This window comes from Diaphorobacter limosus (assembly GCF_033100095.1).
GTDB classification, from domain to species: domain Bacteria; phylum Pseudomonadota; class Gammaproteobacteria; order Burkholderiales; family Burkholderiaceae_C; genus Alicycliphilus; species Alicycliphilus limosus.
Genome location: NZ_CP136921.1, coordinates 1,043,846 through 1,268,357, shown reverse-complemented (window position 1 = coordinate 1,268,357; position 224,512 = coordinate 1,043,846). Strand labels below are relative to the sequence as shown.

Below are 224,512 nucleotides of genomic sequence, written 5' to 3'. Positions count from 1 at the left end.
GCTGGGTTTCCAGCGCGTCATCCAGCGCGCCATCATGCACGTGCAGTCCACCGGCAACGGCAAGAAGGAAGTCACGGGCGCCAACGTGCTCGTGGCCATCTTTGGCGAGAAGGATTCGCACGCCGTGTACTACCTGCACCAGCAGGGTGTGACGCGCCTGGATGTAGTGAACTACATCGCCCACGGCATCAAGAAGGGCGAGCCGCCCGAGCCGCCCAAGCCCGAGGGACAGGCCGAGAGCGAAGAGGCGGCCCAGGGCGAGCGCGGCGAGAAGGCCTCGCCGCTGGAGCAGTACACGCAAAACCTCAACCAGGCCGCGAAAGACGGCAGGATCGACCCGCTGATCGGGCGCGACTACGAGGTCGAGCGCACCATCCAGATCCTGTGCCGCCGGCGCAAGAACAACCCGCTGCTGGTAGGTGAAGCCGGCGTGGGCAAGACGGCCATTGCGGAAGGCCTGGCCTGGCGAATCACCGAAGGCACGGTGCCCGAGATCCTGGCCGAGGCCATCGTGTATTCGCTGGACATGGGCGCGCTGCTGGCCGGCACCAAGTACCGTGGCGACTTCGAGCAGCGCCTGAAAGGCGTGCTCAAGAGCCTCAAGGACAAGCCCAACGCCATCTTGTTCATCGACGAGATCCACACGCTGATCGGCGCGGGCGCCGCGTCGGGCGGAACGCTGGACGCGAGCAACCTGCTCAAGCCGGCACTCAGCTCGGGCACGCTCAAGTGCATTGGCGCAACCACCTTCACCGAATACCGAGGCATCTTCGAAAAAGACGCAGCGTTGTCGCGGCGTTTCCAGAAGATCGACGTGGTCGAACCCACGGTGGCCGAGACCATCGACATCCTCAAGGGCCTGAAAACCCGCTTTGAGGAGCACCACAGCGTGAAGTACGCCGCTGCCGCGCTGCAGGCCGCGGCCGAGCTGTCGGCCAAGTACATCAACGACCGGCACCTACCCGACAAGGCCATCGACGTCATCGACGAGGCTGGCGCGGCGCAGCGCATTCTTGCGCCATCCAAGCGCAAGAAAACCATCGGCAAGAGCGAGATCGAGGAAATCGTTGCAAAAATAGCCCGCATCCCGCCCGCCAACGTCAGCAACGACGACCGCGGCAAGCTGCAGACGCTGGAGCGCGACCTGAAGAGCGTGGTGTTTGGCCAGGACAAGGCACTGGAGGTGCTGGCCGCCAGCGTGAAGATGGCGCGCTCGGGCCTGGGTAAGGGCGACAAGCCGATCGGCTCGTTCCTGTTCAGCGGCCCCACCGGCGTCGGCAAGACCGAGGCCGCGCGCCAGCTGGCCTACATCATGGGCGTGGATCTGATCCGCTTCGACATGTCGGAGTACATGGAGCGCCATGCCGTGAGCCGCCTGATCGGGGCGCCTCCGGGCTACGTGGGCTTCGACCAGGGTGGCCTCCTGACCGAGGCCATCACCAAGAAGCCGCATTCCGTGCTGCTGCTCGACGAGATCGAGAAGGCCCACCCGGACATCTTCAACGTGCTGCTGCAGGTCATGGACCACGGCACGCTGACGGACAACAACGGGCGCAAGGCGGATTTTCGCAACGTCATCGTCATCATGACGACGAATGCCGGCGCCGAGACCATGAACAAGGCCACCATCGGTTTCACCAACCCGCGCCAGGCGGGCGATGAGATGGGTGACATCAAGCGATTGTTCACGCCCGAGTTCCGCAACCGCCTGGACGCCATCGTCAGCTTCAAGCCGCTGGACGAGCAGGTCATCCTGCGCGTGGTGGACAAGTTCTTGCTGCAGCTGGAGACGCAGCTGGCCGAGAAGAAGGTCGAGGTCGCCTTCAACGACCAACTGCGCAAGCACCTGGCCAAGAAGGGCTTCGATCCCCTCATGGGCGCACGCCCCATGCAGCGCCTTATCCAGGACATGATACGCAAGGCCCTGGCCGACGAACTGCTGTTCGGCCGCCTGACCGAGGGCGGGCGCCTGACGGTCGACATAGAGCACAAGACGGACGAGCAGGGCGTGCAGACCGACGAGGTGCTGCTGGACATCCAGCCGCTGCCCAAGCGCGATCGCGGCGCGAAGTCCGAACCGGCCGAGCCCGAAGAAGCGACGGCGGATTGACCCTCCGCCCCGGCCTTGCCCCAAAAAACCCGCAGCCAGGCCCTGCGGGTTTTTTCATGGCTGCATCTCGGATTTTGATCAAATATGGCTCAAGCGCCCGTAGTATATGCGCCAATAGCTATTAAAAATATAGTAATCAAGACAGCCTGCTGGCCAGTTCTTGCGCCCACACCCTGGCCAGTTTCCTCCAGCCCGACTTGTTCGGGTGTATCTCGTTGGCCCAGTCGCCCCTGCTGCCCGAAGTGGCGGGTGGCGCGGCCGTCAGCACGCCGTTGGTCGGCACGGCGTAGACCTGGGAGCGGCCCGTGCACCAGCCGCCTATGGTCTGCTCTATGTCCCGGAATATGCCCTCGGTCAGCGCCGGCCACAGGCGCTCGTCGATGTGGTTCTTCGTGTAGGCCGCATACAGCCAGGGGCCTGTGCCAGGCGCGGCCGGCGCGTTGCGCGCCGTCGGCGTGTCGTAGCTGTTGAGGAAAATCGGCGTGGCCGCATTCAGCGGGTGGCTGCGGATGGCGCCGTAGACGGTGGCAAAGTTCGGCTTCAGGTAGCGACCGATCAGCTTGGCCAGCGCCTGCTGGTTCACGCAGTCATAGCCATCGCCGGGCAGAGCCTGGCCCGCCATGTCGCGCAGGATGCCCCGGCCCGGGTCGGGGTCGCGCGCCGCGTCGATGAAATCGTTGCCGCCAGCACTCAACAGAATGCCGTCGTAGCGGAACTGATCCAGCCACCAGCCGAACTCGCCTTGCATCACATGCGTGATGCGGCGCAGGGTGTCGCCCGCCGTGGAGATGTTGATGATGAGCACGGACTGCCTTTGCCGGTTCATCTCCTCGGCCAAAAACTGGGGCAGGGCGCCCAGGGCCGGCCCGCTCTTGTCCATCCATGAATCGCCCTCGGCCAGCAGCCGGTAGCGAAACGGCCCCTGGCCCTCGACATCGGGCGGGTTCTGCCGGTACTGGAGGGCTGTGACGGCAAGGGAGGTCATGGCAAGCCTCTTTGGTGATGTGCGCGAATCTGCATCATGGTTGCATCGCACGGTTTTGTCGATAAGATAGTAGTAAATTACTTTCTTTCGCTGAGCGATCATGAACGAACAAGCCAAATACCTGCCGGCCGATGAGCGGCGCAGCGCCACGGTGGAGGCGGTGGTCGATCTGGCCGCGCAGCAAAACCCCAGCGACATCACGACCACGGCCATCGCCCAGCACATGGGGTTGACGCAGGGCGCGCTGTTCCGGCATTTCCCGAGCAAGGACGCCATCCTGCAGGCGGTGATGACCTGGGTGGCCGAGCGCCTGCTGCTGCGCCTGGACAAGGCGGCGGGGCAGGCGGCGTCGCCCACGGCGGCCTTGCAGGCGGTGTTCATGGCGCATATCGGCTTCGTCAGCGAGCGCCCGGGCGTGCCGCGCCTGATCTTTGGCGAACTGCAGCGGCCGGGCCAGACGGTAGCCAAGCAGATGGTGCAGACGCTGATTCAGCAGTACGGCGAGCGCCTGCGCCGGCTGCTGGAGGCCGGCAAGGCCCAGGGCGAGCTGGACGCGGCGCTGGACGTGCCGGCCGCCGCCGTGCTTTTCATAGGCACGGTGCAGGGGCTGGTGATGCAGTCGCTGCTGGCCGGCGACGTGGCGCGCATGCGCCAGGACGCGCCGGGGGTCTTCGCCATCTACCTGCGCGGCATCAGGAGGCAGCCATGAAGCTGCCCAGCCTGCAGCGCCGCACGCTGGCGTTGATTGCCGTCATCGTGCCTTTGCTGCTGCTGTTTGTGTATGTGGCGCTGCGCTCCGGGCCGCTGGCGCCCGTGGCCGTGACGCTGACCACGGTGCAGTCGCGCGCCGTGGCGCCGGCGCTGGCGGGCATAGGCACGGTGCAGGTGCGCTACCTCTACAAGATAGGCCCGACGGTGGCCGGGCGCCTGCAGCGCCTGGACGTGCATGTGGGCGACCGGGTGCGCGCCGGCCAGCTGCTGGGAGAGATGGACGCGGTGGACTTGGACGAGCGCATGCGCGCCGCCCAGGCCGCCATCCTGAGCGCCGAGGCCGGCCTGCGCCAGGCCCAGGCCCGGCAAATCTTTGCGCAGAGCCAGGCGCGGCGCTACGAGCAGCTGGTGTCGGTGCGTGTGTCCAGCGAGGAAAGCTACGCCACGCGCCAGCAGGAGCTGGCCGTGGCCGATGCCGCCCTGGCCGGCGCGCGCGAGGACGCCAGCCGCCTGCGCGCCGAGTTGCAGGCGCTGCGCGCCCAGCGCGGCAACCTGCGCCTGCTGGCCCCCGTGGCCGGCCTGGTGGCCGCGCGCGACGCCGACCCCGGCACCACGGTGGTGGCGGGCCAGGCGGTGGTCAGGCTCATCGACCCGGCCAGCCTGTGGGTGGACGCGCGCTTTGACCAGATCAGCGCCCAGGGCCTGGCGGCGGGCCTGCCGGCCGAGGTGGCGCTGCGCTCGCGCCCCGGCCAGCCGCTGGCCGCGCGCGTGCTGCGCACCGAACCGTTGGCCGATGCCGTGACCGAGGAGCTGTTGGCAAAAATCGTCTTTGATGCGCTGCCCGAGCCGCTGCCGCCGATTGGCGAGCTGGCCGAGCTCACCGTGCGCCTGCCAGCCCTGCCCGAATCGCCCACCATCCCCAATGCCGCCCTGCGCACCGTGGCCGGCCAGCGCGGCGTGTGGAAGATCACTGATGGCGCGCTGGCCTTTGCCCCCGTGCGCCTGGGCCGCGCCGACCTGGACGGCCAGGTGCAGGTGCTGGACGGCCTGGCCGTGGGCGATTCCATCGTGCTCTACAGCGAAAAGGCCCTCACCACCAAGAGCCGCGTGCATGTGGTCGAGCGCATTGCCGGGGTGGCGCCATGATCAGCCTGGCCGGGCGCGACATCCTGCACACCTGGGGCAAGTTCGTCTTCACCGGCATAGGCCTGGGCCTCTTGATCGGCGTGACGCTGACCATGGCCGGCGTCTACCGCGGCATGGTGGAAGACGGCCGGGTACTGCTGGACAACAGCGGCGCCGACCTGTGGGTGGTGCAAAGGGATACCCTGGGCCCGTATGCCGAATCGTCCAGCGTGCCCGACGACCTGTGGCGTGGCATACGCGCCATGCCCGGCGTGGTGCAGGCGGCCAACATCACCTACCTGACCATGCAGGTGGGCCTGGGCGAGCAGGACGTGCGCGCCATGGTGGTGGGCATCAGTGCCGGCGGCTCCGGCGAGCCCGGCTGGCCGCCGCAGCTGGTGGCCGGGCGGCAGATCACGCGCGGCCATTACGAGGCCGTGGCCGACCTGGCCAGCGGCGCGCGCCTGGGCGACGTGCTGAGGATCCGCCGCAACCATTACCGGGTGGTGGGGCTCACGCGGCGCATGGTGTCCTCCAGCGGCGACCCGATGGTGTTCATACCGCTGAAGGACGCACAGGAGGCGCAGTTTCTGAAGGACAACGACGCCATCCTGATGCAGCGCCGCCGCACCGAGGCCAACCCGGCCTTCAACCGCCCGGCCGTGCCGGACTTGCTGGACGCGGTGATTGCCTCGCAGACCAGCAACAGCTATGTCAACGCCGTGCTGGTGCGCATAGCGCCCGAATTCACGGCGCAGCAGGTGGCCGAGCCTATCCGTCGCTGGAAGCGCCTCACCGTGTACGACCGCGCGCAGATGGAGGGCATTCTGGTGGGCAAGCTGATCGCCACCTCGGCCCGGCAGATCGGCATGTTTCTGGTGATATTGGCGCTGGTCAGCGCGGCCATCGTGGCGTTTCTGATCTACACGCTGACCATGGACAAGATCCGCGAGATCGCCGTGCTCAAGCTGATCGGCACGAAGAACCGCACCATTGCCGCGATGATCGTGCAGCAGGCGCTGGTGCTGGGCCTGATCGGTTTTGTCGTGGGCAAGATCACGGCCACCTTTGCTGCGCCGCTGTTCCCCAAATATGTGCTGCTGGTGCCGTTCGACACGGCCGCGGGCTTTGCCGCTGTGCTGGCGATCTGCGTGCTGGCCAGCGTGGTGGCGATACGCGTGGCGCTGCGGGTTGACCCTGCCGAGGCCATAGGGTGAGGCCATGAACCGGCAGGGCATACGCATAGAGCGCCTGAGCAAGCGCTATGGCTCGGGCGACACGGCATTTTGGGCGCTCAAGGACGTGAACATGCAGGTCGCGCCCGGCGAGGTGGTGGGGCTGATCGGCCCCTCGGGCTCGGGCAAGAGCACGCTGCTCAAATGCCTGGGCGCGGTCATAGACCCCACATCGGGGCGCATGACGCTGGACGACCAGGTGATCTACGACGAGGGCTGGCGGGTACGCGACCTGGGCGCGTTGCGCCGCGACCAGATCGGCTTCGTGTTCCAGGCGCCCTACCTGATCCCGTTCCTGGACGCCACCGACAACGTGGCCCTGCTGCCCATGCTGGCCGGCGTGCCCAACGACGAGGCGCGCCGGCGCGCGCTGGAGCTGCTCACCGCGTTGGACGTGCAGCACCGCGCGCGCGCCATGCCGTCGCAGCTGTCGGGCGGCGAGCAGCAGCGCGTGGCCATCGCGCGCGGCCTGGTCAATCGCCCCCCGGTCATCCTGGCCGATGAGCCCACGGCGCCGCTGGATTCACAGCGCGCCATGGCGGTGATCCGCATCCTGAACGACATGGCACAGCAGCTGCAGACGGCCGTGATCGTGGTCACGCACGATGAAAAAATCATCCCCACCTTCAAGCGCATTTACCACATACGCGACGGCGTCACCCATGAGGAGGCGGGCGAGGGACGCGGCCTTGGATGATGTTTTCTTGAAAGAAATATGCCTCTGGCGATTTATGGACAAGCGCAAGCAGCTATCAAAAAAATAGTATTTTCAGTTGCTGCTCACGGCGCCTGCAGGCGTTCGAGCAGCTGCGGCGTGGCAAAGCCATCGGCCGGCAGGCCCAGGCTTTGCTGCAGGCGGCGCACGCCCGCGCGCGTGGCCGGGCCCAGCACGCCGTCGACCGCGCCGGCGCCAAAACCGCGGTCGTTCAATGCCTGCTGCAGCACCTTGATCTCGCCGCGCGAGAGCGCGGGCAGGTCGCGCGGCCAGGGCGTGAGCAGGCCGTCCCCGCCGTCGATTTGGCGCGCCAGCAGGCCCACGGCCAGCGCGTAGTTGACCGAGTTGTTGTAGCGCAGCAGGGCGCCAAAGTTGGGCCCCACCAGGATGGCCGGGCCGCTGGCGCCGGCGGGCGTGACGATGGCGGCATTGGGCAGCGCGGGCAGCGGCTGGCCGTCCACGGCGCGCACGCCATCAAGAGCCCAGGCCTGGCTGTCCTGGCGCACGTTCAGCTCGGTGCGCGCGTAGTCAAAGCCCGGTGGCAGGCGCACCTCCACACCCCAGGGCTGGCCTGCCTGCCAGCCCGAGTGCGCCAGAAAGTTGGCCGTGGAGGCCAGCACATCCGGCACGCTGCCCCAGATGTCGCGCCGCCCGTCGCCGTCGGCATCCACCGCATGGGCCAGGTACACCGAGGGCAGGAACTGCGTGTGGCCCATGGCGCCGGCCCAGGAGCCGACGAGCGCATCGGCCGCGATGTCGCCCCGGTCCACGATGCGCAGGGCGGCCAGCAGTTCGCCGCGTGCCCAGTCGCGGCGCCGGCCGTCATAGGCCAGCGTGGCCAGCGCATCCACGGCCGAGAAGCTGCCGAAGTTGCCGCCGTAGTTGCTCTCCATGCCCCAGATGGCCGTGATGATGCCGGCCGGCACGCCGTGGCGCTGCTCGGCCGCGTCCAGCGCCGCGGCATGCAGGCGGCGCTGCTCGCGCCCCTGGGCCACGCGCTGGGGCGATACCGCGCTGTCGAGGTAGGCCCAGGGCGTGCGCGTGAATTCGGGCTGGGCGCGGTCGAGCTCCACCACGCGCGGCTGCCACCGGGCCTGGGCCAGCGTGGCGTCCACGGTCTGCTGGCTGATGCCGGCGGCCCGGGCCTCCTGGGCGAAGCTGCGCAGCCAGGCATGAAAGCCGGCGATGGTGCGCGCCAGGTCGCTGGTGCCGGCGGTGGCGGGCGTGGCATCAGGCGCCGGCACGACGGGTGGCGTCGGGGGCGCGGGGACGGCGGCGGGGGCGGAAGCGGAGGGCTGATTGGGGGCCGTGGTGCTGGCACAGCCAGTGATCAACGCCAGGCTGATGGCGGCAGGAAGAAACAGAAAACGCATACGGCGATTGTGCCGCCGCGGGCCATGCATACTCCGGGCATTGTTTCCGCCTGCAACCCCCAAGCCTCATGCACACCTTCGTCTGGCACGACTACGAAACCTTTGGCACCGACACGCGCCGCGACCGCCCGGCGCAGTTTGCCGCCATTCGCACCGATGCCGACCTGAACGAGATCGGCGCTCCGCTGATGATTTACTGCCGGCCGGCGAACGACTACCTGCCCGACCCGCAGTCGTGCCTGATCACCGGCATCACGCCCCAGCTGTGCCTGCAAAAAGGCCTGCCCGAGCATGAGTTTGCCGAGCGCATCGAGGCCGAGCTGGCTCTGCCCGGCACCATAGGCGTGGGCTACAACACCATCCGTTTTGACGACGAGATCACGCGCCACATGTTCTGGCGCAACCTCATCGACCCCTATGCGCGCGAATGGCAGAACCAGTGCGGACGCTGGGATCTGCTCGATGTCGTGCGCATGACCTACGCGCTGCGCCCGGACGGCATCCACTGGCCCATGGTCGATGGCAAACCCAGCTTCAGGCTGGAGCATCTGACGAAGGCCAACGGCCTGGCGCATGAGGCCGCGCACGATGCGCTGTCCGACGTGCGGGCAACGATTGCTCTGGCGCGGCTCGTGCGCCAGCACAACCCCAAGTTGTTCGACTTTGCCCTGTCGCTGCACAAGAAGGAGCGCGTGGCCGCCGAGTTGCGCCTGCCTGCCACGGCGCAGACGGCGCGGCCGTTTTTGCATGTCTCGGGCATGTTCCCGGCCGAGCGCGGCTGCCTGGCCGTGATGTGGCCGCTTGCCAGCCACCCGACGAACAAGAACGAGCTGCTGGCCTGGGACCTGGCGAATGATCCCACCGAGCTGGCGACCTTGCAGCCCGACGAGATCCGCCAACGCCTGTTCACGCGCCAGGCCGATCTGCCCGAGGGCGTGACGCGACTGCCTTTGAAAAGCGTGCACCTGAACAAGTCGCCCATGGTGGTGGGCAATTTGAACACGCTGTCCCCGGCCATGGCCGAGCGCTGGCGCATGGATCTGGCGCAGGCCGCGCGCCACGCCCAGGCCGCGCGCGAGCTGCCCGACATGAGCGCCATCTGGGCCGAGGTCTTCCAGCGGCCGCGCGAGGCCACGCCCGACGTGGAGCAGGATCTGTACGGTGGCTTCGTGGGCAACGAGGACAGACGCCGCCTGAATCGCCTGCGCGCGCTGCCGCCCGAGGAGCTGGCGCGCGATGGCACCGGCTTTGACGATGGCCGCCTGGCCGAGCTGGTCTGGCGCTACCGGGCGCGCAACTTTCCGCAGACCCTGACGCCCGAAGACCAGGAGCGCTGGGAGGCGCACCGCCAGGCCCGGCTGGTGGAGGGCGAGGGCGGCGGCCTGAGCTTTGATGCGCTGTTCGAGCGCCTGGACCAACTCGGTGCCGAGGCCGATGAGCGCGGCCAGCAGATCCTGGAAGCCGTGTACGACTATGCCGAAAGCATTGCCCCCTGCATGGAGTGAGATCGGCACGCCGCTGCAGGCGCTGCACGCCTTCGTGCGCCGCCACCCGCGTCTGTTCGTGATCACCGGCGCGGGCTGCAGCACGGCGGCCGGCATTCCCGACTACCGCGACGAGAGTGGCGCCTGGAAGCGCCCGCAGCCCGTCAACTACCAGGCCTTCATGGGCGACGCGGCCACGCGCCGGCGCTACTGGGCGCGCAGCCTGCTGGGCTGGCCGGTGATGGCTGGCGCGCGGCCCGGTGCGGCGCACCAGGCGCTGGCGGCCCTTGAGGGCGCGGGCCGCGTCGAGCTGCTGCTGACCCAGAACGTGGATGGCCTGCACCATGCAGCGGGCAGCCAGCGCACGCTGGATCTGCATGGCCGCATCGACACCGTGCGCTGCATGCATTGCCATGCGCGCAGTCCACGCGCTGCCCTGCAGGCCGAGCTGCTGCGGCGCAACCCCGCCTGGGCGGCGCTGCGCGCGGGGGCCGCGCCCGATGGCGACGCCGATCTGGAGGGGCGCGACTTTTCCGGCTTCGACGTGCCAGATTGCGCGCAATGCGGCACCGGTTTGCTCAAGCCCGACGTGGTGTTCTTTGGCGAGAACGTGCCGCGCGAGCGTGTCGAAGCGGCCCATGCGGCGCTGGCGCGAGCCGACGCCGTGCTCGTCGCCGGGTCGTCGCTGATGGTGTATTCGGGCTTTCGCTTCGTGCAGGCGGCAGTCGATCGCGGCCTGCCGGTGGTGGCCATCAACCAGGGCCGCACACGCGCTGATGGCCTGCTGGCGCTGAAGCTGCAGCAGGATGTCGGCCAGACCCTGGTGGACTTGGCGCATCAACTGGGGGTGGCGGTGAGCCGTTGGCAGTCGCCGGTGATTTCGGGCTCTTGATACTTTCTTGATGCCCACCCCACGAATCTTTGCCACGCCTTGAGGCGCCCATTTCTACGATGCCTTCATTGACTTGAAGGAGGTGGAAATGACGAATGCAATGCCCTGCCAACGGGGCCGCGGGGAGGGCGCATGACCGGCCTGACCCTGATCCATGCCCTGGCCGGCGCCTTGGCGCTGGGGCTCTTCGTGTACCTGGGCTACGCCTTGCTGCGGCCCGAGAACTTTTGAACCGGAGGCGCCCTGTGCAAGACCTTCTGTTCATCGGCCTGTCGGCCCTGTTCTTCTGCGCCACGGCGGCACTGGTGCTCGCCCTGCGGCGGCTGTGAGGGGGTGCCATGGAACTCATCACCCTCGAATTCACCCTGGTGCTGGCCCTCATGACCGGGCTGGCGCTGCTCATGGGCCACTGGCTGGCGCGCTGCTTTGAGGGCAGCGGGCATTGGGCCGTGGAGCGCCTGTCCTACCGCGCCCTGGGCGTGGACCTGGCCGAGCGCATGGGCTGGGCGCGCTACGGCCTGGCGCTGCTGCTGTCCAACGCCGCCATGATGCTGCTGGGTTATCTGCTGCTGCGCCTGCAGGGCTGGCTGCCGCTGAACGATCTGGGCAACGCGGCGCAGGCGCCCGATCTGGCCTTCAACACCGCGGCCTCCTTCATCACCAACACCAACTGGCAGTCCTATGGCGGCGAGGGCAGCCTGTCCAACGCCACGCAGATGCTGGCCATCACGTTTCTGATGTTCTGCGGCGCCACGGCGTGCGTGGCGGCAGCGGGCGGCTTCATCCGGGCGCTGGCGCGCGCCAGCAGCCAGGACATGGGCAACTACTGGGTGGACTTCATGCGCGTGCTGTGGCGCGTGATGCTGCCGCTGTGCTTTGTCATGGCGCTGGTCTATGTCTGGCAGGGCATGCCGCAGACCCTGGCCAGCGATGTGGTGGCGACCACGCTCGAAGGCGCGCAGCAGCAAATCATTCTGGGCCCGGTGGCCAGCTTCGAGACCATCAAGCACATCGGCACCAACGGCGGCGGTTTCTTCAGCATGAACGCCGCGCACCCGTTCGAGAACCCGACGCCTTTGAGCAATGTGCTGCACATCCTGTCCATGCTGCTGATTCCGTCGGCGCTGACGGTGACCTTTGGGCTGATGCTGGCGCGCAGGAAGCAGGGTTGGGTGTTCTTCGGCGCCCTCCTGGTGATGTTCATCGGCTTTCTGGCGCTGGTCTTTGGCGCCGAGCAGGCGGGCAACCCGCTGCTGGCGCGCGCCGGGGCCGATCAGGTCATGAGCAGCGCCCAGCCCGGCGGCAACCTGGAGGGCAAGGAGCTGCGCTTTGGCATTGCCGACACGGCGCTGTTCGTGGCGACGACCACGGCGGCCACCACCGGCTCGGTCAACGCCATGCACGACTCGCGCACGCCCATGGGCGGCTTCGTGCCGCTGGCGCAGATGATGCTCAACTGCGTCTTCGGCGGCGACGGCGTGGGCTTCATCAACCTGATCCAGTACGCCATCCTCACCGTGTTTTTGGCCGGCATGATGATCGGCCGCACGCCCGAATTTTTGGGCAAGAAGATCGAGGCGCGCGAGATCAAGCTGGTGATGCTGTCGGTGCTGGCGCACCCGGCCTCCATCTTGGGCTTTACCGCCCTGGCCAGCCTGTGGCCGGATACGGCGGCGAGCCTGGCCAACCCCGGCGCGCACGGCTTTTCGGAGGTGCTCTACGCCTACACCTCGGGCACGGCGAACAACGGCTCGGCCTTTGCCGGGTTGAATGCCAACACGCCGTTCTTCAACACCACCATAGGCCTGGCCATGCTGGTGGGCCGCTACCTGACGCTGCTGCCCATGCTGGCCGTGGCCGGGTCGCTGGCGGCCAAGAAGACCGTGGCTGATGGCCCGGGCACCTTCCCTACGGCCACGCTGCTGTTCATGGGCCTCTTGGTGTTCGTGGTGCTGGTGGTGGGTGGCCTGACCTTTTTGCCGGCCCTGGCCTTGGGTCCGGTGGTGGAGCAGCTGCAGATGCTGCAACCCTGAACAGGGATTGAGGATGCATTCGTTTTTTATAGCGTGTTCGGCGGCATCAGCATGGCTTTTCGGCTGTTTCTCCCTCTCCCGCTGGCGGGAGAGGGCAGGGGTGAGGGGGGTAGCGGTGGGCACGGCTCCCAATTACCCCCTCACCCCCACCCTCTCCCCCAAGGGGGCGAGGGAGTTAAGACCGGCGCCACACAAGCGTGGCGTGCTATCGAAAACGTTAGCTTGTCCGCAAGGCGATCAGGGAGAAGCTTCATGAATACCGTACCTCTTTCCGTCCCAGCGCTGCCGGCCACGGCCTCGCCGCTGCGGGGCTTGCTGGGGCCTTGCCTGCGCGGCGCCTTGTTCGTGCTGCTCATCACCGGCGTGGCCTATCCGCTGGCCACCACCGGCGTGGCGCAGCTGGTGCTGCCGCAGCAGGCCAATGGCAGCCTGGTCGAGCGCGGCGGCGCGGTGGTCGGCTCCGCCCTCATCGGCCAATGGTTTGAGGGCGCGGCCTACTTTCACCCGCGCCCCAGCGCCACCACCGCGCCCGATGCGCAGGACGCCAGCAAGAGCGTGGCCGCGCCCTACAACGCCGCCGCGTCGCTGGGCAGCAACCAGGGGCCGACGAATCCGGCGCTGATCGCCAACGTGCAGCAGCGCGTGGCCGCTTATCGCCAGGCCAATGGCTTGGCTCAGGACGCCAGCGTGCCGGTGGATGCGGTGACGGCCTCGGCCTCGGGGCTTGACCCCCATATCTCGCTGGCCAACGCGCAGCTGCAAGCCGCGCGCGTGGCTCAGGCGCGTGGCCTGGCTGTGGCACGGGCGCAGCAGCTGGTGCAGCAGCACACCGAAGGGCGTGTGCTCGGCCTGTTGGGCGAGCCGCGCGTGAACGTGCTGCGCCTGAACCTGGCGCTCGATGCCCTCAAGGCCGGCAAGGAGTGAACATGAACGACAAGAAAACGCTGCCGCTGTTCGATCGCGACCTGGCCGGCCAGGCGCTGCGCGATGCGCTGCGCAAGCTCAGCCCCCGGGCGCAGTGGCGCAACCCGGTGATGTTCGTGGTCTATCTGGGCTCCATCCTCACCAGCGTGCTGTTCATCCAGGCGCTGGGCGGCGCGGGCGAGGCGCCGGCCGGCTTCATCCTGGCGATTGCGCTGTGGCTGTGGTTCACCGTGCTGTTCGCCAACTTTGCCTAGGCGCTGGCCGAGGGTCGCAGCAAGGCGCAGGCCGCGTCCTTGCGTGGGCTGAAAAAACAGACCTGGGCGAAGAAGCTCAAGGCCGGCCCCTACGAAGCCGCGCACGCACGCAGCGAGCTGAGTTGGACGCCCCTGGAGGCCGACAGCCTGCGCAAGGGCGACATCGTGCTGGTCGAGGCCGGCGACGTGATCCCGGCCGACGGCGAGGTGATCGACGGCGTGGCATCGGTGGACGAGTCGGCCATCACCGGCGAATCGGCGCCGGTGATCCGCGAGTCGGGCGGGGACTTTTCGGCGGTGACCGGCGGCACGCACGTGCTGTCGGACTGGATCGTGCTGCGCGTGGCGGCGAACCCGGGCGAGACCTTCGTCGATCGCATGATCGCCATGGTGGAGAACGCCAGCCGCAAAAAGACGCCCAACGAGATCGCGCTCACCATCCTGCTGGTGGGCCTGACCTTGGTCTTCCTGCTGGTCATCGTCACGCTGTGGCCGTACTCCAGCTTTGCCGTGGACCAGGCCGGTACGGGCAGCGTGGTCAGCATGACGGTGCTGGTGGCGCTCTTGGTGTGCCTGATACCGACGACCATCGGCGGCCTGCTGTCGGCCATCGGCGTGGCCGGCATGAGCCGCATGATGCAGGCCAATGTGATCGCCACCTCGGGCCGCGCGGTCGAGGCCGCCGGCGACGTGGATGTGCTGCTGCTGGACAAGACCGGCACCATCACCCTGGGCAACCGCCAGGCCAGCCACTTCATCCCGGCGCGCGGCGTGAGCGAGCAGCAGCTGGCGGATGCGGCGCAACTCGCCTCGCTGGCCGACGAAACGCCCGAGGGCTGCAGCATCGTCGTGCTGGCCAAGTAAAAGTTCAACCTGCGCGAGCGCGACGTGGAAAAGCTGGGCGCGCAGTTTGTGCACTTCACGGCGCAGACGCGCATGAGCGGTGTCGATCTGGCGGGCGGGCGCGTGATCCGCAAGGGCGCGTTTGATGCCGTGCGCCGCCATGTCGAGTCGCTGGGCGGCAGTTTTCCGGCCGAGCTGCAACAGGCCGTCGAGGAGGTCTCGCGCCGGGGCGCCACGCCGCTGGTGGTGGCCGAAGGCGCGCGTGCGCTGGGCGTGGTGGAGCTCAAGGACATCGTCAAGGGCGGCATCAAGGAGCGCTTTGCCGAGCTGCGCCGCATGGGCATCAAGACGGTGATGATCACCGGCGACAACCGCCTCACCGCCGCGGCCATCGCCGCCGAGGCCGGTGTCGATGATTTCCTGGCCGAGGCCACGCCTGAAGCAAAACTCGCGCTGATCCGCGACTACCAGGCGCGCGGCCAGCTGGTGGCCATGACGGGCGACGGCACCAACGACGCCCCGGCGCTGGCCCAGGCCGACGTGGCCGTGGCCATGAACACCGGCACCCAGGCGGCAAAAGAGGCCGGCAACATGGTGGACCTGGACAGCAACCCCACCAAGCTGATCGAGATCGTCGAGACCGGCAAGCTGATGCTGATGACGCGCGGCTCGCTCACCACCTTCAGCATCGCCAACGACGTCGCCAAGTACTTCGCCATCATCCCGGCGGCCTTCATCGGCACCTACCCGCAGCTGGCCGCGCTCAACGTCATGGGGCTGGCCAGCCCGTCCTCGGCGATTCTGTCGGCGGTGATCTTCAACGCGCTGATCATCGTCTTTCTGATCCCGCTGGCGCTCAAGGGCGTGAAGTACCACGCCGTGGGCGCGGCGGCGCTGTTGCGGCGCAACCTGTTGCTCTATGGCCTGGGCGGGCTGGCCGTGCCCTTTGTCGGCATCAAGCTGATTGATGTGCTTTTTTTGGCTCTAGGCCTTGTGTAGCAAGCGCAAGCAGCTATTAAACAAATAGTGAAAAGGAGCGTGCCATGGATATGCAGAGCTGGCGTGACATGCTGGCCGCCGCATTGGCGCTGGCGGTGGTCGTGCTGCCGCTGGCGCTGGCGCGTTGGCTGGTGCGCAGGCGCAGCGATGCCCGCGCAGGCAATGAAGTCGCGCATACCATAGACCATGACCAGCACCCACCCCGTTGACGCCGACGACCTGCGCCCCGACCCCGACGCACTGCTGGCGCGCGTGCAGCAGCAGGAGGCGCAGGCGCGGCGCGGGCGTTTGAAGATTTTCTTTGGCGCATCGGCCGGTGTGGGCAAGACCTACGCCATGCTCAGCGCCGCCCACGCGGCGCGGGCGCAGGGGAGCAGCCTGGTCGTCGGCCTGGTGGAAACCCATGGTCGCGCCGAGACCGAGGCGCTGCTGGCCGGTCTGCCGCTGTTGGCGCTCAAGGAGGTGCCCTACCGCGATCGCGTGCTCAAGGAGTTCGACCTGGACGCGGCGCTGGCCTTTGGCGCTGCCCACGCGGGTGGGGCGAGTGGGGTCCAGGCCGAGCCGCCGCTGGTGCTGCTCGACGAACTGGCGCACAGCAATGCCCCGGGCTCGCGCCACCCCAAGCGCTGGCAGGACGTGCAGGATCTGCTCGCCGCCGGCATCGACGTCTGGAGCACGATGAACGTGCAGCACCTGGAGGGCCTGAACGACGTGGTTGGCGGCATCACCGGCGTGCGCGTCTGGGAGACGGTGCCCGACACCCTGTTCGACGCCGCCGAGGAGGAGGTGGTGGTGGATCTGCCGCCCGATGAGCTGCTGGCGCGGCTGGCCGCGGGCAAGGTCTATGTGCCGGAGCAGGCGCAGCAGGCGGCGGCCAATTTCTTTCGCAAGGGCAACCTGATCGCGCTGCGCGAGCTGGCGCTGCGCCGCACCGCCGACCGGGTGGACACGCAGATGCAGGACTGGCGCCGCGCGGCCCAGGGCGGCGCGCTGGGCCAGCCGGTATGGGCCACGCGCGATGCGCTGCTGGCCTGCATCGGCCCGGGTGAAGGCGGCGAGGCGGTGGTGCGCAGCACGGCGCGCCTGGCCACGCAGTCCGATCTGCCCTGGCATGCGGTGTTCGTCGATGCGCCGGCGCAGCAGCGGGTCGATCCGGCGGCGCGCCAGCAGGCGCTGCGCGCGCTGAAACTGGCGCAAGACCTGGGCGCGCGTACGGCCACGCCCACGGGCATAGGCGTGGCGCAGGCGCTGGTGCGCTATGCGCGCGAACACAACCTCTCGCGCCTGGTGCTGGGCCGGCGCCAGGGGCGCAGGCGCTGGCGCCTGTCGATGACCGAGCGCCTGGCCGACCTGACCCCGGACATGGATGTGTTGCAGGTGCCGCTGCCCCCCAAAGCGCATGGGCGCCAGCGCCCTGCCGACGCGCGGGCCAAGAAGCCGTACTGGCCGGGTTACCTCGCCGCCACCGGTGCCTGCGCCCTGGCGGCGCTGCTGGCCGGGGCGCTGCACGGCGTGCTGGAGCTGACCAACATCGTCATGCTGTTCCTGCTGTCGGTGGTGGGCGTGGCGCTGCTCTTTGGACGCGGGCCGGCCACGCTGGCGGCGCTGCTGGGCGTGGCCATGTTCGACTTTTTCTTCGTGCCGCCGCGCATGTCCTTCAACGTCAGCGACGTGCAATACCTCATCACCTTTGCCGTGATGCTGGTGGTGGCGCTGGTGATTGGGCAGCTCACCGCCGGCCTGCGCGCCGAGTTTGCAGGGCCGCGACGTGGCGGTGCGCCTGGCCCCCGAGGTGCCGCTGCTGCACCTGGACGCGGCCCAGTTCGAGTGCGTGCTGGTGAACCTGCTGGAAAACGCCGTCAAGTACACGCCGGCGGCCACGCCGCTACAGATTGCCGCCGAACTGCAGGGCGAGGCCGTGCGCATCACCGTGGACGACGAGGGCCCCGGCCTGCCGCCCGGCAGGGAGGAGGCGGTGTTTGAAAAGTTTGAGCGCGGCAGCAAGGAGGCGGCCGCGCCCGGCGTGGGCCTGGCGATCTGCCGCGCCATCGTGCAGGCCCACGGCGGCCGCATGCATGGCGAGAACCGCATCGTCGATGGGCGCGTGGCGGGCGCGCGCTTCGTCATCACCTTGCCGCGCGGCGAGCCGCCGCAGGACGATGGCAGCCAGGCGGCAGTGCTGCCCGACAATGCGATGCCTTGAACGAACCACGCATCCTGATCGTCGAGGACGAGGCCAATATCCGCCGCTTCGTGCGCCTGACCCTGGCCGCCGAGGGCTACGAGGTGTTCGAGGCCGCCAGCCTTGAGCGCGGCCTGATCGAGGCCGGCACGCGCCGCCCCGACATGCTGGTGCTGGACCTGGGCCTGCCCGATGGCGACGGCATCGACCTGATCCGCGACCTGCGCGCCTGGTCACAGGCGCCGGTGATCGTGCTGTCGGCGCGCAGCAGCGAAGAGGACAAGATCGCTGCCCTGGACGCCGGGGCCGACGACTACCTGGTCAAGCCCTTTGGCGCCGGCGAGCTGCTGGCGCGCGTGCGCGCGCAGCTGCGCCGCTGGCAGGATCGCACCGCCGATGGCGCGCCGCAGATTGCGTTTGGCGACGTGGTGGTGGATCTGGTCAAGCGCAGCGTCACCCACGCCGGCGACGCACTGCACCTGACACCCATCGAATACCGCCTGCTGGTGCATCTGGCGCAGCATGGCGGCCGCGTGCTGACGCATTTGCAACTGCTGCAGGCCATCTGGGGCCCGGGCCACAGCGAGGACAGCCACTATGTGCGCGTGCACATGGCCAATCTGCGTAAGAAGATCGAGGCCGACCCGTCGCGCCCGCGCCACCTGCTGACCGAAGCCGGCGTGGGCTACCGCTTTGTCATGTCCGAGTAGCCCGGGTCAATTGGGCGCCAATGCCCGGGAGCGACGTCAGAAATCGGCCACCAGCGATACGCGCGCGTTGCGCCCTGGCTGGGTGTAGGCGTCGATGGTGGTGGACGCGGCCGGCTGGCCATAGACGTCGGGCCAGATCCAGTATTTGCGGTTGGTGAGGTTGTTCAGTGCCAGGTTGACGCGCACGGCCTTGGTGATGCGCCATTGCGCACCCAGGTCGAGCGTGGTGGCAGATGGCGTGGCAAATTGGGTGGTGCCGGCCTTGTTGTTGCCGATGGAGACCAGGTCGATGTCCTTGTCCTTCTTGGCCGCGTAGTGGCGCAGGTCGGCGTACACGCTCCAGGGCGCGGTGTCGTAGCGCAGGCCCAGGGCAATCTGCATCGGGGTGATGGAGTTCAGCGGCTGGTCGGTGGTCTTGTCGGTACCCCGTGCCTGGCCATAGGCGAAGGTGTTGTGCAGTCGCCCGGGGCCGACGCTGCCCCAGTCGTAGCCGCCCTTGAGCTCGAAACCGTGGATGCGCGCGCGCGCGATGTTCACGGCCTGGAAGGTCTGCTGCGTGGCGGTTTTCTGGATCAGGCGGGCGTCTTCGATGAGGTTGGAGTAGCGGTTGGCAAAGCCGACCAGATCCACGCTCAGGCGGTCGAAGCGCCCGCGCACGCCCAGCTCAACCCCGCGGCTGCGCTCGGGCTTGAGGTCGGGGTTGGCGATGATGATGTTGGTCACGCCCAGGGCCACGGCCTCGAAGCGGTCATTCACCTGGCCCGCGTCGGGCGCGCGGTAGCCCGTGGCGTACTGGCCAAAAACACTCCATGCGGGCGTGGCACGGTACAGCACGCCCAGCTTGGGCAGGGCTGCGGAGCCCGACAGCGACTTGCCGGGCTGGGGGGCAGGCGGGTAGTACAGGTTCTGGCTGGTCACGTCGATGGCGAAGTGGTCTATGCGCAACCCGGGCGTGATGGTCCAGTCGCCATACACCGTCTCATCCTGTACATACAGCCCGCTGCTGGTCTGGCGCGTGTCCGGAAAGCGCTTGAGCGGGAAGCTCTCGGGCGGCAGCGGCGCCTGGCCGTCGTACAGGTTGGTGATCTTGCTGCGCACATGGTCCAGGCCGTAGACGATGCGGTGTGACCAGTCGCCGTGGCGCAGCACCTTGTCGGCCTGAAGACCCAGTTGCCAGCTATGCTCTTTGTAGCTGTTGTCGCGCACCCGGTGTACGCCGTTGCGCAAAAAGCTGTTACCCACTCGGCGGGAGCTGGAGTCCTGCATGGCCACCACCGTGCGCAGGTGGTCGGCCCAGTCGGTGTTGACGCCAAAGCGCGCGTCCCAGGTCAGGCGGTCGCGCTCGATGCGTGTGTCGGCGTACTCATCGAGGACATCGGTGGGCCTGGCCGGCGCGCCGGCGGCGCGGCTGGAGAGCAGGTCGATGTCCGATGTCTTGCGCGTGTGCTCGAAGGTGAAGACATGGCGCTGCAGCTTGCTCGGGCGCAGCACCACCTTGCCGAGCACCGATGCGTCGCGGTTGTCCGTGGGGTCTGGGCGGGTGCGGGTGCTATTGGGCGCGTCGTTGCTGCCCATGTTGTCCAGTGCGTGGGACTGGCGGCCCGTGGCCGTCAGCATCCACTGCAGGCTGTCGCTGGCCTTGGCGGCAACGGTGCCGGCGGCGTAGTAGCCATGGTCGTCCTCGCTCCAGCCCGCGGCCACGCGCCCGCCCAGGGTCCTGGGCGCCTGGCCTTCCTCGGTCTTGAGAAAGTCCATCGGGTCGTGCGTGACGAAGTTCACCACGCCGGCCATGCCATCGCCACCGTACTGTGCCGAGGCCGGGCCGCGGATCACGTCCACGCGCTTGAACAGCTCCAGCGACAGGTATTCGCGGTCGAACATGGCGGCGCGCGACACATAGCTGCGCGGCATGCGTATGCCGTCCACCGTCATCAACACCCGGTTGCCGCCCAGGCCGCGGATGTTGATGCCCATGTTGCCGTCGCGCGCAAACGCCGCCGAGCCGGCGCTGACGGCCAGGCGCGTGGGCGAGCTGCGCACCGAGGTGTTGGGCAGATCCTGCAGCGCCTGGCGCAGGGTGCGGGTCTGCTGGTCGCTCAGGTTCTGGCCCTCGATGACGTCGGCGCTCAGCGGCAGGTCGTCGGCCAGCAGGTTGTTCTGGGTGCTGCTGACCACCACCGTCGGCAGCGTGGCATGGGCCTGCGGCCCTGGCTGCGCCTGCGCAGCGCCCAGCATGCCCAGGCAGGCGAGCGACACAAGAAGGGGCAGGGTGCGCGGGGCAGGGTGGTCGGGGCAGTGGGTGTTCATGGGCTGGTGACTATGGGGGGATGCGGGGTGGCTGGCGTTCCGTGGGCCGGGTTGAAAGACTTTGGTGTGCCGGGCTCAGGGGCGGTTCTTTTGTGCCTTGGTCAAGGCGCTCTGGGCGCGCGCGTCGTCCAGGTTCTCCTGGGTCATCTTCGCGTCCTCCGAGCCGGGTTCCAGCAGGGCCAGGAGCTTTTCCCAGTCCCGGACGGCGCCGTCGAAGTCGCTGCGCTGGTAGGCCACGACGCCGGACATCATCAGCGCGCTGGGATGCTCGGGGTCTATGGCCAGCGCCTGACGCACCAGCTCTTCGGGACGGCCGTCCATGCGGTGCTGGGCCTTCATGGCCAGCAGTTCGGCAAAGTCCACCAGCAGGTCGGGGTGGGTGCGAATGGCGTCGGTGGCCTTCTCGTAGGCCTGCTCGGCCTCATCCAGGCGGCCCATGACCTTGTACGAGCGCGCCAGCATGGCCCAGCCCTGCGGGTTGTTGGGCTCGGCCTTGAGCTTGGCTTCGAGCGACTCGACCATTTGCGTGATCTGCAGCCGCGCGGCCTCCTGCGTCGCGCCAGGGGTGAGTGCCGCCGGGTCACCGATCCAGCGGTACGTGCCCACGGAGAGCAGTGGCAGCAGGACGGCGATCAGGGCCGCCGTGCGGCGCCCGCTCCAGAAGCCTGTGCCAGGGTTGCCGGCGGGTGCGTCGGGCGCGGCGGTGTCGTCGAGCAAACGCAATTGCAGCTCGTCGCGCGTGGTCTCATGGTCGGCGGGGTTGATGGCGCCGCTGGCCAGGTCGCGGTCGAGCGCGGCGAGCTGATCCTTGTAGATGGTGGCGTTCAGGCGCTGGCTGGAAACACTTTCGTATGACCTGGGCCGCAGCAAGGGGCGTACCAGCGCCAGCACGGCCAGCAGGGTCAGGGCCGCAATGATGGCAATGAAGATGGTCATGGGAGCTTGTCGGTGTCCTGGAGAAGAGACTGCGCCTTGGCGCGCTGGGCCTCGTCGAGTGTGGGTGTTGCGGCGTTGCTGCGCTGGTTGCCGCGCACCATGCGTACCAGGCCGTATGCAGCGCCTGCCAGCAGCACGAAGGGGCCGAACCACAGCAGCCAGGTGACGGGGTTGACGGGCGGGCGGTAGCGCACGAAGTCGCCGTAGCGGCTGACCATGAAGTCCATGATCTCGGCATCGCTCTTGCCGGCCTTGATCAGGCCGCGGATCTCGCGCTTCAAGTCCAGCGCCAGGTCGGCGCGCGAGCCGGCCAGCGATTCGTTCTGGCACACCAGGCAGCGCAGCTCCGCGGAGATGGCGACCATGCGCTTTTCCACCACCGGGTCTTCGGCCAGGGGCTGGGCTTCGTTGGCCTGCGCGGCAAGGCCGGCAAGGGCGCATTGCAGCGCCAGCAGCAGGGCGAACCAGAGTCTCATTTCTGCAGCTCCCGGATCAGGGGCAGGATTTGCTTCTCCAGAGCCTCCACGGTCACCGGGCCGATCTGCTTGAAGCGGATCTTGCCGGCCTGGTCGATCAGAAAGGTCTCGGGCACGCCGTAGACCCCGAAGTCGATGCCGATGCGGCCGTCCTGGTCTACAACCGTGAAGTCGTAGGGGTCACCCTTGCGCTGCAGCCACTTGATGCTGTCGGCCGGCTTGTCCTTATAGGCCAGGCCGACGAGGGGGATGTCCTTGCGCCTGGCGTAGTCCACCAGCACCGGGTGCTCCTGCAAGCAGGCCGTGCACCAGGACGCCCAGACGTTGAGCAGCCAGACCTTGCCGCGCATGTCCTGCAGGGCAAAGGTTTTCTCGGGGCTGGCTAGGACGGGGGCCGTGAACTGGGGTGCGTCCTTGCCGATCAGTGGCGAGGGCACGACCCGGGGGTCGCGTGTCAGGCCAATCGCCAGAAACACCGCCAGCACCAGAAACAGGGCCAGCGGGATGAGAGCCTTTTTCTTCATGCCGTGGCTCCTCCGATGCCGGCGCCCGCGGTGGCGCGGACGCGCTTGCTGCGGTAACGGCGATCCAGCGCCGCCAGCGTGCCGCCCAGGGCCATCAGCAGACCGCCGCCCCAGATCCAGCTGACAAAGGGCTTGTAGTACACGCGCACGGCCCAGGCGGGGTGCTCGCCGCCCTCCAGGCGCTCGCCCAGCGATACATAGACGTCGCGCGTCAGGCCGGTGTCAATGGCCGCTTCGGTCATGGGCATGGCAGAGGAGAAATAGGTGCGCTTTTCGGGGTGCAGCGTGCGCAGCAGCTGGCCGTCACGCATCAGCTGTACATCGCCGACATCGGCGCGGTAGTTCGGGCCCTCGGCCTCGCGGATGCCCGTGAGCCTGAAGGTGTAGCCGCCCACGGCGACGGTGTCGCCCAGGCCCATGCGCACGTCTTTCTCGGTTTCGTAGCTCGTGACCATGGTCACGCCAATCACGCTGACGGCGATACCGATATGCGCCATGTGCATGCCCCAGAAGGACCAGGGCGTGGCGCGCCAGTTGGCCGTGCCGCGCAACTGCCGGTAGATCTGCTGCAGCGAGGACAGAACGATCCACAGCGCCAGGCTCAGGCCCAGCGCCGCCGGGGCCGACCAGGGGCCGGCCAGCAGCGGCAGGCTGCAGCCCAGCACCAGAGCCGCCAGGGCGCTGATGCCAAGTTTGCGCGCCAGATCCATGAGGTCGTCGCTTTTCCAGCGCGCAGCGGTGCCCACCACCATGAACAGCAGCACCGGCACCATGATGGGCACGAAGACAGCATTGAAGTAGGGCGGGCCCACGGAAAGCTTGCCCAGGTTGAGCGCATCCACGATCAGCGGATACAGCGTGCCCAGCAAAACCGAGGCCGCGGCGGTGGTCAGCAGCACGTTGTTGAACAGCAAAAAGGTCTCGCGCGACATCAGCGTGAACGTGCCTCCCGAGCGCACCTTGCCCGCGCGCATGGCAAACAGCGTGAGCGAGCCGCCCACCACGACGCACAGGAAGATCAGGATGAACACGCCGCGTCGCGGATCCGTGGCGAAGGCATGCACCGAGGTCAGCACCCCCGAACGCACCAGGAAGGTGCCCAGCAGGCTCAACGAGAAGGCCGTGATCGCCAGCACGATGGTCCAGTTGCGAAACAGGCCGCGCTTTTCCGTCACCGCCAGGGAGTGGATCAGCGCCGCACTCACCAGCCAGGGCAGGAAGGAGGCGTTCTCCACCGGATCCCAGAACCACCAGCCGCCCCAGCCCAGCTCGTAGTAGGCCCACCAGGAACCCAGGGCTATGCCCAGCGTGAGGAAAATCCAGGCCGCCGTGGCCCAGGGGCGCGACCAGCGCGCCCAGGCGGCGTCCAGACGGCCATTGAGCAGCGCGGCGATGGCAAAGGCGAAGGGAATGGCCAGGCCGACGTAACCCATGTAGAGCATGGGCGGGTGGAACACCAGGCCCGGGTCTTGCAGCAGCGGGTTCAGGTCACGCCCGTCGGCGGGCGCGTCGGCCAGCCGCAGGAAGGGGTTGGAGGTGAACAGCATGAACACCAGGAAACCCACCGCCACCAGGCCGAGCACACCCAGCACCCGCGCCACCATGGCATCGGGCAACTGGCGCGAGAACAGCGACACCGCCAGCATCCAGCTGGTCAGCATGAAATGCCACAGCAGCAGCGAACCCTCATGCCCGCCCCAGACGCCGGCGATGCGGTAGATGTCCGGCAGTTGGGAGTTGGAATGCTGCACCACATACACGACCGAGAAGTCGTTGCTGTAGAAGGCGTAGGTCAGGCAGCCATAGGCAAGGGCCGTGAGCAGCCACAGCGCCTGCGTTGCGGGCCGTGCCAGCACAACCCAGTCACGGCGCCCCTGGTGAGCGCCGATGAGGCTCAACAGCCCCAGCACCAGTGCCACGAAAAGGGAAAGGATGAGCGAGAAATGCCCTAGTTCTGGAATCATGGTTACTGCAGCGTCTTGATGGTCTTCTGGGCCTCGTCAACCGCGTGCTGTGCCTCGGGCGGCATGTAGTTCTCATCATGCTTGGCCAGTACCTCGGAAGCCGTGAACAGGCCGTCCTCACTCAGCTTGCCCTGTGCCACCACGCCCTTGCCCTCGCGGAACAGATCCGGAAGGATGCCGGTGTAGCTGACCTTCATTTCCTGGGCCGTGTCGGTGACGATGAAGGAAACGGTCAAGTCCTTGCGATCAATCGAACCCTCCTTGACCATGCCGCCCACGCGGAAGGTGCGGTTCTTGGGCGCCTCGCCCGCGGCCACCTGGCTGGGGCTGAAGAAGAACACCAGGTTGCTTTCAAAGGCGTTGAGCACCAGGAAAGCAGCCAGCGAGATGGCGGCCAGGCCACCGGCAATGATGGCGGCGCGTTTGTGACGGGGTTTCATGTGTGCAACTCGGTGGGGTGATGAAGTTCGGCGCGCAGGCTTTGCTGCATCTGCTTGCGCCGGCCGCGGATCAGCAGTGACTCCACGGCCATCACCAGGGCCGTGGCGCCGAAGCTGCCCCAGACATAAAAGGCGTAGCCGCCCATGGCAAAAAATTCCGAAACACTATTCCACTGCATGTCGTACCCACTCGGTATGTCGTTCCCGCTCAAGAATGATGTTGCGCACCCGCGCCAGGGCGGCGGCGACTGCGTACATCCAGAAGGCCACCACCATGATCAGCATGCCCCAGAGCATGGGGGCCGCCATCGAGGGCGCGCGGGTCATGGATACTGATGCGCCCTGGTGCAAAGTGTTCCACCAGACGACAGAGAAATAGATGATGGGCACGTTCACCACGCCTACCAGCGCCAGCACGGCGCAGGCCTTGTCGGCACGGCGCGGGTCGTCGATGCTGGACTGCAGCGCCAGAAAACCCAGGTACAGGAACAGCAGGATCAGTTCCGACGTGAGTCGTGCATCCCATACCCACCAGGTACCCCACATCGGCTTGCCCCACAGCGAGCCCGTTACCAGCGACAGGAATGCGAACAGGGCACCCGTGGGCGCCAGGGCGCTGGCCATCATGCCCGACAGGCGCGTATTGAACGCCAGGCCGATGGCCGCCCAGCCGGCCATGACGATGTAGATGAACATCGACATCTGCGATGTCGGCACATGCACGAAGATGATGCGATAGCCCTGTCCCTGCTGTGCATCGGTGGGTGCGACAAAGAAGGCGATCCACAGGCCGACCAGGGTCAGTACGGCGGCCAGGCCCGCGAACCAGGGCCAGAGCTTGCCGGCCAGAAAGTAAAAGTTCTGCGGCGAGGCGTACTTGAACCATTGAATGCCAGGTGTTTTCATTCGAGGGAAATTTTCAGGGCGGCCGTGGTGGCGAGGGGGGCAAAGAACAGCGCGAGCACCAGCAGCGCCGCAAGCAGGGACAGGTGTCCGCCAGGTCCCAGGCCGGAGGCGTAGGCCTCCACGGCACCTGCACCAAAGATCAGCACGGGGATGTAGAGCGGCAATATTAGCAACGACAACAGTACCCCTGCGCCGCGCACACCCAAGGTCAGCGACGCTCCTATGCTGCCAATCAGGCTCAGTGTGGGAGTGCCCAGCAGCAGGGACAGCATCAGAATGCCCAGTGCCGGGCCGTCCAGCCCAAACTGCAGTCCCAATACCGGTGCCACCAGCACCAGCGGCAAGCCGGACAGCAAAAAATGCGACAGTGCCTTGGCCGCGACCAGCAGGGCCAGCGGGGTGGACGACAGCAGCATTTGCTCCAGCGAACCATCGGCGTAGTCGCTGGCAAACATGCGCTGCAGCGACAGCATGGCTGCCAGCAGCGCGCTGACCCACAGCACGCCCGGCGCCATGCGCAGCAACAGCGCCGATTCTGGCCCCACGCCCAGCGGAAACAGGCTGGCAATGACGATGAAAAACACCAGCGGCGTCAGCACCTCGCCCTTTTGTCGCATGGCCAGGGCAATTTCGCGGCGCAGTACCGCCAGCATGATGGCGCCCAACCCCAACGGCTTGGGGACAGGGGAAGGGGGGGGCTTCATGCGCGCAACTCCAGGATCTGGGCCGGCACCTGGCCTATGTCGACCCTTTGGTGGCTGGTCAGCACGGTGATGCCGCCCTGCGCCAGGTGCCCGGCTATCAGGTCGGAGAGCATGCTGATGCCCGAGTCATCCATGGCCACAAAGGGCTCGTCGAGCACCCACAGGCGTGCCGGGCTCAGGGACAGTCGCGCCAGCGCTACGCGGCGCTTTTGCCCCTGTGACAGATGGCGCACCAGTTGCCCGCCACGTCCGCCGACACCGAAGCGCGCGAGCGTCGCAGCGACTGCCTTGACGTCGGGGGCGTGCCCGCGTAAGGCGGTGGCGAATGCCAGGTTTTCCTGCACGGTCATTGATTCCTGCAGGCCGTTGAGATGCCCCAGGTAGCTCAGATCGCGTTGAAAGCTGCCGCGTTGCATGCGTATGGACTGCCCGTTCCAGAGGATGTCGCCCGATTCAATGGGGGACAGCCCGCACAGCATGCGCAGCAAGCTGGTCTTGCCTATGCCATTGGCTCCTGCCACATGCAGCCAGCGCCCTGCCGGAACTGTGCAATGGACGCCCTTGAACAGCTGCCGCCCCCCCTTGCTGCAACCGAGGTCAGTAAAGGCAAGAATCGAACCTGATTTCAATTTGTTGTTTCCACGTCACAAGCACGCATCTTACGTGAATGGCTGCGCATGACTGATGCGCATATCGCCAAGTTTTGGCAATGCCTGAATTGTGTGCACATTCGTCAACGTTTTGATGCATACCACATGCTCTTTTGGCTTAGGTCAAGGATTTAAGTAACTGCACAAACATAATGGGCTTACTCGGATCGACTTGTTGTGGCCGTCGCCGGGTTTCAAAACTGCCTGAGAGGGTGGATTGGCTGCAAGAAACCAATGGAGTAAAGAAGATGAAATTTCCCCGCCTGTCGAGCATCGCAGCTGCAGTGATGCTCTCCGGCCTTGCAGTACCTGCAATGGCTCAAGACGCCAAGATCGAAGCGCCTGCCATGACGGCCGCTGAGAAAGAGGCGGCCAAGAAGATCTACTTCGAGCGTTGCGCCGGCTGCCACGGCGTGCTGCGCAAGGGGGCTACGGGCAAGAACCTTGAGCCGCATTGGTCCAAGGTCGAAAAGGACGGCAAGAAGACCGAGGGCGGCACTCTCGCACTGGGCACGGGTCGCCTGGAGCGGATCATCGGCTACGGAACCGATGGCGGCATGGTCAACTTCGACGACATCCTGACCAAGGAAGAGCTGAACCTGATGGCACGGTATATCCAGAACACTCCGGACGTGCCGCCCGAGTTCAGCCTGAAGGATCAGCTTGACAGCTGGAACGTCATCGTGCCGGTCGACAAGCGTCCGACCAAGCAGATGAACAAGATCAACCTGAGCAATGTCTTCTCGGTCACGCTGCGCGACACCGGTGAGGTGGCTCTGATTGACGGTGACACCAAGGAAATCAAGAGCATCGTCAAGACCGGCTACGCGGTGCATATCTCGCGTCTGTCGGCTTCCGGGCGCTACGTTTATGTGATCGGCCGTGATGGCCGTGTGTCCCTGATCGACCTGTGGATGGAAACGCCGGCGGTCGTGGCCGAGGTCAAGATCGCCTTTGATGCACGCTCCATCGATACCTCCAAGTTCAAGGGCTTCGAGGACAAGTATGCAATCGCCGGTGGCTACTGGCCGCCTCAGTACACCATCATGGAAGGCGACACCCTGAAGCCGCTGAAGGTCGTCTCCACCCGCGGCGTGACGGTTGACGGCGACTACCACCCGGAACCGCGTGTGGCGTCCATCGTGTCCTCGTTCATCAAGCCGGAATGGGTGGTGAACATCAAGGAAACCGGCCAGATCCTGCTGGTGGACTACACGGACATCGAGAACCTGAAGACGACCACCATTGGTTCTGCCAAGTTCCTGCATGACGGTGGTTGGGATGCGAGCAAGCGCTACTTCCTGGTGGCTGCCAATGCATCGAACAAGATTGCCGCGGTGGACACCAAGAAGGGCACGCTGGCTGCCCTGGTCGATGTGGCCAAGATTCCCCACCCGGGTCGCGGCGCCAACTTCACGCACCCGAAGTACGGCCCCGTCTGGGCTACCGGTCACCTGGGCGCAGATGTCGTGACGCTGATCTCCACGCCTTCGGAGAATGCCAAGCACAAGCAGTTCAAGCAGTACAACTGGAAGGTTGTGCAGGAAGTCAAGCATGTGCCGGGTAACCTGTTCGTGAAGACCCATCCCGTGTCCAAGCACCTGTGGGCCGACTCGGCGCAGAACCCTGAAAAGGATCTGGCCGAATCCGTGACGGTGTGGGATCTGGCCGACCTGTCCAAGCCCAAGGCGGTTCTGCATGTTGCCAAGGACGCCGGCCTGCCGGAGACCAAGGCGGTCAAGCGCGCCGTGCACCCCGAGTACTCCAAGGATGGCAAGGAAGTCTGGATCTCCCTGTGGGGCGGCAAGACCGACCAGTCGGCCATCGTGGTGTACGACGATGCGACTCTGAAGGTGAAGAAGGTGATCACCGATCCCAAGATGATCACGCCCACCGGCAAGTTCAACGTGTACAACACGCAGCACGACATCTATTGATGCAGAAGCCTTGATCTGAGGCAACAATCGAGGGGCGAAAGCCCCTCGATTTACGCGTCTCCAATGCAAAAATAATCAAGTGCGGAGAGTTTGATGGCTGGAAAACTTGCAAGCCTGTGGGCCAAACTGAAAAAACCGAGTGCCAAATACTCGCTGATCGGGTTGTTGGCGACGGGTTTTATCTCTGGCATTCTGTTCTGGGGTGGTTTCAACACCGGGATGGAGGCGACCAACACGATGGATTTCTGTATCTCTTGCCATGAGATGCACGACAACGTCTATCAGGAATACAAAAAGACAATTCACTACAGCAACCGCACTGGTGTGCGTGCCATGTGTTCGGACTGTCATGTGCCCAAGGACTGGACGCACAAGATGATCCGCAAGATCCAGGCCAGCCGCGAGGTGTGGGGCAAGCTCACCGGAACCATCGACACGCCGGAGAAGTTTGAGGCGAAACGCCTGGTCTTGGCCGAACGAGAATGGGCGCGCATGAAGGCGGCCGACTCGCGCGAATGCCGCAACTGCCACAGCTTCGAGGGCATGGACACCGACAAGCAGAAGGCACGCGGGGCCAAGATGCACAAGATCGCGCAGGATGAAAAGCAGACCTGCATCGACTGCCATAAGGGGATTGCGCATAACAAGCCCAAGGGCATGAAGGAAGACGAGGACGAAGATCTGTAAGCTTGGATGGCGGCCAGTTCCGGTGGGGGGCGGCCGCCTGCAGAACATCTACTAGGAGTGACCGATGAAAAAATCTACCCTTTCGATGATGCTTTTGGGTTCGCTGCTGGCTGTGGGTACACAGGCAGCCTTTGCCGCACCTGACTGGGGCAAGGTGCCCAAGCGCGATGTCAACGTGTTCCACCCTGCGGTTTCGCCAATGGAGTGGGTGGGCAAGAAGTCTGACCACAGCGGCACGGCCGGCCTGAAGAAGGGCGAAACCTGCGTTGGCTGCCACGAGGAAAAGGGCACGCTGAACTTCGACATGAAGCGTCTGGCTGGCAAGGACATGGAGCCCAAGGGCGCCCCCAAGACCATGATGTATCCGGTGGCCGTGCAGGCCGCCTATGACGCCAGCAACCTCTACATCCGTCTGACCTTCAAGGCGCCCGGCGGCGGTGCCGACCAGAGCGACAAGGACAACGAGGTCAAGGCCACCATGATGTTCCCGGATGCGCAGGTGCAGCTGGCTAACCAGGCCGGCTGCTGGGCTTCCTGCCACAACGATGCGCGCACCATGCCTGGCGCAGACGACAAGAAGACCAAGTACACCAAGAGCGGTGCCTATGAGCTGATGCAGTGGAAGAGCGCCAAGGGCGCCAAGGTGGCCAACGGCACCGTGACCACGGAGCGCAAGATGGAAGGCGGCTCGCTGGGCGCGACGGCCGAGGGCGGCAAGAGCGGTGACACCTACACCGTCACCTTCACGCGCAAGAACCCCGGCGAGGGCAAGACGGTGCCGTTCGGCCTGGCCATCCACGCCGACCACTCCACCGGACGCTTCCACCATGTCTCCCTGGGCTACACCCTGGGCGTGGGCGCTGACGGCGACGTGAAGGCTGTCAAGCAGTAATCAACGTCCCATGGCTTGAGAGCATGCGCTTCTCGGTCAGCACAACCAGAAGGCAGGTGCCGTCACGCGCGGCGCTTGCCTTTTTTGTCGTTGCCGCCATGCCTTTGTCCCTGTCTGCGCACCAGACTGTGGATGTGATTATTCAGAACTACCGTTTTGAGCCGGCAGAGGTTCGGATTCGCTCCGGGGATACGGTGCGTTGGACGAATCAGGAAAAGCGCACCAGCCATTCGGTGCTGTTTTCTGCCGAGCAGGGTGGTGAGTCCGAACGGCTCTTCCCCCAGGATGTCTGGCAGCGCCGATTCGAGGCACCCGGACGGTATCCATATTCCTGCGGGCCGCACCCGGAAATGAAGGGTGTGGTGGAGGTGGTGGCGCCGTAGCCACAGCGCAGTTTTTGCATACTGCCTCTGGCCGCTACAGGCGCAGGCGGCAAAAGTCTTCAGGACGCACAGTTGTTTTTCCGGGTTGATGCAGGTCAGCCTGCGATGTCCTGGCCTTCCTATATTGGCAAGGGTCTGGTGGCCGGCGATGACGGCACGCGAGACCTTGGCCTTGTCAGGGGCCGATCACACAACATCATCCGTGGAGACATTACATAAAAAGCCATCGACTCACGCGTGTCGCGGCAGTCCTGCTATCGAGTCGGCCCTGCAAAATTCACCGCAACATCCAACCCAGCAATCCACAGCGGGTTCTGCGCGCCTGCGTGGCCATAGCCAGCGCCGCAGCCCAGATCCACAGTCGTGCGAGCAGGGGCGCAAAAAGCCCCTTGAGGCCCAAACGCACGATCGCCCGCAGCAGCCAGCGGATGTTGTAGCCGGCTGCGCACAGCACCGCGTGCAACGCATCGCCCATGGATCCCTTGAGCCAGCACCGATCCATGCCGTTGTCGTGTTTCAAGTGCCCTATCGCAGGCTCTACCGCTTGCCTTCTCTTGAGCCAGCGCCGATGCGCTGAGGTGAGGCTTTTGAACTTGCCCCGGTGGATGATTTCAACGCCCGGGTTGTGTGCATCCACCCCTCTGAAGCCCAGATCGACGATCACCTGCTTGGGGCTGCGGCCCGTGTCTTCGGTCAGGATCGTTACCTGCTCGAGTTGCTCGGCCAAGGTGTGGCCGTCATAGGGGTTGCCGGTAAAGCTGCGTGCGCCCACCATCAGCCCTTGCCTGTGCGTTACCGCCACGCTGACCTTCACGCCGAACTCGTAAGGTTTCCTGGCCTTGCCCTTGCCAATGCACTCGACCTCCGGTGCGTGCATGGCATACAGCTTGTTCTTGTCTTTGGGTTGCTGGGTGCGGATGCGCTCGGCGCGCTGCATCAGATCGTGCAGGGCGGTCAGCGCCTCGGCCGGCACTTGAGGCATCTGCTTGATCTTGCGCCCCACCTCGCGCAACACGATGCCGAGGATGGTGCGCTGGCGCTTGACGGTCTTCTTGAGCCGCTTGAACTGCTTGGCATGGGCGTAGCCGCCGGCCTTGCGCCGCAAGGCCTTGCCTTCGCGCACAAAGGTCTGCTTCAGGGCAATGCCCGCCCGCTTGGCGGCGATCACCACCTTGTGGCGGGCGATCTCCAGCAGGCGTGGGTCCACCGGGTGGGCAATGGCCTTCTCCTGCACCGTGGTGTCCACGATCAACCGCTCGAACTCGGCGGGCCCGATGGCCCTGGATGTGACGGCCGTGTCGATGGTGGCCTTGAGCAGTTCTTCCACGCCGGCCTCGCCAATCGCTGTACGAAAGCGTCCGATCTGCGTGGCGTCACACGGCAGGCGTGGTTCGTAGAAGCGCATGCCGCTGAAGTGCTGCCAGACCACGTTCTCCGCCCAGCGCTGCACCAGCTCCTCGTCGCTGAGCTTGTTGGCGTGCTTGAGGTACAGCAGGCTGGCCATCAGGCGGATGGGCAGGCGCGGACGGCCTGCGGCGGCGACTGCGCCGCCAGCCACTTGCACAGAAGGGCCAAACAGGTCGTCTTGTGCCACTGCACGGCCCTCGCGTGCCTGGCGAGCAAAGTGCGGTGCCAGCGCTGCCTCGATCTGTGCCCAGGGCAGGCGGCTGGCGAGCACCGCCAGCGGGTGGTGCAGGTCGATCATCTCGGCCAGTGGTTGGCGGAAGAAGTCGGCGGTTTGACCGGGCTGGGGCATCACAAAACTCTCAGAAATCAATGGCTGGTGAATTGATTCTCGGGGGATGGAGCTGTCGGTGAAACAGCGCAAACCCAGTGTTTATGGGGGCTGGCTGAGTTTTGCAGGGCCGACTATCGACGATTGCACTGGCCGCCTCGGCGCAGGAGCAGAAGGGCGTACGCGGTGCATATTTCTCGTGTGTCCGCGTCCGGGCGTTATCTGTTCGTCATCGGCCGTGATGGTCGCGTGAACATGATCGACATGTGGATGGAAACGCCGGCCAATGTGGCCGAGATCCGCATCGGCCTGGAGGCGCGCTCGGTCGAGACCTCGAAGTTCAAGGGCTACGAGGACAAGCTGGCCATTGCCGGCGCCTACTGGCCGCCCCAGTTCGTGATCATGAATGGCGACACGCTGGAGCCTTTGAAAATCGTCGCCACCCGTGGCATGACCGAGGACACGCAGGAATACCATCCCGAGCCGCGCGTGGCCTCCATCGTGGCGTCGCTGCACAGGCCCGAGTTCATCGTGAACGTCAGGGAAACGGGCAAGACCATCATGGTCGACTATTCCGACATGAAGGCGCTGAAGCTCACCGAAGTGGGGGTGGCGCGCTACCTGCACGATGGGGGTTGGGATTCGACCAAGCGCTACTTCATGGTGGCCGCCAACCAGAGCAACAAGATTGGCGTCATCGACTCCAAGACCGATACCGTGGCGGCGGTGGTCGATGTGGGCAAGATTCCGCACCCCGGGCGTGGTGCCAACTTCAAGCACCCCAAGTACGGCCCGGTATGGTCCACGGGCCATCTGGGAGATGAAACCGTGTCCCTGATAGGTACCGATCCGGTCAAGAACAAGCAGCATGCCTTCAAGGTGGTGCAGACGCTCAAGGGGCAGGGCGGCGGGTCACTGTTCCTCAAGAGCCACCCCAAGTCCAGGCATTTGTATGTGGATACGCCGTTGAACCCGGATGCCGGGCTTTTCCAATCGATTGCGGTGTATGACATCAACCAACTGGACAAAGGCTACAAGGTTCTGCCGATCGGCCAGTGGGCCGGCTTGCCCGAAGATGGCGGCGCCAAGCGCGTCGTACAGCCCGAGTACAACAGGGCGGGCGACGAGGTGTGGTTCTCTGTCTGGTCGGCCAAGGACAAGGCCTCGGCCATTGTCGTGGTGGATGACAAGACCTTGCAGCTCAAGACCGTGATCAAGGATCCGCGCCTGATCACGCCGACCGGCAAGTTCAACATGCACAACACGCAGCACGACGTGTACTGACCGACCTCCCTACCGCGCGTCGGTATTCAGGGCTCGGGGCGTGCGATCTGGTTGTGCAGGTTGTACGCCCCGACGGGCCCGTCCATGGGGATGCGCTTGATCTCCTTGAGGGTGGCGGTGTCAAAGACGATCACCGCGCCGCCATCGGCCTTGCGCTCGCGCAGACTGGCCAGCGCATATCGGCCGTCGCGGCTGAAGGCCACATGCGCCAGATCCTTGCCGAGGTCGGTGTGGATGCTGGCCACATGCTCCAGCTTGTGCTTGTCCAGCAGTTGCAGGGCGCCTGCGCCGTTGCTGGTGGGTGCCTGGATCATCCAGACATGGGGTGCGCCTTCGTGGCTGCGCATGAGCCGGCCTGGCCCCGGCATGGGGACGGTTTTGAGCGTGGCCCAGCTTTCCAGATCAAGCAACCTGACCAGGCCATCGCCGGGGCTGGGCAGGGCCATCACGCTGCGCTCCGGTGTGCCAGGCGCCGGACGGTAGTTCCAGGTGGCAGCAGCGCCGGATGCTGGCATGTCGGACAGCTGCAGGCTGGCGATCGTCTTGCGCACGTCCAGATGAATGACCTGGCTCTTGCCGCCCTGGCGGCTCATGCCCAGCAGCTCGTGGTGGCTTGGCGTGAAGAAGACCTGGCCCATGGGCTCGGGCAGGACGCTGCGGCGCGGGTTGAGGAACCCTGGTATGAACGCGCCCTCCTTGTAGAGGAAGTCATGGATCATGCCTATCGGCACGTCGTCTGCAGCAGGGTTGTAGCTGATCTCCCAGATCTCGGGCACATCCTGGAGCACCGCGACAAAGCTCCTGCGTGGTGCGGCATCGTGCACGGACAGGATGGGCGAGCTTCGCGTGCGCTGTTGGTTCAGGGCCGGATGCGCCTTGAGCAGGTTTAGCTCGGCGTCGAGCAGCACCAGCTTGTGCGGTCGCTGGTTGGCCACGGCCAGGTATTTGCCATTGCCGGATATGGCCAGGCTGCGGCTGTCCTGGCCGGCCCGCACCTCGGCCACGGCTTGCAGGTTCCAGAGATCGAGTTGGGTGACCCAGCCCTCGGACGACAGGAAGTACGCAAAGCGTCCGTCGGGGCTGAACCGGGGCGCCCCTTGCAGAGCCCGGTGCAGTGCAAAACGGTGCAGAGGCTCGAATCGATCGCCATCGAGCACCGTGACATGCTGGCTGCCGGATTCGACCACGATGAACAGGTTCAACATGTCCACGCCCTGGAAGACCGGCATGGGTTTGTCCGGCAGGCTGCCCGGCGCATGCCATACCTGGCGCGAGGTTTGGATGTCGGCGTCCGTCAGCGCCGCCGTGTCGCAGCTGGCGCAAGTGGACAGAGGCGTTGTGGCAGCGCCTTCGGCGGCGGCCGGCAGGTGGGCCGCCAGCACCAGGGCCGTGGCGCAGCCTGCCCGTGCAACGCGGCGGGAAAGGCGATCAAGGTGCATTGCAAAGACCCTGGCAAAGATCCATGGCGGGCGCCATGCCGGTGGCGTTGTCTTACTTGGTGCCAAAGATGCGATCGCCCGCGTCGCCCAGGCCGGGCAGTATGTAGCCATGGTCATTGAGCTCGCGGTCGATGGCTGCGGTGAAGATGGGCACATCGGGGTGGGCCTTTTGCAGCGTGGCCACGCCCTCCGGCGCGGCCAGCAGGCAGACGAACTTGATGGAGCGCGGCCGCAGTTGCTTGATGCGCTCCACGGCCGCGGCGGCCGAGTTGCCGGTGGCGAGCATGGGATCGACGACGATGACGTCGCGCTCGGCCATCTCGGATGGCATCTTGAAGTAGTACTCCACAGGCTGCAGCGTCGTCGGGTCGCGGTACAGGCCGATATGGCCTATGCGCGCGCCGGGCACCACGTTGAGCATGCCGTCCAGAAAGCCGTTGCCGGCGCGCAGGATGGAGACCAGCACCAGCTTCTTGCCATCGATCACCTTGGCGGTCATGGTCTCCAGCGGGGTCTGGATCTGCACTTCTTGCAGTGGCATGTCGCGCGTGACCTCGTAGGCCATCAGCGTGGAGAGTTCGCCCAGCAGGCGGCGAAAGCTGTTGGTGCTGGCGTCCTTCTTGCGCATCAGGGTCAGCTTGTGCTGCACCAGGGGGTGGGTGATGACGTGGACGTTGCTCATGAGCGGCTGCCTCTTGGAAATTGAGAAATGAGGATCAGAAAGCGGAAATTTTGCCGCAGCCGTGTGGGCCGCAGGTGATTTCACCCGGCATGCCGCCGTGCAAGGCGGGTTTACACTCGCCCGCTGCGGCGCAGGCCGCTTTTTTTGTGGGCATTCAACCAAGGAATTTACAGCTATGGGCGCGCAATGGAAGGCAAAAGGCAAGGCGCTGGTCGCCGATGCCAAGGGCAAGCTTTTTGGCAAGCTGGTCAAGGAAATCATCGTGGCCGCACGCGCGGGTGCCGACCCGGCCGGTAATTCGCGCCTGCGCCTGGCGGTCGAGGCGGCGCGCAAGGCCTCCATGCCCAAGGACACACTCGAGCGCGCCATCAAGAAGGGCTCCGGCGTGGGCAGCGACTCCGTGAACTACGAGCGTGTGATCTACGAAGGCTTTGCCCCGCACCAGGTGCCAGTGATGGTGGAGTGCCTGACCGACAACGTGAACCGCACCGCGCCCGAGATGCGCGTGTGCTTTCGCAAGGGCCAGATGAGCGCCGTGGCCTGGGACTTTGACCATGTGGGCATGATCGAGGCCGAGCACGAGCAGTCCGGCGCCGATGCCGAGGTGGCCGCCATAGAGGCCGGCGCCCAGGATTTCGAGCCGGGCGAGGAGGAGGGCCAGACCCTGTTCCTGACCGACCCGACCGACCTGGACGCGGTGGCCAAGGCGCTGCCCGGTTTTGGCTTCAAGGTGCTGTCGGCCAAGCTCGGCTACAAGGCCAGGAACCCGGTCAGCATGGCCGGCCTGGCGCCCGAGGCGCAGGAAGAGGTGCAGGCCTTCCTGGCGGGCCTAGAGAACAACGACGACGTGCAGAACGTGTACGTCGGCCTGGTGGACTGAAACCCGTCGGTCGCATGGCCCGCAGACGGGCTTGAAACAAGCGCCCGTAGCTATATAAATAATAGCTGCTGGCGCTTTATTCATGGGCGCTGCAGGCCGTTTTGGCTTGGGGTTTCAGCGCTTCCTGCCACCAAAAATGCCGCCCAGCACGCCGCGCAGTATCTCCTTGCCCAGGCTGGTGCCCATGGTGCGCACGGCGGACTTGGCCATGGTCTGCACCAGGCCGTCCTTTTTGCCGCCGCGCGGGCCGGTGCTGCCAAACAGCACGTCGTTGAGCCCGCCCATCAGCCCGCCATCGCCCTGCGTCTCCGCGTTGCCCTGGGGCGTGGCCGTGTTGCTGGCGGCGGCATCGGCGCGCCCGCGCAGCTTCTCGTAGGCCGACTCGCGGTCGATGCTCTGGTCGTAGGTGCCAGCGACGAGCGAGCCGGCGAGCAACGCGCGGCGCTGCGTGTCCGAGATGGGGCCGATCTGGCTGCCCGGCGGCAGCACGTAGACGCGCTCGGTCTCGCAGGGGCGGCCCTTGGGGTCGAGAAAGCTCACCAGGGCCTCGCCCACGGCCAGCTCGGTGATGGCGGCCTCGATGTTCAGCCCCGCCTTGGGGCGCATGGTGGTGGCCGTGGCCTTCACGGCCTTCTGGTCGCGTGGCGTAAACGCCCGCAGCGCGTGCTGCACGCGGTTGCCCAGCTGGGCCAGCACGCTGTCGGGAATGTCCAGTGGGTTCTGCGTGACGAAATACACCCCCACGCCCTTGGAGCGCACCAGGCGTACCACCAGCTCGATGCGCTCGACGAGCACCTTGGGTGCCTCGTTGAACAAGAGGTGCGCCTCGTCGAAGAAGAACACCAGTTTGGGCTGTTCGGGGTCGCCGATCTCGGGCAGTTGCTCGAACAGCTCGGACAGCATCCACAGCAAAAATGTGGCATAGAGGCGCGGCGAGTTCATGAGCTTGTCGGCCGCCAGCACGTTGATCACGCCGCGACCATCCACGGTCTGCATGAAGTCCTGGATGTTGAGCATGGGCTCGCCAAAAAACTGGTCGCCGCCCTGCGTTTCGATCTGCAGCAGGCCGCGTTGTATGGCGCCCACGCTGGCGCTGCTGATGTTGCCGTACTCGGTGGTGAAGTCCTTGGCGTTGTCGCCCACATACTGCAGCATGGCGCGCAGGTCTTTCAGGTCCAGCAGCAGCAGGCCGTTGTCGTCGGCAATCTTGAACACCAGGTTGAGCACGCCCAGCTGTGTCTCGTTCAGGTTCAGCATGCGCCCCAGCAGCAGCGGGCCCATGTCGGAGATGGTGGCGCGCACCGGGTGGCCCTGTTCGCCGAACACATCCCACAGCGTGGTGGGGCAGGCGATCGGCTCGGCCAGTGGCAGACCGCGCTCGGCCAGCACCTTGGCGAGCTTCTCGCCCACGCTGCCCTTCTGGCTGATGCCGGTGAGGTCGCCCTTCACGTCGGCCATGAACACCGGCACGCCGATGCGCGAGAACTGCTCGGCCAGGGTTTGCAGCGTGACCGTCTTGCCGGTGCCGGTGGCCCCGGTGATCAGGCCGTGGCGGTTGGCCAGGCCCGGCAGCAGGTGGCATTGGGTGGAATCATGCTGTGCAATCAGGAGCGGATCGGCCATGGCTGTTATATGGTGGGTGAGTCAAAAGTAAAATCCCGGCCGCAAGATTAAATCACTCAAAGGACGCCGCAGTGGCAGGACACAGTAAATGGGCCAATATCCAGCATCGGAAGGGCCGCCAGGACGAAAAGCGCGGCAAGATCTGGACCCGCATCATTCGTGAAATCACGGTCGCCGCCCGTCAGGGTGGTGGCGACGCGGCAGCCAATCCGCGCCTGCGCCTGGCCATCGACAAGGCCAAGGCTGCCAACATGCCGGCCGACCGCATCAAGTACAACATCGACAAGGCCTCTGGCACCCTCGAAGGCATCAATTACGAGGAAATCCGCTACGAGGGCTATGGCATAGGCGGCGCGGCCATCATCGTGGACACCATGACCGACAACCGTGTACGCACCGTGGCCGAGGTGCGCCACGCCTTCAGCAAATACGGCGGCAACATGGGCACCGAGGGTTCGGTGGCCTTCCAGTTCAAGCATGTGGGCCAGCTTGTCTTTGCCCCCGGCACGGATGAGGACAAGGTCATGGAAGTGGCGCTGGAGGCCGGCGCCGAGGACGTGATCACCGACGACGAGGGCGCCATCGAGGTGCTCACGGCGCCCGGCGACTTCGAGGCCGTGAAGAATGCCCTGGAGGCCGCGGGCCTGACGGCCGAGGTGGCCGAGGTCACCATGCGTCCCGAGAACACCATCGCCCTTGAAGGTGACGACGCGGCGCGCATGCAAAAGCTGCTGGACATCATCGAAGACCTGGACGATGTGCAAGATGTCTTTCACAACGCCGAGCTCTAGGCGCGAGAACTACAAGCTATGAAAATCCTAGTCATTGGCGGCGGCGGCCGGGAACACGCACTGGCCTGGAAGCTCAGCCAGTCCCCCAGGACCACCAAGGTCTATGTGGCGCCGGGCAACGGCGGCACGGCGCTGTCGCCCCGGTATGAAAACCTGCCCATCACCGATGTGGTGGCACTGCGCGAATGGGCGCAGACGAACAAGGTCGCGCTCACCGTGGTCGGCCCCGAGGCACCGCTGGCCGCCGGCGTGGTGGATGAATTCCGTGCCCATGGCCTGCGCATCTTCGGGCCGACAAGGGCGGCCGCGCAACTGGAAAGCTCCAAGGCCTTTTCCAAGGACTTCATGAAGCGCCACGGCATTCCCACGGCGGCCTACGACACCTTCACCGACGCGGCGGCGGCGCACGCCTATGTAGAGCGCCTGGGCGCGCCCATCGTCATCAAGGCCGACGGCCTGGCGGCGGGCAAGGGCGTGGTCGTGGCCACCAGCCTGCAAGAGGCGCACGACGCCGTGGACTTCATGCTGGTGGACAACAAGTACGGCGTGGCGCACAACGAGGGCGGGGCGCGCGTGGTGATCGAGGAATTCCTCGAGGGTGAAGAGGCCAGTTTCATCGTGCTGTGCGACGGCAAGAACGTCGTCGCGCTGGCCACCAGCCAGGATCACAAGCGCCTGAAGGACGGCGACCAGGGCCCCAACACCGGCGGCATGGGGGCGTATTCGCCCGCGCCGGTGGTAACGGCCGACGTGCATGCGCGCGCCATGCGCGAGGTCATCCTGCCCACCGTGCGCGGCATGGAGAAGGACGGCATTCCCTACACCGGGTTTCTGTACGCCGGCCTGATGATCGACGCCCAGGGTCACCCAAAGACGCTGGAGTTCAACTGCCGCATGGGCGACCCCGAGACCCAGCCCATCCTGATGCGCCTGAAGAGCGATCTGGTCGAGGTGCTGGGCGCGGCCGTGGACGGCAGGCTCGACCAGGTCGATCTGCAATGGGACAGGCGCACGGCGCTGGGCGTGGTCATGGCCGCGCATGGCTACCCCGACAGCCCGCGCAAGGGCGACGCCATCACCGGCCTGCCCCAGGATGAGGACGATGCCATGGTGTTCCACGCCGGCACGCAGCTGGAGGGCGGCGTGCTGCGCACCAGCGGCGGCCGCGTGTTGTGCGTGACGGCGCTGGCCGACAACGTCAAGCAGGCGCAGCAGCGCGTGTACGACATGGCGCGCGGCATCTATTTCGATGGCGCGCAGTACCGCCGCGACATTGGCTACCGCGCCGTGAAGGGCAGTTGATGGATCAGGCATTGAACCAGCCGGGCCATGTGGCCCAGGTGCGCGCCTACCTGGAAGGCCTGCAGTCACGCATCACAGCGGCGCTCGAGGAGATCGAAGGCCCGGCAGAGCAGGGCGGGGTGCGCTTTCGCAGCGATGCCTGGAGGCGTGAACCAGGCTCGCCCCTGCAGGGTGACGGCATCACGCGCATCCTGGAGGGTGGGCGTGTATTCGAGCGCGCCGGCTGTGGTTTTTCGCATGTCAGCGGCCCCAGCCTGCCGCCGTCGGCCACGCAGCACCGGCCCGAGCTGGCAGGTGCGCCCTTCGAGGCCATGGGCGTGTCGCTGGTGTTCCATCCGCGCAATCCCTATGTGCCCACGGTGCACATGAACGTGCGCATGATCGCCGCCGGCCTGCCCGGGCAGGCGCCCACCTGCTGGTTCGGCGGCGGCATGGATCTGACACCGTACTACGGCTTCGAGGAGGACGCGGTGGCCTTTCACCGCGCCTGCCGTGATGCGCTGGCGCCGTTTGGCGACGGGCTGTATCCGCGTTTCAAGACCTGGTGCGACGAGTATTTCTACCTGAAGCACCGCAATGAGCAGCGCGGCGTGGGCGGTATCTTCTTCGATGACTTTTCCGAGCTCGGCTTTGCGCAAAGCCTGGCCATGACGCAGAGCGTGGGTGACGCCTTCCTGGGTGCCTACCTGCCCATCGTGCAGCGGCGCCAGGCCATGCCCCATGGCGCGCGCGAGCGCGAATTCCAGCTCTATCGCCGCGGCCGCTACGTGGAGTTCAATCTGGTGTGGGATCGCGGCACGCATTTCGGCCTGCAGTCGGGCGGGCGCACCGAATCCATTCTGCTGTCCATGCCGCCGTTGGCCGCCTGGAGCTACCAGCGCGAGGACGCGCCGGGCACGCCCGAGGCTGACCTTACCGCACGCTTTTTGCAACGCCGCGACTGGCTTTGAACCCCCGCGCGCTATATTGCCCCCATCTTTTTATTGAAGACCCCCTGATGACCACTTCCCCCCAATCGGAAACCGCCGCCAAGAAAGACGTCACCAAGCTCCAGCGCGCCATCGTCGATGGACTGGAGGACGTCAAGGCGCAAGACATCCAGGTCTTCAACACCGAACATCTCTCGCCGTTGTTTGAGCGCGTCATCGTCGCTACCGGCAGCTCCAACCGTCAGACCAAGGCCCTGGCCGCCAGCGTGCGTGATGCCGTGCGCGAGGCCGGCTTCGTCAAGCCCCGCACCGAGGGCGAGGAAAACGGCGAATGGATCATCGTGGACTGCGGCCAGGCCGTGGTGCATGTGATGCAGCCGGCCATCCGCCAGTACTACCGCCTGGAAGAGATCTGGGGCGACAAGCCCGTGCGCATGAAGCTGGGTGCGGCCAAGCCGCGCAAGATCATGGCCTCGGAAGACGCGAGCGGTGCACCCGTGCGCAAGCCGGCGGCAAAGAAGGCTGCCGCCAAGCCTGTGGCGAAGAGTGCGCCGGCCAAGGCAGCGGCCAAGAAGGCACCGGCCAAGGCCGCAGCCAAGCCCGCCAGCGCCAAGCCCGCAGCCAAGGCCACCGGCAAGACCGTGGCCGTGAAGAAGCCAGTGGCGGCCAAGAAGCCAGTGGCGGCCAAGAAGCCGGCGCTCAAGGCGGCAGTGAAGACCGTGGTCGTCAACAAGCCCGCGGCCAAGCAGGCGCCGCCCAAGGCCGCCGCCAAGGCCACGGCGCGCAAGCCTGCCGCCAAGGCAGCAAGCACCAGGCCTGCAGCCAAGAAGGCACCCGCACGCAAGAAGGCATGAGGCTGCTGATCGTGGCCGTGGGCCAGCGCGTGCCCGATTGGGCCGCGAGCGCCTACGACGACTACGCCAAACGCTTTCCGCCCGAGCTGAAGGTGCAGCTCAAGGCCATCAAGACCGAGCCACGCGGCTCCAAGACGCTGCAGACGCTGTATGCCGCCGAGCGCGAGCGTATCGAAGCCGCCATTCCGCGCGGCACGCGCGTCGTGGCCCTGGACGAGCGCGGCACCAGCCTGACCACCAAGGCCCTGGCCGAGCGCCTCAAGGGCTGGCAGCTGGGCGGCGACGACGTGGCCCTGGTCATCGGCGGGCCCGACGGGCTGGATCCGGACTTTCGCCAGGCCGCGCATGAGCGCATCCGCCTGTCCGACCTCACCTTGCCGCATGCCATGGTGCGCGTGCTGCTGATCGAGCAGCTGTACCGCGCCTGGTCGGTGAATGCCGGCCACCCCTATCATCGGGAATGATCCTGTTTTGATAGCTGCTTGCGCTTGCTACATGGGTGCTGGAGGCTGTTTTTACCTATGATTACCGATTTCATCTACCTCGCCTCGCAAAGCCCGCGCCGGCGCCAGCTGCTGGCCCAGCTGGGGGTGCGCCACGAACTGCTGCTGCCCAATGCCGTGGGTGACGCGCCGGAGGATGCTGAAGGGCTGGAGGCGGTACAAGCCGGCGAAGCCCCAGCGGCCTACGTGCAGCGCGTCACCGCCCTCAAGCTGGACGCCGCCGTCGCGCGCCACAAGCGCCGTGGCCTGCCGCTGGCGCCGATTCTGTGCTCTGACACCACGGTCGCCCTGGGCGAGCGCATCTATGGCAAGCCCGAGGACGCGCAGGATGCGGCGCGCATGCTGGCGGAGCTGTCCGGCCGCGAGCACCAGGTGCTCACCGCCGTGGCGCTGCAGGCGGGCGATCGCCGCCTGGCGGCATTGTCCGTGTCGCGGGTGCGCTTTGCCGTCATGACGGAGGCGCAGATTGCCGCCTATGTCGCCAGTGGTGAACCCATGGGCAAGGCCGGCGCCTATGGCATACAGGGGCCGGTGGCGCAGTATGTGCAAAACATCAACGGCAGCTACACCGGCATCATGGGACTGCCGCTGTTTGAAACCGCGCAGCTGCTGCGGGCCGCGGGTGTGTTGCGCGATTGAGCGCCAGGGGCCTATTGCAGCGTGTGGCTGGCCAGCCGCGCGGTATCGGGGATATGGATGTCGCGCTTGTCGCGGCGAATCAGGCCCGCTTCTTCCAGGTCGTGCAGCACGCGCGAGAAATACTCGGGCGTGATCGACAGCCTGGAGGCGATAGTGGCCTTGCTGACCGGTAGCGACACGTTGAGCGCCATGGCCTCGTTGCATGACCGGTTGCAGGTGACGTGGTATGTGCCCTCTTCGGGCAGCGAGTGCAGGAGGTAGCCGATCACGCGCTCCATGCCGGAGTGCAGCGCATAGGCTTGCACATCCTGCACCAGGGCGTGCATGCGCCTTGAAATACCGCTCAGCATGTGCATGGCAAAGCGCGGGTCGGCTTCGATTTCACGCACCACCGCAGCCTTGCCGACGCTGAGGATGATGGAGTCGGTCAAGGCCTCGGCATTCAGGATATAGAGCTGGTCGCTGAACATCGACGCCTCTCCAAAGCACATGCCGGGGCCGGCCAGCTCAACCACCTTTTCCTGGCCGGCGGGGGAAATGGCGTACAGCTTGACCTGGCCCTTCACGGCTACGTGGAACTCCTCGCAGGACATGCCCACGCGGTAAATGCTGATCCCCCGCGCATAACGGCGCAGCCGGCATCCGGTGGCCAGGCGCTCCAGCTCGGCAGGCGTCATTTCCTGGAACGCGGGCAGCGTGGACAGGTAGTGCGGGATGTTGAATTGCCGAATATTCATGGGGCGTATTGTTCTTGTAAACCCTAGGGCGAGATACAGCAGGACAGCGTTTCCCTGATATGTGTCAATTCTTCTGCCAATTGGCTGGCATCCATGCGCTCAGGGGCTCATGAATGCCTGTGATCTGGGCAGCCTAGTCGGCGATCCGTTCAATGGGATGTGCCTTCGCTGCGCGTGATCTTGTTCCAGACGTTGTACTTGCCCACGGGCTTGGCCATGGGCAGGCGCTTGACCTCCTTGAAACTGCGTGCGTCGTACACGATGACGGCGCCATCCATCTCCCACAGGCTGGCCAGGGCGTAGCGGCCGTCGCGCGTGAACTCGATATGCGCCAGCGTCTTGCCGGGTTCGCGCACTTCGGCTACCGGTGTCAGCGTGCGCTTGTCGATGATGGTGAGCCTGTCCTTGCCGTCCTTGCTCATCATGGAGTCGGTCCAGGCGTAGGGGGTGTTTTCATGGCTGCGCATGAAGAAGCCGGCACCCGGCGTGGGGATGGTGCGTACGGTCTTCCAGCTCTGCATGTCGATCACATCGACCGCGCCGCCGCCCAGATTCGGGCTGGCCAGCACCGTGGTGCCGTTCCAGGCAAAGGTGATGCCTGAGCCCAGGTGCGGCATGCCGGCAATGGGCAGGTCGGCGACCTTGCGGCGCATGTCCAGGCTCACCACCTGGGCGCTGGCGCTGCCCCCGGCCTTGGGGCGGGTGGCGCCCAGCGCGTGGCGGTAGCTCTGGTCAAAGAAGAAATCATCGAGCGGCTCTTCGAGCAGGGTACGGCGTACGCCCCATTGGCTCTTGGGGGTGGCGGGGGTCTTCTGGTCGTAGGAGATCTCCCAGATCTCGGGAAGATCCTTGAGCGCCACGACAAAGCTGTTCCTCGGCGTGGCGTCGTACACCGCGGACACGCGCGAGCTGCTCTTGCCGTCCTGCGTCGCCGCGTCGTAGGTTGTCACCAGGTTCAGATCGGCGTCGAACAGCGCCAGGCTGTGCGGCAGGTAGTTGGCCGCCATGACCCAGCGCCCGTCGCCGCTCACGGCCACGTTGCGCATGTTCAGGCCGGCGCGCACCTCGGCCACCACGGCCAGACGCCACAGGTCGTACTTGGTGATCCAGCCGTCACGCGAGCCGAAGAACACATAGCGCCCGTCGGGCGTGAACTTCGGCCCGCCGTGCAGCGCGTAGCGGCTGGCAAAGCGGGTGATGACCTCGAAGCGGTCGCCGTCGAGCAGCGAGACATGATGGTCGCCCCCCTCGACCACGAGAAACAGGTTCATCGGGTCGGCGTCCCACTTCGGCTTGACGGGCTCGTCGGCAGGCAGCGGCGTGGCGATGCGCGAGGCCCGGATATCGGCCTCGCCCCAGCGCGGCGCCGGCACCACGGGCGTGCGCACCCAGTCGGCCAGGGCCTTGATCTCGGGGGGCGAGAGCTGCTCGGCAAAGCCCATCATCTGCGTTGCCTGGCGGCCCTCGGTGATGACGCGCAGCACCTCGGCAGGGCGCGTGCGCTCCAGGCTCTCGGGCAGCAGCGCCGGGCCCATCAGGCCGGTGCGCTGCGCGCCGTGGCAGCTGGCGCAGTGCTGCTGGTAGAGGGCGGCGGCGTTGGGTTGGGCCAGGGCCGGGGTGGCCAAAAGCAGGCCGAGGAGGGCGGCGGGGAGGAAGCGGGGGGACAAGGGATGCTCCAAAAATAATAGCTACTCACGCTTTGTTGGCGGTTGCTACCCGGTATTTTTCCCTCTCCCGCTTGCGGGAGAGGGCAGGGGTGAGGGTCTTCAACAGGGGCTATGCTCTGGCATCACCCCCTCACCCCAGCCCTCTCCCCCAAGGGGGCGAAGGAGTCAAACCGGTTACGCCGTCACCACCTCAATGCGCCGGCGTTTCGCCGGTGCCGGCTCGAACGGAGTGGACGCGGCCCCCACCTCGGCGTCGCTCAGGTAGCAGCCCGGGTCTTCAAACCAGAAGTTGCCGGTGAGCTGCTGCGCGCGCACGCGGGTGTTGCCGTTGCAGATGGCCAGGTGCTGGCAGCCGCCGCAGCGGCCCTGGACCGGGCGCGGGCGCTGTTTCAGGCCGGCCATCAGCGGGTCGCTCACGTCGTTCCAGATCTGCGAGAAGGGGCGATCGCGCACGCAGCCCAGGTCGTGGTGCCACCACATGGTGTCGGGGTGGACATGGCCGAGGTTGTCGATGTTGGCGATCTGCTGGCCGCTGGCGTTGCCGCCCCAGGCGACCAGGCGCGCGCGCAAGGCGTCCTCCCACTGCGGCAGGTGCTGGCGCACCCATTGCAGCAGGTAGGGGCCGTCGGCGTCGTTGTTGCCGCTCACGTAGTCATCCATGCTGCCGGCCTGCGCGGCGGCCCAGGCGCGGTCAAACAGCATGTCCATGGCTGCGCGCGTGGCCTGGTGGTGCGCGTCTTTATCGCGGTGGATGTTGCCGCGCCCGGCGTAGTTCAGGTGCGAGAAGTAGAACTTGTGCGCGCCCACCTCCTGCATCAAATCCAGCAGCGCCGGCAGGTCGTGGCCGTTCATGGCGGTCATGGTGTAGCGCAGGCCGACCTTGACGCCCACCTTGTCCAGGTGGCCGATGGCGGCAAGACTGCGGTCAAACGCGCCCTCCAGGCGCCTGAACTTGTCGTGCGTGGCCTTCAGGCCATCGAGGCTGATGCCGACATAGTCAAAACCGGCCTCAGCAATGCGCTGCGCCATGAGCGCGTCGATCAGCGTGCCGTTGGTCGACAGGCCGGTGTAGAAGCCCATCTCGCGCGCGCGCGCCGAGATCTCGAAGATGTCGGGGCGCAACAGTGGCTCGCCGCCCGAGAGGATCAGCGCCGGCACGCCGAAGGCCTTGAGGTCGTCCATCACCGTGAACACCTCGGGCAGCAGCAGCTCGCCGGCGTAATCGTGGTCGGCCGACAGGGCATAGCAGTGCTTGCAGGTCAGGTTGCAGCGGCGGATCAGGTTCCAGATCACGACCGGGCCGCGCGCCTTGCGGTCTTTGACTACCGGGTAGACGCCGGTGCTTTGCGCTTGCGCCAGTTCGCGCATGTATTGGCTGATGCGAAACATTCTTTAGTCCTTCAAACGCAGGCCGGTTTTCTTCAAGATGGCCGTGGAATACAGGATGTCGTGGCTGCGGCAGGCGGGGCCCAGCAGTTGCACGATCTCCTGCGCCTGCTGCGCGACGGCCTCGCGGCTGGTGCCGTGCAGCATGGCAAACAGGTTGTAGGGCCAGCCGGGCAGGTGGCGCGGGCGGCGGTAGCAGTGGCTGACGCCCGGCAGATCGGCCACGCGCGGCCCCAGTTCGGCGATCTGTTCGTCGGCCACGTCCCACACGCTCATGCCGTTGGCGGTATAGCCCAGGCGGTAGTGGTTGGGCACGGCGCCTATGCGCCGGATCAGGCCGTGCTCCAGCATCTGCGTCAGGCGTGCGCGCACCTGCTCGCCGCTGGCGCCCAGCATGGCGCCCACGGCCTCGTAGGGGCGCGCCACCAGCGGCAGGCCGCCTTGCGTGGCAGCGATCAGGGCGCGGTCGAAGGCATCAAGCGCCATGGGCTTCTCCGGCGGTCGGCAGCGCCGGCAGGCGCAGCTCGACGAAATATTCTTCTTCCTTGGGGAAGGCCAGCACCTGCAGGCCCACCGACTCCTGGATACGCGCGATCGCATCAGCCGCCAGCGCCGGCGATTCGGCGGCGACGACGAACCACATGTTGAGCGCGTGCGTGCGCCGGTAGTTGTGCGCCACTTCGGGAAAGCTGTTGACCACCAGGTTGACGGCGTCAAAGCGCTCCTCGGGCACGGCAATGGCAGCGAGCACGAACTGGCCACCCGCGCGTTCGATCTGGAACAGCGGCCCGAAGCGCGTGAGTACGCCCTGGGCCAAGAGTTGGTGCAGGCGCTCTATGACGCGCTCTTCGCTCCAGCCCAGCTGATCGGCCACGGCGGCAAAGGGTCGATCGACGAGCGGAAAGCCGCCGTGCAGGTGGTTGATCAAACGGGCATCGTCAGGGGTGAGCATGGGGTGCTCCGGCTGGCGTGTGGCAGGAATGCGCTGCCAGGTGTGTGGTGTGCGCAGCAAAGCGCCTGGCACCGGTCTGCTTGAAGCGGCGCAGCGAGAAAAGCATGGCATGGGGCCTGTGTGCCAGGCCGGCATGCGCCACGGCCTGGGCCACGGTGGCACGCACGCTGTCGCGGTCGCGTCCATGCACCATGCAGTACAGGTTGTAGGGCCAGTCGCCGGCGCGTGCGCGTTGGTAGGCGAGCGTCACCCCAGGCATTTGCGCCAGGGCCTCGCCACAGGCATCGACCTCGCTTTCGGGCACGTCGAACACCGTCATCGCGTTCGCCGTGTAGCCCAGCTCGTGGTGGCGCACCACGACGCCAAAGCGGCTCAGCGTCTTTTGCTGCAACCAGCGCTGCAGCTGCGCCAGTACGTCATCCACGCCTTGCCCCAGCTGCTCGGCCCACAGGTCATAGGGCCTGTCCACCAGCGCCAGCCCTTGCTCGGCCAGTGCCGCCAGGGGCTTGTCATGTGCTTGCAGCGGTGTTTGTGCCCAGTGGGTTGCGCCGCTGGCGCGCGATTGGCTGGCGCGCAGGTCAAAGCCGGTGTCTATGCGGTAGGGCCGCAGCATGGGCAGGCGCAGCACCGGCAGGTCGGTTTCGGCCTCTATGCTGCGCAGCAACTGCTCCACCTGCGCCGCATCGCGGCCGGTGGCGACGAACCACAGGTTGGTCGTATGTTCGCGCTCGTAGTTGTGGTTCACGCCCGGGTGGCTGGAGACGACGGCGGCCACCGCGTTCAGCCTGTCGGGTGGTACTGCCATGGCGGCGAGCAGCGAGGCCCCTCCCGCGCCGGGCGCAAACACGGCGCCGATGCGGCTCAGGCTGCCCTGGCGCTGCAGGCGGGTGTAATGCTCCAGCACCTGGGCAACGTCCAGGCCGAGGCACTGGCCTATGACGGCGAAGGGCTCGCGCTGCAACGGGAAATCACGTTGCCAGGGGTTGAGCAAGGCGTGATCGAGATCCTTGTGCTGCATGGATCAGAACCCCATGCGCTGTGCGCGTGCCGTGAAGAAGATGCCGCTGGGCGCATCCACGGCCAGGCTGGCCTGCAGCTCGCGGGTATGCGTGTCGTAGACCTGCACCCGGTTGTCGTCGCGGCAGCTGATCCACACCGATTCGCCGCGCGGGGTGAACTCCATGTGCAGCACGGCCTTGCCGGGTTCTATGGTCTGCACCACGCGCTGGCTCACGGTGTCTATGACCTGCACGCGGTTGTAGTCGGGTACCGAGAAGTTGACCCACACCTGGCGTCCATCGGGCCGTGCCATGACGAATACCGGCTGCCCGGCCACCGGGATGCGGCCCACCTCGGCCCAGGTGCTGGTATCGACGACGAGCACCTCGTGCCGGCCAATGGCGGGCAGGAAGGCGCGGCCACCGGCCATGGCCCAGCCGCGCAGGTGCGGCATCTTGTACACCGGCAGGGGCTTTTCGCCGCGCCCGTAGCCGCCAAGAATGCGGCGCGCACGCGGCTGCTCTTCCCACAGATCGACCATGGCCAGGCCATCCTCGCCAAACAGGCCGGCGATGTAGTGGCGGCCGTTCGGCGAGAGCAGGGCGTCGTAGGGCTGGCGGCCAATACCCTGCAGGGTGGTGATGCGTGGCTGGCGCGGGTTGCTGCAGTCGGCGATGCAGATTGCCTCGGCGTCGAACAGGCTGTAAATGAAGCGGTGCTGGGGCAGGTCGGCCAACCCCACGACGCGCGAGCGCTCGCCGCCGGGCATGCTGGCGGGCACATCGGCCAGCAATTCCAGCGTCGCGGCGTCGAACACCTTGATGCCGCCAGGCTGGTAGTTCTGCGCCACCACCAGGCGGCCGTCGGCGCTGATGGCGCCGCCTATCGAGTTGCCGGCCTGCATGACGCGGTGCGTGATGCGTTGCTGCAGCATGTCCACGCGCGTCAGGCCGCCGTCGCGGCCGAAGACAAAGGCGTAGCGCGCATCGCGCGAGAACACCACCGAGGCATGGGACAGGTCGCCCAGGCCTTGCACGCGCCCAATGGCCTCGCGCCGGCTGGTGTTGACCAGGGTGAGCGCGCCAGCGGCGCGCTCGATGACCACGCCGATGTCACCCGTGCCTTGGACGGCGTCGGTTGCGGCGGTGGCGGGCGGGGTCTTGGTGGCTGCGCAACCACCGGCCAGCAGCGACGCGCCAGCGGTGAGTGACAGCAGGGAACGCCTTTTCATCGACTCTGCTTTCTTTCTTCGGGGAATCCGTTGGCCAGTTGCTGGGCTATCCACTGCGCCTCGCCCGGCGTGAGCAGGGCGCTCCAGGGTGGCATGGGGGTGCCGGGAATGCCGTGGGTGATGACGGCGGCCAAGTATTCGGGGGGCTTGGCGACCAGGGCTTCGCGCGTGAGCGCCGGGCCCAGACCGCCCGTGAGCTGCATGCCATGGCAGGAGCCGCAGTCCTGGCGCACCATGCGCACCAGCTGCGCCGTGCGTTCCGGCGCCGGGGCAGCTGTTGTTTGCGCGCCGGCTGCCGCTGCGGTCAGCGTCAGGCTGATGGCCAGGATTGCTGTTCTGTTCATGGTTTGGACTGGGTCGTGAGCGGATGCGCTGCTGTGCGCGCACTGCAAGTTTTGAAGCGAATGGCGGCATGGTCGCCGCTGAGGCTGCAAGCTGTCCTTGACTTTGATTGACGACGAATCCTTTGCACTCTTTGAACAATGGAGCCCACACCACGATCAGCCCAGGAAAGGCAGACATGAGCTTCATAGAAGATGTGCGCTGGTTCACAGCCGCTCCCGTCACGGATACGCCCGATGGGCCTGCCCCTCAGGGGCGCGTGACACTGGTCGGCGCCGGCCCCGGCGACCCGGAGCTGCTGACGCTGCGCGCCGTCAAGGCGCTGCGTGGGGCGCGACTGGTGCTGTATGACAACCTGGTGGGCAAGGAGGTGCTGCGCTACGTCGCGGAAGACGCCGACCTGATCTACGTTGGCAAGGAGGCATCGCGCCACACCTTGCCGCAGGAGTCCATCATCGACCTGATGGTGCGGCTGGCGCGCAGCGGGCGTTCGCTGGTGCGGCTCAAGGGCGGAGATGGGTTCATTTTTGGTCGCGGCGGCGAGGAGGCCCTGGCCCTGGCCGAGGCCGGCATTGCCTTCGAGGTGGTTCCCGGCATCACCGCGGCGCAGGGTGCGGGCGCCTGCGCAGGCATTCCGCTGACGCATCGCGACCATGCCGCCACGCTGGTGTTTGCCACGGGCCATCTGCGTGGGGACAACGAGCTGGCCCTGGACTGGGAGGCGTTGGCACGCCCGCGCCAGACCGTGGTGATCTACATGGGCGTGGGCAATCTGCCCACCATCTGCGGCGAGCTGGTGCGCCATGGCCTGCCGGCACAGACACCGGCTGCCCTGGTGGAGCAGGCCTCGCTGCCCGGCCAGCGTTGCATCACCGGCACGCTGCAGGATTTGCCGCAACTGGCGCAGCAGCATCGGGTGCGTGCGCCTGCGTTGATCGTGGTGGGTGAGGTGGTCGGGCTGCAGCCGCAGCTGATGCGGGGCATGCAGGCGGCCGTGCTGTAAGGCGGTTCAGTCGGCCTGTGTGGCGCCGTGGCCAGGGCGCGTTTCAGGCATCATGGGCGCCTCATTTGGCGAAGTCCATGCAACAAGACATTCTGATCAACTGGTCACCGCAGGAGACACGCGTCGCGGTGGTGGAAAACGGCTCCGTGCAGGAGCTGCACGTGGAGCGCACCCTGGAGCGCGGCCTGGTCGGCAACGTGTACTTGGGCAAGGTCTCGCGCGTGTTGCCCGGCATGCAGTCGGCCTTCATCGACATCGGCCTGGAGCGCGCCGCCTTCCTGCATGTGGCCGATGTCTGGCAGCGCCAGGAGGGTGGCGAGGCGCCGATGTTCGCGCGCAAGGGCGAGCCACCCTTGCCCATAGAAAAGCAGGTCTTCGAGGGCCAGGCGCTGATGGTGCAGGTGATCAAGGACCCGATAGGCAGCAAGGGGGCGCGCCTGTCCACGCAGATCAGCATTGCCGGCAGGCTGCTGGTGTTCCTGCCGCAGGACGACCATATCGGCGTGTCGCAAAAGATCCCGCAGGACGAGCGCGACGCCTTGCGCGCGCGCCTGGCGGCACTGGTGGGCGACAAGTCCACGGGCGGTGGTGGCGGCTTCATCCTACGCACCAATGGCGAGGACGCGAGCGACGAGGAACTGGCCGAGGACATCGCCTACCTGCGCAAGACCTGGGCCGGCATCCGCCAGGCGGCGCTGAGCCGCCCGCCGACCTCGCTGCTGTACCAGGACCTGAGCCTGCTGCAGCGCGTGCTGCGTGACTTGGTGGGCGAGCAGACGCAGACCATACGCCTGGATTCACGCGAGCAGTTTGCGCTGCTGGCGCAGTTCGGCCGTGAATTCATGCCGCAGGCGGCGGCCAAGCTGCAGCTGTACAAGGGCGAGCGGCCCATCTTCGACCTGTACTCGATCGACGAGGAGATTGCCCGCGCCCTGGGTCGGCGCGTGGACCTGAAGTCCGGCGGCTACCTGATCGTGGACCAGACCGAGGCACTGACCACCATAGATGTGAATACCGGCGGCTATGTCGGTGCGCGCAACTTTGACGACACCATCTTCAAGACCAACCTGGAGGCGGCGGGCGCGATTGCGCGCCAGCTGCGGCTGCGCAACCTGGGCGGCATCGTGATTGCCGACTTCATCGACATGCTGCGCGAGGATCACCAGACGGCCGTGCTGGCCGAGTTCAAGAAGCAGCTGGCGCGCGACCGCGTCAAGACCATGGTGGGAGGTTTTTCGCAGCTGGGACTGGTGGAGATGACGCGCAAACGCACGCGCGAGTCGCTGGCCCATATGCTGTGCGAGCCCTGCCCGAATTGCCATGGCGTGGGCGAGGTCAAGACCGCGCGCACCGTGTGCTACGACATCCTGCGCGAGGTGCTGCGCGAGGCGCGCCAGTTCAACCCGCGTGAGTTCCGCGTGATCGCCTCGCCCCAGGTGGTGGATCTGTTTCTTGATGAAGAAAGCCAGCACCTGGCGGGCCTGTCGGACTTCATCGGCAAGCCGATCTCGCTGCAGGCGGAAAGCACCATTGGGCAGGAGCAGTACGACATTGTTCTGCTGTGATCGTTGGGGGGCTCACACCGTCCCATTCGCCATACGTAAGTTACTGTCGTTAAAGGAGATTTCGTCAGGCAAGCATTTCATGCTGTCCCTTCCGGCCCCATCAGTTCGCAACAATTTTGGGTAGCTGCGTGGGTAGCTAGCCGGTGCGCTGGACCCGGCCCCCGCGTGGCGCCAGGAGCACTGATATGGCGATCAAAAGTGGGTTGCTGTCCGATCTGCAGTTGAAGCAGTGGATGGCGCACAACACTCGGTAGACGCCATCGATTCACAGCTTCGCAAGATCGAAGGGCAGAGCCTTGGGTATAAAGTGGCTCGTTTCTTCGGTCTTCTGGGGCGGTGATTTACGCGACCTGCAGTGTCGGATAGTCTGTATAGCCCTTGGCGCCACCTGAGTAGAACGTGTTGGTGTCAGGCGCGTTCAGCGGTGCCTTGGCCCTGATGCGTGTGGGCAGGTCCGGGTTAGCCAGGAAGGCGGTGCCAAAGGCCACAGCGTCAAGCTTGCCTGCGGCGATGGCCGCCTCGGCTTCGTCAGCGCTGTAGCCCATGTTGCCCACCAACACGCCTTTGTACTTCTCACGCGCTACGGGCATGACATCGGCCTTTTGCACGCCGAAGAAGTCGGCCCGCATCACGTGCAGGTAAGCCAGCTTGAAGGCGTTGAGCTTGTCGGCCAAGAAACCGATGAGGGCCAGCGGATCGCTGTCCTTCATGCTGTTGTAGCTGTTGAGTGGCGACAGGCGCAGACCCACACGCTCGGAACCGATGGCCTGGGTCACGGCGGTGAGTACCTCGAACAGCAAGCGTGCACGATTTTCCAGCGAACCGCCATAGGCATCGGTACGCTGGTTGGGCGTATCGCGCAGAAACTGGTCGATCAGGTAGCCGTTGGCGCCGTGCACTTCCACACCATCAAAGCCGGCGGCAATGGCGTTGCGTGCGCCTTGGGCAAACGCAGCCACGATGCCGGGAATCTCTTCGGCGGTCAGGGGGCGGGGCACCGCGTGCGGCACCTTGCCTTGGGGCGTGTGAATCTCACCCTCAATAGCGGTGGCGCTGCTGGAGACAATGGGGGCGCCATCGGCAGCGCCAGGGTAGGCTGCGCGGCCAGCGTGCCAGATCTGCATGAAGATGCGTCCGCCCTTGGCGTGCACCGCGTCGGTCACCTGCCTCCAGGCTGCAATCTGCGCGTCGTTGTAGATGCCAGGCTCATTGACGAAGGCCGATGTACCGGGCGCCACCATGGTGCATTCGGAAATCAGCAGGCCGCCGGTGGCTCGCTGGCTGTAGTACTCGGCCATCAGCGCGTTGGGCATGTGGCCAGCGTCGGCACGGGTGCGGGTCAGCGGTGCCAGAAGGATGCGGTTGGGCAGGGTGAGAGAACCTACTTGAAGTGGATTGAATAGCATGTGGATGAAAAGCCAGATTAGTGAACAGAAAACAGTGGTAAAGCTAACAGTATTCCCAATACTCAGAACTTTGAAAGGTCTCTGAACTTTGAAAGGTCACTGAAGACTGCTTTGGCACGGCTGGTGCTTTTGCACCCAACGCACGATGTAGTAGACGCAAGTGGGTAAGCCTTTGCTTCCGACAGTTTCGCGGCGGTCTCCAGCCGTACATGCACCAAACGCCTTTGGTCATCCACCTCGTCGCAACTCCCTGACACCCCGGCCCAGCTTGCGGCGCAACAGGGCCCGCAGGGTCACCCCATCCGAGTACCCGACCTGTGCGGCGACCTGGTCGACGCTGGCGTTCCCGGTGCGCAAGAGATGGACGGCATGCTCCACGCGCAGGTCCTGGAAATACGACAGCGGTGTCTTTCCCAAAACGCTTTGCAGCCGCCGCGCCAAGGTGCGCTCGCTTGTGCCCGCGGCGCTGGCCGCCTCGGCCAGCGAGAACCCCTGCGCGAGCCGACGTCTGGCCCAGCACTCGAAGCGCTCCACCATCGGGTCGGCATGCGCAAGGTGGTCGGGAATCACGAACTCGGCTTGCGAACTGCGTGTCTCGACCAGCAGATAGCGTGCCACCAGGGCCGCCAGCGCCGGACTGCGCCCTCGGATGATGCGCAAGGCCAAGTCGACGTGGGCCAAAGCGGCACCCGCGGTGGTGAAGCGTGTCGAGTTCACGATCATGCGTGACTCGTCCAGCGTGACGTTCGGATAGCGCTGCCGAAACATCGGCCCCAGCCACCATGACGTCGTCGCACGATGCCCATCAAGCAGGCCACTCTCTGCAAGCAAGAAACTACCGGAGCAAGCGGCACCAAGGTGCGCGCCAGCGGTGGACCAGTGCTGTAGCGCCGCGACCGCGTCGGGCACATCGGGGCGTGTGAGTCGAGCCGAGAGCGTGTCAGGCATCTTGTCGCCAAACGCTGGCACGAGCACGACGTCTGGTTCGGGCACACCATGCGCAGTGACCACGGGGACCGTCAAGCCTTGCGCAGTTCGGATGCGACGCCGCACGCCCACCAGCGTGAGCTCTATGTGCGCGGGAGCCTGTGGCAGCGAGCCCGCCATCGCATTGGCTAAGCCCACTGTGTCAGTGAGCGCCGCAAGCCCCAGATCAAACACGCCATCACAAACAAGGAGGTGGAGTTTCATGGCAACAATGATATCAATGTTGTCATTCTTGCCTATAGAGATGTCTGTCATGAAGACTTAGACTGCAGTCTCGTCGATCCCTTCACCCACTTTTCCATTTACCCAAAGGAATACATCATGACCAAGCTCGCCCTGTTTGTTCGCCTCGAAGCCAAACCCGGCCAGGAGGCTGCGCTTGCCGACTTCCTGGCCAGCGCACTGCCGCTCGCCAACGCCGAGTCCGGCACCACGGCCTGGTTCGCATTGAAGTTTGGCCCTTCGACGTTTGGTGTGTTCGATGCCTTTGCCGATGAGGCAGGTCGCCAAGCACATCTGAACGGCCAGATCGCCGCGGCCTTGATGGCCAACGCAGCGACCTTGCTCAGTTCTCCGCCCAATATCGAGAAGGTCGAACTGCTTGCAGCCAAACTGCCTGCATGACAACTCGGCCTTGACCCAATCAGGTCACGGTGCAGGCTCCTCGTCGTTTCGTGTGGAAGTTGCAAAGCTGGGGCAGATGGCGTGGGGTGTCTCGCCGCCATGATTTGACCGGGTCAAGGCTGGACGTAGTCCACCCGCAGGGCTTGGCCTTGATGCGGTCAAATCATGGCAAACCATGGGAAAAGGTTTGTCGAATCAACATGTATGGCTGGTGTGTAGCTAAATGTGTAGTTAGGCTGATTTTTTTTGGGTAAAACTTTCGCAAGTTATTGAAATGAAATGAATTAAATTGCAAGAATAGAACAGTACGACATCGTGCTGCTGTAAGCGTCAGGCCGGTTTTCCGCGAACCGACAGCAGCCGTATCACCAGGCCGAGGATGAGGGCCAGCACGGGGTCGGTTGACTCCGCGACACGGCCGGGCAGAAAGAGCTGGGCCGCCTCGATCAAGCCGAGGAAGAACGCGACCATGCCGGCCGCGGCCAGGGGGCCGCTGAGCGGAGCTCCGATGAGCATGATCAAGGCGCCATAGAAGAAGCTCTTCTCGGCCAGGTTCAGCAGATTGGTGCCCATGCTTCCTTGCAGCATGCCGGTGAACGGAATCCAGTGGAACGCCTGCGCCTGGCCCAGCGGTTCATACGGCGCCAGGCCCGAGGCCGCCAGGCTGATGAACATGGCGATGCTCAGCACCGGCACGGCCATGGCGTGCTGGCGCCAGGGCAGGCAAACCAGGGCCAGGCCCAGCGCGAGCGCATTCGTCGCTGAGATGCTGGCGCCGACGATGAACAACTTGGCGCCGACGATGCCAAGGGCCGCCATCGCCATGACCGGGGTGGACAGGGTTTTGCCAGCGGCGAGCTCCCACAGTTTGAAGAAGGCCAGCCAGGCCAGGGTCGTGTGCAAGGCCCGCACGGCATCGACCTGGGGCGAGTGCACCAGGGGCTTCAGCGCGTTCAAGATGTTCTGCAGATCCAGCGTTGGTACCAGCGGAGTCCATTGATAGCCGATCCAAAGCAGCATCAGCATGGCGGGTGCCAGCGCACGCGGCAGCTGCATGGCAGCGTTGGGAAAAAGACTGCGTGCCACCCATCCGGCAAGGGTGCCGAGCAGCATGCCGACACCATTGGCTATGACATCGTTGAGTTCTGGTACCCGGCTGGGCACCCAGATCTGCGCCAGTTGCAAGGCGAGCGCCAGCAGCAGGCCCAGACCGAGCAGCAGGGCCAGTGTGCCGCTGGCACGCACTGGCCTGCGTGTATCGACATGCAGAGCCGCAACAAGCCCATATGGGACAAACAGCAGCAGGTTGCCGACCAGATCGCCGCGGCCCATGCGCAGCGTGGGCATGCTGAACAGTCCGGCAGCTTCCGCCAGCCAATGGTGGTTGGCCGCGAAGTGGAACGGGTAGAGCGAGCCGTAGCTGATCATTACGGCAATCAGCAGCAGGATGGCGCGCATGGCAGGCCCGTGGGTTTACAGCCGGCGCAGGCGCTCTATTGCCGCACGCAGCGTTTCATCCTTCTTGGCAAAGCAAAAACGCACCACGCGCTGATCGAAACCGTCGCCATAGAAGGCTGACAGCGGAATGGCAGCCACGCCGATCTCGCGCGTGAGCCATTGGCAGAAGTCGGCTTCGCTCAGGTCGCTGACTGCGGAAATATCGACGCACTGGAAGTAGCTGCCGGTGCTGGGCAGCAGTTTCAGGCGCGAGCCCGCTAGCCCCTGGCGGAACAGGTCGCGCTTGGCCTGGTAGAAGGCGGGCAGTTGCAGATAGGGCGTGGGGTCCTGCAGGTACTCGGCCAGGCCGTACTGCATGGGCGTATTGACGGTGAACACGTTGAACTGGTGCACCTTGCGGAACTCCGCCGTCATGGCCGCCGGCGCGGCCACGGTGCCCACCTTCCAGCCCGTGACGTGGAAGGTCTTGCCGAAGCTGGAGACGATGAAGGCGCGCGCCGCCAGACCGGCAAAGCGCGCGGCGCTCTGGTGCTCCGCGCCGTCGAACACCATATGCTCGTACACCTCGTCGCTGATCAGCAGGATGTTGGTGGGGGCCAGCAGGTCTTCGAGCGCGCGCATGTCCTCGGCCGTCCAGATGGTGGCGCTGGGGTTGTGCGGGCTGTTGATGATGAGCAGGCGGGTGCGCGGCGTGATGGCGGCGGCGATCTTTGCGAAATCGGGCCGGAAGCTGCCCGGCGTGAGCGGAACGCGTACCACCACGCCGCCGGCCAGCTCGATGTTGGGCACATAGCTGTCGTAGCAGGGCTCCAGCACGATCACCTCGTCGCCCGGCTGCACGCAGGCCAGGATGGCCGTGAGGATGGCCTGGGTGGCGCCAGCCGTAATGGTGATTTCGGCGTTTGCGTCGTACTGGCGGCCGTGAAGCGCTTCTATTTTTGTAGCTATGGCTTGACGCAGGCCGGGAATGCCGGCCATGGGCGGGTATTGGTTATGGCCGCCTTGCATGGCGCGGGTGACGGCATCCGTCAGCGCCGGGTCGCAGGCGAAGTCGGGAAAGCCCTGGCCGAGGTTGACGGCCTGGTGCTCGGCCGCCAGGGCCGACATGACGGTGAAGATGGTCGTGCCCACGTTCGGCAGGCGGCTGGGAAAGGCGGGCGGTGTGAGTTGCTTCACGGTCTGTTCAGAGTTCGTAGTCGTTGACATGGCCGGTCATGGCGCGGGCGATCAACTCGCGGCTCAGGCGGTCGCTGAGCAGCTCGGCAAACCTGTAGACGAAGTTGCGCAGGTAGGCGCCGCGTTTGAACGCCACGCGTGCCACGCTCTGGCCAAACAAGTGGCCCACGGGGCGTACCACCAGGTCGCCCACGGGGTCGTCGCGCACGGCCATTTCGGCCACTATGCCTATGCCCAGACCCAGGCGCACGTAGGTCTTGATCACGTCGGAGTCGATGGCCTCGAGCACGATGCGCGGCTGCAGTTTGCGTGTGGCGAAGGCCTGGTCGATCTTGCCGCGACCGGTGAAGGATGGGTGGTAGGTGATGAGCCCCTCGTGCGCGATGTCCTCCAGCCCTATGCGTTCCTTGCCCGCCAGCGGGTGGGCCGGAGGCAGCACCAGCACATGCTGCCATTCGTAGCAGGGCAGGGTGACCAGGTCGGGATAGTCGGCCAGCGATTCGGTGGCCATGCCGATCTCGACCACTTCGTCGATCACCATGCGCGCCACCTCGTGCGGTGTGGCCTGGTGCAGGCTGATGTTGACCTTGGGGTAGGCCTCACGCAGCCTGGCCACGGGCACGGGCAGCACGTAGCGCGCCTGGGTGTGGGTGGTGGCAATCGCCAGGGTGCCGCTGTCCTGGGCGCTGTACTGCTCGCCAATGCGCTTCAGGTTGCCGACCTCGCGCATGATGATTTCTATGCTCTTGAGCACATGCTGGCCGGGTTCGGTCACCCGCTTGAGCCGCTTGCCATGGCGCGCAAAGATGTCCACGCCCAGCTCATCCTCCAGCTCGATGATGGCCTTGGATACCCCCGGCTGCGAGGTGTGCAGCGCCTTGGCGGCCTCCGTCAGGTTGAGGTTGCGACGGGCGGCCTCTTGAACGAAGCGGAATTGGTGAAGGTTCATATCGAATGACGGCTAAAGAATCGCGTCATTATGTTGCATGAATCTAATGATTGGGCGTCTTATGGCTCAGCTGGCAATGCTCTGGGAGGCAATGTCGGCCATCAGCGCGGTCATGCGCGCATCTTCGCCTATCGGGGGCTGCAGCCGTAGCTGCAAGTGTCCGAAGTTGTGGGCCAGATCCTGCACCATGCGGGGAAGATCCTCGCGCACATGGCGGCCCGCACCAAGGAAGAGGGAGGCAATGGTGATCTGGGTCGCGCCCAGCGTCGCCAGCTCGGCCACGGCGCCGGCCAGGTCGGGCGCGCACAGCTCCAGGTAGGCACAGCGCACCAACAGCCGGGGCTGGTCTGTCTGGATACGGGCGGCTACGGCCTCTATGGGCCGGCGCCACAGCGGGTCACGCGAGCCGTGTGCTAGTAAAATAATAGCTAATTGCGATTGTTGCATGGGTGGTAGAGGCCGAAAACACTTAAAAGACTCTCTAGCGCCGCAGCACCAGCCAGCCAAAGGCCGCGAGCGACAGCACGCTGTAGATCAGGCCAGGCGCCGCCGCCGTCAGCCAGGGCGACCAGTTCTGCAGGTTGCCGGCAAAGCCGAAGACGTTGTTCAACAGGAAGAAGCTGATGCCCGCCATGACGCCGCCAAACACATAGCCCGCAATGCCGCCAGAGCGGAAATGCAGGTAGGCAAAGGGCAGCGACAGCACCACCATGACCAGACAGCTCAAGGGGTAGAACACCTTGCGCCAGAACTCGATCTCATAGCGTTGCGCGGCCTGGCCGTTGGCCTCCAGGTGGCGGATGTAGTGAAACAGCTCGATGGTCGCCATCTTGTCGGGCTTGAGCAGGGAGGCCGCCACCATGTCCGGGCTGATGCGGGTCTGCCACAGCAAGCGCGGCTCCTGCAGCTTGGTGACGGTCATGTCGCCATCGGTCTGCTGCTCGAATACGGTGCGCTGCACCTGCTGCAGATTCCAGCCCGCGCCACTGTCGGCAAACTCGGCTTGTTCGGCGGTGGTGGTGGAGGCGATACGGCCGCGTTCATCGAACTCGAATACGCGTACCCCGCGCATGCGCCCGTTGCCGTCGATGGCGCCGACATTCACGGCGAAGGAATGATCGCCTTCGCGCTCCTTGAGCCAGGCGCCCGTGGCCCCGGTGCTGATCTGGCCCTGGCCGCGCGCCTTGACCAGGGCGGCCGCACGTTCACTGATCGGAGCCAGGTAGTCGCCCACGGCGAAGGTGAGCGCGACAAAGGCGCAGCCCAGCAACAGCAGGGTGCTCAGTGCTCGCCAGGGCCCCAGGCCGCTGGTACGCATGATGGTGAATTCCGAACTCTGCGCCAGCCTGGCCATGACGAAGATGGTGCCAATCAGCACCGTGATCGGCAGCAGTTCATACAGGTGCTGTGGCAGACCCAGCGCCACGAACAACAGGGCATGCGTGAGCTGGTAACCCATGCCCAGCCGCCCGACCCAGCGCAGCTCATCCACCAGGTCGAAGAAGAAAAACAGCGCCAGAAAGGCCAGGGTGACGAAGGCCACGCTGACCACGACCTCGCGATAGATGAAGCGGCGTATGGTTCTCATGCAGCGCTCCCGCGTGGCAGCAGGGCGCGCAGCGACCAATGGTTGTGCCTGGCGGTCACCAGCAGCAAACCCAGCGCCAGCGTGCCGCCATGCAGCGCCAGCAGAAAGGGCAGCATGCCTACCCGGCCGGCGCCCACCCAGGCCTGACCCACGGTCATGAGGTTGTAGTACACCATGAAGGCCAGCAGCGCCAGCACCAGGCTGGTGCTGCGATGGGCGCGCGGATTGACGATGGCCACGGCCAGGCCCAGCACGATGAAGTTGAGGGCAGCAAGGGTGCTGCCCAGGCGCCAGCCGAGTTCGGCCTGAGACTGCGGGTCTTGCGCCAGATCCCAGGTGTCGCGGGTCTTGATGGCGCCGGCGTCTGTGCCGCCCTGTGGGCCGCCGCCGATCAAGGTGCCGTATTCGGCAAATTCGCTGATGCGCAGCCCCGGTTTGTCTGGCGCGGTTTCAAGCCGTTGGCCGTTGCGCAGCAACACGATGCGCTCGCCACTGCGTATCTCCAGGCGCGCGCTTTGGGCGGATGTCACGGTCTCGCCCCGCTGCTCGCGCGTGGCAATGAACACGTTGTTGGCGGCATTCGCGTCGGGTGTGTCCTTGTCGATGAAGAACACGCGTGCGCCGTTGGCAGACTCTTGAAACTCTCCCGGTGCAATGCGGTCCACATCGCTGCGCTGTTCGTATTGGGTCTTGAGCTCCTGGATCTGCCGGTTGGCCCATGGCCAGACCACAAGCGACAGCGCTGCAATCACCAGCAGCACGGGCCAGGAAAAACGCAGCAGCGGCGCCAGCAGGCTCATCAGGCCACGCCCGGCCGAGAACCAGATCACCATTTCGCTGTCCCGGTACATGCGCGACAGCGTGCCGACCACGGTGATGAACAGGCTCAGGCTGAGGATGGTGGGCAGCTGCCCGAGCACCGTGAAACCCATCACCAGCATCACGTCGGCCGGTGCCACGCTGCCGCGCGAGGCCTGTCCCAGCGTGCGGATCAGGATCATGGTCATGACCACGGTGATCAGCACCACCAGGGTCGCGCCAAAGCTGCGGGCCAGCTCCTTGCGTATGGATGAATCGAATAACATTGGCTCGAAGGAAAACGCCGATTATGAACTTTGAACTCAAGACGCTTTCACTGTCCGCCGCTGTTTCGCACAAATGTGATTTGCTGATATTGCTGGTGCCCGAAGGGTTCAAGCCGCAGGGCGATGCCCTGTCCGTCCTGGTTGCCACCGCGCTCAAGCAGGGAGACCTGGAGCTGAAGCCGGGCAAGCATCTCGCGCTGTATGCGCCGGCCGAGATGGCGGCGCGCAGGCTGGTGCTGCTGGGCTGCGGCAAGGGTGACCCCCATGCGGTGCGCCAGGCGGTGCAGGCGCTTGGGGCTACGCTGAAAACGCGCGCCATCAAGCGCGCAGCGCTGGTGTTTGCCACGGATTGTGAGGCGGGTTCCGTTGGCGCCGCGGTACGCACCATGGCGGAGGCCGGCTATGTCTACACGGCCACCAAATCGAAGGCGGAGATGCCTGCACTGTCCCGCGTCACGGTGGGTGTGTCCGACGCCGGTGCCGTGCAGCCGGAGTTCGCAATCGCAACGGCCCTTGCCGTGGGTGTTGAATATGCGCGCGAATGGGCGAATCGTCCCGCCAACCACGCCACGCCGACGTTGATCGGGGAGGCGGCCAAGGCGCTGGGCAAGCATGCCGGCATACAGTGCAAGCTGCATGGCCCGGCGCAGGTGGCCAAGCTGGGCATGGGGGCGTTTCTGGCCGTGGCGCAGGGTTCGGATCAACCGCTGCGCTTGATCGAGTTGCGCTATGACGGCGCGGCGCGTTCGCAGGCGCCGGTGGTGCTGGTCGGCAAGGGCATCACCTTCGATACCGGCGGCATTTCGCTCAAGCCTGCCGCCGAGATGGACGAGATGAAGTTCGACATGGGAGGCGCGGCCAGTGTGTTGGGCGTGTTCCGGGCCTTGGCCGAGCTCAAGCCCGCCATCAATGTGGTTGGCTTGATCCCAGCGTGCGAGAACATGCCTGACGGCAAGGCCATCAAGCCTGGTGACGTGGTGACCAGCATGAGTGGCCAGACCATTGAAATCCTGAACACCGATGCAGAGGGGCGCCTGGTGCTGTGCGACGCACTCACCTACGCTGCGCGTTTCAAGCCTGCAGCCCTGATCGACATTGCCACGCTCACGGGCGCCTGCGTCGTGGCGCTGGGAGGGCTGCGCAGCGGCTTGTTTGCATCCAGCGACGAGCTGGCCGCACGCCTGGCGGCAGCGGGCGATGCGGCGCTTGACCCCTGCTGGCGCATGCCGCTCGATGACGACTATGCCGAGGGCCTGAAAAGCAATTTTGCCGATGTCGCCAACGTGGCGGGCCGAGCTGGTGGCTCCATCACGGCCGCCAAGTTCCTGCAGCGTTTTGTGGGCGACATTCCGTGGGCGCACCTGGACATCGCCGGAACCGCCTGGAAAGGCGGCACCGCCAAGGGTGCCACGGGGCGCCCCGTCGGGTTGCTGCTGCACTACCTGCTGGGCATGGCGGGCGCGCCAACCCCCAGGCGCAAGACGGCTGCAGCCAGGCGCGCACGTGCGGATTGAAGGCGGCATCAGCAAGTTGTTGGGCGCATGACCGAAGTCGCTTTTCATTTCAATGCCCCTGACAAGCTGGCCTATGTCTGTCGCTTGGCGCGCAAGGCGACTCGCCACGACATGCGCGTGCTGATCACGGCCAGCCGGCAGGATCTGCAGCGCCTCGATCGCTTGCTGTGGGCACTGGGGCCGTCGGACTTCGTCGCCCACTGCCTGGACGATGCGGACGAGGAGATGCGGCAAGCCTCTGCGGTGCTGCTGGCAGCCGATCCGCGGTCATGCGGCCCACGCGACTTGCTGGTGAATCTGGGTGATGCGGTGCCACAGGGCTTCGAGCAATTTGCCAGGCTGGTGGAGGTGGTCAGCCAGTCTGATCCGGCGGATCGCAGCCGCGCGCGCGAGCGCTGGCGCCACTACGCCGCCCAAGGCTATGCGATTGTTCGGCATGACCTGGTGCTGCGAGGGGGGGACTGAATGGGGATGCCGCCGAAAACGCCGCCACGCTTTGTGCCCACTCTCACCGATGTGGTGCATTTGCCCGACACGGCACGGTTTGCGGGCCAGATCATTGAGGCAACGGCAGCATCCGAAGCGCCGCAACCGGTCGCAGCTGCGCCAGAGGGTTTGCAGAATCTGGCGCCCGGGCCGGTGCCTGATGCCGATACCGCTGCGGGCAGCAGTCTGCCCGAAGGCCTGGAGGAATACGTGGTGCACCGCGTCATGCAGCGCGTCGATCTGGTGCTCGATCAGCGCCTGCGCGAGGCCATTGCGCTGGTGGTGCAAGAGCAGACCCGCTCCATGATCCCACGGCTGCGCGAAGAGGTGGAGTCGGTTGTGCGCCATGCCGTATATGAGGCGGTTGCCGACGAACTGGCGGAAAACGGTGGAAGGCGTTGATCAGTTGACCGGGTATTTCCCAGTGTGAATCTTGGGCACTTTCTCGTGTTCCCTAGTGGAGGGGCCCAAAAATTGCGATATGTTTCCGGTCGTTGGACAACATCTTATTTCCAGCGCTTTTCTTTTTTTGGAGACCCATATGCAACTGAAGTTGAAACTGACCGTAGCAGCTGCGATCGCAGCCATTGCCGGCGTGGCCGCCGCTCAAGAAGTGGTACGCATTGGTCACGTGGCCCCGATCTCGGGCGCCCAGGCACACTATGGTAAGGACAACGAGAACGGCTCCCGCATGGCCATTGAAGAGCTGAATGCTCAAGGAGTGGAGATCGGCGGCAAGAAGGTCAAGTTCGAGCTGCTGGCAGAAGACGATGCGGCCGACCCCAAACAAGGCGCGGCCGTTGCACAGAAACTGTGCGACTCCAAGGCTGCGGGCGTGGTCGGTCACCTCAATTCGGGCACCACGATTCCGGCTTCCAAGGTCTATAACGACTGCGGCATTCCGCATATCACGGGCGCTGCCACCAACCCCAATCTGACCAAGCCCGGCTACAAGACCACGTTCCGCATCATTGCCAATGACAATGCCCTGGGTGCCGGTCTGGCCTCGTACGCTGCCGATACGCTGAAGCTCAAGACCGTGGCCGTGGTGGACGATCGCACGGCTTATGGCCAGGGTTTGGCGAATGTGTTCAAGCGTGTGGCTGCCGAGAAGGGCATCAAGGTCGTCGATGAGCAGTTCACGACCGACAAGGCCACGGATTTCATGGCCATCCTGACCGCCATCAAGTCCAAGAACCCCGATGCCGTCTTCTACGGTGGCATGGATCCCCAGGCTGGCCCCATGCTGCGTCAGATGGAGCAGCTGGGCATGGGGAACGTGAAGTTCTTCGGTGGTGACGGTGTGTGCACCACCGAAATCGCCAAGCTTGCCGGCGGCGCCAAGACGCTGGGCAACGTGGTGTGTGCCGAGGGTGGCAGCTCTCTGGCCAAAATGCCCGGCGGCATGGCCTGGAAGGCGAAGTACGATGCCAAGTTCCCTGGCCAGTACCAGATCTACAGCCCCTACACCTACGACGCCACCATGCTGATGGTGGACGCCATGAAGCGTGCCGGATCCTCCGACCCCAAGGTGTACATCCCCGAGCTGCTCAAGTCCAACTACAAGGGCGTGACCGCGACCATCGCCTTTGAGCCGAATGGCGAAATCAAGAACCCGGCCATCACCTTGTACGTTTACAAGGACGGCAAGAAGACGCCGCTGAACTGATCGACCGGCCGTCCAATGCGGCACCTGCCAGTGCCGCAAGTCAGAAAAAGGGGCTTCAATGAAGCTCCTTTTTTCACGCCGGCGACGCAGCCGGATCGGCGCGGCTTCAGCGGCGCACCTGCAATGCTCCCGGATTCACGATGTTGGTGGGTGTGCCCTTGATGTAGTTCACCACGTTGTCGAAGGCGGCACCAAAATAAAGCTCGTAGCTGTCTTGCTCCACGTAGCCGATATGGGGCGTGCAGATGCAGTTCTCTAGTCGCAGCAGTGCATGGCCTTGAAGGATGGGTTCGCTCTCGAAAACATCGACCGCGGCCATGCCTGGGCGTCCGCGATTGAGTGCGGCGAGCAGTGCATCGGCCTCTATGAGTTCGGCGCGCGAGGTGTTCACGAACAACGCCGTGGGCTTCATCCGTGACAGGTCCTCCAGCGTGACCATGCCGCGTGTCTCGTCGGTGAGCCGCAGGTGCAAGGACACCACGTCGCACTGCGAGAAAAAATCAGCCTTTGTGCTGGCCACCTGCAGCCCATCACTCAAGGCCTGCGCACGTGATGCCTCTCGGCCCCAGACCCTCACATTCATGCCGAATGCGCGGCCATATCCGGCGACGATTTGTCCTATGCGCCCATAACCCCAGATGCCCAGGGTCTTGCCACGCAATATGCTGCCCAGCCCGAAATTGGCGGGCATGGATGCGGCCCGCAGACCGGACTGTTGCCATGCGCCGTGCTTGAGGTTGGAGATGTATTGGGGCAGGCGGCGCATGGCGGCCATGATGAGCGCCCAGGTCAGCTCTGCGGGGGCCACGGGTGAGCTCACGCCCTCGGCCACGGCAATGCCGCGTTCGGTGCAGGCCGCGATGTCGACATGCGAGCCTACGCGCCCGGTTTGTGCAATCAGCTTGAGCCGCGGCAGTTTGTCCACCAGTTGGCGGTTGATCTGCGTGCGGTCGCGGATCAGCACAATGATATCTGCGTCCCGCAGGCGCACCGACAGTTGTCCCAGGCCTTTGACGTTGTTGGTGTAGACCTTGGCCGAGTACGGGTCGAGCCGCACCGCGCAGTGAAGCTTGCGCACTGCGTCCTGGTAGTCGTCGAGTATTACGATGTTCATCTTGTGGTGTGCATTCCGTCGGGCGGCCGGGGGCGAAGCACCTGAGGCTCCTGCGGCCTGACGGGCAAAAAGTCACAATGGCTTGGCGAAACTGATGAGCCAGGAAACGATTGTCGTTCATGACCGGGCCCATGTGCGCCAGGGTGCTGAAATCCAGTCCAGCGACCACACAAGATGACAAACCTGTGAATACGTTGTCAGGCAACGCCTCGGTGTGCTGCGTCGGGTTCGGCGGTCATTGATCCCGAAGTATCTTTGTGCACACGGGCCAGAACAAAAGGCGCCAAGTCGTTAAGCTTGCGCCGTGGCACATGTCAGCTTTTCTCCTCCCTACACCCCATCGAGCCAGATGACGCAACAGTTGCGTGACCGCGGTTATGCCGTGCTGCAGCCGCATGACACCGCAGTCTGGCTGGGCTGTGATCTGGCTGATCTGCAGGCGCTTGCGTCGGACTGGGCCGATTTGCCCCCGGACGACTTTCTGAAAGACGGCGGACGTTACCGCCGCCGGCGCCATTCGTGCTTCATTGTGGATGGGAGCGCGGTAAGCCAGACACCCCACCGCGCCCACTGGCAACCCGTGGAGTACAACGCCTTGCATGGCGGCATGCAGCGCTGGTTTGCCCCCATGCGGGATGCCACCGTACAGGCGCCGGTTTGGGGCCGTCTGATGAGGGCCCTGGGTGGCTTGGCGCAGCAGGCCTTGGCGACCCGGTCCGAGACGTGGTTCATCGAGGCACACCAGTTCCGCATTGATACCGAGGGTGGCATTGGCCGCCCCACGCCCGAGGGGGCGCACCGCGATGGCGTGGATCTGGTTGCGGTATTCCTGGTAGATCGCGAAGGGGTCAAGGGTGGTGAGACGCGCATCTTCGAGGCCACAGGCCCCAATGGGCAACGCTTCACACTGAGCGAACCCTGGTCGGTGATGCTGCTCGACGATGCGCGCATGATTCACGAAACCACGCCCATCCAGCCCGACGGTGAGCATGGCTGGCGTGACACGCTGGTACTGACCTGCCGCCGGGATGGCTTCCTGGAGGATGCAGGGCAATAATTGATGCGCATCAAGCACCAAGGCGCCGCATGGCGTCACACTGGCAACAGCTCAGGGATCATCTCCCTATCCCGATTTCAATGAGGAGGTTCCATGTTCAAGCACATTCTGGTTCCCGTCGACGGCTCGGAAACATCCATGAAAGCCGTCGCCAAGGCATCGGCCCTGGCCAAGACCTTTGACAGTGCGGTGACGGCGCTGTATGTGATCGACCCCTACCCGTTCACGGGCGTGGGCGCCGATTTTGCCTACGGCCAGGCGCAATATCTGAGTGCAGCCACGGCCGAGGCGAATGCCGCGCTGGATGCGGCCAAGGCCGCCATCAATCAGGCCGGGGTCGCGAATGTGAGCACCATGGTTGGCGAGGGGCATGCCGTGCACGACGGCATCCAGCGCGCCATCGAGAGCACGGGCGCTGACCTCATCGTCATCGGATCGCATGGCCGCCGTGGCCTGGAAAAGCTGGTGCTGGGCAGCGTCACCCAGCGCGTGCTGGGCGTGGCCCGCGTACCCGTGCTGGTGGTGCGCGAGTAAGGTTTTCTTCCCAACAAAAACGGCTCCCTCGGGAGCCGTTTTTGTTGGGCAGGCCGGGCCGCCTATTCGATCTTCGCGCCGGAGGCTTCGACGATGCCCTTCCACTGCGCGTACTCGGCCTTGAGCAGGGTAGAGAACTGCTCCGGTGTCATGGCCAGGGGTTCGGCTCCCTGGGCGTGGATGGCGGCTTTCACATCGGCTGTCTCCAGAAGCTTGTTGACCTCGGCGTTGAGGGTGCTGACCACGGCTGCGGGCGTGCCGGCCGGAGCGAAGACGCCATACCAGGTGCTGACATCAAAGCCCTTGAAACCCGATTCGGCCACCGTGGGTACATCCGGCAGCGAGGAACTGCGCTTGGCCGAGGTGACGGCTAGCGGGCGCAGCTTGCCGGCCTTGATCTGGCCCATGGCCGAGGGCAGGGACGAGACCAGCAGCTCCACATTGCCCGCCAGCGCGTCCATCAGCGCGGGGTTCGAGCCCTTGTAGGGCACATGGCTCAGCTTGATGCCTGCGGCCTTCTCGAACAGGTCGCCGGCAAGGTGGATGGAGGTGCCATTGCCCGGCGAGCCATAGGTGACGGTGCCGGGCGCGGCCTTGGCGGCGGCCACCACGTCGGCCAGGGTCTTGAACCTGGAGTTGACGCTGGTGGCTATGACCACCGGCGTGTAGGCCACATGGGCCACGGCCGTCAGGTCTTTGGTGGGATCCCAGGCCAGGTTCTTGTACAGCCAGGGGCCTATGACCAGGTTGTCCTTCTGGCCCATGACGATGTCGTAGCCCGTGGGCGCGGCCTTGACGGCCTCGCCAATGCCTATGGTGCCGCCGGCGCCAGGCTTGTTGTCGGCCACCACGGTCCATTTGTTGGCTTCGGTGAGCTTGGCGGACACCAGACGCGCCAGGATGTCGGTACCGCCACCGGGCGGGAAGGGCACGATCATGCGGATGGGCTTGGTCGGGTAGATGCCGGCAGCCGTGGGTGCAGCAGTCTGACCATGGGCAACGCCCAGGGCACAGGCCAGGGTGGCAAACGAGAGGATATGTCTGCGAAGCATCAAGGAAATCTCCAGGGAAGCCGAGAAAAGCCAGCCACGGCCGGTGGCTGCATAACGGGCAGCATGATGGCCCAGTCGCCGTGATGCCAGCCCTGCCCATGCGCGTGCGTGCCATCGCCAAACGCGATGCCTGCATCAGCGTGGCCCGCAGGTCATGTGGCGCGGGTTGGGTACCGGGTTTGATCTGGCTCATCGTTAATACGAATCGTTATCGTTATCATGGGCGGATGCCAACTCGGATCAGCCACTCCATGACAGCAGATATCTCGTTTGCCTCCACCGAAGCAGGTTGGAAGGTGCAGCCGCACGGGCATGCCGATCACAGGCCGCTTTCGCCCAGCGGGCGCTGTCCCTGGGCGAGGCGCTGCGCGGAGAGCCGGGGATATCGGTGTCGCTCGATGGCGCGTAGGGGCAGAACCCGGTGATTCGTGGCTTGCAGAAGGACAGCGTGGTGCTGATGGTGGACGGCATGCGCCTGAATTCGGCGCAGCGGGCGGGAGCGATCGCCTCGTTTCTGTCGCTGGGCCTGGCGGAACGGGTCGAGGTGGTCAAGGGCCCGGCCTCGGTGCTCTATGGCACGGGGGCGCTTGGCGGTGCCATCAACGTACGCCTGCCGCAGGCGCGCTTCGAGCCCGGGTTGCACCTCAAGACCCGCCTGGGCTATGACTCGGCCAGCCGGGGCGCCAGCGGCGCGGCGCTGCTCAATGCCAGCCAGGGCGACCACGCGCTGATGCTGGGCGGGTCACTCGCCGACTACCAGGACTACCGCGCCCCCGGGGGCAAGGTGGCCTACACCGGCTATGAATCGGGCGCCTTCATCGGCCAGTACCGCTACCGCCTGGGCGGCGGCCAGCAGCTGCGCCTGTCGCTGCAGCAGCAGCGCGACGACGATGTGTGGTATCCCGGTTCCATCAAGCCGCATGCGCTGCCGGTGGTGGGTAGCGTCATCACCCACTCGCCCAAGCAAACGCGCCGCCTCTACGAGCTGGGCTACAACCGCCAGGGCGATGGCGAGCGGCCGCTCAATTTTGACCTGCGCCTGTACCGCCAGGAGATGAGCCGCAGCATCTATGGCCAGGCCAGGCTGCTGGGGCGCGACATCGTCACCACCGACGTGAGCTTTGCCACCGATGGCCTGGACGCGCGCGCCGACTGGTTGCTGCACCCGGCGCACCTGCTGTCGTTCGGCATCAACGCCTGGCGCATGACGGCCGACCCCGATGCCTGGATGGCGCGCCCGCCGCAGTTCGTGCAGTACGTGCCGTCGCAGCCATTTGGCGATGGCCGCCTGCAGGCCGTGGGCCTGTACCTGCAGGACGACATCAAGCTGGGCGCCTGGAGCGTGCTGGCCGGCCTGCGCCACGACCGCGTGCAGGGGCGTGCGGCGATGATGAACAACGGCGCCGTGACTTCGGGGCTGGATCGGTCGGACGGTGCCACGTCGGCCAGCCTGGGCGTGATGTACGAGGTGACGCCGCTGCTGCGCCCCTACGCCAATGTCTCGCGCGCCTTCCGCGCCGCCGATCTGCGCGAGCGCTACCAGTCGGGGCTGCGCAACGACGGCTTCTACTGGGCCGGCAGTCCGCAGATCAGGCCCGAGACGGCGACCCAGTTCGAGCTGGGCATGAAGGGCGAGGATGAGCGGTTCGGCTACGCGGTGTCGGCGTTTCGCACGCGCATAGCCAATCACATCACCGGCATGCAGCTCACTGGCGCCGCCGCCATGGCCGCCTGCGGCGCGGCCAATGCAGCAGCCTGCAAACAGACCTTCAACCTGGGGCATGCGACCTTGACCGGGCTGGAGGCCTCGCTGCGCTGGCGCTGGCGTCCCGGCCATTGGCTGGATGCCGGCTATTCGCGGGTGCGCGACACCAATGGTGACCTGCACGAACCGCTGTACCAGATGCCCGCCGACACCCTGCGCCTGGGCTGGGAAGGGCGCATTCTGGCGGACTGGTCGGTGGACGCGACGGCGCTGCTGGTGCGGCCGCAAAAGCGCGTTGCCACCCGCTTCACGCGCGGCCAGGAAGATGTCAGCGCCGGCTACGGCGTGGTTGATGTCGGCGCCACCTGGCGCTATGCACGCGGCCAGTCGCTGCGCCTGGCCATCAAGAACCTGGGCGACAAGCGCTACCACGAACATCTGGCCGAGGGCTTGCCGGGTCTGGAGCCCCATGCCCCCGGGCGCAGCCTGCGCATTGGCTGGGAAGGACAATTCTGAGCATGACCCTGCAGACCATGGATCGTGACGCACGCCGCCGCCTGCTCATCGCTGGCGCAGCCGGCGCCATGCTGGGCGCGGCGGCGCCGCTGCGCGCGCAGCCTGCGGGCGGCGCGGCCCCGGCGCGACGTGCCAGGCTGGCGCTGTCCGGCCCGTTCGCCGCCGTGTCCTATCCCTTGATGCGCATCGCCGACAGCGGCGCGCTGGCCGATGTCGCCGACAAGGTGGAATTTCGCAGCTGGAAGACACCAGACCAGCTGCGCGCGCTGGCCATTGAGCAGTCGGCCGACCTGGTTGCCATGCCCAGCAACGTGGCGGCCAACCTGTTCAACCGCGGCGTGCCGCTGGCGCTGCTGGACATCAGCACCTGGGGTCTGCTGTGGATGGTCTCGCGCGAGGCGGGCCTGCGTACCCTGGCGGACTTTCGCGGCAAGGAAGTGGTGATGCCGTTTCGCGGCGACATGCCTGACATCCTCTTTCGCCTGCTGGCCGAGCGCCAGGGCATCGCCGTGGGCAAGGACATCCGGCTGCGCTATGTGGCCTCGCCCATCGACGCCATGCAGCTGCTCATCACGCGCCGCGCCGACCATGCGCTGCTGGCCGAACCGGCGGTATCCATGGGGCTGCGCAAGAGCCAGTCGTTCCCGGTGAAGGTGATTGCCCCCGAGCTGCACCGCAGCGTCGATCTGCAACAGGAGTGGGGCCGTGTGCTGGGGCGCGCCCCGCGCATTCCTCAGGCCGGCATCACGGCGCTGGGCCGGGTGCAGGGCGATGCGGCGCTGCTGGCGCGCTTCGAGCAGGAGCACGCCAAGGCGCTGGCCTGGTGCCAGGCCCAGCCCGAGGCCTGCGGCGAGATGGCGGCGCGCCATGTCGAGATGCTGACGCCCGAGGGCGTGGCCGACGCCATGCGCGCGACCCAATCCACCATGACCCTGGTGGGCGCCAGCCAGGCGCGCGCCGAGCTGGAGTTCTTCTACCAGCAGCTGCTGGAGCGGCAGCCTGGCCTGGTCGGCGGCAAGCTGCCGCCGGCCGCGTTCTACGCGGGACGCGCCTGATGGCCTTGTTGCGCAACTGGCTGCTGGGCATTCCGCGCTATCTCTGGGGTGGCTGGGGCGCGATCGCCAGCCTGCTGCTGCTGGTGGCCCTGTGGGAGGCGCTGGCCGCCGCCTACGGGCCGCTGGTGCTGCCGACGCCGTTGCAGACCGCGCACATGCTCGGCCAGTGGATGGCGCAGGGCGGCGAGCTGTGGCCGGCGCTGGCGGTGACGGCCAGGCGCGCCTTCATCGGGCTGGCGCTGGCGGTGCTGGCCGGCAGCCTGCTGGGCGTGGCCGCCGGCATGTCGATGACGGCGTCGATGATGGCGCGCCCCTGGATCACGGTGCTGCTGGGCACGCCGCCCATCGCCTGGCTGGTGCTGGCCATGCTGTGGTTCGGCAGCGGCGATGGCACGCCGGTGTTCACCGTGTTCATTGCCTGCCTGCCGGTGGTCTTTGTCGGCGGCATGCAGGGCGCGCGCACGCTGGAGCGCCACTGGCGCGACCTGGCGCGCGCCTATCGGTTGCCCTGGCATATGCGCGTGCTCGACGTGTACCTGCCGCATGTGGTGTCCTACCTGTTCCCGGCCTGGATCGTCGCGCTGGGCAGCAGCTGGAAGGTGGTGGTGATGGCCGAGCTGCTGTCGTCCGACACGGGCGTTGGCGCCGAGCTGGCCACCAGCCGCGCACAGCTGGACATGGCGGCGACGCTGGCCTGGATAGGAGCTGTGGTGCTGGTGTTGCTGGCGCTGGAATACCTGCTGCTGGAGCCCATCAAGCGCGAGATCGAACGCTGGCGCGACAGCGCTGGCACGGCCGAGGAGCGCGCATGACGGCACAGCCCAGCCCCGAGCTGCGCGTGAGCGGCCTGGCGCATGCCTTCGGCCCGCGCGCCGTGCTCGAAGACATCCACCTGCATCTGCCGGCCGGCCGCACGCTGGCGCTGGTCGGCCCCTCGGGCAGCGGCAAGAGCACGCTGCTGCACCTGTGCGCCGGCCTGCTGACGCTGCGTGACGGGCGCATCGCCAACGGCTTTGCGCGCACCACCATGCTGTTCCAGCAGCCGCACCTGTTGCCCTGGAAGAGCGCGCTGGACAACATTGCCCTCGGCCTGAAGGCGCGCGGCATGGCGCGTGGCGCGCGCCTGCAGGCCGCGCATGCCATGGGCCGGGCCATGGGGCTCGATGAGCTGGCGCTGGCGCAGTTTCCGCCGCAGCTCTCGGGCGGCATGCAAAGCCGCGTGGCGCTGGCGCGCGCGCTGGTGCTGGAGCCCGACCTGCTGCTGCTCGACGAGCCGTTCTCCGCGCTCGATATCGGCATGAGGCAGCAGACGCACCGCCTGCTGCTGGCCGAGCAGCAGCGCCGGCCGCTGGCCGTGCTGATGATCACGCACGACGTGATGGAGGCCGTGGCGCTGGCCGACCAGGTGCTGGTGCTGGCCGGAACGCCCGCGCGTCTGCGCTGGCGTCTGGATCTGGCCCAGCCCGCCGCGCGCCGGGACGACGCCTGGGTGCACCGCCAGACGGCGCGGCTGCTGGCGCAGCCGGCGGTGCGCGCGGCGTTCGACCTGCCGCCGCTGGCCCATGGGGTGTCGCCCGCCGACGCACATTCCCCCGCCGACCCAGGCACCGGCGTGGCCGTGGGCGGCCAGGCGCGCATCGCCGGCGACGGTTGCGAGGTGGCGCTGTGACGGCGCCGCTGGCAATGGCAATGGCGCCGCGCCCCACGCCCTGGTCGCTCGCCCACCCCCTGTGGCTGTGCCCGTTTCGCCCGTTCTTTGCGCTGGCCATGCTGTCGGCCTGGTTGCTGATGGGGCTGTGGGGCGGTTTTTTGCTGCTGGGCTGGCCGCTGCCCGTGGTGCCGGGCGGCCCCTTTGTCTGGCATGCGCATGAGCTGCTGCTGGGTTTTGTGCTGGCGGCTCTGGCCGGCTTCGTGCTCACGGCGGTGCCTGAGTTCACCGGCACGCCACCATTCGCGGCCGGGCCCGTGCGCCAGCTGGTGCTGCTGTGGCTGCTGGGGCGGCTGGCCTTCTGGTTCAGCGGCTGGTGGTCGGGCCCGGCGCTGGCGCTGTCGGCGCTGGCCCACCTGGGCCTGCTGGCCGGTTTGATGGCCTTGCTGGCGCCGCGCCTGTGGCGCGACCCGGACAGGCGCCATCTGTCGTTCTTATGGACGCTGCTGGCGCTGGCCGCGGTGGTCGCGGCCTTGTACTTCGACGCGCTGCGGGGCATCTCGCCGGCGCGCTGGCTGCATGTGCTGGTGGGCGTCTTCATGGCCCTGGTGGTGGTGGCCATGAGCCGCATCTCGATGAGCATCGTCAACGCCAGCATCGACGAGCTGGCCGCGCGCCAGGGCGAGGAGCTGGCGCCCTACCTGGCGCGGCCGCCAAGACGCAAGCTGGCGCTGCTGACCATAGGCCTGTTCATGCTGGCCGAGTTCTGGCAGGCGGGTGGGCCGGTCAGCGGCTGGCTGGCGCTGGCGGCGGCCTGCGCCCTGCTGAATCTGCTGAACGACTGGCATGTGGGGCGGCCGCTGCTGCGGCGCTGGCCGTTGATGCTGTACGCCGTGTACCTGTTGATGGCAGGCGGCTACGCGCTCATCGGCGTGGCCGTGCTGACAGGTGCCTTCAGCCCCAACGCCGGCCTGCACCTGCTGACCACGGGCGTGCTCGGGCTCAGCATCTACGTCGTGATCTGCATTGCCGGCTACACGCACAGCGGACTGGAGAAGGGTGCTCGCCCCTGGGTGCCGCTGGGCGCCCTGCTGCTGGGCGCCAGCGCGCTGCTGCGCGTGGGCGCCTATGCCGGGCAGGCGCCGGCCATGATGGGCGCGGCGGCGCTGCTGTGGGGCGCGGCCTTCTTGCTGCAGAGCGCGCATATGCTGCCGGTGTTCTGGCGTCCGCGCGCCGATGGTGCCAGTGGTTGCGCCGGTATCACGACTTCGTGATATTCAATAAAAACGCCCGCTGGCGCTTGTCCAGCGGGCGCTGATAGCTACTTTAGTTGTAGCTATATGGGGCGGGTCATCACATGCGCTCAAAGACTGCGGCGATGCCCTGGCCGCCGCCGATGCACATGGTCACCAGGGCGTAGCGGCCCTGGATGCGCTGCAGCTCGTACAGCGCCTTGACGGTGATCAGCGCGCCCGTGGCGCCGATGGGGTGGCCCAGCGAGATGCCCGAGCCATTGGGGTTGACCTTGGCCGGGTCGGCGCCCAGGCCCTTGGTGACGGCGCAGGCCTGGGCGGCGAAGGCTTCGTTGGCCTCGATCACGTCCATCTGGTCGATCTTCATGCCCAGCTTTTGCAGCAGTTGCTGTGTGGCCGGCACCGGGCCAATGCCCATGGTCTTGGGCTCGACGCCGGCGTGGGCGTAGCCCACCAGGCGCGCCAGCGGCTTGGCGCCGCGCGCCTTGGCGGCGCCGGCCTCCATCAGCAGCACGGCGGCGGCGGCGTCGTTGATGCCGCTGGCATTGCCGGCGGTGACGGTGCCGTTCTCCTTCAGGAACACGGCCTTCATCTTCTGGAAGTCCTCCAGCTTGGCGCCGGGGCGGAAATGCTCGTCCTTGTCAAACGCCACCTCGCCCTTGCGGCTCTTGAGCATCACCGGGACGATCTGGTCCTTGAAGCGGCCCTCGGCCCAGGCGACCTCGGCGCGGCGGTGGCTCTCCAGCGCCAGCGCGTCCTGCATCTCGCGCGTGATGCCATGCTCGGCGGCGACGTTCTCGGCCGTCACGCCCATGTGGATGGTGTGGAAGGGGTCGTGCAGCGCGCCGACCATCATGTCCACCATCTTGCTGTCGCCCATGCGCGCGCCAAAGCGCGTGGCCAGGCTGGCATAGGGGGCGCGGCTCATGTTCTCGGCGCCGCCGCCGATGGCGATGTCGTAGTCGCCCAGCAGGATGCCCTGGCTGGCGCTGACGATGGCCTGCAGGCCCGAGCCGCACAGGCGGTTGACGTTCATGGCCGGCGTCTCTTTCTGGCAGCCGCCGTTGATGGCCGCCACGCGCGAGAGGTACATGTCGCGCGGCTCGGTGTTCACCACATGGCCGAAGACCACATGGCCCACGTCCTTGCCCTCCACGCCGGCGCGCGCCAGCGCCTCCTTGACCACCAGCGCGCCGAGATCGACGGTGGGGGTGTCCTTCAGCGCGCCGCCAAAGGTTCCGATGGCGGTGCGCACACCGCTGACAACGACAACTTCACGGGTCATGGTTCTCTCCTGTAGTGGAAGGTTTCAGGTTGAAAAGGGCTTTTACGCCCAGGGGGTACGCGTCAATAGCTACAAAAAATATAGTAATTTATCTCTTAAGCGTCGCGCACGTCGGCCACCGGATTGCTGCCGAAGTCGGCGCGCTCCAGCCAGGCCAGCACGCGGGCGGCCGCGGCAGCGGGTGTGGTCAGCATGCCACCGGATTTGAGGGCGGCAAAGTTCTGCACGTCGGGAAAGTCGGCCGCGCTGGCGCCGCGCAGCTGGATCTGCATGTCGGTGTCGATGACGCCGGGCGCCAGCGAGCAGACGCTGGCGCCATGCGCCTTGGCGGCCTCGTCCAGCGCCAGGCAGCGCGTGAAATGGTCCATACCGGCCTTGGCCGCGCAGTAGGCCGCCTGCGAGGCCATGGCGCGCCGGCCCAGGCCCGAGGAAATGTTGAGCACCTTGCGTGCAACGGCGTGCGGCGGGGCGCCCCAGCCCTCCGTGGCGCCCAGGAAGGCGGCCGTGAGCAGCATGGGCGCCTCCAGCCCGACGCGCAGCGCGCGCGCCTGGTCGGCCATGTCCTGCGCGCTGGCGCAGGCCGACAGCGGCGCAATGCGCGGGATCACGCCGGCGTTGTTGATCAGCGTGGCGCTGGCGTAGCGCCCGGCGCTTTGCCCGGCCAGCCAGGCATGCAGCTGCTGGGCCGCGGGTGCGGGCTCGGACAGATCGACGGTCCATTGCTCCAGCATGGCGCCGGCGGGCACGGCAGCGGTCAGCTGGGAATTGCTGTTGCGCGCCATGCAGATCAGGGTGTGGCCGGGTTGCAGCAGCTGCTGGGCCATGGCCAGTCCCATGCCGCGCGAGGCGCCGGTGAGGATGAAGAGCTGTTGTGTCATCCCTGCATGGTAACGGTCAGGCGCGCCGCATTCTCAAAATGGCGCTGCCGAGATGTAGCTGCACCGGCGCCCATGCAGGGGATGGGCAAATTCCAGCGTGCAGGCGTGCAGCAGCAGGCGCGGCGCGCTTGCCTGTTGCGCGGCGTTGGCGTAGAGCATGTCGCCGAGTATCGGGTGGCCCAGCGCCGCCAGATGCACGCGCAGCTGGTGCGTGCGGCCGGTGACGGGTTCGAGCTCCAGGCGCGTGCAGCCCAAAGCCCGGTCGACGTCCAGCACCCGCCAGCGCGTGAGGCTGGGCTGGCCGCGCTGTGCATCCACCACACGCAGCGGCCGGCGCTCCCAGTCGGCGGCAATCGGCAGGGCGATGGCGCTCCAGCCTTCGTCATCGGCCGTGTCATCGGGTTGCGGCAGGCCGGCCACCACGGCCTGGTAGCGCTTGTGCACGCGGCGCTCGGCAAAGATCCTGCTCAGCGCGCGCTGCATGGGCAGGCCGCGCGCCATCAGCACCAGGCCCGAGGTGGGCTGGTCCAGTCGGTGCACGATGAGTGCGTCGCTCCAAAGCGCCTGGGCGCGGGTGCTCAGGCAATCCTGCTTGTCCGGCCCGCGGCCGGGCACGCACAGCAGGCCGGGGGGCTTGTCCAGCACCAGCAGGTCGTCGTCGGCATGCACACAGGACAGGCCCGAGGGGGCGTCAACGTTCATGCGCCAGCCGATCGACGGTGGCGCAGAGCTCGGCCACATCGTTGGGCTTGTGGATCAGCGCGCGCGCGCCTTCGGCCAGCGCCGCCTGCTCGATCTCGGCCGTGACATAGCCCGAGGCCAGCGCCACCGGCAGATCCGGCCTGATGGCGCGCGCCGCGCGCACCAGGTCCAGGCCCGAGTAGCCGGGCATGTTGTAGTCGGTGACCAGCAGGTCGTAGCGCCCGGGCGCGGCGCGCAATGCGTCCGTGGCCTCGTGCGGGTCGGTGAAGCCGCTGACCTCGTAGCCCCGGCGGCGCAGCAGGCGCCGCACCAGAAACACCAGCGCCTCGTCGTCGTCAACGTACATCACATGGCGCTGGCGCCGGCTCGCGGGTGGTGCGGGCTCGGGAGCAGGTGCGGGCGGCGCGGCCGTGGCGGCGCCCTCCTGCGGTGACGCGGTGGCCACGGGAAAGTACAGCGTGAAGCTGCTGCCCCGGCCCGGCGCGCTGTGCACGTCGATGGCGCCGCCATGGGTGCGCATCACGCCATGCACCACGGCCAGGCCCAGGCCCGTGCCCTGGCCCACGGGCTTGGTGGTGAAGAAGGGCTCGAAGATGCGCGGCAGCGTGGCCTCGTCCATGCCGGGCCCGTCGTCCTGCACGCGCAGCGCCACATAGTCGCCCGCGGCCAGGCCCAGGTTTTCGCGCTGGTGCTGGTCGGGCTGCACCAGCACGCCATCGACCTGGATGCGCCCGCGCCGATTGCCAATGGCGTGCACGGCGTTGGTGCACAGGTTCAGGAGCGCCTGCTCGACCTGCGTGGCATCGGCCAGCACCGGGGGCAGCTCGGGCTGCAGGTGCAGGCTCAGCTCGATCTCGGGTGGCAGCGTGACGCGCAGCAGGCGCTCGGTGTCATGCGCCACCTCGGCCAGCGCGACGGCGGCGCGCCGGGGCGCCTCGTTGCGGCTGAAGGTCAGGATCTGGCGCACCAGGTCGCGCGCGCGCCGGCCGGCCTTGTCTATCTCCAGCAGGCTTTCGTGCAGTGCCGAGCCTGGCGTGCAGTCGGCCTTGGCCAGCTCCACGTTGCCCAGGATGGCATGCAGGATGTTGTTGAAGTCGTGCGCGATGCCGCCGGCCATGGTGCCCACGGCCTGCATCTTGTGCGACTCGCGCAGCTGCGCCTCAAGGGCATTGCGGCGCGCTTCCTCGCGCTTCTTGCCCGTGAGGTCGCGCGCGAACACGGTGGTGGTTTCCCCCTCTGCATGGCGCTCAAACGACACATTCACCTCCACTGCCAGCTCGTTGCCGCCCGCCGTGAGGGCCGTCATCTCTCCGAGAGCCGCCTGGGTGGTGAGTTGGGCGAAGGCCAGCACCTGTTGGGCGTCGGGCAGAAAGCGGCTCAGGGGGCTGCCCAGGGCGTCGCTGGCGGCGCACTGGAAGAGCATGGCTGCGGTGGGGTTGAAGACGGTGATGTGCTCGCTTTGATCGACGCAGATGATGGCGTCCAGCGCGGAGTTGATCACCGCCTCCAGCCGGCGCTCGCCGGCATGCAGCTGCGCGTTGCGCTCCTGCAGCTCTGCGGCGCTGCGCTGCAAGGCCTGGCGCTCGGCCAGCAGCGGGCCCTGGTCGATCACGGCGCAGAGAAACTGCGTCAGCACCGTGCCATCGTCGCTGTGCGATTCGATGCGCGCGATATGCAGGTCGCCCGTGATGCGCCGCTCGTCGTCGATGTGGAACACTACCTCGGTGGCCTCGGCCGTGCCCTGTTGGGTGGCCGCTGCAAACGCGGCCTGCACGCGCGGCGCATGCTCGGCGCCGACGAAGGGCATGAGGGCGATCAGCGGGCGGTCATTCTCCTGCGGCTGGAACGAGCGCTGCGCCATCGAGTTGGCCTGCACCACCATGTCGTGCGCGTCCAGCACCATGAGTGACAGCGGCACATTGGCAAACAGGGCCTCGAAGCGCTCCGAGGCGCTTTCTGCCGCCGCCTGGCTGTAGCGCAGCACCTTGTTCTGCGTCTCCAGCTCGGCCTGCGAGGCGCGCAGCTCGGCGATCAGCTGGGCCACGGCGCCGCTGGCGCGTTCCGGGCTGCGGCGCTCGGGCATGCCCGCGGGTGACGTGGCATCGCCCGGCGGCTGCGGCGGCTCCATGCCCCGCAGCAGAAAGGACAGGTCGGGCTGGCCCATGGCGGCTGCGGCTCGATGGGCTGTCAGCGCACCGACAGCAGCTCGATCTCGAACTGCATAGTGGTGTTGGAGGGGATCAGGGCGCTGGAGCCGCGCATGCCATAGGTGGTTGCGGGCGGGCAGGAGAGCTTGGCCTTGCCGCCCTCCTTCATGAGCTGCAGGCCCTCGCGCCAGCAGGGAATGACGCGGTTGACCGGGAACTCGGCCGGCTCCCCGCGTTTGTAGGAGCTGTCGATTTCCTTGCCGTCGGCGGCGATGCCGCGGTAATGCACCTTGACCGTGTCGCCGGCCTTGGGGCTGATGCCTGTGCCGTCGTGAAGGGATTCATAGACCACGCCGCTGGCCGTGGTGACCGGGGCGGATTGCGCCAGGGCTACCGGAGTGAAAAAAAGAGCGGCGAGCAGGGTCAGGGTGGTGCGCATGGAAGCCTTCCAAAAACAAAGGCCCGATGGTAGGGCCTTTGAGGGTGCTTACGGATTGACTTTAGTCGAGATCAGACAATGGAACGCAGCTGCAGAACAGGGGCGCTACGGCGCAATGGATACCTGCATGCGCATGCTGTCGTTGGCGATTTCCACATGATCTACCTTGCTGAGAAGATCAGTAAAGCTTTCAAACCCATACTCTTCCCAGTTCCAGCGCGGCTTCACGTACTTGCCAGTCACGTCAAGGCTGGCCCAGCCCTTGGCGTTCTTGAATTTGTTGAAAGCTTCATCAAGCAATTTGATGAGATCGCCAAAAGGTATTTTCCGACAATACATGCGGTTGGCTTCGTCGGTGCGAAATTGCAGGCCTCGTAGCTCGCGCAGCATTCCGGAGAGCTTGGCGTAACCATAGGTGCGAGAGTCGAAGTCTGGCCGCGTTTCACTGATGACGTTGCCGATTTTGCCAACGAAGGCCCAACCGGTGGTTTCGTCGGTGGCGTCCTTGATCGATTTGTACAACAGGTTTTTGGTGGTTCCATCCATTTGCCTTGGCTTGGCGGCAGGTTTGGCAATGTCAGGCGAGGCGGCCATAACTGCATTCGGCACGGTAACGATGTCATCCTTGCCTTTTCCTGCTTCACCGAGGTTTTCAATGTAGAAAAACCGGTCGCAGGCTTGCCTGAATGCCTCAGGTGTTTTCTCCCTGCCAAAGCCATAGACCATTCGGCCCGAAGCTCGGATGCGTGATGCCAGAGGCGTGAAATCGCTGTCGCTGGAGACCAGGCAGAAGCCGTCGAAGTGGCCGCTGTAGAGCAGATCCATCGCGTCGATGATCAGCCCCATGTCGGTGGCATCTTTGCCCTTCGTGTAGGCGAATTGCTGGATGGGTACCAGCGCGTGCTTGAGAAGAATGCTGCGCCAGCCGCTGAGCAGGGGGCTGCTCCAGTCGCCGTAAATGCGTTTGACGCTGGCGATGCCGTACTTGGCGATTTCCTCCAGCAAGCCCTGTGCGCAGCTGGATGTCGTGTTGTCGGCGTCAATGAGGACGGCCAGTTTTTCGGGTTTTAGATTTTCGCTGGCCATCCACATTTCTCCGTGCGCGGCGGTTTTACGCCAGCTCACTCATAGGCACGCAGCTGCAGAACAGGTTGCGGTCGCCATAGACGTTGTCCACGCGGCCCACGGGCGCCCAGTACTTGGCGCCGCGCAAGGACTTCACCGGGAAGGCCGCGGCTTCGCGCGTGTAGGGATGGCTCCAGTCGCCGGCGAGCAGGCTCTCGGCCGTGTGCGGGGCGTTTTTGAGCGGGTTGTCGTCCTGAGGCCAGGCGCCGGTTTCCACCTGGCGGATTTCTTCCCGAATGGCGATCATGGCGTCCACAAAACGGTCCAGCTCGGCCAGGTGCTCGCTCTCGGTGGGTTCGACCATCAGCGTGTTGGCGACAGGGAAGCTCAAAGTGGGTGCGTGAAAGCCGTAGTCGATCAGGCGCTTGGCCACGTCCTCGGCCATCACGCCGCTGGACTCCTTGAGTTGGCGCAGATCCAGAATGCACTCGTGCGCCACATGGCCGTTGGCGCTGGCGTACAGCGTGGGGTAGTGCTCGGCCAGGCGCTTGCTGATGTAGTTGGCGCTCAGAATCGCCACCTCGGTGGCGGCCGTCAGGCCCTCGGCGCCCATCATGCGGATGTACATCCAGCTGATGGGCAAAACGGCTGCGTTGCCCAATGGTGCTGCGCTTACAGCTCCTACTTTGCTAGCGTTTCCAGACGTGCCGTGGCCCGGCAGGTAGGGCACCAGGTCTTCCACCACGCAGACCGGGCCGACGCCCGGGCCGCCGCCGCCGTGCGGGATGCAGAAGGTCTTGTGCAAGTTCAGGTGGCTCACGTCGCCGCCAAACTCGCCCGGCGCGGCCACGCCGACCAGAGCGTTCATGTTGGCGCCGTCCACGTACACACGCCCGCCGTGGCTGTGCACGATCTGGCACAGCTCCTTGACCTGGGTCTCGAACACGCCGTGCGTGCTGGGGTAGGTGATCATCACGCAGGCCAGATTCTGGCTGTGCTGCTCGCACTTGGCTTGCAGGTCGGCCATGTCCACGTTGCCGTTCTCGTCGCACTTGGTCACCACCACCTGCATGCCCACCATTTGCGCGCTGGCCGGGTTGGTGCCGTGCGCGCTGCTGGGGATCAGGCAGATGTTGCGGTGTGCGTGGCCCTGGGCCTCGTGGTAGGCCTTGATGGCCAACAGGCCCGCGTATTCGCCTTGTGAACCCGCGTTGGGCTGCAGGCTCACGCCGGCGTAGCCGGTGGCGGCGCAGAGCCAGCGCTGCAACAGTGCGTCGAGCTCGGCGTAGCCGGCCAGTTGCTTGGCCGGGGCGAAGGGGTGGATATGCGCAAACTCGGGCCAGGTGATGGGGATCATCTCGCTGGTGGCGTTGAGCTTCATGGTGCAACTGCCCAGCGGGATCATGGTGCGGTCTAGCGCCAGATCCTTGTCGGACAGCTGGCGGATGTAGCGCAGCATGGCCGTCTCGGAGTGGTGCGTGTTGAACACCGGGTGCGTGAGGAAGCTGCTCGCGCGCACCAGGGCGGCCGGGATCAGGCTGGCGGCGCCTTCCAGCGCATCGACGCTGGGCTGGGCAGCATTGGGTGCGAAGGCGCTCCACAGCAGGGCCAGGTCGGCGCGGGTGGTGGTCTCGTCCAGCGACACGGCCAGGCGCTGTGCGTCCAGGCGGCGCAGGTTGGCGCCAAGGACCAGGGCGCGCGCCAGGGTGGCATCGGCGGCGGCGCTGCTGCCCAGGTCGATGGCCAGCGTGTCAAAGGCGCTGGCGTGCTGGGCGGGAAGGCCCAGTTGTTTCAGGCCGGCGGCCAGGATGGCGGTGAGGCGTGCCACGCGCTGGGCGATGCGGGTCAACCCTGCAGCGCCGTGGTAGACGGCGTACATGCTGGCAATCACGGCGGGCAGCACCTGCGCGGTGCAGATGTTGCTGGTGGCCTTTTCGCGGCGGATGTGCTGCTCGCGCGTTTGCAATGCCAGGCGGTAGGCGGGCTGGCCGTGCACGTCCACACTCACGCCCACCAGGCGCCCGGGCATGGAGCGCTTGAAGGCGTCCTTGCAGGCCATGAAGCCGGCGTGCGGGCCGCCTGCGCCCATGGGCATGCCAAAGCGCTGGGTGGTGCCGATGACGATGTCGGCGCCCATCTCACCCGGGGCCTTGAGCAGGGTCAGTGCCAGCAGGTCGGCCGCCAGGATGAAGGCCGCGCCCTTGGCGTGGATGGCGTCGCTGGATGCCTGCCAGTCGGCCAGCCAGCCGCTGGAGCTGGGGTATTGCTGCAGGGCGGCAAAGTAGTCGTCGCTGGCGATGGCGGCGTTCCACTCGGCCTCGGACTGCACGAGTTTGACGGTGAAACCCAGCGGCGCGGCGCGGGTTTGAATGACTTCGATGGTCTGCGGGTGGCAGTCGCCGCTCACGATGATGCTGTTGCCCCGGGCCTTGACGGAACGCTTGGCCAGCGTCATGGCCTCGGCGGCGGCCGTGGCTTCGTCCAGCATCGACGCGTTGGCGATGTCCATGCCCGTGAGGTCGGTGACCATGGTCTGGAAGTTGACCAGGGCCTCCATGCGGCCCTGCGAGATCTCGGCCTGGTAGGGCGTGTAGGCGGTGTACCAGGCGGGGTTTTCCAGGATGTTGCGCAGGATCACGCCCGGCGTGTGCGTGCCGTAGTAGCCCTGGCCGATGAAGCTTTTCAGCACCCGGTTCTTGCCGGCTATTGTTTTCAACTCGGCCAGCGCCTCGGCCTCGGTGCAGGGCGCGGGCAAGTCCATGCTGCTGGCGCGCGCGATGGAGCGCGGCACGATGGAGGCCACCAGCGACTGGCGCGAGGCCTCGCCAATCACGGACAGCATCAGCGCCTCGTCAGCGCTATCGATACCGATATGACGAGGCAGGAATTCGGCGTGGTTTTCCAGCGCGGAGAGGGGCAGGGCAGGCATGGGGTGGGTTCAGGTCAGATTGGCTGGTAGCCCTTGCTGGATCAGCGCGGGCAGCTCATATTTTTGGGTGATGCATTTGGCGTTGAGCGTCTGAGGGGACGCTCAACGCTCAACGCTCATCACGCGCTGGCGGCAAAGGCGTTGTAGGCCGCTTCGTCCATCAGCGCGTCCAGCTCGGCGGGGGCAGAGAGCTTGACCTTGAAGAACCAGCCGGCGTTCATGGGGTCGGAGTTGGCCAGCGAAGGATCGTCACGCAGGGCCTCGTTCACCTCGACGACCTCGCCGCTCACCGGCATGTAGACGTCGGCCGCGGCCTTCACCGACTCGACCACGCCGGCCACGTCGCCCTGGGCAAAGGTGGCGCCCACGGCGGGCAGGTCGACGAAGACCACGTCGCCCAGCGCGTCCTGCGCATGTACGGTGATGCCGACCACGGCGGCGTTGGCGTCGGCGCTGTTGACCCACTCGTGGTCTTTGGAAAACTGGATGCTCATGGCGATGCTCCGATAAAAAAAGTTGTGAGAAGGGGCAGCGCGCACTGTAGCCGCGCTGCCGGTGTAGCGAAACCGAAAAAATCAGCCGCGGTGGTAGCGCGGGGGCAGGAAGGGCGTGGGCGAGACCACCATGGCCACGGGCTTGCCGCGCACCATGGCAAACACCTCGGTGCCGGGCTGGGCGTACTCGGGCTGCACGTAGGCCAGGGCGATGGGCTGGTTCAGCGTGGGCGAGAGCAGGCCGCTGGTGACATGGCCGACATGCTGGCCGTCCAGGTTCTCCAGCACCGCCGGCTCGCGCACCGGCACGCGCTCTTTGGCGATCAGGCCGACGCGCTTCTTCGTCAGGCTGGCCGGGTTGTCGATCTGCGCCAGCACCTTGGCCGCGCCCGGAAAGCCGCCAGCGCGCTCGCCGCCGGTGCGGCGCACCTTCTGGATGGCCCAGTTCAGCGCCGCCTCGGGCGGAGTGGTGGTGCTGTCGATGTCGTTGCCGTACAGGCACAGGCCGGCCTCCAGGCGCAGCGAATTGCGCGCGCCCAGGCCAATCGGCTTCACCTCGGGCTGGGCCAGCAGGGCGCGTGCCAGGGCCTCGGTGTGGTCGCCGGGCACGGAGATTTCAAAGCCGTCCTCGCCGGTGTAGCCGCTGCGCGTGATGAACAGCTCGGCGCCATTCCAGGCGAAGCTGGCGCCGCTCATGAAGACCAGCTTTTCCACGCCCGGCACCAGGCGCGAGAGGGCCGTGACCGCCTGCGGCCCCTGCAGCGCCAGCAGGCCCTGGGTGGGCAGGGTGACGATCTGGCAGCGGTTGCCGATATGCGTCTCGATATGCGCGATGTCGGTGAGCTTGCAGGCACCGTTGACGATCAGGAACCAGGTGTCGTTTCCCTGGTTGAAGAACATCAGGTCGTCGATCACGCCGCCCTCGTCGTTGAGCAGCAGGCCGTAGCGCTGCTTGCCTTCGGCCAGGCCCTGCACGTCCACCGGCATCAGAGACTCCAGCGCCGCCGCCGCGTCGGCTCCGATAAGCTTGAGCTGGCCCATGTGCGAGACGTCGAACAGGCCGGCGGCCTGGCGCGTGTGCTGGTGTTCGGCCATCAGCCCGCTCTTGTACTGCACGGGCATGGAGTAGCCGGCAAAGGGCACCATGCGGGCGCCCAGCTCGATGTGCAGGGCGTTCAGGGGGGTGGTCAGCAGTTCGGTGTCGGACAAGGCATGTCTCCAGGGCAAATGCGGGCCATGGCGCAACGCACCATGGTGTTTGCCCTGCTGTCCTCTTTACCTGAGAGATTCACCCCGGATGGCAGGGTTTGCTCCTTCGGTGGACGCCCGAAACCGGTTGGGGCGCCTCTCTCCAGCAAGGAAACGCCCGCAGCAATCGCGGGCGTGTCGTCAGTCCTTTTGCCTGAGCGTTTTGGCTGTTGCCTGCGCCTTCGGCGGCCCCACAGGGGGCTCTCTCCTGACAGCCGGCAATTCTACCTTGCGCGACAGGCTGGGCAATGCGTCCTGGTGTTTTCCGATAAGCTGCCAGTTGGTAACAAAAATGAAGGTCGGTAGTGGCATCAATGGCTGAAGAAGTGGTGACGGACAAGAACGGCCTGGTCTACCCATGCGGCGTTGCGCCCGTGGTAGGCGACGCCAAAGAACTGGCCCCGGGCGTATGGTGGCTGCGCATGCCCATGCCGTTTGCGCTGGACCACATCAACCTGTGGGCTTTGCGTGATGGCGATGGCTGGGCGCTGGTCGATACCGGCATCTGGTCCACCGACACGGCGGGTGCCTGGCGCCAGCTGTTTGCGGGGGTGCTCGATGGGCCGGTGACGCGTGTTTTCGTCACCCACATGCACCCCGACCATATCGGCATGGCCGGCTGGCTGACGCGCAAGTTCGGCTGCCGTCTGTGGATCAGCCGCCTGGAGTACCTGAGCTGCCGCGCATTGAGTGTCGATACCGGGCGCGAGGCGCCGGATGATGCCATCCAGTTCTACCAGCGTGCCGGCTGGGGCGAGGAGGCGATCGAAACCTACCGCACCCGCTTTGGCGGCTTTGGCAAGCTGATCTATGCGCTGCCCGACAGCTACCGGCGCCTGCGCGATGGCGAGGAGATCTGTATAGGCGAGCAGCGCTGGCGCGTGGTGGTGGGCACGGGCCATTCGCCCGAGCATGCCTGCCTGTACTGCCCCGAGCTGAAGCTGTTGATCTCGGGCGACCAGGTGCTGCCCGGCATTTCGTCCAACGTCTCGGTGTTTCCGGCCGAGCCCGATGCCAACCCGTTGGCCGACTGGCTGGAGTCGCTGGAAAAGCTCGAGCGCAGCGTGGCCGACGATGTGTTGGTGCTGCCATCGCACAACCAGCCCTTCCGGGGCCTGCATCGGCGCATTGCCGCGCTGCGCGACAGCCAGCATCGGGCGCTCGACAGGCTGCGAGAGGCCTTGCGGCAACCGCAGCGCGTGGTCGATGTCTATGGCGCGCTGTTTTCCCGCCCGGTCACCGCGGACAACATGCAGATGAGCCTGGCCACGGGCGAGAGCGTGGCCCATCTCAACTACCTGGTGGCGCGTGGCGAGGCCAGGGTGAGCATCGGGCAGGAGGGCTGCGCCTGGTATCAGATGGTCTGATCACAGGCGACGGCCCCTGGCCTTACTTGTAGAGCAGCTGCGGCAGCCACAGGCCTATGGACGGCCAGGCATACAGCAGCACGATGGCCAGGATCTGTATGCCCATGAAGGGCAGCATGCCCAGGAAGATCTGGTTCAGCGTCACATACGGCGGCGCCACGCCCTTCAGATAGAACGCCGACATGGCCACGGGTGGTGACAGGAAGGCGGTCTGCAGGTTCAGCGCCACCAGCAGGCCGAAGAACAGCGGATCGACCCCGAAGTGGCTCAGCAGTGGAATGAAGATGGGCATGAAGATCACGATGATCTCCGTCCACTCCAGCGGCCAGCCGAGCAGGAAGATGACGATCTGGGACAGCACCATGAACTCGACCTTGGTGAGGTTCATGGACAGCACCCATTTCTCGATCACTTCCTGTCCGCCCAGCAGCGCAAAGGCGGCTGAAAAGATGGCCGAGCCCACGAACAGCCAGCACACCATGGCCGAGGTCTTGGCCGTCAGGTAGACCGACTCGCGCAGCACGTCCATGGTCAGCTGCCGGTAGGCCGCCGCCAGCAGAAAGCCGCCGAGCGCCCCCATGGCCGCCGCCTCGGTGGGCGTGGCCAGGCCGGAGACGATGGAGCCCAGCACCGCCAGGATGAGCATCATCAGCGGGAAGAAGGAGCTCAGCAGCATCTTGAAGATTTCAAGCCGGGCAAAGCTCAGGAACAGGTAGAACAGGGTCGTGACCGCCCCCAGCAGCGAGAACAACACCCACCACCAGGTGGGGGCCGGCTGCGTCTCGGCCTGGGCTGGGGCCTCGGCCGCTGCAGCGGCCGGCGGTTCGGCCACGGCCGCGCCATCCTGGCCCTGTGCCTGAACTTCGGGCTCGGCGCCCGGGGGCTCGGCCAGCGCGGTATCCGGCTGGTTCTCTTCGGCTTGCTCTGCGGGGGGCTCCTGGAGGCTGCCCTCTGCCGGGAGCTCTTGCAAACCTCCGTCGCCGGGCGGCTCTTGCAGGCCGGAGGCAGAGGAGCCGCTTTCGCCCAGGCCTATGGGCTGGATGTCGAACGTCTCCTCCACCTTGACCGTGGTGACGGCGTTCCAGCTGCTCACCACCAGCACCAGAAACAGCAGCCCGGGCAAGACCACCAGGGCCAGCTGGCGCAGCACATGGGCCAGTGGCACCTGGGCGTTGCGCCGGCCCTTGAGCGCGTCCAGCAGTCGCACCACGGCATGCTGGCCGGTCTGCGCGGGCAGTGCGGCGGTCAGCGCCGGCAGATCGACCTGGCGTTCGCCATCGGACAGTGGTGGCGCCCAGGTCGGCTTGATCTTGGCCACTATGACCACGTAGACCACATACAGGCCCGCCAGCACGATGCCAGGGAAGAAGGCGCCGGCGTACAGCTGCACCACCGACACCCCGGCGGTCGCGCCATACAGGATGAGCAGGACCGAAGGCGGAATCAGGATGCCCAGGCAGCCGCCGGCCGTGATGGCGCCGGCCGACAGCGGGATGCTGTAGCCGGCGCGTAGCATGGCCGGCAGCGCCAGCAGGCCCATCAGCGTGACCACGGCACCGACGATGCCGGTGGCGGTGGCAAAGATGGCGCAGGTGACCAGCGTGGCCACGGCCAGCGAGCCCGGGATGCGCGCCATCGCCAGGTGCAGGCTCTTGAACAGCTTTTCGATCAGGTTGGCGCGCTCAACCAGGTAGCCCATGAACACGAACAGCGGGATGGCAATCAGCACGTCGTTGACCATGCTCTTGTAGGCGGCCTGCACCATCAGGTCGAGCGAGCGGGTGATGTCCCGGTCGTACGCCAGCCAGGTGAAGATCATGCCCATACCCATGAGGGTGAAGGCGGTGGGAAAGCCCAGCATGATGGCCACCACCACCAGCGACAGCATCAGCAGGCCCAGGTGGCCGTTGGTGATGGTGGGTGTGCTCAGCAGCCCCCAGGCCGCGCCGCCCACCACCAGGGCCATGATGGACAGGCCGAACCACAGTTCCTTGCGCAGCTTCATGGCTTGCCCCCCCTGCTGGCCGGGTGTGGACGTGGGCTGGCTGGCTTCGTACATGGTGCCCTCGATATGCACCATCTGCTTGAGTTTTTCGACGTCCACTTCCTCCACGTCGTCTTCGCGCCTTGGCCATGCGCCCTGGCGCAGGCAGATCACACAGCGCGCAATTTCGGCCAGCCCCTGCAGCAGCAGCGCGGCGCCGGCCAGCGGAATCACGAACTTGAACGGATACAGCGGCAAGGGCTCGGCCGAGAAGGTCTGCTCGCGAATCGCCAGCGACTCCTGCGCGTAGTTCCAGCCGGCCCAGGTCATGGCCAGCACACCCGGCAGGAAGAATAGGCCGTACAAGGCCAAGTCCAGCCCGGCCTGCACGCGGGGGCTGAAAAAGCCATACAGCACGTCGCCGCGCACATGGCCGTTCTTGGCCAGGGTGTAGGCGCCGGCAAGCATGAACATGGTGCCGTAGAGCATGATTTGCACGTCCAGCACCCAGGCGTGGGGCTTGTTGAGTGCGTAGCGTGAAAAGACCTCCCAGCAGATCAGCAAGGTCAGTGGTACGCAAAGCCAGGCGGCTGCCTTGCCAATGAAGGTCGACACGGCGTCGATCCGAAGCAACAGTTTTTGCATGGTGACAGAGCCGCAGGGGCTCGCAGGCGAAAGGGGAGTGCGTGCCTTGCGGGGGGGCTTGCCCCTCCGTGGCAGGCAAAAAAGAAGGCCTGATTCAAGGCCTTCTTGTCGCGGTCGGACTTACCCCTTCTTCTTGGGTGCGAAGTAGTGATTCCAGGCCATCCGGTAGTCGATGGTGGTGTCGTTCTGCCAGCGTCCGCTGCGCTGGGCAAATGCACGCATCGAATCCAGCACCTTCTTGAACATCGGGTTCTCTGCCGCCTTCTTGGCCGTGACCTTGTCCCAGGCGGCCAACTGGGCGCGCAGGATGGCGTCGGGCGTCTTGTAGAACTTCACGCCCTGCTTGGCTTGCATTTCGGCATAGTCCTTGGCGTAGCGGTCGGCAGCCTTCCAGCTCATGTCGGCGCTGGCGGCCTGCGTGGCGTAGTCGATGATGGACTTGAGTTCTGCCGGCAGCGCGTCGTACTTGGTCTTGTTGAACAGCACCTCGAACTGCTCACTCGACTGGTGAAAGCTCTGCAGCATGCAGTTCTTGGCCACGTCGGGAAAGCCCAGCACGCGGTCGCTGGAGGCGTTGTTGAACTCGGCCGCGTCGAGCAGGCCGCGATCGAGCGCCGGCACGATCTCGCCACCGGGCAGCGGATTGACAGCCACGCCGAGCTCATTGAACACGTCCACAGCCAGGCCGACGGTGCGGAACTTCAACCCCTTGAGGTCTGCCACCTTGGACACGGGTTTCTTGAACCAGCCCAGGGGCTGCGTGGGCATGGGGCCGTAGAGCTTGGAGACCACATCGAGGTTCAGGCTCTTGTAGATTTCTTCAAGCAGCTCCTTGCCCCCGCCGTAGTTGTGCCAGGCCAGTACCATGTTGGCATCCATGCCAAATGCCGGGCCAGAGCCCCACAGCGCCACCGCCTGGTTTTTGCCATACCAATAGGCCACCACGCCGTGGCCACCGTCCAGCGTGCCTTTGGCGACTGCATCCAGCAGCTGGAAGGCGGGCACCACGGCGCCTGCGGGCAGCACTTCGATCTTCAGCCGATTGCCGGCCATGTCGTTCACCTTCTTGGCGATGTCCACGGCAAATTCGTGAAAGATGTCCTTGGCCGGCCAGGTGCTTTGAAAGCGCATGGTGGTCGTCTGCGCCGTGCTGATCATGGGCACGGAGAGGGCGCCTGCGCCAACGGCTGCGCCCTTGAGAAGCTTGCGGCGGCCTGTCTCTACGGTCTGCTTTGTCATCTAGCTCTCTCCTTCGGTTGGGTTGTCTGGTCTGTCCAGAGCCCGTATCTTTTCCGGTAAGAGGTAGTAACAAAGAGGGTTTACGCGCATCGCTTGCGCCAGGCTGCCAAAGAGCCATTGAGCGTTTTGCACGGTCGGGATGAATTTTTTTGCGCCGGCCTGGCAGCTTGCCAAGACCCCGCCCGGCGGTAACCGGGTGGGGGCCTGTCAATGTTGTGCGCCCCGGTAAGAGCGCCTTGATGTACAGAGTATGCTTGGGACGGTCTGGATAGATTTGCTTAATTTCTTCAAAATTTCCGAATTTGCAGAATAATTTTCTGCATATGCGCAAAATAGTGAACAATGCAGCGTATGGACAGGCTTGATAGAAAAATACTCTCCGTGTTGCAGGGCAATGCGCGCGCCAGCCTGCAGGACATCGGTGCCGCCGTCGGCCTGAGCCCGTCGCCCTGCTGGGGGCGCATCAAGAAGATGGAGGAGTCGGGCGTGATCGAGGGCTATACCGTGCGCCTCAACGCCCAGGCGCTGGATCTGGGCGACACCGTGCTGGTGCAGGTGACGCTGGACAGCCATAGCGACAACACGCTGGAGAAGTTTGGCGAGGTGCTGGCCAGCATTCCCGAGGTGGTGGAAGCGCACCTGGTTTCGGGTGACTATGACTATCTGCTGCGCGTGGTGGTCAAGGACACGCGCGACTACGAGCGCCTCTTGCGCGAGAAGCTCTACAAGATCAAGGGCATACGCCACAGCCGTTCGAGCTTTGTGCTGCGCACGCTGAAAAAGGCCGACCTGCCGCTGGGTGTGTAGCGGCAGGCCGGCCTGTCTTTGGCGCTGGGTCAATACGCCTCGGGCTTCACCTGCATTTTGGCGTAGGGCACGATGCGCGAGCCCTTCACCAACCGATAGCCGAACCAGATCACCAGGAACAGCGGCAAACCGATGTAGGTGGCCACGACACCCGTCCAGTCGATGCGCTCTTGCAGGAAGGCCTGGTAGTTCTGCCCCAGCGTGATGGTCATGCACAGCACGAAGGCAAAGATGGGCCCGAATGGAAACGATGTGGTGCGGTAGGGCAGGGCGGAGAGTTGAAGGCCCTGTGCCACATAGCCCTTGCGGAAGCGGTAATGGCTGATGGCAATGCCCAGCCAGGCAATGAAACCGGTCATGCCCGAGAGGTTGAGCAGCCAGATGTAGACCGCCTGCGGGCTGAAGATATTCGTCAGAAAGCACAGCGCCGCCACCACCGTGGTGGCGATCAGCGCGATCACCGGCACGCCGTTGGCGCTGACGCGGGCAAAAATGCGCGGCGCCATGCGCTGGCAGGCCAGGGTGTAGAGCATGCGGGTGGAGGCATACATGCCCGAATTGCCCGCCGACAGCACCGAGGTCAGCACCACCGCGTTCATCACCGCCGCTGCCGACAGCAGGCCGGCGCGCTGGAACACCAGGGTGAACGGGCTCACCGCGATGTCACCGACATCGTTCTTCAGCAGCTGTGGGTCGGTGTAGGGAATGAGCAGGCTGATCACCAGGATGGCGAACACGTAGAACAGCAGGATGCGCCAGAACACCTGGCGCACGGCGCGCGGGATGTTCCTCGCCGGGTCTTCCGACTCGCCGGCGGCGATGCCGATCAGCTCGGTGCCCTGGAAGGAAAAGCCGACGATCATGGCCACGCCGATCAGGGCGGCAAAGCCGCCGGCAAAGGGGGCGTCGCCCTGGGTCCATAGCGCCAGGTTGCCCCACAGACCTTCGGGTGCGCCGCCGCGCATGATGCCCAGGATCATCAGCACCCCGATGCCTATGAAGACGATCACCGTGGCCACCTTGATGGCGGCAAACCAGTACTCGGCCTCGCCAAAGCCGCGCACCGAAATGGCATTCAGGCCGAACATGATGGCCAGGAAGACCGCGCTCCACAGCACCCCATCCACACCCGGGAACCAGTAGGCCATGACCAGTTGCGCGGCCACCAGATCGACCGCAATGGTGACGGCCCAGTTGTACCAATAGTTCCAGCCCAGGGCGAAGCCAAAGCCCTCATCGACGTAGCGCGCGCCGTAGGTGGCGAACGAGCCCGAGGTGGGCAGATAGGCCGCCATCTCGCCCAGGCTGGTCATCAAAAAGTAGACCATCAGACCCACGACCATGTAGGCCAGCACGGCGCCGCCAGGGCCGGCCTGCGAGATGGTGGCGCCGGAGGCGACGAACAGGCCCGTGCCGATGGAGCCGCCGATGGCGATCATGGACAGGTGGCGCGCCTTTAGGGCGCGGTGCAAATGGTTGCCGGAGGTGGAGTCGCTGGCACTCATGGTGAGTCCTCGAAGGGATGGCTGCGGCGCCGCCGTTGTGCGGCGCGCCTATGCCTTGGTGTCCTGTGTGGACTGGGAAATGAAGAGGGGAAGAGGGCCGATGGTGTCGGCCCGCCAAGAGGGAGATCAGCTCAGCAGCAGGGCGTCGTCGGCCAGCTTTTCGCCGCGTACCTTTTCGAACATCTGCAGCAGGTCGGGCACGTCCAGGCGTGCGCGCTCCTCGCCCGACACGTCCAGCACCACCTGGCCCTGGTGCAGCATCACGGTGCGCTGGCCCACGTCCAGCGCCTGGCGCATGCTGTGCGTGACCATCATGGTGGTGAGCTTGTTCTCGGTCACGATGCGCGCCGTGAGCTGCAGCACGAAGTCGGCCGTGCGCGGGTCGAGCGCGGCGGTGTGCTCGTCCAGCAGCAGGATGCGCGATGGCTGCAGCGCCGCCATCAGCAGGCTCACGGCCTGGCGCTGGCCGCCCGAGAGCAGGCCGATGCGGTCGGTGAGGCGGTTTTCCAGCCCCAGTCCCAGCGTGGCCAGGCGCTCGCGGTACATGGCGCGCTCGGCCTGTTTCACGGCGCCGCGCAGCCCGCGGCGGGTGCCGCGCTGCTGCGCCAGGGCCATGTTTTCCTCGATGGTCAGGTCTTCGCAGGTGCCGGCCATCGGGTCCTGGAACACGCGCGCCACGCGCTCGGCGCGCTCCCACACGGGGCGGCGCGTCACGTCCAGGCCGTCGATAGCGATGCGGCCCGTGTCCACGCCCAGGTCGCCGGAGATGGCATTCAGAAAGGTGGATTTGCCCGCGCCGTTGGAGCCGATGACGGTGACGAACTGGCCCGCCGGAATCTCCAGCGACATGCCGCGCAGCGCGCGCGTCTCGATCGGCGTGCCGGGGTTGAAGGTGATGAAAAGGTCTTGTGCGCTCAGCATGGGTGGTTTCTCCTGGGGGCGCATCACTTGCGGCTGCTGAGCTTGCGCTTGAGCTGGGGAATCACCAAGGCCACGGTAACGAGGGCGGCGGTGACCAGGTTCAGGTCCTGCGCCTTCAGGCCGATGAAGTCGCTGTTGAGCGCCGCGGCGATGAAGAAGCGGTAGACGATGGCGCCCACGATCACGGCCAGCGTGGCATAGACGATGCGCCGCGACGGCAGGATGGACTCGCCCACGATCACGGCCGCCAGGCCGATGACGATGGTGCCAATGCCCATCGAGATATCCGAGCCGCCCTGGGTCTGCGCAAACAGCGCGCCGGCCAGGCCCACCAGGGCGTTGGAAATCGCCATGCCCAGCAGCACCATGGCCCCGGTGTTCACGCCCTGGGCGCGTGCCATGCGCGCGTTGGAGCCGGTGGCGCGGATGGCCAGGCCGCGCTCGGTGGCAAAAAACCAGTCCAGCGCCAGCTTGGCCAGCACCACCACCACGAACAGCACCATGGGGCGCGCCACGTAGTCGGGGATGCTCTCGGGCTGCAGCAGGGTGAACAGGGTGGTGTCGTTGATCAGTGGCACGTTCGGCCCGCCCATGATGCGCAGATTCACCGAGTACAGCGCAATCATCATCAGGATGCTGGCCAGCAGATCCATGATCTTGAGCTTGACGTTGAGCCAGCCGGTCACCAAACCCGCCAGTGCGCCGGCCGCCGTGGCGGCCAGCGTTGCCAGCCAGGGGTTGGTGCCGGTGGAAATCAGGATGGCACAGACCGCGCCGCCCAGCGGAAAGCTGCCGTCCACCGTCAGGTCGGGAAAGCGCAGCAGGCGGAACGAGATATAGACCCCCAGCGCCACCAGGCTGAAGATCAGGCCGATTTCAACGGCGCCGAGCAAGGAAAAAAGAGACATGGGGCGGGGCTTGGAAGCTGGGGGCAAAAACAAAGCAGGAGCCCCGGAGGCTCCTGCGCACAAGGCCAAGGGGCCGTATTGTTACTGAACGACCTGCGCGGCCGACTTGACCAGTTGCTCGGAGAGCTTCGCGCCCTGCTTCTCGGCGGCGCCGGGGTTCACAAACAGCTCCAGCTTGCTGCTGGTCTCGGGCTTGATGTCGCCGGGCTTTTCGCCCTTCAGGATGCGCACCACCATGCGCCCGGTCTGCTCGCCCAGGTCACGGTAGTTGATGCCCAGGGCGGCAATGGCGCCGCGCTTGACGCTGTCGGTGTCCGAGGCGATGAGCGGGATCTTGGCGTCCTGGCCGACCTTGACCAGCGACTCGTAGGCCGAGACCACGTTGTTGTCGGTGTTGGTGTAGATCACGTCCACCTTGCCGATCAGGCTGCGTGCGGCGCTGCTCACGTCCACCGAGCGCGGGGCCGCGGCCTCGACCAGGGTCATGCCCAGCGTGGGCAGCAGCTTTTGCAGCTCCTTGACCACGACCACCGAGTTCGCCTCGCCGGGGTTGTAGACCATGCCCACGCGCTTGGCATTGGGCACCACCTGCTTGACCAGATCCATCTGTTTGTCCAGCGCCAGCAGGTCGGACACGCCGCTCACGTTGGTCTTGCTCGGCTCCCAGCTCGGCACCAGCTTGGCGGCCACCGGATCGGTGACGGCGGAGAACACCACGGGCACGGTCTTGGTGGCGGCCACCACGGCCTGGGCCGACGGTGTGGCGATGGCGACGATGGCGTCGGGGTTGTCGCCGACGAACTTGCGCGCGATCTGCGCCGCCGTGCCGGTGTTGCCCTGGGCGCTCTGGTATTGCCACTTGAGGTTCTTGCCCGACTCGTAGCCTGCGGCCTTCAGGGCGGCCTGCACGCCGTCGCGCACCGAGTCAAGGGCGGGATGCTCCACGATGGCCGTCACGGCCACGGACTTTTGCTGCGCATGTGCAACGGGGGCAAGGGTGGCCATGGCCAGGGCGAATGCGCCCAGGGGGGCCCAAGACAAGCTCTTCATTTCGGTTCAATCTCCAGTGGAACGTGCGGTGTTTCCTGTGCTTGTTATTCCAGGCCGATGCAGGAAGGTCATGCGGCTGGCACGCGAGTCTAGCGTTTGCGCGGTCTGGTCGCGTCGGTTGTTCCCCGTACCGGCGACACTTTAACGGTTTTAATGGAATTGGCCTGCAGCGCTTGATATACAAGCGCAGCAAGCTATCAAAATCATTGCTGCCAGGGCTGGGCTTACATGCCCGAATAGTTCGGGCCGCCGCCGCCTTCGGGTGTCACCCAGACGATGTTTTGCGTAGGGTCCTTGATGTCGCAGGTCTTGCAGTGCACGCAGTTCTGCGCGTTGATCTGCAGCCGCTGGGCGTTGCCGCCCTGGGCCTCGTCGGGCACGAACTCGTACACGCCGGCGGGGCAGTAGCGGCTCTCGGGGCCGGCGTACTTGGCCAGGTTCACGTTCACCGGCACGCTGGCGTCCTTGAGCGTCAGGTGCGCGGGCTGGTTCTCGCTGTGATTGGTGTTGCTGATGAAGACGCTGGACAGGCGGTCGAAGGTCAGCTTGCCATCGGGCTTGGGGTAGACGATGGGCTTGCACTCGGCGGCGGGCTTCAGGTAGGCGTGATCCGGCGTATCGCGGCGCAGCGTCCAGGGAATGTGACCGCGCAGCGCGAACTGCTCGATACCGTTCATTGCCGAGGCCATCACCAGGCCCTTCTTGAACCAGGCCTTGAAGTTGCGCGACTTGTTCAGCTCGGTGTAGAGCCAGCTGGCCTCGAAGGCCTTGGGGTAGGCGGTCAGCTCATCATGCTGGCGACCGGCGCCAATGGCATCGAACGCGGCCTCGGCGGCCAGCATGCCGGTCTTGATGGCGGCGTGGCTGCCCTTGATGCGGCTGACGTTCAAAAAGCCCGCGTCGCAACCCACCAGGGCGCCGCCAGGGAAGACGAACTTGGGCAGGCTCAGCAGGCCGCCCGCCGTGATGGCGCGCGCGCCATAGCCCAGGCGCTTGGCCGGCTTGATGCCCTTGGCCTCGTCGCCCTCCAGGTACCAGCGGATGTTGGGGTGCAGCTTCCAGCGCTGCATCTCCTCGAACGGACTCAGGTAGGGGTTGCTGTAGTCCAGGCCGGTGATGAAGCCCAGCGTGACCTTGTTGTCCTCCAGGTGGTAGAGGAAGGCGCCGCCGTAGGTGTTGTTGTCCATGGGCCAGCCGGCGGTGTGCAGCACGAAGCCGGGCTGGTGGCGCTTGGGGTCGATCTCCCACAGCTCCTTGATGCCTATGCCGTACGTTTGCGGGTCGCTCTCGGCGTCCAGCTGGTACTTGGCGATGATCTGCTTGCCCAGATGGCCGCGTGCGCCCTCGGCAAAGATGGTGTATTTGGCATGCAGCTCCATGCCCAGCTGGAAGTCCCCCGTGGGCTCACCCTCCTTGCTGATGCCCATGTTGCCGGTGGCCACGCCCTTGACCGAGCCGTCGTCGTTGTACAGCACCTCGGCCGCGGCAAAGCCGGGGAAGATCTCCACGCCCAGGCCTTCCGCTTGCTCGGCCATCCAGCGCACCACGTTGCCCAGGCTGACGATGTAGTTGCCGTGGTTCTGAAAGCAGCCGGGCAGCAGGAAGTTGGGCGTGCGAAACGACGAGGACTCGCCCAGGAACACCATGGCGTCGTCGGTGACGGGCTGGTTCAAGGGCGCGCCCTTGGCCTTCCAGTCGGGGATCAGCTCGGTGATTGCCTTCGGATCCATGATGGCGCCCGAGAGGATGTGCGCGCCGGGTTCAGACCCCTTTTCCAGCACCACCACCGATACCTCCTGGCCTTTTTCTGCCGCCAGCTGCTTCAGGCGAATCGCCGTGGCCAGCCCGCCGGGGCCGCCGCCGACGATGACCACGTCGTATTCCATGGCTTCGCGTGGGCCGTAGGTGCTGAGGATTTCTTCGTTCGTCATGGGTGTCTCTATTGCTTGGATCGTTGGAAAATGGGCCGGCCCAAGCAGCCATGCGGCTGCGGCCGTGTTGGCGATGATTGTATTCACGCCAACACGGAACCGTGGCAAGCCCAGCTTGCCCTGTTTGAACGACTTACCAAGACCACCATGAAAATCGAGATTGCCGAACATAAGAAGCTGGCCCACAGCATGGAGCTGGATGTGCGCTGGGGCGACATGGACGCCATGGGCCATGTGAACAACGCGGTGTACTTTCGCTATATGGAGAGCGTGCGCGTCGAGTGGATGCGGGCCGTGGGTTGCGAGCCCAGCCCCAAGGGCCAGGGGCCGGTGATCGTGAATGCATTCTGCAACTTCTACCGCCAGCTCGAATACCCGGCCCGGCTGCTGCTCAAGCTCTATGTGAGCGACCCGGCGCGCACCACGTTCGAGACCTGGACCACCATCGAGCGCCTGGATCAGCCCGGCGTGCTGGCCGCCGCCGGCGGGGCCACGGTCATCTGGGTGGACTTTCCGGCGCAAAAGGCGGTGCCGCTGCCGGACTGGATGCGTGCGCTGGTGCTGTAGCGGCGCCTAACCGCAGGCGCGCCTCGAAGCCGCCGCTTTCACCTGGCAGCGGTGATGTCAATGTCAGTCCCGCACCGTGCTTTGCGGCAATGGTGGCCACGATGGACAGGCCCAGGCCGTAGCCCGCGCGCTCGGCGCTGTCGCGCACATGGCGCTGCTGCAGGGCCTGCAGGCGCGCGCCGTCCACGCCCGGGCCATGGTCGCGCACGGTGAGCATGCTGCCGGGGCCGACGATGAGCTCCACGGCGCTGCTGCCGGCGTAGTGCAGCGCGTTCTCCACCAGGTTGCGCAGCGCAATCGCCAGTGCGTCGAAGTCGCCCAGGGCGATGGGCCCCGGCCCGGCGTAGTCCAGCACCAGGTCGAGCCTGTCCACGGCCACATCGTCCTGCCAGAACTCCTGCGCCACCGTGGTTGCCAGCTGGCCCAGATCCACGGGCTGGCGCGCAAAGGGAGCACTCGACTCGGCGCGCGACAGCTGCAGCAGCTTCTCGGTGCGCAGGCCCAGCGTGTGCAGGGCGTTGATGGCGGCCTGCACGTCGCCCTGGCTCAGGCCATGCTCCAGCGCCGTCTGCAGGCGCAGGCGCGCGGCGGCCAGCGGCGTGCGCAGCTCGTGCGCGGCGTTCGCCGCCAGGGCGCGCTCCACGTCCAGGGCATGGGCCAGGCGTTCGAGCAGGCGGTTCACATGGTCTTCCACGCTGCGCAGCTCGCGCGGCAGGCCGGCCAGGGCAATCGGGGTGAGCAGCTGGCCGCCCCGCAGGCTGATCTCGTGCGTCAGCTGATCCAGCATCCTGAGTTCGCGCCGCGCTATGCGCCGCAGCAGCAGCGCCAGCGGCGGCAGCATGGCCAGCATGGTGAGGATCAGGCCGGTCAGCGTGCGGTTTGCGGCCTCGCGCCGCTCCTGCAACGGGTCGGCCACCTGCAGGTAGATGGTGCGCGTGGGGTGGATCAGCGTGTACACGCGCCAGGCGGGGGTGTTGGCAAAGCCCTGGGCCAGGGGCACGTCGAATTGCTCGGGCCTGGCCTCGGCCGAGCGCGCCAGCACCTGGCCGCCGGGCGCGACCAGCTGGTAGAGCACATCGGCATCGGCAAACGAGCCCGGGCTGGGCAGGATCAGCGGCCCGGCGTCGGCGGCTCGCGCCGGGGCCTGGTCCAGGTGCTGCAGCGCGATGTCGAACATGCGGTGCGCGACCTCGACGATTTCGTTGTCGAAGTTGTGGTTGATCTCGCTGTCGGTGTACCAGGCCACGCCCAGCACGCACAGCAGCCACACGCCGCCCACCCACAGGATGAGGGTGCGCGCCAGGCGCCCGGCCAGGCTTTGTGCGCGCTCGGCGTTTGGGCCGGCGCTCATGCGGCGTTGCCTCGCACCAGCCGGTAGCCCAGGCCGCGCACGGTCTCGATATGCTCGCGCCCGAGCTTGCGGCGCAGCCGGCTGATGAAGACCTCCAGCGTGTTGCTGCCGGTGTCGTCGTCAAAGCCGTACAGGGCGTCCTGCAGGCGCTCGCGCGTGTGCAGGTGGTCGGGCCGGGTGGCCAGCACGCGCAGCAGCGCCCATTCCTTTTGTGTGAGGGCCATGGGCACGCCGGCGCGGCGCACCTGCTCGCGCGACAGGTCGATCTGCAGCTCGCCCAGGTGCAGCACCGGCAGCTGGGCCGTGCTGCGCCGGCGCTCCACGGCGCGCAGGCGCGCCAGCAGCTCGCCGGGGTCGTAGGGTTTCACGAGGTAGTCGTCGGCCCCGGCGTCCAGGCCATGGATGCGGTCGCTGACCTGGTCGCGCGCCGTGAGCACGATGACGATGGGCCGCTCCTTGAGGCCGCGCAGCTGCGGCAGCAGGCTCAGGCCGTCGCCGTCGGTCAGGTGTAGATCGAGCAGCACAGCCGCGTACTGCGCCGCATGCAGCGCGGCACCAGCCTGGGCCAGGCTGGGCACGGCATCCACCACAAAGGCCTTGGCGCGCAAATAGCCGCAGACGGCCTGGGACAGGGCCTCATCGTCTTCCACCAACAGCACGCGCATGCCAGTCCTCGTCGCAGTCACAGGACTGCAAAGTGTAGGCCCGCGCGGCGGCCTGGCCCGTTCATGCTGCGTTCAGGCCAGTGGTCTACGGTTGCAGGCTTTGCCGGGTCTTGCCATGCCTTCCTGGACCTTGCGCCGCTTGTGGGCGCTGACGCTGTTGTTCTTCGTGCTGCTGGTACTGTGGGACGCCACGGGTTTTGATTTGCCCCTGGCGCGCTGGTCTGGCTCGCCCCAGGGCTTTGCCTTGCGCCAGCAGCCGCTCTTTGTGTTGCTGTCGCATGAGCTGCCGCGCATGGCCGGCGCGGCGCTGTTGCTGGCGTTGCTGGTGGGGGTGTTCAAGCCCTGGGGGTTTCTGTGCCGCCTGGCGCCGGGCGAGCGCTGGCAGCTGTGGCTGTCCATTGCCGGTGGGGCCTTGGCGATCACCGTGCTCAAGCGCCTGAACCACACCAGCTGCCCCTGGGATCTGGCCGAGTTTGGCGGCGTGGCGCGCCATGTCTCGCATTGGCTTTGGGGTGTGCGCGACGGGGGCGCGGGCCATTGCTTTCCGGCGGGCCATGCGTCCACGGCCTTTGCCTATCTGGCAGGCTGGTTTGTATTGCGCCGCAGTGCACCGCGCGCTGCCGGCCGGTGGCTGCTGGGGGCGTTGCTGGCCGGCATGCTGCTGGGCCTGGCGCAACAGATGCGCGGCGCGCATTACATGAGCCATACGCTGTGGACGGCCTGGATCTGCTGGGCCTGGGGCCTGGCGCTGGAGACGGCGCTGCAGGTGCACCGGCATGGCAGGGCTGTTGTTGCAAACCTGAACCAAGCCTGAACCCGGTCTTCAGCCAGGTTTCAGAGGCGGGGCCGAGCATGGCGGCCCATGTCTCAGACCCATTTCAGCAGCCTGGCTTCCAGTCCCCAAGCCCTTGCGGCGGCGCCGTCCGGCCCGGCCTGGCTGGCGTTTCTGCGCCGCGGCCTGCAGCGCGTGGATGGCTGGTTTGCCAGCCCCTTGTCGGCCCAGCAGCTGGTGCTGCGCCTGTCCGTCTACCTGGTGCTGGCGGCCAACTGGCCGCTGTGGCTGCAGCTGGTGCAAATCGGTGGCGCGCCCAGCATCTACCTGCGCTCGGTGGCCGAGATGGCGCTGCTCATCGTCTGCGGCATGGTGGCCTTGCTGGCATTCACCGCCTGGACTCGCGGCATGCGGCTGCTGTGGTGGCTGGTGCTGCTGGTGGCGGCGCTGGCGCAGTACTACATGCTGACCTACAGCGTGGTCATGGATCCCGGCATGGCCGCCAACGTGCTGCAGACCGATGCCCGCGAGGCGGCCGATCTATTGAGCCCGCGCCTGCTGGGCGCCGTGCTGGCCGTGATGGTGCTGCCGACCTGGTGGCTTGTGCGCGTGCGCATCCCGCCCATGCGGCCGCTGCGCCAGCTGGGGCGAAACCTGGCCCTGCTGGCCCTGGCGCTGGCCGTGGCCGCAGGCATGGTGGCGCTCAATGCGCGCCATCTGGCGCCGCTGATGCGCAACCACCCGCAGCTGCGCTACCTGATGAACCCACTGGCCAGCCTGTACTCGACCAGCGTGGCGCTGGCGCGGCCGGTGTTTGCGCGCGGCCGCACCCTGGTGCCGATGACGCAGGGCGCGGCACTGGGCGCTTCCTATGCATCTGCCACCAAGCCGCTGCTGTTCGTGCTGGTGGTGGGCGAGACCGCGCGCGCCGACCATTTCGGCATCAACGGTTATGGCCGCGACACCACGCCCGAGCTGGCCAGGCGCGGCGTGATGAGCTGGCGCGAGGTGCGATCCTGCGGTACGAGCACGCTGGCCTCGCTGCCCTGCATGTTCTCGCCGCTGGGCAAGAGCGCATTCGAGGCGCGTGACAATGAATATGAAAACCTGCTGGACGTGGCCCAGGCCGCCGGTCTGGCCGTGCTGTGGCTGGACAACCAGTCCGGCTGCAAGGGTGTGTGCGAGCGCGTGCCGCACGCCAACGCCGCCGACGGCCTGGGCGCGCAGGAGCGCAACCGCCTGTGCGACGGTGGCGAATGCCGCGACGAGGCCATGCTGCAGGGCCTGGATGAGCGCCTGGCGGCCATGCCCGAGGGCCAGCGCCAGCGCGGCGTGCTGCTGGTGCTGCACCAGATGGGCAGCCATGGGCCGGCGTATTACAAGCGCTCGGCCGATGGCGCCAAGCGCTTTCTGCCCGAATGCCGCACAGAGGTGTTGGCCAACTGCGCCCACGGCGAGCTGGTGAACGCCTATGACAACTCCATCGCCGCCACCGACGCCTTTCTGGGCCAGACGATAGCCTGGCTGCAGGGCCAGTCTGCAAGGTATGACACCGGCCTGCTGTACCTGAGTGACCATGGCGAGTCGCTGGGCGAGTACGGCCTGTTCCTGCACGGCATGCCCTATGCCATGGCGCCCGATGTGCAAAAGCATGTGCCCATGGTCGCCTGGCTGGACGGCGGCCTGCTGCGGCGCGGCCGGCTGTCGTCCAGCTGTCTGAGCGCCGGCACCGACGCGCCGCTGACGCATGACAACCTCTACCACAGCATGCTGGGCCTGCTGGATGTGCAATCGCCCACGTACCGGCGGCCAATGGATGCCTTTGACGGCTGCCGTGGCGCGGCGCTGGCTTTGAAGTAAAAAATGGCTGTAGCGCTTAGTGGATAAGCGCAAACAGCTATAAAAAGTGTAGTAATTGGCTCAGGCCTTCTTCTCGCGCGGCATGCGGCCCATCAGATAGAACTCGGGGTTGGGCTGCATGCCGGAAAAGTTGGCCATGCGGTTGGACAGGCCAAAGAAGGCGGTGATGGCGGCGATGTCCCAGATGTCTTCGTCGTCGAAGCCGTGGGGGTGGAGCGCCTCGAAGTCGGCATCGTCAATCTCCTGCGCGCGCAGGCAGACCTTCATCGCAAAGTCCAGCATGGCCTGCTGGCGCGGGCCGATGTCGGCCTTGCGGTGGTTGACCGCCACCTGGTCGGCCACCAGCGGGTTTTTCTCATAGATGCGCAGGATGGCGCCATGGGCCACCACGCAGTACAGGCACTGGTTGGCGGCGCTGGTGGCGGTGACGATCATCTCGCGCTCGCCCTTGGTCAGGCTGCCTTGTTCGCGCAGCATCAGCGCGTCGTGGTAGGCAAAGAAGGCGCGCCACTCCGCCGGGCGGCGCGCAAAGGCCAGGAACACGTTGGGGATGAAGCCGGCCTTGTCCTGCACCTCCAGGATGCGCGCGCGGATGTCCTCGGGCAGGGTGTTCAGGTCGGGCAGGGGGTAGCGCTGGGTCATGGCTGTCTCCGGGGTTCAAGAGTCGGTTGCGTTGAGCATAGTCCAGTGCGCAGCGGGCCAGTAGGCCTGCTGCCGGGCCATGAAGTCGTGCATGGCGGCGCCCAACGCGGCAATACCGGCGTTGGCGGGCTCCAGATGCCGCAGCGCCTGCTGCGTGGCCTCCAGTGTCGATAGCTGGTGCGGTGCGTGCGCCTTGCGGATGGCATAGCGCGAGGCCGGCACATGGTGCAGTGCCAGGCGCGGCAGGGCCTGCAGTAGGGGATTGGCCCAGAGCATCTTGCGGCTCTTGCGCCAGGTGCCGTCCAGCAGCACCAGGCGCAGCCGCTCGGGCGCGCTCAGCCAGTCGGCCGGCATGGGCGGTGGTGTGGGCATGGGGTGCTGCGCATCGGGCGGTGTGGGCGGGTACAGCAGCATGGCATGGCGCGGCGCCCGGGCATCGGCATCGCACCAGGGTTCTTGCAACAGCCTGGCCAGTTCTTGCGCCGCAAAGGTCTCGCCCACGGCCAGGCGGCTCGCCGGCAGGCACAGGTGCAGGAGCCGCGCCGTGCCCTTGGCCTGGTGCTCTTCCTGCGGGTGCATCAGGATCAGCACCTGCACCTGGCTGGCCACGCTGCGCACGGCGGGGCACAGGCAGGTTGCATCCGGGCGCAGGCAGCGCGGGCAGCGGCTGCGGCGCGGGGGCGAGGCGGTCATGCGCCGTCCCGTGCCTCCAGCGCAAACAGCGGCACCTGGGCGCGGTGGCTCAGCCACAGGCCGCCGCCCATGTCGGTGAAATGCCGCGCCAGGCCCTGGCGGTACAGGGCGGCGCGGTGGCGGTGCTGGCGCGCGTCGGTCAGGTCTTCGTCTATGGTGCCGCGCTCGTAGTCTTCCAGGGTCACGGCCTCCAGGTACAGCGCGCCCTGGCACAGCCGGCCCAGGTTGGCCAGCGCGCGGCGCAGGTCCTGCACGCCCAGGTAGGGCAGCACGCCCTGGCAGATGACGAAGTCATAGGGCGTGGCCGACGGGTAGTCCACCACCGAGCCGCGCTGCCAGCCAAAGCGCTGGCACAGATAGGCGCTGTATTCCACCCCCTGGTACTGCGCGCCCGGCAGGTGCCGCGCCACCATGTCACGCCACAGGCCTATGCCACAGCCCATGTCCAGCACCCGCGCCACGGGCACGCGCAGGTACTGCAGATAGCTGCAGACAAAGGCTCCCAGGCGTTCGGTGTGGGCAGGGTCCACCACGCTGGTTTTCTTGTTGAAGTAGTAGCGCTGGTAGTACGCCTCGTCAAACCATTCGTCGCTGGCTGATTGCATCACTTGAATCCTCGGAAACTCAACCGCGTGCGGTCATCTGTTGCCGCTGGCGCAGCCCCTGCCACGCAAGCAGCGCCAACACCACGACCACCAGGGGCAGCATGCCCAGGTTGATGCCGTCCCAGCCCACGCTGTGCAGCAGCTGGCCCGAGCCGAACGATGCCACGGCCACGGTGCCGAACACCAGGAAGTCGTTGAGCGCCTGCACCTTGGCACGCTCGGACGGGCGGTAGGCCTCGGTCAGCAGGGCGGTGGCGCCGATGAAGCCGAAGTTCCAGCCCAGGCCCAGCAGCACCAGGGCGCCCCAGAAGTGCGTCAGCGCCAGGCCCATCAGCGCCAGCGCGCCAGAGGCGGCGATCAGGATCAGGCCCAGGGCGGTGATGCGGCGTTTGCCAAAGCGATCCATGAGCCGACCGGTGAAGAAGCTGGGCCCGAACATGGCCAGCACATGCCACTGGATGCCCAGCGCCGCCTCGCCCACGCTGTGGCCGCAGCCCACCATGGCCATGGGCGCGGCCGTCATCAGGAAGGCCATCAGCCCGTAGCTGACCACGCCCGCCGTGGCGGCGACGATGAACTGCGGCGTGCGCACGATCTCGGACAGGTCGCGCGCGCCATGGGCCACGGCCTTTGGAGGAGCGGGCGGCAGGCGCAGCAGCAGCAATAGCGGCAGGGCCAGCAGCGCCAGCGCCGCCTGGCTGTAGAAGCTGCCGGCAAAGGGCGTCATGGGTAGGGTGTCGCGCGTCCATATCACCACCTGCGGGCCGATGACGGCGGCGATCAGGCCGCCCACCATGACGCGCGAAATGGCGCCGGCATGCCGTGCCGGGTCGCCCACGGCGTCGATGGCGGCAAAGCGGTAGCTTTGCACGCAGGCACCATAGAAACCGGCCAGCGTCGTGCCCAGGCAGAACAGCATGAAGTCCGACTGGCTGATGCCCCAGGCGGCCACCAGGCCCGACAGCATGCCCATCACCGCCCCCAGCAGGTAGGCCGTGCGCCGCCCCGCGCGGAGCATCAGCCAGGCCGCGGGCAGCGTGGACAGGGCCAGGCCCAGCTGGTACAGGCTGACCGGCAGCGTGGCGGCCGATGGCGTGCTCGACAGCATCTGCCCCACCAGGCCACCCAGCGAAATGATGATGGGTGGCGACGCGCCTCCCAGCGACTGGACGGCCACCAGCAGGCCAAGATTGCGGCGCTCCAGCGCGGCAGAGGTTGTGGTCATGGGCAGGGACTGAAGAAGAAGGGGGCAGCCGGCGTGCGGCGATGGCCTATTGTGCGCGTTTGGATTCATTTGCTTGCGGCGGCTACGGCCCATGTTGACCACCAGAAGCCGGCAAATGACGGCAAGAAGATGCTGATTTGTTGCTTTTTGCGCGGTCTGTCGCCAAGTGGCGCCTATCTGGGTCTAATTTTGACGGCAATTGGATGTTTTTGAGTGCACAAGTTGTCTGCAGAATAAAAGACGTTGTGTAGAAATGATGTGTTTTGTGTGCGTGATTGGCGACTTTTGGTGTGGTTAGAATTTGCGCAACACCCGCTTTGGAAAATCCGAATGCCGCCTGCGCCCACCCCTGCCACAAGCCCCTTGCTGGAGCTGCGCCAGGTGCATCTGCGCCGGGGTGGCAGCCAGGTGTTTGCCGGCCTGAGCCTGCACCTGGCCGAGGAGCGCATAGGCCTGATAGGCCACAACGGCGCGGGCAAGACCAGCCTGCTGCGCCTGCTGTGCGCGCTGGAAGCCCCGCAGGGCGGCCAGGTGCTGTCGCAGGGGCAGGACTTGCACGTGCTGCCGGCGGGGCAGCTGCGCGCCCAGCGCGTGGGCATGATGTTCCAGAACCCCGACGACCAGATCATCTTTCCTACCGTGCAGGAGGAACTGGCCCTGGGCCTGCAGCCCCAGGGCCTGAGCCGGCGCGAGGCGCTGGCGCGCGCCCGCGCCTTCCTCGCCGAGCGTGGCCTGGCCGACTGGGCCGAGCGCGCCGTGGGCACGCTGAGCCAGGGCCAGCGCCAGCGGCTGTGCTGGCTGGCCCTGCTGCTGGCCGGGCCGCGCACGCTGCTGCTGGACGAGCCCTACGCCAGCCTGGATCTGCCCGGTCAGGCGCGGCTGGCCGATGACATTGCCGCCTGCGGCCGGCAGGTGCTGGTGTCCACCCATGTGCTGGGCCCGGTGCGTGACTACCCCCGCGTGATCTGGCTGCATGAGGGCCGGGTGCGCGGCGACGGTCCGGGGCGCGAGGTCTGCGCCGCCTACGAGGCGGCCGTGGCGGCCGAGGTCGCGCATGCCCGCAGCGCCGCGCGCCCGGAGCTGCGCGCCGTCGCTTGAAAGTCTTTCATGGGCAGTCTCTACAGCGAACACCTGACCTGGCTGCACCGCTGGCCGGCCGGCGCCAAGCTGGCCTGCATGGCGCTGCTGGGCACGCTGCTGTTTCTATTCAACGAGCTCTGGCTGCTGGCGGCGGCGGGCCTGGCCTGCGCGCTGCTGTGGTGCAGCCTGGGGCCGGCCACGCACAAGGTGCGGCGGCTGATCCGCTCGGTGCTGGTGGCGGCGGCTCTGGTGGCGGGGTTTCACCTGTGGCTCGGCCGGCCCGACGTGGCGGCCGTGAGCGCGCTGCGCCTGGCCTGCGCCTCCACCCTGGGCGTGGCGCTCACGGTGACGACGCGCCCCACCGATCTGCTCCTGGTGCTGGATGCGCTGCTCGCCCCGCTGGCGCGCCTGGGCCTGCGGCCCGAGCGTCTGTCGCTGCAGCTGGCCCTGATGCTGCGCTTTACCGAGCATTTCTTCGTGCAGTGGCAAAAGCTCGATGAAGCCCACCGCCTGCGCACCGGCCGCCCCGGCGGCCTGCGTTTGATTGCGCCGCTCACGGCGCAAATGTTGCAGGCCGCGCAGCGCGTGGCCGACGCCCTGTACGCGCGCCTGGGCGGCTGAACCTTTTTACTTTGACCCAAGGACGTTGTCATGACCACCGCCGTATCCCGCAAGGCCTCCCACTCCATGGCCCTGGTGGCGCTGTTTGCCGCCCTGATGGCCGTGATGGGGCTGATCCCCAAGATCGACCTGCCGCTGGGCGTGCCCATCACGCTGCAGTCCCTGGGCGTGATGCTGGCCGGCTGCCTGCTGGGCGCGCGCCTGGGCTTTCAGGCCATCGCTCTGTTTCTGTTGGCGGTGGCGGCCGGCCTGCCGCTGCTGGCGGGCGGGCGCGGCGGCCTGGGGGTGTTCATGGCGCCCTCGGCCGGCTACCTGCTGGGCTACGCCCTGGCTGCGGGCGTGACGGGCGCGCTGATGCGCCTGCTGCCCCAGGGCCAGCCGCTGCGCACGGCAATCAGCGCCTTCATTGCCTCGGCGCTCGGTGGCTTGGTGTTCCTGCACGCCATGGGCATTGCCGGCCTGGTGCTGCTGGCCAAGATGCCGCTGGAGAAGGCCTTTTTTGCCGACCTGGTGTTCGTGCCCGGCGACCTGGTCAAGTGCCTGCTGGCCGCCGTGGTCGTGCACACCGTGGCCAAGGCCATGCCGCACTGGCCGTTTGGCGGGCGCGAGCGTTGAGCGCCGCCCTGGCCCCCGCGCCGCACGCGCTGGCACGACAACTGCGGCCCGGCGGGCCGCTGCCCGCACTCTTCGACTGGGTGCACGGGCCGCTGGCGCACTGGGCGCGCACCCGGCCCGATGCCCTGGCGTTGGCCAATGAGCGCCACCGGCTCAGTTTTGCCGAGCTGCATGCGCGCGTGCAGGCCCGGGCGCGCAGGCTCGACGCCGAGGGCGCACCCGCCACCGTGCTGTTGGGCGGCGACGCCGGCACGCTCGATGGCCTGGTGGACTTTCTGGGCGTGATCGCCAGCGGGCGCTGCGCCGCCATGGGCGATGCGCAATGGCCGGCCGTGGTGGCCCAGGCGGTGGCGGAGCGCCTGCCCGTGCCGGCCGGCGCGCCGGGGCAGGGGGCCACGCCGCTGTCGCCGTTCTACATCGGCTTCACCTCGGGCAGCACCGGCCTGCCCAAAGGCTTCATGCGCCACCACCGTTCCTGGGCCGAGAGCTTCCGCGTCAGCCTGCGCGACTTTGGCCCCGCCGCCGCCACGCGCGTGCTGGCGCCGGGGCGCATGTCGCATTCGCTGTTCTTGTTTGGCGCGCTGCTGGGCCTGTGGACGGGCGCGGGCGCGCTGCTGCAGGAGCGCTTTTCCGCCCCGCGCGCGCTGGCCACGCTGCAGGCCGGCGCCGCGCCGCTGCTGGTGGCCGTGCCCAGCCAGCTGGTGCTGATGCTGCAGTACGCAGAGCGCCGCCGGCTGGCGCCGATAGCGGGCGTGGAGCTGGTGCTGATCAGCGGCGCGCGCTGGCTGCGCGAGCGCACGCCGGCGCTGCGCCGGCTGTTTCCGCGCGCGCGCATCGTCGAGTTCTATGGCGCGTCCGAGGCCAGCTACATCGCCTGGATGGACGCCGACCCGGCCGCCCCCGCTCAGGCCGTGGGCCGGGCCTTCAGCAACGTTGATCTGCACATAGGCGAGCACCCCGAGGCGCCGGCCCTGCCCGCGGGCCAGCCGGGGCTGATCTGGGTGCGTAGCCCCATGCTGTTCATGGACTACGTGAACCAGGCCGACGCCACCGCCGCGCTGCGCGTGGGCGACTGGCTGTCGGTGCGCGACATGGGCCATCTGGACGCATCCGGCCTCTTGCACCTGTGCGGGCGCGAGAACCGCATGCTGGTCACCCAGGGCAAGAACCTGTTCCCCGAAGAGGTGGAGCAGCGCCTGCTGGCCCACCCCGCCGTGGCCCAGGCCAGCCTGCAGGGCGCGTTTGATGAGCTGCGCGGCAGCAGTGTGCATGCCGTGCTGCAGTGGCAGGGTGATGCGCCCGCCGGAGCGCAGCAGCTCGCCGCCTGGTGCCGCGAGGCGCTGGAGCCTTTTAAAACCCCGCGCCACTGGTGGCTGTGGAAGGGCGACTGGCCGCAGACCGCCAGCGGCAAGACCGACCATGGGGCCATAGCCCGCGCGCTGGCCGATACGCCCGTCGGCGCGTCGCCCCTGCTGGAGCCCTGGCCGTGAACGCCATGCCGATCCTGGCCTGGGCGCGCACGCCCGTGGCGCCCGTGGGCGGGGCGCTTGCTGCCTGCCGGCCGCACGAGCTGGCGGCCCCGCTGGTGGCGCGCCTGCTGGCCGACGCAGGGTTGCTTGCCAGCGCGGTGGATGCCGTGGTACTGGGCAACGCACTGGGCGCGGGCGGCAACCCCGCGCGCGTGCTGGCGCTGGCCGCAGGCCTGCCCGAGCGCACACCCGCCATCACGCTGGACAGCCAATGCTGCGCCGGCCTGGACGCCATCACCCATGCCTGCGGCCTGCTGGCCCTGGGCCAGGCGCAGGTGGTGATCGCCGGCGGCGCCGAGGCCTGGAGCCGCGCGCCGCTGCGCCTGCACCGGCCCACGCAGGCGGGCGCGGCCCCCGTGGCCTACGAGCAGCCGCCGTTCACGCCCTGGCCAGCGCGCGACCCCGACATGCTGCAGGCCGCGCTTGACGGCGCGTGCCGCCTGGGCCTGGCCCGCACCGCGCAGGACGCCTACGCCCAGGCCAGCCACGCCCGCGCCCTGGCCGCGCACGCCGACATGGCGGCCGAGATCGTGCCCGTCCATGGCCTGGGCCACGACACCTATGCGCGCAGCCTGAGCGCCGAGCGCCTGGCGCGCATGCCCGCCGTGGCCGCTGGCGCATCGCCGGATAGCCGGGACTGCAGCCTGAGCACCGTGGCCGTGTCGCCCAAGGCCGACGGCGCGGCCCTGCTGCTGCTGGCCACGCCCGCGGCCTGCGCCCGCCTGGGGCTGCACGCGCGCGCCCACTGGTGCGGCGCGGCCAGCGTGGGCGGCGCGCCCGAATCGCCCATGCTCTGCGCCGTGGACGCGGCCCGCGCCGCACAGGCACGCAGCGGCTGGCGGCTGGACGGCCTGCACGCGCTGGAGCTGCACGACGCCTTTGCCGCCCAGGGCCTGGCCTTCTGCGACGCGCTGTGCCTGCCGCACGCGGCCATCAACCGCGCTGGCGGCGGCCTGGCGCGCGGCCACCCCATAGGCGCCTCGGGCGCCATCGCCCTGGTGCGCGTGCTGGGCGAGCTGTGGCGACAGATGCGGGCACAGGGCGGCGCCGGGGCGCTGCGTGGCATGGCCTGCATAGCCGGTGCGGGCGGCCTGGGCACCGCCACCTGGGTGGAGATGGAATGATGCGGATGACCGAACCCCTGGCGCTGGCGCCGCTTGAAGATGACTACGAGGCGCTGGCCCGCGCACGCCATTCCGTGCGCGCCTTTCTGCCGCGCCCCGTGCCAGAGGCGCTGCTCGAACGCCTGTTGACCACCGCGCGCCTGGCGCCCAGCGGCGCGAACCTGCAGCCCGGGCGCTTCTGGGCCGTGCAGGGCGCGGCGCGCGAGCGCCTCGTCGCCGCCCTGTGCCAGGCCTGGCGCGACCATGTCCCTGAGGCCGAGGACTACGGCTACTTCCCGCGCCCCATGCCGCTGCAGCTGGGCAAGCGCCAGGTGGCGGCGGCGCAGGCGCTGTATGGCGCCCTGGGCGTGGCGCGCGGCGATGGCGAGGGGCGCGCGCTGCAGTTTGAGCGCAACTTCCGCTTTTTCGACGCGCCCGTGGCCCTGGTCGTGACCATAGAGCGCGACTTTGGCGCCGGCGGCTACATGGATCTGGGCATGTGCCTGCACGGCCTGATGCTGGCGGCGCAGGCCCAGGGCCTGGCGAGCTGCGCCATAGGCGCGCTGGCCAGCTACCCGCAGATCGTGCGCGCTGCGCTGGGCCTGCCCGAGTCCGAGGCCGTGGTCTGCGGCCTGGCCCTGGGCTGGGAGGACGCGCAGGCGCCCGTGAACCGCACACGCACCGAGCGCGAGCCTTTGGCGCGCTATTTCAGCGTGTTGCGCTGACCGGGTCAGGTCTTGTCCGGAGAGACGCCGGCGCGGCCCTGGGTTACGGTGGCCCCGGCTTGACCCACGCACCGGCCGCCTGTCTGCGGGCGCCGGCTTCGCCCCTCGCGGCGCTCTCTCTGCCCCCTGTTTCATGAGTCTTCACCAGCAACTGCTTCAGCGCGCCCGCCAGGGCCGCCCCATCCGCATCGGCCTGATAGGGGCCGGCAAATTTGGCGCCATGTACCTGGCGCAGGTGCCGCGCATGCCCGGCGTGCATCTGGTGGCGATTGCCGATCTGTCACCTGACAACGCGCGCGCCAGCCTGGCGCGCGTGGGCTGGCCGATGGAGCAGTCCGCCGCCGCGTCGGGCCAGCAGGCGCTGGCCGAAGGCACGACCTGGATCACCGACGACTGGCAGGTCGTCACGCGCGACCCGCACATCGAGCTCATCGTCGAATGCACCGGCAACCCGCTGGCTGCCGTGGATCACATCCTGGACGCCTTTGCGCATGGCAAGCATGTGGTCAATGTGACCGTCGAGGCCGATGCCTTTTGCGGCCCGCTGCTGGCGGCGCGGGCGGCGCAGGCGGGGGTGATTTACTCGCTGGCCTATGGCGACCAGCCGGCCATGATTTGCGATCTGGTCGACTGGGCGCGCACCTGCGGCTTTCCCGTGGTGGCGGCCGGGCGCGGCCACAAATGGCTGCCGCATTTCTGCGAATCGACGCCCGAGACGGTCTGGGGCTACTACGGCTTGACCCCCGAGCAGGCGGTGCGCGGCGGGCTGAACCCCAAGATGTTCAACAGCTTTCTCGACGGCTCCAAGCCCGCCATCGAGAGCACGGCGGTCGCCAACGCCACCGGGCTGGCCGTGCCGAGCAATGGCCTTTTGTACCCGCCGGCCAGCGTGGAGGACATTCCGTTCGTCACCCGCCCCCTGGCCGAGGGCGGCGTGCTGGAGCAAAAGGGCATGGTCGAGGTGATCTCGTCGCTGGAGAAAGACGGGCGCAAGATTCCCTACGACATCCGCATGGGCGTGTGGGTGACGGTGGAGGGCGAGAGCGACTACATCCGCCATTGCTTCGAGGAATACAACGCCCATACCGACCCGAGCGGGCGCTATTTCACGCTCTACAAGCGCTGGCACCTCATCGGCCTGGAGGTCGGCATGTCGGTCGCCAGCGTCGCGCTGCGCGGCGAGGCCACGGGCGTGGCCCAGGGCTGGAATGCCGACGTGGTGGCCACCGCCAAGCGCGACCTGCGCGTGGGCGAGTTGCTCGACGGCGAGGGCGGCTACACCGTCTGGGGCAAGCTGCTGCCTGCCGCGACTTCGCGCGCGCTGGGCGGCCTGCCGCTGGGGCTGGCCCATGGCGTGAAGCTGGTGCGGCCGGTCGCCAAGGGGCAGTCGCTGTGCTGGGACGACGTGGCCATGGACACCAGCAGCGCGGCCTACCGGCTGCGGCGCGAGATGCAGGCGCTGCAGGCCTGATACCGGGCAGGCTGAATCCGGGGCTGGGATAATCCCCGCCCCTATGCCTCTGCAGATCAGCTTCCCCGAATCCCTTCCCGTCTCCGCGCGCCGCGATGAAATCATGGCCGCCATGGCCGAGCACCAGGTCATCATCGTCTGCGGTGAGACCGGCTCGGGCAAGACCACGCAGCTGCCAAAGATCGCCCTGGCCTTGGGACGCGGGCGCTGCAATGCACCAGAGGGCGAGCGTGGCCGGCTGATTGGCCATACCCAGCCGCGGCGCATAGCGGCCAGCAGCGTCGCCAAGCGCATCGCCGAAGAGCTGAAGACCCCGCTGGGCGAGGTGGTGGGCTACAAGGTGCGCTTTGCCGACACGCTGCAAAAGGGCGCCTCTGTCAAGCTGATGACGGACGGCATCTTGCTGGCCGAGACGCAGACCGATCCGCTGTTAAAGGCCTACGACACCCTCATCATCGACGAGGCGCACGAGCGCAGCCTGAACATCGATTTTCTGCTGGGCTACCTCAAGCAAATCCTGCCGCAGCGGCCCGATCTGAAGGTGGTGGTGACATCGGCCACCATAGACGCCGAGCGCTTTGCCAAGCACTTTGCAAGCAAGGCCGGCCCGGCGCCGGTCATCATGGTGTCCGGGCGCACCTATCCGGTGGAGATGCGCTGGCGGCCGTTCGAGGAAAAGAAGGACTTCGACCTCAACGATGCCATTGCCGACGGCGTCGATGAGCTCTGGGCTGGTGGCGCGGGTGGCGACATCCTGATCTTCCTGCCCGGCGAGCGCGAAATCCGCGAGGCGGCCGACCACCTGAGAAAGCATTTGCAGCATTCGCCGGTGCTGCGTAGTGCCGAGGTGCTGCCACTGTTTTCGCGCCTGTCGCAGGCCGAGCAGGACCGGATTTTTGACCAGCACAGCCACCGCCGCATCGTGCTGGCGACCAACGTGGCGGAGACCTCGCTCACGGTGCCAGGCATCAAATACGTTGTTGACGCAGGTACGGCGCGCGTCAAACGCTATTCTTTTAGAAGCAAAGTGGAGCAGCTGCTGGTCGAGCCCATCAGCCAGGCAGCCGCCAACCAGCGCGCCGGGCGCTGCGGGCGCGTGGCCAACGGCATCTGCATCCGCCTGTACGACGAGGCGGATTTCAACCAGCGCGACCGCTTTACCGACCCCGAAATCCTGCGCTCATCGCTCGCCGGCGTCATCCTGCGCATGAAGTCGCTGGGCCTGGGCGACGTGGTGAATTTTCCGTTTCTGGAGGCGCCCTCGGGCCGGGCAATTGCCGACGGCTACCAGCTGTTGCAAGAGCTGGGCGCGGTGGACGAGCGCGGCAGTCTGCTGCCCATGGGCAAAGAGCTGGCGCGCCTGCCGCTCGATCCGCGCGTCGGCCGCATGATCTTGGAGGCGCGCGCGCGCGGCGCGCTGGCCGAGGTGCTGGTGATTGCCTCGGCCCTGTCGGTGCAAGACGTGCGCGACCGGCCGCTGGAGGCGCAGGCCCAGGCCGACCAGGCGCACGCCAAATTCGACGACGAGAAAAGCGAGTTCAGCGGCTATGTGCGGCTGTGGAATTGGCTCGCTGACGCGCGCGGCGGCAAGGCGGTGGCGAGCAGCCGCCGCGAGATGGCGGCGCAGAATTCTGTCGCAGCCAAGGCGCGCAACCAGGCGTTTTTGCCGGTGGCGCAGCGGGGCACGGGGGCGGCGCAGCCCTCACCCCAGCCCTCTCCCAGAGGGAGAGGGAGTGAAAACCAGGGCGCTGGGAGTTCTCTCCCTCTCCCGCCTGCGGGAGAGGGCAGGGGTGAGGGTGCATCCGACACCCACAAACTCAGCAACCGCCAGTGGGAGCAGCTCTTACGCCAGAACTACCTGAGCATCCGCCGCGTGCGCGAGTGGCGCGACATCCATTCGCAGCTGCTGACCGTGGTGCGTGAGCACCAGTGGCAGCTCAACGCCCAGCCGGCGGGCTACGAGGCGGTGCACCTGTCCATGCTCGCCGGCCTGCTCGGCAACATCGGTTTCAAGGGCGAGGAGAGCGAGGCCTACCTGGGCGCGCATGGCATCAAGTTCCACCCGCATCCGGGCGCGCATTTGTCGAAGAAGCCCGGGCGCTGGATCGTCGCCGCCGAGCAGGTGGAGACCTCGCGCCTCTACGGCCGGGGCATTGCCGCCATCGAGCCGCAGTGGCTGGAAGAGGTGGGCGGCCATTTGCTGAGGAAGCAGCTGCTCGACCCGCATTGGAGCAAGAAGCAGGCCGACGTGGTGGCCTACGAGCGCGCCACGCTCTATGGCCTGGTGGTCTATAACCAGCGCGGCGTGAGTTATGGCCGCATCGACCCGATCGAGGCGCGGCAGATGTTCATCCGCCGCGCGCTGGTCGAGGGCGAGTGGGACAGCCCCTGGCCCTTCCTGGCCGCGAATCACAAGACGGTGCGCAAGGTCGAAGAGCTGGAGCACAAGAGCCGGCGCCAGGACGTGCTGGTGGACGACGAGTTGATCTACGCCTTCTACGACCAGGCCATTCCCGAGGGCATTTACAGCGGCGCCACCTTTGACAAGTGGTTTCGCGCCGTCAGCAAGGGCCAGCCCGAGCTGCTGCGCCTCTCTAAAGACGAGCTCATGCGCCACGAGGCCGCGGGCATCACCACCGATAAATTCCCCAAGACCGTCAAGCTCGGCGGCGTGGACTGCTCTGCCAGCTACCTGCACAGCCCGGGCGACGCGCGCGATGGTCTCACCGTGACCGTGCCGCTGTTCGTGCTCAATCAGGTGAGTGAGGAACGCGCCGAATGGCTGGTGCCGGGCATGCTCAAGGACAAGATTCAGGCGCTTTTGAAAAGCCTGCCACAGCGCCCGCGCAGCCGCTTTGTGCCGCTGCCTGAACACGCCGAGCGCCTGGCGCAGCTGTTCTTGCAGGGCGAGCGCTGGCAGCAGGGCGGGTTGATCGACGTGCTGCTCAAGCAGGCGCGCGATGAAACCTCGCTCGACATCAAGCGCGCCGACTTCAAGCTCGACATGCTCAGCGCGCACCTGTTCATGAACCTGCGCGTGACCGACGAGCATGGCCGCCAGCTGGGGCAAAGCCGCAACCTGGGCGCGCTGAAAGCCGAATGGGGCGGCAAGGCGCGTGGGGCGTTCCAGGCGCTGGCGGAGTTGAAGCTTGCGGCCACCCCGGCGGCGGCCGCGTCTTTACCCTCTCCCCCTGGGAGAGGGCAGGGTGAGGGCAAGGCCGGCGCAGCGCCTGTTGCCAGCAGCCCTCACCCCAGCCCTCTCCCAAAGGGAGAGGGAGCGAAAACCCAGGCAGAGGCGCGCTATACAGCCTGGAGCTTTGGCGAGCTGCCCGAGCTGATGGAGCTGAAAAAAGGCGGCCATACGCTGATCGGCTTCCCGGCGCTGATCGACCAGGGCGACGCCGTGACCATCGAGGTTTTTGACGAGCCCGAACTGGCTGCGGCCAAACACCACCTGGGCCTGCGCCGCCTGTGCGCGCTGCAGATCAAGGACGCGCTGAAATACCTGGAAAAGAACATTCCGGATCTGCAAAAAATGGCCGTGGCTTATATGCCGCTGGGCACGCAGGAGGAGCTGCGCGGGCAAATCATCGACGTGGCCATGGATCGGGCCTTTCTGCAGGAGCCCCTGCCCACGGACGCGGCCCAATTTGCCCAGCGCGTGCAGGAAGGCCGTGGCCGCCTGACCCTGATCGCCAATGAAGTGGCGCGCATGGCGGCGGTGATTCTGGCCGAATACGCCAGCGCTCAACGCAAGATCAAGGATACAAAAAATGCGCCACAGGCCACGACTGACACGGGCAACCAGCTACAAAAACTGATGCCCAAGGGGTTTGTGGCCGCCGCGCCCTGGGTGCAGCTGCAGCATTACGCGCGCTACCTGAAAGCCATTACCACGCGCCTGGACAAGCTGCGTGCTGACCCGGCGCGTGACGCCGCCAAGCTACAGGAGCTGCAGCCCCTGGAGCAGCGCTACTGGCGCCTGGTCGCAGAGCGCAAGGGCCAGCAGGACGCGCGCATGCAGGAATATCGCTGGATGCTCGAAGAGCTGCGCGTGAGCTTCTTCGCCCAGGAACTGCGCACGCCGTACCCGGTGAGTACCAAGCGCCTGGACAAGCTGTGGGCGCAGTTGCAGCGATGAACTATCAAAAATGATAGCTTTTAGCGCTTTATTGGTGCGCGCCATCGCCAAAAACCGCTACTTATCCACGCGGAACATCTTGCCCGGGGTCATCTTGGCGCTCCAGGGCAGGCCGCTGTTTTGCCAGCCGTTGACGATGCGCAGCCCGGCCTGGGGGCCGTCCTTGACCGGGCTGCCCTGGAAGCCGTTGACGACATAGCGTGCATTGGGCAGGCCGTTATCGCGCAGGAATTGGGCGCTGGGCTTGCCACGCTCGCTGCCCGAGCGGCACAGGGTGATGACCTCGGCATCCTCTTTCATGCCGCGGCGCGCCAGCTCGGCCTTGATCTGGGCCACAAAATCGGGGTTGCGGTAGAGGCGGTAGATGCTGCGCTCGTCCTCCCAACGGGTGCGATCGGCCAGCAGATAGGGAATGTTCACATGCACCACGTCGGTGAAGCCGGTGAACATGATTTCCAGCGGGTCGCGCACATCGACAAAAAGTACGCCGGGGTCGTTGCCCTGCACCTTTTCGTAGACCTCCTTGGCGGAAATTTCCATCTCCACCGCCTGCGCGCCCAGGGCTGCCAGGCCCAGAACCAGGGCCAGTAGGTAGTTTTTCATTGCAGTACTCCGTCTTGAGGAAAGAGAGATGCAGTGTATTAGCAATTACTTAAATTGCATCCGTGCCGCCGGTTGCGCGCCCGTGGCGGACATCAGTGCAGCGCCAGGCGATCGAGTTCGGCGCAGACATCCGCCATACGCCCGGAGATCAGCAGGCGGCAGGCGCCGTCGTCCTGCTGGCGCAGGATCACGCGCAGCGGGCGGGTGGAAGCCGTCGGGCGTGGCGCGGCGGCAGGAGCCGCTTGCGCTGCGGCCGCGCAGCGGCGCTCGGCGCCCGGGGTGGTGTGGCTGGCATGCACGGATGGTGCAGCGTGCAACTGCGGCTGGCTGTCTGGCGCGGGCTTGTGCCATGAATGGCTGCGCAGCAGCGGGTTGCACAGGCTGGAAATGGACGACAGCGCGCGCAGGGCGAATCCCATGTGAACCATGTGAAGACTCCTTGATGCCAATGGCATGAAAGTGAAACACAGGCAGGATTGCCAAGAAAAAGACGCGCACCTGCAGGGTTGGCTGCAGGCCAACAGCATGGCCCGCAGTCCAAACGCCCGCCACCTGCGGCGGCGCCGGCCATGCCTACATCAGCATAGTGTTGCGGATCAGGCCCACGGCCAGGCCCTCAATCTCGAAGGGCTCGCCGGGCTCGACGCGGATGACGGGATAGTCGGGGTTCTCGGGCAGCAGCTCGATGGCGCGGCCGGTGCGACGCAGGCGCTTGACGGTGACGTCGTCACCCAGGCGCGCGACGATGATCTGGCCGCTGCGCGCCTCGCGTGTGGCCTGCACGGCCAGCAGGTCGCCGTCCATGATGCCGGCGTCGCGCATGGACATGCCGCGCACCTTGAGCAGGTAGTCGGGCTTGTGCGCGAACAGGTTGCCCTCCACCGTATAGGTTTGATCCACATGCTCCTGCGCCAGAATGGGCGAACCCGCCGCGACGCGGCCTATGAGCGGCAAGGTGAGCTGGGACAGGCCGGGAATCGGCAGGCTGAACTGGGTGCCGCGCACCGCGTTGATGTGGCGCACGGTCTCGCCGCACAGCCGTATGCCGCGCGAGGTGCCGCTGACCAGCTCGATCACACCCTTGCGCGCCAGGGCCTGCAGGTGCTCTTCGGCCGCGTTGGCGGACTTGAAACCGAGCTCGGCCGCGATTTCGGCACGCGTGGGCGGCGCGCCGGTGCGCGCGATGGCGGTCTGGATCAAGTCCAGAATCTGCTGCTGGCGGGCGGTGAGCTTGGGGCTGTCGAGCATGTGGTGAGTCCGGTGCTGGCGGTTGGAGGGTTACTGTTGTTTAATCCAGTGGCTGTATTTTTGAACAGTTTTTGAAAAGGCGCAAGCGGGTATGGAAAGAAAAGTCGTGGTGCTGGGCACCGGGGGCACGATTGCCGGTAAGTCCGATATGGCTGGGGCCAATGTGGGCTACACGGCCGGGCAGATCGGGGTGGAGCAGTTGCTGTCCGCCATTCCCGCCCTTGCGCGCGCGGCCGGCGCCAGCCTGGTGGCCGAGCAAATTGCGCAGATCGACAGCAAGGACATGGGTTATGAGGTCTGGGCGCGGCTGGCGCAGCGCTGCGCGCTGCACCTGGCCGATCCCTTGGTGGCCGGCATCGTCATCACCCATGGCACGGACACGCTGGAAGAGACGGCCTGGCTGCTGGCGAACCTGCTGGATGCCACCAGGCCCGTGGTGCTGACCTGCGCCATGCGCCCGGCCACGGCGCTGGCGCCGGACGGGCCGCAGAACCTGCTGGATGCCGTGGCCCTGGCGACCGAGCCCACGGCGCATGGCGTGCTGATGGTGGCCGCCGGTGTGGTGCATGGCGCGCGCGAGGTGGCCAAGGTGCACCCGCTGCGGCTGGATGCGTTCGACTCCGGCGACACCGGGCCCCTGGGCTGGGTGGAGGATGGCCGCTTGCGCTGGGCCCATGGCCGGGCGCCGCAGCCGGCCGCGCCCCGGCATGCCGGACTGCTGCCCGCGCTGGGCCGCAGCCCCTGGCCGCGCGTGGAAATCATTCTCAGCCATGCGGGCAGCGATGGTGCGCTGGTCGATTGGCTGGTGCAGGGCGGCGCCCGGGGCATCGTGGTTGCGGCGACTGGCAACGGCACCTTGCACCAGGCGCTGGAGCGGGCCCTGGAGCGTGCCGTGGCCGCGGGTGTTCAGGTGCGCGTGGCCTCGCGCTGCCCGCAGGGGCGCATGCTGGATCTGCACGATGCGCCGTGGCAGGACGCTGGGGGCCTGAGCCCCGTGAAGGCGCGCGTGAGTCTGCTGCTGGAGTTGATGCAGGGGGCGTGAGGCCCGAAAAGCACAACGCCCCGCGTTGCGGGGCGTTGGTGGTGCCGAGGCAGGATCAGCTGCTCAGGGCCGACAGTGCGCGCTCGGTGATCTCTTCCACGCTGCCCGTGCCCTGGATGGCGCGGTACTTGGGCGCGGCGGCCGGCTCGGCCTGGGCCCAGTGGGAGTAGTAGTCGACCAGAGGGCGCGTCTGGTCGCTGTAGACCTGCAGGCGCTTCTTGACGGTTTCTTCCTTGTCGTCCTCGCGCTGCACCAGGGGCTCGCCGGTCACGTCGTCCTGGCCGGCCACCTTGGGCGGGTTGAACTTGACATGGTAGGTACGGCCGCTGGCCGGGTGGCTGCGGCGGCCGCTCATGCGTTCGATGATGGCGTCGAACGGCACGTCGATTTCCAGAACGTAGTCCAGCTTCACGCCGGCGGCCTTCATGGCGTCCGCCTGGGGAATGGTGCGCGGGAAGCCGTCGAACAGAAAGCCATTCGCGCAGTCGGGCTGCGTCAGGCGTTCCTTGACCAGGTTGATGATCAGCTCGTCGCTGACCAGCTGGCCGGCGTCCATGACGGCCTTGGCCTGCAGGCCCAGGGGCGTGCCGGCCTTGACGGCGGCGCGCAGCATGTCACCGGTGGAGATTTGCGGAATACCGAACTTCTGGCAGATGAAGGCGGCTTGCGTGCCCTTTCCGGCGCCGGGGGCGCCCAGCAATATCAGTCTCATGGATATCCTCTGGAGTTTTGAAATCGTGCGGCACGCTGGCCGGTAGGTGGCTGGTGCTCTTGTCGCGGCGAGGATAGCACGCGAGTCCTGCGCCAAGCTGACGGCCGGCGCCTACCCCGCCAGCAGGGCGCGCACGCGTTCCAGGTCGGTGGGGGTGTCCACGCCGGCGCCCGGCTCGCTGGCCGTCACATGCACGGCGATGCGGTGGCCGTGCCAGAGCGCGCGCAGCTGCTCCAGCGCCTCCAGCTGCTCGGTGGGTGCGGGTGGCAGCTGCGGAAAGCCGCGCAGAAAACCGGCGCGGTAGCTGTAGATGCCGATGTGGCGCAGCGGCGCAAAGCCGGCCGGGCCGCCCTGGCCGGGCTGCCACCAGCAGCTCCCGGCGGCGTGGTCGCGCGCATGGGGGATCGGCGCACGGCTGAAGTAGTGCGCCAGGCCATGTGCGTCCAGCACCACCTTGACCACGTTGGGGTTGGCAAAGTCGGCGGCGCTGGCGATGGCATGGGCGGCCGTGCCCATGCTGGCGTCGGCGCGCTGGTGCAGCAGCGCGGCCACGGCGTCGATGAGCTGCGGGTCGATCAGTGGCTCGTCGCCCTGCACGTTGACGACGATGTCGTCTCCGGCCAGGCTCAGTTGCTCGCAGGCTTCGGCCAGGCGGTCGCTGCCACTGGCGTGGTCGGCGCGGGTCAGCAGGGCCTCGACGCCGTGCAGGCGGCAAGCATCGACGATGCGACCATCGTCGGCCGCCACCACGCAACGCAGGGCGGCGCTTTGCGCGGCGCGGCGCGCCACATGCACGACCATGGGCAGGCCGGCGATGTCGGCCAGCGGCTTGTTCGGCAGGCGCGTGGAGGCCAGGCGCGCCGGGATCAGCACCGTGAAGGGCGCGGCGGCGGTGCTCACCGCTCCAGCTCCTCGTCGGTGAGCGTGCGGGCCTCGTTCTCCAGCAGCACGGGAATGCCGTCGCGCACGGGGTAGGCCAGGCGCGCGCTGCGCGAAATCAGCTCCTGGTGTTCTCGGTCATAGGTCAGCGGGCCCTTGGTGACGGGGCAGACCAGCAGTTCAAGCAGTTTCGGGTCCATGGTGTTCCTCAATGGCGGGGCGATGATAGCGAGGCCAGGCGTGCGTCCAGCGCGGCGAAGAAGGCCGCCGGTATATCGAGGCGCAGGGGCACGGCCAGGGCGCCGGGGTGGGCGGGCCAGAGCTTGACGGCGTCTTTTTCGGTACAAATCGGTATCAAGCGCTTATCTGAAGGGCGCTTCCAGCTAGAAAAATCATAGTGATCTGGCAGCGCCTCTTCGGTCGCGGGCGGCAGGCCCTGGGCCCGCAGCATGGCAAAAAAGTCTTGCGGGCGGGCAATGGCGGCCAGGGCGTGCAGTTTCAAGCCGCGCAGCTGCGCCAGCGGCAGTTGGCGGCCCTTGGCGTCCACGGCATGGTCGGCGAGGCGGCGCGATAGCGGGAACTGCGGCGCCGATCCGCCGGGCGCCGCGCCGGCGTGCAGCACCAGATCGACGGCGCGCGGCCAGGGTTCACGCAGCGGGCCGGCGGGCAGCAGCCAGCCGTTGCCAATGCCCTCGTCGTTGAAGACGCAGACCTCCACGTCGCGTGCCAGTTGCAGGTGCTGCAGGCCGTCGTCGCAGACGAGGATGTTGACCTCGGGGTGGGCCGCCAGCAGCGCCCGACCGGCATCGGCGCGGCGGCGCGCCACGTACACCGGCACGCCGGCGCTGCGGGCGATCAGCAGCGGCTCGTCTCCCACCTCGGCGGCGCTGCTCGTCGGCAGGGCCGGGCGGCAGCTGATGGTTTGACGGCCATAGCCGCGCGAGATGACGCCCGGGCGCCAGCCCGCGGCACGCAGATGTTGCAGCAGGGCCAGGGTGACGGGGGTCTTGCCGGCGCCGCCGACGATGACGTTGCCGACCACGATGACCGGCACCGGCAGGCGGTGCTGTTTCAGCAGGCCCGTGCGGTAGAGCGCGCGGCGCAGCGCCGTCAGCAGCCGGTAGGGCAGGGTCAGTGGCCACAGCAGCAGCGCCAGCGGGCCGCGCTGCTGCCAGGCCTGGCGTAGCCGCGCGGCGGCGCTCATGCGATCAGCGGCCGGCCTGCGCCGACGATTGGGTGGCAAAGGTGATCTGCGACAGGCCCACGCGGCGCGCGGCCTCCATCACCGTGACCACGGACTGGTGCGGCGCGGCGGCATCGGCGCTGATGATGACCACGCTTTTGGGCCCGGCGGTGGAGGCCTCGGACAGCGCGCGCGCCACCTGCTCGACATGCTTGCCTTCCAGCGGGGTCTTGTTGATGGCATAGCGTCCGTCGGCGGCTACGGCCACGATGACCTCCTTGGGGTGGTCGCGCAGCTGTTCGGCGTCGGCCACGGGCAGGGTCAGCTGCAGCTCGGTGAACTTGCTGTAGGTGGTGGACAGCATCAAAAAGATGAGGATCACCAGCAGCACGTCGATGAACGGGATCAGGTTGATCTCCGGTTCTTCCTTCTGGCGGGGTCTGAAGTTCATGGCTTGCGCAGGCGCCCAAGGTGGCGCACGAACTGCTCGGCGGCCAGCTCCAGCGTCAGCAGGTACTCGTCCACGCGGCTTCTGAAATAGCGCCAGAAGATCAGCGTGGGAATGGCCACGATCAGGCCGAAGGCCGTGTTGTACAGCGCGATGGAAATGCCATGCGCCAGCTGCGCCGGGTTGCCGCCGCCCACCGCGCCACCGCCGGCCTGCGAGCCAAAGATCTCGATCATGCCGATCACCGTGCCCAGCAGGCCCAGCAGCGGCGCGGCCGAGGCAATCGTCGCCAGGGCCGTCAGGTATTTCTCCAGCCGGTGCGCCACCGTGCGGCCGGCGCCCTCCATGGCTGCGCGCAGCTCGGCCTCGCTGCTCTGCGGGTGGCTGTTCAGGGTGCGCAGGCCGCTGGCCAGCACCTCACCCAGGGCCGAGTTCTGTGCCAGCTGGGTCACCACGTCGGGCCCCGGCACGGATTTGGACGACACCGAGATCGCCTCGTCCAGCAGCTTCGGCGGGACGACGCGGGCCGTCTTCAGCGCCACGAAGCGCTCGAAAACCAGCGCCAGCGCCAAGATGGAGCAGGCAATCAGGGGCCAGATGGGCCAGCCGGCGGCTTGTATGATCGACAGCAATTCTTAACTCCGCTCACAATAAAAAGCAGCGGGGATTATGGCGCAGCCCGCAACCACGCCCAACGCGGCCAGTGCGTCACCGTACCATCCATGCCCCGTCCTCCGCTTGCCCCACAGTTTCTGTGGATAACTTTGTGGGAAACCGCGTGCACAAAGCACGCCAGACGGCGCCAATACATGCTTTGGCTAGATTGATGAAAAATCACGCATTGAAAAATTGTTGTAAATCAATGGCTTGCACGTACTTGCATGGCCTGTGGCGCAGTACTTGCGAACTTCCGGCGCCAGGTGTCGCCTGCGGCGAACTGTGGACTAGTGGCCGGCTGGGCCACCCTCGCAGGCATGGTGCAGCCTATGTTTGAGCGGCCCGATGCAGGCCTGGCGCCGCGTATCTGGGAAGTTGGCGCGCTATGCCGCGCCATTGCTGATGCGCTGCAGGCTCGCTTCAACCCGGTAGCGGTGCGCGGCGAGATCACGGGCTTTTCGCGCGCCTCCAGCGGGCATTGTTACTTCACGCTGAAAGACGGCCAAGGTCAGATCCGCTGCGCCATGTTCCGCCGTGCCGCCAGCGGGCTGGACTTCATGCCGCGTGATGGCGAGCTGGTCGAGGTGCGCGGCCAGCTCGGCGTGTACGAGGCGCGCGGTGACCTGCAGCTCATCGTGGAAGGCATGCGCCGCGCGGGGCAGGGTGCGCTGTTCGAGCAGTTTCTGCGCCTGAAGGCGCAGCTGGAGGCCGAGGGGCTGTTCACTGCCGCGCGCAAGCGGCCGCTGCCGGCCATGCCGCGCGGCATAGGCCTGGTCACATCGCCGGGCGCCGCCGCCCTGCACGACGTGGTGACGGCCCTGCGTCGGCGCGTGCCGCATATCCCGGTGGTGCTGGTGCCGGCCCTGGTGCAGGGCGCGCAGGCACCGGCGTCCATCGTGGATGCACTATCAAAACTGTATCTGCTTGCGCAGAAGGGACGGGCGTCAGAGGCTGATTTGCCTAAAAATTCCGAGATGCCGTTTATCGACGTCATCCTGCTCGTACGCGGCGGTGGTTCCATCGAGGATTTGTGGGCCTTCAACGACGAGCGCCTGGCCCGCACCATCGTGCAGAGCCCCGTGCCGCTGGTCAGCGGCGTGGGGCATGAGACCGATTTCACCATCGCCGACTTCTGCGCCGACCTGCGCGCACCCACGCCGACGGCCGCGGCCGAGCTGGTGAGCCAGCCGCGCGCCGTCTGGCTGGGGGCGCTCGACCTGCTGGCCGGGCGGCTGCAGGACGGCGTGCAGCGCCAGATCGACCTGCGCCACCAGCGGCTGGATCAGGCAGCCCAACGCCTGGGTCGGCCTTCCGGCCTGGTCGCCCGCCAGCAGCTGCGCCTGTCCGGCCTGGCCCAGCGCATGCGCCACGCCGCACTACTAAAAACGCAGCGCCTCGCGCAGTCTGGTAAAGCGCTGCAGGCCCATTTGCCGCAAATCATGCAACGCAGCCTGGTGCAGCGCCGTGAACGCCTGGAGCGCGCCGCCCTGCGGCTTTCGCTGCTCAACCCGCAGCTGGTGCTGCGGCGCGGCTACGCCCTGCTGACCGACGCCCAGGGCCAGCCCGTGATGCGGCCCGCCCAGGTGCGCCCGGGCGAGGCCGTGCATGCCCGGCTGGCCGAGGGCGAGCTGGATCTCACCGTGGTCCAGCGTCGGCTGCTGTAACTGTCTATACCGCAGCCGGCGGTGGCGGCATATGGCCGGCCGCAGCGCGGACTGCTATTACTTTCTACAATGCCCGCTGCCCCGCCGTTGCAGGCATCGGCGGTTTCTCAACACAACCCACGAAGGACGACACCATGGAACATACCCTGCCGCCACTGCCCTATGCGATTGACGCCCTGGCCCCGCACTACAGCCAGGAAACGCTGGAGTACCACCACGGCAAGCACCACAACGCCTATGTGGTGAACCTGAACAACCTGCAGAAGGGCACCGAGTTCGAATCGATGTCGCTGGAAGACATCGTCAAGAAGTCCAGCGGCGGCATCTACAACAACGCCGCCCAGATCTGGAACCACACCTTCTTCTGGAGCTGCATGGCACCCCAGGGCGGCGGCGAACCCACGGGCGCGCTGGCCGCTGCCATCAACGCCAAGTGGGGCAGCTACGCCGCCTTCAAGGAAGCCTTTGTGAAGAGCGCCGTGGGCAACTTCGGCTCGGGCTGGACCTGGCTGGTGAAGAAGGCTGACGGCTCGGTGGACATCGTCAACACCGGCGCCGCCGGCACGCCCCTGACCACGGCCGACAAGGCGCTGCTGACGGTGGACGTGTGGGAGCACGCCTACTACATCGACTACCGCAACCTGCGCCCCAAGTTCGTCGAGACCTTCCTGGACAAGCTGGTCAACTGGAAGTTTGCCGAGGCCAACTTCGCCTGACCTGGCGCTGGCGCCAAGAATCAGGGCCCGGGGAGCGATCCCCGGGCCCTTTTTCTTGACTCTTGTATAAGACTGGCAAAAAAAACCGCATCACCCCGGCGTAAATTTTGCATTACGGGATTTGATTGCGATAAATGGGAGTTTGTCAGTTTCCCTCAAGCACAATGTCATATCTTCACCGCGCGGGCCCAGGCGTCAGCGCGTGGGACAGCTTCACCCCCCCTGTGTTTTGTTGACCTGAGAGACAAGATGAGCACTGAACAACCCACCATCATCTATACCCTGACCGACGAGGCTCCGCGCCTGGCCACGGCCTCGTTCCTGCCCATCGTGCGCGCCTTTGCCGCGCCGGCGGGCATCAACGTGGCCGAGAGCGACATCTCGGTCGCCGCCCGCGTGCTGGGTCAGTTCCCGGAGGCGCTGACCGAGGCGCAGCGCGTGCCCGACACCCTGGCCGAGCTGGGCAAGAAGACGCTGCAGGCCGACGCCAACATCATCAAGCTGCCCAACATCAGCGCCTCGGTGGCGCAGCTGATGGCCGCCATCAAGGAACTGCAGGGCAAGGGCTATGCCATTCCCGACTTCCCCGAAGACCCGAAGACGGACGAAGAAAAAGCCATCCGCGCCAAGTACAACAAGTGCATTGGCTCGGCCGTGAACCCCGTGCTGCGCGAGGGCAACTCCGACCGCCGCGCGCCCCGCGCCGTCAAGGAATACGCGCGCAAGAACCCACACAGCATGGCCGAGTGGAGTCAGGCCTCGCGCTCGCATGTCTCGCACATGCACAAGGGCGACTTCTATCACGGCGAAAAGTCGATGACGCTGGACAAGGCGCGCGACGTGAAGATGGAGCTGATCACCAAGAGCGGCAAGACCATCGTCCTGAAGCCCAAGGTCAGCCTGCAGGACCGCGAGGTCATCGACTCCATGTTCATGAGCAAGAAGGCCCTGGTGGCCTTCTATGAAAAGGAGATCGAGGACGCGCGCAAGACCGGCGTGATGTTCTCGCTGCACGTCAAGGCCACGATGATGAAGGTCTCGCACCCCATCGTCTTCGGCCACTGCGTGAAGATCTTCTACAAGGAAGCCTTCGAGAAGCACGCCAAGCTGTTCGAAGAGCTGGGCGTGAATGTCAACAACGGCATGGTCAACCTGTTCGACAAGCTGGAGACCCTGCCGTCGGCCCAGCGCGACGAGGTCATGCGCGACCTGCATGCCTGCCACGAAAACCGCCCCGAGCTGGCCATGGTCGATTCGGCCAAGGGCATCACCAACTTCCACTCGCCCAACGACGTGATCGTGGACGCATCTATGCCCGCCATGATCAGGAACGGCGGCAAGATGTGGGGTGCCGACGGCCGCCTGAAGGACGTCAAGGCCGTGATGCCCGAGTCCACCTTCGCCCGCATCTACCAGGAGATGATCAACTTCTGCAAGTGGCATGGCGCCTTCGACCCCAAGACCATGGGCACCGTGCCCAACGTCGGTCTGATGGCCCAGCAGGCCGAGGAATACGGCAGCCACGACAAGACCTTCGAGATCACCGAGGACGGCGTCGCCAACATCACCGACCTGGCCACCGGCGAGGTGCTGATGAGCCAGAACGTCGAGACCGGCGACATCTGGCGCATGTGCCAGGTCAAGGACGCGCCCATCCGTGACTGGGTCAAGCTGGCCGTCACGCGCGCGCGCCAATCGGGCATGCCCGTCGTCTTCTGGCTCGACCCCTATCGCCCGCACGAGGCGCAGCTGATCACCAAGGTCAAGATGTACCTGCACGAGCACGACACCACCGGCCTGGACATCCAGATCATGAGCCAGGTGCGCGCCATGCGCTTCACGCTGGAGCGCGTCATCCGCGGCCTGGACACCATCAGCGCCACCGGCAACATCCTGCGCGACTACCTCACCGACCTGTTCCCCATCATGGAGCTGGGCACCAGCGCCAAGATGCTGTCCATCGTCCCGCTGATGGCCGGCGGCGGCATGTACGAGACCGGCGCCGGCGGCTCCGCGCCCAAGCATGTGCAGCAGCTGACCGAAGAAAACCACCTGCGCTGGGACAGCCTGGGCGAATTTTTGGCCCTGGCCGTGTCGCTGGAAGACCTTGGCATCAAGAACAAGAATGCCCGCGCCAAGCTGCTGTCCAAGACGCTGGACGCCGCCACCGGCAAGCTGCTGGACAACAACAAGAACCCCAGCCCCAAGACCGGCCAGCTGGACAACCGCGGCAGCCAGTTCTACCTGGCCATGTACTGGGCGCAAGAGCTGGCCAGCCAGACCGAAGACGCAGACCTGGCCGCCAGGTTCGCCCCGCTGGCCAAACAGCTGGCCGACAACGAGGACAAGATCGTCGAAGAGCTGCGCGTCATCCAGGGCAAGCCAGCCGACATCGGCGGCTACTACCAGCCCGATCTGGCCAAGCTCGACGCGGTGATGCGCCCCAGCAGCACCTTCAACGCCGCCCTGGCGTCGCTGACGGCTTGATGTGACGTGCCCTCCCTGTCCTGGCAGGGAGGGCTTGCATGCATCGTCCCCACTGATCCTTCCCTCTTCTGGTTTTATCTCCTTCCCCCTTTGGGGGAAGGCCGGGATGGGGGCCGGCGGTCGGAGCACTCGCATCCTGCCGACCACAAAACACAAACTCCCCGCCCACTCTCGCCCAAACTCCCGGCCGGCGCTCCCTTGAAACAGTCATGCACAGTGCATCGGCGCAGCGGCCAGCCCGTGTCTTGAACAGCGTGTCGGAATTTTTTACATCAACTCTCCGCCTACGGCGCCACCAGCAGCCTCATCGCGGGTTCAGAGTGTCGGAAATTTTTACAGTGCATCTGTGGTGAGATCGGCTGTTTTCGGATAAATCGTTTGATATCAACGGCTTAGGTGGGGGTGTAAGGGGTTGGCACGCTAAGTGCTTATTGTCTGGCGAGAGAATTCTTGATTCAATTTCACTAAGAGGAGTGGGAAATGCTGAAATCCAAACTTGCTTCCATCGCCGCCGCTGCGGCTCTGTCCTTCGGTGTCATGGGCTCCGCGCACTCGGCGGTGGTCATCAACGCCGGTAATTACAAAATTACCCTTGACAACTTCGATTTGGGCACCAATGGTTACGGTACTGCGGCCGGAGTCAAGTGCACAACGGTTGACGAGTGTGATGCTGCAGCAGCAAACCCTGCCTTGAGCGGCTCCAGCTATGACACCATGGGTATTTTCAATGTGGCCAGGATTGAAGATAAAAACGGTAATACCATTTTTTCGCCCGGTAATCCAATTTACGGTGGCAAATATCTCACGGGTGTATTTGGTGGTTTGACAGATTCTTATGCTGAAGTCACCTGCAGCCCGGTGACAGGGTGCTCTACCACAACTCTTTCGACGGGTGGGGTATGGGCGCTGTATGAAAACAACAGTGAATGGGATGCAACCCAAGGGTCTGGTGTAGGTGTTTGGGATCCTGCAAGTCTGACCTATCCAGGTATCACGGGTGGTACGTTGTGGCTTGAAGGTGTATTTGGTAAGGGGTTGATCGAAAATCAACCCGATTCAACCTATTATTCAAATTTCGGTCCTACACTCTCCGGTACGGGGACTGCGTACCTGGATATCACGGGCGGTGATGCGTTCGACATGTTTAAGCCAGCAGGTTACACTCCTGCATTTACGGATGACAATGGTGGTGAGCACGACATGTATCTGACCACTAGTTTTGACGATAGGTCTGGATCAGCTAGTAACCTTTGCACGGTTCCTGCAACGGGGACTGTGCCGGCAAGTGGTTGCTGGACGGTGAAATCGACAACTCAAATCACAGGTGTTATCAGCGAAGTTCCCGAGCCTGGCACCATGGCCCTGGCTGGCTTGGCCCTCCTGGGTGCTGGCTTGGCTTCGCGCCGCCGCAAGTCCTAAGCCCTGGATGGAGAGTGCGGCGATCTGCCGCCCTCTCAGTCATCGGTATAAACCGGCCACCTGCAAGGGTGACCGGTTTTTTCATTTGGACTGGAAGGCCGAGCCACCCAACCTGGCCCCGGCCTTGATCCCCCGCTTGGCAAACCAGCCCTGGTTCATCTCCAGCACATAGCGCACGGGTTTGGCCGAGCAGTGCGAGTCTTCGCTCAGGGGCTGCATGTCGGCCAGGTTCACGATGCTGCCGTCATCGGCCACAAAGGCCGCCGTGAGCGGCAACTGTGTGTTTTTCATCCAGAAGCACTGGGTCGCAGGCTGCTCGAAGACGAACAGCATGCCCTCGTGCTGCGGCATTTCGCGGCGGAACATCAGGCCGATCTGGCGCTCCTGCGGCGTCAACGCCACCTGCGCCTGTATGCGGTACATGCCGGCGGTCAGTTCCACCCGCTGCAGGTTCATCTGCGGACTGTTCTGCGCCCAGGCGCTGGCGCAGAGGGCACACAGGGCCAGCACCTGCGGCAGGCGGGAAGGGCGGATGGCAAGGGCGTTGGACTTCATGGGCGGGCAGGACGGTATGGGTCAATGCAGCGGGAATGGGGTTTGATTATGGTGCGGGCACTTTGAGCACACTTCGGCCAAAGGCGCAGGCTAGAATCTTTTTTGACTTTTGCCCCTGGCGACCACTCCCGGAGACCTGTTACATGACCAGCTACCAGCACATCAAGGTGCCTGCCCAAGGCGAGAAGATCACCGTCAATGCCGACATGTCGCTGAACGTGCCCGATCAGCCCATCATTCCGTATATCGAGGGCGATGGCACGGGCGTGGACATTACGCCGGTGATGCTGGAAGTGGTCGATGCCGCCGTGGCGAAGGCCTATGGCGGCAGCCGCAGGATCCATTGGATGGAGGTCTACGCGGGTGAAAAATCCATCTGCGTCTATGGCCCCGACATGTGGCTGCCCGAAGAGACCCTGCATGCCGTGCGCGACTATGTGGTGTCCATCAAGGGGCCGCTCACCACGCCCGTGGGCGGCGGCATCCGCTCGCTCAACGTGGCCCTGCGCCAGGAGCTGGATCTGTACGTCTGCCTGCGCCCCGTGCAGTACTTCAAGGGCGTGCCCTCGCCGGTGAAGGAGCCGCACAAGACCAACATGGTGATCTTCCGCGAGAACTCCGAGGACATCTACGCCGGTATCGAGTTCGAGGCGCAGTCCGACAAGGCGAAAAAGCTCATCAAGTTCCTGCAGGATGAATTCGGTGTGAAGAAGATCCGCTTCCCTGAAACCTCCGGCATAGGCATCAAGCCCGTCTCGCGCGAGGGCACGCAGCGCCTGGTGCGCAAGGCCATCCAGTACGCCATAGACAACGACAAGCCCAGCGTGACCCTGGTGCACAAGGGCAACATCATGAAGTTCACCGAAGGGGGCTTTCGCGACTGGGGCTACGAGCTGGCGGCCCAGGAGTTCGGCGCCGAGCTGATCGACGGCGGCCCCTGGATGCGCCTGAAGAATCCGCGCACGGGCAAGGAGATCACCGTCAAGGACAGCATTGCCGACGCCTTTCTGCAGCAGATTTTGCTGCGTCCTGCCGAGTACAGCGTGATCGCCACGCTGAACCTGAATGGCGACTACATCTCCGACGCGCTGGCGGCCCAGGTGGGCGGCATCGGCATTGCGCCGGGCGCCAACATGTCGGACTCGGTGGCCATGTTCGAGGCCACGCACGGCACGGCGCCCAAGTACGCGGGCAAGGACTATGTGAACCCCGGCTCGGAGATCCTCTCGGCCGAGATGATGCTGCGCCACGTGGGCTGGACCGAGGCCGCCGACCTGATCATCCGCTCCATGGAAAAATCCATACAAAGCAAGAAGGTGACCTATGACTTCGCGCGCCTGATGGAGGGGGCCACCCAGGTCAGCTGCTCGGGCTTTGGTCAGGTGATGATCGACAACATGTAGCTCGCATGCTTGCCCCTTGAGGCTGGGCCCACCCTCGGGTGGGCCTTTTTGTATCTGTGACTGGCTATGGGCAAATAAAAAGGCCATCCCAACTCGCATTGGGATGGCCTTGATTGGCTCCTCAACCTGGGCTCGAACCAGGGACCTACGGATTAACAGTCCGGCGCTCTACCGACTGAGCTATTGAGGAATGTTCGGTGTTTTTATTGGCTGGCCTTGTGCAATTGCAAGGCCTTGAATTTGGCTCCCCGACCTGGGCTCGAACCAGGGACCTACGGATTAACAGTCCGGCGCTCTACCGACTGAGCTATCGGGGAACAAGCCTTAGATTATATACATAAAAATCAGCATGCCTGGCAGAAAGTTACCGCTCGGAGCAGGCGCGTCAGGCCTCGGGCTCGGGGCGCAGCCACAGCCAGGTGAGTACACAGGCCATGAAGCCGCAGCCCGAGTAGGCGGCCCAGCGCGGCGTGTCGATCACCAGCAGGATAATGGCGCACAGCGTCATCAGGACGGAGGCGCTCCATTTGGCGTGGCGGCTGACACGCCCGCCATTGGCCCAGTTGCGCAGCATGGAGCCGAACAGTGGGTGGAACCACAGCCAGCGGTACAGGCGCGGTGAGCTGCGCGCCGCCGCCCAGGCGGCCATGAGCACGAAAACCGTGCTCGGCAACCCAGGCACGATGACGCCGATCACGCCCAGGGCCAGGCACAGCAGCGCAAACGCGAACAACAGCCAGCGTGCCAGCGCCGGCAGGGGCGGCTGCTCGGGCACGGGTGGCAAGGACTCGGTCTGCTCGGTCATGCTGGCGATTGTGCCCGGGGCGGTATGGAGCATGACAAGCGTTATCCTCGATAGCCTCCATGCCACCATAGCCTTTGACTTGCCTCAATGACCGTTCGCACCGTATTGAAGATGGGCGACCCGCGCCTGCTGCGCGTGGCCCGGCCCGTGACAGCCTTTGACACGCAGGCGCTGCACCAGCTGCTCACCGACCTGCTGGACACCATGCAGGCCGCGAATGGCGCCGGGCTGGCCGCGCCCCAGATCGGCGTCGATCTGGCGGTGGTCGTATTTGGCTCGGGTCTGCCCAACCCGCGCTACCCGGACGCGCCCATCGTGCCGCGCACGGTGCTGGTCAACCCGGTGATCACGCCCATCGGCGATGCCGAGCAGCTCGACTGGGAGGGCTGCCTGTCGGTGCCTGGCCTGCGTGGACTGGTGCCGCGCTGGCAGAGCGTGCGCTACACCGGCTTTGGCGTGCGCGGCGAGCCCATTGACCGTACGGTGAGCGGCTTTCACGCACGCGTGGTGCAGCATGAATGCGACCATTTGTGGGGCAAGCTTTATCCCATGCGCATGCGGGACTTCAGTCAGTTCGGCTTTACCGAGGTGCTGTTTCCGGACATAGGCGCGGCCGAGGAGGAGTGACTTGGGCGCATGAATGATGCGCTCCACGGCAAAGGACTGTATACATATCGGCATGCAATTTTTGTCGACTGTGATTCTAAAGTTCGCTGCAGGCCGTGGCTGGGGAGGGTCTTCATGCAGGGCAGCACAGCACGGCACAAGAGGCCACCAAGAGGCCCAGGCAATGGATTCAAGGAGACATACGGTGAACACGAATTCCACAGTCCCGGCCAGCGAACTGCGCCCGGAGGATGAAAAACTGGGCCTGGGCGCCAATCTGGCCTATGGCCTGCAGCATGTGCTGACCATGTATGGCGGCATCGTCGCCGTGCCGCTGATCGTGGCCGAGGCGGCCGGCATGTCGGCCGCCGATGCCGGTCTGCTGATCACTGCCTGCCTGTTCATGGGCGGGGTGGCCACGTTGTTGCAGACCCTGGGCATTCCGTTTTTTGGCAGCCGCCTGCCGCTGGTGCAGGGCGTGTCGTTTGCCGGCGTGGCCACCATGGTCAGCATCTTGCAGACCGGCGGCGGGCTGCCGGGCATTCTGGGCGCGGTGATGGCCTCGGCCGTGCTGGGCCTGCTGGTCGCTCCGGTGTTCTCCAAGGTCACGCGCTTCTTCCCGCCGCTGGTCAACGGCTGCGTGATCACGGTGATTGGCCTGTCGCTGATCCCCGTGGCCGCGCACTGGGCCATGGGCGGCAACGCCCGCGCCGCCGATTACGGCAGCATGAGCAATATCGCGCTGGCGGGCATTTCGCTGGTCATCGTGCTGGGTTTGAGCAAGGTGGGCAGCGCGGCCATCTCGCGCCTGTCGATTCTGCTGTCCATCGTGCTGGGCACGGTGGTGGCCGTGTTCATGGGCAAGGCCGACTTCTCGCGCGTGCTGGAGGGTGCCTGGTTCGCCATTCCCACGCCCATGCACTTTGGCATGCCGACCTTCAACAAGGCGGCGATTCTGTCGATGTTCATCGTCATCCTGGTGATCCTGGTGGAAACCTCGGCCGATGTGCTGGCCGTGGGCGACATCGTGGGCACGCGCGTGGATTCGCGCCGCCTGGGCGACGGCCTGCGCGCCGACATGCTGGCGAGCATCGTGGCCCCGGTGTTTGGCGCGTTCACGCAGAGTGCGTTCGCGCAGAACGTGGGCCTGGTGGCGGTCACCAGCGTCAAGAGCCGCTATGTCGTGGCCTACAGCGGTTTGATTCTGATTGCCCTGGGGGTGTTGCCCATCATGGGCCGGGTGGTGGCCTGCGTGCCGCCCTCGGTGCTGGGCGGGGCTGGCCTGGTGTTGTTTGGCACCGTGGCGGCCAGTGGCATACGCACCTTGTCCAAGGTGGACTACAACAACAACATGAACCTGATCGTGGTGGCGGCGGCGGTAGGCGCGGGCCTGATTCCGGTGGTGGCGCCCAAGTTCTATGCGCAGTTTCCGGACTGGTTTGCCACCATATTCCACTCGGGCATCAGCGCCACGGCCCTGGTCGCCATCTTGCTGAACCTGTTGTTCAACCATTTCAAGCAGGGCAACTCGGATCAGCAATCGGTGTTTGTCGCGGCGTCAGACCGCACGCTCAGCGCGCAGGTGCTGGCCAGCCTGTACGACGGAGATGTGGTGATAGACGGCAGGCTCTATGACAAGAATGGCAAGCTGGTGCCCGTGGCCAGGGCCCATTGACAGGCGCAGCCAGGGCTATGGCGATTTAATATAAAACAAGCCTCTAGCGCTTATCTGGCAAGTGCAAACAGCTATAAATAGCATAGCTATTGATCGGCCAAGGCCTGCAGCAGCTCCGTCTCGATGCGGATCTGCTGCTGGTTGCTTTGCAGTTCTGCGCCCTGCAGCAGGAAGGTGTCTTCCACGCGCTCGCCCAGGGTGCTGATCTTGGCCAGCTGCACGCTTAAAGAGTGGCGCGAGAGCACGCGTGCCACCAGGTACAGCAGGCCGGCGCGGTCGCTCGCCGAGATGCTGAGCAGCCAGCGCTGGGCCTTTTCGTCGGGGCGCAGCGTGACGCGCGGCGCGATCGGAAAGCTCCTGACCCGGCGCGACACGCGCTTGCGCGCGGGCTCGGGCAGCGCGCCCCGGTCCTCGATGGCGCGCTGTAGGCCGTTCTCGACCATGTGGATGAGTTCGCGGTAGGCGCCGGGCTGGCTGGTGGCGACGACCTGGAAGGTGTCCAGCGCATGGCCGTTGTGCGCGGTGTGCACGCGCGCGTCCAGGATGGAAAAACCCGCGCGGTCGAAGTAGCCGCAGATACGGGCGAACAGGTCGGCCTGGTCGGGCGCGTAGACCAGCACCTCCAGCCCCTCGCCGGCCAGCGACAGCCGGGCGCGCACGATGGCCCGGGCAGCGCCCACATGGCGCGAGAGGTGGCGCGTGTGCCAGGCGATGTCGGGCGCCTCGTGGCGCATGAAGTAGCTCACGTCCAGCGTGTCCCACAGCCGCTTGTGGGCCTCGTGCGGCAGGGCGCTCAGGGCCAGCAGGATCAGCGCCTCGCGCTTGCGTGCCTCGATCTCGGCGGCCGGGTCGGGCGCGCGCCCGCCCAGCACGCGCAGCGTGGAGCGGTACAGGTCTTCGAGCAGCTTGCCCTTCCAGGCGTTCCAGACCTTGGGCGAGGTGCCACGTATGTCGGCCACCGTGAGCAGATACAGCGCCGTGAGCTGGCGCTCGTTGCCCACATGCTGGGCAAAGGCGCGGATCACGTCGGGGTCGGACAGGTCCTGCTTCTGCGCCACCTGGCTCATCAACAGATGCTCACGCACCAAAAATTCGGCCAGCTGCGCGTCGGCCGCGTCGATGCCATGCTGGCGGCAAAAGCGCCGCACCTCCTGCGCGCCGATCTGCGAGTGGTTGCCGCCGCGGCCCTTGCCGATGTCGTGGAACAGCGCCGCGAGGTACAGCACCCAGGGCTTGTCCCAGCCGCTGGCCAGTTGCGAGCAGAACGGGTATTCGTGCGCATGTTCGGCCATAAAGAAGCGGCGCATGTTGCGCAACACCATGAGGATGTGCTGATCCACCGTGTAGACATGGAACAGGTCGTGCTGCATCTGGCCGACGATGCGCCTGAAGGGCCAGAGGTAGCGCCCCAGCACCGAGGTCTGGTTCATCAGCCGCATGGCGTGCGTGATGCCCGAGGGCTGGCGCAGTATCTCCATGAACTGCGCGCGGTTGGCCGGGTCGCGCCGAAAACCGGCGTCCATCAGGCCGCGCGCGTTGTACAGCGCGCGCAGGGTGCGCGCCGACAGGTCCTTGAGCGCCGGCGAGCTCTGGTAGAGCAAAAAGGTCTCCAGGATGGCGTGCGGGTGGCGCTCGTACAGGTCGTCGCTGGCCACCTCGATCAGGCCGGCCTTGTCAAAAAAACGCGCGTTGATGGGGCGCAGCTCATGCGTGCTGGGGTTGAGCCGCTCCTCTATGCCCAACAGCAGGATCTGGCTGAGCTGCGTGACGGCCTTGGCCGCCCAGTAGTAGCGGCGCATCAGCGTCTCGCTGGCGCGCATGGCCAGGCGCTGGCCGTCGGGGGCGGTGGAGCGGTAGCCAAAGCTCTCGGCCACGGCGGTCTGCAGATCGAACACCAGGCGGTCCTCGCGCCGCCCGGCAATGGCGTGCAGGCGGGCGCGGATCAGCAGCAGCAGGGCCTCGTTGCGCTCGATCTGCCGCAGCTCGAAGGGCGTGGCCAGGCCGTTGGCCGCCAGCTCGCGCCAGCTGCTGCCCAGCCCCGCGGCGTTTGCCGCCCAGATGATGAGCTGCAGGTCGCGCAGGCCGCCGGGCGATTCCTTGCAGTTGGGCTCCAGCGCGTAGGGCGTGTCCTCGTACTTGGTGTGGCGCTGGCGCATCTCCAGCGTCTTGGCCTGCAGAAAGGCGCGCGCGTCCATCTGGGCGTCGTAGCGCCGGCAAAATTCGTCGAACAATGCCGGGCTGCCGCACAGCAGGCGCGACTCGAGCAGGGCCGTCTGCACCGTCACATCGGCGGCGGACTCGCTCAGGCATTCGGCCACGCTGCGCACGCTGGAGCCTATCTCCAGGCCTGCGTCCCAGCAGCTGCTGATGAAGGCCTCGATGGGTTTGCGCGCGTCATCGAGCGCCGCGGCCGTGCCATCGGGCAGCAGCAGCAGCACGTCCACGTCTGAATGCGGAAACAGCTGCGCGCGCCCGTAGCCGCCCACCGCCAGCAGCGCCCAGTCCTGCGGCAAGCGCGCGCCCGCCCACAGCCGGCACAGCAGCCGGTCGGTCAGGTGCGACAGCTTCAGCAGCAGCTTGCGAATGCCGCGCGTGGAGGCTCCGGCCGCCTGCAGCTTGTCCAGCAGGGCGGCCTTGTCCTGGCGGTAGCCATCGCGTAGCGCTTGCAGCGCCTGCAGCGGCGCGGTGTCCGGGCTCGGGCGTGATGGCATGAGAAGGCTTGCCGTGAAGGTCGTTGCCGCCAGCCCCGGGCCATCAGGTGGCGGTGGCCGTCACAAACGAGGGCAGGGCGGGCGAGCCCGCCGACAGCGTGAGCACGTCGTAGCCCGTTTCCGTGACCAGCACCGTGTGCTCCCACTGGGCCGAGAGGCTGCGGTCCTTGGTGATGATGGTCCAGCCGTCGTTGCCCAGCTCCTTGATGTCGCGTTTGCCCAGGTTCAGCATGGGCTCGATGGTGAAGGTCATGCCGGGCGCCAGCTCCTGGCCCGTGCCGGGGCGGCCGTAGTGCAGCACCTGCGGGTCTTCGTGGAACTTCTGACCAATGCCGTGGCCGCAGAACTCGCGCACCACCGACAGGCCATGGCCCTCGGCGTATTTCTGGATGGCATGGCCGATGTCGCCCAGGCGCGCGCCGGGCCTGACCTGCTGAATGCCCAGCCACATGGCGTCGAAGGTCAGGGCCGACAGCCGTTTGGCGGCAATCGAGCATTCGCCTATCAGGTACATGCGGCTGTTGTCACCGTACCAGCCGTCCGGGGTGATCACGGTCACGTCCACGTTGACGATGTCGCCCTTCTTCAGGGGCTTGTCGTTGGGTATGCCGTGGCACACCACATGGTTGACCGAGGTGCACAAATGGCCGGGGTAGGGCGGGTAGCCGGGCGGCTGGTAGCCCACGGTGGCGGACCTGGTGCCCTGCTGCGCCATGCATTCGGCGCCCAGGCGGTCGATCTCGAGGGTGGTGATGCCGGGCTTGATATGCGGTGCGATGTAGTCCAGCACTTCGGAGGCCAGGCGGCAGGCCTGGCGCATGCCGGCAATGCCCTGGGCGTCCTTGATGGTGATGTTGCTCATGGCGTAAATTATCCCATTCGCATTGGTGCCTTGCAGACCAATGGTCGCGCGGCGGGCGCAAGCGGGGTGCGGCCCGTTAAAATGGCGGGCTTTCACGAAGACGCGCCGCCGGGCGCGGCAGCCCCATTCAGCGGCTGCCCGCACCCATCGGCCCTTGCCCCTTTCCCCCATCACTCCAGGCCGCTACCGTGACCTTGCACATCACCCAGCTGGAGGGCGGCAATGCCCTCAGCTCCTTCCGCGCCCAGCAACTGCTGCCCCAGCTGCAGGCCATCCACCCCAAGATCGAAGGCCTGGCGGCGCGCCATGTGCATCTGGTGGCGCGGGATGCCGCACCGTCCGAGGCCGAGCGCGAGCGCCTGGCCGCGCTCTTGAACTACGGCGACCCCTACGCCGGCCCGGCCGACGGCCTGGCGCTGCTGGTCACGCCGCGCCTGGGCACGGTCTCGCCCTGGGCCTCCAAGGCGACCGACATCGCGCACAACTGCGGCCTGCAGCTGCGCCGCGTGGAGCGCATCACCGAATACCGCATCAGCCTCAAGGGCGGGTTGCTGGGCGGCAGGCCCGAGCTGACGCCAGAGCAGCTGCAGCAGGTCGCCGCGCTGCTACACGACCGCATGACCGAGTCGGTCGTCGCCACGCGCGCCGAGGCACAAGAGCTGTTCACCGAGCTCGACGCCGAGCCCATGGCCTTCGTCGACGTGCTGGGCGGAGGCCGCGCCGCCCTGGAAGCCGCCAACAAGGCCTGGGGCCTGGCGCTGGCCGATGACGAGATCGACTATCTGGTCAATGCCTTCAAGGGCCTTGCGCGCAACCCCACTGACGTGGAGCTGATGATGTTCGCCCAGGCCAACAGCGAGCATTGCCGGCACAAGATCTTCAACGCCCAGTTCACCATCGACGGCGTGGCACAGGACAAATCGCTGTTCGGCATGATCCGCCACACCGAGGCCGTCTCGCCCCAGCACACCATCGTCGCCTATGCCGACAACGCCTCCATCATGGAGGGCAGCGCCGTCGAGCAGTTCTTTGCCAAATTCGAAGCTTTCGCAGGCCAGGCAAGCGCTACCAGCTATCAAAAGAGAAGTGGCACCCACCATGTGCTGATGAAGGTGGAGACGCACAACCACCCCACGGCCATCTCGCCCTTCCCCGGTGCTGCGACCGGCGCGGGCGGCGAGATCCGCGACGAGGGCGCCACCGGCCGCGGCTCCGAGCCCAAGGCCGGCCTGACGGGCTTCACCGTGTCCAAGCTCTGGGGCAGCCAGGTTGGCAAGCCCGAGCATATCGCCAGCCCCTTGCAGATCATGACCGAGGGTCCGCTGGGCGGCGCGGCCTTCAACAACGAGTTTGGCCGGCCGAATCTGTGCGGCTACTTCCGCGAATACGAGCAGCAGGTGGGGGGCGTCACGCGCGGCTACCACAAGCCGATCATGATCGCCGGCGGCCTGGGCACCATAGACGCGCAGCACACGAAGAAGATCCTGTTCCCCGCCGGCACGCTGTTGATACAGCTCGGCGGCCCGGGCATGCGCATCGGCATGGGTGGCGGCGCGGCCAGCTCCATGGCCACGGGCACGAATGCGGCTGAGCTGGACTTTGACTCGGTGCAGCGCGGCAACCCCGAGATCGAGCGCCGCGCACAGGAGGTCATCAACCACTGCTGGGCGCAAGGGGCAGACAACCCCATCCTGGCCATCCACGACGTGGGCGCGGGGGGCCTGTCCAACGCCTTCCCCGAGCTGACCAACGACGCCGGCCGCGGCGCGCGCTTCGACCTGCGTGCCGTGCCGCTCGAAGAATCGGGCCTGGCGCCCAAGGAGATCTGGTCCAACGAGAGCCAGGAGCGCTACGTGCTGGCCATCGCCCCCGAGTCGCTGGCGCAGTTCACAGCGTTCTGCGAGCGCGAGCGCTGCCCCTTCGCCGTCGTCGGCGTCGCCACGGATGAGCGTCAGCTGCTCGTCGGTGACATCGACCTGCACCACGCCGAACGCTCCACGCCCCACGCACAACTTGCCGTGGACATGCCCATGGACGTGCTGCTGGGCAAGCCGCCCAAGATGCACCGCGACGTGCAAACCGTGCAGCGCAGCTTTGCACCCATTCAGCTCGACGGCCTGGCGCTGGAGAAGGCCGTCATCGACGTGCTGGCCCACCCCACGGTGGCCTCCAAGCGCTTCCTCATCAACATTGGCGACCGCGCCGTGGGCGGCCTGACGCACCGCGACCAGATGGTTGGCCCCTGGCAGGTGCCCGTGGCCGACGTGGCCGTAACCCTGGCCGATTACAAGGGCTTTGCCGGCGAGGCCATGGCCATGGGCGAGCGCACGCCGCTGGCCGTGATCAACGCCCCGGCCTCGGGCCGCATGGCCGTCGCCGAGGCCATCACCAACCTGCTGGCCGCGCCCATCGAACTGCCGCGCGTGAAGCTGTCGGCCAACTGGATGGCGGCCTGCGGCGAACCGGGCGAGGACGCCGACCTGTACGCCACCGTCAAGGCCGTGGGCATGGAGCTGTGCCCGCAGCTTGGCATCTCGATTCCCGTGGGCAAGGACAGCTTGTCCATGCGCACGCAGTGGCAGGAGGGCGGGCAGACGAAGAAGGTCACCTCGCCCGTCAGCCTGATCATCACCGCCTTCGCCACGCTGGCGGACGTGCGCGGCACGCTCACGCCGCAGCTCGACGCCCGCGAAGAAGACAGCACCCTGGTGCTGATCGACCTGGGCCGCGGCAAAAACCGCATGGGCGGCTCCATCCTGGGCCAGGTGCTGGGCCAGTCGGGCAATGAAACGCCGGACCTGGACGACGCCAAGGACCTGATCGCCCTGGTGAACGCCGTGAACGCGCTGCGGGCTGAAGGAAAGATCCTGGCCTACCACGACAAGGGCGACGGCGGCCTGCTGGCCACGGTGGCCGAGATGGCCTTTGCCGGCCAGCTGGGCGTGGCGCTGAACGTGGACATGCTCATCACCGAGGGCGATGGCATCAGCGACAGCCGCATGGACAGCGGCGAGGGCAAGAACTGGGGCCAGCAGGTCAGCGGCCGGCGCGAGGCCCAGACGCTCGCCGCGCTATTCAACGAGGAGCTGGGCGTGGTGCTGCAGATCCGCACCGCCGATCGCAGCGCCGTGATGCAGACCCTGCGCGAGCATGGCCTGATCCAGTGCAGCCACACCATTGGCAAGACGCGCCCGGTGGCCTCGCCGGTCGATGCCGGCAAGGGCGAGCTGCAGGTCTGGCGCGACGCCAAAAAGGTGTTTGGCGCCAGCCTGTCCGACCTGCACCAGGTCTGGGACTCCGTCAGCTGGAAGATCTGCCAGCAGCGCGACAACCCGGCCTGCGCCGACAGCGAACATGCCGCCATGGGCGATCCGTCCAACCCCGGCCTGCATGTGCAGCTGACCTTCGACCCGCTGGACGACGTGGCCGCGCCCTTTGTGAACCTGGCGCGCCCCAAGGTGGCCGTGCTGCGCGAGCAGGGCGTGAACTCGCATGTGGAGATGGCCTACGCCTTCACCGAGGCCGGCTTCGAGGCCTTCGACGTGCACATGACCGACCTGCAGGCCGGCCGCGCACGCCTCTCAGACTTTGCCGGCGTGGTCGCCTGCGGGGGGTTTAGCTACGGCGACACGCTGGGCGCGGGCATTGGCTGGGCGCGTTCCATCACCTTCAACCCGGCCTTGTCCGAGCAGTTCCAGCAATTCTTTGGCCGTGGCGATACCTTTGCCCTGGGCGTGTGCAACGGCTGCCAGATGTTTGCCGAGCTGGCCGACATCATCCCCGGCGCCCAGGCCTGGCCGCGCTTTACCACCAACCAGAGCCACCGCTTCGAGGCGCGCCTGTCCATGGTCGAGGTGCTGGCATCACCCAGCCTGTTCCTGCAGGGCATGGCCGGCAGCCGCCTGCCCATCGTCGTCTCGCACGGCGAGGGCTATGCCAACTTCGAGCGCCGCGGCAACGCCGACAAGGTGCTGCCCGCCATGCGCTTCGTCAACAACCATGGCCAGGCGACCGAACAGTACCCGTTCAACCCCAACGGCAGCCCCGGCGGCCTGACCGCCGTGACCACGCAGGACGGCCGCTTCACGGCCATGATGCCGCACCCCGAGCGGGCGTTTCGCAACATCCAGATGAGCTGGACGGACCTGGCCGCCACCGGTGGGCAGGACGCTCTGAGCCCCTGGATGCGCATCTGGCGCAATGCGCGCAAGTGGGTCGGTTAACGTGAATCACTCCCCTGAGTCGCTTCGCGCCTTCCCCCCGCTCTCGCATTGCTGCGCAATGCGGGCAGGGGGACGCAGCCCTCGCTGCGGGGCGGCCCTTGCTTGGCTGCCCTGGCTTGGGGCGCGCCAGTTTCATGGATCTGCGGGTTACGCGGTGCGCGGTGAGTAACTGATACCTTGACACTATGAAAACAATAGCTCCTGGCGCTTGTCTGTCAAGCGCCAGGGGCTTTTTTGTTCATAATTCCGTTCTTCTCAATCTGTGGAGTGATTCATGGCCGGTGCCAGCCTTTTGACCCTGCTCGACGACATTGCCACCATCCTCGACGACGTCGCCGTGATGACCAAGGTGGCCGCCAAGAAGAGCGCCGCCGTGGCCGACGACGTGGCCGCCATGACCAAGGTGGCGACGCAGAAGACCGCCGGCGTGCTGGGCGACGACCTGGCGCTCAACGCCCAGCAGGTCACCGGCGTGCGCGCCGAGCGCGAGATCCCCGTGGTCTGGGCCGTGGCCAAGGGTTCGCTGGTGAACAAGGCCATCCTGGTGCCGGCGGCGCTGGCCATCAGCGCCTTGCTGCCCGTGCTGATCACGCCGCTCTTGATGCTGGGCGGCGCCTTTTTGTGCTTTGAGGGCGTGGAGAAGCTGGCGCACAAATTCCTGCACAGCGCCGCCGAGGACGAGGCCGCGCACGCCAGCCATGCCCAGGCCAACGCCAATGCCGCGGTGAACCTGGTGGATTTTGAGAAGGACAAGATCAAGGGCGCGGTGCGCACCGACTTCATCCTCTCGGCCGAGATCATCGTCATCGCCCTGGGCACGGTGGCCGCAGCGCCGTTTGCGCAGCAGGTGGCCGTGCTGGTCAGCATTGCGCTGTTGATGACCGTGGGTGTCTATGGTCTGGTGGCCGGCATCGTCAAGCTTGACGACCTGGGCCTGTGGCTCAGCGGCAAGGCCAGCGCCGTGGCCCAGGCCGTGGGGCGCGGGTTGCTGGCGGCGGCGCCGCGGCTCATGAAGTTCTTGTCGGTGGCGGGCATGGCCGCCATGTTCCTGGTGGGCGGCGGCATTCTGGTGCATGGCATACCCGCGTTGCACCACGGCATAGAGGCCATGGGCGCTGCTGCGGGCGCCTGGCCGCTGGGCGGGGTGTGGTCGGCCCTGACGACCAACCTGCTCAACGCCGTGGTGGGGCTGATGGCAGGCGCCCTGGTACTGGGCGCATGGCTGCTCGTCCAGCGTCTGCGCGGCCCCGCTGCCGCGCGCGGGTGACGGTCGCGCCCGTGGCTGTGCGTTTTTTGTGACACCGGCAAATGCGTAAGGGCAAAGACATTTGAATGTTGACTTAAGGCAAGGTTGACCATTTTTTGGGTGGGTCTAATACATGTACGGGGGGCGTCCCCGTTCAACCAAGGTATCAAGTCCATGAAAAAGAATCTGCTGGCACTGGCCATTTTGTGTGCAACGACCACCGGCGCGGCTTACGCGCAGCAGGACGGTCAATGGCTGGTGCGCGCCCGTGCCGTGCATATCGACAGCGACAATGGCGGCGCCGCCGGCGCTGCTGGTGTGAGCATCAACGACAAATGGATCCCCGAGGTCGATGTGTCGTATTTCTTTACACCCAACTTTGCCGCCGAGCTGATCCTGACCTACCCGCAAAAGCACGACGTGCGCCTGGGCGGCACCAAGATCGGCAGCGTCAAGCATCTGCCGCCCACGCTGCTCGCCCAGTACCACTTCACCGGCCTGGGCGCGTTCAAGCCCTATGTGGGCGCGGGCATCAACTACACGCGCTTCTCGGGCGTGGACATTGCCGGTGGCGCGCTGACGGTGAAGAAGAACAGTTGGGGCCCGGCCCTGCAACTGGGCTTTGACTACGCGCTGGACAAGCACTGGTCGCTGAACCTCGACGTGAAGAAGGTCTATATAGACACCACGGTCAGTGGCGGCGTGGGCCGGTTCAAGGTCGATCCGGTGCTGGTGGGGCTGGGTGTGGGCTACCGCTTCTGAACGGTACAGGCTTCGGCCGTCATTGGTGGGCTGGCGCCGCATGGCGCCAGCCCTTTTTTTCTGCCTGGAGAGGCTGGAACACAAAAAAAGGGGCTCGCCTTGGCGAGCCCCTTTGCTCATTTCATGGCACCGCCAGGGAGCGGTGCCTGCCGTTCACGCCATCAGGCGCTGCGGCGGCGGCGGCTGATCAGGCCAGCGCCTGCCAGTGCCAGGCCGATCAGGGCCAGCGAACCAGGCTCGGGTACCTGCAGCGGGTTGGTGGAAATGGTCAGGCCCCAGGGCAAGACGTTGCTTTGGTTCTCAATGGTGGTGAAGCCAGTGCAGCCATTCGCCACGTTGGCAGCACCGCACACAGGATCGAGCAGCGTGCTCAACACATTGCCTGCGAGCGGGAAGGCATTCACGTAGTAGTCAATGCCGCCGTAGTTGAACGTTTCGTTGAGCAGCGGGCTGTCGAGCAGCACGAAGATGTCGTTGCAGGGGTTACCGGGCGGGCTGGCTGCGGCGCAGGTTCCGGCGGAATTCGTGGTTTCGACAAACTTGATCTTGTAATTGATCGTTTGCAGCGCTTGACTAAGCCCGGCTGGATTAGTGGCCTGAACCGTCATCGCAACCGACAGTGTTGCGGATGTCAAAGTAGGGCTGCCGCCCTGAAGAACGAAGTTGTTATGCGTCAGCGCGACGCTGTTTGCAAGGTAGGGAGCGACCTGCGGGGGGTTCAGTCCGGTATATGTCTGGATGTTTTGTACGCCTGGATTGGTGATGACCAGAGAGCTTTGCTGACCGCCCGGGGTGTTCGGCACACCCCAGGACAAGGTATCGCCGTTATGGGTGACTCCAGAGGGTGCCCAAGCAGTCCATGTGCCGACAGTCGTCACAGCCCAATCGGTGACAGGGGCTGCGTGACCCATGCTGCCGAGGGCCAGGGTGCCTGCAGCGATCAGGATTTTGCCAAGATGCTTCATGATGACTCTCCTATGAGGTGGGTGGCGTATGAGGCTGTCTGGTTGCTGGTTTTGGCCAGTTGCTGACGCTTCAAACCGCCTCATTTTTGTGAAGCATGAAACATGCCAAAATTCTAATATTTACTAAGTCATTGAAAAGCAAGAAGAATCTTTGGCCGCCAGAATGGTGCACGGTTTTTGTGTCAAATAAACCGACACTCAAACCGGGGCCGCCGCCAGGTAGTCGAACTTGCGTTCATAGTCCAGCGCGGGGCGCCATGGGAATTCCTCCGGCCCGAGTACCTGCACCTGCAGGTTGGCCAAACCGCTCTCTGCGCCCAGTTGCGCCAGCCGCCGGGCCAGCTCAAGGGTGGCGGCCTGTGCCATGTTGGCCTGCAGGGTGAGGCGAGGGCGTCCATCGCCTGCAGGCTCCAGGCGAAAGGCTCCACTCAATTGGTCGGCAATGGCGTGATCGCGGTAGATCAGCTCCTTGATGGCCTCGACCGATGGCAGGCCGGTGCGGCGATCCTTGATGCGCCCCTGCACCAGCGCCACGGGCAGCCACGGGGCCTGCACACCGGCCAGGGCAGCGGCCTGTTGTGCGTCCTGCGCCGGCACCAGCCGGGCCATGTCGCCGGTGGCGTAGCGCGGCAGGGCAATGACGTTGCCGGCGCCCAGCATGGTGATGCACAGCTCGCCAAAGCCATTCGCGTCGGGGTTCAGCACCTCCAGGTGGGTGCGCAGCGGGTTGTAGCAGAACACCGAGGGCAGGGCGTCCGGTGGCGCACCGCCGCACAGCAGCTGCGCCAGGGCCGGGTTGCCACGCATGGCGCGGCGCATGCGTATGGTCTCGCGCGTTTCAAACAGCAGGTTCAGGCCCAGCTCGCCCACGCCGAACGAGCTGCCCACCAGGCGGTGCGGGTCGCGGTCGATGGCTATGCCCATGCGCGCGGCGATGTAGTCGCGCTGGGTCTCCACCAGCACCTCTTCGCCCAGAATCACGCTGGTGCCGAGGGCGCGCCAGTCCACGCCCACGGCTTGTGCCTCGTCCAGCAGCCGGCGGATGAACATCGGGTCGGTGCACAGCAGGGTTTGTGCAAAGCCTGGGCCCACGTCACGCAGGATGGAGCAGGCCATGTCCTCGCGCACGCTGACATTGGCCACGGCCACCGCGCGCGAGCGAAACACCACCCCCATGGGCAGACAGTTGACGAGCAGCGTGGGCTTGTCGTCCACGCCAAAAATGTCCTGCAGGCCCAGGTCGATGTCGAACCAGGCCTCTTCGTACTGTTCGCGCGCCGTCAGGCGAAAGCCGTAGCTGCGTCCGCCCCGACCGGAGCTGGTCAGCACATCGGCCAGCGTGGTGGCGGGCAGCGGCCGGGCCAGCTGGGCGAGCGCAAAGCGCTCGAAGGTGTTGGCCTTGGTGAGTACGGGCAGGCTGGTTAGATCGGTTTGGGGGCCAATGCCGGATGGGTTGATGCCGCTTTCTTGCAGCAGGGTCCGGTAGGCCGGGCTATGCCGGGCGGCGTCCATGCAGGCGCGCAGCGCACTGCTTTTTGAGCGGGCCAGCATGCCTGCTCCGCCCATGCGCCGGCCCTGTTTCAACAAAAAGCCGCGCAGGGTGCGCACGGCGCCAGCGGGCAGCAGCGAGAGCCAGCCCATTCAGTTCAAGACTGTGCCAGCGGCGCTCGCATCCAGGCGAGCAATGCCGGGTCGCGCTGGCCAACCTGGTACTCAAGCACCCGAAGATCTGCGACGTAGGGGGCCACGGGGCCGTAGTAGTCGGTAAACGGGCCAATCTGCTGAAAACCGAAGTTCATGCGGGCGAGTATGCGCGCCAGGGAGCGCTCCATGGCAGCGTACCAATAACGGATGTTGTTGTTCACGCTGTACACATACATCTCGCGGTACAGCGTGAGCATGATTTGCGGCGATGGGTTGCGCTGGTCGTTGGCCCGCGGCGCTTCGGCGGGCGTTTCGGCCAATGGAAACCCGGCGGGGGGCAGTTCGCCAAGACGCCGGCGGTAGTTCTGGTGCACCATCAGCCTGCTGATTTCGGCCGACTGCGCGGGCGGGGGCAGGATGACGTTGTCGAGAATCGAGACGCAGTGGGTCTGGAACGGAAAGCTCTGCAACGCGTCAGGAAACACCAGCCGCACGTACCCCACCAGCTGTTCTGCTTCATTCAGCGCCGCGAAATGCGCAGAGTTGGCGTCGTGCTCGTCCGTTTCACGCTTCTCGGGGTAGTCATCGGGTGCCAGGAAGCCGCATTCCTCACAATAGACTTGGTAGCGTAGCTCCTCTATGGACTTGAAAAATGCCTTGTCGCGACTGGGTTGCACGGCGTGGCCGGAGAAGTTGACCGAGAACTTTTGTTGAGGCTGCGAAACGGCAGGCATGCGAGCTGCTCCTTCTGGTATTTGGACGACTGGAGGGTTCTGGCGACGAGATGCGGCGCCTTTTCAGCGGGCCGCGCATGCCAAAAAAAGATGATTGGGCAGGCTCGCTGCGCAATCTGCGTCCATGATCCTGTAGTACGGCAAATCCATGGATATTTTTAGTCAAATTCGTAACAGAATAATATTTGATAGCTAGTTATGACTATGTCGATCTCGCTTGTATACGGTCTTGATGTTCATCAATTCGATGGCATTCTCTGATAGGCCTGTTGCCGTATTGTGGGCTTACCCAGTGGTGTGTTCCCTTGATGACCTGTCAGAGGGCATGCGGGTGGTTGCCAAAGCGATGCGCCATGGCCGGTTGGGGCTGCATTTGCATATCGCTATCGAAATTTGCCATTTGGCAACATTTTCTGGAGCATCCAGCGGTTGCCCCAGGCGGCGGCCGCGACGGGCTATCAAACTCCCAGGTGCTTCGGGGCAAACTATCATCGTCAGCGCGCTGGCTCTGCCGGGTTCATGCCAATGTCGGCCGTTGAACTCATGGAGCTTGGCAACGATGCCAATACCCCGGTACAAAAAAACTTCCTGGAGAACGAAAAATGATGGCTATCGCGTCCCGCATTGTTTTTTTTGCGGCCTCTCTTGCAACTGCCCTGCCGGTATCCGCTGCCAGCGACGCCGCGGGTCAGTCGGCCAACGCATCCAGCGGCACGCCACAAGGCCTCATGCATCGCACCTCTTTGGCTGCCGACCGGCTGCCACCGGGGTTGCTTGGCACGCAAGGTGTCACTGCGCCGGATGAGGGTGTGGTCGCGGATATGGCGCTGATCAACACCCTGCTGCAGCAGGGCAAGATCGACCAGGCGCTCAAGGCCATCGATGCGCTGCAGAAGAAGCGCCCCGCCGACGTGGTGCCACCCTTCCTGCGCGGGCGCGCCCTGCTGCAAAAGGGCGACAAGGCCGGCGCACGCAAGGCCATGGAGCAGGCGCTGCAGATCGATGCCAACTTCTTCCCGGCCATCGGCGTGCTGGCGGTCATTGATAACGCCGAAAACCACCCCGACGAAGCCCGCGCCCGGCTGGAGGCCGCCATCGGGCAGCAGCCGGGCAATATCCAGGCCTACCAGTTGCTGCTGGAGCTGCGCGCCGCCCATGGCGCCGACAAGGCCGAGCTGACCGCCATCCTGCGCCGTGCGGTGGAGGCCGCGCCTAAGAACCCGTTGGCGCATCAGTTTCTGGTTGAGTTCCTGCTGCGCAGTGGCGAGCACAAAGAGGCCCTGGCCGCGGCGCAGAATGCCGTTGCCGCATTACCCGACAAGGCGCAGTTGCTTGACGCCCAGGGGCGCGCACAAGCGGCGAATGGTGAATTTGACCAGGCCCAGGCCAGCTTCAACCGCATGGCGGCGCTGCAGCCCCAGTCGCCCCAGCCCTACCTGCGCATGTCCACCGCCTACCTGATGGCGGGCGACCGCGCCGCGGCCGCGGATAAGCTGCGCAAGGCGCTCGAGATCGACCCCAGCCTGTTCGAGGCACAGCAAGGCCTGGTCAACCTGGCCATGGCGGCCAACAAGCCTGACGAAGCACTGGCCATCGCCCGCACGGTGCAGAAACAACGGCCCAGGGAGCAGGCAGGTTATCGCCTGGAAGGTGATATCCACGCCGCTGGCAAGGCCTGGGATCAAGCGGCCGAGGCTTACCGTACGGGCATCAAGCTGTCCGACAGCCCCGAGCTGGCCGTGCGCCTGCACAGCGCCCTGCAGAGCGCCGGCAAGAAAGCGGATGCCGACCGCTGGGCCGCGGACTGGACACGTAGCCACCCCAAGGACGCGAGTTTCCCCTTCTACCTGGGCAGCCAGGCGCTGAGCCGCAACGAGTTGCCCGAGAGCCTGCGCCAGTTCGAGCGCACGCTGACACTGCAGCCAGACAACGCCATCGCGCTGAACAACCGCGCCTGGATCAAGGGCCAGCTGGGCAAGGAAGGCGCCCTGGCGGACGCCGAGCGCGCCAACACCCTGGCGCCCAACCAGCCACCGCTGATGGACACCTGGGCCATGCTGCTGTCGGCGGCCAACCAGCACGACAAGGCGGTAGAGCTGCAGAAGAAGGTGGTGCAGCTGCAGCCACAGCAGCTGGGCTACAAGCTGAACCTGGCCAAGATCTACCTCAAGGCCGGGCGCAAGGATGCGGCCAGGCCGCTGGTGGATGAACTGTCTGCCGCCGGGGACAAGTTTCCCGGCCAGGCCGAGGTGGCGGAGTTGAAGAAGGCCTTGTGAGGGGTATTGCCGCAGTCTCATGTTTATCAAAAAACATAGCTGGCAGCGCCCAATGGTAAAGGGTTACGGCCAAAAAATGCCATAGGCGGCTAAACCGCTGCCTGCCATGGCCGGCGCGATCGGGCAAGCCTTGGCGCGGGATTTGCGCGCTCGTCCTACCCGCGGTGCGGGCCATGGCTGGCTGGTGGGCGGTGCCGGGTTCACTACGCTGCGGCGTTATGCCCGTCATTGCCCAGTCCCAGTCCCAGTCCCAGTCCAAGTCCCAGTCCAAGTCCCAGCGCATCGCGCACATCCTGCACGGCCCTGAACCACGGCGGGAGCTGCCGGCGGCGGGGGCGCCCCTGGATCGCCGGCAGGAGATCACACGCGCCTTGCTGGCGCCAAGGGCGAGCATCTCGCCCAAGTATTTCTATGACCAGCGCGGCTCAGAACTGTTCGAGGCCATCACGCGCCTGCCCGAGTACTACCCCACGCGCACCGAACAGGCTCTGTTGCAGCAGCATGGCCAGGCCATTGCGGCTGCCGTTGGCAGCGGCGGCGTGGTGATAGAGCCCGGCGCCGGCAACTGCGCCAAGGGATTGGCGCTGTGCCGCAGCCTGGCGGCCACGCATTTCGTGGGCGTGGATATTTCGCTGGCCTACCTGCAGGGCGCGGTGGCGCGCCTGCGCCAGGCGCTGCCGGGCCTGGATGCGCGCGCCGTGGGCGGCGACATCACGGCGGGCGTGCGGCTGCCGGCGGATATTCCGCGCCAGCGGCGCCTGGTGTTCTACCCGGGTTCATCCATAGGCAACTTCGACCCGCCGCAGGCCGTGGCGCTGCTGGCGCAGATGCGTGCGCTGGCCCTTGACGGGGGTGGCCTGCTGATCGGCATAGACCTGCCCAAGGACAGGGCCGTGCTGGAGGCCGCCTATGACGATGCGGCGGGCGTGACAGCGGCCTTCAACCGCAATGTGCTGGCACATCTGAACCGCCTGATAGGCAGCGACTTTGCCCCGCAGTGCTGGCGCCACCGGGCGTTCTTCAACGCCGCTGCGTCGCGCATAGAGATGCACCTGGAGGCCTGCGGCGCGCAGCGCGTGCGCTGGCCCGGCGGCGGTCGCGACTTTGCCGCCGGCGAGCGCATCCATACCGAGAACAGCTACAAGCATGCGCTGCCGGCCTTTACCGCGCTGCTGCGCCAGGCGGGTTTTGCCAGCACCCAGCATTGGACGGACGAGCGCGGCTGGTTTGCCATGGTGTACGCCCGGGCGTGAGGATGCGCCCCACCATGAACCAGAGCACCGACACCACCACAGCGCAGGCGCGCAACGACGATGCGGTGGGCCGCTACCTGACCGTGCGCGCCGCCACCGAGGCGCTGGCGCGGCCGCTGTCGGCCGAGGACTGCTGCGTGCAGTCCATGCCCGACGCCAGCCCCGCCAAATGGCATCTGGCACATACCAGCTGGTTCTTCGAAACCTTCATCCTGGAGCGGCACGAGCAGGGCTTTTGCGCGTTCGACGCGGCGTTTCGCGTGCTGTTCAATTCCTACTACCAGGGCGTGGGGCGCCAGCACCCGCGCCCGCAGCGCGGCCTGCTGACGCGGCCGTCGCTGGCCACCGTGCTGGCCTACCGCGCCGACGTCGATGCGCGCATGCTCCGCCTGCTGCAGCAAGATGGCTTGCCGGAGCCCATCTGGAGTTTGTTGGAGCTGGGGCTGCAGCACGAGCAGCAGCACCAGGAGCTGCTGTTGACCGACATCAAGCATTTGCTGTGGTGCAACCCGTTGTGGCCCGCCTACCGAGATGCCCCGGCGGTGGCAGACAGCGAGGCGGCTGCGCCCAGCGACTGGCAGCCGTTCGAGGGCGGCCTGGTGCAGACAGGCCATGCAGGCGCGGGCTTTGCCTTCGACAACGAACTGCCGCGCCACAGCGTCTTTCTGCAGCCCTATGCGCTGGCAACGCGGCCGGTGACGAATGCCGAGTACCTGGCCTTCATGGCCGATGGTGGTTATGCCAACCCCGCGCACTGGCTGGCCGAGGGCTGGGACTGGTGCCGCAGCCAGCAGATCACCCACCCGCTGTACTGGCGCCAGGAGGAGGCTGGCTGGCAGGAATTCACGCTTGCGGGCGGCCGGCCGCTGGTGCCACGCCAGCCGGTGGTGCATCTGTCGTATTACGAGGCCGATGCCTATGCCCGCTGGGCCGGCGCGCGCCTGCCCACCGAGGCCGAATGGGAAGCGGCCGCAGGCCAGGCGGATTCCCAGGGGCATTTCGCCGACAGCGGGTTGTTCCAACCCCTGCCGGAACGCCAGCAGGGGGCAGGGCTGCGGCAGATGTTTGGCGATGTCTGGGAATGGACCCAGTCCAGCTACGCGCCATACCCCGGCTTTGTCACCGCGCCGGGCGCGGTGGGTGAGTACAACGGGAAGTTCATGATCAACCAGTATGTGCTGCGCGGCGGCTCCTGTGCCACGCCGGCGGGCCATGTGCGCGCCAGCTACCGCAACTTCTTTCCGGCCGCGGCGCGCTGGCAGTTCACGGGCGTGCGACTGGCGCGCGATATGCGCTGAATGCTTTCAAAAGCATAGCTTCCAGCGCTTGCTGTATAAGCGCCGGAGGCTAAAAAAACGCCTGACTATGTACATGTGGCAGATGCCCCTCACCCCTCCCGGGGGCGGCAGCGAGACGCTGTGCTCTGCAGGCTGTCCAGTTCCCCGCAGGCGGCACTGGAGCCGCAGCCTTCAGCCCCAAGGGGGCGAGGGCGGCCGGTTGCGCCGGTTTTACTCCCTCTCCCTCTGGGGTTGTGTATGCACACATCTTTTTTATAGCATTTCAGGCAACATCGACAACGCTTTGCGGCTGTTTCTCCCTCTCCCGCTGGCGGGAGAGGGTGGGGGTGAGGGTCGTCAAAGCGGGCGCTGCACCCAACCACCCCCTCACCCCCACCCTCTCCCCCAAGGGGGCGAGGGAGTTAAAACCGCGCCAAACAAGCGTTGCGTGCTATCGAAAGATGTGTACATACGCAAGCCCTCTGGGAGAGGGTGAGGGCCTGCGGCCTGCTCTGAGGCATGTCGCCAATCAGGCCAAAAATGCTTAAACCGCGTCCAGCGCCTGGGTGAGATCGGCCATCAGGTCGTCGATGTGCTCAATGCCTATCGACAGGCGCACCATGCCTTCGCTCACGCCGGCCTTGGCCAGTTCGTCGGCGTCCAGCTGGCGGTGCGTGGTGGAGGCCGGGTGCGTGGCCAGCGACTTGGCGTCGCCAATGTTGACCAAGCGCGTGAACAGCTTGAGCGCGTCCAGGAAGCGCGCGCCGGCGGCGCGTGCGTCGCCGTCGCCGGCCTTCAGGCTGAACGACAGAATGCCCGAGGCGCGCCCGCCAAGCTGGCGCTGCACCAGCGCATGGTCGGGGTGATCCTTCAGGCCGGCGTAGCGCACCCATTCCACCTTGGGGTGTTTTTGCAGCGCCTCGGCAATGGCCTGCGAGTTCTCGCAGATGCGGTCCATGCGCAGGTGCAGGGTCTCTATGCCCTGCAGGATCAGGAAGGCGTTGTGCGGCGACAGGGCGGCGCCGGTGTTGCGCAGCGGCACCACGCGCACGCGGCCGATGTAGGCGGCTGGGCCCAGGGCTTCGGTGTAGACCACGCCGTGGTAGCTCACGTCGGGCTCGTTCAGGCGCTTGAAGCGCTCCTTGTGCTGCGCCCAGGGGAACTTGCCGCTGTCGACCACCGCGCCGCCAATGCTGTTGCCATGGCCGTTCAGGTACTTGGTCAGGGCATGCACCACGATGTCGGCGCCATGCTCGAAGGGGCGCAGCAGGTAGGGGCTGGGCACGGTGTTGTCCACGATCAGCGGCACGCCGTGGGCATGGGCCACGTCGGCCAGCGCCCGGATGTCGGTCACGTTGCCCAGCGGGTTGCCGATGGATTCGCAGAAGATGGCCTTGGTGCGCGCGTCGATCAGCGGGGCAAAGCTGGCCGGGTCGCGCGCGTCGGCAAAGCGCACCGTCAGGCCCTGCTGCGGGAAGGTGTGGGCGAACAGGTTGTAGGTGCCGCCATACAGCGTGCTGGCTGACACGATGTTGTCGCCGGCCTCGGCAATCGCCTGGATGGCATAGGTGATGGCCGCCATGCCCGAGGCCACGGCCACCGCGCCAATGCCGCCTTCGAGCGCCGCGACGCGCTTTTCCAGCACGTCGTTGGTCGGGTTCATGATGCGCGTGTAGATGTTGCCCGGCACCTTCAGGTCGAACAGGTCGGCGCCATGCTGGGCGCTGTCAAAGGCATAGGCCACCGTCTGGTAGATGGGTACGGCCACGGACTTGGTGGTGGGGTCGGGCGTGTAGCCGGCGTGGACGGCCAGGGTTTCGATGCGCATCGGTGTCTTCCTTGGGTTGGGTTGTAGCAACCGGGCATTGTCGGTCAAGGCGCGGCCTGCCCGGATCAATGCCTGGCTATGGGCTGATCTGCGGCCGCGTGCGGTAGAACTGCATGGGCTGGGCCAGCATGTCCTTCTGGTGCTGGTGGATGACGGACTTTTTCATCCTGCCCACCACATGCATCTCGCAGGGCTTGCAGTCAAAGACCAGCTTGAGCTTTTCCTTGCCGTTGATGAGCAGCAAGGGCTCGGCCTTGATGGTGCCCTTGACGCCGATGACGCCCTTGGCCTGCTTGGGGCACAGGCTACATGCTGTAGCGCACGCAGTGCTTGGTGATCATCAAGCTGACCTCGCCTTCTTCTTCCTTGCTTTCATACGCCGCGTCTATCACCTTCACGCCGTGCTTCACATAGAAGTCGTGCGCCTTTTGGTTGTAGACGTTGGCCAGGTAGCTCAGCGTGTCTTCAGGGAATGGCGTGGGCGGTTCGACCGGCAGGGCGCGCGGCAGGCGGATGAAACCCTTGGCGCGGGCGGCTTCAAGCTGGGCCACGGCGTCGCGGCGCAACTGGTTCAGGCTGGAGGCGGGAACGAACCAGGGCTGGTTCATGCGCAGGGAGATGTCGTTGATCTCAAAAATCGTAGTGCCAAAGCGCCCCAGTTGTTCGCGCAGCGTGGCTTCGGCCTTGGCGGCGTCGGTGGCGGCCTGGTGCGCCTGCGCCAGGCTGGCGCTGCCGACGAAGCCGTCCTCGTCGGTCAACGTCAGGGCAAAGCCGTCGGCGGTCTCCGCCAGTGCCGCCCACAGGCCTATGCGCCGGTCGCTGGATTTTTTCTCCAGCGTGCGCACCCAGTCCATGTCGCGGTTGCGGTTGATCTCCAGGCCCTTGCGCAGGTTCTTGAATTCGGCAATTTCATTCTTCGGGAACACGCGCCAGATGCCCTTTTTGGCGCTCACGCTTTCGGCGCGGTTGATGTGTACGCCGACGAGCTCTTTTTGCAGGTCGTAGTAGCACAGGCCATCGCCGTTGTGCAGCATGGTGGCCTTGTCGCTTACCTCCAGCTCGAACCACTTGTCGCCCAGCTGGGTGACCCAGCCAATGGCGCGGCCCGGGGTCTTGGGCGTGTCGAAGGCGCCGATGTCGTCCTGGCGGCCATTGACGAAGTAGTCGGTGAACTCGCGGTTGAAGTTCTGATCCGGGTCGGGTGTGAAGCTGAAGGTGGTGCGCCCACTTGATGCGCGCGCAAATTCGCCTTCTTCGATGATCTCGTCGAGCAGCTTGCGGTAGTGCGCCGTGATGTTCTTCACATAACCCAGATCCTTGTAGCGACCCTCGATCTTGAAGCTGCGCACGCCGGCGTCGATCAGTGCGCGCAGGTTGTCACTCTGGTTGTTGTCCTTCATCGACAGCACATGTTTTTCGTGCGCGATGATGCGGCCGGCGCCGTCCAGCACCTCGTAGGGCAGGCGGCAGGCCTGGTTGCAGTCGCCGCGGTTGGCGCTACGGCCGGTATGGGCGTGGCTGATGAAGCATTGGCCCGAATAGGCCACGCACAGCGCGCCGTGCACGAAAAATTCGATGGTGGTTCTGGCGGGGTCGGTGGCGGCGCGGATGGCGGCGATTTGCGCCAGGTCGAGTTCGCGTGCCAGCACGATCTGCGACAGGCCCGCGTCCTGCAGAAAGCGCGCCTTCTCGGGCGCGCGGATGTCGGTTTGGGTGCTGGCATGCAGCTGGATCGGCGGCAGGTCCAGTTCCAGCAGGCCCATGTCCTGGATGATGAGCGCGTCGGCCCCGGCCTCATAGACCTGCCAGGCCATGCGGCGTGCGTCCTCCAGCTCGTCGTCGCGCAGGATGGTGTTGAGGGTGATGAAGATGCGGCTGTTGAAGCGGTGCGCGTGCGCAATCAGCCGTTCCAGGTCGCGGATGTCGTTGCCCGCCGTGGCGCGCGCGCCGAAGGCCGGGCCGCCAATGTAGACGGCGTCGGCGCCGTGGTTGATGGCGGCCATGCCGATATCGGCGTCGCGCGCGGGGGAGAGCAGTTCTAGCAGGTGGGGACTCAGGGACATAGGGGTCGGATTATCCCAGTGCGGCTACATTCCTGCCTTGCCCCCATGCCAGCTGCGCCCATGCGGCCAGGGCTGCAATTGGCGGGTCCAGGCCTGGCGTGGAGTTGGCAGCGGATACGGGAGGGACGAGCGATGCGCATGATCTGGGGATTCATTGGACTGTTGATTGCCTTGGCCATCGTCGCCATGCTGGTGAAGAAGCAAATCGGCGCTACACGCATCGCCGTGCCGCCGGCCGTGCAGGGGCAAGGCGCGCCCATCGACGGCGCGGCGCCCACCGCGCGTACCCAAGGCCAGCAGGTGCAGCAGCAGATCCGGCAGCAGCTGGACACGCTCATGCAGCAGCCACGGGCCCTGCCGGACGATACTCAGTAAAATATGCCTCTAGCGCTTTATGTATAAGCGCTATAAGCTATAAATAAATGAGTAAACTCGATGACACCAGCTGGATGCAGGCGGCCCTGGTCGAGGCGCGCGCGGCGCAGCAGGCCGGCGAGGTGCCCGTGGGCGCGGTGCTGGTGCGCGATGGCCAGGTGATCGCCAGCGGGCGCAACGCCCCGATTGCCTGCCACGACCCCACGCAGCATGCCGAGATGGCGGCCCTGCGCGTGGCGGCGCAGCAGCTGGGCAATTACCGGCTGGACGGCTGCACGCTCTACGTCACGCTGGAGCCCTGCGCCATGTGCGCCGGCGCCATGCTGCACGCCCGGCTGCCGCGCGTGGTCTATGGCGCCGCCGACCCGAAGACGGGCGCGGCGGGTTCGGTGGTGAACCTGTTTGCCGAGCCGCTTCTCAACCACCAGACCCAGATCGAAGGCGGCGTGCTGGCCGAGGAGTGCGGGGCGCTCTTGCAGAATTTTTTCAGTGAACGCCGCCGCGCCCAGCGTGCGCGGCGGCTGGCCTCCTACCCGCTGCGCGACGATGCGCTGCGCACGCCCGAGAGCGCGTTTGCCGACCTGCCCGGCTATCCCTGGGCGGCGCACCATGTCAGCGACCTGCCGGCACTCGCTGGGCTGCGCCTGCATTACCTCGACGAAGGGCCCAGGCAGGCGCCGCGCAGCTGGCTGCTGCTGCATGGTGGCGCTGGCTGGAGCTACCAATACCGTCACCTGCTGGCCGCCCTTGTCGAAGCCGGCGAGCGCGTGCTGGTGCCTGACCTGATCGGCTTTGGCAAGAGTGACAAGCCCAAGCAGCAGGCCGCGCATGGCCAGGCCTGGCATGTCCAGGTGCTGCTGGAGTTGATGCAGCGGCTCGACCTGCGCCATGTGGTGCTGGTGGAGCAGGGCGGCACCTGGCACCAGCTGGCCCAGGCCGCGCCTGAGCGCATTGCGGGCTTGCTGACACTGCAGGTGCCGGCGCCGCAGGGCCTTGCCTACCGCTTGCCATTTCCCGACGCTGGCCACCGTGCCGGGCCGCGTGCCTTTGCCGGATGGGTGGTGGATCGTGGCTCCCTGCCCGCGCAGTTGCCACGCCTGGCGGAACGCTGTGCGCTCGATCAGCCAGCAGAGGCCCGGGCCTTGGCGGCACGCGCTGTGGAATACTTTCGCCTTTGATTTCTGGGCGCCTTCTTGCCGATGGCGCCCGCCAGCCACGGAGCGCGCCCGCAAGGGTGCGACACACCGCCTTGTCCCAAGACCACGACCACCACCACTGCGGCCACGACCATGGCCCGCGCCACATCTACATCTATTCCCCCTCGGGCGCGGTGCGCGACAAGGCGGCGTTCCGCCGCGGCATCAAGCGCCTGCAGGCCATGGGCCATGAGGTCGAGGTGGACCAGGATGCCCTGGCCAGCCATACGCGCTTTGCTGGCGACGATGCCACGCGCCTGGCCGCCATCCACCGCGCGGCCGCCAGCGGTGCCGACGTGGCGCTGATAAGCCGCGGCGGTTATGGCATCACGCGCATCCTGCCCGGCATCAAGTACAAGGCCCTGGCCAAGGCGGTGGAGCGCGGCACGCAGTTTGTCGGCGTGAGTGACTTCACAGCGCTGCAGCTGGCGCTGCTGGCCCGCACCGGCGCCACCACCTGGGCCGGCCCGGCCCTGGTGGGCGACCTGGGGGTGGAAGGCGAGCCGGACGACATCATGCTTGCCTGCCTGGATGACTTGTTCACCGGCCATGGCGAGGGCAGCGGCTGGCGCATGCATGCCGAGAAACCCCTGGCCGATGGCCGACCCGCGGTGCGCGACATCTACGTGAAAAAAGCCTGTTTGTGGGGCGGCAACCTGGCCGTGTTGTGCTCTCTCGTGGGCACGCCCTATTTGCCGCAGATCGAGGGCGGTGTGCTGTTCCTGGAGGACGTGGGTGAGCACCCCTACCGCATCGAGCGCCTGCTGACCCAGCTGTTGCATGCCGGTGTCTTGTCCAGGCAAAAGGCGGTGGTGCTGGGCCAGTTCAACGGCTACCAGTTGGCTGCGCACGACAAGGGTTTCAAGCTGCAAAGCGTGGTTGATTGGCTGCGCACCCAGATCAAGGCCCCCGTGCTCAGCAACCTGCCGTTCGGCCATGTGCCGACCAAGGTGCTGCTGCCCGTGGGGGCCGAGGTGTCACTGTCAGTTGAGGGGCGTGACGCGCTGATCTACTGGGGGCATGCGCATTGAGCATTCTTGCCCTTGTGCAGGCGATGGCGGTGACCCTGCCGGGTACCGCGTTGCCGACGGGTTCATGCTTGGCCGTTATTTGCGTGTCAACGTTTGTCAATGTCCAGCCAGGGGTGGCGGCATATGAATGCCCCTGGTTGTAATTCGTATAAGATAAAGTTCTTGCAATTTGTAACCTTCGGTGGCTGCTCCATGCCGCGACATGGGCTTGCAGACCGGCAGTGATATCCATGACAGGGAGTAGGACGTGAGTTCCAGCACCACCGTAGTGTTTGCAGACATGGCCGGTAGCACGGCGCTGTTTGAAACGCTCGGCAATGAGCAAGCCGCTGCCTTGGTGACGCGGCTCACACAGGGCATCGGCGTTTGCGTGCAAGACCATGGCGGGCGCGTGATCAAGAAGCTGGGCGACGGCGTGCTGGGTGTTTTTGCGCAACCGGGCCAGGCCGTGGCGGCGTCGGTGGCCTTGATGCGCGAGCACCGCCAGTGGCTCCAGTCCCAACCCCAGGCGCTGCGGGTCGCAATCCATGTCGGCCTGGCCAGTGGTGAGGTGGTCGAGGTCGATGGTGATTGCTATGGCGATGCCGTGAACGTGGCCGCCCGTTTGTGTGACCTGGCCGGCGGCGCCGAGGTGTGGGCCACCCAGGCCGTGGTGGCTGGCCTGGTGCCGGCGCGGGGCGTGGGCTTTATTCGCCTGGGGCATGTCGAGGTGCGCGGCAAGGCCGAGGCCCAGGTGATGTACCAGGTCGAATGGCGCGAGGATGCAGAGGCCGACTGCACCATGCATTCCGATCTGATGAGCGAGCTCAATCGGATAGACGATCAGCCGGTCGCCGAGATCCAACTCTCCGGGCCCGGTGGACAGCGGCTTCGGGCTTCGTCTGGATCGCCAGTTCAGCTGGGGCGTGCGGCCGACTCAGATCTGTGCCTGATCGATCCCAGGGTATCGCGCGTGCACGCCAGGTTGGAATGGCGCCAGGGGGCCTTTGTGCTTACCGATCTGAGCAGCTTTGGCACCTGGGTGCGTTTCGCCGGCAGTGAGACAGCCGTGCAGTTGCGCCGCGACAACTGTCTGCTGCATGGTTCGGGGGAGATCGCGCTGGGCGTGTCCTTTGCCGATGGCAATGCACCCATCATCGGTTTTCAGGTTTCGGACAGCGGCACGCGCCCGGTTTGAGGCGCGCCTGATGCGCTGACGTCCGTTGTTGGCCTTCCGGCGCTGGAGACTACTGACCGGCCGGCTTGAGCAGAGTGGACTCGATCTTGTTGGCCAGCTGGGCCACGGCCAGGGCTGCGGGGCAGCCCGGCATTTGCTGCATCAGCAACTGGCGCCGCATCACGGCCTCGCGTACCGAGGGGTCGGCCGGGATGTCACCCATGTGCACCAGGCGCATCGGACGGCCGGTATCCGTGGTCACAAAGCGATCCAGCACCTGCTGCAACTGGCCGGTGATGGCGCGGCCGTCGCCCGGGCGCGCGGCCTGGTTGACCACCAGGCGCACCTGCTGGCGCTTTTGCTGGGTGGCCAGCACCTTGATGGCGGCATAGGCGTCGGTCAGCGAGGTGGGTTCGGGCGTGGCCACAATCAGCACCTCCTGCGCCAGCGACACGGAAAACAGCACCACGTCGGAGATGCCGGCACCGGTATCGAGCAACACCACGTCATAGCGCGGCGCCAGCGTCTGGATGATGTTGAAGAGTTCGTTGCGCACCTCGGGTGTGAGGCGCGAATACTCCACCATGCCGGAACCGGCCAGCACCACCGAAAACCCTCCGGTTGCCTGGATGACGGCGTCATCCAGCCTGGCCTTGCCGGTGAACACATCGTGCAGCGTGACCTTGGGGTGCAGGTTCAGCACCACGTCCAGATTGGCCAGGCCCAGATCGGCATCCAGCACCAGCACGCGGTGCCCACGGCGCGTCAGGGCTGCCGCCAGGTTGGCGGAGACAAAGGTCTTGCCCACGCCGCCCTTGCCGCTGGTGATGGCGATGATGCGGGCATCGACCGGTGGGTTGGCAGTGGGCTTGCCGGCGGCCTCGGTTGCGGGCGTACCGGTGGTGGAGTTCGTCGAAGGGGACAGCGCGTCGTTCATCGCTTGACTTTCAGTGGGCGCTGCCAGTGGGTGCATCCACGGGTGGGGGCAGGTCGCCCCATCCGGATGGGGTGTACAGGGGGCCAAACAGCAAACTCTTCTCCTCGGCGCTGACGCTGCTGTCGGGTTGTTCTTCGATACTGACTCGGTTGCGCCCGGCGAGCTTGGCTTTGTACAGCTCGGCATCGGCGCGGTCTATCCACAGGTTGGTGGTGCTGCGTATCCATTGCAATGCAAAGGCACCGCCGATGCTGACCGTGACGTTCAGCGCCAGCGAGGGCGATATGCGCACCGGCGTGGCCTCGATGGCGCGGCGCATGCGCTCGGCGACCACGCGGCCAAAGCCAAACTGGCATGCGGGCAGGACGATGGCGAACTCTTCGCCGCCGTAGCGGGCCACGGTATCCATGGGGCGCACGCAGGACTCGAGCGTGCGTGCCACCGACTGCAGCACGATGTCCCCGGCCAGATGGCCGTGGCTGTCATTCACGCGCTTGAAATGGTCGATGTCCAGCATCAGCAGCAGGGCGCCTTCGCCGGAGCGTGCCACGCGGTCGATCTCGCGCTCCAGAACGGCACCCACATGGCGGCGATTGGGCAGGCCCGTGAGCGGATCCTTGAGCGAGAGTTCGCACAAGCCGTCGATCAGGTTCTGCAAATACTGCAACGGCACCTGCTCGCGCAAGGCCTGCTCCGAGCCCAGCGACTGGGCCACCAGCGCATGGGCCGTGGCCAGCTGCAGGTCACGCAGGCGGATGGAAGCGGAGGGCTGTGCGTCAGTCACAAAAAGAAACAAATGGAATGAATCGCAGTGTAGCAGCCTTGCCAGCACTCTTGGGTGACAAGGGGTTGCTGCTGCATCATGGGTGCGGATTTTATGGTGCGGAGAGTGTGGTTTTCAGCGCTGCAACGGCGTCTGCGTCCGTGCGATAGGTGACGAAGTTGGGGCCCGGCACCATTGCGCCGGCACTTTCAAGGCGGCGCTGTACGGGCAGCTTGATGCCGGCCACATGTAGCATGCCGCCCTGGCTTTGCAGCAGGGCACGCAGGCGCATGAAGGCTTCGACGCCGGTCACGTCGATGCGGTTGATGGGCAGCGCGAACAGGCACAGGTGCAGGAGGTCCGGCCGCTGGGCCAGCTCGTCGGCGACGCGGCGCTCCAGCGCGTTGGCGGAGGCGAAATCGAGCTCCGCGTCCATGCGCAGCGCCAGCACCCGGGGGGCAATGGGCGGAAGCTGCCACAGGTTGCGGTCGCGCAGGCTGCCGTCGGCGTGCAGACCGACTTCAATGATGCGTGGGTGCAGGCGCTGGAACAGAAAGTGGCTCAGGTTCATCAAGATGCCGACCAGCACCCCCCAGTACAGGCGCGGCGCGGTGGCCAGCGTCAGGCCAAAGGTGGCCAGGCCAATGACCGTCTCGACGCGTGAAATGCGCCACAGCTGGAACATGGTGCGTGGCTTGATCAGATTGGTGACGGCGGTCACGACCACCGCGGCCAGTACCGATTGCGGCACGTGGTAGAGCGCCGGCGTGAGCCACAGCAGGGTGGCCAGCACCAGCAGCAGCGCGAACAATGTCGCCCAGCCGGTTTTGGCACCGGCGTACAGGTTGACCGCCGAGCGCGAGAACGAGGCGCTGGTGGCAAAGCTACCGCATAGGCCCGAGCTCATCTTGGCCAGGCCGTGGGCGATCAGATCCTGGTTCTCGTTCCAGCGCGTGCCGCCCTGCTGGTGCTCCACCTTGGCGCTGGATGCGGTTTCCAGAAAGCTCACCAGGGTGACCACCATCACCGGCATCACCAGGGTGCCCAGCTCGTGCCACGACAGCCAGCCCGGCCAGTAGGGTGAGGGCAGGCCCGAAGGCAGGTGGCCGATCACCGCGCCGTCGGTATCTGCGTAGTCGATGGCCCAACTGATCAGGGCCGCCAACGCGATGAGCACGATGGCGGCGGGAAAGCTGGAACGCCAGCGCTTGGCCAGCACCAAAAAGGCCCAACTGCCCAGGCCAAAAGCCAACGCCGTGAAGTCAAAATGCTGCAGCGATGGACTGCTGGCCAGTGCGCTCCAGCTGGTGCGCAGGCCCAGCAGCGCTGGCAATTGCGATGCCAGGATCAGCAGCGCCGCGGCCTGTGTGAAACCGCCCAATACGGGCGATGTGACCAGATTCAGCAGCCAGCCAAAGCGCACCACGCCCAGCGTCAGCTGCAGCAGCCCCGACAGCAAGGCCATCCATGCCGCCAGCGCCACCCAGTGGGCGCTGCCGGGCTCGGCCATACCAGTAAGGGACGCGCCTATCAGCAGGCTGGTCAGCGCCGTGGGGCCCACGCCCAGGCGGGTGGACGAACTCCAGAGCACGGCCACCAGGGCCGGCACCAGAGAGGCGTAAATGCCCGTCACCAGCGGCATGCCCGCCAGCGCCGCATAGGCCACGCCCTGCGGCACCAGCATCAGGCCCACGGTCATGCCGGCCCAGAACTCCCCTTGCAGCAGCTCGCCCGAGGGGCGTGGCCATGTGAGAAAGGGGAACCAGCGGTGCAGGACGGGTGTGGGCATGGTGGGCGATTGTCACGCCATGCGCGTGGGCCTGCTGTGGAAACGGTCGTTGCCCTAATAATCTGCACATGACTCAAGCACCCGCAGCCGACCTGTCCACCCGTCTCATCCACCACGACTACACGCCGCCCGCGGGCTTCGAGGCGCCGCAGCCGCCCGTGCACAAGGCGTCCACGGTGATATTTCCCAACGTGTCTGCGCTGCGCGCGCGCGAATGGAAGGATAAGAGCAGCTATACCTATGGCCTGCATGGCACCCCTACCACCTACCAGCTGGAGGAGCGCCTGGCCACCCTGGAGGGCGGCCTGCAATGCCTGCTGGTGCCCAGCGGTCTGGCGGCGATTGCCACCGTCTCGCTGGCCTTGCTGCGCCAGGGCGACGAGGTGCTGATCCCCGACAACGCCTATGGCCCGAACAAGGCCCTGGCCGAGGTCGAGCTGCGCCACTACGGCATTGCGCACCGCATCTATGACCCGCTCGATCCCGCCGACCTCGCCGCCAAGATCACCGACGCCACGAAACTCGTGTGGCTGGAGGCGCCCGGCTCGGTGACGCTGGAGTTTCCCGATCTGCCCGAACAGGTGCGCATCTGCCGCGCGCGCGGCGTCACCAGCGTTCTGGACAACACCTGGGGCGCGGGCCTGGCCTTCGCACCCTTTGATTTGATGGGTGACGGGCAGCTGGGCGCGGATATTTCCGTGCATGCCCTGACCAAATACCCCAGTGGCGGCGGCGATGTGCTCATGGGCAGCATCACCACGCGCGACGAGGCGCTGCATCTGCGCATCAAGCTCACGCATATGCGCCTGGGCCTGGGCGTGGGGGCCAATGATGTGGAGGCGGTGCTGCGCTCCCTGCCCAGCATGGCGCTGCGCTACCACGCGCACGACCTGGCGGCGCGCGAGCTGGCGCGGTGGATGGGCACCCAGGCGCCGATCGCCCAGGTGCTGCACCCGGCGCTGCCCGGCTCGCCCGGGCATGACCATTGGCAGGCGCTGTGCGGCGGTGCGCAGGGCGGCCAGGGCGCTGCCGCTGGGTTGTTCAGCGTGGTCATCGATGCCCGCCACAGCCAGGAGCAGGTGGACGCGTTCTGTGATGGGTTACGCCTGTTCAAGATCGGCTACAGCTGGGGCGGCCCGATGAGCCTGGTCGTGCCCTATGACCTCGCGAGCATGCGCGCGCGCGCCACGCCGCAGCTCAAACCCGGCACGGTGGTGCGCTTCTCCATTGGCCTGGAGGCGGTGCAGGATTTGCGTCAGGATCTGGCGCAGGCCATGGAGCGCGCGTTCGCCTGAGCTTGCACGGGCGCAAGCGTGACCATCATGGGGTGGTAGTTTCCTTGATGCGCGACAAGGGTTTCGCTGGGTATGGTTGCTGGCTACGTCACAGCCACCGCACAGCGGGCCCACCGTCATGACCGACTCTTCCACGCCCGCGCCCGCTGCTGCGCCGCCGGCACCACTGGTGCTCAAGCCCCTGGGTTTCAAGGATCCGTTTCGCTGGCTTGCCGGCGGTGTGCGCGACCTGTTGGCCGCGCCCGGTATCGCCGCCTTCTACGGTGCGTGCTTTTGGGGCATGGCGTTGGTACTGGGCTGGGTGTTTCGCTCGCAGCCTGAGTACACCATGTCGCTGGCCAGCGGCTGCCTGCTGGTGGGGCCGTTTCTGGCCATGGGCCTGTATGAAACCAGCCGCAGGCGTGAAGCCGGCCTGCCGCCGGATCTGGGGGTGTCCATCACCTGCTGGGATCGGCATGTGTCCAGCATGAGCATGCTGGTGCTGGTGCTGATCGTGCTGGAGCTGCTGTGGGGGCGGGCATCACTGGTGGTGTTTGCCGTGTTCTTCAATACCGGCATGCCGTCCACCACGGGGGTGATGCAGGCGGTGTTCAACCCGCAGAACTGGCAGTTCGTCGTCGTCTACCTGTTGGTGGGCGGGGTGTTTGCGGCCCTGGTGTTCTCCAGCACGGTGGTGTCCATTCCCATGATTCTTGATCGCGACACGGATGCGCTCACGGCCGGCATCGCCAGCATCCGCGTGGTGCTGGAGAACCCGGGTGTGATGCTGCTGTGGGGGGCGCTGATCACGCTGCTGGTGGCGCTTGCCCTTGCGCCCTGGGGGGCTGGCTTGCTGGTGGTGGGGCCGATGCTGGGGCACGCCAGCTGGCATGCCTACCGTGCGGCGGTGGCAGCGCCGGCGGCCGTCGAAGCGGCAGAGCCGGAGGCTTGAACCCTGGCCTTCAAGGCCCGGGTGCCAGCCCGGCGGCAGGGCGAACCGCAGACGCTCGACGCGGTGCAGGGCGTCAGCGTTTGCGTTTCGATGGTGTGCCGCCTTTGCGCTTGGGGCTGACCTTGGCGGTGGTGTGAGCGGGGGCCTTGCCAGCGGCAGGTCTGGCACCAGTGCGTGCCTGTGCTATGGCGGTGAGGCGTACCGGCAGGTACATCACCACCTTTTCGCCAGCCTTGAACTTGCCTGTGAGCTTCAAATCGTTCCAGTCGGCGACATCGGCGGCCTTGACCTTGTAGCGCTGGGCGATGCTGGCGACCGTGTCGCGCTTGCCGGCGCGCACGGCGGTGCGGCGGGTGACGATTTCAGGGGTGAAGGCGATCTGCCCGTTGTCGGCCACATGCTCGGAGACATCGGCACCTTTGCCGGCGGCACGCGGCACCATCAGGGCCGAGCCGGCCTTGATCATCATGCGCGGCGGTATGCCGTTCATCTGGCGCAGGTCGCCCACGTCCATGCCCACGCGCTGGGCGGCAGCCGTGACGCTCATGGTGTTGGGCACGGTCCACACGGTCCAGCTGGCGTACTGGCCTTCGTTGTAGGCGGCCAGGTTCTTGCGGAACACCTGGGCGTTGTCCCAGGGCAGCAGGATCTGCGGCATGCCGGCAGAGAGGATGACAGGCTTGTGCAGTGACGGATTGAGCGCGCGGAAATCTTCCAGCCGTATGCCGGCCAGGCTGGCTACCAGCTTCACGTCGATGTCGCGCGTGATCTCCACGCTCTGGAAATAAGGGTGGTTGTGGATGACGGGCAGATCGGTGCTGAACCGCGTTGGCTCGGCCACGATGTTCTTCACCGCCTGCAGCTTGGGCACGTACATGCGTGTTTCTGCGGGCATGTTCAGGTCGGTGTAGCCGGTGCCCAGGCCCTGTTTCTCGTTGCGGGCAATGGCCCGGGCGACACTGCCCTCGCCCCAGTTGTAGGCGGCCAGGGCAAGGTGCCAGTCACCGAACATGCCGTGGAGCTTTTGCAGGTAGTCCAGCGCTGCACGGGTGGAGGCCAGCACGTCGCGCCGGTCGTCACGAAATGCGTTTTGCTTGAGGTCGAAGTAGGTGCCGGTGGCGGGCATGAACTGCCACATGCCGGCAGCCTTGGCGCTGGAGATGGCCTGGGGATTGAAGGCGCTCTCGATATAGGGCAGCAGGGCCAGTTCGGTGGGCATGCCACGGCGCTCCAGCTCCTCGACGATGTGGAACAGGTATTTGCTGGAGCGCTCTGTCATGCGCTGCATGTAGTCGGGCCGGGTGGCATACCACTGCTCGCGGTCACGAACCTGGTCGGTTTCCAGGTCGGGCATGGCAAAGCCGCGGCGTATGCGATCCCACAAATCGGAGGGCGCGCTGATGCCGGCCACGACATGGCCCTGGGCCGCGCCGGCGGTGATGGGGCGCAGCGGGCCAGCGGGGTATTGCGGTGCCTGGCTGGTGCTGGTGTCGCTGGGGGCGGGGAGGGGGACGGGGGTGTTGTCGCCTGGGGTGTTGGTGGTGGCGCAACCGGTCAGCCACAGCAGGCTAGCCAGCCCCAGGATGTGCAGAATTTTCATCGGAATTCGTTTTTCCATTGACGCAGTGCGGCCAGTACGGCCGCGGGTTGGTGCGGATCCAGCTGCGGGTCGAAGCTGCGCGCCGCCTGGGCCACGGTGGCTTCGCGCGTACGCAGAAACGGGTTGATGGCACGCTCGATGGCGATGCGCGAGGGTAGCGTCGGCTGCCCGTTCTGGCGCAGCGCGTTGCAGTGGCCGAGGTAGTCGAGAAGCGCCTGGTTGCCAGGCTCCACGGCCAATGCGAACTTCAGGTTGGACAGGGTGTACTCGTGGGCGCAGCAGACGCGCGTGGCGTCTGGCAATGCAGCGAGTTGGTCGAGCGAGGACTGCATCTGCCCGGGCGTGCCTTCGAACAACCGGCCACAGCCGCCCGAGAACAGCGTATCGCCGCAAAACAGCAGTGGCGCGCCGTCCATCTCGGCGCAGTAGTAGGCAATATGCCCCGCGGTGTGACCTGGTACGTCCAGCACCACAAAGCGCAGGCCCAGAACGGTGATGTTCTCACCCTGGCGCAGGCGTGTGAGGGGCTGGGGCATGGTCTCGCCGGCGGGGCCGTAGACGGCAGCACCGGTGGCCGCGCGCAGGGTGTTCACACCGCCGACATGGTCGCCGTGATGGTGCGTGACTAAAATTCCCCGCAGCGACAATCCCTTGTCGTGCAGCGCCTGCAATACCGGCGCGGCGTCGCCTGGATCCACGACGACCGCTTCGCGGCTGTCATGCAGCATCCAGATGTAGTTGTCGGTAAAGGCGGGCAGCGGCAGCAAGTTCATGAGCGGCGAAAATTATAAGTTGCACCACTGGTTTGGCACCCCTCCGGGGCGCTATCTGCTGGCCTGGGAGCAGGAGCGCTATGACGAGCTGGTGGCCGATATCTTTGGCTACCATGCCTTGCAGCTGGGCATGCCCGGCCTGCAGGCGCTGCGCGCCAACCGCATGCCGCATCGCTGGCTGGCATTGGGCGCGGACGAGGCACAAGGCGTGCCACCGGCGGAGGGCGCCGCTGACCAGGGGGTACCCCCCGCCTTGCTTGCCGAGGCCGTGGCTCTGCCGTTTGCCGAGGCCAGCCTGGACCTGGTGGCCCTGCCACACACCCTGGAACTGAGCGTGGATCCGCATGCCGCGCTGCGCGAGGTGTACCGCGTGCTGGTACCCGAGGGCCGGACGGTCATCAGCGGCTTGAACCCGTGGAGCCTGTGGGGCCTGCGCCAGGGGCGTGCGCGGCTGTACCAGCGCCTTGGTGGTGGGGGGCAGCCATACCTGCCCGATGTGGGGGAATTCATCTCGCCCGGGCGCCTGCGCGACTGGCTGCGTCTGCTGGGCTTTGAGCTGGAGACCATCAGCTTTGGCTGCTATCGGCCCGCGGCGACCAAGGAGCGCTGGTTGCAGCGGCATGCCTGGATGGAGAGCCTGGGTGCACGCTGGTGGCCGATACTCGGGGCTGGTTACGTGATCGTGGCCGCCAAACGCGTGCCGGGCATGCGTCTGCTGGAGCCTTCGTGGCGCAAGGCGCCCCGAACGGCCGGCGCGCAGGTGCAGGTGGCGCGCCGGCATTGATCATGGATGAATGGTTTGTTTGTTGAGGAGTCTTTTTTGAATCAGGTGGTGATCTATACCGATGGTGCCTGCAAGGGCAATCCGGGCCCTGGTGGCTGGGGCGCGTTGCTGCGTTCGGGTGCGCTGGAAAAAGAGCTGTTTGGCGGCGAACTGGGCACCACCAACAACCGCATGGAGCTGCTGGCCGTGATACAGGCCCTGGCGGCCCTGAAAAAACCCTGCCAGGTGGCCCTGTACCTGGACAGCCAGTACGTGCGCCAGGGCATCACCGAGTGGATCCATGGCTGGAAGAAAAAGGGCTGGCGCACCGCAGCCGGCCAGCCGGTGAAGAACGTCGAGCTATGGCAGCGCCTGGACGAGCTGGCGCACCGTGCCGGCCATCGCATCGAGTGGCATTGGGTCAAGGGCCATGCGGGCGATCCAGGCAACGAGCGCGCGGACGCGCTGGCCAACAAAGGTGTGGAGCAGGCGCTGGGCAGGTAGGTTCAGCTGGCGGTCTTGAGCATCGACAGCGCCTGGCGGATGTCCTGCACCGCCTGCGGACGCACCAACCGGGCGACTTCCGCGCCGTCGCGCAAGAAAACCAATGTAGGCCAGAGCTTGACGCGGTAGCTGCGGCCCAGCGGCTGACCCGGGCCGTCCTCGACCTTGATGTGCTGCACCTCCCCCTCAGGCTGCAATGCCTGCTGGATCAGCGGCTGGGCGCTTTGGCAATGGCTGCACCAGGGCGTGCCGAACTCCAGCACGGCGGCGCCTCGCAGTTGATCCACTGCCTCGCGTTGAGGGGCTTGCGGCAGGTGTTGGGCGCTGAAGGGCATTCCAGTTCACTCCATCAAACATCGATCGTGGTGCCGACGATATCACTTGGGATCGCCATCCCGGGGGCATGGTACCGTACCTGGCACTATTATTTTTATAGTTGTCAGTGCTTATATATAAAGCGCTACGTGCCAATTTTGTTGATATTTCATGCGGCTGCAAGCCCATGGCCTGGCAAGGCCGGGTCAGCATGGCGCTTGCGTGCCATCGAGTGCATGCAGCTGCGCCGGCGTATTGGCGTTGAAGAAGGCCAGCGGGTCGTCCCCGGCCTGGTCAAAGGGCACGATGGCGCAGGGCTGCAGGGCCGCCCAGCGGTGGATCTCGCGCCCGCCATCGGCGGTAAAGCCTTGCAGGCTCTGCAGCAGGTTCACGCGCAGCAGGCAAAACACAGGCTGGGTGCGCAGCCGCGTGCTGCCGTCGTGCTGCTGTTCGGGGGCTGCTGCCATGGCGATGTCGGCGCCCTGGTCGGTGGCTGCGGCGGCCAGGCGGCTGGCCAGGTCGGCAGGAAAGCACGGGCTGTCGCAGGGCACGGTCAACAGCCATGGGGTGGTGCAATGCTCCAGCCCGATCAAAAAGCCCGCCAGCGGGCCGGCATGGTCGGCCAGGCCGTCGGGCCAGACCGGTACGCCAAAGGCCTCATAGGCGGCCAGGTTGCGGTTGGCGCTGATCATCACGCTGCCAACCTGGGGCTGCAGTCGTCGTAGCACATGCAGCGCCAGGGGCTGGCCGCGAAAGCCCTGCAGGCCTTTGTCCACTCCGCCCATGCGCGAGCCGCGCCCGCCGGCGAGGATCAGGCCCGTGATATCGCGCGTGTCGATCATGCGCCGCGCTCAGCCGCCGATGTAGCTCATCTCGATGCGGCGCTGGCCTGCGCCGCTGTCCGCTGGCAGGCTGGCGCGCAGCTCTGAATAGCGGTCGCCGCGGCCCTGCCAGATATGGGCGATGGCGGTGCTGATCTGCGCGTCGCTGGCATCGCTGCGCAGCAGGCTGCGCAGATCCCAGCCCTGGGTGGCAAACAGGCACAGGTACATCCGCCCCTCCATGGACAGGCGGGCGCGGTTGCAGTCGCCGCAGAACGCCTGGGTGACGCTGCTGATCACGCCCACCTCGCCCAAAGCCGCGTCGTGGCGGCCGTCGGCGCCAGCCCAGCCCCAGCGTTTGGCGGTTTCGCCCTGAGCCGTGGCGGCCAGCGGCACCAGCGGCAGTTCGGACTGCAGGCGCGCAATGACCTCGGATGAGGGTACGACCTGATCCATGCGCCAGCCATTGGTGGCACCCACGTCCATGTATTCGATGAAGCGCAGCGTGATGCCGCTGCCGCGGAAATGCCGCGCCATGGCCGGGATCTCCTGGTCGTTGGTGCCGCGCTTGACCACCATGTTGACCTTGATGTGGGCGAGGCCGGCGGCCTGCGCCGCCTCGATGCCGGCCAGAACCTCGGCCACGGGAAAGTCCACGTCGTTCATGCGCCGGAACACCTCGTCTTGCAGGCTGTCCAGGCTGATGGTGACGCGCTGCAGCCCGGCAGCCTTGAGCGCGCGCGCCTTGCGCGCCAGCAGCGAGCCGTTGGTGGTCAGCGTGAGGTCGGGCACCCGGCCCTCGGTGGTGCGCAGCCCGGCCAGCTGGGCGACGAGCACCTCCAGATCCTTGCGCAGCAAGGGCTCGCCGCCCGTGAGGCGGATCTTGTGTATGCCATGCTGCATGAACAGCCGCGCCAGCCGCGTAATCTCTTCAAAGCTGAGCAGGTCGCCATGCGGCAGGTAACGGTAATGCTTGTCGAACACTTCCTTGGGCATGCAGTAGCCGCAGCGGAAGTTGCAGCGATCCGTGACGCTGATGCGCAGGTCGCGCAGCGGCCGGCTCAGGCGGTCGTGCAGCTGACCGGTGGCGGGTGCCGCCTGTGCTGCGCTGGGCACCGCGGGCCGCAGCGCCGCGCTGCGCTGATCCACGAGGGGAATGACACGTTCAGCCATGGGCAAATTGTGCCCCATGGGGCGAGTAGGGGCTTGGCTGGTGCTGCGCCGATTGATACCGGTCAATGGATCGCTGACCTGGTTCACGGTTGATGTGGGTCAATTGCGGGGCGGCGCGGCATTTGGACAATGGCGCCATGCTTAACATTTGTTTACCCTGTGTTTCTCTCGGCATTACCCAGGTTCATCGTGGCCGCCGTGTCGCGTTGCGCGCGTTGGCTGCCGCGATGCTGATGCCGGCGTTGCCATCGACCGCCCTGGCGCGCATGGCTTTGGCCACGGCAATCAACCGCACGGCGCGCTTTCGCGCGATGTCGCAGCGCACGGCCAAGCTGTACGGTCAGTTGCATCTGAACGTGAGGCCCGAGCGCGCCCGTGAAGCGCTGGAGCAGACGCGGCGCCAGGTGCGCGCCGACCTGGATGAGCTGGACCGCCAGGCCTGGCCGCCCGAGGTGGCGCGTCTGCTGGCCGATGTGCGCCGCAGTGCCGAGCGCCTGGATGGGCTGACGGCCCAGCCTGCCGGCAAGAGTGGCCTGCAGGCCGTCTCGGCCCAGGCCGACCAGATGCTGACCCACGCCAACAGTGCCACGCAGGCGCTGGAGCACCTGGCGCAGGCGCCGACGGCCAGGCTGGTGAACATGGCCGGGCGCCAGCGCATGCTGTCGCAGCGCCTGGCCAAGAACTATGGTCTGGTGGCCGCGGGGCTCGACAGCCGCCCTTTGCGCGATCAGATTGCGGGTGATGCTGAGGAATTCCAGCGTGCCATGGCGCAGCTTGCCGGCGCGCCCTTGTCCACGCCGGCCATTCGCACGACGCTGGAGCTGGGCCAGGGCCAATGGGTGTTTTTCGACATGGCGATCAAGCGCCAGCCGAATGCGCGCGGGCTGGAGGACGTGGCCACCACTAGTGAACGTCTGCTGGAGGTCATGGACAGCCTCACCGCGCTCTACGAAGTGGCTTTGCAGGATGTGCTGGGCTAGCCGGCTTCCATGCCTGAAATTATGTAAAAAAATGGCTGAAACGCTTGTGTATCAAGCGCAAAGCGCTATTTATTTTGTAGTTTTTTGGGCTGTTGGTAGAAGCGTGGGTAATGCTGCCGCACGCCCTCGCCGTGGTAGTCCCAGCCGGTGCACTGGCCCAGGTGGCGTGGCGGTTCGTCGCCACGGCTCTTGAATGCGGCGTTGATGGTCTGGAACGTGGCCGTGGCCAGGTTGAACAGCAGCTCGCGCAGATGCGTGCAGCCGGCCACGCCGCCCAGGTGGGTCTGTATGGACTGGCGCCAGCCGCGCACCATGCTGGCGCCCACCATGGATTGCAGGGCGCGCTGGGCTTCGGGGCAGCCGGCCAGCGGGTGGGCATCCATGGCGGACTCGATGGCGCGCACGACCAGGTCGCCGTCCACCGTGACGCGCAGCCACATGTGGTGAATCGGATCACCCGCGGGGCGCAGCTGTCCGGGGTGGCGCAGCGAGGGCAGGTCGTAGGTCTTGCTGTCGTGCAGTTCGCCCTCTATGTCCCACAGGCCATCGTCACGTTCGAAGCCCTGGTAGTTGACGCGGCGGATATGTCTGGCGGTGCGGGGGGAGGGGGGTGACAGGGGCATGAAGAACGGTTTGAAACTGCAGTCGGCCATCAGCCATGGCGTATGGCCACGGTCTTCAGGGTGGTGAAGCCGTACAGCGCCTCGAAGCCTTTCTCGCGCCCGTGGCCGCTGGACTTGACGCCGCCAAAGGGCAACTCCACGCCGCCGCCGGCGCCGTAGTTGTTGATGAACACCTGGCCGCTGGCCACGCGCCGCGCCATGCGCAACTGGCGTGCGCCATCACGCGTCCACACCCCGGCCACCAGGCCAAAGGGCGTGGCGTTGGCCAGCTCCACGGCATGGTCCTCGTCGTGGAAGGGCATGGCGGCCAGCACCGGGCCGAAGACCTCCTGCTGCGCCAGGCGGTGATCCGCGGGCACGTCGCGCAGCAGGGTGGGGGCCTGGTAGAAGCCGGTGTCGGGCGCCTCGTCCACCACCGTGCCCTGGGCGACGAGGGGTATGCCGGCCACCTGCGCGTCGGACAGGAAGTCCCACACACGCTGCTGCTGGCTTTGGCGTATCAGCGGACCCAGATCGAGATCCATGGCCGCGGGGCCCACGCGCAGGGACTCGAAGGCCTGGGCCAGACGCTCCAGCAGCGGCTCGTAGATCAGCGAATCGATGAGCAGCCGCGAGCCGGCCGAGCAGGTCTGACCGCTGTTCTGCACGATGGCGTTGACGATCACCGGAACGGCGGCATCCAGGTCGGCGTCGGCAAAGACGATCTGCGGGCTCTTGCCACCCAGCTCCAGCGTCACCGGGCAATGGCGCTCGGCAGCCGCCTGCTGAATCAGCGTGCCAATCCTGGGACTGCCGGTAAAGCTGATGTGGCGCACCCCCGGGTGGCGCGCCAGTGCGTCGCCCACCTCGTGGCCATAGCCGGTCACGATGTTGATGGCGCCAGCCGGCAAGCCCGCCTCGGCCGCCAGCTGGGCCACGCGCAAGATCGACAGGCAGGCATCCTCGGAGGGCTTGACCACGCAGACATTGCCCGCTGCCAGGGCAGCGGCGACGCAGCGGCCAAAGATCTGCATGGGATAGTTCCAAGGCACGATGTGGCCGGTCACGCCATGCGGCTCGCGCCAGGTGAGCACGCTGAAGCCCTCCTGGTAGGGGATGGTCTCGCCATGCAGCTTGTCGCAGGCGCCGGCATAGAACTCGAAGTAGCGCGCCAGGGCCGCGGCATCGGCGCGCGCCTGCCTGGTCGGTTTGCCGCAGTCGCGCTGCTCGATGGCGGCGAGCTCGTCGGCGTTCTCGGTGATCTTGGCGGACAGGCGCTGCAACAGTCGCCCGCGTTCGGCCGGGGCCAGGCTGCGCCACACGCCGTCATAGCACTGCTGTGCGGCGCGCACGGCGGTATCGATGTCTTCCACGGTGCCGCGCTGGATCTCGTCATATGGCTGGCCGTCGGACGGGTCGATGACGGCAATGGTGCGCCCGGCGCTGGAGGCTACGGCGGCATTGGCGATGTAGTGGTACTGCATGCGGCCCATTGTGCGGCAGATGGGGGCTCGCCGCTGGCGCCGTCCGTGAGGGCGGGCATCGTCGGGCTCAAACGCCCAAATCGGGGGATTATGGTTGGCTAGTGCGCACTTGGCGATTGCGCCTGCATACTGATGCCAGTCGCAGGGGCAATCGGTTGCAGCCGTGTGAGGCTGGCGTGAAGATGCGCCACGGACGCCGGATGCGGGGTGGCCCTGGTTGCCAGCCTGATCAGCGCCGTTTCAAAGCTGTGGCATGCGGGTGCGTTTGCCGGCCAGGCCGGTGGATCATGTGCAAGGCCATGTTCGAAGGCATTCAAGAGGAGACCACCAATGACCCCCAACCCTTCGACGCACGGCAGTCCGCTGCGCAGCTTTTTGATCTGGGGCGCAGTGGCCATCATTGGCGCCTGGGCGCTTGGTGTGATAGCACTGCAGCGTGGCGAGCCGATCAACGCCGTGTGGCTGATCGTGGCGGCCATCTGCGTTTACCTGATTGGCTATCGCTTCTACAGCAAGTTCATTGCCGAGAAGGTGCTTGAGCTGGACGCCAGCCGCATGACGCCGGCCTGGCGCCACAACGATGGCCTGGACTATGTGCCGACAGACAAATACGTCCTGTTCGGCCACCACTTCGCCGCCATTGCCGGGGCCGGACCCTTGGTGGGCCCGGTGCTGGCGGCCCAGATGGGCTACCTGCCTGGCATGCTGTGGATTCTGGCGGGCGTGGTCTTTGCCGGTGCCGTGCAGGACTTCGTCGTGCTGTTCATCTCGACCAGGCGCGATGGCAAGTCGCTGGGTGATCTGATCAAGACCGAGATGGGGCCGGTGGCCGGCGTGATTGCGCTGTTTGGTGCCTTCATGATCATGGTGATCATCCTGGCGGTGCTGGCGATGATTGTCGTCAAAGCCTTGATCCACTCGCCCTGGGGTGTGTTCACGGTGGCGGCGACTGTGCCGATTGCCCTGTTCATGGGCATCTACCTGCGCTTCATCCGCCCCGGGCGTATTGGCGAGGTCTCGGTGATCGGCTTTGTGCTGCTGATGCTGGCCATCGTCTACGGCCAGGATGTGGCGGCCAGCCCCACCCTGGCCCCATGGTTTGACTACAGTGGTGTCGGCCTGACCTGGATCCTGATCATTTACGGCGCCGTGGCCGCCATGCTGCCCGTGTGGCTGCTGCTGGCGCCGCGCGACTATCTTTCGACCTTTTTGAAGATCGGCTTCATCGTGCTGCTGGCGGGCAGCATCGTCATCGTCGCACCGCAAATGCAGATGCCGGCCTTGACACGCTATATCGATGGCACTGGCCCGGTCTGGTCCGGCAGCCTGTTCCCCTTCCTGTTCATCACCATTGCCTGTGGCGCGGTGTCGGGCTTCCATGCCCTGATCTCGTCGGGCACTACCCCGAAGCTGCTGGAGAACGAAACCCAGGCGCGCCTGATCGGCTATGGCGGCATGCTGATGGAGTCGGCCGTTGCCTCGATGGCCATGATTGCCGCCTGTGTCATCGAGCCGGGGGTGTACTTCGCCATGAACAGCCCGGCGGCCTTGATAGGGACAACACCCGAGCAGGTGGCACAGGTGGTGTCGTCCTGGGGCTTTGCCGTGACACCGGAAGTGCTGCTGGCCACGGCCAAGGATGTGGGCGAGACGACCATCATTTCGCGCGCTGGCGGCGCGCCTACCTTGGCCGTGGGCATGGCGCATATCCTGCACCAGTTGTTTGGCGGCGAGGGCATGATGGCCTTCTGGTACCACTTCGCGATCCTGTTCGAGGCCTTGTTCATACTGACCGCGGTGGATGCCGGTACGCGTGCCGGCCGCTTCATGCTGCAGGATTTGCTGGGCACCTTTGTTCCGTCGATGGGGCGCACCGATTCACTGCCCGCCAACGTGATCTCGACCTGCCTGTGCGTCGCAGCCTGGGGCTTCTTTCTCTACCAGGGGGTGGTTGATCCGCTGGGCGGCATCAACACGCTGTGGCCGTTGTTTGGCATTGCCAATCAGATGCTGGCGGCGCTGGCGCTGACGCTGGGCACCGTGGTGCTGTTCCGGATGAAGAAGGATCGCTACGCCTGGGTCACTGTCGTGCCCACTGTCTGGTTGCTGGCTTGTACGCTGACTGCCGGCTGGATGAAGCTGTTTTCAGCCGACCCGCGCGTGGGTTTTGTTGCCACGGCGCGCAAGTTCAGCGCCGAGGTCGCCAGGCACCAGGCCGAGGGAACGCTGCCGGAGAAGGGGCCCACGATCGAGCAGATGCAGCAGATCGTTTTCAACAACTACCTGGATGCAGCCCTATGCGCCGTCTTCATGCTGGTGGTTGTATCGGGAGTGATCTTCGGCATCAAGGCCGTGCTGCATGCGCGTTCGCACAACAAACCGAGCGTGCGCGAGACACCTTACCAGCCCTTGCCGGCCACTGGAGCCTGACGCCATGCCAGGTTTGGTTACCCTCAGCAGCCTGGCGCATGCCGCGCAAGAAAGCGGCAGCTACCTGGCACGGGCCGCGCGCATGATGGTGGGTGTGCCCGACTACGGCCAGTATCTGGCGCACATGCGTCGCGAACATCCGCAGGAGGCGCCGCTCAATTACGAGGAGTTCTTCAAGAACCGCATGCAGGCCCGCTACGGCGGCGGTCGCGCGGGTTGTTGTTGAGGTCGATCCCAACTCGGCCATCGGCCTGGCCAGCCAATGAAAAACCCGCTTGAAGCGGGTTTTTCTGTGGTTGTCGACCTGGTGGCGCCTACATCAATACCACTTCCACGCGACGCGCCTGTGCTCCGCTGCCAGCCTGGATGTCGGCGGGTTTTTGCAGCTCAACCTGATCCTCGGCGACGCCCAGGCCCATCAGCAAGTCGCGTACCGCCAAGGCGCGTTGTTTGGCTATTTCGGCATTGGCTGCAGCGCTGCCGGTGCTGTCCACATAGCCACTGATGACCGCCTTCTTGCCGGCCTTGACCCCGTCCACGATGCGTGCCAGAGCCCCCGCGCCATCGGCATGCGGCTCGGCCTTGCCGCTTGCGAAATAGAAGATCACCTTCTCGTTCTCAATGACGACCGAGGCCGCATCGCCGGCCGTGGCCACGGCGGCGGTGGGCGCGGCCGGTGCGGTGGCCGCCACCTTGGCGCCGCCATGCATGGCCACCACCAGCGGCACGATCAGCAGGGCGACGATGTTGATGATCTTGATCAGCGGGTTGACCGCCGGGCCGGCCGTGTCCTTGTAGGGGTCGCCCACGGTGTCGCCGGTGACGGCGGCCTTGTGCGCCTCGCTGCCCTTGCCGCCGTGGTGGCCATCCTCGATGTATTTCTTGGCGTTGTCCCAGGCGCCGCCGCCGGTGCACATGGAAATCGCCACGAACAGGCCGGTGACGATGGTACCCATCAGCAGGCCGCCCAGCGCCTTCGGCCCCAGGGCCAGGCCCACGACGATGGGCACGGCCACGGGCAGCAGGCTGGGGATGATCATCTCCTTGATGGCGGCGCTGGTCAGCATGTCCACGGCGCGGCCGTATTCCGGCTTGGCCGTGCCTTCCATGATGCCCTTGATCTCGGAGAACTGGCGCCGCACCTCCACCACCACGCTGCCGGCGGCGCGGCCCACGGCCTCCATGGCCATGGCGCCGAACAAATAGGGAATCAAACCGCCGATGAACAGGCCGACGATGACCATGGGGTCGGACAGATCGAACTTCACAGCCTGGCCGTAGCTGTCGAGCTTGTGCGTGTAGTCGGCGAACAGCACCAGGGCGGCCAGACCGGCCGAGCCAATGGCGTAGCCCTTGGTAACGGCCTTGGTGGTGTTGCCCACCGCGTCCAGCGGGTCGGTGATGTCGCGCACGCTGCTGGGTAGCTCGCTCATCTCGGCGATGCCGCCGGCGTTGTCGGTGATCGGGCCGTAGGCGTCCAGCGCCACCACGATGCCCGCCATGGACAGCATGGACATGGCCGCCACGGCCACGCCATACAGGCCGGCCAGCATGTACGACACGATGATGGCCGCGCACACAAAGAGCACCGGCCAGGCGGTGGAGCGCATGGACACGCCCAGCCCGGCAATGATGTTGGTGCCATGGCCGGTGGTCGAGGCCTGGGCGATATGCTGCACCGGCGAATACTGCGTACCGGTGTAGAACTCGGTGATCCACACCAGCGCGGCCGTCAGCACCAGGCCGGTGGCGCAGGCGCCAAACAGCCGTATTGCAGCGCCGCTGCCGCCCAGGGCGTTGTCGGGAATGATCCAGGCGGTGACGAACCAGAAGGCGACCAGCGAGAGCACGCCCGCAATCGCCAGGCCCTTGTAGAGCGCAGGCATGACGTTCTTCATGCCGGGGCTGGCCTTGACGAAGAAGCAGCCGATGATGGAGGCGACGATGGACACGGCTCCCAGCGCCAGCGGATAGGCGACGGCCGCCGTCGGCGCGGCGCCTATGAGCAGCGCGCCCAGCACCATGGTGGCGATCAGCGTCACGGCGTAGGTCTCGAACAAATCGGCCGCCATGCCGGCGCAGTCGCCCACGTTGTCGCCCACGTTGTCGGCGATCACGGCGGGGTTGCGCGGGTCATCCTCGGGGATGCCGGCCTCGACCTTGCCCACCAGGTCGGCGCCAACGTCGGCGCCCTTGGTGAAGATGCCTCCCCCTAAGCGCGCAAAGATGGAAATCAGGGATGAGCCAAAGGCAAAACCGATCAGGGGGTTCAGCGTGGCGGCCAGCTGCGCGTCCGCACCCGAGCGGCCCAGCAGGAACCAGGCAAAGCCGGTCACCCCTAGCAGGCCCAGGCCCACCACCAGCATGCCGGTGATGGCGCCGCCACGAAACGCTACATCCAGCGCCGGCCCCATGCCCTGTGTGGCGGCCTGGGCAGTGCGCACGTTGGCACGCACCGAGACGTTCATGCCGATGAAGCCGCAGGCGCCCGAGAGCACGGCGCCGACGACAAATCCGGCGGCGGTGAGCGTGTCCAGGAACAGCCCGATGAGCACGGCAAGTACCACGCCCACGACGGCAATCGTCTTGTATTGGCGCGCCAGGTAGGCCGCGGCGCCGGCCTGGATGGCGGCGGCGATCTCTTGCATGCGGGCGTTGCCCGCGTCCTTGGACAGAATCCAGCTGCGGGCCCAAAGGCCGTACACCACGGCGAGCAAGCCGCACGCCAAAGCCAGTATCAGGGGGGAAGTCAATGCTGCTTGACCAGCCATACGCGATCTCCATGGGCAAGGGGTCACACGGGTGGAAGCGCAACGCCGGGGAAGTGCTTCCGCTGCGTTGCTTCCTCGCCATGCCGATGCCGCAAACAGCCTGGAGACGATTGGCCAACGGGGGCAATTTACTGCGAAACCCCGGCCTGCAAGCTGGCTGCAAGCCGCGTCGATCTAAAATCCAGGGTTAATCCCGAGCCGCTGGTGCTACGACCTGCACGGCCATTGGCGCGGGAGCCACCTCGTATCAACCACTCCAACCTCCAAACATGTCGCTGAACAACGTCAAGCCTGGCACCAACATCCCCGATTCCTTCAACGTGGTTGTGGAAATTCCGGCCGAATCCGATCCCGTGAAATACGAGGTGGACAAGGAATCCGGCGCCGTCTTCGTGGATCGCTTCCTGACCGTGGCGATGTACTACCCCTGCAACTATGGCTACATCCCCCAGACGCTGTCGGGCGACGGTGACCCGGTGGACGTGCTGATCATCACCCCCTATCCGCTGCTGCCCGGCGTGGTTGTGCCCTGCCGTGCACTGGGCATCCTGAAGATGGAAGACGAAGCCGGCGTGGATGGCAAGGTGCTGGCCGTGCCCACCACCAAGATCCTGCCGATGTATGAAAACTGGAAGACCGTGGAGGACGTGAACCCCATGCGCCTGAAGGCCATCAGCCATTTCTTCGAGCACTACAAGGATCTGGAAGACGGCAAATGGGTCAAGGTGCTGGGCTGGGGCGGCATCGATGCCGCGCACAAGGAAATCTTGGACGGCGTGGAGAGCTACAAGAAGGGTTGAATCCGGGGCAGCCCTGGGACTGCTTATCCGCATTGCGTGAAAGCCTGCCGGCAGTGTTTGCCGGCAGGCTTTTTTGTTGTCGAGTGTGGACGCGACGGTGATCTTTAGTAGGTTTTTGGTAGAAATGTCAAAATAAGTAACGTTCAGCTGGTATTCTGCTGAGACACACGGGGTCAGGCGGCGTTGATATCCACCGGCCCTGGTGCTTGCCAAATACCGTTTTCCTAGGAGTTGCCATGTTGTCTGCCACCGCCCAGCGTCCTTCCGCCAGCAATGCCGCCACGAGCAACGCTGCGGAGTACCTGACCTTCCGCCTGGGGCAGGAAGAGTACGGCATCGACATCCTGCGCGTGCAGGAAATCCGCTCCTACGAGCAACCCACGCGCCTGGCCCATGCGCCGGACTTCATCAAGGGCGTGATCGACCTGCGTGGCGTCATCGTCCCCATCGTCGATCTGCGCCTCAAGCTGCACTGCGCGCAGGCCGAATACACCGATTTCACCGTGGTCATCATCCTCAACGTGGGCGGCACCGTGCTCGGGGCGGTGGTGGACGCCGTGGCCGACGTGGTCGCCCTGCAGGCCGAGGCCATCAAGCCCGCCCCGCAGTTCCAGGGCCAGGTGGACGGCAGTTTCGTGCGCGGCATCGCCACCGTGGGCGAGCGCATGCTCATCGTGCTGGACATTGAGTCTTTGCTCAGCGGTTCGGAAATGGGGTTGGTGCAGGCCGCTGCTATGGTTTGATGCGGCCGTCCTGATGGGCGCGCCTGAACGGGCTGCGGTTGTCCAGATCTTCCAGGTAGTGCTGCACGCCTTGGCCTTCGCGCGCCAGAAAATGCCCCACGGCCTGGGCAAAGGCCGGATGCGCCAGCCAATGCGCACTGCCGGCCTGCACCGGCATGAGGGCGCGCGCCATCTTGTGCTCGCCCTGGGCCCCGCCCTCGAAGCGGTGCACACCCTGGGCGATGCACCAGGCGATGGGCTGGTAGTAGCAGGCCTCGAAATGCAGGCAGTCCACGCGCTCCAGCGCGCCCCAGTAGCGGCCATAGGCTGTTGATGTCAAGCTATTTTCGCTTCTAACGCTTGATGGGTAAGCGCTGACAGCTATCAAACTGCTAGCTATCCGTTGGCCGCCGCGCTCGGCCACGAACAGCACCCAGGCCTCGGGCATCTGCTCCTGCATCAACGTAAAAAACCCGCGCGTGAGGTAGGGCGGGTTGCCATGCTCCAGGTAGGTGCGCTGGTAGCAGTGGTAGAAAAAATCCCAGTCGGCGGCCGTGATCTCACGTCCGCGCAGCACGCGAAACACTACGCCGGCCTCAAGCACGCGGCGGCGCTCCTGGCGGATTTTCTTGCGCTTGTCCTGGGTCAGCGACGCCAGGAAATCATCGAAATCGGCGAACCTGGCGGCATTTTGGGGATGCCGGTTGTGCCAGTGGAACTGCACCTGGTGGCGCAGCAGCAGGCCGGCCGCGCGTGCGGTGGCCAGCTCGTCGTCGGCCGCGAACAGCAGGTGCAGCGACGACAGGCCGCTTTCACGCGCCCAGTCCAGCAAGGCCCGCAGCAGCGCCGTCCGCGATGCGTCGCCCTGGGCCAGCAAGCGGCTTCCGGGCACGGGCGTGAAGGGCACGGCCACCACGGCCTTCGGGTAGTAGGGCAGGCCATGGCGCTCATGGGCGTCGGCCCAGGCCCAGTCGAAGACATACTCGCCATACGAATGGGCCTTGATGTAGAGAGCGCAGGCGGCGCACAGCCGCTCGCCCTGCCACAGCGTGAAATAGCGCGGCACCCAGCCCGTGCGCGCCGTGGCGCTGCCGCTGGTTTCGAGTGCGGCCAGATAGGCGTGGCGCATGAAGGGAGTGGGCTGGGACTGGAGCGCCAGCAGGGCGTCCCAGGCGGTGGCGTCGACCTGGCTGGCCGCATCGTGCAGCCGCAGTTCGTAGGGGGGCGTGGTGCTGGTCAAGGGCAGGGCGTAGGTGGTGGGGGGCCCATCATGGCGCCAAAACCGCTGGCCCGCGTGGCATGGGGGCTGCGGGCATAATCAAGCGCGTTTTTTCGCCTTTCTCCCTATGTCCTTCGCCATCAGCATCGCCCAGCTCAATTTCGTGGTGGGCGACCTGCCGGGCAACGCCCGCAAGATCATTCGCGCTGCCCAGGATGCCCACGCGGCCGGAGCCAGGCTGCTGCTGACGCCCGAGCTGGCCCTGTGCGGCTACGCCGCCGAGGATCTTTATCTGCGGCCGGCGTTTCTCGCAGCCTGTGAGCAGGCCCTGGCCGAGGTGGTGGCGGCGACAGCGGCCTTGCCCGGCCTGGCTGTGGTGGTGGGCCATCCGCAGCGCCTGCCGCATGGGATCGGCGAAGGCGGCCGCAACCTGTGCCACAACGCCGCCAGCGTGTTGCGCGCGGGCCGCATCGAGCAAACCTACGCCAAGCAATACCTGCCCAACTACGAGGTGTTCGACGAGCGTCGCTACTTCGTGCCGGGCACTGACAGCTGCGTGTTCGAGGTTGATGGCCTGCGCCTGGGCCTGCTGATCTGTGAGGATGCCTGGTATCCCGAGCCCGCCCGCCGCGCGCGCGAGGCCGGGGCGCAGATGCTGCTCACCATCAATGCCTCGCCCTACCACCTGGGCAAGGGTGGCGAGCGCGAGCAGGTGATGCGCGAGCGCGTGCAGGAAACCGGCCTGCCCCTGGTCTACGCCCACCTGGTGGGCGGGCAGGACGAGGTGGTGTTCGAGGGGCGCTCGTTTGCTCTGAACGCCGATGGCAGCGTGGCGGCGCGTGCGCCAGGATTTGAAGAAAAAATGCTGTTTGCTCAGGTACAGCAAGCGCAAGCAGCTATTACTATTGAAGCAGATGTGGCGCCACGCGAAGGCTGGGAGGCCGAACTGTGGGCGGCCCTGGTGCTGGGCGTGCGCGACTATGTTGGCAAGAACGGCTTTCCCGGCGTGCTGCTGGGGCTGTCGGGCGGCATGGATTCGGCCCTGGTGCTGGCGATTGCCGTGGACGCGCTGGGGGCGGACAAGGTGCGTACGGTGATGATGCCCTCGCCCTACACCGCCGACATCAGCTGGATAGACGCGCGCGACATGGCCGAGCGCCTGCAGGTGCGCTACGACGAGATCGCCATCGCGCCTCAGTTCGAGGCCTTCAAGGCCGCGCTGGCGCCCCAGTTTGCCGGCCGCGCCGAGGACACTACCGAGGAAAACCTGCAGGCGCGCATCCGCGGCACGCTGCTGATGGCGCTGTCCAACAAATTCGGCAGCGTGGTGTTGACCACGGGCAACAAGAGCGAGCTGGCCACGGGCTATTGCACGCTGTATGGCGACATGGCCGGCGGCTTTGCCGTGATCAAGGATGTGCTCAAGACGCGCGTGTTCGCGCTGGCGCGCTGGCGCAATGCCCACGACCCCTATGGCACGGGCGCCAATCCCATCCCCGAGCGCATCATCACCCGCCCCCCGAGCGCCGAGCTGCGCCCCGATCAGACCGACCAGGACAACCTGCCGCCCTACGAGGTGCTGGATGCCATCGTCGAGCGCTACATGGAAAACGATGAACCCGTCGAAGACATCGTGCGCGCCGGCTTTGCACACGCCGACGTGGAGCGCGTGACCCGCCTCATCCAGGTCAATGAATACAAGCGCCGCCAGGCACCCGTGGGCGTGCGCGTCACGCGCCGCAGCTTTGGCAAGGACTGGCGCTATCCGATGACGAACAAATTCAGGGCCTGACGCAGTCCGGGCCGCAACGATTCATATCCAGGAGTTTTCACCATGCAAATGATTACCGCCGTCATCAAGCCCTTCAAGCTGGAGGAGGTGCGCGAAGCATTGGCCGAATGTGGCGTGACCGGCCTGACGGTGACCGAGGTCAAGGGTTTTGGCCGACAGAAAGGCCATACCGAGCTCTACCGTGGCGCCGAGTACGTGGTGGACTTTCTGCCCAAGGTGAAGATCGAAGTGGTGGTGCGCGACCAGGATGTGGATCGCTGCGTGGACGCCATCGTGGGCGCGGCGCGCACCGGCAAGATCGGTGACGGCAAGATCTTTGTGACGGCGGTGGAGCGCGTGGTGCGCATCCGCACCGGCGAGCTGGACGACTCGGCGGTCTGAACCACCGCCGTCAGATCACGTCGCGCAGCGGGATGGTGGTGGCGTTCAGGCCGGCATCCTGCACCAGGGCAGCGAGCAGCCCGGCGGGTTCGGTGCCGGTGCGAATCAGGCCCATCTGCCACTCGCTCATCAGGCCGTTCTTCACGGCATGCTGCATGAAGGCCATCAGGCCGCTGTAGTAGCCGTCGGTGTCCAGCAGGCCCACGGGCTTGTCGTGGTAGCCCAGCTGGCGCCAGGTCCAGACCTCGAACAGCTCTTCCAGCGTGCCTATGCCACCGGGCAGGGCCAGGAAGGCGTCGCTGCGCTCGGCCATCATGGCCTTGCGTTCGTGCATGCTCGTGACCACATGCAGTTCGTCGCACAGCTGGTTGGCCAACTCCTTGTCCACCAGCGCCTGCGGGATGATGCCCACCACGCTTCCGCCGGCCAGGCGCGTGGCCTCGGCCACCGTACCCATCAGGCCGCTACGCCCACCGCCATAGACCAGCTGCCCGCCATGGCGGCCAATCCAGCGGCCCACGGCCTGTGCGGCTTCGGTGAACAAAGGGTTGTCGCCCTGGCGTGAGCCGAGGTAGACGCATACGGAAAATGCCATATCAGCCATCAGGAAAACCTTTGGAAAAGCGCCGCAGCCCAGACAGCGCCGCACAGCAGCAGGCTGAGCAGCACGGCGGCACTGCCCATGTCCTTGGCGCGCTTGGACAGGTCGTGCAACTCGGGGCCTATGCGGTCTATGGCCGCCTCAATGCCGGAGTTGAGCAGCTCGGTGATCAGTACCAGCACCACGCTGGCCGTCAGCAACGCGGTTTCGACCCAGCCGCGGCCCAGCCAGCACGCTAGCGGCAACAGCACGGCGGCCAGTAAGACCTCTTGGCGGAAGGCCTTTTCGCGCCAGCCCGCGCGCAACCCGGCCAGCGAATAGCCCGTGGCATGCCACAGGCGGTTCAGGCCGGTGCGCTGCTTGTGTGGGTGGGGGGCGGGGGTATCGGGCATGGCGGTGCGGGTGCGTGTTATTTTTTCTTGCGTGGCGCCGGCGGCAGTTCGTGGTGCACCAGGCGCGTGCCCGCCAGCGCATCGTGCCAGAACTGGCGTTGCGGGTGCAGGCGGCTGAGCAATGCCCAGATGGCCACCCAGCCGAGCACGATGACGGCCGATGCGCCGCCCGAGAGGTGGTAGGGCGCGATCACCGCCAGGGGCGGCACGAACCAGATCCAGCTCAGCATATAGCGCAGCAGGGCGCGCTTTTGGCTGATGAGCCGGCCCTGGCGATCGACCACGCGGATATGCCAGGTCTTCATGGCCAGGGTATGGCCGCGCGACCAGAACCAGACGAAATAGATGCCGAAGACAATGAACAGGAAGGCCTGCAGCCCATGGCGGTTGTCCAGGGCGTTGCGTGTCTGTGTCAGTGTGCCGAACAGGTAGCCGGCGATGAACACGACGCCGAACATGAGCATGCCCTCATAGAGCCAGCAGGCCATGCGCCGGTGCAGCGGCGGGGCCATGCCGTCGGTTGGCGGTGATGTTGGGGCAGGGGGCGCGCCAGTGGTGGTTTTTGACGGGCCTGGCGGGCTGGACGTGGACATGCGGGAGCGGGGCGGCAAGCGTGGTTATTCCGGAGGATGCAGCGGCGGATAGTAACGCGCCGGCTCTTCCTTGGCCTCGGATGCGCCCGAGGCGGGCTCCAGCGGCGCCAGCGGCGCGGCCACGGCCGAGGGGGTGTTGATAGGGGCCGTCTCGACGGCGATGGGCGGCGGCGGCAGGGTGATCGGCGCCGGGTGCAGAACCGTGGGCGCCACGATTTTGGGCGGGTTGAGCACGGCCGGCGGGGCCTCTGTGGCAGCCGGCACGCGTGCCAGTTTCCTGGGCGACACCGGGTGGATGGCCGTGGCTGCTCCACGCGGCCTGGGTGCGGCCCTGGCGGCCAGCCGTTTCTTTTCCTCGGCGCTCAGCGCCTGGTAGGCCTCCCACTGGGCGCGCCTGTCGTCGGTGGGCAGCTTGGCCGCGGCGGCGTAGTTCAGGCGTGCCTGGCTGCGTTGTTGGGCGCTCAGACTGGCCCAGTCGGTGATGCGCTCCAGCATCTTTTCCTGCTCCTCTGGGGTGAGCGCATGGAATCCGGCTGCCAGATTCAACCAGTTGCGTTTTTGCAACTCGCTGAGCAGGGACCAGCGATTGGCCAGCGGATACAGAGCCTCCTTTTGAGGCGTGGTCAGGGTGGACCAGGGCGGGCCGACCTCGGGTTGCGGGGCAAACCGCATCTCGCCAAATTTTCCGCCACTCAGAGCCTGCGCAGGCATAGGGGTACTGGGCGCAATACGGGTATAGGCCGTCATCCACCAGCCGCCGGCGGCCAGCACGCCCAGCAACACAAAAGCCAGCACGAATGCTGGCAGTCTGTGGGCGGGGGTACGGGGAGGAGCTAGGTGCATGCAGGCGCTGGGTTTGCGGGTCGGCGGATTACGGGGTCTGGTGCGATGACTTCAGAAATTGCACAAAACCTGGATCGGCGTAGGCGGAGGGGGGCAGGTCGCCCGTCAGCAACGCGGCGTCCACTTCGGCAATCTCGCTGGCAACGGCATCATCCTGCTCCATATTCACGAGAAACAGGCCAATGACCAGGGCCGCCAAAGGGACGGCGGACATCACTGCGCGCCACCAGTTGCCACCCTCGCGCCCCCAGCCACCGAGCGAGGCGCTGGCGCCATGGACAAGAATCTGCGTCGCGGATTCGGTCTGCTGCACCGTTTGAATGGCAGGCCGCTTGCGCTGGGCCAGGGCCTGCATGCGCGCGGCGCGCAGGCGCTCGGTGATGTCGTAGGGCAGGTCGGCATTGCCGTGTGTCAGGCGCGCCGTCAGGCGCCGCGCGTAGGCGTCGGCAGCCTGATTGGCTTGCATGCTGGGTTCTGTGGTGCGGTTCATAGGACGATTCCTTTGGCCTTCAGTGCCTTGCTGAGGGTTTGCACGGCGCGAAAACAATGTGTCTTGACGCTGCCTTCCGAGCAGCCCATGGCGGCGGCTGTTTCTGCGACATCCATTTCCTCCCAGTAACGCATCAAAAACGCTTCACGTTGACGTGCGGGCAACAGTTGTATCTCGGTTTCGATGGCACGCAGGACCTGGGCGCGCCGCAGGCTGTCCTCGGCGCTTTGCGCGGTCTCGCCTTCGGGGACGCCCGCATGCACCTCAAGGAAATCGAAATCCGCGCCGTCCTCGCCCGGGCCTTCAAAGTCGCTCAGGCTGGAGAACAGGGCATTGCGCGTCTTTTGCCGGCGGAACCAGTCCAGCGTGCAGTTGGTCAGAATGCGCTGGAACAACATGGGCAGTTCGCCCGGCGGTTTGTCGCCGTAATGTTCGGCCAGCTTGAGCATGCTGTCCTGGACGATGTCCAGGGCCGCTTCCTCGTTGCGAACGTGGTACAGCGTGCGCTTGAAGGCACGCTTGTCCACGCTCTTGAGGAAGTCGGATAGCTCTTGTTCGGTGGCCAAAAGGCAAAAGACCCGCGAAGGGCCTGCTGTGACGGTCGGGCGGGCACTGGGCTCGTCGATAAGCGGGCAATTATCGCATTGCGTGCATGTTTTTTTGTGGCATGACGCGCCAGACCTTGTGTGCAGTGCAATAATCTGCGCTGCAAATCAAAAAGGCAAACGGGTCTCGGTTCGGCGTTCACTCCTCTCGCTCATGGCTGAGGCCTCAAGTCCCAAGTCGGCTCCATAAGAGTGCGTACAAGGGGCACCCAAGGTTTTTCGTTAGAGAAATTCGCAAAGGTTGATCATGGAAATCTCCAAGGCCGAGCTGACCTCGGCAGCAGCAGCATCGCAGGCATCGGGCTCCCAGGAGCTCATGGGTGCCGAAATCCTCGTCAAGGCCCTGCAGGCAGAGAACGTGCAGTACATCTGGGGTTACCCCGGTGGCGCCGTGCTCCACATCTACGATGCCCTGTACAAGCAGGAAACCATGCAGCATGTGCTGGTGCGCCATGAGCAGGCGGCCGTGCATGCGGCCGACGGCTACGCCCGTGCCACCGGCGACGTGGGGGTGGCGCTGGTCACCTCCGGTCCCGGGGTGACGAATGCCGTCACCGGCATCGCCACGGCCTACATGGACTCGATTCCCATGGTCATCATCACCGGTCAGGTGCCCACGCCCGCGATCGGGTTGGATGCCTTCCAGGAATGCGACACCGTGGGCATCACGCGCCCCATCGTCAAGCACAACTTCCTGGTCAAGGACGTGCGCGACCTGGCGCTGACGATGAAAAAGGCCTTCCACATCGCGCGCACCGGCCGCCCCGGCCCGGTGGTGGTGGACATCCCGAAGGATGTTTCCTTCAAGAAGGCGCCCTACAACGGTTACCCCAAGAGCGTGGAAATGCGCTCCTACAACCCGGTCAAGAAGGGCCATGCGGGCCAGATCCGCAAGGCACTGCAGCTGTTGCTGACGGCCAAGCGTCCCTACATCTACACCGGCGGCGGCGTGCTGCTGGGCAATGCCACGCAAGAACTGCGCACCCTGGTGGACATGCTGGGCTACCCGGTCACGAACACGCTGATGGGCCTGGGCGCCTTTCCGGCCACCGACAGGCGCTTCGTCGGCATGCTGGGCATGCACGGCACGATAGAGGCCAACAACACCATGCAGAACTGCGACGTGCTGCTGGCCGTGGGCGCGCGTTTTGACGATCGCGTCATCGGCAACCCCAAGCATTTCGCGCAGAACGACCGCAAGATCATCCATATCGACATTGATCCGTCGAGCATCTCCAAGCGCGTGAAGGTGGACATCCCCATCGTCGGCGACGTCAAGGAGGTGCTGGCCGAGCTGATCGCCATGATCCGCGAGACCACCACCCGCGCCGATGCTGGCGCCCTGGCCGCCTGGTGGGATCAGATCGAGTCCTGGCGCGGCCGCGACTGCCTGAAGTACGACCGGGGCAACACCGAGGTCATCAAGCCGCAGTATGTGGTGGAGACGCTGTGGAACATGACGCGGGATGTGGAGGCCTACATCACCTCGGACGTGGGCCAGCACCAGATGTGGGCCGCGCAGTTCTACAAGTTCGATGAGCCGCGCCGCTGGATCAACTCCGGCGGCCTGGGCACCATGGGCGTGGGCATTCCCTACGCCATGGGCATCAAGCTGGCCAAGCCGCAGGCCGAGGTGTTCTGCATCACCGGCGAGGGTTCGGTGCAGATGAACATCCAGGAGCTGTCCACCTGCCTGCAGTACAACACGCCGATCAAGATCGTCTCGCTGAACAACCGCTACCTGGGCATGGTGCGCCAGTGGCAGGAGATCGAGTACTCGGGCCGCTACAGCCACAGCTACATGGACGCGCTGCCCAACTTCGTGAAGCTGGCCGAGTCCTATGGCCATGTGGGCCTGCTCATCGAGCGCCCGCAGGACGTGGAGCCGGCGCTGCGCGAGGCGCGCAAGCTCAAGGATCGCACGGTGTTCCTGGACTTCCGTACCGACCCTTCCGAGAACGTGTTCCCCATGGTGCGCGCGGGCAAGGGCATTACCGAGATGCTGCTGGGGTCGGAAGATCTTTAAGGCAAATCGGCACCCAGCGCTTATCCTATAAGCGCAAGCAGCTATTCATTGAATAGCATTATTTGACGAATCTATTGCCTGCCAAGCCTGGCGCTTACCGGCGCCAGGGGAGGGCAGCGAAAAACGACAGTTTTCTGCGACCATTTTTTTGATCGTGCTGTTGTCGCAAAAAGAGGAAGCACATTTCATGAAACACATCATTGCCGTTCTGATAGAGAACGAAGCCGGCGCCCTGTCGCGCGTGGTGGCGCTTTTTTCCGCGCGTGGCTACAACATCGAGTCGCTCACCGTCGCACCGACGGAAGACGCTTCGCTGTCGCGCATGACCATACAGACCACGGGCTCGGACGACGTGATCGAGCAGATCACCAAGCATCTGAACCGCCTCATCGAGGTGGTCAAGGTGGTGGACCTGACCGAGGGGGCGTACACCGAGCGCGAGCTGATGATGGTCAAGGTGCGCGCCGTGGGCAAGGAGCGCGAGGAGATGAAGCGCATGGCCGACATCTTCCGCGGCCGCATCATCGACGTGACCGACAAGAGCTACACCGTCGAACTCACCGGCGACCAGTCCAAGAACGACGCCTTTTTGCAGGCCATAGACCGCACGGCCATCCTGGAGACCGTGCGCACGGGTGCCAGCGGCATTGGCCGTGGCGAGCGCATTCTGCGCGTGTAAGACAATCCACCGTTTTCTTTTTTTGAACAGAACCTCAACCGGAGCCAACATGAAAGTTTTCTACGACAAAGACTGTGACCTGAGCCTGATCAAGGGCAAGACCGTGGCCATCATCGGCTACGGCAGCCAGGGCCACGCCCACGCGCAAAACCTGAACGACAGCGGCGTGAAGGTCGTGGTCGGCCTGCGCAAGGGCGGCGCCAGCTGGGACAAGGTCGGCAAGGCCGGCCTGAATGTGCTGGAAGTGAACGACGCCGTGAAGGCCGCCGACGTGGTCATGATCCTGCTGCCCGACGAGCAGATCGCCGAGGTGTACAAGAACAACGTCGAGCCCAACATCAAGCAGGGTGCGTCGCTCGCCTTTGCCCATGGCTTCAACGTGCACTACAACCAGGTCGTGCCGCGCGCCGATCTGGACGTGTGGATGGTGGCGCCCAAGGCCCCCGGTCACACCGTGCGCAACACCTACACCCAGGGCGGTGGCGTGCCCCACCTGGTGGCGGTGCACCAGGACAAGTCGGGCAAGGCGCGTGACCTGGCCCTGTCCTACGCCATGGCCAATGGCGGCGGCAAGGCCGGCATCATCGAGACCAACTTCCGCGAAGAGACCGAGACCGACCTGTTCGGCGAGCAGGCCGTGCTGTGCGGCGGCGCCGTCGAGCTGATCAAGATGGGCTACGAGACGCTGACCGAAGCCGGCTACGCTCCCGAAATGGCCTACTTCGAGTGCCTGCACGAGCTCAAGCTCATCGTCGATCTGATCTACGAAGGCGGCATTGCCAACATGAACTACTCGATCAGCAACAACGCCGAGTACGGCGAGTACGTGACCGGCCCCGAGGTGATCAACGAGCAGTCGCGCGTGGCCATGCGCAATGCCTTGAAGCGCATCCAGGACGGCGAGTACGCGAAGATGTTCATCCAGGAAGGCCGCCTGAACTACCCCAGCATGACGGCACGCCGCCGCAACCTGGCCGCGCATTCCATCGAGCAGGTGGGCGCCCAGCTGCGCGCCATGATGCCCTGGATTGCCAAGAACAAGCTGGTCGACCAGAGCCGCAACTGATTGCCAAAGGCGCGGCCCCGGGCAGCGCCACGGTGATGCACAAGGCCACCTCGGTGGCCTTTTTTGCGTGTGCCGGCAAGGGCTACACTGCTGCCTCTCGCACCCCTGGTGCAATCCTGAATACTATTAAATATATAGCTGTTTGCGCTTTATTGACGGGCGCTGGAGGTCATTTTGATGCATGATGGCGACGAAGCTACCGAAAACACCGGGGTCTTGGTGCACAAGCGCCGCAAGGGCATTTACGTGCTGCCCAACCTGTTCACGCTGGCGGCGCTGTTTGGTGGGTTTTACGCCATCGTCATGGCCATGAACGGGCGTTTCGAACTGGCGTCGATGGGCGTGTTCTGCGCCATGGTGCTCGACAGCCTGGATGGCCGCGTGGCGCGCATGACGAATACGCAAAGCGCCTTTGGCGAGCAAATGGATTCGCTGTCGGACATGGTGTCCTTCGGCGCCGCGCCGGCGCTTATCGCCTACATGTGGGCGCTGCAGGGCCTGGGGCGCTGGGGCTGGATTGCGGCCTTCGTCTACTGTGCCTGTGCCGCGCTGCGCCTGGCGCGTTTCAATGTGAACACGGGGGTGGTGGACAAGCGCTTCTTCCAGGGCCTGCCTTCGCCAGCGGCCGCCGCCCTGGTGATGGGTTTCATCTGGCTGCTGACCGATGCCGGCGTGCACCCGGGGCAGGACTTGCTGGGCCTGTCCTGGGTGCATATCACCTGGGTGATGTTCGGCTTCACGCTCTACGCCGGCCTGACCATGGTCACCAATGTGCCGTTCTACAGCTTCAAGGATCTGCACATGAAGAAAAGCGTGCCCTTTGCCGCCATCGTGCTCATCGCGCTGGGCATCGCCGTGGTCAACATCCACCCGCCCACGGTGCTGTTCGGCATCTTTGTGCTGTACGGCCTGTCGGGCTACGTGCTGTATGCCTGGCGCAAGGCCAAGGGCCAGCACACGAGTGTGATCAGCACCTCGACCGACGAACCCGACGAGCAGGGGCTACACCACTGATCCCCTTTACTCGGCGTCCGGCTGCGCGCTTGGCGCGGCTTGTTGGAAGGCCGGCAGTTGCTCGCAGGCAGCGACGATGCGCGTGATGGTGGGATAGGCATCGAGCGCGCAGTTGAAGCGCCTGGCGTTGAACACCTGGGGCACCAGGCAGCAGTCGGCCAGGCCCGGGGTGTCGCCATGGCAGAAGCGGCCGGTGTCCGGGCTGCGCGCCAGGCTGTCCTCCACGGCCTGCAGGCCCAGCGCCACCCAATGGGCGTACCAGGCGTCCTTTTGCGCGCCCGACACGCCCAGCTCCTGCGTCAGGTACTGGAGCACGCGCAGGTTGTTCAGCGGATGGATCTCGCAGGCCACCATTTGGGCCAGCGCCCGCACGCGCGAGCGCCCCAGGGCATCGGCGGGCAGCAGGGCGGGCTGGGGGTGTACCTCGTCAAGGTATTCCATGATGGCCAGCGACTGCGCCAGCACCGGGCCGCCCACGGCGGGTTGCAATGCCGGGACCAGCCCCTGCGGGTTGGCGCTGCGGTAGCCGCTGGCGTGTTGCTGGCCGCCATTCTTGACCAGATGCACCGGGACGGTTTCGTAGGCCAGGCCCTTGAGCGCCAGGGCAATGCGCACGCGGTAGGCCGCGGAGCTGCGGAAGTACGAATACAGCCGGGGCAGGGCGCGCTCACCCGCCTGGTGCGCGCTGGCGCCGGCGGGCGTGGCCGGCCGCTCGGGCAGGGTTGCGAGCTCAGGCGGCGCCATGCGTGTCCACCTCGTTCTCAATCTGGCCAAAGATGCTCTGGCCCTGGCCGTCGAACATTTCTATGCGCACCCTGTCGCCATGTTTCATGAAGGGGGTGGCGGGCTTGCCCTGCTCTATCGTCTCGTAGGTGCGCACCTCGGCCAGGCAGCAGTAGCCCATGCCGCCGTTGGCGATCGACGAGCCCCACAGGTCGCCCTGCTTGTTGCTCACCGTGCCCGAGCCCACGATGGAGCCGGCGCAGAGTGTGCGTGTCTTGGCCACATGGGCCACCAGCTGGCCAAAGTCAAACGTCATGTCCACGCCGGCGTTGGGCTTGCCAAACAGCTGCTCGTTCAGGTGCACGACCAGGGGCAGGTGCACCTTGGCGTCCTTCCACGCCTCGCCCAGTTCGTCGGGCGTGACGGCCACGGGGCTGAAGGCGCTGGCGGGCTTGCTCTGGAAGAAGCCGAAGCCCTTGGCCAGCTCGGCCGGGATCAGGTTGCGCAGCGACACGTCGTTGACCAGCATCACCAGGCGGATTGCCTTGGCGGCCTGCTCGGGCGTGGCGCCCTGGGGAACGTCGCCGGTGACCACCGTCACCTCGGCCTCGAAATCTATGCCCCAGGCTTCCTGGGCCAGCACCTTGCCGCGCGGCGGGATGAAGCCGTCGCTGCCGCCCTGGTACATCAGCGGGTCGGTGTAGAAGCTCTCGGGCACCTCGGCGTTGCGTGCCTTGCGCACCAGCTCCACATGGTTGATATAGGCCGAGCCGTCGGCCCATTGCCAGGTGCGCGGCAGGGGCGAGTGGCAGGCGTTCTGGTCGAAGGCCTCGCCCTCGATGGCGCCGCTGTTCAGCGCCTCGTAGACCTGGCGCAGCTGCGCCTCGACGGTGGCCCAGTCGTCCATGGCGGCCAGCATGGTGCGGGCGATGGCGGGTACGGCGCGGCAGCGCTTCAGGTCACGGCTGACGACCACCAGGGTGCCGTCACGGCCGCCTTGCTGGAGGGTTGCGAGTTTCATGATGTGAGTCCTTTCCTTGTGATGTCGGGTGCGGCGTTCAGGCCGCCTTGGCGTTGGTGCTGGGCGTGTCGGCGGCGCGTCGACCGCGGATATGGTGCTTGACCAGGAATAGCGCCACGAGTGCCGCAAGCATGGCATAGCCCAGCAGCGACAGATAGCCCTGCGCGCCATTGCTGGTGATGATGGCGGCGCCGGCGAACGAGCTCAGGATGGCGCCCAGGCGACCAAAGGCCAGGCCAGCCGCGGTACCGGTGGCGCGGATATGGGTGGCGTAGACATGGGCGCACAGCGCATACATGGGCGCCTGCACGCCGTTGACGAACATGCCGTGCACGCCCAGGCCCAGCATCAGCAGGCTGGCGTCCTGGTGGAAGTCCACGCCCTTGAGTGCCAGGGCGCTGGCCGCGGCCCCGGCGCAGGCCAGCGCCAGTGGCCAGCGCGAGCCAAAGCGCGACATGGCCCAGGCGCAGCCCAGGGCGCCCAGCACGCCGCCCAGGTTGTAGGCCGTCAGGCCCGAGCTGGCCATGGAGACCGGCAGCCCCTCGGCGGTGAGCATCGATGGCAGCCAGCTGAAGGCGCTGTACGAGGCCAGCATGACCATGAAGAAGCCCATCCAGATGGCCAGGGTGTCGCGCGCCAGGCCGTCCTTGAACAGGGCGCCAAAACCGGCGTTCTGCTTCTGGCCGGCCGCCTGCTCCACGGCATCGACAAAGGGCGCGTCTGCCGCCGTGGGGCGCTGCATGCGCGCCAGCAGGGTGCGCAGCTGGGGCCACTGGGCGCTGTGGCGCGCCATCAGGCGCGGTGATTCGGGCAGGCGTGCCAGCAGGAAGAAGCTGTAGGCCAGCGGCAGCGCGCCGCCGATCCAGAACATGGCGCGCCAGCCCAAAGTGGGCAGCACAAAGCTGGCGAACAGTCCGGCCAGCATGCCGCCCAGCGGGTAGCTGACGATGGTGCCGGTCACGGCCACGGTGCGGTACTTCAAAGGCGTGAATTCCGCCGTCAGCGTGGAGGCGCTGGGCAGGGCGCCGCCAATGCCCAGGCCGGCGATGAAGCGCAGCACGGTGATGGCGTCGATGTTTGGGGCAAAGCCGATGGCGATGGTGGTGGCGCCAAACAGCGCCACGCTGGCGGCGATCACCAGCCGGCGCCCGATGCGGTCGGCCATGTAGCCGGCGAAGGCGCTGCCTATCGCCATGCCGACCAGGCCGGTGGCCACGGCCGGAGCAAAGGCGCTGCGCGCTATGCCCCATTCCTTCATCATGACGGGAATGGCAAAGCCTATGAGCTGACCGTCAAAGCCGTCCAGGATGATGGACAGTGCGGCCATCAGCACCACCATTTTCTGCAGGCTGGAAAACGGGCCGTGGTCTAGCGTGCGGCCTATGTCTACGGCTGCTGCGCTGTGTGCGTGGGACATGGAGAAATCTCCTTTTTTTATAGCGCCGAACGCTGATGCGGCGGCTTGTCTCTTTGGGGTGGGGGGTGAAGCGGGGCGCAGCAGCGCCCGCCACGCGGCGCCTGGGCGCGCGCGCGGGTGGTTGGGTAGGGGTAGGGGGCTTGCCGCGGCGTCAGCCGCAGGCCATCAGTGCGGGCCTACGCGGCCCGAGCCGTCGTGCATCCAGCGGGCGTGGGTGGGGGCCTGCTTGGTGCGATCCCACTCGTTGAGCATGTCCCACTTCACATCGTCCAGCGCCTTGTCCATCTGCGGCGTGGAAGTATTGGCCGCCAGCTCCAGGCGGTGGCCCGAGGGGTCGCGAAAGTAGATCGACTGGAAGATGGTGTGGTTGGTGGGGCCAATCACCTCGATGCCGTCGGCCTCCATCTTGGCCTTGACCTTCATCATGGTTTCGACCGAATCCACCTTCAGCGCCAGGTGCTGCGTCCACGACGGCGTGTTGGCGTCCGAGGGGGCGATCATCTCCGGCTTGGTGGGCAGCTCGAAGAAGGCCAGGATGTTGCCGCCGCCGATGTCGATGAAGATGTGCATGTACGGATCGGGCTCCTTGGTGGAGGGCACTTCGTTCTCGGCGATGGCGAGGATGAAGTTGGCATCGAGGTACTTCTGGTACCACTCCACGGTCTGCTTTGCGTTCTTGCAGCGGTATGCGACATGGTGTACGCCGTTGAGAAAGGCCATGGTTGTCTCCTTGGGGGCTAGCGGTGTCAATTGTTGAAGGGTTTGCGGGCGATGGCCAGGGCCTCGCGTAGCACGCTGATGTCGCCAATATGGTTGGACAGCAGCAGGATCAGGCGCGCGTTCAGGGCGGCGCTTTGCTCGTCCGACAGGCCCTGGTGGGTGTCGATCAGGGCCTCGTAGAAGTCGTCGCCGGGCGAATAGGCCTGGAAGTAGCGCTTGCCGGGCTCGCGCAGGTTGGGCTGGGTGTTCAGGCTCATGGTTGTCTCCTTTGGTTTTAGACGTTGCCGGTGGCGCGGTTCACGGCGGCGCGCACCTTGGCGGCATCAAGCTGACGCCAGCGCGCAGCCACATGCTGGTCCGGGCGCAGCAGGTAGCTGGTGCCGGGCTGCAGGTCGTAGCGCTCGCGCAGCGCGCCCTGGGCGTCGATCAGCGTGGCCAGGCCGGCGGGGGCGGTGCCGCGCTGGGCCACGACGATGGCGTGCACGGCTATGGGGTGGTCGGCCAGGCCGGCCAGGGCCTGGGCCTGCTGCGCGCTCAGCGCGCCGGCGTCTTCCACGTAGTGCAGCAGGTGAAAGCGCGTGTCCATGTCGCCCAGCAGCCAGGCGGTCTTGCCGCCGGTGACGGGGGCGTCGTCCATGGGCGCGCCGGGCACCATGTTGCCGGCAAAGCCGTCTTCGTCGGGGGTGTTCAGCGGCGAATCGACGAGCCAGCTGGGCACCGACAGGCGGCCGGAGTTGACCAGGGCGCGGGCAAACGGGTAGTCCTGCGCCAGCTCCAGCACGGCGTTACGAAAGGCCTTGCTGGTCTTGCTCTTGGGCGTGATGAAGTCGGTGGAGCGCGTGGAGTTCATGATGTTCTCGTCGGCGGCGTAGCAGCGCTCGCTGCTGTAGCTGTCCAGCAGCGACGCGGGCGCCTTGCCGTCGATGACGAGCTTGAGCTTCCAGGCCAGGTTGTCCGAGTCCTGGATGCCGCTGTTGGCGCCGCGTGCGCCAAAGGGCGAGACCTGGTGCGCCGCATCGCCCACGAACAGCACGCGGTTGTGGTTGAACTGGCCCATGCGCCGGCACTGGAAGGTGTAGACGCTGACCCATTCGAGCTCGAATTCGCGCTCGTCGCCAAGCATGGCCTTGATGCGCGGGATGACCTTCTCGGGCTTCTTCTCGGCCTCGGGGTCGGCGTCCCAGCCGAGCTGGAAGTCGATGCGCCAGACGTTGTCGGCCTGCTTGTGCAAGAGCACCGACTGGTTGGGATGGAAGGGCGGGTCGAACCAGAACCAGCGCTCTGCGGGATAGTCGGCCTTCATGATGACGTCGGCGATCAGGAAGCGGTCCATGAAGATCTTGCCGTCGATCTCCAGGCCCAGCATGTTGCGGATCGGCGAGCGCGCGCCGTCGGCGGCCACCAGCCAATCAGTGGTCAGGGTGTAGGCGCCGTCGGGCGTCTCCACGCGCACGGTGGCCTGTTTGTCGTCCTGCTCCACGCTGATGACGTTGTTCTTGAAGCGCATCTCCAGGTTGGGCAACTGGCGCGCGCGCTGCACCAGGTAGTCCTCCAGGTAGTACTGCTGCAGGTTCACCATGCCGGGGCGGTTGTGGCCGTCCTGCGGGCGCAGGTTGAAGTTGAAGACCTCGCCCTCGCCAAAGAAGGTGCGGCCCACGTTCCAGGACATGCCCTTGTCCACGCAGGGGCTGCCGCAGTCCATGCGGTCTAGAACCTCCAGCGTGCGCTTGGCATAGCACACGCCGCGCGAGCCTATGGACACGGTGTCGTCGTTGTCCAGCAGCAGCACTTTTTGCCCCTGGGCCGCCAGGTCAATGGCCATGGACAGGCCCACCGGGCCGGCGCCGACGATGACCACGGGGTAGTGGCCGCTGTGCTGCTCCACCAGCTCGGGTGGGCGCACATAGTCGAACTTGGGATAGGTGTAGGTCTTCAGCATGTGTCTCTCGAATCCTCAAAGATGGTGAAATATGGCTCTAGCGCTTATCTGGTAAGCGCTGACAGCTATTGTTTTTATTTAGGCTTGTTGCAGCGCATGCCACATCTGCTGGTCGCGCTCGGCCGTCCAGATGCGCGGGTCGCGGATGCCGCTGGCCTCGTCGTGCGCTCGCGTCACGTCAAACGGCAGGCAGTGCTCGTAGATGAAGACATGGCCAAACTTCGGGTCCATGGCCTGGCGCGTGTGCTTCATGGTGGCGTTCAAGTCCATCCCTTGGGCGACGGCCTCTTGCGCACTCTTGTAGAGCGTGGAGACAAAGTCGCGGGTATAGGCCAGGCCCTTTTGCACGTCCGCTGGCGTCATCAGCGCCGGGCCGCGGCCGGGGATGAGCTTGTCGAACTTCATCGCCGCCAGGTTGTCCAGGGTTTGCGGCCAGTCGGCCAGGTAGGCATCGCCGGTGTAGCAGGCGGCGTCGGCCTCGACCAGGTCGCCCGAGAAGCAGATGTTCTGGCTGGGGATGTAGACGATGGCGTCGCCCTTGGTGTGGCCGCGGCCCACCTGCTTGATGCGCACCTCCAGCTCGCCCAGCCACAGGGCCATCTCGCCCTCGAAGGTCATGGTCGGCCAGGTCAGGCCGGGCACGCTCTCCACGGCCTGGAACAGGCGCGGGAAGCGGCCGATCTCGGAATCCATGTCCTGCTGGCCGCGCTCGACGATCAGGTCGTAGGTGTCGCGGCTGGCGATGATCTGCTCCAGGCCTTCCGTTTTGTAACCCGAGGCACCCAGCACGCGCACGGCGTGGTAATGCGTCAGCACCACGTACTTGATGGGCTTGTCGGTGATCTCGCGGACCTTGGCGATCACGCCCTGCGCGGCCACCGGGGTGGCGGTGGCGTCGATGATCATGCAGCCGTCATCGCCGATGATGACGCCGGTGTTCGGGTCGCCCTCGGCCGTGTAGGCGTAGGCGTTGTCGCTGAGTTTTTCCCAGCTGATCTTCTTTTCTTCCAGATCGGCCTGGGAGGCAAATTTTTTGTCGGTCATGGCGTTGGCTCCTGAGTTATGTGGTAAGGGTGCGATGGGGTGTATTTGAGGCCGGATTGATTTATTATTCAAACGGTATTTATTGATCTATTTATCGGATTGACTCATGAATGTGACGCTGCGCCAGTTGCGCGCCTTCGTGGCCGTGGCCGATACCGGCAGCTTCACGCTGGCGGCAGAGCGCTTGTTCATCACCCAGTCGGCGCTCAGCGGCCTGATCAAGGAGCTGGAATCGACCCTGGGCCTGCGCCTGTTCGACCGCAGCACGCGCCGCCTGCGCCTGTCAGACACCGGGCGCGAGCTGTACCCGCAGATCGAGAAAATCCTGCACGACCTGGACGGCGTGGTCAGCGAGGTCGGCAACCTCAAGGATTTGCAGCGCGGCACGGTGCGCGTCGCCGTGCCGCAGCTGCTGGCCTGCACGCTGCTGCCCGAGCTGATGGCGGGCTTTCGCGCCCAGTACCCGGGCGTGAGCCTGCGCCTGGTCGATTGCGCGGTCGAGAGCGTGATGGCGCGCGTGTTCTCCGGCGAGGTGGACATCGGCATAGGCCCGGAGCGCGAGGCCAATTCAGACATCGCCGCTGAGCAGCTGTTCAGCCTGCCCTTCATGGCCGTGATGCCGCCCACCCATGCCCTGGCGCGGCGCAAGAAGCTGCTGTGGCCAGACCTGTCCGGCCAGTCGCTGATCACGCTGCAGGGCCAGTTCACCGAGCTGCTGGTGAGCGACGTGGGCGAGGCCGCGCGCGACATGCACAAGGAGGCCTTCATGCAGGTGACCTATATGACCACGGCGCTGGCGCTGGCGCGTGCGGGCCTGGGTATCACGCTGTGCATGCCCTATGCGCGCACGCTGGTCGAGCAGTTCGGCCTGGTCATGCGCCCGGTGGGCGACCCGGTGGTGGAGCGCAGCTTCTGGGTCTTCACGCGCCGGGGCAGGGCGCTGTCGCCGGCGGCGCAGGAATTCCGCACATTTCTGGAGGATCAATTGCAGTCCTCGCGTTTGTGCTAGAGTCTGTCGCTATGCATTTCCTGTCGCTAGCACTACTACAGAACTTGTCCCACGGGCAGGCATAGAGTAGCGCGCGCGTACACACACTACTTCCACGGCCCGTGAGCACCAGCGACGGGCCGTTTTTGTTTGTGCAAGTCGCTGGAACCGGGTTTCATCTTTTCCTGTTCCATGAAAGCGAGTCCGTCCATGTTGCACAACCCCGCCAGCAAATACCGCCCCTTCGCGCCCGTGCGCCTGGCCGATCGCCGCTGGCCCGACGCGGTGATCACCCAGGCCCCCATCTGGTGCAGCGTGGATTTGCGCGACGGCAATCAGGCGCTGATCGAGCCCATGGACATTGCGCGCAAGATGCGCATGTTCGAGCAGCTGGTGAAGATCGGCTTCAAGGAGATCGAGGTCGGATTTCCCTCCGCCTCGCAGGTCGAGTTTGACTTCGTGCGCAAGCTCATCGAGGAAGACCGCATTCCCGACGACGTCACCATCCAGGTGCTGACCCAGGCGCGCGAACCGCTGATCCGCCGCACGTTTGAGGCGCTTGCCGGGGCGCCGCGCGCCATCGTGCACCTGTACAACGCCACCGCGCCGGTGATGCGCCGCGTGGTGCTGGGCATGAGCGAGGACGAGATCGTGGAGCTGGCCGTGAGCCACGCGCAGATGTTCCAGGACTTGGCCGCACGCCAGCCGGCGACCGACTGGACCTTCGAGTATTCGCCCGAGATGTATTCGGACACCGAGCTGGCATTTTCCAAGCGCGTGATCGATGCGGTGACCGCGGTCTGGCAGCCCACGCCCGAGAAGAAATGCATCATCAACCTGCCCACCACGGTCGAGCATTCCACGCCCAACATCTTTGCCGACATGGTGGAGTGGACGCACCGCCACATCGCGCGCCGTGACAGCGTGGTGCTGTCGGTGCACCCGCACAATGACCGCGGCACCGGCACGGCCACGGCCGAACTGGCGCTGATGGCGGGCGCCGACCGGCTGGAGGGCTGCTTGTTCGGCAACGGCGAGCGCACCGGTAACCTTGACGTAGTAAACGTGGCCCTCAACATGTACACCCAGGGCGTGCACCCGGGGCTGGATTTTTCCGACATCGACGCCATCCGCAGCACGGTGGAATACTGCAACCAGTTGCCCGTGCATCCGCGCCACCCCTATGTTGGCGACCTGGTCTACACCTCGTTCTCGGGCTCGCACCAGGACGCGATCAAGAAGGCCTTTGCCGAGCGCAAGGAAGGCGACATCTGGGACATGCCCTATCTGCCCATCGACCCCAAGGACCTGGGCCGCAGCTACGAGGCCGTGATCCGCGTCAACAGCCAGTCGGGCAAGGGCGGCATCGCCTACCTGCTGGAGAGCGAATACGGCCTGCAGTTGCCGCGCCGCTTGCAGATCGAATTCAGCGCCGCCGTGCAGCGCGAAATGGACGCCAGCGGCAAGGAGCTGACCGCGGCCGATCTGTGGGCGCTGTTCCAGAGCGAATATCAGATCCAAGCCGTGGCCGCGCCCGCCTATCGCATGCAGGACGATGGCGGCCGCATGCAGCTGGCGGCCACGGTGCAGTGGCAGGGCGACATCTTGGACTTGGAAGGCGAGGGCACAGGACCCATCGATGCCTTCGTGCAGGCCCTTTCGACGGCGCTCGATCGCCAGCTGCGGGTGCTCGATTACACAGAGCACGCCATAGGCGAGGGCGCCAACGCCCAGGCCGTGGCCTATGTGGAGATGCGCATCGACGAGCGCCAAACGGTGTACGGCGTGGGCATGGACGCCAACATCGTCTCCGCCTCCATGCGCGCCATCCTCAGCGGTCTGCAGCGTGCACCGCAGATGCAGGTGGTAGCCGCTTAATATCGAATATTCACCACGACAGAGGCAGCCATGAGCAGCGACAAACTCATCATCTTCGACACCACCTTGCGCGACGGCGAGCAGTCGCCCGGCGCCAGCATGACGCGCGACGAGAAGCTGCGCATCGCGCGCCAGCTCGAACGCCTGAAGGTGGACGTGATCGAGGCCGGCTTTGCCGCCAGCAGCAATGGCGACTTCGAGTGCGTGCAGGCGATTGCGCGTGCCATCAAGGACTCGACCATCTGCTCGCTCTCGCGCGCCAACGACCGCGACATCGCGCGCGCCGCCGAGGCGCTCAGGGACGCCGAGCGCGGCCGCATCCACACCTTCATCGCCACCAGCCCGCTGCACATGGAGAAAAAGCTGCGCATGACGCCCGAGGAGGTGCTGGAGCAGTCGAAGCTGGCGGTGCGCTTTGCGCGCAACCTGATGGGCGACATCGAGTTCAGCGCCGAGGACGGCTACCGCAGCGAGATCGACTTCCTGGCGCGCGTGTGCGAGGCGGTGATCAACGACGGCGCGACCACCATCAACATCCCCGACACCGTGGGCTATGCCATTCCCGAGCTGTACGGCAACTTCATCAAGACGCTGCGCGAGAAGGTGCCCAACAGCGACAAGGCCATCTGGAGCGTGCATTGCCACAACGACCTGGGCATGGCCGTGGCCAACAGCCTGGCGGGCGTGAAGATCGGCGGCGCGCGCCAGGTCGAATGCACCATCAACGGCCTGGGTGAGCGCGCGGGCAATTGCTCGCTCGAGGAAATCGTCATGGCCGTGAAGACGCGCCGCGACTACTTTGGCCTGGACGTGGGCATAGACACCTCGCAGATCGTGCCGGCCAGCCGGATGGTCAGCACCACCACCGGCTTCGTGGTGCAGCCCAACAAGGCGGTGGTGGGGGCGAATGCCTTTGCCCACGCCAGCGGCATCCACCAGGACGGCGTGCTCAAGGCGCGCGACACCTACGAGATCATGCGCGCCGAGGACGTGGGCTGGAGCGCCAACAAGATCGTGCTGGGCAAGCTGTCCGGGCGCACGGCGTTCAAGCAGCGGCTACAGGAGCTGGGCGTGGTGCTCGAATCCGAGGGCGAGATCATGGCGGCCTTCGCCAAGTTCAAGGATCTGGCCGACCGCAAGAGCGAGATCTTTGATGAGGACATCCTGGCCCTGGTCGGCGACGAAAGCGTGACGGCGGAGAAAGAGCAATACGGTTTCATCTCCCTGGCCCAGCGCAGCGAGACCGGCGAGATGCCGCATGCCGAGATCGTCTTCACCATCGATGGCCGCGAGGTGCGTGGCACATCGGACGGCAACGGCCCGGTCGATGCCTCGCTCAAGGCCATCGAGAGCCAGGTGAAAAGTGGCGCGGAAATGGTGCTGTATTCGGTGACGGCGATCAGCGGCAACACCGAAAGCCAGGGCGAGGTCACGGTGCGCCTGCAGAACACCGGTCGCATCGTCAATGGCGTGGGCGCGGATCCGGACATCGTCGTGGCCTCGGCCAAGGCCTACCTGAGTGCCCTGAACAAGCTGCAAAGCAAAGCCGAGCGTGTGGCAGCCCAGGGTTAAAGCCTGGTTACCCATATAATTCAGGTTCTTTTTAAAAGAGTCGCGCAAGATATTGATCTTGCGCGGCTTTTTTTGATTCTGTACACTGGTGTACAGTTTCTTACGTTCGGAGCCTCTGATGCACGCCCGTTTTCGCATCGCAACCCGTTTTTCCCAAGTTCTGGCCATTGCAGCCCTGGGCCTGTCCCTGGCATTTCCCGGTGCGCAGGCCGCCGAACGCAAACCCGCTGCCTCCAAGAAACAGTCGCAGGTGGTGGCCAAGCGTGCGGCCGTGAAATCGAGCGCCAAGGCGCAGCGCAAGGCCGGTTCGGTCAAGTCCACGCGCATGGCAGCGCGTAGCGCCAAGGCGCCGGTGCGCATGGCGGCCGAGCCCGCACGCCTGTCCTTTGGTCAGCTGGCGGGACTGCATTCGGTCAGTGACCCGCTGGATCTGAAGTCCAGCGTGGCGCTGGTGATCGATCAGGACACCAAGGAGGTGTTGCTGAGCAAGAACGACCATGCGGTGCTGCCGATTGCCTCGCTGACCAAGCTGATGACCGGCCTGCTCGTTTCCGAGGCGCGCCTGCCCATGGACGAGCCCATCACCATCACGCAGGACGATGTGGACACCGAAAAGGGCAGCGGGTCGCGCCTGACCGTGGGCACCACGCTGTCGCGCGGAGAACTGTTGCACCTGGCCTTGATGTCCAGCGAGAACCGCGCCGCGCACGCGCTGGGGCGCACCTATCCCGGCGGCCTGACGGCCTTCGTGCAGCGCATGAATGCCAAGGCCCGGCTGCTGGGCATGACGGAATCGCGCTTTGTCGAGCCCACCGGCCTGTCCAGCAGCAACCAGTCCAGCGCCCATGACCTGGCCACGCTGGTCAACGTGGCACATGGCGACTCACTGCTGCGCGAGCTGTCCACCTCCCCGGGGCACGAGGTCACCGTGGGTAGCCGCGTGCTGCAATACAACAATACCAACCGCCTGGTGAAGAGCCCGACCTGGGACATCGGTCTGCAGAAGACCGGCTACATCTCCGAGGCCGGTCGCTGCCTGGTGATGCAGGCCGAGGTGGCGGGGCGCAAGCTGATCATGGTGTTCCTGGATTCGGCGGGCAAGTTCAGCCGCCTGGGCGATGCCGAGCGGGTGCGCTCCTGGGTCGAGAAGATGCACCCCGGCAGCAGCATCAGCCTGGGCGCGGCTGCCACGCCGCGTAGCTGACCGAGCTGCGGCGCCACCTGGAAAAACGGTGGCGCTCAGGCTCAGTCCTCACACCCCCTGGAGCACGGTGCGCTGACCCGTGCTGTAGCCCAGCGCCAGCGAGATCTCCTGTGCCGCGGCCTGCAGCTTCGGCACCCAGCCGTCGTCCAGGCGATCGGCTGGTGCCGAGATCGACAAGCCGGCCACCAGCTGCCCCTGGTCGTCGAACACACCGGCGGCCATGCAGCGCACGCCCAGCTCCAGCTCCTCGTTGTCGCGCGCAATGCCGTACTGGCGCGCCTTGCTCAGTTCGCGCTCCAGCATTGGCAATTGGGTGATGCTGTTGCGCGTATGGCCGGGCAGGCCGGTGCGCGTGGCGTAGGCGCGCACGCGCTGCGTGTCTTCCGAGGCCAGAAACAGCTTGCCGGTGGAGGTCAGGTGCAGCGGTGCATGCCCGCCAATGGCGCGCACCACCTGCATGCCCGAGCGCTCGCTGTAGGCGCGCTCGACATAGACGATCTCGTCGCCCTGGCGCACGCTCAGGTTCACCGGCTGCTGTATCAGCTTGTGCAAGTGGCGCATCGGGGCCATGGCGGCGTCGCGCACCGACAGGCGCGCCTTGACCAGGTTGCCCAGCTCCAGGAGGCGCATGCCCAGGCGGTAGCTGCCCGATTCGGGGCGATCCACGAAGCGGCCTATCGTCATGTCGTTGAGGATGCGGTGCGCCGTGGACGGGTGCAGGCCGGTGCGTTCGCTGATTTCCTTGAGCGAGACGGACTCCTCCCTGGACGCCAGCACATCGATCAACCGGAACATGCGCTCCAGCACCTGCACGCTGGGTTTGGGTTGGACATCCGTCGGGGTTTTCTTCATGACAATGAAAACGGTTGGTAACGGTTGCATTTTACGAGGTGAAACGCAAACCTGCAGGCTGCAAAGCAAAAGGCCCGGCCTGCTGCGCAGTACCGGGCCTGGTATCGGTCGGGTTTACCTATTTCATGCCGCGCTGACCCATCGGCCTTGGCTGATCTGGGCAAATTCACGCTCCACCGTAGCATGGGCCTGGCGCATGCTCTTTGATGGCTCGGCACTCAGCAGGCTTGCCACCACCACCGACACCCAGCCCAGGATGAAGCCGGGCACGATTTCGTACAGGCCCCACAGCGCGAACTGCTTCCACACCAGCACCGTGACGGCGCCGACGATGATGCCGGCGAGCGCGCCGCCGCGCGTCATGCGGCCCCAGAACAGCGACAGGATGATGACCGGGCCAAACGCCGCGCCAAAGCCGGCCCAGGCGTAGCTGACCATGCCCAGCACCTTGGCCTCGGGGTTGCTGGCGATGGCAATCGCAATCAGCGCGACCACCAGCACCATGATGCGGCCGACCCAGACCAGCTCGGTCTGGCTGGCGTTCTTGCGCAGGAAGACGCGGTAGATGTCCTCGGTCAAGGCGCTCGAGCACACCAGCAGCTGGCACGACAGCGTGCTCATCACCGCAGCCAAAATGGCGGCCAGCAGGGCGCCGGCGATCCAGGGGTTGAACAGCTGCTTGGAGACTTCCATGAACACCGTCTCGGCGTTGGCGTTCACGGCCGCCGCGCCACTCGTGTGCGCGGCAAAGAAGGGGATGCCGACAAAGCCCACGGCCACGGCGCCCATCAGGCACAGAATCATCCAGGTCATGCTGATGCGGCGCGCGGCAGGAATGGTCTGCACCGACGACGCGGCCATGAAGCGCACCAGGATGTGCGGCTGGCCGAAGTAGCCCAGGCCCCAGGCCAGCAGCGAGACGATACCGACGAAGCTTGCGCCCTTGAACAGGTCGAACTTCTCGGCGCTGACGATGGCGCTCCAGTCTTGGCCGGGCTGCAGCTGGCCTGCGACGGCCAGATAGGCCATGACCGGCGCCAGGATCAGCGCGGTAATCATCATCGAGGCCTGGATGGTGTCGGTCCAGCTGACGGCCAGAAAGCCGCCGATCAGCACATAGGCAATGGTGCAGGCCGCGCCGACCCACAGGGCGGTTGCGTAGGGCATGCCGAACATGTTTTCGAACAGGCGCGCACCGGCGACCACGCCCGAGGCGCAGTACAGCGTGAAGAACACCAGAATCACCAGGGCGGTGACGATGCGCAGCAGGTTGCCCTTGTCTTCAAAGCGGTTGGCCAGGTAGTCGGGCAGGGTCAGCGCGTTGCCGGCGCGCTCGGTGTACAGGCGCAGGCGCGCCGCCACCAGGCGCCAGTTGAGGTAGGCGCCTGCCACCAGGCCGATGGCAATCCACGACTCCGACAGGCCCGACAGATAGACCGCACCGGGCAGGCCCATGAGCAGCCAGCCGCTCATGTCGGACGCGCCGGCCGACAGCGCCGTGACAAAGCTGCCCAGGCTGCGCCCGCCCAGGATGTAGTCCGACAGGTTCTTGGTGCCCAGGTAGCCCAGGGCGCCAATGCCCAGCATGGCGACCAGGTAGACGGCGAACATGATCGCCGTCGGGTCGTTCCAGTTGTATTGCATGATTTACTCTCGTTTTGATAGCTACAAACGCTTTATTTAAAAGAGATGCAGCCTATTTAATTGCTTGACGGCATGTTTCAGATACGGCTGCCGGCCCTCACCCCCACCCTCTCCCAGAGGGAGAGGGGGTCAAACCGGCGCAACGCGCATCAGGCCATGGTCATGAGCTGGGCGTTGCCGCCCGCCGCCGCGGTGTTGGTGCTGATCGACTGCTCGTGCACCAGCGCGGCCAGGTCGTAGCTGCGGCCGGTGGCCAGCTCGTCGCTGGAGCGGCTTTCAACACGCACGATGGCGCCGTCACGCGCGGCCACGCGCGCCGCCACCTGCAGCAGCGCGTCGCCGTCGCCCTCGAACAGCAGCGCCGCCATGGGCGTGGCCGCGTCGTCCAGGCTGGCTGCCTCGGCGCTGTGCAGCCAGGCCGTGCCCTCGGCGCCAGCGCTTTGGCGCAGCGCCTGCCACAGCGCGGTGCAGCCGCTGTCCTGCTCGGGTAGCACCACATGGCAGGGGTTGCCGCTGGCCAGTGCCGCCACCACCTGGTGCACCAGGCCCAGGGTGCTGGCCGGCAGCGCCCAGACGGCGCCGCGCGGCAGCAGGCGGTAGCGGTTGGATTCACCCGTGGGGCCGGGCAGCAGCCAGCTGGCGCCCACGCGCGTGGCGGCCAGGGCGGCGTCGATCAGCGCGCGCAGCTGCGTGGCGCTGGCGCCTGGCAGGTTGGCCTGCGTCAGGCGTTCGAGCAGCGCCCGGCTGGCCGGTGCGGCCTCGGCCGTGGGCACGCTGGCCAGCGCGGCGTTGGGGTTGCCTTGCACCAGGCGGTGCAGGTACAACGGGCCGCCGGCCTTGGGGCCGGTGCCCGACAGGCCCATGCCGCCAAAGGGCTGCACGCCGACCACGGCGCCGATGACGTTGCGGTTCACATAGATGTTGCCGGCGTGCACGCGCTCGGTCAGGTGGGCGATGGTCTCGTCGATGCGGCTGTGCATGCCAAAAGTCAGGCCGTAGCCGGTGGCGTTGATGCCGTCGATCAGCTGGTCGAGCTGCTCACGTTGGAAGCGAATCACGTGCAGCACCGGGCCGAAGACCTCGCGCGTCAGGCGCGCCGGGCTGTCGATCTCGATGATGGCCGGGGCCACGAAGTGGCCGTTGAGCGCGGCGCCGTTGCCGCGCTGCACGCGCGTGACCTTCTGGCCGGCCGCCTGCATGCGCTCGATATGCGCCTCGATCTGGGCGCGCGCCTCGGCGTCGATCACCGGGCCAACGTCGGTCGACAGCTGGTCCGGGTTGCCCATGTTCCACTCCTGCAGGGCGTGGCGCAGCATGTGCAGGGTGCGCTCGGCCACGTCTTCCTGCAGGCACAGCACGCGCAGCGCCGAGCAGCGCTGGCCGGCCGAGTCAAACGCGCTGGCCAGCACGTCGCCCACCACCTGCTCGGCCAGGGCCGAGGAATCCACGATCATGGCGTTTTGCCCGCCGGTCTCGGCGATCAGCGGAATCGCCTGGCCGCTGGGCGACAGGCGCTTGGCCAGCTGGCGCGCGATGATGCGCGCCACCTCGGTCGAGCCGGTGAACATGACGCCGGCGACCTGCGGGTGCGCCACCAGGGCCGCGCCCACGCTCTCGCCGCGGCCGGGCACGAGCTGCAGCGCGTCCTGCGGCACGCCGGCCTCGTGCAGGATTTGCACCATGGCGGCGGCGGTGAGCGGCGTTTGCTCGGCCGGCTTGGCCAGCACGGTGTTGCCTGCGGCCAGGGCCGCGGCCACCTGGCCAGCAAAGATGGCCAGCGGAAAGTTCCATGGGCTGATGGCCAGCACCACGCCCAGCGGGCGCTGGCTGGCGTTGTCGAATTCGGCCGCCACCTGGGCGCCGTAGTAGCGCAGAAAGTCCACTGCCTCGCGGATTTCGGCCACGGCGTTGGGCAGGGTCTTGCCGGCCTCGCGCTGGATCAGGCCCATCAGCGGCTGGCTGCGCTGCTCCAGCAGGTCGGCGGCGCGGGCCAGCGCGTCGGCGCGGGCTGCCGGCGGTGTGCCAGCCCAGATCGGGCCGGCCAGCGCGGCGCGTGCGGCGGCGGTCTGCACCTCGTCGGCGCTGGCCTCGCGCACCCAGCCCACGGTGTCGCGCAGCTCGGCCGGGTTGGGCAGGGCCTGCCAGCCCGCGGTGCGCGCCGGGTCGGCCGGCAGCTCCACACCAGCGGGTGCGGCCAGATAGGTTTGGCGCGTGCTGTAGAGCAGGGCGGCGGCCAGTGACGCGAGCTGCTGCTCGTTGGCCAGGTTCACGCCCTGCGAGTTGGCGCGGGCCTGCGCGCCCAGGCCGGCGAACAGCGCTGTGGGCAGGGCAATGCGCGGGTGCGGCGCGCCCAGGCGGCCTTCCTGGCTGGCGATTTGCATGACTTCGACCACCGGGTCGACGACCAGCTCGGACACCGGCACGCTGGCGTCGCCAATGCGGTTGACGAACGAGGTGTTGGCGCCGTTCTCCAGCAGACGGCGCACCAGGTAGGCGAGCAGCGTCTCGTGGCTGCCCACCGGGGCGTAGATGCGGCAGGGCCGCGCCAGCTTGCCTTCCGACGCCGCGCCGGTGACCTGCGCGTACAGCGGCTCGCCCATGCCGTGCAGGCACTGGAATTCGTACTGGCCGCTGTAGTAGCTGCCGCCCACGCTGGCCGCCAGCTGGTAGATGGAGGACAGCGTCTGCGCGTTGTGCGTGGCGAACTGCGGGTAGATGGCGTCGGGGGCCTCCAGCAGCTTGCGTGCGCAGGCCAGGTAGCTCACGTCGGTGTAGACCTTGCGCGTGTAGACCGGGTAGCCGGCCTGGCCGTCCAGTTGGGCGCGCTTGATCTCGCTGTCCCAGTAGGCGCCCTTGACCAGGCGCACCATCAGGCGGCGGCGGCTGCGGCGGGCCAGGTCGATCAGATAGTCGATGACGTGCGGGCAGCGCTTTTGGTAGGCCTGCACGACAAAGCCGATGCCGCTCCAGCCCTTCAAGCTGGGCGCGGCGCACAGGGCTTCCATCAGGTCGAGCGAGATCTCCAGGCGATCGGCCTCCTCGGCGTCGATGTTCATGCCGATGTCGTACTTCTTGGCCAGCTCGGCCAGGTGCAGCACGCGCGGCAGCAGCTCGCCCATGACGCGGTCGTACTGCGCGCGCGAGTAGCGCGGGTGCAGGGCCGAGAGCTTGATCGAGATGCCCGGGCCTTCAAAAATGCCGCGCCCGGCGGACGCTGCGCCGATGGCGTGGATGGCCTGCTCGTAGTCGCGCAGGTAGCGCTGGGCGTCATGCTCAGTGGCCGCGGCCTCGCCCAGCATGTCGTAGCTGTAGCGAAAGCCTTGCTTTTCATAAGTGCGGCTATTGGCCAGCGCCTCGGCAATGTTCTGGCCGGTGACGAACTGCTCGCCCATCAGCTTCATGGCGCGGTGCACGCCCTGGCGGATCAGCGGCTCGCCGCCCTTGCCGATGACGCGCGTCAGCGCCGACGACAGGCTCTTCTCGCTGCTGGTACTGGTCAGCTTGCCGGTCAGCACCAGGCCCCAGGCGGCGGCGTTGACGAACAGCGAGGGCGAGCGGCCGACGTGCGACTTCCAGTCGCCGCGGCTGATCTTGTCGCGGATCAGCACGTCGCGCGTGGCCTTGTCGGGAATACGCAAGAGCGCCTCGGCCAGGCACATCAGCGCCACGCCTTCCTGGCTGGACAGCGAAAACTCCTGCACCAGCGCCGCCACGCCGCTGGCCACGGGCGCGTCGCGCAGGCCCTGCACCAGGCGCGTGGCCAGCTCGGTCACCTTGGCGGCCTGGGCCTCGTCCTGGGTGCGCGCCAGCGGCAGCAGCGCCGGCAGGCACTCGGTCTCGGGGCGGTGCCAGGCGGCGGTGATGGCGGCGCGCAGCGGCGTCTGCGGCAGGATGGACTGGGCAAATTCGAGGAAGGGTTGCACCTCGTGTTGCGCCTGGGGTTGCACTTCGTCCTTGCCATCGTCAGGCACGCCGTCGTCGGTGCCAAAGATGCGGATGGTGCTGGCGCCACGTTCCAGCGCATCGACATATTGCAGTACCGCCTGCTTGATCAGCCAGTGCGGGGTGCGGTTCAGATTCTGGGCGGCGTTGCGGATGCGCTCGCGCAGCAGGTCATCGACCTTGATGCCAACGGTAGTGCTCATGGGGAAGAAAAAGGTGCAACCAATGAAGTCTGCGAATATCGCAAAGGTTGCACCTCTGGCGGACTAGGGCAAACCCTGGGTAATGGTTTGCATCTGTATCACCGAGCCCATTGGCGGAGCTTCACTCTCTTATCGTTTCTGTGCGAACGTCCAGGCCAGTTCGGCCATGGGGCGGGCCGTGGCTCCGGCGGCCTTGGCCTGGGCGCTGGCGGCCGTGCCGGCTTCGACGCGCTTGGCGATGCCCTGCAGGATGGCGGCGATGCGGAACATGTTGTAGGCCAGGTAGAAGTTCCAGTCCGCGTGCAGCGCGTCCACATCCTGGATGCCGGTGCGCTGGCAATAGCGCCGGATGTAGTCCGCCTCTTGCGGTATGCCCAGGGCGGCTATGTCCAGCCCGCCGATGCCGCGTGACAGCGTGGCCGGGATATGCCAGCTCATGCAGTGGTAGGCAAAGTCGGCCAGCGGATGGCCCAGGGTGGACAGCTCCCAGTCGAGCACCGCGATGGCACGTGGCTCGGTGGGGTGGAACATGAGGTTGTCCAGCCGGTAGTCGCCATGCACGATGGAGACGCGGCTTTCATCGCGGGCGCTGGCGGGCATGTGCTCGGGCAGCCATTGCATGAGCCTGTCCATCTCGGCAATCGGCTCGGTGATGGAGGCCTGGTACTGCTTGCTCCAGCGGCCGATCTGGCGCTCGAAGTAGTTGCCCGGCTTGCCGTAGCCGCCCAGGCCGCGCGCGGCGTAGTCGACGCTGTGCAGCGCCGCGATGACGCGGTTCATCTCGTCGTAGATGGCGCCGCGCTCGAGCACGCTCATGCCCGGCAGGGATTGGTCCCAGAGCACGCGGCCGGCCATGAATTCCATGATGTAGAAGGCGCGCCCGATGATGGATTCGTCCTCGCACAGCGCCAGCATCTGCGGCACGGGCACGTCGCTGCCGGCCAGGCCGCGCATGACCGCATATTCACGCTCTATGGCGTGGGCCGAGGGCAGCAGCCTGGCCACCGGCCCGGGCTTGGAGCGCATGACGTAGCTGCGCGCGGGCGTGATCAGCTGGTAGGTGGGGTTGGACTGGCCGCCCTTGAACATCTCCACCCGCAGCGGGCCGGCAAAGCCCTGCACATGCTGCGACAGCCAGGCAGTCAGGGCCTCGGTGTCGAAGGCGTGTTGCTCGGAAACGGGGCGGGTGCCGACGAATTGCTCAAAATTGCTCATGGGGTCAGATACAGGGGTTGGAATGGGGGCTCATGGGCCAGATTCGGCGATGCGCATCAGTGCCTCGCGGTCGCGCACCACCAGGCCGCCGGCTTCGATGCGGATCGCATCCTCGCGCTCCATGGCCTTGAGCTCCTGGTTCACGCGCTGGCGCGATGCGCCCAGCAGTTGTGCCAGTTCTTCCTGGGCCAGCTGCAGGCCGATGCGGATTTCGTTGCCGTTCTCCAGGCTGGGCACGCCATAGCTGCGCACCAGGTGCAACAGCTGCTTGGCCAGGCGCGCGCGCAGGGGCAGGGTGTTCAGGTCTTCCACCAGACCGAACAGCTGGCGTATGCGGCGCGCGTGCAGGCGCAGCATGGCCTCGTAGAGTTCGGTGTGCTGGGCCAGGATCTTCTTGAAATCGGCGCGTGCCACATGCAGGACGGTGGTGTCGCCATGGGCATAGGCATCGTGCGTGCGCCGGTCGCCGTCGAACATCGCCACGTCGCCGAACCAGATGCCAGGCTCTACATAGGTCAGCGTGATCTGCTTGCCCGACAGCGAGGTGGAGCTGACGCGCACTGCGCCGCGCGCGCAGCCAATCCAGCCCTCGGGCGGTTCGCCGCGCGCGGCCATGAGCGCGCCGTCCTTGTAGCGTTTCACCGTGGCACATCGCAATATGTCGTGACGCAGGGAGGGGGAGAGGGTGGAAAACCAGCGACCGGAGTTGATCGCCTCGCGTTCCTCGATGGTAAGAATCGGCTCGTCCATGGTCTGTCTTGTGCGTGACTGGGATGCGAGCCATTGTCGCGTCGGGCACGGGCGCGGCAGTGCCGCGCTGTCACATGGGCGTCCCGGGGCCCGGGCCAGCGCACCAGTGGGCAGGCAAGACCATCAGAAAGCAGTCTGCATTTTGTGTATCAAAACCCTATCAACGCTTATAAACAAAGCGCAATAAGCTATGTTAATAATAGCGGTTTGACTGTGCAGCTTCAAACCCCAGCCGGCCCTGGCGCACAACCAGGGCGCGTACAAGGTTCTTCGTGCGCTCGACGATGGTCGCCAGCACCAGCTTGGAGCTGGCTTTGCTGTCAAAAAGATACACCCGGCTACTGGATTGGGTCGACATTTACGCGATTGCGCGCCCCATGGCCCCAGTGCCCACGATACCCATCGAAGCAAATGTCATATCCATGATCAAATTGTCTTTTGGGCATAAGAACCATATGGGTTTGTGTCAGAATCAATAAAACATTTAGAAACCATTGTGAATATGCGTAAGGTAATCGTTGGCGCCTGCTTATGCACCGTGGCCTCTGGCGTTGCCGCGTTGTCGCTGGGGCCAAGCCGCGGCGCAGTGGTGCTCGGTTCGCCCATTGATCTGATGTTTGAGGTACGGCCCGATGCGGGCAAGGATCTCGCATCGTCCTGTCTGTCTGCGCGCCTGGTTTCAGGCGCCAGCACTGTTTCAGATTCGCGCGTGCAAGTCACGCCGGTGCTGGGTGGCACCGTGCCCATGGTGCGTGTGCAAGCGCGCATCACCGCAGATGAGCCCGTCTTGACGGTGACACTTGCCGCCGGTTGCGAAGGGCGCGTGACGCGCAGCTATACGTTTCTGGCCGATCCGCCATCGGGCACCCCGGCCGTTGCCCAGCGCCCGCTGGATGTTGCCGGTTTTGGCGCCGCGGCGCGCGGCACCGATGGCTGGGGCCTGGCGGATGCCGATGCGGCGGCGACGCGTGCCGCCGCGCGCCAGCGCGTCCTGGCCGGGTTGGAGGGCGAGGGGGCGCTGGCCAGCGGCTCTGCGCGCCCGGCGCGTCCATCCAGCGCCAAGACCGCCGACAGGCCCGCCAGGCCGCGTGCGCTGGCGCCAGTGCCGGCCGCCCCGGCACGCCTGATCGTCGAGCCGCTGGATCTGTGGCTGGATACACCCCTGACCTTGCGCCTGGCGCGTGAAGAGCCGTTGCTGGTCTCGGCCCCCGACGAGGCCAGGCGTGCAGAATTTGCCGCCCTGTGGAAGGCGCTGAATACCTCGCCCGAGAACCTGCGGGAGTCCATGGCGCTTCTGGACAAGCTGCAGGGCGAGGCCGCAGCCCAGGTCAGGCAGGCCGAGGCCGAGAAGGCCGCCGCCGCCGAGCTGCGCCAACGCTTGGCACAGGTGGAGGAACAGAGTTTTTCCGCCACCTGGGTCTATGGGCTGGGTGGCCTGCTGGCACTGGCCGTGGGTTGCATCGGCTGGCTGCTGCGGCGCGCCAGGCGCCAGGAAACCCAGGCCTGGCAACATTCGGTGGCCCGCAGCGAGGCGCTGCAGCATGGCGCCGTGGCGGCCGAAGGGCCGAGCGGCCAGGACGACTGGCCACTGGAGCCCGATGCCGCCGACACCTGGCAACCCAGCTCCCTGCCTGAGGTAGATGAGCCCGATGTGCCTGTCGATGCCCCCGACACCATACCGGTGGGACCGTCGGCGGCGGCCACTGCACCTGCGGCGTTCGAGCCCACTATCCAGCCCGCCATGGCGCCCGCCACGCCGAAGGCGGCGCGCGCGCAGCAGATTCTCCCGCCTGATGCGGTATTCGACATCCAGCAACAGGCCGAGTTTTTCACCTCGATTGGCGAGCACGACCAGGCCATCGACGTGCTGCGCGCGCATATCGAGGAGCATGGCGACGCCATGCCCTGGGCCTATCTGGAATCGCTGCGCCTGTTCCACATGCTGGGGCGCACGGAGAGCTTCAATCGCCAGCGGCTGCAGTTCCAGGAGCGCTTCAACGTGCGGGTTCCGGGCTTTGGCCAGTTTCACCATGCGGGCCAGGCATTGGAGGACTACCCCGAGGCCCTGGCGGAAATCGAGGCACTGTGGTCATCGCCCGAGGTCATGGGCGTGCTCGACGGCCTGCTGTTCCGCCGCGGCGAGGGGGCTGACGACGAGCGTTTCGACCTGACCGCCTTCGATGACCTGCTGCTGCTGCTGGCCATTGCGCAGACCACGCCCGCGCATCTGCGCGGCGCGCCGGCGCCGCGTGCGCGCACCACGCCCAGGGCCAACAAGGTGAGCCTGCCGCCCGAGCGTTCGCTGGACTCGATCGCTGGAGACCTGTCGCTCATGCCTTCGGGCTACGATGTGCTGACCCCCGAGCCGGCGCCACGCCCCATGCTGGACGTGGACTTGTCGCAGACCTGCCAGCCGGATATCGCATTCGACGATCACCCCACTACCGCCGTCACCCGAATGCAGGGCGTGGGTTTCGGCATGGAGGACGACAAGCTCGAACTGCGTTTCGAGCTGGATCAGATGGACAAAAAGCGCTTCTGACCGCGCGTTACAACCCGGCCCGCAGAGCGTGCATCAGCCGGCCGGCGGCAGCCTCGGGCTGTTCGGCGTTCACCAGGGCCCGCACCACGGCGATGGAGCCTACGGCCGTGGCCCGCACCTGGCCAAACTGTTCCAGACCGATGCCGCCAATGGCCACCTGCGGATAGCCGCGCATGAGGCGCGCATAGGCCGCCAGGCGTGCCACGCCCTGGGGCACGGTGGCCATTTTCTTCAGCGTGGTCGGGAACACCGCGCCCATGGCGATGTAGCTGGGGCTGGCGGCGTCGGCGCGCAGCATCTCGGCGTAGCCGTGGGTGCTGACGCCCAGGCGCAGGCCGCTGGCGCGCAGCTCATCCAATTCTTCGCGCGTGAGTGCGTCCAGATCCTCCTGGCCCAGGTGCGCGCCATAGGCGCCGGCGGCCATCGCCTCGCGCCAATGGTCGTTGATGAACAGCAGTGCATCGGTGCCCTGCACGGCCTGGACGGCGGCCTGCACCTCGCGGGCGATCGCCGCGCTGTCGTCGCTCTTGTAGCGCAGCTGCACCGTGGGCACGCCGGCGCGCGCCATGCGGCCGACCCAGGCGGCATCGGGCAGCACCGCGTACAGGCCAAGGGCCTGGGGGCAGGGGGCAAAGGGCTGGGCGTGCGGGCGTGGCTGCAGGCCAAAGTCCGCAGGTTCGTCAGGCCAATGTGCGGCATCGAAAAACCCCAGGCGGCGCGTCTGTGCGGCCCAGGCGCGCGCCAGGCAGCTGGCATCCTGGGCGATGAAGCCCAGGGCGCTGCAGGCGGCCAGCGCGGCGCGGTAGACCGGCTCGTCGGACTCGGGTGCGGGCGCGGGTTGTGCGGGAAAGTCGGCGAAGGCCGCGCCGTGGTGCTGCAGGATGGCCTGCTGCATCTCGGTGGCGGGCGGCAGGGGGACGGTGTTGCTCATGTTCAGGCCTGCGCCTTGTCGTGGTGCCAGAACGGCGTGCCCAGCACCGGTGTGCTGGGCTGGGCACTGCTGTGCTGCTCCATGGCACCGGCCAGGCGCGCGGCGCGGCCGGCGGCCACGGCGTCGGCAAAGGCGCCGGCCATGGCCACGGGGTCTTGCGACAGGGCCACGGCCGTGTTCAGCAGCACGCCGTCAAAACCCCATTCCATGACCTGGGCGGCGTGCGAGGGCAGGCCCAGGCCGGCGTCCACCAGCAGCGGCACGTTCAGGCGCTCGCGCAGCAGCTGCAGGGCGTAGGGGTTCATGGGGCCGCGGCCCGTGCCGATCGGGGCGGCCCAGGGCATGACGGCCTGGCAGCCCACGTCGATCAGGCGCTGGCATTGCACCAGATCTTCGGTGCAGTAGGGCAGTACCTGAAAACCGTCCTTGATGAGGATGGCGGCAGCCTCCACGGTTTGCTGGGTGTCGGGCTGCAGGGTGTAGTCGTCGCCGATCACCTCCAGCTTGATCCAGGGCGTGTCGAAGACCTCGCGCGCCATCTGCGCCGTGGTCACGGCCTCCTGCACGCTGTGGCAGCCAGCCGTGTTGGGCAACACCGGCACGGCCAGGCTTTTGAGCAGCTCCCAGAAGCTGTTGCCGGCGTTGGTGGCGTTGATGCCCTGGCGGCGCAGCGATGCCGTGACCATGGCCGGCCGCGCGCGCTGCACGGCCGCTTGCAGCACGGCCGGCGAAGGGTAGCGCGCCGTGCCAAGCAGCAGGCGGCTGGCAAAGCTCTGGCCGTAGAGGACAAGGGGGTCTGTAGTCATGTTTTCAATCCTGTATTGATAGCTGCTGGCGCTTGTTTGATGGGCGTTAGAGGCAGTTTTAACCACCAGTGACGGGAGCAATCACCTCTACCCGGTCACCGTCCTGCAACAGGTGGCTGGGGTATTGCGCCTTGGGCACGAACACCGTGTTCACGGCCACGGCAAAGGGCGGGCGCGGTGCCAGCAGGGCGAGCGCGTCCTGTACGCTGGCCTGCGCCGGCAGATCGGTGGATTGTTGGTTCAGCAAAATCTTCATGTAACAGCGGTCCCCTGCAGGGCCAGGTCGAATTGGGCGGCCAGCGGCGATTGTCCCTGGTTCAGCCATTGCAGCGCCACGTCGTGCAGCGCGGGCGCCTGCATGAAGCCGTGGCGGTACATGCCGTTGATCTGCAGGACGCGCGGCCGCGGCATGCGGATCCCGGGCAGGTTGTCGGGCAGGGTGGGGCGGCACTGCGTGCTCAGCTCCAGGATGCGCGCCTCGGCAAAGCCGCTGTGGATGGTGTAGGCGGCCGAGAGCAGCTCCAGGGCCGAGCGCACGCTCATGCCGGAGCGGTCGTCGGACTCGATCTCGGTGGCGCCGATGACGAACACATGGTTTTCCTTGGGCGCCACATAGATCGAGTAGCGTGGGTGGACCAGGCGCGTGGGCCGCGCCAGCGTCACCTCGGGCGCGTGGATGCGCACCACCTCGCCGCGTACGCCGCGCAGCGCCTGCCATTGCTGGCGTGCGCCCAGGCCACGGCAGTCGATAAGCCAGTCGCTCTGGCCCGCCTCGCCGGGGCGGAAGTCGCCCAGCTCGCGTGGGCTGTCGTAATGCACCGCCACACCCAGCTGCTGCATGTCCTGGGCCAGCGCGGCAAACAGCTGGCGGTTGTCGATCTGCCCCTCGCCCGGCAGCAGCAGGCCCTGGGAAAAGCGGCCGGCCAGGGCCGGGTCGGCGGCGGCAACACCTGCGGCATCAAGGGGCTGCATGGCGGGCAGGCCGGCAACCTCGGCCTGGCGATGCTCGAACAGGCCGCGCAGGCGCGCCGCGTCGCCCGCGTCCTGGCGGTGCCAGACGATGAGCGTGCCGTTTTGCTGCCAGTACACCGGCGCGGGCAGCGGCGCGATCAGTTCCGGCCAGCGCGCGAGTGCATGCTGGCCCATGCGCACGATGCTGGCCTCGGCCACCACCGATTCGGCCAGAGGCGCCACCATGGCCGCGGCCACATAGGCGGCCGATCCCACGCCGTCGGGGCCGCCGGCCTCGAAAACCTGCACGCGGTGGCCCTGGCGCGCCAGGCTGGTGGCCAGCAGGCTGCCCAGCAGGCCCGCGCCCAGGATGGTGACCGACGAAGAGGGAGAAAGCAGTGGCTGCATGGTGTTTTGTCCGCTATCCAATCAAAACCGTGGGGGGACAAAACAGGCGCCAAGGGCGGCGTGGCCCTGGTGGTTGAAAACTCCCCACGCCAGCATGACCTGGATCGGGTGCGGAGGGTGTTTCTCAGTCGCCAGCCTGGTTGGGCCGGGACACCCCTGTTTCGTCCGTGAGCCGGGATTACAGCACAGAAGGCAAGCCCATGGGATTGACCTGGGACAGAGCTTGCATCCGCCATAATTTTTGCCATGAACCACTCCAACACCCCGGCGCCGCGTTATGCGCGCGTGCTGTCCATCGCTGGCTCCGACAGCGGTGGCGGCGCAGGCATTCAGGCCGACCTCAAGACCTTCAGTGCGCTTGGCTGCTATGGCATGACGGCCATCACCGCCATCACGGCGCAGAACACCCAGGGGGTGCGCGCCATCCACGGCGTGCCCCCGGACATCCTGCGTGCGCAGATCGATGCCGTGGTCGAGGACATAGGCGTCGATGCCGTGAAGATCGGCATGCTGCACGCGCCCGAGGTGGTGCAGGTGGTGGCCGATGCCATACGCCGCCACCAGCTGCCCAATGTGGTGCTGGACCCGGTGATGGTGGCCACCAGCGGCGACCGACTGATTGCCGAGGAAACCGTGGGCCAGCTGGTGCGCGAGCTGTTTCCGCTGGCCGCGCTGGTCACACCCAACCTGGACGAGGGCGGCTGGCTGCTGGGGCGCCAGATCACGCGCGAGGACGAGCTGGATGCGGCGGCGGATGAGCTGCTGGCCCTGGGCGCGCGCGCCGTGCTGCTCAAGGGCGGTCACCTGCGGGGCGAGCGCGTGGTGGACCTGCTGGCCCTGCCCGGGGGCGAGCACCATCGCCTGGCTTCGGCGCGCATTGCGACGCATAACGGCC

The 224,512-nt window shown here is 66.1% G+C and carries 199 protein-coding genes, 2 tRNA genes, 5 pseudogenes and 3 riboswitches (2 of these 209 cut by a window edge); of the genes and pseudogenes, 94 read left to right on the top strand and 112 right to left on the bottom strand.

The window, feature by feature from the left end; genetic code table 11:
- Positions 1 to 2,110, top strand: partial view of an ATP-dependent Clp protease ATP-binding subunit ClpA gene (clpA, locus tag P4826_RS06150; protein ID WP_317703016.1) — the 3' portion only. The gene continues 239 nt to the left of window position 1, outside the view; only the last 2,110 of its 2,349 coding nucleotides appear in the window; its start codon lies beyond the left edge, outside the window; it ends in the stop codon at positions 2,108 to 2,110.
- 136 nt (positions 2,111 to 2,246) lie between these two features.
- On the opposite strand, the gene P4826_RS06145 is transcribed toward clpA, so the two are convergent.
- Positions 2,247 to 3,095 carry an SGNH/GDSL hydrolase family protein gene (locus P4826_RS06145; protein ID WP_317703015.1) on the bottom strand — a complete coding sequence of 283 codons (849 nt, stop codon included), beginning with the start codon at positions 3,093 to 3,095 and terminating at the stop codon, positions 2,247 to 2,249.
- Between the two features lie 100 nt (positions 3,096 to 3,195).
- Here P4826_RS06145 and P4826_RS06140 point away from each other — a divergent pair, with 100 nt between their 5' ends.
- From P4826_RS06140 to P4826_RS06125, 4 genes are read left to right on the top strand one after another with little or no spacing between them, the layout of a single operon-like run.
- Positions 3,196 to 3,804 (top strand): TetR/AcrR family transcriptional regulator, encoded by a 609-nt coding sequence (locus P4826_RS06140; protein ID WP_317703014.1) that lies wholly within the window; start codon positions 3,196 to 3,198, stop codon positions 3,802 to 3,804.
- The gene (locus P4826_RS06135; protein ID WP_317703013.1) at positions 3,801 to 4,952 is read left to right on the top strand and encodes an efflux RND transporter periplasmic adaptor subunit; all 1,152 of its coding nucleotides are present in this window, start codon (positions 3,801 to 3,803) and stop codon (positions 4,950 to 4,952) included. The genes P4826_RS06140 and P4826_RS06135 overlap by 4 nt, the downstream gene beginning before the upstream one ends.
- Complete coding sequence (locus P4826_RS06130) at positions 4,949 to 6,148, top strand: ABC transporter permease (RefSeq protein ID WP_317703012.1); 1,200 nt, start codon at positions 4,949 to 4,951, stop codon at positions 6,146 to 6,148. The genes P4826_RS06135 and P4826_RS06130 overlap by 4 nt, the downstream gene beginning before the upstream one ends.
- 4 nt (positions 6,149 to 6,152) lie before the next feature.
- Entirely contained in the window at positions 6,153 to 6,863 is a 711-nt protein-coding gene (locus P4826_RS06125; protein ID WP_317703011.1) for an ABC transporter ATP-binding protein, read from the top strand.
- A gap of 83 nt (positions 6,864 to 6,946) precedes the next feature.
- Here the strand turns inward: P4826_RS06125 and P4826_RS06120 are convergent, their stop codons facing one another.
- Positions 6,947 to 8,254, bottom strand: coding sequence for a lytic murein transglycosylase (locus tag P4826_RS06120; protein ID WP_317703010.1), 1,308 nt, complete (start codon positions 8,252 to 8,254; stop codon positions 6,947 to 6,949).
- 68 nt (positions 8,255 to 8,322) lie between these two features.
- Between P4826_RS06120 and sbcB the strand changes: the two genes are divergently transcribed.
- The 10 genes and pseudogenes from sbcB to kdpE all read left to right on the top strand — a co-directional run bounded on the left by sbcB (position 8,323) and on the right by kdpE (position 18,575).
- The gene (gene sbcB / locus P4826_RS06115; RefSeq protein WP_317703009.1) at positions 8,323 to 9,759 is read left to right on the top strand and encodes an exodeoxyribonuclease I; all 1,437 of its coding nucleotides are present in this window, start codon (positions 8,323 to 8,325) and stop codon (positions 9,757 to 9,759) included.
- Entirely contained in the window at positions 9,728 to 10,630 is a 903-nt protein-coding gene (locus tag P4826_RS06110; protein WP_317703008.1) for an NAD-dependent protein deacetylase, read from the top strand. The genes sbcB and P4826_RS06110 overlap by 32 nt, the downstream gene beginning before the upstream one ends.
- Positions 10,631 to 10,762: 132 nt before the next feature.
- Entirely contained in the window at positions 10,763 to 10,861 is a 99-nt protein-coding gene (gene kdpF, locus P4826_RS06105) for a K(+)-transporting ATPase subunit F (protein WP_317703007.1), read from the top strand.
- A gap of 107 nt (positions 10,862 to 10,968) precedes the next feature.
- Positions 10,969 to 12,663: a potassium-transporting ATPase subunit KdpA gene (gene kdpA / locus P4826_RS06100; protein ID WP_317703006.1), complete on the top strand. Its 1,695-nt coding sequence runs from the start codon at positions 10,969 to 10,971 to the stop codon at positions 12,661 to 12,663.
- Between the two features lie 252 nt (positions 12,664 to 12,915).
- Positions 12,916 to 13,587 carry a K(+)-transporting ATPase subunit C gene (kdpC, locus tag P4826_RS06095; RefSeq protein ID WP_317703005.1) on the top strand — a complete coding sequence of 224 codons (672 nt, stop codon included), beginning with the start codon at positions 12,916 to 12,918 and terminating at the stop codon, positions 13,585 to 13,587.
- 2 nt (positions 13,588 to 13,589) lie between these two features.
- Positions 13,590 to 15,683 (top strand): annotated as a pseudogene (gene kdpB, locus P4826_RS06090) (potassium-transporting ATPase subunit KdpB).
- Positions 15,684 to 15,727: 44 nt separating this feature from the next.
- Complete coding sequence (locus P4826_RS06085; RefSeq protein ID WP_317703004.1) at positions 15,728 to 15,892, top strand: hypothetical protein; 165 nt, start codon at positions 15,728 to 15,730, stop codon at positions 15,890 to 15,892.
- The gene (locus P4826_RS06080; RefSeq protein WP_425605232.1) at positions 15,870 to 17,666 is read left to right on the top strand and encodes a DUF4118 domain-containing protein; all 1,797 of its coding nucleotides are present in this window, start codon (positions 15,870 to 15,872) and stop codon (positions 17,664 to 17,666) included. Before P4826_RS06085 ends, P4826_RS06080 begins: the two co-directional genes overlap by 23 nt.
- Positions 17,560 to 17,886: pseudogene (locus tag P4826_RS06075) on the top strand (ATP-binding protein); the annotation flags it as partial. The gene P4826_RS06080 and the pseudogene P4826_RS06075, both read left to right, overlap by 107 nt.
- Positions 17,883 to 18,575, top strand: coding sequence for a two-component system response regulator KdpE (gene kdpE / locus P4826_RS06070; protein WP_317703002.1), 693 nt, complete (start codon positions 17,883 to 17,885; stop codon positions 18,573 to 18,575). The pseudogene P4826_RS06075 and the gene kdpE, both read left to right, overlap by 4 nt.
- Positions 18,576 to 18,611: 36 nt before the next feature.
- Here kdpE and P4826_RS06065 read toward each other — a convergent pair whose 3' ends face one another.
- From P4826_RS06065 to ccmA, 10 genes are all read right to left on the bottom strand, one after another.
- Positions 18,612 to 20,882 (bottom strand): TonB-dependent hemoglobin/transferrin/lactoferrin family receptor, encoded by a 2,271-nt coding sequence (locus P4826_RS06065; RefSeq protein ID WP_317703001.1) that lies wholly within the window; start codon positions 20,880 to 20,882, stop codon positions 18,612 to 18,614.
- A 75-nt stretch (positions 20,883 to 20,957) separates the two neighbouring features.
- On the bottom strand, positions 20,958 to 21,818 hold the full coding sequence (gene ccmI / locus P4826_RS06060; RefSeq protein ID WP_317703000.1) for a c-type cytochrome biogenesis protein CcmI: 861 nt from the start codon (positions 21,816 to 21,818) through the stop codon (positions 20,958 to 20,960).
- Positions 21,815 to 22,294, bottom strand: coding sequence for a cytochrome c-type biogenesis protein (locus tag P4826_RS06055; RefSeq protein WP_317702999.1), 480 nt, complete (start codon positions 22,292 to 22,294; stop codon positions 21,815 to 21,817). The genes ccmI and P4826_RS06055 overlap by 4 nt, the downstream gene beginning before the upstream one ends.
- Complete coding sequence (locus tag P4826_RS06050) at positions 22,291 to 22,818, bottom strand: DsbE family thiol:disulfide interchange protein (RefSeq protein ID WP_317702998.1); 528 nt, start codon at positions 22,816 to 22,818, stop codon at positions 22,291 to 22,293. Before P4826_RS06050 ends, P4826_RS06055 begins: the two co-directional genes overlap by 4 nt.
- Complete coding sequence (locus tag P4826_RS06045) at positions 22,815 to 24,782, bottom strand: heme lyase CcmF/NrfE family subunit (RefSeq protein ID WP_317702997.1); 1,968 nt, start codon at positions 24,780 to 24,782, stop codon at positions 22,815 to 22,817. Before P4826_RS06045 ends, P4826_RS06050 begins: the two co-directional genes overlap by 4 nt.
- A 2-nt stretch (positions 24,783 to 24,784) precedes the next feature.
- Positions 24,785 to 25,222, bottom strand: a complete 438-nt coding sequence (gene ccmE / locus P4826_RS06040; protein WP_317702996.1) for a cytochrome c maturation protein CcmE — start codon at positions 25,220 to 25,222, stop codon at positions 24,785 to 24,787.
- Positions 25,219 to 25,368, bottom strand: coding sequence for a heme exporter protein CcmD (gene ccmD / locus P4826_RS06035; protein ID WP_317702995.1), 150 nt, complete (start codon positions 25,366 to 25,368; stop codon positions 25,219 to 25,221). Before ccmD ends, ccmE begins: the two co-directional genes overlap by 4 nt.
- Before the next feature lie 19 nt (positions 25,369 to 25,387).
- Entirely contained in the window at positions 25,388 to 26,128 is a 741-nt protein-coding gene (ccmC, locus tag P4826_RS06030; protein WP_317702994.1) for a heme ABC transporter permease CcmC, read from the bottom strand.
- A complete protein-coding gene (gene ccmB, locus P4826_RS06025) occupies positions 26,125 to 26,832 on the bottom strand; it encodes a heme exporter protein CcmB (RefSeq protein ID WP_317702993.1) in 708 nt (235 codons plus the stop codon). The genes ccmC and ccmB overlap by 4 nt, the downstream gene beginning before the upstream one ends.
- Positions 26,829 to 27,461 carry a cytochrome c biogenesis heme-transporting ATPase CcmA gene (gene ccmA / locus P4826_RS06020; protein ID WP_317702992.1) on the bottom strand — a complete coding sequence of 211 codons (633 nt, stop codon included), beginning with the start codon at positions 27,459 to 27,461 and terminating at the stop codon, positions 26,829 to 26,831. The genes ccmB and ccmA overlap by 4 nt, the downstream gene beginning before the upstream one ends.
- Before the next feature lie 269 nt (positions 27,462 to 27,730).
- On the opposite strand from ccmA, the gene P4826_RS06015 reads away from it, so the two are divergent.
- The 4 genes from P4826_RS06015 to P4826_RS06000 all read left to right on the top strand — a co-directional run bounded on the left by P4826_RS06015 (position 27,731) and on the right by P4826_RS06000 (position 31,381).
- The gene (locus P4826_RS06015) at positions 27,731 to 29,419 is read left to right on the top strand and encodes a cytochrome D1 domain-containing protein (protein WP_486599135.1); all 1,689 of its coding nucleotides are present in this window, start codon (positions 27,731 to 27,733) and stop codon (positions 29,417 to 29,419) included.
- A gap of 93 nt (positions 29,420 to 29,512) precedes the next feature.
- Positions 29,513 to 30,106, top strand: coding sequence for a NapC/NirT family cytochrome c (locus tag P4826_RS06010; protein WP_317702990.1), 594 nt, complete (start codon positions 29,513 to 29,515; stop codon positions 30,104 to 30,106).
- A gap of 64 nt (positions 30,107 to 30,170) precedes the next feature.
- Positions 30,171 to 30,998 carry an ethylbenzene dehydrogenase-related protein gene (locus P4826_RS06005; protein WP_317702989.1) on the top strand — a complete coding sequence of 276 codons (828 nt, stop codon included), beginning with the start codon at positions 30,171 to 30,173 and terminating at the stop codon, positions 30,996 to 30,998.
- A gap of 23 nt (positions 30,999 to 31,021) precedes the next feature.
- Entirely contained in the window at positions 31,022 to 31,381 is a 360-nt protein-coding gene (locus P4826_RS06000; protein WP_317702988.1) for a cupredoxin domain-containing protein, read from the top strand.
- A 277-nt stretch (positions 31,382 to 31,658) separates the two neighbouring features.
- Here the strand turns inward: P4826_RS06000 and P4826_RS05995 are convergent, their stop codons facing one another.
- Positions 31,659 to 33,137 carry an IS5 family transposase gene (locus tag P4826_RS05995; RefSeq protein ID WP_317702987.1) on the bottom strand — a complete coding sequence of 493 codons (1,479 nt, stop codon included), beginning with the start codon at positions 33,135 to 33,137 and terminating at the stop codon, positions 31,659 to 31,661.
- 150 nt (positions 33,138 to 33,287) lie between these two features.
- On the opposite strand from P4826_RS05995, the pseudogene P4826_RS05990 reads away from it, so the two are divergent.
- Positions 33,288 to 34,400 (top strand): annotated as a pseudogene (locus P4826_RS05990) (cytochrome D1 domain-containing protein); the annotation flags it as partial.
- A gap of 26 nt (positions 34,401 to 34,426) precedes the next feature.
- On the opposite strand, the gene P4826_RS05985 reads toward P4826_RS05990, so the two are convergent.
- The gene (locus P4826_RS05985; protein ID WP_317702986.1) at positions 34,427 to 35,839 is read right to left on the bottom strand and encodes a cytochrome D1 domain-containing protein; all 1,413 of its coding nucleotides are present in this window, start codon (positions 35,837 to 35,839) and stop codon (positions 34,427 to 34,429) included.
- Between the two features lie 52 nt (positions 35,840 to 35,891).
- Complete coding sequence (gene upp / locus P4826_RS05980) at positions 35,892 to 36,521, bottom strand: uracil phosphoribosyltransferase (RefSeq protein ID WP_317702985.1); 630 nt, start codon at positions 36,519 to 36,521, stop codon at positions 35,892 to 35,894.
- Between the two features lie 175 nt (positions 36,522 to 36,696).
- On the opposite strand from upp, the gene P4826_RS05975 reads away from it, so the two are divergent.
- Positions 36,697 to 37,401 carry a YebC/PmpR family DNA-binding transcriptional regulator gene (locus P4826_RS05975; protein WP_317702984.1) on the top strand — a complete coding sequence of 235 codons (705 nt, stop codon included), beginning with the start codon at positions 36,697 to 36,699 and terminating at the stop codon, positions 37,399 to 37,401.
- Between the two features lie 114 nt (positions 37,402 to 37,515).
- On the opposite strand, the gene P4826_RS05970 is transcribed toward P4826_RS05975, so the two are convergent.
- Entirely contained in the window at positions 37,516 to 39,024 is a 1,509-nt protein-coding gene (locus P4826_RS05970; protein ID WP_317702983.1) for a helicase HerA-like C-terminal domain-containing protein, read from the bottom strand.
- A gap of 71 nt (positions 39,025 to 39,095) precedes the next feature.
- On the opposite strand from P4826_RS05970, the gene P4826_RS05965 reads away from it, so the two are divergent.
- Genes P4826_RS05965 through P4826_RS05940 form a run of 6 tightly spaced genes read left to right on the top strand, consistent with a single transcriptional unit; the run spans position 39,096 to position 44,042 of the window.
- Positions 39,096 to 39,815 carry a YebC/PmpR family DNA-binding transcriptional regulator gene (locus P4826_RS05965; protein ID WP_317702982.1) on the top strand — a complete coding sequence of 240 codons (720 nt, stop codon included), beginning with the start codon at positions 39,096 to 39,098 and terminating at the stop codon, positions 39,813 to 39,815.
- Between the two features lie 18 nt (positions 39,816 to 39,833).
- A complete protein-coding gene (gene purD, locus P4826_RS05960; RefSeq protein WP_317702981.1) occupies positions 39,834 to 41,117 on the top strand; it encodes a phosphoribosylamine--glycine ligase in 1,284 nt (427 codons plus the stop codon).
- Complete coding sequence (gene hemF, locus P4826_RS05955; RefSeq protein WP_317702980.1) at positions 41,117 to 42,067, top strand: oxygen-dependent coproporphyrinogen oxidase; 951 nt, start codon at positions 41,117 to 41,119, stop codon at positions 42,065 to 42,067. The genes purD and hemF overlap by 1 nt, the downstream gene beginning before the upstream one ends.
- Before the next feature lie 47 nt (positions 42,068 to 42,114).
- Positions 42,115 to 42,900 carry a ribosome silencing factor gene (gene rsfS, locus P4826_RS05950; protein WP_317702979.1) on the top strand — a complete coding sequence of 262 codons (786 nt, stop codon included), beginning with the start codon at positions 42,115 to 42,117 and terminating at the stop codon, positions 42,898 to 42,900.
- The gene (gene rlmH / locus P4826_RS05945; RefSeq protein WP_317702978.1) at positions 42,897 to 43,364 is read left to right on the top strand and encodes a 23S rRNA (pseudouridine(1915)-N(3))-methyltransferase RlmH; all 468 of its coding nucleotides are present in this window, start codon (positions 42,897 to 42,899) and stop codon (positions 43,362 to 43,364) included. Before rsfS ends, rlmH begins: the two co-directional genes overlap by 4 nt.
- A gap of 60 nt (positions 43,365 to 43,424) precedes the next feature.
- Positions 43,425 to 44,042: a Maf family protein gene (locus P4826_RS05940; protein WP_317703721.1), complete on the top strand. Its 618-nt coding sequence runs from the start codon at positions 43,425 to 43,427 to the stop codon at positions 44,040 to 44,042.
- Positions 44,043 to 44,053: 11 nt separating this feature from the next.
- On the opposite strand, the gene P4826_RS05935 is transcribed toward P4826_RS05940, so the two are convergent.
- From P4826_RS05935 to P4826_RS05900, 8 genes are all read right to left on the bottom strand, one after another.
- Positions 44,054 to 44,779 carry a Crp/Fnr family transcriptional regulator gene (locus tag P4826_RS05935; RefSeq protein WP_317702977.1) on the bottom strand — a complete coding sequence of 242 codons (726 nt, stop codon included), beginning with the start codon at positions 44,777 to 44,779 and terminating at the stop codon, positions 44,054 to 44,056.
- A gap of 149 nt (positions 44,780 to 44,928) precedes the next feature.
- Positions 44,929 to 46,446, bottom strand: coding sequence for a cytochrome D1 domain-containing protein (locus P4826_RS05930; RefSeq protein ID WP_425605230.1), 1,518 nt, complete (start codon positions 46,444 to 46,446; stop codon positions 44,929 to 44,931).
- A gap of 174 nt (positions 46,447 to 46,620) precedes the next feature.
- Complete coding sequence (gene nirJ, locus P4826_RS05925) at positions 46,621 to 47,835, bottom strand: heme d1 biosynthesis radical SAM protein NirJ (protein WP_317702976.1); 1,215 nt, start codon at positions 47,833 to 47,835, stop codon at positions 46,621 to 46,623.
- 3 nt (positions 47,836 to 47,838) lie between these two features.
- Entirely contained in the window at positions 47,839 to 48,318 is a 480-nt protein-coding gene (gene ahbB, locus P4826_RS05920) for a siroheme decarboxylase subunit beta (RefSeq protein WP_317702975.1), read from the bottom strand.
- Positions 48,308 to 48,784 carry an Lrp/AsnC family transcriptional regulator gene (locus P4826_RS05915; protein ID WP_317702974.1) on the bottom strand — a complete coding sequence of 159 codons (477 nt, stop codon included), beginning with the start codon at positions 48,782 to 48,784 and terminating at the stop codon, positions 48,308 to 48,310. The genes ahbB (P4826_RS05920) and P4826_RS05915 overlap by 11 nt, the downstream gene beginning before the upstream one ends.
- Complete coding sequence (gene ahbB / locus P4826_RS05910; RefSeq protein WP_317702973.1) at positions 48,771 to 49,802, bottom strand: siroheme decarboxylase subunit beta; 1,032 nt, start codon at positions 49,800 to 49,802, stop codon at positions 48,771 to 48,773. The genes P4826_RS05915 and ahbB (P4826_RS05910) overlap by 14 nt, the downstream gene beginning before the upstream one ends.
- Before the next feature lie 3 nt (positions 49,803 to 49,805).
- Complete coding sequence (locus P4826_RS05905; protein WP_317702972.1) at positions 49,806 to 51,014, bottom strand: cytochrome D1 domain-containing protein; 1,209 nt, start codon at positions 51,012 to 51,014, stop codon at positions 49,806 to 49,808.
- A complete protein-coding gene (locus P4826_RS05900; protein ID WP_317702971.1) occupies positions 51,011 to 51,358 on the bottom strand; it encodes a c-type cytochrome in 348 nt (115 codons plus the stop codon). The genes P4826_RS05905 and P4826_RS05900 overlap by 4 nt, the downstream gene beginning before the upstream one ends.
- A gap of 176 nt (positions 51,359 to 51,534) precedes the next feature.
- Here P4826_RS05900 and cobA point away from each other — a divergent pair, with 176 nt between their 5' ends.
- Both cobA and rng read left to right on the top strand, forming a co-directional pair.
- Positions 51,535 to 52,359, top strand: coding sequence for a uroporphyrinogen-III C-methyltransferase (cobA, locus tag P4826_RS05895; RefSeq protein ID WP_317702970.1), 825 nt, complete (start codon positions 51,535 to 51,537; stop codon positions 52,357 to 52,359).
- Between the two features lie 77 nt (positions 52,360 to 52,436).
- Entirely contained in the window at positions 52,437 to 53,924 is a 1,488-nt protein-coding gene (gene rng / locus P4826_RS05890; protein WP_317702969.1) for a ribonuclease G, read from the top strand.
- A gap of 341 nt (positions 53,925 to 54,265) precedes the next feature.
- Here the strand turns inward: rng and P4826_RS05885 are convergent, their stop codons facing one another.
- Both P4826_RS05885 and P4826_RS05880 read right to left on the bottom strand, forming a co-directional pair.
- Positions 54,266 to 55,330, bottom strand: a complete 1,065-nt coding sequence (locus tag P4826_RS05885; RefSeq protein ID WP_317702968.1) for an alkene reductase — start codon at positions 55,328 to 55,330, stop codon at positions 54,266 to 54,268.
- A 228-nt stretch (positions 55,331 to 55,558) separates the two neighbouring features.
- Positions 55,559 to 56,572: a GlxA family transcriptional regulator gene (locus P4826_RS05880; protein ID WP_317702967.1), complete on the bottom strand. Its 1,014-nt coding sequence runs from the start codon at positions 56,570 to 56,572 to the stop codon at positions 55,559 to 55,561.
- A gap of 66 nt (positions 56,573 to 56,638) precedes the next feature.
- Between P4826_RS05880 and P4826_RS05875 the strand changes: the two genes are divergently transcribed.
- A complete protein-coding gene (locus P4826_RS05875) occupies positions 56,639 to 56,941 on the top strand; it encodes a putative quinol monooxygenase (RefSeq protein ID WP_007182542.1) in 303 nt (100 codons plus the stop codon).
- 330 nt (positions 56,942 to 57,271) lie between these two features.
- Here P4826_RS05875 and P4826_RS05870 read toward each other — a convergent pair whose 3' ends face one another.
- From P4826_RS05870 to lptF, 6 genes are all read right to left on the bottom strand, one after another.
- Positions 57,272 to 58,399: a VanZ family protein gene (locus tag P4826_RS05870; protein ID WP_317702966.1), complete on the bottom strand. Its 1,128-nt coding sequence runs from the start codon at positions 58,397 to 58,399 to the stop codon at positions 57,272 to 57,274.
- Positions 58,400 to 58,414: 15 nt separating this feature from the next.
- On the bottom strand, positions 58,415 to 59,506 hold the full coding sequence (locus tag P4826_RS05865) for a pyridoxal phosphate-dependent aminotransferase (RefSeq protein ID WP_425605257.1): 1,092 nt from the start codon (positions 59,504 to 59,506) through the stop codon (positions 58,415 to 58,417).
- A 76-nt stretch (positions 59,507 to 59,582) separates the two neighbouring features.
- The gene (locus tag P4826_RS05860) at positions 59,583 to 60,524 is read right to left on the bottom strand and encodes a CysB family HTH-type transcriptional regulator (protein WP_317702964.1); all 942 of its coding nucleotides are present in this window, start codon (positions 60,522 to 60,524) and stop codon (positions 59,583 to 59,585) included.
- A gap of 66 nt (positions 60,525 to 60,590) precedes the next feature.
- The gene (locus P4826_RS05855; RefSeq protein ID WP_317702963.1) at positions 60,591 to 60,971 is read right to left on the bottom strand and encodes a sirohydrochlorin chelatase; all 381 of its coding nucleotides are present in this window, start codon (positions 60,969 to 60,971) and stop codon (positions 60,591 to 60,593) included.
- A 34-nt stretch (positions 60,972 to 61,005) separates the two neighbouring features.
- Positions 61,006 to 62,112 carry an LPS export ABC transporter permease LptG gene (lptG, locus tag P4826_RS05850; protein ID WP_317702962.1) on the bottom strand — a complete coding sequence of 369 codons (1,107 nt, stop codon included), beginning with the start codon at positions 62,110 to 62,112 and terminating at the stop codon, positions 61,006 to 61,008.
- Positions 62,109 to 63,197, bottom strand: coding sequence for an LPS export ABC transporter permease LptF (gene lptF / locus P4826_RS05845; RefSeq protein WP_317702961.1), 1,089 nt, complete (start codon positions 63,195 to 63,197; stop codon positions 62,109 to 62,111). The genes lptG and lptF overlap by 4 nt, the downstream gene beginning before the upstream one ends.
- 23 nt (positions 63,198 to 63,220) lie before the next feature.
- On the opposite strand from lptF, the gene P4826_RS05840 reads away from it, so the two are divergent.
- The 4 genes from P4826_RS05840 (at position 63,221) to P4826_RS05825 (ending at position 66,866) form a co-directional block, all read left to right on the top strand.
- Positions 63,221 to 64,711 carry a leucyl aminopeptidase gene (locus tag P4826_RS05840; protein ID WP_317702960.1) on the top strand — a complete coding sequence of 497 codons (1,491 nt, stop codon included), beginning with the start codon at positions 63,221 to 63,223 and terminating at the stop codon, positions 64,709 to 64,711.
- Positions 64,712 to 64,738: 27 nt separating this feature from the next.
- Positions 64,739 to 65,176 (top strand): DNA polymerase III subunit chi, encoded by a 438-nt coding sequence (locus P4826_RS05835; RefSeq protein WP_317702959.1) that lies wholly within the window; start codon positions 64,739 to 64,741, stop codon positions 65,174 to 65,176.
- A 33-nt stretch (positions 65,177 to 65,209) separates the two neighbouring features.
- Entirely contained in the window at positions 65,210 to 65,599 is a 390-nt protein-coding gene (locus P4826_RS05830; protein WP_425605229.1) for a hypothetical protein, read from the top strand.
- Positions 65,600 to 65,738: 139 nt separating this feature from the next.
- Positions 65,739 to 66,866 (top strand): branched-chain amino acid ABC transporter substrate-binding protein, encoded by a 1,128-nt coding sequence (locus P4826_RS05825; RefSeq protein WP_317702957.1) that lies wholly within the window; start codon positions 65,739 to 65,741, stop codon positions 66,864 to 66,866.
- A gap of 106 nt (positions 66,867 to 66,972) precedes the next feature.
- Here P4826_RS05825 and P4826_RS05820 read toward each other — a convergent pair whose 3' ends face one another.
- Complete coding sequence (locus P4826_RS05820; protein WP_317702956.1) at positions 66,973 to 67,980, bottom strand: D-2-hydroxyacid dehydrogenase family protein; 1,008 nt, start codon at positions 67,978 to 67,980, stop codon at positions 66,973 to 66,975.
- A gap of 304 nt (positions 67,981 to 68,284) precedes the next feature.
- Here P4826_RS05820 and P4826_RS05815 point away from each other — a divergent pair, with 304 nt between their 5' ends.
- Together P4826_RS05815 and P4826_RS05810 are read left to right on the top strand one after the other, a co-directional pair.
- Positions 68,285 to 69,037, top strand: coding sequence for a 2OG-Fe dioxygenase family protein (locus tag P4826_RS05815; protein ID WP_317702955.1), 753 nt, complete (start codon positions 68,285 to 68,287; stop codon positions 69,035 to 69,037).
- Positions 69,038 to 69,130: 93 nt separating this feature from the next.
- Positions 69,131 to 69,571 carry a universal stress protein gene (locus P4826_RS05810; protein WP_317702954.1) on the top strand — a complete coding sequence of 147 codons (441 nt, stop codon included), beginning with the start codon at positions 69,131 to 69,133 and terminating at the stop codon, positions 69,569 to 69,571.
- A 62-nt stretch (positions 69,572 to 69,633) separates the two neighbouring features.
- Here the strand turns inward: P4826_RS05810 and P4826_RS05805 are convergent, their stop codons facing one another.
- Positions 69,634 to 70,623, bottom strand: a complete 990-nt coding sequence (locus P4826_RS05805; protein ID WP_317702953.1) for a Bug family tripartite tricarboxylate transporter substrate binding protein — start codon at positions 70,621 to 70,623, stop codon at positions 69,634 to 69,636.
- A gap of 433 nt (positions 70,624 to 71,056) precedes the next feature.
- Between P4826_RS05805 and P4826_RS05800 the strand changes: the two genes are divergently transcribed.
- From P4826_RS05800 to P4826_RS05780, 5 genes are read left to right on the top strand one after another with little or no spacing between them, the layout of a single operon-like run.
- Positions 71,057 to 72,844 (top strand): TonB-dependent receptor, encoded by a 1,788-nt coding sequence (locus P4826_RS05800; RefSeq protein WP_317702952.1) that lies wholly within the window; start codon positions 71,057 to 71,059, stop codon positions 72,842 to 72,844.
- 2 nt (positions 72,845 to 72,846) lie between these two features.
- Entirely contained in the window at positions 72,847 to 73,899 is a 1,053-nt protein-coding gene (locus tag P4826_RS05795) for an ABC transporter substrate-binding protein (protein WP_317702951.1), read from the top strand.
- Positions 73,899 to 74,711 carry an ABC transporter permease gene (locus P4826_RS05790; protein ID WP_317702950.1) on the top strand — a complete coding sequence of 271 codons (813 nt, stop codon included), beginning with the start codon at positions 73,899 to 73,901 and terminating at the stop codon, positions 74,709 to 74,711. The genes P4826_RS05795 and P4826_RS05790 overlap by 1 nt, the downstream gene beginning before the upstream one ends.
- The gene (locus P4826_RS05785) at positions 74,708 to 75,568 is read left to right on the top strand and encodes an ABC transporter ATP-binding protein (RefSeq protein WP_317702949.1); all 861 of its coding nucleotides are present in this window, start codon (positions 74,708 to 74,710) and stop codon (positions 75,566 to 75,568) included. The genes P4826_RS05790 and P4826_RS05785 overlap by 4 nt, the downstream gene beginning before the upstream one ends.
- Before the next feature lie 20 nt (positions 75,569 to 75,588).
- Positions 75,589 to 76,821, top strand: a complete 1,233-nt coding sequence (locus tag P4826_RS05780; protein ID WP_317702948.1) for an NnrS family protein — start codon at positions 75,589 to 75,591, stop codon at positions 76,819 to 76,821.
- Positions 76,822 to 76,900: 79 nt separating this feature from the next.
- Here P4826_RS05780 and bktB read toward each other — a convergent pair whose 3' ends face one another.
- From bktB to gcvT, 9 genes are all read right to left on the bottom strand, one after another.
- The gene (bktB, locus tag P4826_RS05775) at positions 76,901 to 78,085 is read right to left on the bottom strand and encodes a beta-ketothiolase BktB (RefSeq protein ID WP_317702947.1); all 1,185 of its coding nucleotides are present in this window, start codon (positions 78,083 to 78,085) and stop codon (positions 76,901 to 76,903) included.
- Between the two features lie 95 nt (positions 78,086 to 78,180).
- A complete protein-coding gene (locus P4826_RS05770; protein ID WP_317702946.1) occupies positions 78,181 to 78,963 on the bottom strand; it encodes an SDR family NAD(P)-dependent oxidoreductase in 783 nt (260 codons plus the stop codon).
- Positions 78,964 to 78,996: 33 nt separating this feature from the next.
- Positions 78,997 to 79,665, bottom strand: coding sequence for an RluA family pseudouridine synthase (locus P4826_RS05765; protein WP_317702945.1), 669 nt, complete (start codon positions 79,663 to 79,665; stop codon positions 78,997 to 78,999).
- Positions 79,655 to 81,829 carry a hybrid sensor histidine kinase/response regulator gene (locus P4826_RS05760; protein WP_425605228.1) on the bottom strand — a complete coding sequence of 725 codons (2,175 nt, stop codon included), beginning with the start codon at positions 81,827 to 81,829 and terminating at the stop codon, positions 79,655 to 79,657. The genes P4826_RS05765 and P4826_RS05760 overlap by 11 nt, the downstream gene beginning before the upstream one ends.
- Positions 81,830 to 81,852: 23 nt before the next feature.
- Positions 81,853 to 82,251: an FKBP-type peptidyl-prolyl cis-trans isomerase gene (locus P4826_RS05755; RefSeq protein WP_317702944.1), complete on the bottom strand. Its 399-nt coding sequence runs from the start codon at positions 82,249 to 82,251 to the stop codon at positions 81,853 to 81,855.
- Between the two features lie 105 nt (positions 82,252 to 82,356).
- Complete coding sequence (locus P4826_RS05750; RefSeq protein WP_317702943.1) at positions 82,357 to 83,337, bottom strand: NYN domain-containing protein; 981 nt, start codon at positions 83,335 to 83,337, stop codon at positions 82,357 to 82,359.
- Between the two features lie 25 nt (positions 83,338 to 83,362).
- Positions 83,363 to 86,245, bottom strand: coding sequence for an aminomethyl-transferring glycine dehydrogenase (gcvP, locus tag P4826_RS05745; protein ID WP_317702942.1), 2,883 nt, complete (start codon positions 86,243 to 86,245; stop codon positions 83,363 to 83,365).
- A 119-nt stretch (positions 86,246 to 86,364) separates the two neighbouring features.
- Positions 86,365 to 86,739 (bottom strand): glycine cleavage system protein GcvH, encoded by a 375-nt coding sequence (gcvH, locus tag P4826_RS05740; protein ID WP_317702941.1) that lies wholly within the window; start codon positions 86,737 to 86,739, stop codon positions 86,365 to 86,367.
- An 81-nt stretch (positions 86,740 to 86,820) separates the two neighbouring features.
- Positions 86,821 to 87,885, bottom strand: a complete 1,065-nt coding sequence (gene gcvT, locus P4826_RS05735; protein ID WP_317703718.1) for a glycine cleavage system aminomethyltransferase GcvT — start codon at positions 87,883 to 87,885, stop codon at positions 86,821 to 86,823.
- A 110-nt stretch (positions 87,886 to 87,995) separates the two neighbouring features.
- Positions 87,996 to 88,104, bottom strand: a riboswitch (glycine riboswitch).
- A gap of 15 nt (positions 88,105 to 88,119) precedes the next feature.
- A riboswitch (glycine riboswitch) is annotated at positions 88,120 to 88,208 on the bottom strand.
- A gap of 93 nt (positions 88,209 to 88,301) precedes the next feature.
- On the opposite strand from gcvT, the gene P4826_RS05730 reads away from it, so the two are divergent.
- A complete protein-coding gene (locus tag P4826_RS05730) occupies positions 88,302 to 89,354 on the top strand; it encodes an MBL fold metallo-hydrolase (protein ID WP_317702940.1) in 1,053 nt (350 codons plus the stop codon).
- A gap of 22 nt (positions 89,355 to 89,376) precedes the next feature.
- Here P4826_RS05730 and P4826_RS05725 read toward each other — a convergent pair whose 3' ends face one another.
- The 3 genes and pseudogenes from P4826_RS05725 to P4826_RS05715 form a co-directional block, all read right to left on the bottom strand.
- Positions 89,377 to 91,359, bottom strand: a complete 1,983-nt coding sequence (locus P4826_RS05725; RefSeq protein ID WP_317703717.1) for a TRAP transporter large permease — start codon at positions 91,357 to 91,359, stop codon at positions 89,377 to 89,379.
- A gap of 60 nt (positions 91,360 to 91,419) precedes the next feature.
- Positions 91,420 to 91,983, bottom strand: a pseudogene (locus P4826_RS05720) (TRAP transporter small permease subunit); the annotation flags it as partial.
- Between the two features lie 120 nt (positions 91,984 to 92,103).
- The gene (locus P4826_RS05715; protein WP_317702939.1) at positions 92,104 to 93,222 is read right to left on the bottom strand and encodes a TRAP transporter substrate-binding protein; all 1,119 of its coding nucleotides are present in this window, start codon (positions 93,220 to 93,222) and stop codon (positions 92,104 to 92,106) included.
- A gap of 351 nt (positions 93,223 to 93,573) precedes the next feature.
- Between P4826_RS05715 and P4826_RS05710 the strand changes: the two genes are divergently transcribed.
- The gene (locus P4826_RS05710; protein WP_317702938.1) at positions 93,574 to 94,029 is read left to right on the top strand and encodes an Lrp/AsnC family transcriptional regulator; all 456 of its coding nucleotides are present in this window, start codon (positions 93,574 to 93,576) and stop codon (positions 94,027 to 94,029) included.
- Positions 94,030 to 94,058: 29 nt separating this feature from the next.
- Here P4826_RS05710 and P4826_RS05705 read toward each other — a convergent pair whose 3' ends face one another.
- From P4826_RS05705 to P4826_RS05685, 5 genes are all read right to left on the bottom strand, one after another.
- On the bottom strand, positions 94,059 to 95,534 hold the full coding sequence (locus tag P4826_RS05705) for an amino acid permease (protein ID WP_317702937.1): 1,476 nt from the start codon (positions 95,532 to 95,534) through the stop codon (positions 94,059 to 94,061).
- A 126-nt stretch (positions 95,535 to 95,660) separates the two neighbouring features.
- Positions 95,661 to 96,455: an ABC transporter ATP-binding protein gene (locus P4826_RS05700; protein WP_317702936.1), complete on the bottom strand. Its 795-nt coding sequence runs from the start codon at positions 96,453 to 96,455 to the stop codon at positions 95,661 to 95,663.
- Between the two features lie 23 nt (positions 96,456 to 96,478).
- Complete coding sequence (locus P4826_RS05695; RefSeq protein ID WP_317702935.1) at positions 96,479 to 97,363, bottom strand: ABC transporter permease; 885 nt, start codon at positions 97,361 to 97,363, stop codon at positions 96,479 to 96,481.
- 81 nt (positions 97,364 to 97,444) lie between these two features.
- On the bottom strand, positions 97,445 to 98,413 hold the full coding sequence (locus tag P4826_RS05690) for an ABC transporter substrate-binding protein (protein WP_317702934.1): 969 nt from the start codon (positions 98,411 to 98,413) through the stop codon (positions 97,445 to 97,447).
- Positions 98,414 to 98,637: 224 nt separating this feature from the next.
- On the bottom strand, positions 98,638 to 100,344 hold the full coding sequence (locus P4826_RS05685) for an electron transfer flavoprotein-ubiquinone oxidoreductase (protein ID WP_317702933.1): 1,707 nt from the start codon (positions 100,342 to 100,344) through the stop codon (positions 98,638 to 98,640).
- Between the two features lie 147 nt (positions 100,345 to 100,491).
- On the opposite strand from P4826_RS05685, the gene P4826_RS05680 reads away from it, so the two are divergent.
- Positions 100,492 to 100,911 carry an acyl-CoA thioesterase gene (locus P4826_RS05680; protein ID WP_317702932.1) on the top strand — a complete coding sequence of 140 codons (420 nt, stop codon included), beginning with the start codon at positions 100,492 to 100,494 and terminating at the stop codon, positions 100,909 to 100,911.
- Here P4826_RS05680 and P4826_RS05675 read toward each other — a convergent pair.
- Positions 100,841 to 102,262: an ATP-binding protein gene (locus tag P4826_RS05675; RefSeq protein WP_317702931.1), complete on the bottom strand. Its 1,422-nt coding sequence runs from the start codon at positions 102,260 to 102,262 to the stop codon at positions 100,841 to 100,843. The two genes, P4826_RS05680 and P4826_RS05675, sit on opposite strands and share 71 nt — an antisense overlap.
- Positions 102,259 to 102,927, bottom strand: a complete 669-nt coding sequence (locus P4826_RS05670; protein WP_317702930.1) for a response regulator — start codon at positions 102,925 to 102,927, stop codon at positions 102,259 to 102,261. The genes P4826_RS05675 and P4826_RS05670 overlap by 4 nt, the downstream gene beginning before the upstream one ends.
- 115 nt (positions 102,928 to 103,042) lie before the next feature.
- Between P4826_RS05670 and P4826_RS05665 the strand changes: the two genes are divergently transcribed.
- On the top strand, positions 103,043 to 103,741 hold the full coding sequence (locus P4826_RS05665; RefSeq protein ID WP_317702929.1) for a phosphatase PAP2 family protein: 699 nt from the start codon (positions 103,043 to 103,045) through the stop codon (positions 103,739 to 103,741).
- Positions 103,742 to 103,789: 48 nt separating this feature from the next.
- A complete protein-coding gene (locus tag P4826_RS05660; RefSeq protein ID WP_317702928.1) occupies positions 103,790 to 105,559 on the top strand; it encodes a phosphoethanolamine transferase in 1,770 nt (589 codons plus the stop codon).
- 60 nt (positions 105,560 to 105,619) lie between these two features.
- Here the strand turns inward: P4826_RS05660 and P4826_RS05655 are convergent, their stop codons facing one another.
- Genes P4826_RS05655 through P4826_RS05640 form a run of 4 tightly spaced genes read right to left on the bottom strand, consistent with a single transcriptional unit; the run spans position 105,620 to position 108,724 of the window.
- A complete protein-coding gene (locus tag P4826_RS05655; protein WP_317702927.1) occupies positions 105,620 to 106,201 on the bottom strand; it encodes a peroxidase-related enzyme in 582 nt (193 codons plus the stop codon).
- A gap of 15 nt (positions 106,202 to 106,216) precedes the next feature.
- Entirely contained in the window at positions 106,217 to 106,894 is a 678-nt protein-coding gene (locus P4826_RS05650) for a tRNA-uridine aminocarboxypropyltransferase (RefSeq protein WP_317702926.1), read from the bottom strand.
- Complete coding sequence (locus tag P4826_RS05645) at positions 106,891 to 107,499, bottom strand: class I SAM-dependent methyltransferase (protein ID WP_317702925.1); 609 nt, start codon at positions 107,497 to 107,499, stop codon at positions 106,891 to 106,893. Before P4826_RS05645 ends, P4826_RS05650 begins: the two co-directional genes overlap by 4 nt.
- Positions 107,500 to 107,518: 19 nt before the next feature.
- The gene (locus tag P4826_RS05640) at positions 107,519 to 108,724 is read right to left on the bottom strand and encodes an MFS transporter (RefSeq protein WP_317702924.1); all 1,206 of its coding nucleotides are present in this window, start codon (positions 108,722 to 108,724) and stop codon (positions 107,519 to 107,521) included.
- Positions 108,725 to 109,054: 330 nt separating this feature from the next.
- On the opposite strand from P4826_RS05640, the gene P4826_RS05635 reads away from it, so the two are divergent.
- The 8 genes from P4826_RS05635 to hrpA all read left to right on the top strand — a co-directional run bounded on the left by P4826_RS05635 (position 109,055) and on the right by hrpA (position 120,009).
- On the top strand, positions 109,055 to 109,822 hold the full coding sequence (locus tag P4826_RS05635; protein ID WP_317702923.1) for an energy-coupling factor ABC transporter ATP-binding protein: 768 nt from the start codon (positions 109,055 to 109,057) through the stop codon (positions 109,820 to 109,822).
- Positions 109,823 to 109,831: 9 nt separating this feature from the next.
- Positions 109,832 to 110,425 carry a CbiQ family ECF transporter T component gene (locus P4826_RS05630; RefSeq protein WP_317702922.1) on the top strand — a complete coding sequence of 198 codons (594 nt, stop codon included), beginning with the start codon at positions 109,832 to 109,834 and terminating at the stop codon, positions 110,423 to 110,425.
- A 30-nt stretch (positions 110,426 to 110,455) separates the two neighbouring features.
- On the top strand, positions 110,456 to 111,040 hold the full coding sequence (locus P4826_RS05625) for a biotin transporter BioY (RefSeq protein WP_317702921.1): 585 nt from the start codon (positions 110,456 to 110,458) through the stop codon (positions 111,038 to 111,040).
- On the top strand, positions 111,037 to 112,530 hold the full coding sequence (locus P4826_RS05620; protein WP_425605227.1) for a class I adenylate-forming enzyme family protein: 1,494 nt from the start codon (positions 111,037 to 111,039) through the stop codon (positions 112,528 to 112,530). The genes P4826_RS05625 and P4826_RS05620 overlap by 4 nt, the downstream gene beginning before the upstream one ends.
- A 5-nt stretch (positions 112,531 to 112,535) precedes the next feature.
- Complete coding sequence (locus P4826_RS05615; protein ID WP_317703715.1) at positions 112,536 to 113,693, top strand: thiolase family protein; 1,158 nt, start codon at positions 112,536 to 112,538, stop codon at positions 113,691 to 113,693.
- A 5-nt stretch (positions 113,694 to 113,698) separates the two neighbouring features.
- Positions 113,699 to 114,397, top strand: a complete 699-nt coding sequence (locus P4826_RS05610; protein WP_317702920.1) for a nitroreductase — start codon at positions 113,699 to 113,701, stop codon at positions 114,395 to 114,397.
- 133 nt (positions 114,398 to 114,530) lie between these two features.
- Positions 114,531 to 115,868, top strand: a complete 1,338-nt coding sequence (locus P4826_RS05605; protein WP_317702919.1) for an NAD(P)H-dependent oxidoreductase — start codon at positions 114,531 to 114,533, stop codon at positions 115,866 to 115,868.
- Between the two features lie 43 nt (positions 115,869 to 115,911).
- Complete coding sequence (gene hrpA, locus P4826_RS05600) at positions 115,912 to 120,009, top strand: ATP-dependent RNA helicase HrpA (protein ID WP_317702918.1); 4,098 nt, start codon at positions 115,912 to 115,914, stop codon at positions 120,007 to 120,009.
- 57 nt (positions 120,010 to 120,066) lie between these two features.
- Here the strand turns inward: hrpA and P4826_RS05595 are convergent, their stop codons facing one another.
- The 3 genes from P4826_RS05595 to lexA form a co-directional block, all read right to left on the bottom strand.
- Positions 120,067 to 120,612 carry a rhodanese-like domain-containing protein gene (locus P4826_RS05595; protein ID WP_317702917.1) on the bottom strand — a complete coding sequence of 182 codons (546 nt, stop codon included), beginning with the start codon at positions 120,610 to 120,612 and terminating at the stop codon, positions 120,067 to 120,069.
- A gap of 92 nt (positions 120,613 to 120,704) precedes the next feature.
- Complete coding sequence (locus P4826_RS05590; protein ID WP_317702916.1) at positions 120,705 to 121,040, bottom strand: hypothetical protein; 336 nt, start codon at positions 121,038 to 121,040, stop codon at positions 120,705 to 120,707.
- A 145-nt stretch (positions 121,041 to 121,185) separates the two neighbouring features.
- Positions 121,186 to 121,860: a transcriptional repressor LexA gene (gene lexA, locus P4826_RS05585; protein ID WP_317702915.1), complete on the bottom strand. Its 675-nt coding sequence runs from the start codon at positions 121,858 to 121,860 to the stop codon at positions 121,186 to 121,188.
- A gap of 91 nt (positions 121,861 to 121,951) precedes the next feature.
- On the opposite strand from lexA, the gene P4826_RS05580 reads away from it, so the two are divergent.
- A complete protein-coding gene (locus P4826_RS05580) occupies positions 121,952 to 122,902 on the top strand; it encodes an asparaginase (protein ID WP_317702914.1) in 951 nt (316 codons plus the stop codon).
- Positions 122,903 to 122,957: 55 nt separating this feature from the next.
- Here P4826_RS05580 and adk read toward each other — a convergent pair whose 3' ends face one another.
- From adk to P4826_RS05550, 6 genes are all read right to left on the bottom strand, one after another.
- Complete coding sequence (gene adk, locus P4826_RS05575) at positions 122,958 to 123,614, bottom strand: adenylate kinase (RefSeq protein WP_317702913.1); 657 nt, start codon at positions 123,612 to 123,614, stop codon at positions 122,958 to 122,960.
- A gap of 111 nt (positions 123,615 to 123,725) precedes the next feature.
- On the bottom strand, positions 123,726 to 124,514 hold the full coding sequence (gene kdsB, locus P4826_RS05570; protein ID WP_317702912.1) for a 3-deoxy-manno-octulosonate cytidylyltransferase: 789 nt from the start codon (positions 124,512 to 124,514) through the stop codon (positions 123,726 to 123,728).
- Entirely contained in the window at positions 124,511 to 124,693 is a 183-nt protein-coding gene (locus P4826_RS05565; protein WP_317702911.1) for a Trm112 family protein, read from the bottom strand. Before P4826_RS05565 ends, kdsB begins: the two co-directional genes overlap by 4 nt.
- Before the next feature lie 8 nt (positions 124,694 to 124,701).
- The gene (lpxK, locus tag P4826_RS05560; protein ID WP_317702910.1) at positions 124,702 to 125,697 is read right to left on the bottom strand and encodes a tetraacyldisaccharide 4'-kinase; all 996 of its coding nucleotides are present in this window, start codon (positions 125,695 to 125,697) and stop codon (positions 124,702 to 124,704) included.
- 4 nt (positions 125,698 to 125,701) lie between these two features.
- Complete coding sequence (locus tag P4826_RS05555; protein WP_317702909.1) at positions 125,702 to 126,127, bottom strand: ExbD/TolR family protein; 426 nt, start codon at positions 126,125 to 126,127, stop codon at positions 125,702 to 125,704.
- Positions 126,124 to 126,756: a MotA/TolQ/ExbB proton channel family protein gene (locus P4826_RS05550; RefSeq protein ID WP_317702908.1), complete on the bottom strand. Its 633-nt coding sequence runs from the start codon at positions 126,754 to 126,756 to the stop codon at positions 126,124 to 126,126. The genes P4826_RS05555 and P4826_RS05550 overlap by 4 nt, the downstream gene beginning before the upstream one ends.
- 354 nt (positions 126,757 to 127,110) lie before the next feature.
- Between P4826_RS05550 and xseA the strand changes: the two genes are divergently transcribed.
- The 4 genes from xseA to P4826_RS05530 all read left to right on the top strand — a co-directional run bounded on the left by xseA (position 127,111) and on the right by P4826_RS05530 (position 133,067).
- The gene (gene xseA, locus P4826_RS05545; RefSeq protein ID WP_317702907.1) at positions 127,111 to 128,445 is read left to right on the top strand and encodes an exodeoxyribonuclease VII large subunit; all 1,335 of its coding nucleotides are present in this window, start codon (positions 127,111 to 127,113) and stop codon (positions 128,443 to 128,445) included.
- A gap of 134 nt (positions 128,446 to 128,579) precedes the next feature.
- Positions 128,580 to 129,161, top strand: a complete 582-nt coding sequence (locus P4826_RS05540) for a superoxide dismutase (RefSeq protein WP_317702906.1) — start codon at positions 128,580 to 128,582, stop codon at positions 129,159 to 129,161.
- 249 nt (positions 129,162 to 129,410) lie between these two features.
- Entirely contained in the window at positions 129,411 to 131,648 is a 2,238-nt protein-coding gene (locus P4826_RS05535) for an NADP-dependent isocitrate dehydrogenase (protein WP_317702905.1), read from the top strand.
- A 480-nt stretch (positions 131,649 to 132,128) separates the two neighbouring features.
- Positions 132,129 to 133,067: a PEP-CTERM sorting domain-containing protein gene (locus P4826_RS05530; RefSeq protein ID WP_317702904.1), complete on the top strand. Its 939-nt coding sequence runs from the start codon at positions 132,129 to 132,131 to the stop codon at positions 133,065 to 133,067.
- Between the two features lie 81 nt (positions 133,068 to 133,148).
- On the opposite strand, the gene P4826_RS05525 is transcribed toward P4826_RS05530, so the two are convergent.
- Positions 133,149 to 133,622: a DUF192 domain-containing protein gene (locus P4826_RS05525; protein WP_317702903.1), complete on the bottom strand. Its 474-nt coding sequence runs from the start codon at positions 133,620 to 133,622 to the stop codon at positions 133,149 to 133,151.
- Between the two features lie 143 nt (positions 133,623 to 133,765).
- Between P4826_RS05525 and icd the strand changes: the two genes are divergently transcribed.
- Positions 133,766 to 135,025, top strand: a complete 1,260-nt coding sequence (gene icd / locus P4826_RS05520; RefSeq protein ID WP_317702902.1) for an NADP-dependent isocitrate dehydrogenase — start codon at positions 133,766 to 133,768, stop codon at positions 135,023 to 135,025.
- A gap of 114 nt (positions 135,026 to 135,139) precedes the next feature.
- Here the strand turns inward: icd and P4826_RS05515 are convergent.
- The 3 genes from P4826_RS05515 to P4826_RS05505 form a co-directional block, all read right to left on the bottom strand.
- A tRNA-Asn gene (locus P4826_RS05515) sits at positions 135,140 to 135,215 on the bottom strand.
- A gap of 51 nt (positions 135,216 to 135,266) precedes the next feature.
- Positions 135,267 to 135,342: transfer RNA gene (locus P4826_RS05510), tRNA-Asn, on the bottom strand.
- A gap of 68 nt (positions 135,343 to 135,410) precedes the next feature.
- Positions 135,411 to 135,863: a YbaN family protein gene (locus P4826_RS05505; RefSeq protein WP_425605226.1), complete on the bottom strand. Its 453-nt coding sequence runs from the start codon at positions 135,861 to 135,863 to the stop codon at positions 135,411 to 135,413.
- A 54-nt stretch (positions 135,864 to 135,917) separates the two neighbouring features.
- Between P4826_RS05505 and def the strand changes: the two genes are divergently transcribed.
- Both def and P4826_RS05495 read left to right on the top strand, forming a co-directional pair.
- Positions 135,918 to 136,457 (top strand): peptide deformylase, encoded by a 540-nt coding sequence (gene def, locus P4826_RS05500; RefSeq protein WP_317702901.1) that lies wholly within the window; start codon positions 135,918 to 135,920, stop codon positions 136,455 to 136,457.
- Positions 136,458 to 136,641: 184 nt separating this feature from the next.
- Positions 136,642 to 138,111 carry a nucleobase:cation symporter-2 family protein gene (locus P4826_RS05495; protein WP_317702900.1) on the top strand — a complete coding sequence of 490 codons (1,470 nt, stop codon included), beginning with the start codon at positions 136,642 to 136,644 and terminating at the stop codon, positions 138,109 to 138,111.
- 86 nt (positions 138,112 to 138,197) lie between these two features.
- On the opposite strand, the gene P4826_RS05490 is transcribed toward P4826_RS05495, so the two are convergent.
- Entirely contained in the window at positions 138,198 to 140,822 is a 2,625-nt protein-coding gene (locus tag P4826_RS05490; RefSeq protein WP_317702899.1) for a [protein-PII] uridylyltransferase, read from the bottom strand.
- A 43-nt stretch (positions 140,823 to 140,865) separates the two neighbouring features.
- A complete protein-coding gene (map, locus tag P4826_RS05485) occupies positions 140,866 to 141,684 on the bottom strand; it encodes a type I methionyl aminopeptidase (RefSeq protein ID WP_317702898.1) in 819 nt (272 codons plus the stop codon).
- Between the two features lie 188 nt (positions 141,685 to 141,872).
- Here map and purL point away from each other — a divergent pair, with 188 nt between their 5' ends.
- The 3 genes from purL (at position 141,873) to P4826_RS05470 (ending at position 147,915) form a co-directional block, all read left to right on the top strand.
- Positions 141,873 to 145,907: a phosphoribosylformylglycinamidine synthase gene (gene purL / locus P4826_RS05480; RefSeq protein ID WP_317702897.1), complete on the top strand. Its 4,035-nt coding sequence runs from the start codon at positions 141,873 to 141,875 to the stop codon at positions 145,905 to 145,907.
- A gap of 274 nt (positions 145,908 to 146,181) precedes the next feature.
- Entirely contained in the window at positions 146,182 to 147,174 is a 993-nt protein-coding gene (locus P4826_RS05475; protein ID WP_317702896.1) for a DUF808 domain-containing protein, read from the top strand.
- Positions 147,175 to 147,327: 153 nt separating this feature from the next.
- Positions 147,328 to 147,915 (top strand): OmpW/AlkL family protein, encoded by a 588-nt coding sequence (locus tag P4826_RS05470; RefSeq protein WP_317702895.1) that lies wholly within the window; start codon positions 147,328 to 147,330, stop codon positions 147,913 to 147,915.
- A 161-nt stretch (positions 147,916 to 148,076) separates the two neighbouring features.
- Here the strand turns inward: P4826_RS05470 and P4826_RS05465 are convergent, their stop codons facing one another.
- From P4826_RS05465 to P4826_RS05455, 3 genes are all read right to left on the bottom strand, one after another.
- Positions 148,077 to 148,880 carry a THxN family PEP-CTERM protein gene (locus P4826_RS05465; RefSeq protein ID WP_317702894.1) on the bottom strand — a complete coding sequence of 268 codons (804 nt, stop codon included), beginning with the start codon at positions 148,878 to 148,880 and terminating at the stop codon, positions 148,077 to 148,079.
- A 198-nt stretch (positions 148,881 to 149,078) separates the two neighbouring features.
- Complete coding sequence (locus tag P4826_RS05460; RefSeq protein ID WP_317702893.1) at positions 149,079 to 150,521, bottom strand: phenylacetate--CoA ligase family protein; 1,443 nt, start codon at positions 150,519 to 150,521, stop codon at positions 149,079 to 149,081.
- A 5-nt stretch (positions 150,522 to 150,526) separates the two neighbouring features.
- Entirely contained in the window at positions 150,527 to 151,258 is a 732-nt protein-coding gene (locus tag P4826_RS05455) for a PEP-CTERM/exosortase system-associated acyltransferase (RefSeq protein ID WP_317702892.1), read from the bottom strand.
- Between the two features lie 393 nt (positions 151,259 to 151,651).
- Here P4826_RS05455 and P4826_RS05450 point away from each other — a divergent pair, with 393 nt between their 5' ends.
- From P4826_RS05450 to egtB, 4 genes are all read left to right on the top strand, one after another.
- Entirely contained in the window at positions 151,652 to 151,864 is a 213-nt protein-coding gene (locus P4826_RS05450; RefSeq protein ID WP_317702891.1) for a hypothetical protein, read from the top strand.
- Between the two features lie 122 nt (positions 151,865 to 151,986).
- On the top strand, positions 151,987 to 153,534 hold the full coding sequence (gene prsT / locus P4826_RS05445; protein ID WP_317702890.1) for an XrtA/PEP-CTERM system TPR-repeat protein PrsT: 1,548 nt from the start codon (positions 151,987 to 151,989) through the stop codon (positions 153,532 to 153,534).
- A 218-nt stretch (positions 153,535 to 153,752) separates the two neighbouring features.
- The gene (gene egtD, locus P4826_RS05440; protein WP_317702889.1) at positions 153,753 to 154,787 is read left to right on the top strand and encodes an L-histidine N(alpha)-methyltransferase; all 1,035 of its coding nucleotides are present in this window, start codon (positions 153,753 to 153,755) and stop codon (positions 154,785 to 154,787) included.
- A gap of 14 nt (positions 154,788 to 154,801) precedes the next feature.
- Positions 154,802 to 156,085 carry an ergothioneine biosynthesis protein EgtB gene (gene egtB, locus P4826_RS05435; RefSeq protein ID WP_317702888.1) on the top strand — a complete coding sequence of 428 codons (1,284 nt, stop codon included), beginning with the start codon at positions 154,802 to 154,804 and terminating at the stop codon, positions 156,083 to 156,085.
- A 523-nt stretch (positions 156,086 to 156,608) separates the two neighbouring features.
- On the opposite strand, the gene P4826_RS05430 is transcribed toward egtB, so the two are convergent.
- A complete protein-coding gene (locus P4826_RS05430; protein WP_317702887.1) occupies positions 156,609 to 157,892 on the bottom strand; it encodes an O-acetylhomoserine aminocarboxypropyltransferase/cysteine synthase family protein in 1,284 nt (427 codons plus the stop codon).
- Positions 157,893 to 157,968: 76 nt separating this feature from the next.
- Positions 157,969 to 159,955 (bottom strand): annotated as a pseudogene (locus tag P4826_RS05425) (peptidase U32 family protein).
- A gap of 132 nt (positions 159,956 to 160,087) precedes the next feature.
- Between P4826_RS05425 and P4826_RS05420 the strand changes: the two are divergent.
- The 4 genes from P4826_RS05420 to P4826_RS05405 all read left to right on the top strand — a co-directional run bounded on the left by P4826_RS05420 (position 160,088) and on the right by P4826_RS05405 (position 163,734).
- Entirely contained in the window at positions 160,088 to 160,330 is a 243-nt protein-coding gene (locus tag P4826_RS05420) for a hypothetical protein (RefSeq protein WP_317702886.1), read from the top strand.
- 47 nt (positions 160,331 to 160,377) lie between these two features.
- Positions 160,378 to 161,508 (top strand): tRNA adenosine(34) deaminase TadA, encoded by a 1,131-nt coding sequence (gene tadA, locus P4826_RS05415; RefSeq protein WP_317702885.1) that lies wholly within the window; start codon positions 160,378 to 160,380, stop codon positions 161,506 to 161,508.
- A 71-nt stretch (positions 161,509 to 161,579) separates the two neighbouring features.
- The gene (locus tag P4826_RS05410) at positions 161,580 to 162,557 is read left to right on the top strand and encodes an LD-carboxypeptidase (RefSeq protein WP_317702884.1); all 978 of its coding nucleotides are present in this window, start codon (positions 161,580 to 161,582) and stop codon (positions 162,555 to 162,557) included.
- A gap of 247 nt (positions 162,558 to 162,804) precedes the next feature.
- Positions 162,805 to 163,734: an FHA domain-containing protein gene (locus P4826_RS05405; protein ID WP_317702883.1), complete on the top strand. Its 930-nt coding sequence runs from the start codon at positions 162,805 to 162,807 to the stop codon at positions 163,732 to 163,734.
- Positions 163,735 to 163,783: 49 nt separating this feature from the next.
- Here P4826_RS05405 and P4826_RS05400 read toward each other — a convergent pair whose 3' ends face one another.
- The 3 genes from P4826_RS05400 to P4826_RS05390 form a co-directional block, all read right to left on the bottom strand.
- Positions 163,784 to 164,650 (bottom strand): MinD/ParA family protein, encoded by an 867-nt coding sequence (locus tag P4826_RS05400; RefSeq protein WP_317702882.1) that lies wholly within the window; start codon positions 164,648 to 164,650, stop codon positions 163,784 to 163,786.
- A gap of 10 nt (positions 164,651 to 164,660) precedes the next feature.
- On the bottom strand, positions 164,661 to 165,434 hold the full coding sequence (locus tag P4826_RS05395) for a GGDEF domain-containing protein (protein ID WP_317702881.1): 774 nt from the start codon (positions 165,432 to 165,434) through the stop codon (positions 164,661 to 164,663).
- A gap of 91 nt (positions 165,435 to 165,525) precedes the next feature.
- Positions 165,526 to 167,202, bottom strand: a complete 1,677-nt coding sequence (locus P4826_RS05390) for a SulP family inorganic anion transporter (RefSeq protein WP_317702880.1) — start codon at positions 167,200 to 167,202, stop codon at positions 165,526 to 165,528.
- Between the two features lie 68 nt (positions 167,203 to 167,270).
- Here P4826_RS05390 and P4826_RS05385 point away from each other — a divergent pair, with 68 nt between their 5' ends.
- Together P4826_RS05385 and P4826_RS05380 are read left to right on the top strand one after the other, a co-directional pair.
- The gene (locus P4826_RS05385; RefSeq protein WP_317702879.1) at positions 167,271 to 168,497 is read left to right on the top strand and encodes a PLP-dependent transferase; all 1,227 of its coding nucleotides are present in this window, start codon (positions 167,271 to 167,273) and stop codon (positions 168,495 to 168,497) included.
- Between the two features lie 118 nt (positions 168,498 to 168,615).
- The gene (locus tag P4826_RS05380) at positions 168,616 to 169,428 is read left to right on the top strand and encodes a DUF2189 domain-containing protein (protein ID WP_317702878.1); all 813 of its coding nucleotides are present in this window, start codon (positions 168,616 to 168,618) and stop codon (positions 169,426 to 169,428) included.
- A 73-nt stretch (positions 169,429 to 169,501) separates the two neighbouring features.
- On the opposite strand, the gene P4826_RS05375 is transcribed toward P4826_RS05380, so the two are convergent.
- Both P4826_RS05375 and gloB read right to left on the bottom strand, forming a co-directional pair.
- The gene (locus P4826_RS05375; RefSeq protein ID WP_317702877.1) at positions 169,502 to 171,028 is read right to left on the bottom strand and encodes a transglycosylase SLT domain-containing protein; all 1,527 of its coding nucleotides are present in this window, start codon (positions 171,026 to 171,028) and stop codon (positions 169,502 to 169,504) included.
- Entirely contained in the window at positions 171,025 to 171,801 is a 777-nt protein-coding gene (gene gloB / locus P4826_RS05370) for a hydroxyacylglutathione hydrolase (protein ID WP_317702876.1), read from the bottom strand. Before gloB ends, P4826_RS05375 begins: the two co-directional genes overlap by 4 nt.
- On the opposite strand from gloB, the gene P4826_RS05365 reads away from it, so the two are divergent.
- A complete protein-coding gene (locus tag P4826_RS05365) occupies positions 171,800 to 172,585 on the top strand; it encodes a class I SAM-dependent methyltransferase (protein ID WP_317702875.1) in 786 nt (261 codons plus the stop codon). The genes gloB and P4826_RS05365 overlap by 2 nt on opposite strands.
- A 36-nt stretch (positions 172,586 to 172,621) precedes the next feature.
- Positions 172,622 to 173,068 (top strand): ribonuclease HI, encoded by a 447-nt coding sequence (rnhA, locus tag P4826_RS05360; RefSeq protein ID WP_317702874.1) that lies wholly within the window; start codon positions 172,622 to 172,624, stop codon positions 173,066 to 173,068.
- A gap of 2 nt (positions 173,069 to 173,070) precedes the next feature.
- Here the strand turns inward: rnhA and P4826_RS05355 are convergent, their stop codons facing one another.
- The 3 genes from P4826_RS05355 to moaA all read right to left on the bottom strand — a co-directional run bounded on the left by P4826_RS05355 (position 173,071) and on the right by moaA (position 175,377).
- Complete coding sequence (locus tag P4826_RS05355; protein ID WP_317702873.1) at positions 173,071 to 173,403, bottom strand: thioredoxin family protein; 333 nt, start codon at positions 173,401 to 173,403, stop codon at positions 173,071 to 173,073.
- A gap of 186 nt (positions 173,404 to 173,589) precedes the next feature.
- Entirely contained in the window at positions 173,590 to 174,225 is a 636-nt protein-coding gene (gene mobA, locus P4826_RS05350; RefSeq protein ID WP_317702872.1) for a molybdenum cofactor guanylyltransferase MobA, read from the bottom strand.
- A 9-nt stretch (positions 174,226 to 174,234) separates the two neighbouring features.
- Positions 174,235 to 175,377 carry a GTP 3',8-cyclase MoaA gene (moaA, locus tag P4826_RS05345; protein ID WP_317702871.1) on the bottom strand — a complete coding sequence of 381 codons (1,143 nt, stop codon included), beginning with the start codon at positions 175,375 to 175,377 and terminating at the stop codon, positions 174,235 to 174,237.
- Between the two features lie 227 nt (positions 175,378 to 175,604).
- Between moaA and P4826_RS05340 the strand changes: the two genes are divergently transcribed.
- Positions 175,605 to 176,357, top strand: coding sequence for a type IV pili methyl-accepting chemotaxis transducer N-terminal domain-containing protein (locus P4826_RS05340; RefSeq protein WP_317702870.1), 753 nt, complete (start codon positions 175,605 to 175,607; stop codon positions 176,355 to 176,357).
- 65 nt (positions 176,358 to 176,422) lie between these two features.
- On the opposite strand, the gene P4826_RS05335 is transcribed toward P4826_RS05340, so the two are convergent.
- Together P4826_RS05335 and P4826_RS05330 are read right to left on the bottom strand one after the other, a co-directional pair.
- Positions 176,423 to 176,980, bottom strand: coding sequence for a DUF2889 domain-containing protein (locus P4826_RS05335; RefSeq protein ID WP_317702869.1), 558 nt, complete (start codon positions 176,978 to 176,980; stop codon positions 176,423 to 176,425).
- Between the two features lie 29 nt (positions 176,981 to 177,009).
- Positions 177,010 to 178,443 (bottom strand): aldehyde dehydrogenase family protein, encoded by a 1,434-nt coding sequence (locus tag P4826_RS05330; RefSeq protein ID WP_317702868.1) that lies wholly within the window; start codon positions 178,441 to 178,443, stop codon positions 177,010 to 177,012.
- Positions 178,444 to 178,773: 330 nt separating this feature from the next.
- On the opposite strand from P4826_RS05330, the gene P4826_RS05325 reads away from it, so the two are divergent.
- Positions 178,774 to 180,873, top strand: coding sequence for a carbon starvation CstA family protein (locus P4826_RS05325; protein WP_317702867.1), 2,100 nt, complete (start codon positions 178,774 to 178,776; stop codon positions 180,871 to 180,873).
- Positions 180,874 to 180,877: 4 nt separating this feature from the next.
- A complete protein-coding gene (locus P4826_RS05320; RefSeq protein ID WP_317702866.1) occupies positions 180,878 to 181,099 on the top strand; it encodes a YbdD/YjiX family protein in 222 nt (73 codons plus the stop codon).
- A gap of 88 nt (positions 181,100 to 181,187) precedes the next feature.
- Here the strand turns inward: P4826_RS05320 and P4826_RS05315 are convergent, their stop codons facing one another.
- The gene (locus tag P4826_RS05315) at positions 181,188 to 183,644 is read right to left on the bottom strand and encodes a sodium-translocating pyrophosphatase (RefSeq protein ID WP_317702865.1); all 2,457 of its coding nucleotides are present in this window, start codon (positions 183,642 to 183,644) and stop codon (positions 181,188 to 181,190) included.
- A gap of 269 nt (positions 183,645 to 183,913) precedes the next feature.
- Between P4826_RS05315 and ppa the strand changes: the two genes are divergently transcribed.
- Together ppa and P4826_RS05305 are read left to right on the top strand one after the other, a co-directional pair.
- Entirely contained in the window at positions 183,914 to 184,444 is a 531-nt protein-coding gene (gene ppa, locus P4826_RS05310) for an inorganic diphosphatase (RefSeq protein WP_317702864.1), read from the top strand.
- A 236-nt stretch (positions 184,445 to 184,680) separates the two neighbouring features.
- A complete protein-coding gene (locus P4826_RS05305) occupies positions 184,681 to 185,187 on the top strand; it encodes a chemotaxis protein CheW (protein WP_317702863.1) in 507 nt (168 codons plus the stop codon).
- On the opposite strand, the gene P4826_RS05300 is transcribed toward P4826_RS05305, so the two are convergent.
- Positions 185,177 to 186,406: a GNAT family N-acetyltransferase gene (locus tag P4826_RS05300; RefSeq protein WP_425605223.1), complete on the bottom strand. Its 1,230-nt coding sequence runs from the start codon at positions 186,404 to 186,406 to the stop codon at positions 185,177 to 185,179. The two genes, P4826_RS05305 and P4826_RS05300, sit on opposite strands and share 11 nt — an antisense overlap.
- Before the next feature lie 106 nt (positions 186,407 to 186,512).
- Here P4826_RS05300 and P4826_RS05295 point away from each other — a divergent pair, with 106 nt between their 5' ends.
- Positions 186,513 to 188,177 carry an NAD+ synthase gene (locus tag P4826_RS05295; protein WP_317702862.1) on the top strand — a complete coding sequence of 555 codons (1,665 nt, stop codon included), beginning with the start codon at positions 186,513 to 186,515 and terminating at the stop codon, positions 188,175 to 188,177.
- 42 nt (positions 188,178 to 188,219) lie between these two features.
- A complete protein-coding gene (locus tag P4826_RS05290; RefSeq protein ID WP_317702861.1) occupies positions 188,220 to 188,558 on the top strand; it encodes a P-II family nitrogen regulator in 339 nt (112 codons plus the stop codon).
- Positions 188,559 to 188,568: 10 nt separating this feature from the next.
- On the opposite strand, the gene P4826_RS05285 is transcribed toward P4826_RS05290, so the two are convergent.
- From P4826_RS05285 to P4826_RS05260, 6 genes are read right to left on the bottom strand one after another with little or no spacing between them, the layout of a single operon-like run.
- Positions 188,569 to 189,162, bottom strand: coding sequence for an LOG family protein (locus P4826_RS05285; RefSeq protein ID WP_317702860.1), 594 nt, complete (start codon positions 189,160 to 189,162; stop codon positions 188,569 to 188,571).
- Entirely contained in the window at positions 189,162 to 189,551 is a 390-nt protein-coding gene (locus tag P4826_RS05280) for a diacylglycerol kinase (RefSeq protein ID WP_317702859.1), read from the bottom strand. Before P4826_RS05280 ends, P4826_RS05285 begins: the two co-directional genes overlap by 1 nt.
- A gap of 17 nt (positions 189,552 to 189,568) precedes the next feature.
- Positions 189,569 to 190,144 (bottom strand): RDD family protein, encoded by a 576-nt coding sequence (locus tag P4826_RS05275; protein WP_425605222.1) that lies wholly within the window; start codon positions 190,142 to 190,144, stop codon positions 189,569 to 189,571.
- A 24-nt stretch (positions 190,145 to 190,168) separates the two neighbouring features.
- A complete protein-coding gene (locus tag P4826_RS05270; RefSeq protein WP_317702857.1) occupies positions 190,169 to 190,987 on the bottom strand; it encodes a DUF3106 domain-containing protein in 819 nt (272 codons plus the stop codon).
- 28 nt (positions 190,988 to 191,015) lie between these two features.
- The gene (locus tag P4826_RS05265; protein WP_317702856.1) at positions 191,016 to 191,477 is read right to left on the bottom strand and encodes a DUF3619 family protein; all 462 of its coding nucleotides are present in this window, start codon (positions 191,475 to 191,477) and stop codon (positions 191,016 to 191,018) included.
- Positions 191,474 to 192,043, bottom strand: coding sequence for an RNA polymerase sigma factor (locus tag P4826_RS05260; RefSeq protein WP_317702855.1), 570 nt, complete (start codon positions 192,041 to 192,043; stop codon positions 191,474 to 191,476). The genes P4826_RS05265 and P4826_RS05260 overlap by 4 nt, the downstream gene beginning before the upstream one ends.
- A gap of 286 nt (positions 192,044 to 192,329) precedes the next feature.
- Between P4826_RS05260 and P4826_RS05255 the strand changes: the two genes are divergently transcribed.
- The 4 genes from P4826_RS05255 (at position 192,330) to pssA (ending at position 196,867) form a co-directional block, all read left to right on the top strand.
- Entirely contained in the window at positions 192,330 to 194,108 is a 1,779-nt protein-coding gene (locus P4826_RS05255) for an acetolactate synthase 3 catalytic subunit (protein WP_317702854.1), read from the top strand.
- 187 nt (positions 194,109 to 194,295) lie between these two features.
- Complete coding sequence (gene ilvN, locus P4826_RS05250; protein ID WP_317702853.1) at positions 194,296 to 194,787, top strand: acetolactate synthase small subunit; 492 nt, start codon at positions 194,296 to 194,298, stop codon at positions 194,785 to 194,787.
- 49 nt (positions 194,788 to 194,836) lie between these two features.
- A complete protein-coding gene (gene ilvC / locus P4826_RS05245) occupies positions 194,837 to 195,853 on the top strand; it encodes a ketol-acid reductoisomerase (RefSeq protein ID WP_317702852.1) in 1,017 nt (338 codons plus the stop codon).
- Between the two features lie 177 nt (positions 195,854 to 196,030).
- The gene (pssA, locus tag P4826_RS05240) at positions 196,031 to 196,867 is read left to right on the top strand and encodes a CDP-diacylglycerol--serine O-phosphatidyltransferase (RefSeq protein WP_317702851.1); all 837 of its coding nucleotides are present in this window, start codon (positions 196,031 to 196,033) and stop codon (positions 196,865 to 196,867) included.
- A 6-nt stretch (positions 196,868 to 196,873) separates the two neighbouring features.
- Here the strand turns inward: pssA and maiA are convergent, their stop codons facing one another.
- From maiA to P4826_RS05205, 7 genes are all read right to left on the bottom strand, one after another.
- On the bottom strand, positions 196,874 to 197,527 hold the full coding sequence (gene maiA / locus P4826_RS05235; RefSeq protein ID WP_317703712.1) for a maleylacetoacetate isomerase: 654 nt from the start codon (positions 197,525 to 197,527) through the stop codon (positions 196,874 to 196,876).
- A 70-nt stretch (positions 197,528 to 197,597) separates the two neighbouring features.
- Positions 197,598 to 198,611: a fumarylacetoacetate hydrolase family protein gene (locus tag P4826_RS05230; RefSeq protein WP_317702850.1), complete on the bottom strand. Its 1,014-nt coding sequence runs from the start codon at positions 198,609 to 198,611 to the stop codon at positions 197,598 to 197,600.
- 37 nt (positions 198,612 to 198,648) lie between these two features.
- A complete protein-coding gene (locus P4826_RS05225) occupies positions 198,649 to 200,112 on the bottom strand; it encodes an MFS transporter (RefSeq protein WP_425605256.1) in 1,464 nt (487 codons plus the stop codon).
- An 81-nt stretch (positions 200,113 to 200,193) separates the two neighbouring features.
- The gene (locus P4826_RS05220; protein ID WP_317702848.1) at positions 200,194 to 200,748 is read right to left on the bottom strand and encodes a VOC family protein; all 555 of its coding nucleotides are present in this window, start codon (positions 200,746 to 200,748) and stop codon (positions 200,194 to 200,196) included.
- A gap of 26 nt (positions 200,749 to 200,774) precedes the next feature.
- The gene (locus tag P4826_RS05215; RefSeq protein ID WP_317702847.1) at positions 200,775 to 201,005 is read right to left on the bottom strand and encodes a DUF2783 domain-containing protein; all 231 of its coding nucleotides are present in this window, start codon (positions 201,003 to 201,005) and stop codon (positions 200,775 to 200,777) included.
- Between the two features lie 17 nt (positions 201,006 to 201,022).
- Positions 201,023 to 202,687: an FAD-dependent oxidoreductase gene (locus P4826_RS05210; RefSeq protein ID WP_317702846.1), complete on the bottom strand. Its 1,665-nt coding sequence runs from the start codon at positions 202,685 to 202,687 to the stop codon at positions 201,023 to 201,025.
- Between the two features lie 78 nt (positions 202,688 to 202,765).
- Positions 202,766 to 203,731: an MBL fold metallo-hydrolase gene (locus tag P4826_RS05205; protein ID WP_317702845.1), complete on the bottom strand. Its 966-nt coding sequence runs from the start codon at positions 203,729 to 203,731 to the stop codon at positions 202,766 to 202,768.
- Positions 203,732 to 203,837: 106 nt separating this feature from the next.
- Between P4826_RS05205 and P4826_RS05200 the strand changes: the two genes are divergently transcribed.
- The 4 genes from P4826_RS05200 to P4826_RS05185 all read left to right on the top strand — a co-directional run bounded on the left by P4826_RS05200 (position 203,838) and on the right by P4826_RS05185 (position 209,373).
- Positions 203,838 to 204,740, top strand: a complete 903-nt coding sequence (locus tag P4826_RS05200; protein ID WP_317702844.1) for a LysR family transcriptional regulator — start codon at positions 203,838 to 203,840, stop codon at positions 204,738 to 204,740.
- 189 nt (positions 204,741 to 204,929) lie between these two features.
- Positions 204,930 to 206,597 carry a 2-isopropylmalate synthase gene (gene leuA / locus P4826_RS05195; protein WP_317702843.1) on the top strand — a complete coding sequence of 556 codons (1,668 nt, stop codon included), beginning with the start codon at positions 204,930 to 204,932 and terminating at the stop codon, positions 206,595 to 206,597.
- Positions 206,598 to 206,627: 30 nt separating this feature from the next.
- Positions 206,628 to 208,169, top strand: a complete 1,542-nt coding sequence (locus tag P4826_RS05190) for a 2-isopropylmalate synthase (RefSeq protein ID WP_317702842.1) — start codon at positions 206,628 to 206,630, stop codon at positions 208,167 to 208,169.
- A gap of 118 nt (positions 208,170 to 208,287) precedes the next feature.
- Positions 208,288 to 209,373: a serine hydrolase gene (locus P4826_RS05185; protein ID WP_317702841.1), complete on the top strand. Its 1,086-nt coding sequence runs from the start codon at positions 208,288 to 208,290 to the stop codon at positions 209,371 to 209,373.
- Positions 209,374 to 209,421: 48 nt separating this feature from the next.
- Here P4826_RS05185 and P4826_RS05180 read toward each other — a convergent pair whose 3' ends face one another.
- From P4826_RS05180 to P4826_RS05155, 6 genes are all read right to left on the bottom strand, one after another.
- A complete protein-coding gene (locus tag P4826_RS05180; protein WP_317702840.1) occupies positions 209,422 to 210,225 on the bottom strand; it encodes an IclR family transcriptional regulator in 804 nt (267 codons plus the stop codon).
- 123 nt (positions 210,226 to 210,348) lie between these two features.
- Positions 210,349 to 211,869, bottom strand: a complete 1,521-nt coding sequence (gene putP, locus P4826_RS05175; protein ID WP_317702839.1) for a sodium/proline symporter PutP — start codon at positions 211,867 to 211,869, stop codon at positions 210,349 to 210,351.
- 149 nt (positions 211,870 to 212,018) lie between these two features.
- Positions 212,019 to 216,014, bottom strand: a complete 3,996-nt coding sequence (putA, locus tag P4826_RS05170; protein ID WP_317702838.1) for a trifunctional transcriptional regulator/proline dehydrogenase/L-glutamate gamma-semialdehyde dehydrogenase — start codon at positions 216,012 to 216,014, stop codon at positions 212,019 to 212,021.
- 129 nt (positions 216,015 to 216,143) lie between these two features.
- The gene (locus P4826_RS05165; RefSeq protein ID WP_317702837.1) at positions 216,144 to 217,229 is read right to left on the bottom strand and encodes a phosphotransferase; all 1,086 of its coding nucleotides are present in this window, start codon (positions 217,227 to 217,229) and stop codon (positions 216,144 to 216,146) included.
- 30 nt (positions 217,230 to 217,259) lie between these two features.
- Positions 217,260 to 217,979: a Crp/Fnr family transcriptional regulator gene (locus P4826_RS05160; protein ID WP_317702836.1), complete on the bottom strand. Its 720-nt coding sequence runs from the start codon at positions 217,977 to 217,979 to the stop codon at positions 217,260 to 217,262.
- Between the two features lie 193 nt (positions 217,980 to 218,172).
- Complete coding sequence (locus tag P4826_RS05155; RefSeq protein ID WP_317702835.1) at positions 218,173 to 218,337, bottom strand: hypothetical protein; 165 nt, start codon at positions 218,335 to 218,337, stop codon at positions 218,173 to 218,175.
- A gap of 180 nt (positions 218,338 to 218,517) precedes the next feature.
- Here P4826_RS05155 and P4826_RS05150 point away from each other — a divergent pair, with 180 nt between their 5' ends.
- The gene (locus P4826_RS05150; RefSeq protein ID WP_317702834.1) at positions 218,518 to 220,521 is read left to right on the top strand and encodes a type IV pilus assembly protein FimV; all 2,004 of its coding nucleotides are present in this window, start codon (positions 218,518 to 218,520) and stop codon (positions 220,519 to 220,521) included.
- Positions 220,522 to 220,528: 7 nt separating this feature from the next.
- Here the strand turns inward: P4826_RS05150 and P4826_RS05145 are convergent, their stop codons facing one another.
- Genes P4826_RS05145 through P4826_RS05130 form a run of 4 tightly spaced genes read right to left on the bottom strand, consistent with a single transcriptional unit; the run spans position 220,529 to position 223,617 of the window.
- Positions 220,529 to 221,452 carry a thiamine phosphate synthase gene (locus P4826_RS05145; protein WP_317702833.1) on the bottom strand — a complete coding sequence of 308 codons (924 nt, stop codon included), beginning with the start codon at positions 221,450 to 221,452 and terminating at the stop codon, positions 220,529 to 220,531.
- Positions 221,453 to 221,454: 2 nt separating this feature from the next.
- Positions 221,455 to 222,258: a thiazole synthase gene (locus P4826_RS05140; protein WP_317702832.1), complete on the bottom strand. Its 804-nt coding sequence runs from the start codon at positions 222,256 to 222,258 to the stop codon at positions 221,455 to 221,457.
- A gap of 58 nt (positions 222,259 to 222,316) precedes the next feature.
- Positions 222,317 to 222,514 carry a sulfur carrier protein ThiS gene (thiS, locus tag P4826_RS05135; protein ID WP_317702831.1) on the bottom strand — a complete coding sequence of 66 codons (198 nt, stop codon included), beginning with the start codon at positions 222,512 to 222,514 and terminating at the stop codon, positions 222,317 to 222,319.
- Positions 222,511 to 223,617, bottom strand: coding sequence for an NAD(P)/FAD-dependent oxidoreductase (locus P4826_RS05130; RefSeq protein WP_317702830.1), 1,107 nt, complete (start codon positions 223,615 to 223,617; stop codon positions 222,511 to 222,513). Before P4826_RS05130 ends, thiS begins: the two co-directional genes overlap by 4 nt.
- A 64-nt stretch (positions 223,618 to 223,681) precedes the next feature.
- Positions 223,682 to 223,785: riboswitch (TPP riboswitch) on the bottom strand.
- Positions 223,786 to 223,863: 78 nt separating this feature from the next.
- Between P4826_RS05130 and thiD the strand changes: the two genes are divergently transcribed.
- Positions 223,864 to 224,512 carry the 5' portion of a bifunctional hydroxymethylpyrimidine kinase/phosphomethylpyrimidine kinase gene (thiD, locus tag P4826_RS05125; protein ID WP_317702829.1) on the top strand. The gene runs 191 nt beyond the window's last position, so only the first 649 of its 840 coding nucleotides appear in the window; the start codon lies at positions 223,864 to 223,866; its stop codon lies beyond the right edge, outside the window.

What these genes read in the sequence shown, in the direction of transcription:
- P4826_RS06145 (WP_317703015.1), bottom strand. Translation starts at nt 3,095, where the DNA reads ATGACCTCCCTTGCCGTCACAGCCCTCCAGTACCGGCAGAACCCGCCC.
- P4826_RS06140 (WP_317703014.1), top strand. Translation starts at nt 3,196, where the DNA reads ATGAACGAACAAGCCAAATACCTGCCGGCCGATGAGCGGCGCAGCGCC.
- P4826_RS06135 (WP_317703013.1), top strand. Translation starts at nt 3,801, where the DNA reads ATGAAGCTGCCCAGCCTGCAGCGCCGCACGCTGGCGTTGATTGCCGTC.
- P4826_RS06130 (WP_317703012.1), top strand. Translation starts at nt 4,949, where the DNA reads ATGATCAGCCTGGCCGGGCGCGACATCCTGCACACCTGGGGCAAGTTC.
- P4826_RS06125 (WP_317703011.1), top strand. Translation starts at nt 6,153, where the DNA reads ATGAACCGGCAGGGCATACGCATAGAGCGCCTGAGCAAGCGCTATGGC.
- P4826_RS06120 (WP_317703010.1), bottom strand. Translation starts at nt 8,254, where the DNA reads ATGCGTTTTCTGTTTCTTCCTGCCGCCATCAGCCTGGCGTTGATCACT.
- sbcB (WP_317703009.1), top strand. Translation starts at nt 8,323, where the DNA reads ATGCACACCTTCGTCTGGCACGACTACGAAACCTTTGGCACCGACACG.
- P4826_RS06110 (WP_317703008.1), top strand. Translation starts at nt 9,728, where the DNA reads ATGCCGAAAGCATTGCCCCCTGCATGGAGTGAGATCGGCACGCCGCTG.
- kdpF (WP_317703007.1), top strand. Translation starts at nt 10,763, where the DNA reads ATGACCGGCCTGACCCTGATCCATGCCCTGGCCGGCGCCTTGGCGCTG.
- kdpA (WP_317703006.1), top strand. Translation starts at nt 10,969, where the DNA reads ATGGAACTCATCACCCTCGAATTCACCCTGGTGCTGGCCCTCATGACC.
- kdpC (WP_317703005.1), top strand. Translation starts at nt 12,916, where the DNA reads ATGAATACCGTACCTCTTTCCGTCCCAGCGCTGCCGGCCACGGCCTCG.
- P4826_RS06085 (WP_317703004.1), top strand. Translation starts at nt 15,728, where the DNA reads ATGGATATGCAGAGCTGGCGTGACATGCTGGCCGCCGCATTGGCGCTG.
- P4826_RS06080 (WP_425605232.1), top strand. Translation starts at nt 15,870, where the DNA reads ATGACCAGCACCCACCCCGTTGACGCCGACGACCTGCGCCCCGACCCC.
- P4826_RS06065 (WP_317703001.1), bottom strand. Translation starts at nt 20,882, where the DNA reads ATGAACACCCACTGCCCCGACCACCCTGCCCCGCGCACCCTGCCCCTT.
- ccmI (WP_317703000.1), bottom strand. Translation starts at nt 21,818, where the DNA reads ATGACCATCTTCATTGCCATCATTGCGGCCCTGACCCTGCTGGCCGTG.
- P4826_RS06055 (WP_317702999.1), bottom strand. Translation starts at nt 22,294, where the DNA reads ATGAGACTCTGGTTCGCCCTGCTGCTGGCGCTGCAATGCGCCCTTGCC.
- P4826_RS06050 (WP_317702998.1), bottom strand. Translation starts at nt 22,818, where the DNA reads ATGAAGAAAAAGGCTCTCATCCCGCTGGCCCTGTTTCTGGTGCTGGCG.
- P4826_RS06045 (WP_317702997.1), bottom strand. Translation starts at nt 24,782, where the DNA reads ATGATTCCAGAACTAGGGCATTTCTCGCTCATCCTTTCCCTTTTCGTG.
- ccmE (WP_317702996.1), bottom strand. Translation starts at nt 25,222, where the DNA reads ATGAAACCCCGTCACAAACGCGCCGCCATCATTGCCGGTGGCCTGGCC.
- ccmD (WP_317702995.1), bottom strand. Translation starts at nt 25,368, where the DNA reads ATGGGCGGCTACGCCTTTTATGTCTGGGGCAGCTTCGGCGCCACGGCC.
- ccmC (WP_317702994.1), bottom strand. Translation starts at nt 26,128, where the DNA reads ATGAAAACACCTGGCATTCAATGGTTCAAGTACGCCTCGCCGCAGAAC.
- ccmB (WP_317702993.1), bottom strand. Translation starts at nt 26,832, where the DNA reads ATGAAGCCCCCCCCTTCCCCTGTCCCCAAGCCGTTGGGGTTGGGCGCC.
- P4826_RS06015 (WP_486599135.1), top strand. Translation starts at nt 27,731, where the DNA reads ATGAAATTTCCCCGCCTGTCGAGCATCGCAGCTGCAGTGATGCTCTCC.
- P4826_RS06010 (WP_317702990.1), top strand. Translation starts at nt 29,513, where the DNA reads ATGGCTGGAAAACTTGCAAGCCTGTGGGCCAAACTGAAAAAACCGAGT.
- P4826_RS06005 (WP_317702989.1), top strand. Translation starts at nt 30,171, where the DNA reads ATGAAAAAATCTACCCTTTCGATGATGCTTTTGGGTTCGCTGCTGGCT.
- P4826_RS06000 (WP_317702988.1), top strand. Translation starts at nt 31,022, where the DNA reads ATGCGCTTCTCGGTCAGCACAACCAGAAGGCAGGTGCCGTCACGCGCG.
- P4826_RS05995 (WP_317702987.1), bottom strand. Translation starts at nt 33,137, where the DNA reads ATGCCCCAGCCCGGTCAAACCGCCGACTTCTTCCGCCAACCACTGGCC.
- P4826_RS05985 (WP_317702986.1), bottom strand. Translation starts at nt 35,839, where the DNA reads ATGCACCTTGATCGCCTTTCCCGCCGCGTTGCACGGGCAGGCTGCGCC.
- upp (WP_317702985.1), bottom strand. Translation starts at nt 36,521, where the DNA reads ATGAGCAACGTCCACGTCATCACCCACCCCCTGGTGCAGCACAAGCTG.
- P4826_RS05975 (WP_317702984.1), top strand. Translation starts at nt 36,697, where the DNA reads ATGGGCGCGCAATGGAAGGCAAAAGGCAAGGCGCTGGTCGCCGATGCC.
- P4826_RS05970 (WP_317702983.1), bottom strand. Translation starts at nt 39,024, where the DNA reads ATGGCCGATCCGCTCCTGATTGCACAGCATGATTCCACCCAATGCCAC.
- purD (WP_317702981.1), top strand. Translation starts at nt 39,834, where the DNA reads ATGAAAATCCTAGTCATTGGCGGCGGCGGCCGGGAACACGCACTGGCC.
- hemF (WP_317702980.1), top strand. Translation starts at nt 41,117, where the DNA reads ATGGATCAGGCATTGAACCAGCCGGGCCATGTGGCCCAGGTGCGCGCC.
- rsfS (WP_317702979.1), top strand. Translation starts at nt 42,115, where the DNA reads ATGACCACTTCCCCCCAATCGGAAACCGCCGCCAAGAAAGACGTCACC.
- rlmH (WP_317702978.1), top strand. Translation starts at nt 42,897, where the DNA reads ATGAGGCTGCTGATCGTGGCCGTGGGCCAGCGCGTGCCCGATTGGGCC.
- P4826_RS05935 (WP_317702977.1), bottom strand. Translation starts at nt 44,779, where the DNA reads ATGAATATTCGGCAATTCAACATCCCGCACTACCTGTCCACGCTGCCC.
- nirJ (WP_317702976.1), bottom strand. Translation starts at nt 47,835, where the DNA reads ATGTTTCGCATCAGCCAATACATGCGCGAACTGGCGCAAGCGCAAAGC.
- ahbB (WP_317702975.1), bottom strand. Translation starts at nt 48,318, where the DNA reads ATGGCGCTTGATGCCTTCGACCGCGCCCTGATCGCTGCCACGCAAGGC.
- P4826_RS05915 (WP_317702974.1), bottom strand. Translation starts at nt 48,784, where the DNA reads ATGCTCACCCCTGACGATGCCCGTTTGATCAACCACCTGCACGGCGGC.
- ahbB (WP_317702973.1), bottom strand. Translation starts at nt 49,802, where the DNA reads ATGCAGCACAAGGATCTCGATCACGCCTTGCTCAACCCCTGGCAACGT.
- P4826_RS05905 (WP_317702972.1), bottom strand. Translation starts at nt 51,014, where the DNA reads ATGAAAAGGCGTTCCCTGCTGTCACTCACCGCTGGCGCGTCGCTGCTG.
- P4826_RS05900 (WP_317702971.1), bottom strand. Translation starts at nt 51,358, where the DNA reads ATGAACAGAACAGCAATCCTGGCCATCAGCCTGACGCTGACCGCAGCG.
- cobA (WP_317702970.1), top strand. Translation starts at nt 51,535, where the DNA reads ATGAGCTTCATAGAAGATGTGCGCTGGTTCACAGCCGCTCCCGTCACG.
- rng (WP_317702969.1), top strand. Translation starts at nt 52,437, where the DNA reads ATGCAACAAGACATTCTGATCAACTGGTCACCGCAGGAGACACGCGTC.
- P4826_RS05885 (WP_317702968.1), bottom strand. Translation starts at nt 55,330, where the DNA reads ATGCTATTCAATCCACTTCAAGTAGGTTCTCTCACCCTGCCCAACCGC.
- P4826_RS05880 (WP_317702967.1), bottom strand. Translation starts at nt 56,572, where the DNA reads ATGACAGACATCTCTATAGGCAAGAATGACAACATTGATATCATTGTT.
- P4826_RS05875 (WP_007182542.1), top strand. Translation starts at nt 56,639, where the DNA reads ATGACCAAGCTCGCCCTGTTTGTTCGCCTCGAAGCCAAACCCGGCCAG.
- P4826_RS05870 (WP_317702966.1), bottom strand. Translation starts at nt 58,399, where the DNA reads ATGCGCGCCATCCTGCTGCTGATTGCCGTAATGATCAGCTACGGCTCG.
- P4826_RS05865 (WP_425605257.1), bottom strand. Translation starts at nt 59,506, where the DNA reads ATGTCGGCCCTGGCGGCCGAGCACCAGGCCGTCAACCTCGGCCAGGGC.
- P4826_RS05860 (WP_317702964.1), bottom strand. Translation starts at nt 60,524, where the DNA reads ATGAACCTTCACCAATTCCGCTTCGTTCAAGAGGCCGCCCGTCGCAAC.
- P4826_RS05855 (WP_317702963.1), bottom strand. Translation starts at nt 60,971, where the DNA reads ATGCAACAATCGCAATTAGCTATTATTTTACTAGCACACGGCTCGCGT.
- lptG (WP_317702962.1), bottom strand. Translation starts at nt 62,112, where the DNA reads ATGAGAACCATACGCCGCTTCATCTATCGCGAGGTCGTGGTCAGCGTG.
- lptF (WP_317702961.1), bottom strand. Translation starts at nt 63,197, where the DNA reads ATGTTATTCGATTCATCCATACGCAAGGAGCTGGCCCGCAGCTTTGGC.
- P4826_RS05840 (WP_317702960.1), top strand. Translation starts at nt 63,221, where the DNA reads ATGAACTTTGAACTCAAGACGCTTTCACTGTCCGCCGCTGTTTCGCAC.
- P4826_RS05835 (WP_317702959.1), top strand. Translation starts at nt 64,739, where the DNA reads ATGACCGAAGTCGCTTTTCATTTCAATGCCCCTGACAAGCTGGCCTAT.
- P4826_RS05825 (WP_317702957.1), top strand. Translation starts at nt 65,739, where the DNA reads ATGCAACTGAAGTTGAAACTGACCGTAGCAGCTGCGATCGCAGCCATT.
- P4826_RS05820 (WP_317702956.1), bottom strand. Translation starts at nt 67,980, where the DNA reads ATGAACATCGTAATACTCGACGACTACCAGGACGCAGTGCGCAAGCTT.
- P4826_RS05810 (WP_317702954.1), top strand. Translation starts at nt 69,131, where the DNA reads ATGTTCAAGCACATTCTGGTTCCCGTCGACGGCTCGGAAACATCCATG.
- P4826_RS05805 (WP_317702953.1), bottom strand. Translation starts at nt 70,623, where the DNA reads ATGCTTCGCAGACATATCCTCTCGTTTGCCACCCTGGCCTGTGCCCTG.
- P4826_RS05795 (WP_317702951.1), top strand. Translation starts at nt 72,847, where the DNA reads ATGACCCTGCAGACCATGGATCGTGACGCACGCCGCCGCCTGCTCATC.
- P4826_RS05790 (WP_317702950.1), top strand. Translation starts at nt 73,899, where the DNA reads ATGGCCTTGTTGCGCAACTGGCTGCTGGGCATTCCGCGCTATCTCTGG.
- P4826_RS05785 (WP_317702949.1), top strand. Translation starts at nt 74,708, where the DNA reads ATGACGGCACAGCCCAGCCCCGAGCTGCGCGTGAGCGGCCTGGCGCAT.
- P4826_RS05780 (WP_317702948.1), top strand. Translation starts at nt 75,589, where the DNA reads ATGGCGCCGCGCCCCACGCCCTGGTCGCTCGCCCACCCCCTGTGGCTG.
- bktB (WP_317702947.1), bottom strand. Translation starts at nt 78,085, where the DNA reads ATGACCCGTGAAGTTGTCGTTGTCAGCGGTGTGCGCACCGCCATCGGA.
- P4826_RS05770 (WP_317702946.1), bottom strand. Translation starts at nt 78,963, where the DNA reads ATGACACAACAGCTCTTCATCCTCACCGGCGCCTCGCGCGGCATGGGA.
- P4826_RS05765 (WP_317702945.1), bottom strand. Translation starts at nt 79,665, where the DNA reads ATGAACGTTGACGCCCCCTCGGGCCTGTCCTGTGTGCATGCCGACGAC.
- P4826_RS05760 (WP_425605228.1), bottom strand. Translation starts at nt 81,829, where the DNA reads ATGGGCCAGCCCGACCTGTCCTTTCTGCTGCGGGGCATGGAGCCGCCG.
- P4826_RS05755 (WP_317702944.1), bottom strand. Translation starts at nt 82,251, where the DNA reads ATGCGCACCACCCTGACCCTGCTCGCCGCTCTTTTTTTCACTCCGGTA.
- P4826_RS05750 (WP_317702943.1), bottom strand. Translation starts at nt 83,337, where the DNA reads ATGGCCAGCGAAAATCTAAAACCCGAAAAACTGGCCGTCCTCATTGAC.
- gcvP (WP_317702942.1), bottom strand. Translation starts at nt 86,245, where the DNA reads ATGCCTGCCCTGCCCCTCTCCGCGCTGGAAAACCACGCCGAATTCCTG.
- gcvH (WP_317702941.1), bottom strand. Translation starts at nt 86,739, where the DNA reads ATGAGCATCCAGTTTTCCAAAGACCACGAGTGGGTCAACAGCGCCGAC.
- gcvT (WP_317703718.1), bottom strand. Translation starts at nt 87,885, where the DNA reads ATGGTGCCCTTTGCCGGCTACTCCATGCCCGTGCAGTACAAGAGCGGG.
- P4826_RS05730 (WP_317702940.1), top strand. Translation starts at nt 88,302, where the DNA reads ATGGCTGAAGAAGTGGTGACGGACAAGAACGGCCTGGTCTACCCATGC.
- P4826_RS05725 (WP_317703717.1), bottom strand. Translation starts at nt 91,359, where the DNA reads ATGAAGCTGCGCAAGGAACTGTGGTTCGGCCTGTCCATCATGGCCCTG.
- P4826_RS05715 (WP_317702939.1), bottom strand. Translation starts at nt 93,222, where the DNA reads ATGACAAAGCAGACCGTAGAGACAGGCCGCCGCAAGCTTCTCAAGGGC.
- P4826_RS05710 (WP_317702938.1), top strand. Translation starts at nt 93,574, where the DNA reads ATGGACAGGCTTGATAGAAAAATACTCTCCGTGTTGCAGGGCAATGCG.
- P4826_RS05705 (WP_317702937.1), bottom strand. Translation starts at nt 95,534, where the DNA reads ATGAGTGCCAGCGACTCCACCTCCGGCAACCATTTGCACCGCGCCCTA.
- P4826_RS05700 (WP_317702936.1), bottom strand. Translation starts at nt 96,455, where the DNA reads ATGCTGAGCGCACAAGACCTTTTCATCACCTTCAACCCCGGCACGCCG.
- P4826_RS05695 (WP_317702935.1), bottom strand. Translation starts at nt 97,363, where the DNA reads ATGTCTCTTTTTTCCTTGCTCGGCGCCGTTGAAATCGGCCTGATCTTC.
- P4826_RS05690 (WP_317702934.1), bottom strand. Translation starts at nt 98,413, where the DNA reads ATGAAGAGCTTGTCTTGGGCCCCCCTGGGCGCATTCGCCCTGGCCATG.
- P4826_RS05685 (WP_317702933.1), bottom strand. Translation starts at nt 100,344, where the DNA reads ATGACGAACGAAGAAATCCTCAGCACCTACGGCCCACGCGAAGCCATG.
- P4826_RS05680 (WP_317702932.1), top strand. Translation starts at nt 100,492, where the DNA reads ATGAAAATCGAGATTGCCGAACATAAGAAGCTGGCCCACAGCATGGAG.
- P4826_RS05675 (WP_317702931.1), bottom strand. Translation starts at nt 102,262, where the DNA reads ATGAGCGCCGGCCCAAACGCCGAGCGCGCACAAAGCCTGGCCGGGCGC.
- P4826_RS05670 (WP_317702930.1), bottom strand. Translation starts at nt 102,927, where the DNA reads ATGCGCGTGCTGTTGGTGGAAGACGATGAGGCCCTGTCCCAGGCCGTC.
- P4826_RS05665 (WP_317702929.1), top strand. Translation starts at nt 103,043, where the DNA reads ATGCCTTCCTGGACCTTGCGCCGCTTGTGGGCGCTGACGCTGTTGTTC.
- P4826_RS05660 (WP_317702928.1), top strand. Translation starts at nt 103,790, where the DNA reads ATGTCTCAGACCCATTTCAGCAGCCTGGCTTCCAGTCCCCAAGCCCTT.
- P4826_RS05655 (WP_317702927.1), bottom strand. Translation starts at nt 106,201, where the DNA reads ATGACCCAGCGCTACCCCCTGCCCGACCTGAACACCCTGCCCGAGGAC.
- P4826_RS05650 (WP_317702926.1), bottom strand. Translation starts at nt 106,894, where the DNA reads ATGACCGCCTCGCCCCCGCGCCGCAGCCGCTGCCCGCGCTGCCTGCGC.
- P4826_RS05645 (WP_317702925.1), bottom strand. Translation starts at nt 107,499, where the DNA reads ATGCAATCAGCCAGCGACGAATGGTTTGACGAGGCGTACTACCAGCGC.
- P4826_RS05640 (WP_317702924.1), bottom strand. Translation starts at nt 108,724, where the DNA reads ATGACCACAACCTCTGCCGCGCTGGAGCGCCGCAATCTTGGCCTGCTG.
- P4826_RS05635 (WP_317702923.1), top strand. Translation starts at nt 109,055, where the DNA reads ATGCCGCCTGCGCCCACCCCTGCCACAAGCCCCTTGCTGGAGCTGCGC.
- P4826_RS05630 (WP_317702922.1), top strand. Translation starts at nt 109,832, where the DNA reads ATGGGCAGTCTCTACAGCGAACACCTGACCTGGCTGCACCGCTGGCCG.
- P4826_RS05625 (WP_317702921.1), top strand. Translation starts at nt 110,456, where the DNA reads ATGACCACCGCCGTATCCCGCAAGGCCTCCCACTCCATGGCCCTGGTG.
- P4826_RS05615 (WP_317703715.1), top strand. Translation starts at nt 112,536, where the DNA reads ATGCCGATCCTGGCCTGGGCGCGCACGCCCGTGGCGCCCGTGGGCGGG.
- P4826_RS05610 (WP_317702920.1), top strand. Translation starts at nt 113,699, where the DNA reads ATGACCGAACCCCTGGCGCTGGCGCCGCTTGAAGATGACTACGAGGCG.
- P4826_RS05605 (WP_317702919.1), top strand. Translation starts at nt 114,531, where the DNA reads ATGAGTCTTCACCAGCAACTGCTTCAGCGCGCCCGCCAGGGCCGCCCC.
- hrpA (WP_317702918.1), top strand. Translation starts at nt 115,912, where the DNA reads ATGCCTCTGCAGATCAGCTTCCCCGAATCCCTTCCCGTCTCCGCGCGC.
- P4826_RS05595 (WP_317702917.1), bottom strand. Translation starts at nt 120,612, where the DNA reads ATGAAAAACTACCTACTGGCCCTGGTTCTGGGCCTGGCAGCCCTGGGC.
- P4826_RS05590 (WP_317702916.1), bottom strand. Translation starts at nt 121,040, where the DNA reads ATGGTTCACATGGGATTCGCCCTGCGCGCGCTGTCGTCCATTTCCAGC.
- lexA (WP_317702915.1), bottom strand. Translation starts at nt 121,860, where the DNA reads ATGCTCGACAGCCCCAAGCTCACCGCCCGCCAGCAGCAGATTCTGGAC.
- P4826_RS05580 (WP_317702914.1), top strand. Translation starts at nt 121,952, where the DNA reads ATGGAAAGAAAAGTCGTGGTGCTGGGCACCGGGGGCACGATTGCCGGT.
- adk (WP_317702913.1), bottom strand. Translation starts at nt 123,614, where the DNA reads ATGAGACTGATATTGCTGGGCGCCCCCGGCGCCGGAAAGGGCACGCAA.
- P4826_RS05565 (WP_317702911.1), bottom strand. Translation starts at nt 124,693, where the DNA reads ATGGACCCGAAACTGCTTGAACTGCTGGTCTGCCCCGTCACCAAGGGC.
- lpxK (WP_317702910.1), bottom strand. Translation starts at nt 125,697, where the DNA reads ATGAGCGCCGCCGCGCGGCTACGCCAGGCCTGGCAGCAGCGCGGCCCG.
- P4826_RS05555 (WP_317702909.1), bottom strand. Translation starts at nt 126,127, where the DNA reads ATGAACTTCAGACCCCGCCAGAAGGAAGAACCGGAGATCAACCTGATC.
- xseA (WP_317702907.1), top strand. Translation starts at nt 127,111, where the DNA reads ATGTTTGAGCGGCCCGATGCAGGCCTGGCGCCGCGTATCTGGGAAGTT.
- P4826_RS05540 (WP_317702906.1), top strand. Translation starts at nt 128,580, where the DNA reads ATGGAACATACCCTGCCGCCACTGCCCTATGCGATTGACGCCCTGGCC.
- P4826_RS05535 (WP_317702905.1), top strand. Translation starts at nt 129,411, where the DNA reads ATGAGCACTGAACAACCCACCATCATCTATACCCTGACCGACGAGGCT.
- P4826_RS05530 (WP_317702904.1), top strand. Translation starts at nt 132,129, where the DNA reads ATGCTGAAATCCAAACTTGCTTCCATCGCCGCCGCTGCGGCTCTGTCC.
- P4826_RS05525 (WP_317702903.1), bottom strand. Translation starts at nt 133,622, where the DNA reads ATGAAGTCCAACGCCCTTGCCATCCGCCCTTCCCGCCTGCCGCAGGTG.
- icd (WP_317702902.1), top strand. Translation starts at nt 133,766, where the DNA reads ATGACCAGCTACCAGCACATCAAGGTGCCTGCCCAAGGCGAGAAGATC.
- P4826_RS05505 (WP_425605226.1), bottom strand. Translation starts at nt 135,863, where the DNA reads ATGCTCCATACCGCCCCGGGCACAATCGCCAGCATGACCGAGCAGACC.
- def (WP_317702901.1), top strand. Translation starts at nt 135,918, where the DNA reads ATGACCGTTCGCACCGTATTGAAGATGGGCGACCCGCGCCTGCTGCGC.
- P4826_RS05490 (WP_317702899.1), bottom strand. Translation starts at nt 140,822, where the DNA reads ATGCCATCACGCCCGAGCCCGGACACCGCGCCGCTGCAGGCGCTGCAA.
- map (WP_317702898.1), bottom strand. Translation starts at nt 141,684, where the DNA reads ATGAGCAACATCACCATCAAGGACGCCCAGGGCATTGCCGGCATGCGC.
- P4826_RS05475 (WP_317702896.1), top strand. Translation starts at nt 146,182, where the DNA reads ATGGCCGGTGCCAGCCTTTTGACCCTGCTCGACGACATTGCCACCATC.
- P4826_RS05470 (WP_317702895.1), top strand. Translation starts at nt 147,328, where the DNA reads ATGAAAAAGAATCTGCTGGCACTGGCCATTTTGTGTGCAACGACCACC.
- P4826_RS05465 (WP_317702894.1), bottom strand. Translation starts at nt 148,880, where the DNA reads ATGAAGCATCTTGGCAAAATCCTGATCGCTGCAGGCACCCTGGCCCTC.
- P4826_RS05460 (WP_317702893.1), bottom strand. Translation starts at nt 150,521, where the DNA reads ATGGGCTGGCTCTCGCTGCTGCCCGCTGGCGCCGTGCGCACCCTGCGC.
- P4826_RS05455 (WP_317702892.1), bottom strand. Translation starts at nt 151,258, where the DNA reads ATGCCTGCCGTTTCGCAGCCTCAACAAAAGTTCTCGGTCAACTTCTCC.
- prsT (WP_317702890.1), top strand. Translation starts at nt 151,987, where the DNA reads ATGCATCGCACCTCTTTGGCTGCCGACCGGCTGCCACCGGGGTTGCTT.
- egtD (WP_317702889.1), top strand. Translation starts at nt 153,753, where the DNA reads ATGCCCGTCATTGCCCAGTCCCAGTCCCAGTCCCAGTCCAAGTCCCAG.
- egtB (WP_317702888.1), top strand. Translation starts at nt 154,802, where the DNA reads ATGAACCAGAGCACCGACACCACCACAGCGCAGGCGCGCAACGACGAT.
- P4826_RS05430 (WP_317702887.1), bottom strand. Translation starts at nt 157,892, where the DNA reads ATGCGCATCGAAACCCTGGCCGTCCACGCCGGCTACACGCCCGACCCC.
- P4826_RS05420 (WP_317702886.1), top strand. Translation starts at nt 160,088, where the DNA reads ATGCGCATGATCTGGGGATTCATTGGACTGTTGATTGCCTTGGCCATC.
- tadA (WP_317702885.1), top strand. Translation starts at nt 160,378, where the DNA reads ATGAGTAAACTCGATGACACCAGCTGGATGCAGGCGGCCCTGGTCGAG.
- P4826_RS05400 (WP_317702882.1), bottom strand. Translation starts at nt 164,650, where the DNA reads ATGAACGACGCGCTGTCCCCTTCGACGAACTCCACCACCGGTACGCCC.
- P4826_RS05390 (WP_317702880.1), bottom strand. Translation starts at nt 167,202, where the DNA reads ATGCCCACACCCGTCCTGCACCGCTGGTTCCCCTTTCTCACATGGCCA.
- P4826_RS05385 (WP_317702879.1), top strand. Translation starts at nt 167,271, where the DNA reads ATGACTCAAGCACCCGCAGCCGACCTGTCCACCCGTCTCATCCACCAC.
- P4826_RS05380 (WP_317702878.1), top strand. Translation starts at nt 168,616, where the DNA reads ATGACCGACTCTTCCACGCCCGCGCCCGCTGCTGCGCCGCCGGCACCA.
- P4826_RS05375 (WP_317702877.1), bottom strand. Translation starts at nt 171,028, where the DNA reads ATGAAAATTCTGCACATCCTGGGGCTGGCTAGCCTGCTGTGGCTGACC.
- P4826_RS05365 (WP_317702875.1), top strand. Translation starts at nt 171,800, where the DNA reads ATGAGCGGCGAAAATTATAAGTTGCACCACTGGTTTGGCACCCCTCCG.
- gloB (WP_317702876.1), bottom strand. Translation starts at nt 171,801, where the DNA reads ATGAACTTGCTGCCGCTGCCCGCCTTTACCGACAACTACATCTGGATG.
- P4826_RS05355 (WP_317702873.1), bottom strand. Translation starts at nt 173,403, where the DNA reads ATGCCCTTCAGCGCCCAACACCTGCCGCAAGCCCCTCAACGCGAGGCA.
- mobA (WP_317702872.1), bottom strand. Translation starts at nt 174,225, where the DNA reads ATGATCGACACGCGCGATATCACGGGCCTGATCCTCGCCGGCGGGCGC.
- moaA (WP_317702871.1), bottom strand. Translation starts at nt 175,377, where the DNA reads ATGGCTGAACGTGTCATTCCCCTCGTGGATCAGCGCAGCGCGGCGCTG.
- P4826_RS05340 (WP_317702870.1), top strand. Translation starts at nt 175,605, where the DNA reads ATGCTGATGCCGGCGTTGCCATCGACCGCCCTGGCGCGCATGGCTTTG.
- P4826_RS05335 (WP_317702869.1), bottom strand. Translation starts at nt 176,980, where the DNA reads ATGCCCCTGTCACCCCCCTCCCCCCGCACCGCCAGACATATCCGCCGC.
- P4826_RS05330 (WP_317702868.1), bottom strand. Translation starts at nt 178,443, where the DNA reads ATGCAGTACCACTACATCGCCAATGCCGCCGTAGCCTCCAGCGCCGGG.
- P4826_RS05325 (WP_317702867.1), top strand. Translation starts at nt 178,774, where the DNA reads ATGACCCCCAACCCTTCGACGCACGGCAGTCCGCTGCGCAGCTTTTTG.
- P4826_RS05320 (WP_317702866.1), top strand. Translation starts at nt 180,878, where the DNA reads ATGCCAGGTTTGGTTACCCTCAGCAGCCTGGCGCATGCCGCGCAAGAA.
- P4826_RS05315 (WP_317702865.1), bottom strand. Translation starts at nt 183,644, where the DNA reads ATGGCTGGTCAAGCAGCATTGACTTCCCCCCTGATACTGGCTTTGGCG.
- ppa (WP_317702864.1), top strand. Translation starts at nt 183,914, where the DNA reads ATGTCGCTGAACAACGTCAAGCCTGGCACCAACATCCCCGATTCCTTC.
- P4826_RS05305 (WP_317702863.1), top strand. Translation starts at nt 184,681, where the DNA reads ATGTTGTCTGCCACCGCCCAGCGTCCTTCCGCCAGCAATGCCGCCACG.
- P4826_RS05295 (WP_317702862.1), top strand. Translation starts at nt 186,513, where the DNA reads ATGTCCTTCGCCATCAGCATCGCCCAGCTCAATTTCGTGGTGGGCGAC.
- P4826_RS05290 (WP_317702861.1), top strand. Translation starts at nt 188,220, where the DNA reads ATGCAAATGATTACCGCCGTCATCAAGCCCTTCAAGCTGGAGGAGGTG.
- P4826_RS05285 (WP_317702860.1), bottom strand. Translation starts at nt 189,162, where the DNA reads ATGGCTGATATGGCATTTTCCGTATGCGTCTACCTCGGCTCACGCCAG.
- P4826_RS05280 (WP_317702859.1), bottom strand. Translation starts at nt 189,551, where the DNA reads ATGCCCGATACCCCCGCCCCCCACCCACACAAGCAGCGCACCGGCCTG.
- P4826_RS05275 (WP_425605222.1), bottom strand. Translation starts at nt 190,144, where the DNA reads ATGTCCACGTCCAGCCCGCCAGGCCCGTCAAAAACCACCACTGGCGCG.
- P4826_RS05270 (WP_317702857.1), bottom strand. Translation starts at nt 190,987, where the DNA reads ATGCACCTAGCTCCTCCCCGTACCCCCGCCCACAGACTGCCAGCATTC.
- P4826_RS05265 (WP_317702856.1), bottom strand. Translation starts at nt 191,477, where the DNA reads ATGAACCGCACCACAGAACCCAGCATGCAAGCCAATCAGGCTGCCGAC.
- P4826_RS05255 (WP_317702854.1), top strand. Translation starts at nt 192,330, where the DNA reads ATGGAAATCTCCAAGGCCGAGCTGACCTCGGCAGCAGCAGCATCGCAG.
- ilvN (WP_317702853.1), top strand. Translation starts at nt 194,296, where the DNA reads ATGAAACACATCATTGCCGTTCTGATAGAGAACGAAGCCGGCGCCCTG.
- ilvC (WP_317702852.1), top strand. Translation starts at nt 194,837, where the DNA reads ATGAAAGTTTTCTACGACAAAGACTGTGACCTGAGCCTGATCAAGGGC.
- pssA (WP_317702851.1), top strand. Translation starts at nt 196,031, where the DNA reads ATGCATGATGGCGACGAAGCTACCGAAAACACCGGGGTCTTGGTGCAC.
- P4826_RS05230 (WP_317702850.1), bottom strand. Translation starts at nt 198,611, where the DNA reads ATGAAACTCGCAACCCTCCAGCAAGGCGGCCGTGACGGCACCCTGGTG.
- P4826_RS05220 (WP_317702848.1), bottom strand. Translation starts at nt 200,748, where the DNA reads ATGGCCTTTCTCAACGGCGTACACCATGTCGCATACCGCTGCAAGAAC.
- P4826_RS05215 (WP_317702847.1), bottom strand. Translation starts at nt 201,005, where the DNA reads ATGAGCCTGAACACCCAGCCCAACCTGCGCGAGCCCGGCAAGCGCTAC.
- P4826_RS05210 (WP_317702846.1), bottom strand. Translation starts at nt 202,687, where the DNA reads ATGCTGAAGACCTACACCTATCCCAAGTTCGACTATGTGCGCCCACCC.
- P4826_RS05205 (WP_317702845.1), bottom strand. Translation starts at nt 203,731, where the DNA reads ATGACCGACAAAAAATTTGCCTCCCAGGCCGATCTGGAAGAAAAGAAG.
- P4826_RS05200 (WP_317702844.1), top strand. Translation starts at nt 203,838, where the DNA reads ATGAATGTGACGCTGCGCCAGTTGCGCGCCTTCGTGGCCGTGGCCGAT.
- leuA (WP_317702843.1), top strand. Translation starts at nt 204,930, where the DNA reads ATGTTGCACAACCCCGCCAGCAAATACCGCCCCTTCGCGCCCGTGCGC.
- P4826_RS05190 (WP_317702842.1), top strand. Translation starts at nt 206,628, where the DNA reads ATGAGCAGCGACAAACTCATCATCTTCGACACCACCTTGCGCGACGGC.
- P4826_RS05185 (WP_317702841.1), top strand. Translation starts at nt 208,288, where the DNA reads ATGCACGCCCGTTTTCGCATCGCAACCCGTTTTTCCCAAGTTCTGGCC.
- P4826_RS05180 (WP_317702840.1), bottom strand. Translation starts at nt 210,225, where the DNA reads ATGAAGAAAACCCCGACGGATGTCCAACCCAAACCCAGCGTGCAGGTG.
- putP (WP_317702839.1), bottom strand. Translation starts at nt 211,869, where the DNA reads ATGCAATACAACTGGAACGACCCGACGGCGATCATGTTCGCCGTCTAC.
- putA (WP_317702838.1), bottom strand. Translation starts at nt 216,014, where the DNA reads ATGAGCACTACCGTTGGCATCAAGGTCGATGACCTGCTGCGCGAGCGC.
- P4826_RS05165 (WP_317702837.1), bottom strand. Translation starts at nt 217,229, where the DNA reads ATGAGCAATTTTGAGCAATTCGTCGGCACCCGCCCCGTTTCCGAGCAA.
- P4826_RS05160 (WP_317702836.1), bottom strand. Translation starts at nt 217,979, where the DNA reads ATGGACGAGCCGATTCTTACCATCGAGGAACGCGAGGCGATCAACTCC.
- P4826_RS05155 (WP_317702835.1), bottom strand. Translation starts at nt 218,337, where the DNA reads ATGTCGACCCAATCCAGTAGCCGGGTGTATCTTTTTGACAGCAAAGCC.
- P4826_RS05145 (WP_317702833.1), bottom strand. Translation starts at nt 221,452, where the DNA reads ATGAGCAACACCGTCCCCCTGCCGCCCGCCACCGAGATGCAGCAGGCC.
- P4826_RS05140 (WP_317702832.1), bottom strand. Translation starts at nt 222,258, where the DNA reads ATGACTACAGACCCCCTTGTCCTCTACGGCCAGAGCTTTGCCAGCCGC.
- thiS (WP_317702831.1), bottom strand. Translation starts at nt 222,514, where the DNA reads ATGAAGATTTTGCTGAACCAACAATCCACCGATCTGCCGGCGCAGGCC.
- P4826_RS05130 (WP_317702830.1), bottom strand. Translation starts at nt 223,617, where the DNA reads ATGCAGCCACTGCTTTCTCCCTCTTCGTCGGTCACCATCCTGGGCGCG.